210 protein-coding genes, 7 tRNA genes, 1 other RNA gene and 2 riboswitches (2 of these 220 only partly in view) are annotated in these 228,932 nt (G+C 49.6%); of the genes, 110 read left to right on the forward strand and 108 right to left on the reverse strand.

Annotated features, from left to right (window positions below; all coding sequences use genetic code 11):
• From H6F72_RS08940 to H6F72_RS08955, 4 genes are all read right to left on the reverse strand, one after another.
• Positions 1-113, reverse strand: partial view of a hypothetical protein gene (locus H6F72_RS08940; protein WP_190433808.1) — the 5' portion only. It extends 223 nt beyond the left edge of the window; only the first 113 of its 336 coding nucleotides appear in the window; it begins with the start codon at positions 111-113; its stop codon lies off the left edge, out of view.
• A 143-nt stretch (positions 114-256) separates the two neighbouring features.
• Positions 257-709, reverse strand: coding sequence for an SRPBCC family protein (locus H6F72_RS08945; RefSeq protein ID WP_190433809.1), 453 nt, complete (start codon positions 707-709; stop codon positions 257-259).
• A 65-nt stretch (positions 710-774) separates the two neighbouring features.
• Positions 775-2,250, reverse strand: coding sequence for a 9,9'-di-cis-zeta-carotene desaturase (gene zds, locus H6F72_RS08950; protein WP_190433810.1), 1,476 nt, complete (start codon positions 2,248-2,250; stop codon positions 775-777).
• 56 nt (positions 2,251-2,306) lie between these two features.
• Positions 2,307-3,935, reverse strand: a complete 1,629-nt coding sequence (locus H6F72_RS08955; RefSeq protein WP_190433812.1) for a hypothetical protein — start codon at positions 3,933-3,935, stop codon at positions 2,307-2,309.
• Between the two features lie 448 nt (positions 3,936-4,383).
• Between H6F72_RS08955 and H6F72_RS08965 the strand changes: the two genes are divergently transcribed.
• From H6F72_RS08965 to H6F72_RS08985, 5 genes are all read left to right on the forward strand, one after another.
• Positions 4,384-4,737 (forward strand): iron-sulfur cluster assembly accessory protein, encoded by a 354-nt coding sequence (locus tag H6F72_RS08965; RefSeq protein WP_190433816.1) that lies wholly within the window; start codon positions 4,384-4,386, stop codon positions 4,735-4,737.
• A 118-nt stretch (positions 4,738-4,855) separates the two neighbouring features.
• On the forward strand, positions 4,856-5,278 hold the full coding sequence (locus tag H6F72_RS08970) for a tetratricopeptide repeat protein (RefSeq protein ID WP_190433818.1): 423 nt from the start codon (positions 4,856-4,858) through the stop codon (positions 5,276-5,278).
• A 192-nt stretch (positions 5,279-5,470) separates the two neighbouring features.
• Positions 5,471-5,665: a hypothetical protein gene (locus H6F72_RS08975; protein WP_190433820.1), complete on the forward strand. Its 195-nt coding sequence runs from the start codon at positions 5,471-5,473 to the stop codon at positions 5,663-5,665.
• Between the two features lie 126 nt (positions 5,666-5,791).
• The gene (locus tag H6F72_RS08980) at positions 5,792-6,037 is read left to right on the forward strand and encodes a hypothetical protein (RefSeq protein WP_190433821.1); all 246 of its coding nucleotides are present in this window, start codon (positions 5,792-5,794) and stop codon (positions 6,035-6,037) included.
• An 85-nt stretch (positions 6,038-6,122) separates the two neighbouring features.
• On the forward strand, positions 6,123-6,866 hold the full coding sequence (locus tag H6F72_RS08985) for an SIMPL domain-containing protein (protein ID WP_190433823.1): 744 nt from the start codon (positions 6,123-6,125) through the stop codon (positions 6,864-6,866).
• Positions 6,867-6,955: 89 nt separating this feature from the next.
• On the opposite strand, the gene metK is transcribed toward H6F72_RS08985, so the two are convergent.
• The 6 genes from metK to psbB form a co-directional block, all read right to left on the reverse strand.
• A complete protein-coding gene (gene metK / locus H6F72_RS08990) occupies positions 6,956-8,212 on the reverse strand; it encodes a methionine adenosyltransferase (RefSeq protein WP_199298975.1) in 1,257 nt (418 codons plus the stop codon).
• Between the two features lie 149 nt (positions 8,213-8,361).
• On the reverse strand, positions 8,362-9,108 hold the full coding sequence (locus tag H6F72_RS08995) for an HAD family hydrolase (RefSeq protein WP_190433825.1): 747 nt from the start codon (positions 9,106-9,108) through the stop codon (positions 8,362-8,364).
• A gap of 168 nt (positions 9,109-9,276) precedes the next feature.
• Entirely contained in the window at positions 9,277-10,293 is a 1,017-nt protein-coding gene (locus H6F72_RS09000) for a 30S ribosomal protein S1 (protein ID WP_190433827.1), read from the reverse strand.
• Positions 10,294-10,531: 238 nt separating this feature from the next.
• Positions 10,532-11,095, reverse strand: a complete 564-nt coding sequence (nrdR, locus tag H6F72_RS09005) for a transcriptional regulator NrdR (protein ID WP_190433830.1) — start codon at positions 11,093-11,095, stop codon at positions 10,532-10,534.
• A gap of 188 nt (positions 11,096-11,283) precedes the next feature.
• On the reverse strand, positions 11,284-11,379 hold the full coding sequence (locus H6F72_RS09010; protein WP_190433832.1) for a photosystem II reaction center protein T: 96 nt from the start codon (positions 11,377-11,379) through the stop codon (positions 11,284-11,286).
• 124 nt (positions 11,380-11,503) lie between these two features.
• The gene (psbB, locus tag H6F72_RS09015) at positions 11,504-13,033 is read right to left on the reverse strand and encodes a photosystem II chlorophyll-binding protein CP47 (RefSeq protein ID WP_190433834.1); all 1,530 of its coding nucleotides are present in this window, start codon (positions 13,031-13,033) and stop codon (positions 11,504-11,506) included.
• Between the two features lie 525 nt (positions 13,034-13,558).
• On the opposite strand from psbB, the gene H6F72_RS09020 reads away from it, so the two are divergent.
• Positions 13,559-13,864, forward strand: coding sequence for a 2Fe-2S iron-sulfur cluster-binding protein (locus H6F72_RS09020; RefSeq protein ID WP_190433836.1), 306 nt, complete (start codon positions 13,559-13,561; stop codon positions 13,862-13,864).
• 174 nt (positions 13,865-14,038) lie between these two features.
• Positions 14,039-14,158 carry a photosystem II reaction center protein PsbM gene (psbM, locus tag H6F72_RS09025; RefSeq protein WP_190433838.1) on the forward strand — a complete coding sequence of 40 codons (120 nt, stop codon included), beginning with the start codon at positions 14,039-14,041 and terminating at the stop codon, positions 14,156-14,158.
• Positions 14,159-14,315: 157 nt separating this feature from the next.
• Here psbM and H6F72_RS09030 read toward each other — a convergent pair whose 3' ends face one another.
• Both H6F72_RS09030 and H6F72_RS09035 read right to left on the reverse strand, forming a co-directional pair.
• A complete protein-coding gene (locus H6F72_RS09030; protein ID WP_190433839.1) occupies positions 14,316-15,278 on the reverse strand; it encodes a DNA methyltransferase in 963 nt (320 codons plus the stop codon).
• A 151-nt stretch (positions 15,279-15,429) separates the two neighbouring features.
• Positions 15,430-16,275 carry a universal stress protein gene (locus H6F72_RS09035; protein ID WP_190433841.1) on the reverse strand — a complete coding sequence of 282 codons (846 nt, stop codon included), beginning with the start codon at positions 16,273-16,275 and terminating at the stop codon, positions 15,430-15,432.
• 414 nt (positions 16,276-16,689) lie between these two features.
• On the opposite strand from H6F72_RS09035, the gene H6F72_RS09040 reads away from it, so the two are divergent.
• The gene (locus H6F72_RS09040; protein WP_190433843.1) at positions 16,690-17,184 is read left to right on the forward strand and encodes a thioesterase family protein; all 495 of its coding nucleotides are present in this window, start codon (positions 16,690-16,692) and stop codon (positions 17,182-17,184) included.
• A gap of 11 nt (positions 17,185-17,195) precedes the next feature.
• Here H6F72_RS09040 and H6F72_RS09045 read toward each other — a convergent pair whose 3' ends face one another.
• The 4 genes from H6F72_RS09045 to H6F72_RS09060 form a co-directional block, all read right to left on the reverse strand.
• On the reverse strand, positions 17,196-17,447 hold the full coding sequence (locus tag H6F72_RS09045) for a hypothetical protein (RefSeq protein WP_242016843.1): 252 nt from the start codon (positions 17,445-17,447) through the stop codon (positions 17,196-17,198).
• Between the two features lie 56 nt (positions 17,448-17,503).
• A complete protein-coding gene (gene dxr, locus H6F72_RS09050; protein ID WP_190433845.1) occupies positions 17,504-18,700 on the reverse strand; it encodes a 1-deoxy-D-xylulose-5-phosphate reductoisomerase in 1,197 nt (398 codons plus the stop codon).
• 119 nt (positions 18,701-18,819) lie between these two features.
• Positions 18,820-19,329 (reverse strand): DinB family protein, encoded by a 510-nt coding sequence (locus H6F72_RS09055; protein ID WP_190433847.1) that lies wholly within the window; start codon positions 19,327-19,329, stop codon positions 18,820-18,822.
• A gap of 233 nt (positions 19,330-19,562) precedes the next feature.
• Positions 19,563-20,126, reverse strand: a complete 564-nt coding sequence (locus H6F72_RS09060) for a hypothetical protein (protein WP_190433849.1) — start codon at positions 20,124-20,126, stop codon at positions 19,563-19,565.
• A 241-nt stretch (positions 20,127-20,367) separates the two neighbouring features.
• On the opposite strand from H6F72_RS09060, the gene H6F72_RS09065 reads away from it, so the two are divergent.
• The 10 genes from H6F72_RS09065 to H6F72_RS09110 all read left to right on the forward strand — a co-directional run bounded on the left by H6F72_RS09065 (position 20,368) and on the right by H6F72_RS09110 (position 28,178).
• A complete protein-coding gene (locus H6F72_RS09065; protein ID WP_190433852.1) occupies positions 20,368-20,580 on the forward strand; it encodes a hypothetical protein in 213 nt (70 codons plus the stop codon).
• A gap of 5 nt (positions 20,581-20,585) precedes the next feature.
• Positions 20,586-21,509: an ABC transporter ATP-binding protein gene (locus H6F72_RS09070; protein WP_190433853.1), complete on the forward strand. Its 924-nt coding sequence runs from the start codon at positions 20,586-20,588 to the stop codon at positions 21,507-21,509.
• Positions 21,502-22,275, forward strand: coding sequence for an ABC transporter permease (locus H6F72_RS09075; RefSeq protein WP_190433855.1), 774 nt, complete (start codon positions 21,502-21,504; stop codon positions 22,273-22,275). Before H6F72_RS09070 ends, H6F72_RS09075 begins: the two co-directional genes overlap by 8 nt.
• 78 nt (positions 22,276-22,353) lie before the next feature.
• Positions 22,354-23,292, forward strand: a complete 939-nt coding sequence (locus H6F72_RS09080) for an alpha/beta fold hydrolase (RefSeq protein WP_190433859.1) — start codon at positions 22,354-22,356, stop codon at positions 23,290-23,292.
• Between the two features lie 166 nt (positions 23,293-23,458).
• The gene (locus H6F72_RS09085; RefSeq protein WP_190433861.1) at positions 23,459-23,680 is read left to right on the forward strand and encodes a DUF3285 domain-containing protein; all 222 of its coding nucleotides are present in this window, start codon (positions 23,459-23,461) and stop codon (positions 23,678-23,680) included.
• Between the two features lie 43 nt (positions 23,681-23,723).
• Entirely contained in the window at positions 23,724-24,317 is a 594-nt protein-coding gene (gene ybeY / locus H6F72_RS09090; RefSeq protein WP_190433862.1) for an rRNA maturation RNase YbeY, read from the forward strand.
• Positions 24,318-24,377: 60 nt separating this feature from the next.
• Positions 24,378-24,839 carry a diacylglycerol kinase family protein gene (locus H6F72_RS09095; protein ID WP_190434338.1) on the forward strand — a complete coding sequence of 154 codons (462 nt, stop codon included), beginning with the start codon at positions 24,378-24,380 and terminating at the stop codon, positions 24,837-24,839.
• A gap of 67 nt (positions 24,840-24,906) precedes the next feature.
• Positions 24,907-25,521 (forward strand): aminodeoxychorismate/anthranilate synthase component II, encoded by a 615-nt coding sequence (locus tag H6F72_RS09100; RefSeq protein WP_190433863.1) that lies wholly within the window; start codon positions 24,907-24,909, stop codon positions 25,519-25,521.
• A 168-nt stretch (positions 25,522-25,689) separates the two neighbouring features.
• Positions 25,690-26,466: an MBL fold metallo-hydrolase gene (locus tag H6F72_RS09105; RefSeq protein ID WP_190433864.1), complete on the forward strand. Its 777-nt coding sequence runs from the start codon at positions 25,690-25,692 to the stop codon at positions 26,464-26,466.
• Positions 26,467-26,570: 104 nt separating this feature from the next.
• Positions 26,571-28,178, forward strand: a complete 1,608-nt coding sequence (locus H6F72_RS09110) for a peptide ligase PGM1-related protein (protein ID WP_190433865.1) — start codon at positions 26,571-26,573, stop codon at positions 28,176-28,178.
• Positions 28,179-28,250: 72 nt separating this feature from the next.
• Here the strand turns inward: H6F72_RS09110 and H6F72_RS09115 are convergent, their stop codons facing one another.
• Positions 28,251-29,630, reverse strand: a complete 1,380-nt coding sequence (locus H6F72_RS09115) for a S1C family serine protease (protein ID WP_190433866.1) — start codon at positions 29,628-29,630, stop codon at positions 28,251-28,253.
• 502 nt (positions 29,631-30,132) lie between these two features.
• A riboswitch (TPP riboswitch) is annotated at positions 30,133-30,229 on the forward strand.
• Positions 30,230-30,235: 6 nt separating this feature from the next.
• Between H6F72_RS09115 and thiC the strand changes: the two genes are divergently transcribed.
• A complete protein-coding gene (thiC, locus tag H6F72_RS09120) occupies positions 30,236-31,609 on the forward strand; it encodes a phosphomethylpyrimidine synthase (RefSeq protein ID WP_190433867.1) in 1,374 nt (457 codons plus the stop codon).
• A 110-nt stretch (positions 31,610-31,719) separates the two neighbouring features.
• Here thiC and pyrE read toward each other — a convergent pair whose 3' ends face one another.
• Complete coding sequence (gene pyrE / locus H6F72_RS09125) at positions 31,720-32,340, reverse strand: orotate phosphoribosyltransferase (RefSeq protein ID WP_190433868.1); 621 nt, start codon at positions 32,338-32,340, stop codon at positions 31,720-31,722.
• Positions 32,341-32,458: 118 nt separating this feature from the next.
• Here pyrE and H6F72_RS09130 point away from each other — a divergent pair, with 118 nt between their 5' ends.
• On the forward strand, positions 32,459-32,923 hold the full coding sequence (locus H6F72_RS09130; RefSeq protein WP_190433869.1) for a hypothetical protein: 465 nt from the start codon (positions 32,459-32,461) through the stop codon (positions 32,921-32,923).
• A gap of 141 nt (positions 32,924-33,064) precedes the next feature.
• Here the strand turns inward: H6F72_RS09130 and H6F72_RS09135 are convergent.
• Positions 33,065-33,137, reverse strand: a tRNA-Ile gene (locus tag H6F72_RS09135).
• A gap of 169 nt (positions 33,138-33,306) precedes the next feature.
• Here H6F72_RS09135 and H6F72_RS09140 point away from each other — a divergent pair.
• Positions 33,307-33,999, forward strand: coding sequence for a hypothetical protein (locus tag H6F72_RS09140; protein ID WP_190433871.1), 693 nt, complete (start codon positions 33,307-33,309; stop codon positions 33,997-33,999).
• A gap of 39 nt (positions 34,000-34,038) precedes the next feature.
• Positions 34,039-35,562, forward strand: a complete 1,524-nt coding sequence (locus tag H6F72_RS09145; protein WP_190433873.1) for a hemolysin family protein — start codon at positions 34,039-34,041, stop codon at positions 35,560-35,562.
• Here H6F72_RS09145 and queC read toward each other — a convergent pair.
• Positions 35,550-36,275, reverse strand: a complete 726-nt coding sequence (gene queC / locus H6F72_RS09150) for a 7-cyano-7-deazaguanine synthase QueC (protein ID WP_370527466.1) — start codon at positions 36,273-36,275, stop codon at positions 35,550-35,552. The two genes, H6F72_RS09145 and queC, sit on opposite strands and share 13 nt — an antisense overlap.
• Before the next feature lie 91 nt (positions 36,276-36,366).
• Entirely contained in the window at positions 36,367-37,776 is a 1,410-nt protein-coding gene (locus H6F72_RS09155; RefSeq protein ID WP_190433875.1) for a hypothetical protein, read from the reverse strand.
• 220 nt (positions 37,777-37,996) lie between these two features.
• Between H6F72_RS09155 and H6F72_RS09160 the strand changes: the two genes are divergently transcribed.
• The gene (locus tag H6F72_RS09160) at positions 37,997-39,064 is read left to right on the forward strand and encodes a Gfo/Idh/MocA family protein (protein WP_190433877.1); all 1,068 of its coding nucleotides are present in this window, start codon (positions 37,997-37,999) and stop codon (positions 39,062-39,064) included.
• Positions 39,065-39,126: 62 nt separating this feature from the next.
• Here H6F72_RS09160 and H6F72_RS09165 read toward each other — a convergent pair whose 3' ends face one another.
• Complete coding sequence (locus H6F72_RS09165) at positions 39,127-40,152, reverse strand: SGNH/GDSL hydrolase family protein (RefSeq protein ID WP_370527467.1); 1,026 nt, start codon at positions 40,150-40,152, stop codon at positions 39,127-39,129.
• 315 nt (positions 40,153-40,467) lie between these two features.
• Between H6F72_RS09165 and H6F72_RS09170 the strand changes: the two genes are divergently transcribed.
• The 4 genes from H6F72_RS09170 to H6F72_RS09185 all read left to right on the forward strand — a co-directional run bounded on the left by H6F72_RS09170 (position 40,468) and on the right by H6F72_RS09185 (position 43,907).
• Entirely contained in the window at positions 40,468-42,282 is a 1,815-nt protein-coding gene (locus tag H6F72_RS09170; protein WP_190433881.1) for an ABC transporter ATP-binding protein, read from the forward strand.
• A gap of 167 nt (positions 42,283-42,449) precedes the next feature.
• Entirely contained in the window at positions 42,450-43,571 is a 1,122-nt protein-coding gene (locus H6F72_RS09175) for a hemolysin family protein (RefSeq protein ID WP_348252025.1), read from the forward strand.
• Between the two features lie 135 nt (positions 43,572-43,706).
• A tRNA-Tyr gene (locus H6F72_RS09180) sits at positions 43,707-43,788 on the forward strand.
• A 47-nt stretch (positions 43,789-43,835) separates the two neighbouring features.
• Positions 43,836-43,907: transfer RNA gene (locus H6F72_RS09185), tRNA-Thr, on the forward strand.
• Between the two features lie 272 nt (positions 43,908-44,179).
• Here H6F72_RS09185 and H6F72_RS09190 read toward each other — a convergent pair.
• A tRNA-Arg gene (locus H6F72_RS09190) sits at positions 44,180-44,252 on the reverse strand.
• 491 nt (positions 44,253-44,743) lie between these two features.
• On the opposite strand from H6F72_RS09190, the gene H6F72_RS09195 reads away from it, so the two are divergent.
• From H6F72_RS09195 to H6F72_RS09205, 3 genes are all read left to right on the forward strand, one after another.
• Positions 44,744-45,409 carry an Npun_F0813 family protein gene (locus H6F72_RS09195; RefSeq protein ID WP_190433882.1) on the forward strand — a complete coding sequence of 222 codons (666 nt, stop codon included), beginning with the start codon at positions 44,744-44,746 and terminating at the stop codon, positions 45,407-45,409.
• 118 nt (positions 45,410-45,527) lie between these two features.
• Positions 45,528-46,574, forward strand: a complete 1,047-nt coding sequence (locus H6F72_RS09200; RefSeq protein WP_190433884.1) for a hypothetical protein — start codon at positions 45,528-45,530, stop codon at positions 46,572-46,574.
• 260 nt (positions 46,575-46,834) lie between these two features.
• Entirely contained in the window at positions 46,835-48,076 is a 1,242-nt protein-coding gene (locus H6F72_RS09205; protein ID WP_190433886.1) for a transposase, read from the forward strand.
• 56 nt (positions 48,077-48,132) lie between these two features.
• Here H6F72_RS09205 and H6F72_RS09210 read toward each other — a convergent pair whose 3' ends face one another.
• Positions 48,133-48,636 (reverse strand): SRPBCC family protein, encoded by a 504-nt coding sequence (locus tag H6F72_RS09210; protein WP_242016844.1) that lies wholly within the window; start codon positions 48,634-48,636, stop codon positions 48,133-48,135.
• 463 nt (positions 48,637-49,099) lie between these two features.
• Between H6F72_RS09210 and H6F72_RS09215 the strand changes: the two genes are divergently transcribed.
• Positions 49,100-50,890: a mechanosensitive ion channel gene (locus H6F72_RS09215; protein WP_190433888.1), complete on the forward strand. Its 1,791-nt coding sequence runs from the start codon at positions 49,100-49,102 to the stop codon at positions 50,888-50,890.
• Between the two features lie 81 nt (positions 50,891-50,971).
• Here H6F72_RS09215 and H6F72_RS09220 read toward each other — a convergent pair whose 3' ends face one another.
• Positions 50,972-52,051: an ATP-dependent 6-phosphofructokinase gene (locus H6F72_RS09220; protein ID WP_190433890.1), complete on the reverse strand. Its 1,080-nt coding sequence runs from the start codon at positions 52,049-52,051 to the stop codon at positions 50,972-50,974.
• 50 nt (positions 52,052-52,101) lie between these two features.
• Positions 52,102-52,305 carry a hypothetical protein gene (locus H6F72_RS09225; RefSeq protein WP_190433892.1) on the reverse strand — a complete coding sequence of 68 codons (204 nt, stop codon included), beginning with the start codon at positions 52,303-52,305 and terminating at the stop codon, positions 52,102-52,104.
• A 12-nt stretch (positions 52,306-52,317) separates the two neighbouring features.
• Between H6F72_RS09225 and era the strand changes: the two genes are divergently transcribed.
• Together era and H6F72_RS09235 are read left to right on the forward strand one after the other, a co-directional pair.
• Positions 52,318-53,253 (forward strand): GTPase Era, encoded by a 936-nt coding sequence (gene era, locus H6F72_RS09230; protein WP_190433894.1) that lies wholly within the window; start codon positions 52,318-52,320, stop codon positions 53,251-53,253.
• Complete coding sequence (locus H6F72_RS09235; protein ID WP_190433896.1) at positions 53,253-54,185, forward strand: ADP-ribosylglycohydrolase family protein; 933 nt, start codon at positions 53,253-53,255, stop codon at positions 54,183-54,185. Before era ends, H6F72_RS09235 begins: the two co-directional genes overlap by 1 nt.
• Positions 54,186-54,292: 107 nt before the next feature.
• Here the strand turns inward: H6F72_RS09235 and hisC are convergent, their stop codons facing one another.
• The gene (hisC, locus tag H6F72_RS09240; RefSeq protein WP_190433898.1) at positions 54,293-55,342 is read right to left on the reverse strand and encodes a histidinol-phosphate transaminase; all 1,050 of its coding nucleotides are present in this window, start codon (positions 55,340-55,342) and stop codon (positions 54,293-54,295) included.
• Between the two features lie 13 nt (positions 55,343-55,355).
• Complete coding sequence (gene aroB / locus H6F72_RS09245) at positions 55,356-56,471, reverse strand: 3-dehydroquinate synthase (RefSeq protein WP_190433900.1); 1,116 nt, start codon at positions 56,469-56,471, stop codon at positions 55,356-55,358.
• Between the two features lie 168 nt (positions 56,472-56,639).
• On the opposite strand from aroB, the gene H6F72_RS09250 reads away from it, so the two are divergent.
• The gene (locus tag H6F72_RS09250; RefSeq protein ID WP_190433902.1) at positions 56,640-56,735 is read left to right on the forward strand and encodes a cytochrome b6-f complex subunit PetL; all 96 of its coding nucleotides are present in this window, start codon (positions 56,640-56,642) and stop codon (positions 56,733-56,735) included.
• A gap of 199 nt (positions 56,736-56,934) precedes the next feature.
• Here the strand turns inward: H6F72_RS09250 and H6F72_RS09255 are convergent, their stop codons facing one another.
• The 6 genes from H6F72_RS09255 to hemE all read right to left on the reverse strand — a co-directional run bounded on the left by H6F72_RS09255 (position 56,935) and on the right by hemE (position 64,687).
• The gene (locus H6F72_RS09255; RefSeq protein WP_190433904.1) at positions 56,935-57,774 is read right to left on the reverse strand and encodes a carbohydrate ABC transporter permease; all 840 of its coding nucleotides are present in this window, start codon (positions 57,772-57,774) and stop codon (positions 56,935-56,937) included.
• Between the two features lies 1 nt (position 57,775).
• Positions 57,776-58,576 carry a class I SAM-dependent methyltransferase gene (locus H6F72_RS09260; protein WP_190433906.1) on the reverse strand — a complete coding sequence of 267 codons (801 nt, stop codon included), beginning with the start codon at positions 58,574-58,576 and terminating at the stop codon, positions 57,776-57,778.
• 138 nt (positions 58,577-58,714) lie between these two features.
• Positions 58,715-60,304: a B12-binding domain-containing radical SAM protein gene (locus tag H6F72_RS09265; protein WP_190433908.1), complete on the reverse strand. Its 1,590-nt coding sequence runs from the start codon at positions 60,302-60,304 to the stop codon at positions 58,715-58,717.
• Positions 60,305-60,433: 129 nt separating this feature from the next.
• Positions 60,434-62,038 carry a B12-binding domain-containing radical SAM protein gene (locus tag H6F72_RS09270; RefSeq protein WP_190433910.1) on the reverse strand — a complete coding sequence of 535 codons (1,605 nt, stop codon included), beginning with the start codon at positions 62,036-62,038 and terminating at the stop codon, positions 60,434-60,436.
• Positions 62,039-62,484: 446 nt separating this feature from the next.
• Positions 62,485-63,486, reverse strand: coding sequence for an NAD(P)-dependent oxidoreductase (locus H6F72_RS09275; RefSeq protein WP_190433911.1), 1,002 nt, complete (start codon positions 63,484-63,486; stop codon positions 62,485-62,487).
• Positions 63,487-63,622: 136 nt separating this feature from the next.
• A complete protein-coding gene (gene hemE / locus H6F72_RS09280) occupies positions 63,623-64,687 on the reverse strand; it encodes a uroporphyrinogen decarboxylase (protein WP_190433913.1) in 1,065 nt (354 codons plus the stop codon).
• A gap of 168 nt (positions 64,688-64,855) precedes the next feature.
• Here hemE and H6F72_RS09285 point away from each other — a divergent pair, with 168 nt between their 5' ends.
• Positions 64,856-65,884, forward strand: a complete 1,029-nt coding sequence (locus H6F72_RS09285; protein WP_190433915.1) for a hypothetical protein — start codon at positions 64,856-64,858, stop codon at positions 65,882-65,884.
• 141 nt (positions 65,885-66,025) lie between these two features.
• Positions 66,026-66,586, forward strand: coding sequence for a phycobiliprotein lyase (locus tag H6F72_RS09290; RefSeq protein WP_190433917.1), 561 nt, complete (start codon positions 66,026-66,028; stop codon positions 66,584-66,586).
• A 75-nt stretch (positions 66,587-66,661) separates the two neighbouring features.
• On the opposite strand, the gene H6F72_RS29690 is transcribed toward H6F72_RS09290, so the two are convergent.
• From H6F72_RS29690 to H6F72_RS09310, 4 genes are all read right to left on the reverse strand, one after another.
• Complete coding sequence (locus H6F72_RS29690; RefSeq protein WP_199298976.1) at positions 66,662-67,672, reverse strand: hypothetical protein; 1,011 nt, start codon at positions 67,670-67,672, stop codon at positions 66,662-66,664.
• Positions 67,673-67,875: 203 nt separating this feature from the next.
• Entirely contained in the window at positions 67,876-70,767 is a 2,892-nt protein-coding gene (locus H6F72_RS09300) for a DUF3769 domain-containing protein (protein WP_190433919.1), read from the reverse strand.
• A 95-nt stretch (positions 70,768-70,862) separates the two neighbouring features.
• The gene (locus tag H6F72_RS09305) at positions 70,863-70,979 is read right to left on the reverse strand and encodes a photosystem II reaction center protein I (protein WP_190433921.1); all 117 of its coding nucleotides are present in this window, start codon (positions 70,977-70,979) and stop codon (positions 70,863-70,865) included.
• A 246-nt stretch (positions 70,980-71,225) separates the two neighbouring features.
• Positions 71,226-73,049, reverse strand: coding sequence for a hypothetical protein (locus H6F72_RS09310; protein WP_190433924.1), 1,824 nt, complete (start codon positions 73,047-73,049; stop codon positions 71,226-71,228).
• A 114-nt stretch (positions 73,050-73,163) separates the two neighbouring features.
• Here H6F72_RS09310 and H6F72_RS09315 point away from each other — a divergent pair, with 114 nt between their 5' ends.
• The 3 genes from H6F72_RS09315 (at position 73,164) to H6F72_RS09325 (ending at position 79,661) form a co-directional block, all read left to right on the forward strand.
• Positions 73,164-76,358 (forward strand): alpha-mannosidase, encoded by a 3,195-nt coding sequence (locus tag H6F72_RS09315; RefSeq protein WP_190433925.1) that lies wholly within the window; start codon positions 73,164-73,166, stop codon positions 76,356-76,358.
• Positions 76,359-76,398: 40 nt separating this feature from the next.
• Positions 76,399-77,817 (forward strand): S-layer homology domain-containing protein, encoded by a 1,419-nt coding sequence (locus H6F72_RS09320; RefSeq protein WP_190433927.1) that lies wholly within the window; start codon positions 76,399-76,401, stop codon positions 77,815-77,817.
• Positions 77,818-77,957: 140 nt separating this feature from the next.
• On the forward strand, positions 77,958-79,661 hold the full coding sequence (locus H6F72_RS09325; RefSeq protein WP_190433929.1) for a TrkA family potassium uptake protein: 1,704 nt from the start codon (positions 77,958-77,960) through the stop codon (positions 79,659-79,661).
• On the opposite strand, the gene H6F72_RS09330 is transcribed toward H6F72_RS09325, so the two are convergent.
• The gene (locus tag H6F72_RS09330) at positions 79,658-80,530 is read right to left on the reverse strand and encodes an MBL fold metallo-hydrolase (RefSeq protein ID WP_190433931.1); all 873 of its coding nucleotides are present in this window, start codon (positions 80,528-80,530) and stop codon (positions 79,658-79,660) included. The genes H6F72_RS09325 and H6F72_RS09330 overlap by 4 nt on opposite strands.
• A 551-nt stretch (positions 80,531-81,081) precedes the next feature.
• Between H6F72_RS09330 and H6F72_RS09335 the strand changes: the two genes are divergently transcribed.
• Entirely contained in the window at positions 81,082-81,273 is a 192-nt protein-coding gene (locus H6F72_RS09335; protein WP_190433933.1) for a DUF2949 domain-containing protein, read from the forward strand.
• A 92-nt stretch (positions 81,274-81,365) separates the two neighbouring features.
• Positions 81,366-83,249: an ATP-dependent zinc metalloprotease FtsH4 gene (ftsH4, locus tag H6F72_RS09340; RefSeq protein WP_190433935.1), complete on the forward strand. Its 1,884-nt coding sequence runs from the start codon at positions 81,366-81,368 to the stop codon at positions 83,247-83,249.
• 89 nt (positions 83,250-83,338) lie between these two features.
• On the opposite strand, the gene H6F72_RS09345 is transcribed toward ftsH4, so the two are convergent.
• A complete protein-coding gene (locus tag H6F72_RS09345) occupies positions 83,339-83,785 on the reverse strand; it encodes a hypothetical protein (RefSeq protein WP_199296129.1) in 447 nt (148 codons plus the stop codon).
• A 152-nt stretch (positions 83,786-83,937) separates the two neighbouring features.
• Between H6F72_RS09345 and H6F72_RS09350 the strand changes: the two genes are divergently transcribed.
• Positions 83,938-84,315, forward strand: a complete 378-nt coding sequence (locus H6F72_RS09350) for a histidine kinase (protein WP_190433938.1) — start codon at positions 83,938-83,940, stop codon at positions 84,313-84,315.
• Positions 84,316-84,425: 110 nt separating this feature from the next.
• Complete coding sequence (locus H6F72_RS09355; protein WP_190433940.1) at positions 84,426-84,665, forward strand: hypothetical protein; 240 nt, start codon at positions 84,426-84,428, stop codon at positions 84,663-84,665.
• 32 nt (positions 84,666-84,697) lie between these two features.
• Here the strand turns inward: H6F72_RS09355 and H6F72_RS09360 are convergent, their stop codons facing one another.
• Positions 84,698-87,319 carry an ATP-binding protein gene (locus H6F72_RS09360; RefSeq protein WP_190433942.1) on the reverse strand — a complete coding sequence of 874 codons (2,622 nt, stop codon included), beginning with the start codon at positions 87,317-87,319 and terminating at the stop codon, positions 84,698-84,700.
• Positions 87,319-88,374 carry an ABC transporter substrate-binding protein gene (locus H6F72_RS09365; RefSeq protein ID WP_190433944.1) on the reverse strand — a complete coding sequence of 352 codons (1,056 nt, stop codon included), beginning with the start codon at positions 88,372-88,374 and terminating at the stop codon, positions 87,319-87,321. Before H6F72_RS09365 ends, H6F72_RS09360 begins: the two co-directional genes overlap by 1 nt.
• A gap of 346 nt (positions 88,375-88,720) precedes the next feature.
• On the opposite strand from H6F72_RS09365, the gene ffh reads away from it, so the two are divergent.
• From ffh to H6F72_RS09395, 6 genes are all read left to right on the forward strand, one after another.
• Positions 88,721-90,175, forward strand: coding sequence for a signal recognition particle protein (gene ffh / locus H6F72_RS09370; protein ID WP_190433946.1), 1,455 nt, complete (start codon positions 88,721-88,723; stop codon positions 90,173-90,175).
• A gap of 236 nt (positions 90,176-90,411) precedes the next feature.
• Positions 90,412-90,660: a 30S ribosomal protein S16 gene (gene rpsP / locus H6F72_RS09375; protein WP_190433947.1), complete on the forward strand. Its 249-nt coding sequence runs from the start codon at positions 90,412-90,414 to the stop codon at positions 90,658-90,660.
• The gene (locus H6F72_RS09380) at positions 90,653-91,063 is read left to right on the forward strand and encodes a KH domain-containing protein (protein ID WP_242016845.1); all 411 of its coding nucleotides are present in this window, start codon (positions 90,653-90,655) and stop codon (positions 91,061-91,063) included. The genes rpsP and H6F72_RS09380 overlap by 8 nt, the downstream gene beginning before the upstream one ends.
• 106 nt (positions 91,064-91,169) lie before the next feature.
• Positions 91,170-91,343 carry a 30S ribosomal protein S21 gene (rpsU, locus tag H6F72_RS09385; RefSeq protein ID WP_190433951.1) on the forward strand — a complete coding sequence of 58 codons (174 nt, stop codon included), beginning with the start codon at positions 91,170-91,172 and terminating at the stop codon, positions 91,341-91,343.
• A 219-nt stretch (positions 91,344-91,562) separates the two neighbouring features.
• Positions 91,563-92,516, forward strand: a complete 954-nt coding sequence (locus tag H6F72_RS09390; protein ID WP_190433953.1) for a PhoH family protein — start codon at positions 91,563-91,565, stop codon at positions 92,514-92,516.
• 53 nt (positions 92,517-92,569) lie between these two features.
• Positions 92,570-93,451, forward strand: coding sequence for a DUF6816 family protein (locus tag H6F72_RS09395; protein ID WP_242016846.1), 882 nt, complete (start codon positions 92,570-92,572; stop codon positions 93,449-93,451).
• Here H6F72_RS09395 and H6F72_RS09400 read toward each other — a convergent pair.
• Both H6F72_RS09400 and H6F72_RS09405 read right to left on the reverse strand, forming a co-directional pair.
• On the reverse strand, positions 93,376-96,351 hold the full coding sequence (locus H6F72_RS09400) for a PAS domain S-box protein (RefSeq protein WP_190433955.1): 2,976 nt from the start codon (positions 96,349-96,351) through the stop codon (positions 93,376-93,378). The genes H6F72_RS09395 and H6F72_RS09400 overlap by 76 nt on opposite strands.
• Before the next feature lie 290 nt (positions 96,352-96,641).
• Positions 96,642-97,076 (reverse strand): SRPBCC domain-containing protein, encoded by a 435-nt coding sequence (locus H6F72_RS09405; protein WP_190433957.1) that lies wholly within the window; start codon positions 97,074-97,076, stop codon positions 96,642-96,644.
• 142 nt (positions 97,077-97,218) lie between these two features.
• On the opposite strand from H6F72_RS09405, the gene H6F72_RS09410 reads away from it, so the two are divergent.
• Positions 97,219-98,610: a malic enzyme-like NAD(P)-binding protein gene (locus H6F72_RS09410; protein ID WP_190433959.1), complete on the forward strand. Its 1,392-nt coding sequence runs from the start codon at positions 97,219-97,221 to the stop codon at positions 98,608-98,610.
• 86 nt (positions 98,611-98,696) lie between these two features.
• Here H6F72_RS09410 and H6F72_RS09415 read toward each other — a convergent pair whose 3' ends face one another.
• Positions 98,697-99,110, reverse strand: a complete 414-nt coding sequence (locus H6F72_RS09415) for a hypothetical protein (protein WP_190433961.1) — start codon at positions 99,108-99,110, stop codon at positions 98,697-98,699.
• 444 nt (positions 99,111-99,554) lie between these two features.
• On the opposite strand from H6F72_RS09415, the gene H6F72_RS09420 reads away from it, so the two are divergent.
• A complete protein-coding gene (locus tag H6F72_RS09420; RefSeq protein WP_190433962.1) occupies positions 99,555-100,442 on the forward strand; it encodes a hypothetical protein in 888 nt (295 codons plus the stop codon).
• A gap of 99 nt (positions 100,443-100,541) precedes the next feature.
• Here H6F72_RS09420 and H6F72_RS09425 read toward each other — a convergent pair whose 3' ends face one another.
• The 3 genes from H6F72_RS09425 to H6F72_RS09435 all read right to left on the reverse strand — a co-directional run bounded on the left by H6F72_RS09425 (position 100,542) and on the right by H6F72_RS09435 (position 104,936).
• Positions 100,542-101,510 carry a glycosyltransferase family 2 protein gene (locus H6F72_RS09425; RefSeq protein WP_190433964.1) on the reverse strand — a complete coding sequence of 323 codons (969 nt, stop codon included), beginning with the start codon at positions 101,508-101,510 and terminating at the stop codon, positions 100,542-100,544.
• A gap of 379 nt (positions 101,511-101,889) precedes the next feature.
• Positions 101,890-103,422 carry a carotenoid oxygenase family protein gene (locus H6F72_RS09430; RefSeq protein WP_190433966.1) on the reverse strand — a complete coding sequence of 511 codons (1,533 nt, stop codon included), beginning with the start codon at positions 103,420-103,422 and terminating at the stop codon, positions 101,890-101,892.
• A 56-nt stretch (positions 103,423-103,478) separates the two neighbouring features.
• Positions 103,479-104,936 carry a folate/biopterin family MFS transporter gene (locus tag H6F72_RS09435; protein ID WP_190434347.1) on the reverse strand — a complete coding sequence of 486 codons (1,458 nt, stop codon included), beginning with the start codon at positions 104,934-104,936 and terminating at the stop codon, positions 103,479-103,481.
• A gap of 157 nt (positions 104,937-105,093) precedes the next feature.
• Between H6F72_RS09435 and H6F72_RS09440 the strand changes: the two genes are divergently transcribed.
• A complete protein-coding gene (locus tag H6F72_RS09440) occupies positions 105,094-106,071 on the forward strand; it encodes a putative 2-dehydropantoate 2-reductase (protein ID WP_190433967.1) in 978 nt (325 codons plus the stop codon).
• Between the two features lies 1 nt (position 106,072).
• Here the strand turns inward: H6F72_RS09440 and hisB are convergent, their stop codons facing one another.
• Both hisB and fabI read right to left on the reverse strand, forming a co-directional pair.
• The gene (gene hisB / locus H6F72_RS09445; protein ID WP_190433968.1) at positions 106,073-106,750 is read right to left on the reverse strand and encodes an imidazoleglycerol-phosphate dehydratase HisB; all 678 of its coding nucleotides are present in this window, start codon (positions 106,748-106,750) and stop codon (positions 106,073-106,075) included.
• Positions 106,751-106,845: 95 nt separating this feature from the next.
• On the reverse strand, positions 106,846-107,622 hold the full coding sequence (fabI, locus tag H6F72_RS09450; RefSeq protein ID WP_190434348.1) for an enoyl-ACP reductase FabI: 777 nt from the start codon (positions 107,620-107,622) through the stop codon (positions 106,846-106,848).
• A gap of 383 nt (positions 107,623-108,005) precedes the next feature.
• On the opposite strand from fabI, the gene ntcA reads away from it, so the two are divergent.
• The 3 genes from ntcA to H6F72_RS09465 all read left to right on the forward strand — a co-directional run bounded on the left by ntcA (position 108,006) and on the right by H6F72_RS09465 (position 111,084).
• Positions 108,006-108,677, forward strand: a complete 672-nt coding sequence (ntcA, locus tag H6F72_RS09455; protein ID WP_190433969.1) for a global nitrogen regulator NtcA — start codon at positions 108,006-108,008, stop codon at positions 108,675-108,677.
• Positions 108,678-108,939: 262 nt separating this feature from the next.
• The gene (locus tag H6F72_RS09460) at positions 108,940-110,559 is read left to right on the forward strand and encodes a DUF3084 domain-containing protein (protein WP_190433970.1); all 1,620 of its coding nucleotides are present in this window, start codon (positions 108,940-108,942) and stop codon (positions 110,557-110,559) included.
• An 81-nt stretch (positions 110,560-110,640) separates the two neighbouring features.
• Positions 110,641-111,084, forward strand: coding sequence for a pre-16S rRNA-processing nuclease YqgF (locus H6F72_RS09465; protein WP_190433971.1), 444 nt, complete (start codon positions 110,641-110,643; stop codon positions 111,082-111,084).
• 2 nt (positions 111,085-111,086) lie between these two features.
• Here the strand turns inward: H6F72_RS09465 and H6F72_RS09470 are convergent, their stop codons facing one another.
• From H6F72_RS09470 to psbH, 5 genes are all read right to left on the reverse strand, one after another.
• A complete protein-coding gene (locus H6F72_RS09470; RefSeq protein ID WP_190433972.1) occupies positions 111,087-111,350 on the reverse strand; it encodes a DUF3146 family protein in 264 nt (87 codons plus the stop codon).
• Between the two features lie 9 nt (positions 111,351-111,359).
• Entirely contained in the window at positions 111,360-111,671 is a 312-nt protein-coding gene (locus H6F72_RS09475; protein WP_190433973.1) for a hypothetical protein, read from the reverse strand.
• Between the two features lie 188 nt (positions 111,672-111,859).
• On the reverse strand, positions 111,860-112,498 hold the full coding sequence (gene pth / locus H6F72_RS09480; RefSeq protein WP_190433975.1) for an aminoacyl-tRNA hydrolase: 639 nt from the start codon (positions 112,496-112,498) through the stop codon (positions 111,860-111,862).
• A gap of 53 nt (positions 112,499-112,551) precedes the next feature.
• A complete protein-coding gene (locus tag H6F72_RS09485) occupies positions 112,552-112,872 on the reverse strand; it encodes a TatA/E family twin arginine-targeting protein translocase (protein WP_190433977.1) in 321 nt (106 codons plus the stop codon).
• A gap of 152 nt (positions 112,873-113,024) precedes the next feature.
• Positions 113,025-113,228 (reverse strand): photosystem II reaction center phosphoprotein PsbH, encoded by a 204-nt coding sequence (gene psbH, locus H6F72_RS09490; protein WP_190433979.1) that lies wholly within the window; start codon positions 113,226-113,228, stop codon positions 113,025-113,027.
• An 84-nt stretch (positions 113,229-113,312) separates the two neighbouring features.
• Between psbH and psbN the strand changes: the two genes are divergently transcribed.
• Both psbN and H6F72_RS09500 read left to right on the forward strand, forming a co-directional pair.
• A complete protein-coding gene (gene psbN, locus H6F72_RS09495) occupies positions 113,313-113,444 on the forward strand; it encodes a photosystem II reaction center protein PsbN (protein WP_190433980.1) in 132 nt (43 codons plus the stop codon).
• Positions 113,445-113,856: 412 nt separating this feature from the next.
• Positions 113,857-114,873: a tetratricopeptide repeat protein gene (locus H6F72_RS09500; RefSeq protein ID WP_190433982.1), complete on the forward strand. Its 1,017-nt coding sequence runs from the start codon at positions 113,857-113,859 to the stop codon at positions 114,871-114,873.
• Between the two features lie 9 nt (positions 114,874-114,882).
• Here H6F72_RS09500 and H6F72_RS09505 read toward each other — a convergent pair whose 3' ends face one another.
• The 3 genes from H6F72_RS09505 to H6F72_RS09515 form a co-directional block, all read right to left on the reverse strand.
• Positions 114,883-115,854, reverse strand: a complete 972-nt coding sequence (locus tag H6F72_RS09505; RefSeq protein ID WP_190433985.1) for a DUF362 domain-containing protein — start codon at positions 115,852-115,854, stop codon at positions 114,883-114,885.
• A 137-nt stretch (positions 115,855-115,991) separates the two neighbouring features.
• Positions 115,992-116,294, reverse strand: a complete 303-nt coding sequence (locus tag H6F72_RS09510; RefSeq protein WP_190433987.1) for a hypothetical protein — start codon at positions 116,292-116,294, stop codon at positions 115,992-115,994.
• Positions 116,295-116,448: 154 nt separating this feature from the next.
• Positions 116,449-117,876 carry an aspartate ammonia-lyase gene (locus H6F72_RS09515; RefSeq protein ID WP_370527468.1) on the reverse strand — a complete coding sequence of 476 codons (1,428 nt, stop codon included), beginning with the start codon at positions 117,874-117,876 and terminating at the stop codon, positions 116,449-116,451.
• Positions 117,877-118,155: 279 nt separating this feature from the next.
• Here H6F72_RS09515 and H6F72_RS09520 point away from each other — a divergent pair, with 279 nt between their 5' ends.
• The 5 genes from H6F72_RS09520 (at position 118,156) to H6F72_RS09540 (ending at position 125,390) form a co-directional block, all read left to right on the forward strand.
• Positions 118,156-118,872, forward strand: coding sequence for a methyl-accepting chemotaxis protein (locus H6F72_RS09520; RefSeq protein WP_190433989.1), 717 nt, complete (start codon positions 118,156-118,158; stop codon positions 118,870-118,872).
• 192 nt (positions 118,873-119,064) lie between these two features.
• Positions 119,065-119,886 (forward strand): tetratricopeptide repeat protein, encoded by an 822-nt coding sequence (locus H6F72_RS09525; RefSeq protein ID WP_190433991.1) that lies wholly within the window; start codon positions 119,065-119,067, stop codon positions 119,884-119,886.
• A 63-nt stretch (positions 119,887-119,949) separates the two neighbouring features.
• Positions 119,950-120,756 (forward strand): tetratricopeptide repeat protein, encoded by an 807-nt coding sequence (locus H6F72_RS09530; RefSeq protein WP_190433993.1) that lies wholly within the window; start codon positions 119,950-119,952, stop codon positions 120,754-120,756.
• 513 nt (positions 120,757-121,269) lie between these two features.
• Positions 121,270-122,364, forward strand: coding sequence for a tetratricopeptide repeat protein (locus H6F72_RS09535; RefSeq protein WP_190433995.1), 1,095 nt, complete (start codon positions 121,270-121,272; stop codon positions 122,362-122,364).
• A gap of 602 nt (positions 122,365-122,966) precedes the next feature.
• Positions 122,967-125,390, forward strand: coding sequence for a sucrose synthase (locus H6F72_RS09540; protein ID WP_190433998.1), 2,424 nt, complete (start codon positions 122,967-122,969; stop codon positions 125,388-125,390).
• A gap of 84 nt (positions 125,391-125,474) precedes the next feature.
• Here the strand turns inward: H6F72_RS09540 and H6F72_RS09545 are convergent, their stop codons facing one another.
• Complete coding sequence (locus H6F72_RS09545) at positions 125,475-126,629, reverse strand: WD40 repeat domain-containing protein (RefSeq protein WP_190434000.1); 1,155 nt, start codon at positions 126,627-126,629, stop codon at positions 125,475-125,477.
• A gap of 419 nt (positions 126,630-127,048) precedes the next feature.
• Positions 127,049-128,167: a calcium/proton exchanger gene (gene cax, locus H6F72_RS09550; protein ID WP_190434003.1), complete on the reverse strand. Its 1,119-nt coding sequence runs from the start codon at positions 128,165-128,167 to the stop codon at positions 127,049-127,051.
• A 618-nt stretch (positions 128,168-128,785) separates the two neighbouring features.
• Here cax and H6F72_RS09555 point away from each other — a divergent pair.
• Complete coding sequence (locus H6F72_RS09555; protein WP_190434005.1) at positions 128,786-131,527, forward strand: DUF3536 domain-containing protein; 2,742 nt, start codon at positions 128,786-128,788, stop codon at positions 131,525-131,527.
• 64 nt (positions 131,528-131,591) lie between these two features.
• Here the strand turns inward: H6F72_RS09555 and H6F72_RS09560 are convergent, their stop codons facing one another.
• The 4 genes from H6F72_RS09560 to yidD form a co-directional block, all read right to left on the reverse strand.
• Entirely contained in the window at positions 131,592-132,542 is a 951-nt protein-coding gene (locus H6F72_RS09560) for an RsmB/NOP family class I SAM-dependent RNA methyltransferase (protein ID WP_190434006.1), read from the reverse strand.
• 90 nt (positions 132,543-132,632) lie between these two features.
• A complete protein-coding gene (gene mnmH, locus H6F72_RS09565) occupies positions 132,633-133,691 on the reverse strand; it encodes a tRNA 2-selenouridine(34) synthase MnmH (protein WP_190434008.1) in 1,059 nt (352 codons plus the stop codon).
• Between the two features lie 25 nt (positions 133,692-133,716).
• A complete protein-coding gene (selD, locus tag H6F72_RS09570) occupies positions 133,717-136,020 on the reverse strand; it encodes a selenide, water dikinase SelD (protein ID WP_242016847.1) in 2,304 nt (767 codons plus the stop codon).
• Positions 136,001-136,261: a membrane protein insertion efficiency factor YidD gene (gene yidD / locus H6F72_RS09575; RefSeq protein WP_242016848.1), complete on the reverse strand. Its 261-nt coding sequence runs from the start codon at positions 136,259-136,261 to the stop codon at positions 136,001-136,003. The genes selD and yidD overlap by 20 nt, the downstream gene beginning before the upstream one ends.
• Positions 136,262-136,413: 152 nt before the next feature.
• On the opposite strand from yidD, the gene rpsD reads away from it, so the two are divergent.
• A complete protein-coding gene (gene rpsD / locus H6F72_RS09580; protein WP_190434012.1) occupies positions 136,414-137,022 on the forward strand; it encodes a 30S ribosomal protein S4 in 609 nt (202 codons plus the stop codon).
• A 124-nt stretch (positions 137,023-137,146) separates the two neighbouring features.
• On the opposite strand, the gene moaA is transcribed toward rpsD, so the two are convergent.
• From moaA to H6F72_RS09595, 3 genes are all read right to left on the reverse strand, one after another.
• A complete protein-coding gene (gene moaA, locus H6F72_RS09585) occupies positions 137,147-138,136 on the reverse strand; it encodes a GTP 3',8-cyclase MoaA (protein WP_190434014.1) in 990 nt (329 codons plus the stop codon).
• A 60-nt stretch (positions 138,137-138,196) separates the two neighbouring features.
• Positions 138,197-139,732, reverse strand: a complete 1,536-nt coding sequence (locus H6F72_RS09590) for an MFS transporter (RefSeq protein WP_190434016.1) — start codon at positions 139,730-139,732, stop codon at positions 138,197-138,199.
• A 213-nt stretch (positions 139,733-139,945) separates the two neighbouring features.
• A complete protein-coding gene (locus H6F72_RS09595; protein WP_190434018.1) occupies positions 139,946-140,494 on the reverse strand; it encodes an STAS domain-containing protein in 549 nt (182 codons plus the stop codon).
• Positions 140,495-140,686: 192 nt separating this feature from the next.
• On the opposite strand from H6F72_RS09595, the gene cbiD reads away from it, so the two are divergent.
• Positions 140,687-141,814, forward strand: coding sequence for a cobalt-precorrin-5B (C(1))-methyltransferase CbiD (gene cbiD / locus H6F72_RS09600; protein ID WP_190434021.1), 1,128 nt, complete (start codon positions 140,687-140,689; stop codon positions 141,812-141,814).
• 186 nt (positions 141,815-142,000) lie between these two features.
• Complete coding sequence (guaA, locus tag H6F72_RS09605) at positions 142,001-143,560, forward strand: glutamine-hydrolyzing GMP synthase (protein ID WP_206755427.1); 1,560 nt, start codon at positions 142,001-142,003, stop codon at positions 143,558-143,560.
• 338 nt (positions 143,561-143,898) lie between these two features.
• Here guaA and H6F72_RS09610 read toward each other — a convergent pair whose 3' ends face one another.
• Positions 143,899-144,804, reverse strand: coding sequence for a cation diffusion facilitator family transporter (locus H6F72_RS09610; protein ID WP_190434025.1), 906 nt, complete (start codon positions 144,802-144,804; stop codon positions 143,899-143,901).
• A 133-nt stretch (positions 144,805-144,937) separates the two neighbouring features.
• Between H6F72_RS09610 and H6F72_RS09615 the strand changes: the two genes are divergently transcribed.
• The gene (locus tag H6F72_RS09615) at positions 144,938-145,288 is read left to right on the forward strand and encodes a hypothetical protein (protein ID WP_190434027.1); all 351 of its coding nucleotides are present in this window, start codon (positions 144,938-144,940) and stop codon (positions 145,286-145,288) included.
• A 57-nt stretch (positions 145,289-145,345) separates the two neighbouring features.
• Complete coding sequence (locus H6F72_RS09620) at positions 145,346-145,744, forward strand: hypothetical protein (protein WP_190434029.1); 399 nt, start codon at positions 145,346-145,348, stop codon at positions 145,742-145,744.
• 109 nt (positions 145,745-145,853) lie between these two features.
• Here H6F72_RS09620 and H6F72_RS09625 read toward each other — a convergent pair whose 3' ends face one another.
• Positions 145,854-146,075, reverse strand: a complete 222-nt coding sequence (locus H6F72_RS09625; protein WP_190434031.1) for a DUF4327 family protein — start codon at positions 146,073-146,075, stop codon at positions 145,854-145,856.
• Between the two features lie 433 nt (positions 146,076-146,508).
• Entirely contained in the window at positions 146,509-147,624 is a 1,116-nt protein-coding gene (pdxA, locus tag H6F72_RS09630) for a 4-hydroxythreonine-4-phosphate dehydrogenase PdxA (RefSeq protein WP_190434033.1), read from the reverse strand.
• A gap of 93 nt (positions 147,625-147,717) precedes the next feature.
• Here pdxA and H6F72_RS09635 point away from each other — a divergent pair, with 93 nt between their 5' ends.
• Positions 147,718-147,822 carry a PetM family cytochrome b6-f complex subunit 7 gene (locus tag H6F72_RS09635; protein ID WP_190434035.1) on the forward strand — a complete coding sequence of 35 codons (105 nt, stop codon included), beginning with the start codon at positions 147,718-147,720 and terminating at the stop codon, positions 147,820-147,822.
• Between the two features lie 58 nt (positions 147,823-147,880).
• Here the strand turns inward: H6F72_RS09635 and H6F72_RS09640 are convergent, their stop codons facing one another.
• Positions 147,881-148,300: a helix-turn-helix transcriptional regulator gene (locus H6F72_RS09640; protein WP_190434037.1), complete on the reverse strand. Its 420-nt coding sequence runs from the start codon at positions 148,298-148,300 to the stop codon at positions 147,881-147,883.
• Positions 148,301-148,407: 107 nt separating this feature from the next.
• Complete coding sequence (locus H6F72_RS09645; protein ID WP_190434039.1) at positions 148,408-148,581, reverse strand: hypothetical protein; 174 nt, start codon at positions 148,579-148,581, stop codon at positions 148,408-148,410.
• 152 nt (positions 148,582-148,733) lie between these two features.
• On the opposite strand from H6F72_RS09645, the gene H6F72_RS09650 reads away from it, so the two are divergent.
• From H6F72_RS09650 to H6F72_RS09670, 5 genes are all read left to right on the forward strand, one after another.
• A complete protein-coding gene (locus H6F72_RS09650; RefSeq protein ID WP_190434041.1) occupies positions 148,734-149,723 on the forward strand; it encodes an SDR family oxidoreductase in 990 nt (329 codons plus the stop codon).
• 402 nt (positions 149,724-150,125) lie between these two features.
• On the forward strand, positions 150,126-151,043 hold the full coding sequence (locus H6F72_RS09655) for an NAD(+) kinase (protein ID WP_190434043.1): 918 nt from the start codon (positions 150,126-150,128) through the stop codon (positions 151,041-151,043).
• 279 nt (positions 151,044-151,322) lie between these two features.
• Positions 151,323-152,018 (forward strand): response regulator transcription factor NblR, encoded by a 696-nt coding sequence (nblR, locus tag H6F72_RS09660; protein ID WP_190434045.1) that lies wholly within the window; start codon positions 151,323-151,325, stop codon positions 152,016-152,018.
• Positions 151,999-152,685, forward strand: a complete 687-nt coding sequence (locus H6F72_RS09665) for a DUF192 domain-containing protein (RefSeq protein ID WP_242016849.1) — start codon at positions 151,999-152,001, stop codon at positions 152,683-152,685. The genes nblR and H6F72_RS09665 overlap by 20 nt, the downstream gene beginning before the upstream one ends.
• Positions 152,686-153,267: 582 nt before the next feature.
• Positions 153,268-153,459, forward strand: coding sequence for a DUF2949 domain-containing protein (locus tag H6F72_RS09670; RefSeq protein WP_190434047.1), 192 nt, complete (start codon positions 153,268-153,270; stop codon positions 153,457-153,459).
• A gap of 220 nt (positions 153,460-153,679) precedes the next feature.
• On the opposite strand, the gene H6F72_RS09675 is transcribed toward H6F72_RS09670, so the two are convergent.
• From H6F72_RS09675 to lpdA, 4 genes are all read right to left on the reverse strand, one after another.
• Positions 153,680-154,915: a hypothetical protein gene (locus tag H6F72_RS09675; RefSeq protein WP_190434049.1), complete on the reverse strand. Its 1,236-nt coding sequence runs from the start codon at positions 154,913-154,915 to the stop codon at positions 153,680-153,682.
• 175 nt (positions 154,916-155,090) lie between these two features.
• Positions 155,091-155,342, reverse strand: a complete 252-nt coding sequence (locus H6F72_RS09680; protein WP_190434051.1) for a DUF5340 domain-containing protein — start codon at positions 155,340-155,342, stop codon at positions 155,091-155,093.
• 166 nt (positions 155,343-155,508) lie between these two features.
• Positions 155,509-156,426: an indole-3-glycerol phosphate synthase TrpC gene (gene trpC, locus H6F72_RS09685; RefSeq protein WP_190434053.1), complete on the reverse strand. Its 918-nt coding sequence runs from the start codon at positions 156,424-156,426 to the stop codon at positions 155,509-155,511.
• Between the two features lie 95 nt (positions 156,427-156,521).
• Positions 156,522-157,955 carry a dihydrolipoyl dehydrogenase gene (lpdA, locus tag H6F72_RS09690; RefSeq protein ID WP_190434055.1) on the reverse strand — a complete coding sequence of 478 codons (1,434 nt, stop codon included), beginning with the start codon at positions 157,953-157,955 and terminating at the stop codon, positions 156,522-156,524.
• 386 nt (positions 157,956-158,341) lie between these two features.
• Here lpdA and H6F72_RS09695 point away from each other — a divergent pair, with 386 nt between their 5' ends.
• Entirely contained in the window at positions 158,342-158,587 is a 246-nt protein-coding gene (locus tag H6F72_RS09695; protein ID WP_190434057.1) for a hypothetical protein, read from the forward strand.
• 30 nt (positions 158,588-158,617) lie between these two features.
• On the opposite strand, the gene H6F72_RS09700 is transcribed toward H6F72_RS09695, so the two are convergent.
• The gene (locus H6F72_RS09700; RefSeq protein WP_190434059.1) at positions 158,618-159,421 is read right to left on the reverse strand and encodes an RNA methyltransferase; all 804 of its coding nucleotides are present in this window, start codon (positions 159,419-159,421) and stop codon (positions 158,618-158,620) included.
• 331 nt (positions 159,422-159,752) lie between these two features.
• A tRNA-Leu gene (locus H6F72_RS09705) sits at positions 159,753-159,836 on the reverse strand.
• A gap of 234 nt (positions 159,837-160,070) precedes the next feature.
• On the opposite strand from H6F72_RS09705, the gene murA reads away from it, so the two are divergent.
• From murA to H6F72_RS09725, 3 genes are all read left to right on the forward strand, one after another.
• Complete coding sequence (murA, locus tag H6F72_RS09710) at positions 160,071-161,423, forward strand: UDP-N-acetylglucosamine 1-carboxyvinyltransferase (RefSeq protein WP_199299012.1); 1,353 nt, start codon at positions 160,071-160,073, stop codon at positions 161,421-161,423.
• Positions 161,424-161,638: 215 nt separating this feature from the next.
• Entirely contained in the window at positions 161,639-162,514 is an 876-nt protein-coding gene (locus tag H6F72_RS09720; RefSeq protein ID WP_190434063.1) for a M48 family metallopeptidase, read from the forward strand.
• A tRNA-Leu gene (locus H6F72_RS09725) sits at positions 162,493-162,574 on the forward strand. Before H6F72_RS09720 ends, H6F72_RS09725 begins: the two co-directional genes overlap by 22 nt.
• Before the next feature lie 262 nt (positions 162,575-162,836).
• Here the strand turns inward: H6F72_RS09725 and H6F72_RS09730 are convergent.
• The 3 genes from H6F72_RS09730 to H6F72_RS09740 all read right to left on the reverse strand — a co-directional run bounded on the left by H6F72_RS09730 (position 162,837) and on the right by H6F72_RS09740 (position 165,083).
• Positions 162,837-164,126 carry a WD40 repeat domain-containing protein gene (locus H6F72_RS09730; RefSeq protein WP_199298978.1) on the reverse strand — a complete coding sequence of 430 codons (1,290 nt, stop codon included), beginning with the start codon at positions 164,124-164,126 and terminating at the stop codon, positions 162,837-162,839.
• A 184-nt stretch (positions 164,127-164,310) separates the two neighbouring features.
• Complete coding sequence (locus tag H6F72_RS09735; protein WP_190434065.1) at positions 164,311-164,607, reverse strand: hypothetical protein; 297 nt, start codon at positions 164,605-164,607, stop codon at positions 164,311-164,313.
• A 305-nt stretch (positions 164,608-164,912) separates the two neighbouring features.
• Positions 164,913-165,083, reverse strand: coding sequence for a chlorophyll a/b-binding protein (locus H6F72_RS09740; protein WP_190434067.1), 171 nt, complete (start codon positions 165,081-165,083; stop codon positions 164,913-164,915).
• A 286-nt stretch (positions 165,084-165,369) separates the two neighbouring features.
• On the opposite strand from H6F72_RS09740, the gene ald reads away from it, so the two are divergent.
• Positions 165,370-166,458, forward strand: a complete 1,089-nt coding sequence (gene ald / locus H6F72_RS09745; protein WP_190434069.1) for an alanine dehydrogenase — start codon at positions 165,370-165,372, stop codon at positions 166,456-166,458.
• A gap of 58 nt (positions 166,459-166,516) precedes the next feature.
• On the opposite strand, the gene topA is transcribed toward ald, so the two are convergent.
• Positions 166,517-169,234 carry a type I DNA topoisomerase gene (gene topA, locus H6F72_RS09750; protein ID WP_190434071.1) on the reverse strand — a complete coding sequence of 906 codons (2,718 nt, stop codon included), beginning with the start codon at positions 169,232-169,234 and terminating at the stop codon, positions 166,517-166,519.
• A gap of 649 nt (positions 169,235-169,883) precedes the next feature.
• Between topA and H6F72_RS09755 the strand changes: the two genes are divergently transcribed.
• Entirely contained in the window at positions 169,884-171,488 is a 1,605-nt protein-coding gene (locus tag H6F72_RS09755; protein WP_190434073.1) for an NAD(P)H-quinone oxidoreductase subunit N, read from the forward strand.
• Between the two features lie 129 nt (positions 171,489-171,617).
• Complete coding sequence (cobJ, locus tag H6F72_RS09760) at positions 171,618-173,576, forward strand: precorrin-3B C(17)-methyltransferase (protein WP_190434361.1); 1,959 nt, start codon at positions 171,618-171,620, stop codon at positions 173,574-173,576.
• On the opposite strand, the gene H6F72_RS09765 is transcribed toward cobJ, so the two are convergent.
• Positions 173,560-173,907 carry a phage holin family protein gene (locus tag H6F72_RS09765; RefSeq protein ID WP_190434076.1) on the reverse strand — a complete coding sequence of 116 codons (348 nt, stop codon included), beginning with the start codon at positions 173,905-173,907 and terminating at the stop codon, positions 173,560-173,562. The two genes, cobJ and H6F72_RS09765, sit on opposite strands and share 17 nt — an antisense overlap.
• 66 nt (positions 173,908-173,973) lie before the next feature.
• On the opposite strand from H6F72_RS09765, the gene H6F72_RS09770 reads away from it, so the two are divergent.
• Positions 173,974-174,468, forward strand: a complete 495-nt coding sequence (locus H6F72_RS09770; RefSeq protein WP_190434078.1) for a pentapeptide repeat-containing protein — start codon at positions 173,974-173,976, stop codon at positions 174,466-174,468.
• 91 nt (positions 174,469-174,559) lie between these two features.
• Here H6F72_RS09770 and H6F72_RS09775 read toward each other — a convergent pair whose 3' ends face one another.
• On the reverse strand, positions 174,560-175,420 hold the full coding sequence (locus H6F72_RS09775; RefSeq protein ID WP_190434079.1) for an FkbM family methyltransferase: 861 nt from the start codon (positions 175,418-175,420) through the stop codon (positions 174,560-174,562).
• A 181-nt stretch (positions 175,421-175,601) separates the two neighbouring features.
• Between H6F72_RS09775 and H6F72_RS09780 the strand changes: the two genes are divergently transcribed.
• From H6F72_RS09780 to H6F72_RS09795, 4 genes are all read left to right on the forward strand, one after another.
• Positions 175,602-176,771 carry a 5-(carboxyamino)imidazole ribonucleotide synthase gene (locus H6F72_RS09780; protein ID WP_190434363.1) on the forward strand — a complete coding sequence of 390 codons (1,170 nt, stop codon included), beginning with the start codon at positions 175,602-175,604 and terminating at the stop codon, positions 176,769-176,771.
• A 64-nt stretch (positions 176,772-176,835) separates the two neighbouring features.
• A non-coding RNA gene (ssrS, locus tag H6F72_RS09785) (6S RNA) lies at positions 176,836-177,023 on the forward strand.
• 188 nt (positions 177,024-177,211) lie between these two features.
• Positions 177,212-178,468, forward strand: a complete 1,257-nt coding sequence (locus tag H6F72_RS09790) for a pitrilysin family protein (RefSeq protein WP_199298979.1) — start codon at positions 177,212-177,214, stop codon at positions 178,466-178,468.
• Between the two features lie 116 nt (positions 178,469-178,584).
• Positions 178,585-179,904 (forward strand): M16 family metallopeptidase, encoded by a 1,320-nt coding sequence (locus H6F72_RS09795; RefSeq protein WP_370527469.1) that lies wholly within the window; start codon positions 178,585-178,587, stop codon positions 179,902-179,904.
• Between the two features lie 63 nt (positions 179,905-179,967).
• Here H6F72_RS09795 and sipA read toward each other — a convergent pair whose 3' ends face one another.
• The 11 genes from sipA to H6F72_RS09850 all read right to left on the reverse strand — a co-directional run bounded on the left by sipA (position 179,968) and on the right by H6F72_RS09850 (position 188,528).
• A complete protein-coding gene (sipA, locus tag H6F72_RS09800) occupies positions 179,968-180,267 on the reverse strand; it encodes a regulatory protein SipA (RefSeq protein WP_190434084.1) in 300 nt (99 codons plus the stop codon).
• 38 nt (positions 180,268-180,305) lie between these two features.
• Complete coding sequence (locus H6F72_RS09805; RefSeq protein WP_190434085.1) at positions 180,306-180,920, reverse strand: hypothetical protein; 615 nt, start codon at positions 180,918-180,920, stop codon at positions 180,306-180,308.
• Positions 180,921-182,204 (reverse strand): glycoside hydrolase family 10 protein, encoded by a 1,284-nt coding sequence (locus tag H6F72_RS09810; RefSeq protein WP_190434087.1) that lies wholly within the window; start codon positions 182,202-182,204, stop codon positions 180,921-180,923. It abuts the gene before it with no gap.
• Between the two features lie 61 nt (positions 182,205-182,265).
• Complete coding sequence (locus H6F72_RS09815) at positions 182,266-183,327, reverse strand: sirohydrochlorin chelatase (RefSeq protein ID WP_190434089.1); 1,062 nt, start codon at positions 183,325-183,327, stop codon at positions 182,266-182,268.
• Between the two features lie 33 nt (positions 183,328-183,360).
• Positions 183,361-183,524, reverse strand: a riboswitch (cobalamin riboswitch).
• A gap of 53 nt (positions 183,525-183,577) precedes the next feature.
• A complete protein-coding gene (locus H6F72_RS09820; RefSeq protein WP_190434092.1) occupies positions 183,578-183,802 on the reverse strand; it encodes a hypothetical protein in 225 nt (74 codons plus the stop codon).
• Between the two features lie 20 nt (positions 183,803-183,822).
• Positions 183,823-184,248 (reverse strand): peptidylprolyl isomerase, encoded by a 426-nt coding sequence (locus H6F72_RS09825; RefSeq protein WP_190434093.1) that lies wholly within the window; start codon positions 184,246-184,248, stop codon positions 183,823-183,825.
• Between the two features lie 146 nt (positions 184,249-184,394).
• On the reverse strand, positions 184,395-184,868 hold the full coding sequence (locus H6F72_RS09830) for a TspO/MBR family protein (protein WP_190434095.1): 474 nt from the start codon (positions 184,866-184,868) through the stop codon (positions 184,395-184,397).
• 128 nt (positions 184,869-184,996) lie between these two features.
• Positions 184,997-185,473: a tryptophan-rich sensory protein gene (locus H6F72_RS09835; protein WP_190434098.1), complete on the reverse strand. Its 477-nt coding sequence runs from the start codon at positions 185,471-185,473 to the stop codon at positions 184,997-184,999.
• A gap of 223 nt (positions 185,474-185,696) precedes the next feature.
• Complete coding sequence (locus H6F72_RS09840) at positions 185,697-186,686, reverse strand: cysteine synthase A (RefSeq protein ID WP_190434101.1); 990 nt, start codon at positions 186,684-186,686, stop codon at positions 185,697-185,699.
• 150 nt (positions 186,687-186,836) lie between these two features.
• Positions 186,837-187,472 carry a peroxiredoxin gene (locus H6F72_RS09845; protein ID WP_190434103.1) on the reverse strand — a complete coding sequence of 212 codons (636 nt, stop codon included), beginning with the start codon at positions 187,470-187,472 and terminating at the stop codon, positions 186,837-186,839.
• A 102-nt stretch (positions 187,473-187,574) separates the two neighbouring features.
• A complete protein-coding gene (locus H6F72_RS09850; protein ID WP_190434105.1) occupies positions 187,575-188,528 on the reverse strand; it encodes a DMT family transporter in 954 nt (317 codons plus the stop codon).
• 203 nt (positions 188,529-188,731) lie between these two features.
• Here H6F72_RS09850 and H6F72_RS09855 point away from each other — a divergent pair, with 203 nt between their 5' ends.
• From H6F72_RS09855 to H6F72_RS09865, 3 genes are all read left to right on the forward strand, one after another.
• Positions 188,732-189,052, forward strand: a complete 321-nt coding sequence (locus H6F72_RS09855) for a hypothetical protein (RefSeq protein ID WP_190434107.1) — start codon at positions 188,732-188,734, stop codon at positions 189,050-189,052.
• Between the two features lie 106 nt (positions 189,053-189,158).
• Positions 189,159-189,518 carry a cupin domain-containing protein gene (locus H6F72_RS09860; RefSeq protein WP_190434109.1) on the forward strand — a complete coding sequence of 120 codons (360 nt, stop codon included), beginning with the start codon at positions 189,159-189,161 and terminating at the stop codon, positions 189,516-189,518.
• A gap of 40 nt (positions 189,519-189,558) precedes the next feature.
• Positions 189,559-190,668: an S-(hydroxymethyl)glutathione dehydrogenase/class III alcohol dehydrogenase gene (locus H6F72_RS09865; RefSeq protein WP_190434111.1), complete on the forward strand. Its 1,110-nt coding sequence runs from the start codon at positions 189,559-189,561 to the stop codon at positions 190,666-190,668.
• A 4-nt stretch (positions 190,669-190,672) separates the two neighbouring features.
• On the opposite strand, the gene H6F72_RS09870 is transcribed toward H6F72_RS09865, so the two are convergent.
• On the reverse strand, positions 190,673-192,211 hold the full coding sequence (locus H6F72_RS09870; protein ID WP_190434113.1) for a DUF697 domain-containing protein: 1,539 nt from the start codon (positions 192,209-192,211) through the stop codon (positions 190,673-190,675).
• Between the two features lie 263 nt (positions 192,212-192,474).
• On the opposite strand from H6F72_RS09870, the gene H6F72_RS09875 reads away from it, so the two are divergent.
• On the forward strand, positions 192,475-193,044 hold the full coding sequence (locus tag H6F72_RS09875) for a peroxiredoxin (protein ID WP_190434115.1): 570 nt from the start codon (positions 192,475-192,477) through the stop codon (positions 193,042-193,044).
• A 69-nt stretch (positions 193,045-193,113) separates the two neighbouring features.
• Positions 193,114-193,563 carry a hypothetical protein gene (locus H6F72_RS09880; protein ID WP_190434118.1) on the forward strand — a complete coding sequence of 150 codons (450 nt, stop codon included), beginning with the start codon at positions 193,114-193,116 and terminating at the stop codon, positions 193,561-193,563.
• 4 nt (positions 193,564-193,567) lie between these two features.
• Here the strand turns inward: H6F72_RS09880 and H6F72_RS09885 are convergent, their stop codons facing one another.
• Positions 193,568-194,407 carry a prephenate/arogenate dehydrogenase gene (locus H6F72_RS09885; protein ID WP_190434120.1) on the reverse strand — a complete coding sequence of 280 codons (840 nt, stop codon included), beginning with the start codon at positions 194,405-194,407 and terminating at the stop codon, positions 193,568-193,570.
• Positions 194,408-194,527: 120 nt separating this feature from the next.
• On the opposite strand from H6F72_RS09885, the gene H6F72_RS09890 reads away from it, so the two are divergent.
• The 8 genes from H6F72_RS09890 (at position 194,528) to H6F72_RS09925 (ending at position 202,978) form a co-directional block, all read left to right on the forward strand.
• Positions 194,528-196,117, forward strand: coding sequence for a pentapeptide repeat-containing protein (locus H6F72_RS09890; protein WP_190434122.1), 1,590 nt, complete (start codon positions 194,528-194,530; stop codon positions 196,115-196,117).
• Between the two features lie 201 nt (positions 196,118-196,318).
• Positions 196,319-196,918, forward strand: a complete 600-nt coding sequence (locus H6F72_RS09895; protein WP_190434124.1) for a DUF1517 domain-containing protein — start codon at positions 196,319-196,321, stop codon at positions 196,916-196,918.
• 105 nt (positions 196,919-197,023) lie between these two features.
• Positions 197,024-197,905, forward strand: coding sequence for a hypothetical protein (locus H6F72_RS09900; protein WP_199298980.1), 882 nt, complete (start codon positions 197,024-197,026; stop codon positions 197,903-197,905).
• Positions 197,906-198,071: 166 nt separating this feature from the next.
• Complete coding sequence (locus tag H6F72_RS09905) at positions 198,072-199,679, forward strand: ATP-dependent DNA helicase (RefSeq protein ID WP_190434126.1); 1,608 nt, start codon at positions 198,072-198,074, stop codon at positions 199,677-199,679.
• 120 nt (positions 199,680-199,799) lie between these two features.
• The gene (locus tag H6F72_RS09910) at positions 199,800-200,012 is read left to right on the forward strand and encodes a DUF2839 domain-containing protein (RefSeq protein WP_190434128.1); all 213 of its coding nucleotides are present in this window, start codon (positions 199,800-199,802) and stop codon (positions 200,010-200,012) included.
• A gap of 429 nt (positions 200,013-200,441) precedes the next feature.
• Entirely contained in the window at positions 200,442-200,786 is a 345-nt protein-coding gene (locus H6F72_RS09915) for a DUF1815 family protein (RefSeq protein WP_190434131.1), read from the forward strand.
• 154 nt (positions 200,787-200,940) lie between these two features.
• Positions 200,941-201,816: an alpha/beta fold hydrolase gene (locus H6F72_RS09920; protein ID WP_190434132.1), complete on the forward strand. Its 876-nt coding sequence runs from the start codon at positions 200,941-200,943 to the stop codon at positions 201,814-201,816.
• 352 nt (positions 201,817-202,168) lie between these two features.
• Entirely contained in the window at positions 202,169-202,978 is an 810-nt protein-coding gene (locus H6F72_RS09925; protein ID WP_190434134.1) for an FHA domain-containing protein, read from the forward strand.
• 40 nt (positions 202,979-203,018) lie between these two features.
• Here H6F72_RS09925 and H6F72_RS09930 read toward each other — a convergent pair whose 3' ends face one another.
• Positions 203,019-203,621 (reverse strand): thioredoxin family protein, encoded by a 603-nt coding sequence (locus H6F72_RS09930; protein WP_190434136.1) that lies wholly within the window; start codon positions 203,619-203,621, stop codon positions 203,019-203,021.
• A 298-nt stretch (positions 203,622-203,919) separates the two neighbouring features.
• On the opposite strand from H6F72_RS09930, the gene H6F72_RS09935 reads away from it, so the two are divergent.
• Positions 203,920-204,327, forward strand: a complete 408-nt coding sequence (locus H6F72_RS09935) for a hypothetical protein (RefSeq protein WP_190434138.1) — start codon at positions 203,920-203,922, stop codon at positions 204,325-204,327.
• Between the two features lie 29 nt (positions 204,328-204,356).
• Here H6F72_RS09935 and H6F72_RS09940 read toward each other — a convergent pair whose 3' ends face one another.
• Together H6F72_RS09940 and H6F72_RS09945 are read right to left on the reverse strand one after the other, a co-directional pair.
• Positions 204,357-204,680: a DUF2973 domain-containing protein gene (locus H6F72_RS09940; RefSeq protein ID WP_190434139.1), complete on the reverse strand. Its 324-nt coding sequence runs from the start codon at positions 204,678-204,680 to the stop codon at positions 204,357-204,359.
• Positions 204,681-204,826: 146 nt separating this feature from the next.
• Complete coding sequence (locus tag H6F72_RS09945; protein ID WP_190434141.1) at positions 204,827-205,162, reverse strand: DUF2605 domain-containing protein; 336 nt, start codon at positions 205,160-205,162, stop codon at positions 204,827-204,829.
• Positions 205,163-205,367: 205 nt separating this feature from the next.
• On the opposite strand from H6F72_RS09945, the gene thrS reads away from it, so the two are divergent.
• Positions 205,368-207,191 (forward strand): threonine--tRNA ligase, encoded by a 1,824-nt coding sequence (thrS, locus tag H6F72_RS09950; RefSeq protein ID WP_199298981.1) that lies wholly within the window; start codon positions 205,368-205,370, stop codon positions 207,189-207,191.
• Positions 207,192-207,390: 199 nt separating this feature from the next.
• On the forward strand, positions 207,391-208,323 hold the full coding sequence (gene thrB / locus H6F72_RS09955; protein WP_190434145.1) for a homoserine kinase: 933 nt from the start codon (positions 207,391-207,393) through the stop codon (positions 208,321-208,323).
• 33 nt (positions 208,324-208,356) lie between these two features.
• Here thrB and H6F72_RS09960 read toward each other — a convergent pair whose 3' ends face one another.
• From H6F72_RS09960 to H6F72_RS09970, 3 genes are all read right to left on the reverse strand, one after another.
• Entirely contained in the window at positions 208,357-210,849 is a 2,493-nt protein-coding gene (locus H6F72_RS09960; protein ID WP_190434147.1) for an HD family phosphohydrolase, read from the reverse strand.
• Positions 210,850-211,070: 221 nt separating this feature from the next.
• Positions 211,071-212,162 carry an ADP-ribosylglycohydrolase family protein gene (locus H6F72_RS09965; protein WP_190434149.1) on the reverse strand — a complete coding sequence of 364 codons (1,092 nt, stop codon included), beginning with the start codon at positions 212,160-212,162 and terminating at the stop codon, positions 211,071-211,073.
• A gap of 235 nt (positions 212,163-212,397) precedes the next feature.
• The gene (locus H6F72_RS09970) at positions 212,398-213,237 is read right to left on the reverse strand and encodes a photosystem II manganese-stabilizing polypeptide (RefSeq protein ID WP_190434151.1); all 840 of its coding nucleotides are present in this window, start codon (positions 213,235-213,237) and stop codon (positions 212,398-212,400) included.
• 454 nt (positions 213,238-213,691) lie between these two features.
• On the opposite strand from H6F72_RS09970, the gene H6F72_RS09975 reads away from it, so the two are divergent.
• Together H6F72_RS09975 and H6F72_RS09980 are read left to right on the forward strand one after the other, a co-directional pair.
• Positions 213,692-214,069: a hypothetical protein gene (locus H6F72_RS09975; RefSeq protein ID WP_190434154.1), complete on the forward strand. Its 378-nt coding sequence runs from the start codon at positions 213,692-213,694 to the stop codon at positions 214,067-214,069.
• Between the two features lie 271 nt (positions 214,070-214,340).
• Positions 214,341-215,405: a diguanylate cyclase domain-containing protein gene (locus tag H6F72_RS09980; protein ID WP_190434157.1), complete on the forward strand. Its 1,065-nt coding sequence runs from the start codon at positions 214,341-214,343 to the stop codon at positions 215,403-215,405.
• A gap of 15 nt (positions 215,406-215,420) precedes the next feature.
• Here the strand turns inward: H6F72_RS09980 and H6F72_RS09985 are convergent.
• Together H6F72_RS09985 and H6F72_RS09990 are read right to left on the reverse strand one after the other, a co-directional pair.
• Positions 215,421-215,491: transfer RNA gene (locus tag H6F72_RS09985), tRNA-Gly, on the reverse strand.
• Positions 215,492-215,587: 96 nt separating this feature from the next.
• Positions 215,588-216,823 (reverse strand): hypothetical protein, encoded by a 1,236-nt coding sequence (locus H6F72_RS09990; protein ID WP_190434160.1) that lies wholly within the window; start codon positions 216,821-216,823, stop codon positions 215,588-215,590.
• Between the two features lie 98 nt (positions 216,824-216,921).
• Between H6F72_RS09990 and H6F72_RS09995 the strand changes: the two genes are divergently transcribed.
• Positions 216,922-217,719 (forward strand): glycoside hydrolase family 19 protein, encoded by a 798-nt coding sequence (locus H6F72_RS09995; RefSeq protein ID WP_190434162.1) that lies wholly within the window; start codon positions 216,922-216,924, stop codon positions 217,717-217,719.
• 35 nt (positions 217,720-217,754) lie between these two features.
• On the opposite strand, the gene H6F72_RS10000 is transcribed toward H6F72_RS09995, so the two are convergent.
• Complete coding sequence (locus H6F72_RS10000) at positions 217,755-221,453, reverse strand: response regulator (protein ID WP_190434164.1); 3,699 nt, start codon at positions 221,451-221,453, stop codon at positions 217,755-217,757.
• A 754-nt stretch (positions 221,454-222,207) separates the two neighbouring features.
• Between H6F72_RS10000 and H6F72_RS10005 the strand changes: the two genes are divergently transcribed.
• Positions 222,208-222,831 (forward strand): GNAT family N-acetyltransferase, encoded by a 624-nt coding sequence (locus tag H6F72_RS10005; protein ID WP_190434166.1) that lies wholly within the window; start codon positions 222,208-222,210, stop codon positions 222,829-222,831.
• 559 nt (positions 222,832-223,390) lie between these two features.
• Positions 223,391-223,996 carry a hypothetical protein gene (locus tag H6F72_RS10010; protein WP_190434168.1) on the forward strand — a complete coding sequence of 202 codons (606 nt, stop codon included), beginning with the start codon at positions 223,391-223,393 and terminating at the stop codon, positions 223,994-223,996.
• Here H6F72_RS10010 and H6F72_RS10015 read toward each other — a convergent pair.
• Positions 223,993-224,646: a YqiA/YcfP family alpha/beta fold hydrolase gene (locus H6F72_RS10015; protein ID WP_190434171.1), complete on the reverse strand. Its 654-nt coding sequence runs from the start codon at positions 224,644-224,646 to the stop codon at positions 223,993-223,995. The genes H6F72_RS10010 and H6F72_RS10015 overlap by 4 nt on opposite strands.
• Before the next feature lie 168 nt (positions 224,647-224,814).
• Between H6F72_RS10015 and H6F72_RS10020 the strand changes: the two genes are divergently transcribed.
• The 3 genes from H6F72_RS10020 to H6F72_RS10030 all read left to right on the forward strand — a co-directional run bounded on the left by H6F72_RS10020 (position 224,815) and on the right by H6F72_RS10030 (position 228,042).
• Positions 224,815-225,723, forward strand: a complete 909-nt coding sequence (locus tag H6F72_RS10020; protein WP_190434173.1) for an SDR family oxidoreductase — start codon at positions 224,815-224,817, stop codon at positions 225,721-225,723.
• A gap of 119 nt (positions 225,724-225,842) precedes the next feature.
• Entirely contained in the window at positions 225,843-227,024 is a 1,182-nt protein-coding gene (locus tag H6F72_RS10025; RefSeq protein WP_190434174.1) for a succinate--CoA ligase subunit beta, read from the forward strand.
• Between the two features lie 127 nt (positions 227,025-227,151).
• On the forward strand, positions 227,152-228,042 hold the full coding sequence (locus H6F72_RS10030) for a CoA-binding protein (RefSeq protein WP_190434175.1): 891 nt from the start codon (positions 227,152-227,154) through the stop codon (positions 228,040-228,042).
• Between the two features lie 12 nt (positions 228,043-228,054).
• On the opposite strand, the gene H6F72_RS10035 is transcribed toward H6F72_RS10030, so the two are convergent.
• Positions 228,055-228,932, reverse strand: the 3' portion of a protein-coding gene (locus H6F72_RS10035) for an ABC transporter permease (protein WP_190434176.1). The gene runs 874 nt beyond the window's last position; the window shows 878 of its 1,752 coding nt (coding positions 875-1,752); the start codon falls outside the window, past its right edge; the stop codon is at positions 228,055-228,057.

A 228,932-nucleotide genomic window follows, 5' to 3' on the forward strand; every position in this document is an offset into this window, starting at 1 on the left:
GTGGGAGTTTGGTTTTGCTCAGCCGCTGATGCAGAGCTTACCGCTACGGTAAACAGGCCAAGTGTCGCGATCGCACCACTCAAAATTGCGGCTTTGCCTTTTGTCATACTCATATTGAACGCTCCATTTTCAAGTCGCCCTACTCAGTAAAGATAGTAGAGATGTGAATGAAGCTATCTTAGAGTCTCCAGCCGACTAGGGAGTCAAAGCGTTCTGAGTTGGGCGATCGCGACTGCTTAGCTCTAGATCAACAGGATTAAGCTTCTACCTGGGTTTTAACTTGCAGTGCGTATTGCTTGAAACGCTCTAGATCGGCTTGGATCGTGGATTCTACCACTCGTCCCAAGAATAGATTGTCCATCAGCTTACCGATAATGCCAGGGATGGCGTAGGAAACGCTAAGTTTGACGATGCTGCTGTTACCGCGATCGTAGAAACGAATCGCGCCTCGGTTGGGTAAACCATCCACTGATTCCCACTGGATAATTTGCTGAGGCACAATTTTGACGATGCGCGATTGCCAACTAAAGGTCCAACCGCCTGTAGCTAGCTTCCAGCGAGACAGATCTGGGTTGTCCTCCTGCACTTTCACTGAGTCAATCCACTTCATCCAGCGGGGCATTTGCTCCAGGTCAGACCAGAGACTCCAGGCCAATTCAATGGGGACATCGACTTCAACTTGGACGCTATGTTCTAGCCAATCGGACATGCTCAGATCTCGCTGGTGATGGTAAGTTAGATCCCCCAACCCCCCTTAAAAAGAGGGCTAGTGAGTTAAGCGTTCATTGTTACAGGTTGACGATTCTCAGTTACTTGAGAAAAATTAGCCAGAATTTCTCGCGCAGCTTGCCGCCCAGACAGAGTGGCTCCTTCCATACTGTCGATGTAGTCTTGCTGGGTGTAGCTGCCTGCCAGGAAGAAGTTGGCGATCGGGGTTTTTTGGGGAGGACGGTAGGGGTCCATGCCTGGGGCTTCGCGGTACAGGGATTGCGCCAGTTTGACGACACTATACCAGGTCATGTTCAGTTCTCGCGAGGAGGGGAACAGATCATGCACTTGCTTGAGGACGTGCTGAGCGATCGCCTCGTTGCTCTGCTTAATAAATGGATCACCTGGAGTCAACACCAACTGCAACAATGACCCTTGCCCCGGACGGTAGTAGTCAGCAGGGCTAGACAGCGCCAAATCGGAGAAGCAAGAAAAGTCTGCATCAGCCGTGTAGAGCAGGTTGTCAATTCCGGCGGCGTGCTCTAATTGTTTACGAGCTTGGGGGTCTTGTAGTTCCGTCACCCAACCATCAAACCGCAGTTGAACCGTCGCTACAGGAACCGCATCGAGCTTGTAGATATTGTCGAACTCGGACCATTGCCGCCATTCGGAAGGTAGGAGGCGTTGCACCCCCGGTACATCACAGGCACAGAGGTAAGCATCCGCAGTAACGGTTTCTTCGGTGTCACCGTTAGCAATCACTAACCCAGTGACTTTGGTTTGATCACCTGCGTCTTCAAACAGGACTTTGCGGACACCCCGGCGGGTGTGTATCTTGGTGCCCCGCGATTCTAAATAATTCACAATCGGCTTGAGCAAATATTCGTGGGGAGAGCCTTTGAGCATGTTCAGCTTAGAGGCTTCGGTTTTGGTGGCAAACATCTGGAAAATCGTCAGCATACAGCGAGCTGAGATATTTTCCGTGTCGATGAAACCTAAAGCGTAGGCGATCGGGTTCCACATCCGCTTCAGGCTACCATTCGAGCCACCATGACTGCGGAACCACCGGGCAAAACTGACGCGATCGAGTGCGCGGATTTGTTTCATGCCGCCTTCGTAGTCGATCAAGCCGCGAATCATCGGGCTGGTGCCGAGGGCGATCGCATTTTGCAGCTTATCGAGGAGCGACAACTGCCCGGTAGTGAAGAAGGCTTTGAGGCCATTAAAAGGTGCCCCAATCGGAAAGCGGAAATCGAGTTCCTTGACCACACCGCCACGATTGACGAAGGTATGCGTGTGTTGCTTGGGCAGCAGGTTCTCAAATGCGCCAACCTTTTTCATCAACGCAAACAGATTGGCGTAGTTAAAGAAGAACACATGCAGGCCCATCTCGATGTGGTTGCCGTCAGCATCTACCCAACTGCCAACTTTGCCACCGACAAACGGACGAGACTCAAAAATCTCTACTTCATGCCCTGCATCGACTAAATCGACGGCTGCGGCCATGCCAGCAAGCCCCGCCCCAACGATCGCAACTCGCATTCTGCCTTTCCTGATAATTGCTTTACATATTTTAAGACAGAGTGAGCAAGTGAGGTTCAGACCCAATCGATCTCTAACTTCAGCTCCATTGGGCCAATGCCTAGTTCTTCGGCGGAGAGCGATCGCGCTTCCATCAACGCCAGCATGTCTTTGACGGGTGGTTGGCCACGGGAAGCCCCAGTTACTCCTTTAGCAATCACTAAGCCGCAATAGCCTTTCGTTTTTTTACAAACTCGCTCCCATTTCTTGCGGGCGGCTGTGTAAGCAGCATTTTCCTCAATAAACTCTTCAAATAGGTGCAATTCTCCGTTGTTAGTTTGCAGAACCCCTAAGTCGTAGGTTGTCCCCGCAAACGGATCTTCACCAGGGTTAAAACAAATAGCGTTCAGGCCACCTGCCGCTTGTAGACCTTGGATTAAAGCTTTGGCTTTAGGCTGCGAGGTTTGAATGAAGACGACAGGGAGACCTTCACCTACTGCTTCAACGCGGGTATCAGCGAGCTGATAAAAGCCTGAGTCTTTTCTCAAAAGTTCGACAGTTTCCCAGGGCAAAATTTCTAGCCAGCGTAGACAATCCTTGGGCACCAAATCGTCGCGCAGCACTGGAAAGTCTAAATCCTCGTCTTCGTCATCTGTCAATGCCGCTAATTCAGCAGCAACATCGGGCAAGGTAGAAACTTGGACGCAAATCTGTGATTGCTTGGATTTTATGCCTAGTTCAGCCAACGGAATACGGTAGCGGCTACTAATAGCTGGGAAGTGATCGAGCGATAGTTTTTTGCCATGCTGACGAAAAAAGCGATGGAGCGCTTCTGCGGCAATTGAACAGGCGATCGCTTCTTCTTCATACAAATACGATCGCATGCGCTCCAGTGGGTGCAAATTGCCAAAGCTAGGTTGTACTTCCGAAGGTGGCAATTCTGACAAATCAAGCGTTTCGTCGTCAGTTTCATCTTCCGTCTGCTCGAAGGTGATAAACATGCAATCTTGCTTTAGGAACGCAGATTCCATGTGATCGCTTGAGTCTTGGTTTAGGATCTGTTGACGAAATTGCTTCAGGGAATCCAGCGAACGATAGAGCAAAATGCCATATTCCATGCCCATCATGCCCATGACGCAAGCATAGAGGGTCTCCACATCCCATTGATTAATCTCGATGGCTAAAATTTGATGCTCGCCTAAAATTTCCCAAGGCTCACCGTCCCAAAGCTCATAAGCTTTTTCAGTTAAGGCTTTGGCATAGGCTGGAGGCAGTTGAGGAGGGCGGACGCTAGCAGCTTCTTGAAAGCCCTTAAAGATTTCATCAATCAGGGGTAGGTCTGGCACATAATCAATCACAATGTCCAGATTTTGGAGAACACCCCGGAGGAAAAACTGAAGTTCGCGATCGCGCACCACAATCTTTTGCGGACGGCCCGGTAAAGCAGGGCTATGAGGATGCTCCATTGCTTGCAAAAGGGCTCGGACTACCGCCTCTGCACCTGTTTCTAACGGTACAATGTCCATCGCTCGCACCACTGCCTGCGAACCGTCTACCCAGAGAATGCACTCCCCTTCCCCTTTCAGCTCTGCCCCAACACTTGCCGCTGCGCTATCGGTCAATGGACGGCGATCGCCCTCCCAAACACTAGGAATTTGTTGCAAGTTTTGCAGGCGACGACAGGTGGGGGGAGTCAGAGTAGTCATAGACCGAACCAGTGATTATAGAAGGCTAGGGCAAAGGGGAAAGATCAATGGTAGCCATATTAAAGCTGAAACGTGGGGCTCATCGGGCAGAGCTGAGAAGCAAGCAAAATTCAGGGGTTGTTGCCCAGTCAGCCTTGCAGCGCCAATGGCAATGCCAGCGACCTATGCAAAAAACTTTTGCTAGAGAATTTATCGTACTAAATCTGGCTTAACCTAAGCCATTAAGGGCACAACGGAAAAGCACAGCAGACATGGCTAGTTTGCAATCGCTCAGCTGCGATCGTGTTCGAGCAATCGGCTATCGAGGTTAAGATCTAGAGTAGAACCATCACAGCGAGTTTGAGGGGTTTGGCTGGTACAACCAATTTAGCTGAAATACCCTTCAGAAAATAGACTGAAAAGCTGAAGCAATCTACGTTTTAAGAAGCATAAGGAGTCACACCGAGCAATGACACAAGCAACTCAGTCTCAACAAGGAATTTTGCTAACGGAAAATGGCCTCCGCCAAGTGCTTGCGCTGCGAGAAAAGCAAGGTAAAGATCTCTGCCTGCGGGTAGGAGTGCGCAATGGCGGTTGTTCTGGTATGTCTTACCTGATGGATTTTGCTGACCCCAAGGATATTCGTGAAGACGATGACGTGTTTGACTATGACGGTTTCAAAGTCATCTGCGATCGCAAGAGTTTACTCTACTTATATGGTTTAGTGCTGGACTACAATGATGCCTTAATTGGTGGTGGCTTTCAATTCACCAATCCCAACGCTTCTCAGACTTGTGGTTGTGGGAAGTCATTCTCGGCTTAAGTAGCCAGCTTTGAGTTTAGAACCGTAGCCCAAAATTAGTCCAAAACTACGAACCATGCTCCCCTTAGCATGGTTTAATTTAGTGCTGCCATCTCAACCATTCAAGTTTTGAACTGATATGACTCAGACCATTGAAGATCTCTTTGATGCAAGCATTGAACGCTACAAGGCAGGAGAAGGCCCAGACACCCTGATTCCTGTGTTCAAAGACATTTGCGAGCGGGCCCGCAAAAGTAGCCCTGCTTGGACTTGCTTAGCTTGGCTGTATCTCTTAGATAACAAACCTACCCAGGCTTACAATGCAGCGCAAAAAGCAGTCAAACTCAATCCGCAAGATCCGCAAGCCCAAGTAAATTTAGCGATCGCCATGCTGGAAACCTCCAAAAAAGGCGTCCGTGATCATATTGAGTTAGCTCAACAGATCATGATGGTGGCTAAAGAATTAGAGGACGAAGTTAAACAAAATCTTGAAGAAGGGTTAAGCAGAAAACCCGATTGGAAGAGTTTGCAGCGAGTTCAGCAGTGGCTATTCGAGGCCTAGGAGCTGCATGTGGTAATGAATTGAGCGTTTAGAGATATAAAACTCTCTGTCTATTTATATCGCTCAATAATTGCTCAAACAACTTAACGATAAATCCGAAAATCTAATGATAAGATTTTATGAACTAAGCGATAAGCTGAGCTTTTAGCTTTATCGCTGGTTCATTTTTAACATTCACGGAGTTAGGCCGCCATGATCATTGAGAATGTCGCTGTTAAGCCAGAAACTCGGAATCACAAAGGATTTTTTGTTCAAGAAACTTCTTACAGGCTGGTTGGGATGGATCAATCAGGCTGGGCTTTGATTTGTATTGATGATGCAGTTTGCCACTATGTAGATCCAGATGATCTGAGCCTTCCCGGAGAAGCAATGAATGATCTGGACTAAGCAGACTTTTTAGATAGTTAATTTCAAAATTATCAATTCTGCTTCTACAATTGTGGCTGTACTCATTGCAAGTACGGCCATCTTTTTTTGTAATCTATTTTTTGTGGCTCTCAGCCTAAACAATTGATGAAAGACAACCTTTTAAAGTGGATTAATCTAGCGCTTGTTGCTGATTTATTTTTAGTTTTATTTAGCTTTTTCTGGCTCGCGATCGCGGTGATAGGCCGTTCTGCGGGCGTTCCTTTAGGCTTAGATTTGTGGTACAAGCTCTGGGACCCTGTGTTCACCCCAGCGCTAGGAATTCTGATGGCAGGAGCTTTAGTCAGTGGAGCCGCTAGTTGGATTTCGCAAAAACTGAACCCCAAAACTTGAGGTTTCCAAAACTGTAACTTGCTAACCCCTCAATGACGCCAGTGACACAGTAGACATATCCGCTCGATTCAAGGGTTGAGGATATATGAACTGTGCCCCTCTAAGTCGTTTTATTAGAACCGGAAATCACTATTTAAGAGCTGCATTCCTGTTACTAGGTGTCATTGGCCTAAGCGCTTGTCAAGCCCCATCCAGCAATAGCCCACTCACCAGAACCTTAATGGTTTCGGGTAAAGGTGAAGTCCATATTCCAACCACCCTCACCCAAGTCCAACTGGGAGTGGAAGTCCAGAATCAAACGGCTGAGGCTGTGCAACAACAAGTGGCGCAGCGATCGCAAGCTGTGGTTAAGCTCCTCCAGTCTCGCCAAGTCGAAAAGCTAGAAACCACTGGCATTCGGCTCAGTCCTCAATACAGCTATAAAGATGGAGAACAAAGCATCAAAGGCTACTCGGGGGCAAACATGGTCAGCTTTCGCATGCCAACAGACAAAGTTGGCACCTTACTAGATGATGCCGTCAAAGCAGGCGCAACCCGGATTGATAGCGTTTCCTTTGCTGCCTCTGACGAAGCGATCGCCACAGCGCAACAAGATGCAATTCGAGAAGCCACTGCCAAAGCTAAAACTCAAGTGAGTGCAGCTTTAGAAGCTTTGGGGCTGCAACAGCGAGAAATTCTCAACGTTCAAGTAATGGGTGGTAACCAAATGCCCCCACCGATGCCAATGGCGATCGCCGGAGAACTAACTCAAAATGCCAAAGTGCCTACGCCCATAATCGGTGGAGAGCAGGAAGTTGCAGCGATTGTAACGCTACAAGTCCGTTATTAACACTTCTGAGGCGAGAACCCTGAATGCTGAAAAGACAAAGCGATCGCGACCCAATAAAGAGTGGCGATCGCTTTGTAACAAGTTCAAGATTAAGCTAAAGCACTAGAAAGGGTAAGAGCTTCTTTTAGTAGATCTGCCTTATCGGTTTTCTCCCAAGGCAACTCTAGGTCAGTGCGGCCCAAATGACCATAAGCAGCCACATCTTGGTAGAAGCGACCACCCCGCTCAGCTGGGAGCTTTTGCAAATTAAAGGCTTTGATGATGCCTGCTGGACGCAACTCAAAGTGCTGTTGCACTAGCTCTAGGAGTTTCTCATCATCTACCTTGCCCGTACCAAAAGTCTCTAGCATAATGCTGACCGGGCGAGCCACACCAATGGCATAGCTTAACTGCACTTCACACTTCTCCGCTAGTCCAGCCGCCACGATATTTTTAGCGACATAACGGCAAGCATAAGCAGCGCTACGGTCTACTTTGGTAGGGTCTTTTCCAGAGAAAGCGCCGCCACCGTGACGAGAATAACCTCCATAGGTATCCACAATAATTTTGCGTCCCGTCAGACCAGAGTCACCCTGAGGGCCACCAATGACAAACTTGCCTGTAGGATTTACGAGGAAGCGCGTGTTTTCATCGGGTTCCACAGAAATATCTGCAAAGATTGGTTCTACGACCAAAGACCACAAATCTTCCTTGATCTTGGCTTGCACCGCAACCTCATCAGTGATGTCACCGATGGTAGCTGTATGCTGCGTAGAGATCAAAATAGTATCGATGCCAACCGGACGGCCATCTTCGTAAGCGACCGTGACTTGAGTTTTACCGTCTGGGCGTAAGTAAGACAGTTGCCCCGTTTTTCTAACGCTTGCTAAGCGACGGGCAATTCGGTGAGCCAGACTGATCGGCAAGGGCATCAGTTCTGGTGTTTCGTTGCAAGCAAAACCAAACATAATGCCTTGGTCGCCTGCTCCGGTGACATCCAGGTCTTCTGTGCTGGACTCTTCACGGCGCTCCTGTGCCGCGTTCACACCCTGAGCGATGTCGGGGGATTGCCGATCTAAAGCTACTAAGACGGAGCAACTATTGGAACAGAAGCCGTTCTCGGCACCTGTGTAGCCAATCTCGGCAATTTTCTGGCGAGCTAGTTCAATGTAGTTGACGTTGGCTCTGGAAGTAATTTCGCCAGTAATCAAAACCAAACCTGTATTGACAACCACTTCAGCCGCAACTCGGCTAGTGGGATCTTGAGCCAAGAGGGCATCTAAGATGGTGTCCGAGATTTGGTCGCAAATCTTATCGGGGTGGCCTTCGGTAACTGATTCAGATGTAAAAAGGTAGCGACGAGACAAGGAAATATCCTCTCTTTAGCTAAACGGACTAGCGCTCAGGGGTTAAGTTCCGGAATTATACCACTTGTGGTCATGCTCGTAGCCCCCCGACCTAGGCTCCCATAGGCAAAGTGCTTCTCTGACTGAGATCAATGGTTTACAAGCAATTTTTATTCTGCGTTCAATACTTCAATTTCGTCCCACCGCGCGATCGCTACATCTGCATCTGGTAAATTAAAGGACTCAGCCCATCCCCAGGTTGCCCCAATCCCACCTGCTGCTCCTGCTGTCCGTGCCATGACTAAATCTGCACTGGAATCACCCACCACGAGCGTTGCCGCAGGTTCTACTTCCAGTGCTGCACAAGTTTGCTGAAGCAATCTGGGGTCAGGTTTTGTAAGTCCTGACTCAGTACCCATCAATAAATCAAAATAAGGCTCCAATTCGTACCTTTGAGCAAAATCTTGGACATTGGCAGTAGAGTCTGAAGAAAGAATTGCGGCTTTCACGCCTATTGCTTTGAGCGATCGCAAGCAAGGCAATGCATCTGGATAAATGGCTGTGTAGTCAGCCTTAGGCTGAAAATACTGATCTGCTGCTTTGAAGGTTGTCTGAGCGATTGCCAACGACTGCACCCAATCTCGACCTGTAGCCGCAACATAAGCGGCAGCAGCAATTTCATTCTCGCGACGACTGCCCACTGCTAAAGCGCCAGCAGGATTGAGGCGATCGCCTACTAAACCAAACATTTGCAACAGCGATGCTTCTATGCCTGGAACTTCGAGATTGAGGAGGTGCGATCGCATCTGACCTAACTTGATCAAAAAAGATTCTGAATTCGCCAGCGTCCCATCCTTGTCGAAAATCACCGCTTCAATATTGGTGAAGGTTAAGTGCTGGCAGCGAACGATCGCCAAATCTATCCCTCCTGCGAATTTGTTAAAGCAACAAAATGAAGGCAATAAAAATGAAGAGGAGTCAGCCCCTCTTCATTCAAGAACAGTTAAATAATTGATCGCTAGCTCACAGAGAAAAACGATCTGTAGCAACACTAGCCCAGTAACTGAAATCTAGTTGTTGAAAGTCTAGATTTCTACAGCTGAAGGTTGCTCTTCTGCCACTTCTTCAGGAGCTGCCGCTTCTACCACTTCTTCCTCAGCTTCCTCAACTGCGGCAGGAACCTCTTCGATGGTCACGCCCTCTTGCTGCGCTCGGAGCTGCTCACGATACTTAGCAGCCATTTCCTCTGCCTTTTCATAGACAACCTGAGGATTCTTCACCATGTCACCGGGTTCTGGTTCCAGCTGCTTGGTAGAGAGAGAAATCCGACCACGCTCAGCATCCAAGTCAATGATCATGACCTTCACTTCATCATTGACATTGAAGACGCTGTGGGGGGTGTCAATGTGATCGTGAGAAATTTCAGAGATGTGCAACAGACCGCTCACACCGCCGATATCGATAAATGCACCATAAGGCTTAATACCGCGCACGGTACCAATCACCACCTCACCAACTTCCAGGCGGTTCATCTTACGCTCAACCAGCGCCCGACGATGACTGAGGACTAGGCGGTTACGATCTTCGTCTACTTCTAGGAATTTTAAGGGTAGCTCTTCGCCAACCAACTCTTCTTTGGGCTTACGAGTACTGATGTGAGAACCAGGAATAAAGCCACGCAATCCTTCAATTCTGACCAGCGCACCACCTCGGTTGGTCGCAAATACGCTAGAACGAACCGTCGCATCTTCTGCTTGCAACTGACGGACTCGCTCCCAAGCTCGCATGTATTCAATTCGACGAATAGACAGAGTCAACTGTCCATCTTCATTCTCATCCGTCAAAATGAAAAATTCGCGAGTTTCGTTCGACTGCAATACTTCTTCAGGAGCGTCAATGCGGTTAATTGACATTTCCTGAATGGGAATATAAGCAGCCGTCTTAGCACCGATGTCAATCAGAGCGCCCCTCGGTTCCAAGCTGAATACTGTGCCGGCGACCACATCGCCAGGGCTGAAATGATAATCGTATTTGTCGAGTAGGGCTGCAAAATCGTCGTGTGTAAAGCCAATGTCCTTAGCCGTTGTTTCCTGATTGACCATGCTAATTGTTTCCCAGTGTCTAATCTATTTGGTAAGTTTCGTCTCCTATCGATGTACACGCACGTTTACTAATGTGCAGCCTACACCTGTATCCCCCCCAAGCACTATTGTAGGAGATCTGCTCTAGATGGTTTGTGGGTTCAGAAGAACTATCATAACGCAATAGCTTCCCCCGCTAATATCTTTAGAGGGGTTTTTATGAATTTCTATAACAGTTTTATAATTCTTAGGAATAAGGTTAGGAATGGGTCATAAAGGCAGCGGGTGTTTCTTGTTCAGATCCTGCCTCAGCGCCAGCTACAACATCAATGCTGCTCTCAGCAGCCTCACTAGTCCCCTCTCCTTGATTGAGACATCCTTGCAGGTGATTGAGCGTATCAATGAAATCTCGAATCCCTCGAAATTGACGATAGACCGAGGCAAATCGAATATAAGCAACTTCACTCAGAAACTGTAGGCGCTGCAATACTAATTCACCAATCTCGGTGCTCGGCACCTCGCGTACTGCTCTTTGCTGTAGTTCAGCTTCGATTTCATCGACTAAAGCTTCTAGGCGGTCTGAGCCGATGCCTGTTTTTTCGCAAGCCCGTACAATTCCTCGAAGCAGCTTGGAACGGTCAAATGATTCGCGATCGCCATCTCGCTTAATGATTGCGATCGGCACATACTCAATGCGCTCGTAAGTCGTAAAACGGCGACCACACTTCAAGCATTCCCGCCGCCGCCGCACACTTTGACTCGCCTCCGCAGAACGAGACTCAAGAACACGATTATCGGGGTGTTGGCAGAAGGGACACCGCATACTTACCTAATCCTTTGAGCAGGAAAAGAATCAAAGGTGAAAACCTGAGCCACTTCAATTGCAAGCTGTTCAGAGGCAGAGAAGTAAAACTCTCTAAGAACAGCGCCGAGGCTCAGGTCATCAAAAACTTTGAATTGTTGCTTCTGGGAGAATTTTACACCAGTAATGTAATTTTACTGAATCTGAAGCTATTTACCGATCCGGGGTGGCTCGCGGAAGGCGATCGCAAAGAACAACACTCCGATCGCCAAAGTCAAAATCAAAATGTAAGCAACGGCTTCCATGTCAAAAATTCCTGAGCAATCTAGCTAACTATTAGTTTATCAACAGAAGGAGAAGAACGGCCTAACAACTCCTAAATTGCATTAGAGAGACCATTAGACCATTCTTAGCCTTCTCACACAGAGTTTAGACTGCTTCCTTCCGGCGGGTACTCTTGTCACCCACTTTCTGGAACAGACCCCACTCAACTTGCTCCTCAAGGTCAGCCTCAACCCCAGCAAACACGTCGCGGAACAGAGTCCGAGAACCGTGCCAGATGTGACCGAAGAAGAACAAGAGCGCAAAGACGGCATGTCCAAAAGTGAACCAACCACGAGGGCTAGTCCGGAATACCCCGTCAGAGTTTAGAGTTTCGCGATCGAACTGGAAGGGCTCACCCAATTGAGCCGCACGAGCATAACGCTTCACAGTCGCAGGATCATTGAATGTTTGACCATCCAATTCACCACCGTAGAAGCTGACAGTTACACCAGTCTGCTCAAAGCTGTATTTAGATTCAGCCCGACGGAATGGGATATCTGCCCGAACTACACCTTCGCTGTCAGTCAAGACAACTGGAAAGTTCTCAAAGAAGTTAGGGATACGGCGCACAAACAGCTCGCGACCTTCAGAGTCCGTGAAGACAGGGTGGCCTAGCCAAGTCTGAGCGATTCCATCACCTTTGTTCATCGGACCTGTACGGAACAAACCACCCTTCGCCGGGTTGTTGCCCACATAGTCGTAGAACGCTAGCTTCTCAGGAATCTCTGACCAAGCTGTTTCGAGACTGCCGCCTCCAGCAACAGTGGCTTCAACCCGACGGTTGATTTCTTGATGGAAGTAACCTTGGTCCCACTGATAACGAGTTGGCCCAAACAGCTCAATGGGGGTGGCAGCATTGCCATACCACATCGTACCTGCGACCACAAAGGCAGCAAAGAAAACAGCCGCAATACTGCTAGAGAGTACAGTCTCGATGTTACCCATCCGCAGCGCTCTGTAAAGACGCTCTGGAGGACGAACACTGAGGTGGAATAAACCAGCAATAATGCCAACCGTTCCAGCAGCAATGTGGTGAGCCACAATACCACCAGGGTTAAAGGGGTTAAATCCAGCAGGTCCCCACTCTGGAGCTACAGGCTGGACACTGCCTGTTAAGCCATAGGGGTCGGAAACCCACATTCCAGGTCCAAACAAGCCTGACAAATGGAATGCACCAAAGCCAAAGCAGAGTAGACCAGACAAGAACAAATGAATGCCAAACATTTTTGGCAAGTCGAGGGCAGGCTCACCAGTCCGGGGATCTCTGAACAGTTCTAAATCCCAATAAACCCAGTGCCAGCAGGCAGCGAGGAATAGCAGACCGGAAAGGATAATGTGAGCAGCTGCAACACCTTCAAATGACCAGATACCAGGATTGGCTGCCGCTTCACCTGCAATGCTCCAGCCACCCCAGGATTGAGTGACACCCAAACGAGCCATAAAGGGTAGAACAAACATGCCCTGACGCCACATGGGGTTCAGGACAGCATCGCTAGGATCGAAAATAGCCAGTTCATATAACGCCATTGAACCGGCCCAGCCTGCCACAAGTGCAGTATGCATTAGGTGTACAGAAATCAGTCGCCCTGGGTCATTCAGAACGACTGTGTGTACTCGGTACCAGGGTAGTCCCATTGACTACGCTCCTCCTCTAGATATTCCTACTTCAACGCTTCTTTCAGCATTTTGTTAAGGTGCCGGATACTGATAAACCTACCAGATCTAGAACCGCTGTAACTCTTTTGCCGTTTAGCACTGTCTACCAAAATTGCCTCTAAACAAGACAGCTTAAGCAGTTTGACAATGCGCTTATAAAGATGAAATGTATAAAGAAGTGTAACCAGTGTTAGAGCCTAATGCAAGCAAAGTTGATGGTTCCGCAATAGTCCTTCGTGACTTGTAACAGCCTTCAAGATCCTGACATCTTCCGGTTTCTAACTAAGAGCTGGCAGAATGAGCCTCCTGGGTCAGATCAGCAGCAAGTCATTTGTTAGCTTAGAAACGGGAAGCTTTGATTCTGAGAAAGAATTTGCATTTCTTGAACCTTGAATGGCTAAGCTGATACATTTTTGCTGCAATGCCCATGCCGCTTGGATAGAGCCGCTTTTGTGATGATGGGTGAATGTAACGAAGAGACAAAGAGGGGAACGGGTATCGGGTATGGGAAACATTAAGTTCATCAAAGAGAATAAAGAGATCATCGCAGCGGATGGAGCCAACCTGAGATTTAAGGCGATCGAGAATGGGATTGATATTTATACCTTCATTGGTAAGATGACGAACTGCGGCGGGTATGGCCAATGTGGTACTTGTATCGTCGAGGTTGTAGAAGGGCTAGATCATCTCTCTCCTCGCACTGAGGTGGAGGATCGTAAACTCAAAAAGAAGCCTGATAACTATCGACTAGCTTGCCAAGCCCTCGTAAATGGGCCTGTGAGCGTGAATACTAAGCCTAAAAGCTCTTAAGTAGAGATTGAGGGTAGGTGTTGGCAGGGAACCCATCTGTGATACAAGATAGACAGAGCACTGAAGGCTCTTCACAAAGCCCAGTTCTAACAACAGCATTGCCAGTGGCGGCAACTTGTTTATTTGAGTGAGCTGGGCCTGTTAGTAACTTTGAAATAAATTTGAGGCTGGGTAATGGAAGTTAATGAATTAGGCTTTGTCGCAAGTATTCTGTTTGTGTTGGTTCCAGCAGTCTTTTTGCTGATTCTCTATATCCAAACTGCCAGCCGACAATCAGCAGACCAAGACAAATAGTTTGCTTGAGAGATCGTAGAGACGTTGGGTTGTGCTTTTACTTTCCTCTCGACGGCTGCAAAACTTGGGTTAATTTACGTTTCCGAGCAACTGAATTGGATTGATACTGCTAAGCGCCTACTTGTTATAGAGTGTGGCGCTTTTGCTATGGTTGCAATCAAACTCTCCGTTTGAGCAAAGTTCTTTGGTGGGGTAGGCTGTTGCGCTCCCAGAACACGCGATCGCAGTAGCCCTGAATGTGGCGATCGCTTTCTGCTAAGGCCAAACGTTTAGCTGCCAAGCAAGCATAGTACTCGTCTAGTTCAATTCCGACAAACTGCCGCTCCAGTTTCTTAGCGACGACAGAAGTCGTTCCAGAGCCAAGAAACGGGTCGAGAACCACAGCACCCACGGGTGAGCTAGCCAAGATAATTTTGGCGATTAGTTTTTCTGGTTTTTGGGTGGGATGGTCGGTGTTTTCCGGCATTGACCAGAAGGGCACGGTCATGTCGGTCCAGAGATTGGAGGCTGCGGTCAACCGAAAGTTGCCCTCTGAGGTATTTTGCCAATCTTTGGGTTGCCCTGACCCATCGGTGTAAGGAGCGCGAACTTGACGCTTCAGTTGCACGGCCTCAGCATCGAAGTAGTAGTCTTTTGAGACGGTACAAAACCAAATATCTTCGGCGCAGTTTTTCCAATTGGCTTTGGCTCCCCGACCTTTTTCGCGCTCCCAAGTGATGCGATTGCGCACCGTGAAATAGCGCGAGGCGATCGCATAAAGGGCGAGAGAAGATTGCCAGTCCCCACAGAGATAAACCGAGGCTGTGGGCTTGAGTACTCGTACTAGGCGAGACAACCAGCTATCTACCCAATCACTGTACTCTTCTAGCGATCGCTGTTTCACCCATTGTTGATTGAATTGCTTGGTGAGGTTATAGGGAGGATCAACTACCAATAAATCCACAAATTGCTCTGGTAACCAGCCCAAAACTTGGAATAAGTCTTGGCAGATGGTTTGGTTAAGCAGCGTATGAGTGGTAACTGGACCACTTAACTGCAACAGTTGGGATTGGTAATGCGATCGCTCCGCTTCTGTCAACGTCAGGGTACGATTTCGAGCGGCTCTGACTCTCTCTGCCACGTTTCACCCTCTAAAACAGGCTTGGCTCTAGAGTAGCGTCTGAAAAACCGCTCAGAAGTTTTGCTTCACAAAGCAACAACCTGGACTAGATTTCAGGAGTGCCTGCCTCTAGCCCAGGTTGGTTGACTCAACAACTCAATTAACTGCAAACTTAACCGACTGTGCGCTCTAGCAACACAGGGCAATTGGCATAAACCCGCACGTAATCGGATAGGGAGCCGCCTAGCAGGCGATCGAGATCAGGCAAGCCTTTGCCAATTGCAGGACGGCGATCGGGAGAGCCTAACATCAACAGGTCAACGCTCATCTCTTCGGCTAAGCGACAAATTTCTTCTCCGGGCTTACCGCTGGTGGAAATGCAACGGTAGGCAATGCCCCACTTTTTCGCCGCTGCTACAGCAGGGGCCAAGACAGGATCTTGCTCTGGATTGTGCATGGTCACACCGGATCTTTCTTTCTTGGGATTAACGTGAGTTAGGAGCAATTGTCCTCCCTTCACATCGCGCAACAAGAAGGTCGCTAAGTCAAGTGACTTTTTAGCTGAGTCAGAATTATCCATTGCTACCATGACGCGATGGATTTGCTTTACATAAATGTCGTCCTTGACGAACAACATGGGACGAGAAGAAGCTTGGAAAACATACTGGCTGACAGAGTCTTCTAAGATTGCCTCTAGGCGCTTTAGGCCACGGGAACCCATAATCACGAGATCGGCATCAATCTCATCAGCGACGCGGCAGACTTCATCCTTAGGATTGCCTTCGCGTAGAATCGTCGTAACATGGCCCGAATCAAGGTGCAGGGATTGCACAGCCGCCTCTAGGAGTTGTTGGCCTTGCTCCCGCTTTGCAGCCATTGCTTCAGCCGTAATTTGGGGCTGCACTACGTGGAGAACTGTAACGGATGCCCGTTGCATGGACGGAATGGCCATTAAAGCCTTGAGCATCTCTTCAGAGTGTCCATTTCCGGAATCAGCTAGCAGAATTCTCTCAATCATGGTTTCGCCTCGTGCCCAACAAAATTGTCTAGTTTCTTAAATTGATGCCTGAACAGTTCGGTGATTGGTAACACCTTTTAATCATTCATTAAGTTGAATGATCGAATGGCTCAAAAACTTTAGCCTTCTTCTTACAAGATCATCATATCTACGGATAGTGAATGGTCCTATTCTCTTAAAGATTTGTGATTCCAATTTCTTGTTAAGAAGTGTCACGATTATTAGGTCAAAAGTATCTGTGTAAAGGATTTGTAGTAATCAAACTCAGTTTTCATTCTGAGAGGAGAGTAAAAATCGACAGTTTGAATTGATTCAGCAAAATTAGGCCTAGGCGAACTTAAATAATCTGAACAATTAGTGTAAAAATTAGTTTAGAAATTAATGTAAAACTTAGATTTTTTAGGCGATCGCAACGTGTCGGAAAGTAAACAAATACAACCTCAAGTTCCTGCTTCGGGAGCAATTCAAAGCCCACCGTTGTTCGCATCGGGAAGTTGGTTTGAGTACCCGGTGCGGGTTCATCCTAACCATACTGACTATGCTGGAGCCGTTTGGCATGGTGCTTATGTGGCTTGGATGGAAGAAGCTCGAATTGAATGCCTACGCGCGATCGGCATTGATTATGCTGACCTAGTTGCGTTGGGTTGTGACTTACCTGTAGTGGATCTGTCAGTGCGCTATCATCGCTCCCTCCGCCTAGGCATGTCGGCGATCGTTAAAGCTCGGATGGCCGATGTCGATGGAGTGCGAATCAACTGGGATTATCAGATTCAATCTCCGGACGGCGCGGAACTATACCTGACAGCGCGGGTGATCTTGGTAGCGGTTGATCGGGAAAAAGGCAAAATTATGCGGAGACTGCCGCCCGCTGTCAAAGATGCCTTGGCTCGATTGGTAGGTGTGAGCTAACAAGCTTGCAATTAGCTGCCAAACAGGAACTGCCAAACAGCCTGAACGATTTGGAGAACTTGATTCCATACTTCTTGGAAGCCAATTCCAAAGAACAGTTGCAGCGCCAGAATCCCTAAAGCGACCAAGATGGCCGTTTTGACTGTGGTTTTGACCAGGTTGATTAAAGCCGTAAAAACCAGTGCCGCCACGATGAGGGCAGCGAGGATCAGGATCAGTTCTCCACCCATCATGTCACCTCCAATTTCCAGGCGATCGCTCAACCTTGAATTCAGCCTAAGCTTGCCTGTTGCTAATGAATGACTGGAATGAGTCGATGTTAACGCAGAGAGATCAGGCGATCGCCTTGGTTGAGTTCCTCAGTTGCTTGCAAAACAGCTTGTCTAGCCCACTGGTCAGCCGCCACAATGTCTTGCAAGGAAGGAGTAGCTGAGTTTTGGGTTTGGTAGCGATCGCAAGCGGTTTCGATTAGGCGAGGGATATCTAAGAAGCGAACCTTTTCGTCGAGGAACAGGGCTACTGCTTGCTCATTTGCAGCGTTGAGAACCGCTGGCATCGAGCCACCCGCACGACCCGCAGCATAAGCCAACTGCATACAAGGATACTTCTGGTGATCGGGAGCGCGGAAGGTGAGGTCGCCTGCTTTCACTAAATCGAGGCGTTCCCAGTTGGTGTAGATGCGATCGGGCCAAGACAGAGCGTAGAGCAGAGGTAGGCGCATATCGGGCCAACCCAGCTGCGCCAAGACAGAGGTATCTTGCAGCTCAATCAGTGAGTGAATAATGCTCTGGGGATGGATGACGATTTCGATGTCGTCGTAGTCCATGCCGAAGAGGTAGTGCGCTTCGATGACTTCCAATCCCTTGTTCATGAGGGTGGCCGAGTCTACCGTAATCTTCCGACCCATTGACCAGTTGGGATGCTTAAGTGCATCAGCCACTGTCACCTGGGGCAGTTTCTCCACAGGCCAATCGCGGAATGCACCACCGGAAGCAGTCAGCAGAATTCGCCGCAGTCCACCTTTGGGAACTCCTTGTAAGCACTGGAAAATAGCCGAGTGCTCGGAGTCGGCAGGCAACAGTTTGATGCCATGTTTCTCGACTAAGGGCAGCACTACAGGGCCACCTGCAATCAAAGTTTCTTTGTTGGCGAGGGCAATATCTTTCCCTGCTTCGATCGCGGCGATCGTGGGAAGCAAACCTGCACAACCAACAATTCCAGTAACGACGGCTTCTGAGTCGCCATATCGCGCCACTTCTATAATTCCCGCATCCCCCGTGAGCAGAATCGGCTGGGGGTCGAGGTCTGCGATCGCCTCCTTCAGCTCTGGCATTTTCTCCTCGTCACACAGGGCCACAATTTCTGGCTTAAATTGTCGAATCTGTTGCGCCAGTAGTTCGACATTCCGTCCAGCCGCTAACCCAACAATCCGAAATTGATCGGGATATTGGGAAACAATGTCTAGCGTTTGCGTACCAATCGAGCCAGTGGAGCCGAGGAGAGTAATTGCTTTCACAATCGCTTAAGAATTGACTGCAATTCCACTATAAATGGCGATGGACACGTTCTAACCAACCAGAAGCTGGGTTTATTTCTGCTCATCTCATGCTGCTGGCTTTATGCATGGCGATCGCTTTACGAACCCTTAGCCTCTCGAAACATCATTAAAAGGTCAAGGGATACGGGCTCAGCAACACCGAGGATGGTGAGAATGGCATGAGCTTGACCACGATGGTGAGTCTGGTGATTAAAGAAGTGAGAGAGAATTTCGCCCAGAGGTTGACGGTGAGCTGCTCCGTCGAGCGTGTGATAGCTCAACTCTTGATTAAGCTCTGCTTCAGTTAATCCTTCAATAAATTGCAGAATGCGATCGTCTTCGGCTTCTCTGGCGGCTTGGAGGGAAGGTAAGTCTTCAAAGGCGATCGCGTTCAACTTATCAGGATGCTCTCCAGTTCCAGTGATCCGCCGCATCCAAATGCGATCGGCTGTAAGGATGTGGTTTAGTGTTCCTTGTAAGCTACCAAAATACGCCCCTACGTTTTTACGATAGGCTTCATTGGGCAATTCACGAGCCATTTTGTAGAGTCTGGCATTCGCCCAAGCGTTATATTTTGCGATCGTGACAAAATGCGATTTCAGGTTCATGGCTCTATCTACTCAAAGAACCATTTGTAGACTGTGACTTCCTGTCCAGGCTGATTATTTACCGTTATGACTACCAAGGTTTTTCCCTCTTCATTTTTAAAGTGAAAGCGACAGAGACCTAATCCTGTGCCAGAACATGAAGTTACTTCTTGATAACCTTTTTCAGAGAATAGATACTTAACAGAAGAATTCTCTAAATCCGGAAACAAACCCATGCTGGCAGGAATTTGTGCCTACCAGCCTTGATTGAGTAAAAGTTGTCTTGCCTCTTCATATGGCATCATTTGTTTCAAGCTGATTGACACGGAACCTTGCTTAGAAGAACTTTGAGATTGGCTACTTGATTCATCACTAGTTGCTCTTTGGAGATAAATTGTAAAAGTTTCGTTTGGATCAACCTGTAGATTTAAAATTTGTCTTTTCAGTTGAAAGCCATCCTTACTTAAAATCACTTCAATATCTTTTCTCCTTGGAACTTCAATATTGACATATCCATTGCTGTCCGTATATCTAGATATTGGGGCACCATTAAAGATAAATCGAACTTCTACTTGTTCAATAGGCTGATTGTCAGTTGTATAAATATTAAAACCCACCTCCATCATCTCATTTGGCTTAGTTTGGGATTGAGTATTTTCAGTTGTAGAGCCTTGAGGAAAAATCTTCTGCACCAAGCCTGGGAAAAACTGTGGAAAGCCTATTGCTGTTATGAGAGCTGCTACTCCAGTTAATACAGCAGTAGTAATGGCTGCCCATCCATCAAGCTTTGACTTTTTATCTTCTTTTCCATCTGGCATATATGACTTAAACCTTAGTGATCAAGGAGGTATGAAGGAAAATCGAAATTCAACTGCATAAAGACTACAAGCTCAATCGATTCTATGGCATCTAATTTCCTAGCTACAATCATCTATTGCAGCTTCAGATAAGTAAGCGTTTCAAATAATCTGTCGCAGGTGAGCTGACCCAGAGAGGCGTTTTGGGTTGATATAGTAGCAAAGCGATCGCAAACCCTAACCCTTATTGGCATTCTCGACCATGTCCCCGGTGGATTTTTCACAGCAGACCATTTCTGTCACCTTAGATGCAGCACTGGTGCAACAGGTAGACCAACTAACCAGCGATCGCGATCGCGCCATTGCTGAAGGTTTGCGTTGGTGGTGCGAAAAACAATCAGCTCAACAACGACTAGCGTTTGCCCAAGCTCGGCACGAACGCCACGAACGCGACGAGACAGGTTGGTTAGTGTAAGCCACATGATTGCACTCGAAGCCTACAACCTGAGCAAAACCTATCGCGATCGCGGCAAACAAATTCAAGCCGTGCGCGATGTTTCCTTAACCATCAAACCCGGAGAAGTTCTCGCGTTTTTAGGGCCAAACGGAGCAGGCAAAACAACCACGATCAAGATGATTGCGGGCTTGATTCGGCCTGACTCTGGCTTTGTCAAAATTGCTGGCAGTGACCCCCACCGCGACCCCTGCGCCTTAAAGCTGCTGGGTGCAGTTTTGGAAGGCAATCGTAATGTCTACTGGCGGCTCAGCCCAGAAGAAAATCTGGAATACTTTGGCATGTTGCGGGGGCTGGATCAACGTCAGGCGAAACGGTATGGGCGATCGCTGCTAGAACGCTTTGGCTTGATGGATAAACGTCGGAGTCCAGTGCAAGCGCTGTCACGAGGAATGCAACAGAAACTAGCGATCGCCGTAGCTCTGGTGCATCAACCGCAACTTTTACTGTTAGATGAACCCACCCTGGGCCTTGATGTAGAAGCTACCGAGAACGTCAAAGCTTTGGTACGCGAAATTGCTGAAGAAGGACGGGCGATTTTGCTCACCACCCACCAACTCGACATTGCCGAACAGCTTTCCGATCGCGTGGCGATTATTCAAGCAGGTGAAATTATTGCTGAGGAACCTACCCGTGAGTTAATTCGGCAATTCTCTGGGTCTGCTTACACCATTGAACTCGAAAGCCCATTGGATGCCAAGCAGAGTCAGGCGATCGCGGCCTTGGGTGCAGTCGTTGAAACTGAACAAACCGTATATGTTCAGGGTGCTGAAACGTTGTATCAGGTGTTTGCTATTTTGCAGCCCTTGCCGATTCTGCGGGTGAAGAAAGACCAAGCTGATTTGACAGGCATCTTTTTGAAACTGGTGCGGGAGGGGCGAGATGCTTAATTTGTTTTGGGCAGAATTACGGCGGAGTTGGATTCAGTTCATTCGTTACCCTGCCGACGCGATCGCCGGACTCTTAATCACCACATTGGTCTTCTACGGGCTGTTTGCTAGTGCCCGTTACATTGCTGGGCCTAGCGTCCAGTTTGGCGATCGCTTAGATGCGATAGTCATTGGATATGTGCTGTGGACGCTGTTGATCTTCATCATGAACGACATCGCCGTTGGTTTACAGGCAGAAGCCCAAACCGGGACGCTAGAGCAGTTATTCCTATCTCCCTTCGGAGCCTCACGAGTCTTCTTGATGCGGGCGATCGCAAGTCTCACTCTCCGCTTATTCCTGACTCTCGTAGGGCTGCTGATCATCATGGCAATCACAGGCAGTCGGCTCAATTTCAGCTTCAGTTTATTTTTGCCGCTCAGCACCATTCTGCTTGGAGCCTACGGTTTATCTTTTGCGCTCGGAGCCTTGGCGTTGCTGCTCAAGCGGGTACAGCAAGTGTTAGGCATTTTTCAATTTGCCCTATTGTTCCTGATTTCAACCCCCACTGAAGATTGGACAGGTTCACTGCAAATGTTATCAAGAATCTTACCGATGACCGCTGGGGCAGGTGTGCTGAGAGAACTAATGGCAGAAGGGCAAGCCCTAGATTGGAACGAGTTGGCGATCGCCTTTATTAATGGGGCTGTCTATTTAGTAGTTGGTGTATTGCTATTTTGGCAAGCCGAACGTCGAGCTAAACAACGAGGTTTGTTAAGCGGATATTGAGCCTAAAATGCGTGAAGAATCACCCCTCCCAACCCTCCCCGACGCGGAGAGAGCTTCAAGCCCCCTACAAAATCTTTTATGCAATCTCAAACTTCTGCCCCTGGAAACCAGACTGTCTCTCCCACGCAGTTTTATACCTGGAAAGGATATCGTTGCGCTTATGAGGTGCAAACTCCCCCTGACGCGTCCACGGGAACTGGAACACCCTTGTTGTTAATTCATCCGATCGGTGTGGGATTGTCACGGCACTTTTGGCAGCGCTTTGGGAGAGAGTGGTATCAAGCGGAGCATCGTAACCCTATCTACAACCCTGATCTGTTGGGCTGTGGCAACAGTGATATGCCTCACGTGACTTATACCCCCGAAGATTGGGCGGAGCAGTTGCAGTACTTTTTGCAGACGGTGGTTCAGAAGCCTGTAATTGTCGTGGTGCAGGGAGCTTTATTTCCAGTTGCGATCGCCCTTACCCAACTGCAAAAAGAGACAAATTTAATTCGTGGGTTAGTCCTATCTGGTCCTCCTGCTTGGCCTGTGATGACTAAAGCTTCTAAGCCTTGGCAGCGACGACTCTCCTGGAATCTCTTTGACTCTCCCCTGGGGGCAGCTTTCTATCGCTATGCCCGTCGCCCCCAGTTTTTGCGATCGTTCTCTACCAAACAACTGTTCGATCGCGCCGAAGCGGTGGATCAAGAATGGGTAGATATGCTAGTACAAGGCGCTCAAGATCCCGCCAGTCGTCATGCGGTGTTTGCTTTCCTCGCGGGCTTTTGGCGGCAAAATTACGAGCAGGCGATCGCCTCAATTCAACAACCCACGCTGGTAGTGGTTGGGGAAACTGCCTCCAGCATTAGCCGCTCTGGCAAACAGGAAACTCCCGAGCAACGCATTGCTGACTACCTCGCCCATCTTCCTCAAGGCCGTAGCCTCAAGATGACAGGTCGCAATGTCATGCCCTACGAAACAACTACCGAATTTGTCCAAGCGATCGCGCCCTTTGTGCAGGAATTGTCCCAGTAGAGGCAAAGTGCTTAGTTAGGAGTTGTTGCCTGAGCAACGATGATTGTGATCAATCTGCAAACAAATTGTTACATTTAGGCAATAGGCTGGTGGCTGTTTTACAGGTCACCCCTAGTTTTACAGTCAACAGTCACTTGAACTGGCACACATTGCTTTGACGAGCCCTATGAATTCAGATCCTTTGCCTGCTGAACCTAGTATTCCGCCCGCTACTGATGCTGGAATTGACAACGCATCACCGGAAGCGGAAACTTCTCCGAAGCCTAGTTACGTCAAATTAGCCATGCGTAACATGGTTCGCAAACGGGGTAAGTCCTTGTGGCACTTCACCTTGACCACCGTTGGTTTATTCGCCGTTCTGATTGGTTTGGCTTATCTGACCCGCTAAAGAATTTTTATCCACTAATTGGGATTGATGGGGAGACTCAAGCGTGCAAGTTGAAGTGAGTGTTCAGGATTGCTTCTACTCATCTGCTGAGCCTGAAAGTGCCGAGCTAGAGTCCAAATTGCCAGAACTGGATCACCAAGAACCGGATCAAAGTGGGGCGATCGCCAATAATCCTATTGCGATTGAAAAGTGGGACATTTGGTTTCAGAGTTGGCTGGAAACTTTGAGCCAGATAGATCAAGCAGATCAAATTCCGCTAGAGCTAGACCAAGCTTATGAATTGAGTTTGAGATTGACTGATGATGCTGAAATCCAAACTCTGAATGCTCAGTATCGCCAAATCGATCGGCCAACCGATGTGCTAGCATTTGCCGCCCTAGAAGTAGACAGCCCGCAGTCGGAGGAGATGCGATCGCTGCCTCTGTACCTAGGAGACATTGTAATTTCTGTAGATACTGCTCAGCGCCAAGCAGAACAACAAGGGCATGAAGTGACTTACGAATTAGCGTGGCTAGCCGCTCATGGCTTGTTGCATCTCTTAGGCTGGGACCATCCTGACGATGACAGTTTGGTGCGAATGTTAAGTCAGCAAGAAACTCTGTTGCAAGTGGTTGGTTTTGCTACTAGAACAGGATAGACTGCTACTCCAAAGGAGAGCCTGTTGCCCAACTCCACTAACACCTGTGCTTCCCTGCCTATGTCCCCAGATCTCTCAACTCAAACCTCTAACAAAGTGAGTGATAAGGTAATTGCCAAACCGAATCGGGATCTATCCTGGCGGGTTGCTGCTAATTTGTGGATTAGTTTCAAATATGCTTGGGCGGGTTTGAGCTACGCCTTCCGCACCCAACGCAACTTTAGAATCCATGTCATCGTCGGCAGTCTAGCGATCGGCTTGGGTGCTTTTTTACGGCTGAGTGCAGTGGAGATGTCAATCATTAGCTTGACGATCGGAGCTGTACTGGCGATGGAACTGCTCAATACAGCGCTAGAGTCAGTGGTTGACCTAACGGTGAAGCAGTCCTACCATGAACTCGCTAAAATTGCCAAAGACTGTGCGGCAGGTGCAGTACTGATTTCGGCGATCGCTGCCATTTTGGTCGCGGGTTCCCTGCTGTTGCCGCCACTCCTAACCTTGCTGCAATCTACTTTACGCTAGAGATCGGCAAAACCAGCGGCAGTTGGTTAGCTAATGCATCCCTAGTTCTTACTCCTAGGAGTCAATCTTGATTCTTGTTATTGATAACTACGACAGTTTTACCTACAACTTGGTGCAGTACCTAGGTGAACTTGGTGCCGAATTACCTGTCGCGGCTGAAGTCCAAGTCTATCGCAATGACAAAATTTCTCTAGAGCAAGTTCAGCAACTCCAACCTGATGCGGTGGTGATTTCTCCAGGGCCAGGTCGCCCAGAGGATGCAGGCGTTTCGCTAGAGCTGATTCGTCAGCTAGGCCCTACCCTACCTATTTTGGGAGTTTGCTTAGGCCATCAAAGTATTGGTCAAGTGTTTGGCGGCAATATTGTCCGCGCTCCAGAGTTGATGCACGGCAAAACTTCGCAAGTTCATCACACAGGACTAGGAGTTTTTCGGGGCTTAGAAAATCCTTTGACAGCGACCCGATATCATAGCTTGGTGATTGAGCCGCAAACCTGCCCAGATACGCTAGAAGTCACGGCCTGGGTAGATGACGGCACGATTATGGGGGTGCGGCATCGGAACTATCCTCACATCGAGGGCGTCCAGTTTCATCCAGAGAGTATTCTGACTAATTCGGGTAAGCAGTTATTGCGGAACTTTCTGTTGTCAGTTGGCGATCGCCAATTAGCGCTTAGCCACTAACACTTAGCAGTTAAGGCCAGAAAATCTTGTAGCCTATTTACGGAGGCGAATTGAGGATCACTAATCCTTAATCCTGCTCCAGCGATCGCGCTAAGCTTACCCACGAATCGCTAACAGTTGATTGCTAATTGCGATTTAGATGCAAACACAGGGGACGTGAGGAGAACGATGAAACGGCGACAGTTTATGCGCTACGCGCAGGCGGGTTTGTTGGCTGCTGGGGGCCTGGGTTTAGCTTCTGGTTTTGAAGCTTATCAAGCCCAAACCAGCAATGGCTTGTCAATTAAGTGGCTAGGGCATACCGCATTTTTATTTACAGGTAGCGGCCAACGCATCCTGACTAATCCGTTTCGACAACTGGGTTGCACAGCAGGCTATCGCAGCCCAAAAGTGAGTGCAGATTTAGTGTTGATCAGCAGTCAACTTTTAGATGAAGGAGCCGTTGAGGAACTTTCCGGCAACCCCAAGCTGTTGTATCAACCAGGGGCTTATCAGGTAGCGGGTCTTCAGCTCCAGGGCATTAGCATTGACCACGATCGCCGGGGAGGAAAGCGCTTTGGTACTAATGTGGCTTGGCGCTGGCAGCAAGGCGGCATCACCGTTATGCATCTTGGTGGAGCAGCAGCTCCCATTTCCATTGAGCAAAAAATTCTGATGGGTCGGCCTGATGTGTTGCTGATTCCAGTCGGGGGTGGCCCTAAAGCTTACAATCCACAGGAAGCTAAGCAGGCAGTGCAGATTTTGAATCCGAAGGTAATTATTCCGACTCATTACCGTACGGCTGCTGCCGATGGCGCAAGCTGCGACTTAACTTCTGTAGATGAGTTTCTGGCTTTGATGGAGGGCGCTAATATTCGCCAAGTGCAAAATGATGCCATCACCATCAAACCGAGTGATCTGCCCTCAGAAGGTTCTGTCGTCCGGGTTCTGAGCTATAAATTTTAGCGTTTCATCACTTCTGCCAGTCGATTGATAGAGGTGTAATTTGCCTTATCCAGCTAAAATCGCAGGTGTAAGAATCGCTGAGGCAGGGCAAGCCTTAGAAGCTCATGCAAACTCTTGATTTTTCCTCCTCCGAGCAGGCAGAGCAGTTTCGTCATCTACAGGCTTTGTTGTCCGATCGCTGGCAGGCGATAGAATCGTTTGATCCCAGCGATGCGGATATTATTGTCATTCCCTCCCTCAGCTTAGATCAGCGAGAGTTGCTAAAGATTCAAGGGGTACACCACTACGAAGAGCGGTTGTTGTTCTCACTAATTCGGCTGCGTAACCCCCGGACTCGTTTGATCTATGTCACGTCGCAGCCGCTGCATCCCAGCATTATTGATTACTATCTACAACTGCTGCCTGGGATTCCCTTCTCCCATGCTCGCGATCGCCTGTTGCTGTTTTCGACCTACGATTCTGCGTCCACTTCGCTGACTCAGAAGATTTTGGAGCGTCCGCGCTTGATGGAGCGGATTCGGCAGGCATTGCGGCCCGACAAGACCTTTATGATCTGCTACAACTCCAGCCCCTTGGAGCGGGATTTGTCTTGTCAGCTTAATGTACCCTTGTATGCCCTTGATCCAGACTTGTTGTACTGGGGGACAAAAAGCGGCAGCCGCCAAATCTTTGCGGAATCTGGGGTTCCTTGCCCGGATGGCAGTGAGTTAGTACGGAGCGTGGATGAACTAGCCGCGGTGGCGGCAGAGTTATGGGAGCGCCAACCTCTCTTAAAGCGGATGGTAATCAAGCTGAATGAGGGCTTTTCAGGTGAAGGCAATGCTCTGCTAGATCTTCGACCCATTCTTAGCTTGGCTCCGGGACAGGCAACTCACGCAGAAAGAGTGAGTGCTATCCGCGATCGCTTTGAGGGCATGAGCTTTCAAGCAAAGTCTGAGGTCTGGAGTAACTTTAGTACCCGCATTCCAGAACTAGGAGCGATCGCTGAAGCATTTATTGAAGGAGAGGAAAAGCGATCGCCCAGCGTACAAGGTCGCATTACTCCCACGGGCGAGGTGGAAATTCTCTCGACCCATGACCAAATTCTCGGTGGCCCTGATGGACAAATTTATCTAGGTTGCAGCTTTCCCGCCGATGAATCTTATCGTTTGAAACTGCAAGAGTTAGGACGGCAAGTAGGCAAGAATCTAGCAGCCAAAGGAGTTCTGGAGCGATTCGGGGTTGATTTCCTCGCGGTGCCACATCACGACTCCCGGACTGAACAAACCCAATGGGATTTGCAGGCGATCGAAATTAATTTGCGTAAAGGGGGAACGACTCACCCCTTCATGACTCTAAAGTTTCTCACCAACGGTCGCTATGACCTCTCCAGCGGCTTGTTCTACAGCCAACAAGGACGACCTAAGTACTACATGGCCACTGACAACCTGCAAAAAGAGCGCTATCGTGGGCTGCTCCCCAACGACTTGATGGATATCATCGCCCATCATCAGCTGCACTTTGACAGCAGTACCGAAACGGGGACTGTGTTTCACCTGATGGGAGCGTTGTCTGAGTTTGGCAAAGTGGGAGTTACTAGCATCGGCAACTCGCTTCAGCAAGCCGAAGACATCTATAACCGAGTGGTCAAAGTTTTAGACGAAGAAACCCAAACCAGACCCTCTGCCAATTGGCCCTCCCAACCTCATGTGCCGATCACTTGGCAGCGATAGAAAGGCAGGCAGTAATAGGGTAGTGAGGGAATGCTAGCGATCGCGCTCAGCTAGACTACTCAGCCACAGCCCCTACATCGCCATAGAACCTACAGATCTCGATGGTTTCACAAACACATCTAAATTCTGCAAGGATTCGCTGATCGGGAGGGCAAAGCCCAGTCCTTCAACGCCTCGACTCACCATTTTTTCGGTCACAATCCCGATCACTGCTCCCTGCTGGTTGAGGAGCGGACCACCACTATTGCCAGGGTTAATGGCTACATCTGTTTGAATTAGGTCTCGGCTACCAATAGTCCGAATGCCACTGACAATGCCTTTGGTCACCGTGTTGGAATAAGCAATAGGATTGCCGATCGCCACTACTTCTTCTCCTACCTTGACCGCGCTAAGATCCGCGATCGGCAAGGCGGGAATATGGCTAACCTCCCCTTCAAGTTTGACCAACGCGACATCAAAAGCAGCATTGCGCTTCAGCACTCGTCCCGTTTGGGTGGAGCCATCGTACAGCTTTACTTTGACTGAGAACGAGGAACCTACAACATGTTGATTGGTCAAAATCAAACCCGATGAGTCAATCACAAAACCTGTACCGCGTCCCGTTGGCGTGCGAATCCAAACCACAGAAGGAATCGTATGGCTAGCAATTTGCTCTGTAGAAAGCGGTAGTTGCGAGCTAGGCAGAGCCGCAATTTGGTAAGTTTTGGCGGAAGTTGGAGCTAAATCTCGTCCCACAGCCTGCTGGAGTGAGGTTGTGAAACTGGGTTGAGCGAGGAGGGTCTTAAAGCTGGCTCGAATTGCTTCATAGGTGGCCGCAGGATTATCAATGCCCTCAGCTTCAGCTTGACCTGTGGTTGCCTGTCGCACAATCACTTTGTTGGTGTCGCGATCGAAGATTTCCCACTGAATCGTTCTTTGGTCTGCCGTTTTGCTGCTGAAAAAAGAACTATAGGAGTTCAGTTCTACTTTGGTAATCTTGCCACCCACCAGAAATCTAACGGGTTCAGACTCCTCCATCAGTTGCTCATCAAACACCGAATGTTGCTCTGATCGGCCCACGTTGTAGCCAGCATTCCCCAACTCATCCTCGATCGCTTGTAAAGCTGCATCTTCTAGCTGTTCATCCAACTGTCCAGAAGCGGTGTAGTGCTGTTGCAGAATTTTGAGAACGCCTTCGTGATGTCCCCCAATGACAACACCGGGGAGAATGCCAGAGCGAATTCGAGCTACGCCAATGCGAGGCAAAACTTCAGGATTGAGCCTAGGAGCTGCTGACCGTGGTTCTGAAGCGATCGCACTTTGGAGCTGCCTAGGGCAATTGCCCTGGGCAAGGCTCTCAGAAGTATTGTTTTGAGCTTGACTCAGCCCCGGAGCTGGAGATGCAAAGGTTGGCAACGAAAATGACCAAAGTATGAGTAGCGCAAGTAGTAGGCTCCAAAGTCCTTTCTTCATTGTGATTTTGGCTTACAGGTAGCTGGAGTTGTCCCCTAGCGATCGCACTGGCTCTGGTACTGATCGGCTCTCGGTTGCAACGACTAAAAAGCAAATTCACTTCATGCGGTTTCAGTGGGGGAGCAATCACGCTGAAGTGGCTTTCAGAGGCCGAGGCAAATAGACGCTATGAGGGTCGCGATCGCGCTAGAGGTCTAGAGCGATTCCAAAACTTTTTACACTTGGAAAATCTGGAATGTACTGAGAATAACAAATATTTATGTTTTTGATCCCACAGCTTTCACGAAATCATCTACCCGTAGGTAGAGATGACTACCGCTTTATACAACATGCCAAAAATAAATTTAGTAGAAGATTATACTTAACCTCAAATAAGTCGTAGAGGCTCAACCAAAATAGGTTGACAAAAAATGAGTGGCGATCGCACTTGATTACAAAACACTGAGGTTTTCGTAGATTTGAGAACTCGGCGATCCGTCTCAGACCTAGGTGATACAATCTTTAACCAAGCTAGGGGTGCCTGGAGAGTCAGGCTGAGATCAGACCCTTAGAACCTGAACCTGGGTAATACCAGCGGAGGGAAGCTGTTTATCGAGGAACTTAATATGCGGACAGAATGGGTCGCGAAGCGTCGCGGGCAGAGCAATGTGTCTCAAATGCACTTTGCCCGTCAGGGAATGATCACGGAAGAAATGAACTACGTCGCCCAGCGCGAAAATCTTCCAGCAGACCTAATTCGGGATGAAGTGGCACGGGGTCGGATGATTATTCCGGCGAACATCAACCACACCAACCTCGAACCAATGGCGATCGGCATTGCTTCCAAGTGCAAAGTCAACGCCAATATTGGTGCATCGCCCAACTCTTCCAACATGGACGAAGAAGTTGCCAAGCTGCACCTTGCAGTGAAGTATGGCGCTGATACCGTCATGGACTTGTCCACCGGGGGCGGCAACTTAGATCAGATTCGCACCGCCATTATCAATGCTTCGCCCGTACCCATTGGTACCGTTCCCATCTACCAAGCATTGGAATCGGTCCACGGCAATATTGAGCAGCTCACCCCCGATGATTTCCTGCACATCATCGAGAAGCACGCCCAGCAGGGTGTGGACTACATGACGATTCACGCCGGAATTCTGATTGAGCACTTGCCCTTGGTGAGAAATCGGATTACGGGAATTGTGTCGCGCGGTGGCGGTATCTTGGCTCGGTGGATGTTGGCGCACCACAAGCAGAATCCGCTCTACACTCACTTCGACGACATCATTGAGATCTTCAAGCGATACGATGTCTCCTTTAGCTTGGGTGACTCACTACGTCCCGGTTGCGCCCACGATGCCTCCGATGAAGCCCAACTTGCTGAACTCAAAACCCTAGGCCAACTGACCCGGAAAGCTTGGGAGCATGATGTTCAGGTGATGGTAGAAGGCCCGGGCCATGTACCAATGGATCAAATCGAGTTCAACGTCCGCAAACAAATGGAAGAGTGCTCAGAAGCGCCCTTCTATGTACTTGGCCCTCTCGTTACCGATATTGCCCCTGGTTACGACCACATCACCTCCGCGATCGGAGCCGCAATGGCGGGTTGGTACGGCACAGCCATGCTCTGCTACGTCACCCCCAAAGAGCACTTAGGCTTGCCCAACGCTGAAGATGTGCGGAATGGCTTGATTGCTTACAAAATTGCAGCGCACGCAGCGGATATTGCTCGTCACCGTCCAGGTGCTCGCGATCGCGATGACGAACTTTCCAAAGCTCGCTACAACTTCGACTGGAACCGCCAGTTCGAGTTGTCGCTTGACCCAGAGCGAGCCAAAGAGTACCACGACGAAACTCTCCCCGCTGACATTTACAAAACTGCTGAGTTCTGCTCCATGTGTGGGCCTAAGTTCTGCCCCATGCAGACCAAGGTCGATGCGGACGCGCTCACCGAGCTAGAGAAGTTCCTCGCCAAAGAACCCGTGACCCAAGGCTAATTAGCCTGTTCAATACATTACGTCTCACGTAGGGGCAGGTCTCGTGCCTGCCCTTTTTCTTTGCAGCAATATTGATGTGAAGAGGATACCTACAAGGAGCACCCTTACGGTTATGCCTGCAATTGTTTCCAGTGGGCTTGGAGGTCTTGGATTGTAAATACCGCTTGGAACTTTAAGCCTTCGCGCTCGTATAGCTCCCCTCCCCCCTGCTGGCGATCGACCAGAGAGATTACTTCTTCAACGACATAGCCCGCATCACGTAGCCGCTCCACAGCTTTCATGGCCGAGCCACCCGTCGTCACTACATCTTCTAAAACTACGACAGAACTATTAGCAGGTAGGGTTAAGCCTTCAATATAAGCTTGAGTACCATGCCCTTTGGCCTCCTTACGAATAATCAGCGGCGCGATCGCCCGTCCCTCGTAGGCTGCGACCACGCTCACTGCGGTCACAATTGGGTCTGCGCCTAGCGTTAGTCCCGCGACAGCTTGGGTATCCTCTGGGAGCAATGAAAGTAAAATTCGACCCACGCCAACCGCTCCATAGGGGTGAAGCGTCACCTGCTTGCCATTGATGTAATAAGAACTCTGCTGCCCTGAAGAAAGGGTGAAATTGCCTTCTTTGTAAGCAACTTCACATAGGAGGTCTAACAACTGCTGACGCACCTGGGGTAAATCAGCAGTGACTAGTGAAGAAAACTCGCGAGTTTGCACTAAAATTCCGTCAGTCATGGTATGAGCAGGTAGAGTTGAAGAACCGTAAGATGCAGCAGATCACCAAGGTCTGTAGCTAATGATCTTAAACTCAAGGGTGAGTTAGTATTTAACCGAAAAATTGAGGAGTAGTGCTATGGGTATGAGGTTTAAAGGTCTAGTTAGTCTATTAGTGCTTGCTACAGCGTCCACAGTCTTTACCTCTGCCGCAGTGGCACAAGAGCAGGTAACAGTTAGCGATCGCATCAGTACAGAAACTCTCAACGATGCTTTTACTCGTGTGCTTTATACGAACTCAGGCGATTTCTTTCGAGAGCAAGGGTTGCTCAACCAGGCCAACATCATTTTGGGTCAAGGGTCGATTATTCGCAATTCCTTTCCTGAAAACCGAATCATACGAGACGCTAAACTAATCAACATTCTCTATCATGATGCTTTAAAGCAGCAGGTATCTTCTGATCCAGTGATTCGGACTATAGATTTACCAACTCCTTACGATACATCGGTACTGGTCAACCCGACTATCTACGTCAACCGCCTGACTTCCGATGCTCTTCCTCAGGGTGGCGAGTTACAGTTTGAAACACTACCTCCTCGCTAAGTTATAGGGTTTGGCAAGGGAGATTCGGCAATAACACAGACGATGCTGCTGAATCTCCCTCTAAACGGCTGCAACCTCAACCCATTAGAAATTCATACCTAAGTAGTTGTAATGGGTTTAGAAATAGGATTTATTTGTTAATCCAGGGTGCAGGGGTCGAACCTGCCTATCGCGAATTATGAGTTCGCTGCCTCAACCGCTCGGCCAACCCTGGTTAAGCTTTTTGATTGTATCCTGATACCTAACCTTCTGTACCGAAGCCTTTGGTATCTTCTATCCATATTATGAAATAATCTTTCTCTCAATTCGCATCTTGTTTTACTTCTTCTAACGTATTTTTTCAGTGGCATCAATCTTGTAATCACGTACCCCCATCATTAGCAATGAAATTAAATGCAAATGTGGCACTTACCCTAGTTCTGCTGACTTTGATGTTTGGAGCAGGCTTAGTTAGTGCCGCTTGGGGATTTGCGCTTGGTCGTCAAGCCCTCAGGGGAATTACTCAACCCGATGTCCGACCAACAAGCAAGTTGGTAGGTCGAGATAAAAATAAGCCACTGCGCCGAGAAGAGGTGATGATTCTCAAGGAAGAGGACATCTTAAAACGGGTTAAAGGCCGCATTGAGGGCAAGGATAAGGCGGAGGATGCCCCTGCTAAAAAAGACCGCAATAAAGCGTTAAGTGATGGGGCTAGCTCTGACTCAGGCTCTAAGACTGCGATCGCCCAGCCTGGATTCCCGGTTGTGGGTCGAGATCAAGATGTCAGCTTAGAAGTCGATACCGTACAGAAACAAGGTGGTTCTTTGCTGCTCAACGTCAAGATGCGGAACGAGGGCAAGCAAAACGTGCGGTTTCTCTACAGCTTTTTGAATATAACGGATCAGCGGGGACGAGCTTTGAGTGCTACCGCTGAAGGGTTGCCAGAAGAGTTACCACCCGCTAGTGGTCCATTTTCTGGTACTGTAAGTGTCCCCATGTCTTTGTTGGACGGAGCTGACAAGCTCTCGATGACTTTAACTGACTACCCAGAGCAAAAACTACAGCTGAAGCTATCTAGTATTCCAATTACCAGGTAAGTTTTGGAGTCGCTATAGCCCGTTGGTCCGGTTTTACAGATGATTGCCCCTATTGTCTTTGCGCTGGCGACGAGTAATTCCCTACCTGTCACAGGGCGAGAGGCCCTGCTGCGCTTGTTGGCAGTTTTGTTGCTAATTGCGATTAATGGCTTTTTTGTTACGGCTGAGTTTTCGATTGTCTCTGTCCGGCGATCGCGCATCAATCAACTGGTCGGTGCAGGGGATGTGCAGGCTAAGACGGTCCAGGACCTGCAAAGAAGTATTGATCGCCTACTCTCCACTACCCAACTCGGCATTACGTTGTCTAGCTTGGCCTTAGGTTGGATTGGTGAGAGCACAATGGCCGTTTTAATGGCAGATTGGTTAGCTCAATTACCTGCCCCTGCGGCTCTGCGCCAAACGCTAGCTCATTCTTTTGCGGTGCCAGTGGCTTTTCTACTGATTGCTTATTTGCAAATCGTATTGGGAGAGTTGTGTCCGAAGTCGGTAGCGTTGCTTTATTCGGAGCAACTTGCTCGATTTCTAGGTCCACCAAGCTTGGCGATTGCGCGTTTCTTTAATCCCTTTATCTGGGTTCTCAATCAATCGACTCGTTGGCTACTGAAACTTGTAGGGATTCAATACACTGGACAAGGTTGGTATAACCAAGTCACCCCAGAGGAGTTGCAACTGATCATTGCTACTTCGTCAGAGTCCACGGGGCTAGAGGCTGAGGAACGGGAACTGCTCAACAATGTGTTTGAGTTTGGTGAAGTCTTGGCAGAAGGAGCAATGGTGCCTCGAACCAGCATTGCCGCTATTTCCTGCGATGCCACCTTTCAAGCAGTCCTAGAAGAAGTCGCTGCATCGAGGCATTCTTATTATCCGGTCATGGGAGAGTCCTTGGATGACATTCGCGGCATTCTTTCCTTCAAGGAATTAGCCGAACCGATGGCTCAGGGATTGCTTACACCTGAAACTAAGATTGAGCCTTGGATCCATCCAGCGCGATTTGTCCCTGAGTACATGCTGTTGAGCGAGCTGTTGACCATGATGCAGCGATCGCGGCAAATGATGGTGATGGTGGTGGATGAGTTTGGTGGTACCTCTGGTCTGGTCACCTTAACCGATTTAGTAGCTGAGATTATTGGTGAGACGCCTGAATCTGAGAGTAGTGAAGACTTAACGGTGCAAATCTTAGAAGACCAGACGTTTTTAGTCCAGGCTCAGATGGATCTCGAAGAAGTAAATGAACTTCTGAATCTGAGCTTGCCGCTCACAGATGATTACCAAACCTTGGGCGGCTTTTTAATTGATCAAATGCAGAAAATTCCTACGGAAGGTGAGGTGCTGCTGTACAAGGGCTTGGAGTTGTCTGTGGTCTCTGCTGAAGGCCCTCGCCTGGACCAAATTCGGATTCGGCGGTTAGAAGAACCGGAAACGGAGCAATTCTTGGAGGAGCTGAATGAAGCGATCGCGGCTTCAGAGACGGCAGCAGACGAAACACCCCGTTCCAGTCGTCAGGTAGATAGACCAAACTCAGATGCTTCCGGTCAAGAGTTTGGTTTCGATCAAGACAATTGAGCTTTGTAGGGAAGTGGATCAACTTGTCCCAGTTCGGAAAAAGCCGCTAAACGCAGGCGACAAGAATCGCAGATGCCACAAGCTACTGCTTCACCCGTGTAGCAGGACCAAGTCTTTTCCCAAGGCACTCCCAAGCGATCGCCTAACTGGATAATTTCAGTCTTTTTTAGCTCAATCAGAGGTGAGACAATTTGAATCGGTTGTCCTTCGCGCCCCTGCTTCGTGCCTAAACGAAAAACTTCTTGCATGGCTTGAATATAGTCGGGGCGGCAATCTGGATAGCCAGAATAATCCAGGCTGTTCACCCCGATGTAAACTCGTTCTGCCTCTATAGCTTCGGCGTAAGCCAGGGCAAAGCTCAAGAAAATGGTGTTGCGGGCAGGCACATAGGTAACAGGAATGTAAGAGGCCATCTCTACTAAGGAGCGATCGCTCGGTACCGCAATGCTGTCATCCGTGAGAGCAGAGCCGCCCCAAAGACGCAGATCAAAACTCACTACCTGATGCTGGGTTGCGCCTGCAACCTGGGCGATCGCAGCAGCCGATTCCAGCTCGCGACGATGTCGTTGTTGGTAATCAAAGGAGATGGCATAACAATCGCAGCCATCAACTTTGGCTTGATACAGCACGGTAGAGGAGTCTAACCCTCCCGACAACAAAATTACAGCTTTCACAGTCAATCTCTGCACCTCGCGTTCAACCATCTCAACCATGATTCAGCATCAGTAGCTCTGGCGGAAGTAATTTTTGAGGGTTATGACAAGTTACAGCAATCTCTAGATTCAGATTGCTAGATGAAGGAAATCATCTCCTCGTCTTGGGGCTGGTACTTTCGTTGACCACTGCGGCGATCGCTGCGGTTGAGGAGATTTGCGTGGTATCAGGAACCTCAACCACGATCATATAACCGGAGAAGTTTTTGCCGCCTGTTGCAGTCAGGGCATCCAAAATCTTGGGCATATCAGCTTGCTGCAAACGACCAGACTCGTCATAGGTCTCTAAAGCAGATAGGCAACCAATCGTTGGGTTCCAATCAGCACTCGCAGGATAGCGTTCCTTGCCGCTGAAGAAATTAGTCGCTTCCCCACTGCCATGAATGCGGAACAGCGATCGCCCTGCTTTCCCAGCCCAGTAAGTTTGCTGAATGGGAAAATAGTTGCGCCAAGCAGGTGGCAGTAAAGCTTGATAAGCAGCTAACGTACCCGCGAATCGTCCTTTCTGACCAGGAAGAAAGGATCGCACACCTGACTCGAAGGGCACGAACAGTTTTACTAAAGCAAACTGACCATAAGCGCCGAAAAAATCAAAATCTGGTTGCGGCACCACGCCTTCAATCCGGTAAATCCCTTGCGGTGTTTCCCCCCGTTCAAAGTTCCAAGCTAAATCGTGGAGCGATCGCGACAACAGAGGTACCGACCAAAGCTGACCAGACTGTTGCACAAATTGCCCCGATTGATCTTTCAAAACGGCCCGACAGAGTAAGCCGCGATCGCGAGGACAGAGCACATACAGATGAGGTTGTTGGGGCGCGATCGTCCACTGCAATAAATCTCGTAACGGCGGCATAGCAGGAGGATTAACGCGCTCCGCCACGTCTTGTAAAGTTGTTTGTAGCCACACATCCTGCGACCACCGAGGAAAACGTTGCCGCACGCGATCGCTGAGTGATTGCAACTCTTCTGGAGCTGAGTCTCCCTGAGCCAGAGCAGATAGCGCCATTGCTACCCACTGCGAGTCAGGACTGCGCTCAATCGTTTGGCGAAATGCCGCCTCTAAACTACCGTACCGAGCTGGGAAATGCAGATACATCTGCGTTCCTACCTGCATAGCCATATCTACGGTACGCATTTGGGGCTGCGAGAGCTTGGGGCGACGGGTTAGGGACAAAATTCCCTCCAACGCTTGGGCTACCTGGGCTGGTTGCGGTTCTCTCAGCGCCGTAGCCCAAAGCACTGTGCGCCAATGCCGCTCATTCGCATCGGTGACGGGGTAGCGGTTGAGGTCGTAGTTTTCTGGCTGGACTAAGCGGACCTGTTTTTGCCGTTGCTCTACCCTGGCACTGGCAGTGGCTTGCGGAACTGGGTTGGCAGTAGCGCTATGAGTAGTAGCGATCGCGCTTACTCCAGGCAGCAAGCTCAAAAACATAGCCCAGGCTACCAGGAGCGATCGTTGCTTCACTGGATACAGCCACTTTGACCGAAGAAAAGCGTGCATTCGTGCCTTTAGAGATAGCCAGGGATTGCCAAATTCTACTATGCACGATAGAAAAGCACGATTTGAGCAAAACTTTGCCTGAGTTTCAGGAACCTAGATTAAACTTTGGAATTCTTCATAAAGAGAGCCGCTGTGCTACTATCTGGATGGTTTGAGGCGGCTCAGTGTAGCCAATCTGCTTGATCCCTGTGGTGGTGGAGGTATAGGAGTGCAGAACAACATGTCATCGACGCATTCGAATGTCGGTTCGCAACGCAACCAGCCAGAACCCATTCGTGTGGGGGTGATTGGGGTTGGCAACATGGGACAGCATCATACTCGCGTCTTGAGTTTGCTAAAAGATGTAGAACTGATCGGTGTGTCTGATGTCAACGTGGAGCGAGGCTTAGACACAGCCAGTAAATACCGAGTAAGGTTTTTCGAGGACTACCACGACTTGCTCCAGCATGTAGATGCGGTTTGTGTGGCTGTGCCCACCCGACTCCACCATGCCGTGGGTATGGCCTGTTTACAGGCAGGCGTGCATGTGCTGATCGAAAAGCCGATCGCTGCCAGTATTGCAGAAGCTGAGTCTTTAGTGAATGCGGCAGCAGACTCTCATTGCATCTTGCAAGTGGGGCATATTGAGCGGTTCAACCCAGCCTTCCAAGAACTCAGCAAGGTGCTCAAAACCGAGGAGCTGCTGGCCCTAGAAGCACACCGCATGAGTCCTTACTCAAACCGCGCCAATGATGTGTCGGTCGTGCTGGACTTGATGATCCATGACATCGACTTGCTGCTTGAGTTGGCAGGTTCTCCAGTGACTAAGCTGACGGCGAGTGGCAGTCGCGCCTCTGACTCTGGCTACCTCGATTACGTCACAGCTACACTAGGTTTTGCTAACGGCATCGTCGCAACTTTAACCTCTAGCAAAGTCACCCACCGCAAAATCCGGCGAATTGCTGCCCATTGCAAAAACTCGCTCACCGAAGCAGATTTCCTCAGTAACGATATTTCCATTCACCGCCAGACCACCGCTGACTACATGACCGATTACGGTCAGGTGCTGTACCGCCAAGATGGTTTAATCGAGAAGGTATACACCAGCAATATCGAGCCGCTACATGCTGAGTTGGAGCACTTTGTCGCTTGTGTCCGGGGCGGCAACCAACCTTCTGTCGGAGGCGAACAAGCCCTAAAAGCCTTGCGTTTAGCAAGCTTGATTGAGCAAATGGCTTTAGATGGTCAAGTTTGGCAAACCCAGGAGTTAGAACTGGAGCTTTCCCCCTCCTCGGCTGTGCCTGTTTAGTTGCAACTCCTGTAGAGGGGGCACGGAGTACGGGGAGTAGAACTAGAGACGATCGCGAGTTTTTACGATTCTGGGTCGCTGGAAGTTTGGGAAGTTGAGCGGTCCAGAATTGTTTGTTGGAGCGATCGCTGCATCGTTGCACTCACTAGTTGATTTCCGGCTGGGCTGAGGTGAATGTGGTCTCGATAAAGCGTTTCTGGCTGGGTTACAGCATTAAAACTGGGCAAGAAGTCAACGTAGATAATCTGTTCACGCTCAGTGAAGTCTAAGAAGCGCTGCCGAGCCTTTTGTTCGTAATCACGGGGACCACCTTTGGCGGTGGTTTCTCTCAATAAAGGTGTCATAGCCAGCAATAATTGCCCACCCTGGCTTTGAACCAAGTTGTGAATCTGTTGAATCGCCGTTAAGTTAAACCCCACGCGATCGCCAGATTCTGCTTGGACGGCTTTGAACTTCGCTTTGAAATCTGGATTGGGCGCAGGTGGAAAGAGGTAGCGCCCCAAAACTTCTGCCAAGGCTAAAGGCGGTTTGCGGTCTGGGTAATTAATATCATTGCCCACTTGCAGTGAACTAGGAGCTGTAGCAAACAGATCATCCGTGTTCAGCAACAACACAACGACTTGAGCCTCAAAGCTACCAAAGCGTTTGAGGTAAGCCAATTCATTGCGCGGTCCCCAAGAGTTAGCCGAAGCATTCAATACTTCTACCTGCTGCCAACGGGTGCCCTGTAAGCCTGGCTGTAGTCGCTGCTGCAAAATTTCGGAAATGATTTTGGTTTGGTCAGTCCACCAACCACCATTCGCCACGGAATCACCTAAGAGCAAGATTCGCAGCGTGGAGGGTGCAGCACTTGGCGCGATCGCGGGACTCCGCATGGAATATTGGTTAATGGCGATGCGATTGCCAAAGCGACGAGTTTGTTGGTTCGGCGCTAGCAGATAACCAATGTCTGGGTCGGCGAGATAAATCAAGGGCTTACCAAAGCCAAAGAGTAAGCGCAAGCCAAGTTCCAATAGAATGATCAGCCCCACGAGCCCTGCCAAAAGCAGTCCTGCAATGTTCACGGTGGAAAGTTCTATTTGCAACACGAATGATCTTAAGTGAGCCAAGTTTAAACAGACCCAGCATAGACCAGAAAATTCTGAGATGCCTGAATCTCTACTTGAATGACCACGAGTTGCGATCGCCTCCAGGGATTACAACATACTACATATCATGCTACAATCCGTAGGCTCAAGTGAATCATCTCATCGTCGCGCTGCTTACTTGCTCTCACAGTTTTTTAGCCTTTGGACTAAGTAGCTGAGTCAATCATTGCTCGGCTTATTCGTACGACTTTTTCAGAGCTTGTTCATAAAATTAAGGCTCTGAAAAATCATTTTGCAGTTTCTCTAGGAAAAGTCATGGCCACCTTCCGGGATGTCCTCGGCTATTACCGTCGCTATTGGCCTACAGCCGCCTTTAGTATCACTGCCTCCAGTGCCTTCGAAATTATTGATCTTGGAGTGCCCTACGCGATCGGCCAAATTTTGAATGTGCTCTCGCAGGAACCGCTAGATCCCTTTATGCAAGATCTAGTGGCGCTTGTCGCCAGCTTAGTGCGCCTACCTAACCAGCGCTTCCTAGAGTTAGCAGTGCTGTTGGGTGTCATCTTCATCATTACAGTGGTACGAGCACCCATCCAGCCTTGGATTGGTAGTTGGTTCCATTGGGATATTGCACTCCGTAGCCGCCGCGATCACTCTAGGGGGGTACTGGAAAAAATTCTGACGCTGCCGTTAGAGTTTTATGACGAAAACAACCCAGGCCGCATTGCGGGTCGGGTGGCAAGAGGCTTAGCAAACCATACCTGGAGCTACCCAGAAATCGCTGGGCAACTAATTCCTAAGTTGTTTCGGGTGCTGGGCATCTTTGTGGTCATTTGGCTGATTGAGTGGCGCATTGCGATCGCCTTCTTGGTCTCGTTTATTTTCATTCTGAGCTTCACGTTTGCTCATCTGGGACGGCTGATTCAGCGAGAAGAAATTCTCGATCGCTACCAGGAGAACACAGAAAGCCGAACTTCAGAAGTAATTACCAACATCAAAACGGTAAAGGCATTTGCCACAGAAGCAACCGAGCTAAAGCGACAGTCGCAACGCTTAGACCGAGAGCTAAAAGTGGTGGAGTACCGCATTCACGAGGGTTATACCCGTTTGGGAACTTGGCAGCGCCTAGTAGTGCAAAGCTGCGTGTTCTTTATTCTGGCTTTTACGCTAGTGGCAACGGTGGGCGGCAAAATTTCTCTAGGGCACTTTGTCACTCTGCTGACCGTTTCTAGCATGGCTTACTCAGAGCTAGAACCGATTAGTAACTTGGCCGAGACCTTTGCGCGACGCTATGCCTCCATGCTGCGATTCCATGAGTTTATGCAGTTACCCCTTGGGTCTGATGCAGGCAGTTTGCAGCCCCTGTCCGAGCAAGATGCGGCTTACTCATTTACAGGCAAAGTGGAGTTTTCCCATCTCACCTTTGGCTATCATCGCGATCGCCCTGTGCTGCAAGACATTAACTTGTTGATCGAGCCTTACCAAACCGTGGCGCTAGTCGGTCGCTCTGGTTCTGGCAAATCCACTTTGGTCAAGCTGCTCTTTCGTTACTTTGAGCCAAGCCAAGGCTCTGTGTTGATGGATGGGGAGAACATCAGCACGTTGGATGTGACTCAGTACCGAAAACGGTTGGCGATCGTGCATCAAGAAGTAGATGTTTTTAATGGCACCTTGCTCGACAATCTGCTTTACGGCAATCACCAAGCCAGTTTTGAACAAGTACAAGAAGCTTGTCGCATCGCTCAGTGCGAAGAATTTATCCAGCAATTACCGCAGCGTTACAAAACAATCGTGGGAGAGCGAGGTATGCGGCTCTCTGGCGGTCAGCGACAGCGCTTAGGCATTGCCCGTGCCCTCTTGGCTGAACCAGATGTCTTGGTCTTTGACGAAGCTACCTCTAGCCTTGACTACGAATCGGAGCGAGCCATTCAACTGGCTATGCGATCGATTTTCGGCACCCGCACCACCATCATCATTGCCCACCGTCTGAGCACAGTGCGAGAGGCAGACAAAATTGTAGTCCTCGATCAAGGCCGCATTGTGGAAATGGGCAACCATGATGAGCTTCTGCGCCAAGCAGGAATTTATCGCCGTTTGCACTCCTTGCAAGAAACTGGGGAGCTAATTTAGCCAAGGGTCAGTTAAGCAGAAGCTAGACAAGAAACGCTAGAAGCGATCGCCCAGGCTCATCGCGCAATTTTAATAAAAGGGAGAGAAAGGAGGAGGTTATCATCAACTAAATAGCCTCCTCCTTTGCTTGAAAAATCTTTGATTCATACTTCGCCTTAGGGCAACTTGTGATTGTTTTGTTTGCTCCAACTCATCCCTTGGCGATCGCCGAACCTGGTCCCCTCTTAGGGAATGTGCAGTTCGACCTGGTCATTTTGGTAGTCATGCTGCTGTTATCAGCCTGCTTTTCTGGCTCTGAAACAGCGATTACTGCCCTTGATAACTTGAAGTTACGAGCTTTAATCAAAGAGCAAGGCGACCCCGATCGCCTTTTTCGCTTAGTTCTGGAGAAGCGAGCTCGCTTTATTACCACCCTGTTGGTGGGCAATAACTTAGTTAACAACTTCTCTGCAATTCTCACCAGCAATCTATTTGCCATTTGGCTAGGGAATGCTGGGATTGGGGTCGCTACCGCTGTTGTCACTTTCCTGGTACTAATTTTTGGCGAGATTACGCCAAAATCCATCGCTATTAATAATGTGATGCCAGTATTCATCTTGGCCGTTCGGCCTATTTACTGGCTCTCAGTGATTTTGCTGCCCATCATTTATTTTTTTGAGGCGATCGCTCAAAGCGTGGTGCGCTTGTTTCAGGGAAGTTCCGCCCAGCAAGGCGAGTCACTTCAAGATTTGCAACTGATGATCGAGATCTTGGGCGGCAAAGGTCAACTCGATCTCCACAAACATCAACTCCTCAATAAAGCTTTAATGCTCGATCGCGTCACGGCACGAGACGTGGTTAAGCCACGAGTAGACATGCAAACGATTTCTCAAGCAGCCACGCTACAAGACTTGGTCAATTTTTGCCTAGAAACGGGCTATTCACGCATCCCAGTCCAAGAAGAATCGAAAGATGAAATTGTTGGCATTGTGCATCTAAAGCGGGCTCTGCAACAGTTAAAACAACTGCGAAAAGCAGGGCAGGATAATGGCCTAGTTACAGAAGCGATGGACCCGCCTGTTTACATTCCTGAGAGCAAGCGAGTCACCGACCTGCTGAAAGAGATGCTGCAACAACAGTTTCACATTGCCATTGTGGTTGACGAGTATGGCGGCACAGTAGGCTTAGTAACCTTGGAAGATATTCTGGAGCAGTTAGTAGGGGAAATTTACGACGAAAGCGACTTTCCCGCCCGCTCTAAGGCAGCTAAAAAGCTAGGTCTCCTTTCCGGCAACCGTTCTAGTTCTTAGAGCAATGCCAGAGAATGAATAACGCCCATCTCGATGAACTCTAGGCATTCCAGTTCGGCTACAGTCTAAGGAATTTTTTTAGGAAGTACTTGATTTCCCAAATCGTTGTGTTAATATAGGTTTCCGTGGGTGAACGGGTCGGTGCCCGAGTGGTTAATGGGGGCGGACTGTAAATCCGCTGGCTACGCCTACGCTGGTTCAAATCCAGCCCGGCCCATCCACGGAACGCACAAACCAAGTTCTTGATCTTGTGCGTTCATTAACGCCCGTGTGGCTCAGTGGTAGAGCACACCCTTGGTAAGGGTGAGGTCACGAGTTCAATCCTCGTCACGGGCTCTTTAGCTAAATATCAAAAAGTTGCGGCAGAGCAAATTTGTTTCTGCCGCAACTTTTTGCTGGCTGATAGTTTTTTGTACGTAACGCAGGCATCTCCCTTTATGGTTTATACCAATTCCTAAAAATCGGGCTACAAATGATTGGCTGTAGGGGCGAACGGCCGTTTGCCCCTACGAATATCTAGCTAGAAAACCGCATCAAAGGCTCAAAGAGCGATCGCCCGCTGTGGCCTTTTGCGCTTTCGTACAAGATGCAAAGAAGTTGATTAAAAGCGCCCCAGGTAGGATTCGAACCTACGACCATCTGCTTAGAAGGCAGATGCTCTATCCACTGAGCTACTGGAGCTAGCAATGATGCAGTTTGGCATTCGCCACAACATCAGACTGCAAGTTTCTGACAGCCCTAAAGTAATAGTATCAGAAGGAGTCACGGTTAGGTCGTAGGACAACTCGTGAACCTTAATTTAGATGCTCAGCTAATCGCTCATGACAAAGCTTGATCTAAATACACTAGCTCACGTAAATTTTATCTGTATTTTAAGGGAAAGCTAGAGTCGAGCAGCTTAACCGCTCGATGGGGTAGCACCTAGAACGGATTGATAGTAAATGTACGCTAAAAACCAGATAATGAAGCGTTGACTGAGGTAGTGTGTTAAGCAACGCGATCGCCACCTATGACCTTGGCCGCTATGACATTGGCATAGTAGGATGTCGTGACTAAGAAATGCATCGCCTGTAAGCCATCATTTCTGCACTAGCATGCTGTATATCAAAAGAGTTGCTCGGTTATTCCCCGCACAGCATCCCCGACCCGGATAGGAGTCAATTGGCAGCGTCATGTTTATTCTAAAAAGGCAGGATGTTGAAATATCAAGCGTTCAGCATCCCAAGCGGGATCAACAGATTCTGATTCTCCATTATCAGGGGCAAACCTTTCGCTTGATTAGTGTCTTTAATGCCAGTCAAGAAGAAGAGGCAAAAGCCTTTTGGCGAGACCTCACTGACAACCGTGGCAAAGCTTGTGTGCTGCTAGAAGAACCAGAGCGATATAGTGTCTGGGGCAAAGTTCGCATAGAACAGTTGGCAAGCGAGGGCGCTATTGCGGGAGATGCGACCGCCTCTTTCTTTACTCAAGCAGGCCTGCTAATTTTGCAAGCTCTCTACATCGACATTGAAGACTTGCTAGGGAGCCGACAAGCAGGCCTATTCCAAAAAGATATTACGGAAGTTTTGCGCCAGTGGCGGTTCCCCCAAGCAGAATCCCCAGAAGCAATCAATTATTTGCTAACTATGGACCCTGTGACTGCCCTGCAACTGCCCCCTTGGCAAGAGCATCATCTCAATACACTGATGCAGGAGCTGCATCGCCTCGGCAAAGCCTATTTTGGTAATGCTACGTTTGCAGAGCGGGCTTTAGAGGCTTTGCAGGATATGTCTGCTGGAGACCGTGGTCAATTTCTGCAATGGCTGGGCCAGTCTCCGGTAGGGAAATTGTGGCAATAGCCTTAAGAATGTTTGATCACAGTCCCATAACCGACAGGGATGTGCGACGCTTGCAGACAATCTCGGTATTGCTGCCCTTTCCATTATTCAATTGCCAGTTACCCGGTTTTGACCTTCCATGAGCAGCCCTTCAAATAAGTCCGTTAGCCCTAAATCCCTCCTGTCAGTCCAAACGATTGTTCTCAGTGCGGTGAGTTGGGCTGTGTTAGCCCTCCTCTTCTTCTTACTGTTCAGCACTTCAGCACCCGGAGAAGAGCGCCCAGCTTGGTATGCCATTGGGACTTATATTTTTGAAGAGGTGGCCTATCTGGGAGCAGCGGTACTGTGCCTGAGAAATTGGCGCAGTCCCCAAATCGTGAGTGGTCGCAATGTCTGGCTAGGGATTGGACTAGGGATGCTGTCTTATTTCCTGGGCAACTTGGTGTTGGGCTATTGGGAACTGGGCCTGAAGCAAGATCCTACGGTGTCGCCCGGTGACTTATTTTTTGTGGCAACTTATCTCTTCCTCGGTTGGGGCATGCTGTTAGCGGTGCTCTCCAGACGCTTGAACTTAGAGAATTGGCAGTGGATAGTCGTTGGCGCGATCGCAGTCATTGGTGGATTGTTGGCTTGGCTGATCGCTGCACCCACCCAAACGGCTCAATCATTCCTGATGCCGCCTGCGATCGCTCAAACCGCTCCAGCCCCAAAAACTGCTGCACCACCCAAAGCGGTGAAAGCACCTGCGCTTAAGCCAGGTCAATCAGCCCCCCCAGCGTCAACTCCTGCTCCAGCCACTTCGTCAACGCCAGCCACGACTGAGCAGAAGGAAGTACCTGCTTGGGTAACGAGCGTAGAGGAGACGTTAGCTCCTTTAGAAACTATCTTGGGCTGGTTCTATGTCGTCAGTGACTTGGCTTTGCTGATCATTGCCACCGTCTTGCTACTGGCGTTTTGGGGTGGGCGTTTTTCGCAATCTTGGCGCATGATTGCAGCCGCAGCCTTCTCGCTTTACATTGCTGATATTTGGCTCGGATATGCTCAAAAACACATCCCCGATTACCAAACAGGTAGCTTGCCGGAAGTATTTTGGGTGTTTAGCGGGGTGCTATTTGGCATTGGGGCAGCGCTAGAACATGACTTATCTACCCGATCGCGGCGAACCGGAGGCCGAAGACGCGCTTAACCACAGCTCCCAATCAATCCGGACGTAGAATGGTGGCGATCGCATCTAGAATTTATCTCCCTCTGTCGTCAAGGTACGACATAGAATAGATGAAGCTAGTTCTGTCATGAACAGCACACTCAGCTTTGCTAGGTTGGCACCGAGAAGGTGCATCTTTTCTGGCTAAGCGAGCGCTCCGTTGAAGAGCAAAATATTCCTTCCTCTCCTAATGTTGATGGCTAAACAATTTAGCCAGTGATTTTTCTTTCTGAAGCGGTGGCATGACTCCAAGAAAACTGTCTGAGTCGGATAAACAAAACATCTTGCATCTGTATCGGCATCCAGGAGAGACAACTTCGACCCTGGCAGAGCGCTATGGAGTCAGCAACACGACAATTAGCCGTGTTTTAAAGAGTCTGTTGCCTGAGCATGAATATGAAGCACTCGTGCAACAAAAGCGAGCGGCCCGCCCTCAAGCAGGCTTTGCAGAATTTGCTGCGGAACTAGCCTTTGAGGAATTTGAAACAGCGCCTGTAGAAGAGCCTGTTCAGGAACCTGTTCAAGAGCCTATAGAGGTGAGTGAAGCTGCGATCGCTCAACCAGACATCCCAGTAGAAGCCGTAGAAGTAACCACAGAAGTAACCACAGAAGTAGAATTAGCCGCAGAAGAGTTTATAGAGGTGAGTGAAGCCGCGATCGCTCAGCCTAAAATCTCGGTAGAAGCTGTAGAAGTAGCCGCAGAAGTTGCGCCTGTGGAAACGGTAGAAGCAGTTGCCACTTCAACGCCAAAGCCAGCGATCGCACCACCAATTACGCGACGACAGCGTAAACGTTCCGGTGCTGTTGATGAAATATCAGCAAACGAGTCTGAGCCTGCTTCTGAGCCACCGGAAGTAGTAGAGGCGCAGCTACAGCTTTTAGAAGTTCCTTCGGTTGCGCCGGAAGTTGAGAAAAAACCAACGAAAGCGCCACCCATAAAAGTCGCGGCAGCGCCAATAGAAGCTGAGCCGAATCTAGGGTTTACAGAAGCAAGCTTGTCGGCAGATCTACAAGCGCAGGCTGCTGAGTTGGTTGACTTAGACGACGATGATCTTGATGACGACGACCTCGATGACGATGACCTCGATGATCTTGATGACGAGGATGAAGACGACGATGACGATGATTTAGATGATGCTGATGCCTTCATGGGAGGTCAGCTTCAAACTCAAGCTTTTGTACGAGTTTTGCCGTTAGCGGATGCCTCGATTCCCAAAACTTTCTACTTAGTTGTAGATCGAATGGCGGAATTGATTACTCGACCCCTCCGGGAGTTTGGAGATTTAGGACAAATTCCTAGCGAAGATGTTCAAGCGAAAACCTTGCCCATCTTTGACAATCACCGAATTGCTCGTCGCTTTTCTAAGCGCAATCAGCGAGTTATCAAAGTTCCTGATGGCAGAGTGCTACCGAAAGTTAGCGTCTATTTGCAAGCGAAGGGCATTACTCGCCTGCTGATTGATGGCCAGGTGTACTCGCTCTAATGGATTAACTGAGTTAATCGTTTAGTCAGGTACAGTCTAGCTCCATTGGATCTCGCCTAAGTATGCAATTTTTGGTGTAGCTCTTCTGCGACCCGTTTTAGGCGTCGGAGTTGAGCTTGCATGTCTTCTTGAGTCCAGGTGGCGGCAAAGGTGTTGAAGCCGAATCGTACCAAGGCGTTAGGGATTTCGAATTCAAAACGATTGAGCAAGTAGGTACCCCGATCATTCGGATTACACTCCCAGCGATCGCGGCCATGAAAAAAACCGTCGAACTCCCAAACTACTAAGCCAGGTTCGCGAGCAGCGACTACGCTACTCAAACTAGGCTGTAGGAAAGGAATCTGGATTACAAAACGGCTACGGCTACCAACGTCCGTACTCCACTCGCCTACGGGTTCGCAGCGCAGGGCAGGATTGAGCCAACGGTGCATTAAGCTGAGATCTGTAATGCATCGCTCTACAGCGGTGGCACTGGCGTTGATTTGAACAGACTGCTCGAAACTTTGCTGAAATGGCATTCGGCGCTGATTGGTCTTTTTCAGGGTGGGAATAGAACGCATCCTACCGCTATTACTAAACGACTTAAACATTCAGAAGAAGCAAGCCACCGATCGGCTCCAGCAACTGTTGACTCGTCTACTCTAGCGAGAACCCACCTGCTTCAGCACGCACAACCGTTTCATCGAACTAGTTCACTAAATTAGTGCACAGTTGGTTGTTGTCTGCGTAAAGATTGTCTATCAAACTCACCTTTGCCTAAGGTTTTTGAGTTAAGTCTTGAATAATCGTTAAAAATCAACGAATCCTAGCTTTTTACGTCTTAATTCTCCATATAGATAGATGAAAAAGCCAGAATTGGAGCTTACTTTATCAATGTTTAGTTCTACGTCGCCCAGCTTGTACTTTGCTAGTCGGATGACAGTAGAAACGTGGGGTGCTACGTAAGCTAATTCTCACAAATGAATCTATCGTGCAAAAGTCGTGTTCTTACTGGACTGAGGGGCTAAAGCTAGCTCAGGAATTATGATTAGAACTTGGCAAGAATTTACACAAATCGTCAACACATCTGTACCAATACCGCAACTTAACCTCCTATTGGCACAGGCTCCAGCGACTTCTCCCCCAGCGACAACTACAGCACCACAAGCGGGCCCAGGGGCTTACCCCACGGGTGCAGACAGTTTCCTCCAGGGAATTGGCCTGAGTTTGGGCACTTCAATTCCAGCTTTAATCAAAGCCCTGCTGATTTTGGTGGTGGGGCTGCTCATTGCGGCGCTGGTCGCAGCCGTGGTTCGGGGCTTGTTGAACCGCACCGACATAGACAATAAACTAGCCGCGCGTGTCATCCGCCACCAACCAGGAGCGCGACCACCCAACGTAGAAAAATGGGTAGGAGACGCTGTTTTTTGGCTAATCGTCGTGTTTACGGTTGTGGCCTTTTTACAGGCGCTCAACCTAACCGCTGTTTCTCAACCGTTAAACACCTTCCTCGACCAAATTTTGCGCTTCCTGCCTAAGCTGGCAGGGGCTGGGATTTTGCTGGCGATCGCTTGGGCGCTGGCAACGGTGGTCAAGCTGATTGTGACGCAGGGACTCCATGCATTTGGCTTAGATCAACGGTTGGGTGAACAAATCAATGAACCACCCGCTAACCCAGATGCCCCGGATGCACCTGGTGCCACTCGACCGATTGCACCGCCGCCGTCTGATCCGCCATTTTCGTTGAGCGAAACGATTGGCAATGCGTTGTACTGGTTTATCTTTCTGCTGTTTCTCCCAGCGATCTTAAACACGCTGGAGTTGCAGGGGACGTTGCAACCTGTACAACAACTGTTGAATGAGATTTTGGCGATCCTGCCCAATATCTTGGCCGCAGTTCTGATTGGAGCAGCGGGTTGGCTGATTGCTCAGGTAGTTCGCCGGATCGTGACGAATCTGCTGGCAGCGGCAGGAACCGATCGCATTGGGACGCGCTTTGGGTTGAGAGGCACGACTGGGACTGGTGGCCAATCGCTGTCTTGGATTATCGGCACGATTGTCTATGTTTTAATCTTGATCCCAACGGCGATCGCGGCTCTGAATGCGCTGCGGATTGATGCGATTTCTCAGCCAGCCATTTCGATGCTGACTCAGATCCTCAATGCCATTCCGCAAATTTTCACGGCAGCCTTGATTCTGGCGATCGCTTATGTGATTGGGAAGTTTGTGGCTGATCTGGTCACTAATATCCTGACTAGCCTCGGTTTCAACAACATCTTCTACTGGCTAGGGCTACAACCAACTCCCTACTCAGCCCCTCCGGTTCGTCCGACAGATGAATCCCCTGTGATTCAAGAGTTGGGTCAAGTTAGCCCCAGTACTCCTAGAACTCGCACTCCTTCGGAAGTGATTGGGATTGTAACGTTGGTTGGCATTCTGTTGTTTGCCACGGTGGCAGCGACAAATGTCCTCAACTTTGCAGGTCTCACCCTGATTGTGACTGGGTTGCTAGTGGTCTTTGGCCGCATCTTGTCTGGTTTGGTGGTGTTCGCCATTGGTCTTTACTTGGCGAACTTGGCCTTCAACTTGATCGCAAGCTCTGGCAACGCTCAAGCAAGAGTTTTGGCGCAAACCGCTCGGATTGCCATTATTGCTTTTATTTCAGCCATGGCCCTGCAACAAATGGGTATTGCGCCGAATATTGTCAACTTGGCCTTTGGTCTGTTGCTAGGAGCCGTTGCCGTGGCGATCGCACTGGCCTTTGGTCTGGGTGGTCGAGACATTGCGGCTCAACAAACCAGAGAGTGGTTAGATTCGTTCAAGTCGAAACGCTAATGATTACCTAACCTCCAACCCCTTCCCTATAGGGAAGGGGAGAGATTAAAGCCCTTCTCCACCTTGGAAAAAGGGCTTTTTTTAATCGCCTAAGTAAATACCTAAGCCACGAGCAGTTTTGACTAAGGTGCCGCTAGGATCGACGGCCTGGTATTGGGCGATCGCCTCAGGAATGGGGACACTGACGACCTGACGATTTTGCCAAGTGACCATGTGGTCATATTTCTCCTCAGCGATCAGATCCACCGCAGCCACGCCAAAGGCCGACGCGACCAGGCGATCGAGCGGCGAAGGCGTTCCACCCCGTTGCACATGCCCCAGCACCGTCACGCGAGTTTCAGCCCCGCTACAGTCACAAATGCGATCAGCTAAGTAGTCACCAATTCCCCCATAGCGACATTGACCTAGGCGATTAGTGATCACCACTGGGTCTCCTGCTTCCGTCCGCACCGCTTCCGACACGATCACCAGCGAATAGTTTTTCCCTTGTTCTTGGCGCTCTTTGATTTTGTGGCAGATGTTGGCGATGGTATAGGAAATTTCCGGAATTAGGATTACATCAGCACCCCCAGCAATCCCAGCGGTAATGGCGATATGGCCTGCATCGCGCCCCATCACTTCTAGAATCATGACGCGGCTGTGGCTAGCGGCGGTAAAATGCAGGCGATCGAGGGCTTCGGTGGCGGTATTGACGGCGGTATCAAAACCAATGGAGTGCTCCGTCACCCCAACATCATTGTCAATCGTTTTGGGGATCGCTACTAGATTCAGGTTGCCTTGTTCAGCAATGCGTCGCAGAATTGCCATGCTGCCATCACCTCCGATGCCGATGATCGCATCCAGACCCAGTTGATAGTAGCCAGCAATAATGTCTTCTGAACGATCGCAACGGGTGCCATCGGGCATAGGAAAAGCAAAGGGATCACCTTGATTAGTCGTACCGAGCATCGTGCCACCCGCAACCCGCAGAGAGTCAACGTTTTCCAGTTCTAAGCGAATTGCCTGGGGTGGACTGTGCATGAGTCCTTGGGTCGCTTGCCGAATTCCTAGCACTTCCCAATCGTAGGTACCCACCGCTCGACACACCACCGCTCGGATGGCAGCGTTGAGTCCAGCACAATCGCCTCCACTGGTCAGAATCCCAATCCGCTTTTGTCCCATATCGCCCGCCGTCGCCTCAACGACAAATAAGGTCAGGCTGTACAGTACTGCTAAGCGGTGGCGTTTCTAAAGAATTCCAGGTTGGCTTTAGGTTTGCTTACATCTAATTCACCCACTGATGTACAAGCTGCAGGGTTGCTTGGGATATAGCGATCGCTTGGTTGCATCAAGGCAAATAGGACTAGCGCTGGCAACGCTACTATGGCAATATTGCGCTTCTTGGCAAAACAGCAAACGGTGAACAGGCGCAGCAAGAACGATAACTTATGTCAGACCTATCAGATCAGTGGAGCATTCCAGTTGCGCCAGAAGGCTTTAAATCAGGCTTTGTGGGCATCATTGGCCGTCCCAATGTCGGCAAGTCAACGTTGATGAATTATTTGGTGGGGCAAAAGATTGCCATTACGTCGCCTGTGGCTCAAACCACACGCAATCGGCTTTTGGGGATTTTGACCACGCCCGATACTCAGTTTATTTTTGTGGATACTCCCGGCATTCACAAGCCCCACCATCAACTCGGCGAAGTGTTGGTCAAGAATGCTCAAATTGCTATTCATTCAGTCGATGTGGTGCTGTTTGTGGTCGATAGCTCGGTCGATGCGGGTGGGGGCGATCGCTATATTGCCGAGCTAATGAGCAAAACCGAAACTCCAGTAATTTTGGGCCTGAACAAAAGCGACCAGCAACCTGCCGAGACAGAAGCACTAGACGCTAGCTATCGGGCCTTGGCAGAACCTTACGGTTGGCCGATCGCGAAATTTTCAGCACTGACCGGAGAAGGGTTAGAACCGCTGCAAACTTTGTTGGGCGATCGCCTGGAACCTGGCCCCTACTACTATCCGCCAGATCTGGTCACCGATCAGCCAGAACGCTTCATCATGGGCGAACTGATCCGGGAGCAAATTTTGCTGCTGACTCGTGAAGAGGTGCCGCACTCGGTGGCAATTTCCATTGATCGAGTTGAAGAAGAACCAACGATCACCCGCTTGCTGGCGACGATTCATGTCGAACGGCAATCGCAAAAAGGCATCGTCATCGGGAAGGGTGGCAGTATGCTGAAGGCGATCGGCAGTGCCGCCCGTGAGCAAATGCAGAAGTTGATCGCCGGAAAAGTTTACCTAGAGTTGTTTGTGAAAGTGCAACCGAAGTGGCGGCAATCACGCACTCGCCTCGCAGAATTGGGTTATCGGGTGGAGGAATAGTGAAACTCATTGAGCGCTATCGAGGAGCCTTGTTAGGGCTGGTAACGGGGGATGCAGTTGGCACAACTCTAGAATTTGAGTCACCGGGTTCCTTTACCCCCATCACGGATATGGTTGGTGGTGGCCCCTTCAACCTCCAGCCCGGACAGTGGACCGACGACACCTCAATGGCCTTGTGTTTGGCAGAAAGCCTGATCGAGTGCCAAGGCTTTGACCCCAAGCATCAACTAGAAAAATATAACCGTTGGTATCGCGAAGGCTATCTCAGCAGCACCGGACGCTGCTTCGACATTGGCAATGCCACCCGCACAGCGCTAGAGAAATTTGCTGTTACGGGAGAACCATACTGCGGTTCTACTGATCCTCGCGCTGCGGGCAATGGCTCAATTATGCGGTTAGCTCCGGTGCCATTGTTTTACGCCACGCAGCCAGAGGAGGCGATCGCTAAATCTGCTGAAAGTTCTCGCACCACCCATGCCACCCCCACGACGATTGATGCTTGCCGTTATTTAGGCGCACTAATCGTTGGGGCGGTTCAAGGAGCCACCAAAGCAGAATTGCTTGCAGACCACTACAGCCCAATTTCAGGTTCCTGGGAGGCTAATTCGCTCGTTCCTGAAATCGCTGAGATTGCCAGAGGTTCCTTCAAGCAGCGACACCCACCGGAAATTCAAGGCTCTGGCTATGTGGTGAAATCTTTAGAAGCAGCGCTGTGGGCGTTCTACAATAGCGATTCTTTCCAGGAAGGTTGTTTGCTGGCAGTGAATTTAGGTGACGATGCCGATACTACTGGAGCTGTTTATGGCCAGCTTGCAGGTGCATTCTATGGTGAGTCAGGAATTCCAGCGGAGTGGCGATCGCGCTTGGCTTACCGGGAATTGATTGAATCTTTGGCCGAGCAATTGTTGACTCTCTCGCGAGCATTTTTGTGAGTATCGTCGAATAAAAGCAGACCTCTCCCCAAACCCCTCTTCTAAGAGGCGAGGGACTTTGAATTTGTCTCCCCTTCCCTAGTAGGGAAGGGGCAGGGGTTAGGTTCCTAAGCCAATAACTCTGTCAATGCAGAAATGAGGGCTTGGTTTTGTTCTTCGGTGCCGACGGTAATTCGCAGTTTGTCGTCGAGGCGGGGTTGCTTAAAGTAGCGCACTAAAATGCCCCGTTCCTTCAGGGCTTGATAGAGAGCGCCAGCCTTGTTATTGGGAGCCTGAGCCAAAACAAAATTGGCTTGCGAGGGGCCAACTTTGAAGCCTAGCTGGGTGAGGTCAGCGGTTAACTTGGCACGAGAAGCTTTCACCCGCTCGGCACTGGCGTTTTTGTGCGCTTGGTCCGCGATCGCTGCAGCTCCCACTGCACAAGCCACCGCATCCACGTTGTAACTATCTTTGACTTTAATTAGCCCCGACAATAATTCTGGATTGGCAACGCCAAAGCCTAATCGTAAACCTGCCAAGGAATAGCCCTTAGAGAAAGTGCGGAGGACAATCACGTTGTTGTGCTCTTTCACCAGTTCCAAAGCGCTGTAATCGGCAAAATCGACGTAAGCTTCATCGATCGCTAGCACTCCAGACAAATGGCTGGCTAACTTGCTGAGCACATCTAAAGGAACTAGCGTTCCAGAAGGACTGTTAGGGGAAGCAATGAAGGTGATCGCCCCGTTTGCCTCGATCAGTTGCTCGACGGGGAGGTTGTAGTCGTCATTGTAGGGAACCTCAACTACTTTCGTGTCTTGGATTTCTGCTAACGTTTCGTAGAGGACATAGGTGGGCGTGGGATAGACGATTTTGCGATCGCCTTCCGTACAAGCCCGCACCAGCAAATTCAGAATGTCATCACTGCCATTACCCGCCAAAATCCAATCATGGGGAACGCCTAAAACCTGGCTCGCGGCGTCACGAAAGGAATCGGCCATTGGGTGGGGGTAACGCCGCAACAGTTCGCCATCGAAGCCACGCAGGACTTGCAGGGCCGCCTCCGAGGGAGGGTAGGGGTTTTCGTTGGTGTTGAGCTTAATGACTTTGACGCCTGGGGCTGGCTGTTCACCAGGTTGGTAGCCAGTCATCGCATCAACGCTAGGACGGAAGTAACTCATTGTTCTTGGTGGGTTAGGTCTGTTGCATAGCGTGAAGGACTTGCCGAATCACATCCGCTGGAACTTCATCAGTGATGGTGACGGTGCCAATTTGGGTGGGTAGAATGAATCGCACCCGACCGTCTTTGACTTTTTTATCGGTTAGCAAGCTAGCCGCGATTGCCTCAATATCCAATCCTCCGGGCAACTTGGTGGGGAGGCCAGTTTTCTCAAGCAGAGCAAGTTGGCGATCGCTGGAAGCTTGCTCCCACATGTCTAAAGCTACCGCGATTTGCCCGGCTGCTACCATGCCGATCGCCACTGCTTCGCCGTGATTAACTATTTTGTATTTAGTCTCACTCTCGACAGCGTGACCAATCGTGTGCCCGTAGTTAAGAATGGCTCTTAGCCCTGACTCTTTTTCATCTTTGCTGACGACATGAGCCTTCGCTTGGCAGGAACGGGTTAGGATTTCTTGAAGCAGATCGTCGCTAACATAGCGCAGTTGGTCAAGCCGCTGGCTTTGTTCTAGTTTTTCAAACAGTTCCGCATCCCAAATGATGCCGTACTTGATCACCTCAGCCATGCCTGCCCGAAATTCTCTAGCTGGCAAGGTTTTTAGAGTTTGAGGATCGATCAAGACTAGCTTGGGTTGATGAAATGCCCCAATTAAGTTTTTGCCGTGAGGATGGTTAACCCCTGTTTTGCCACCAATCGAAGCATCGACCATTGCGAGCAGGGTTGTGGGGACTTGCACAAAGTTGATGCCTCGCAGCCATGTGGCAGCGGCAAAGCCTGCCATATCGCCAATGACGCCACCGCCTAATGCCAGAATCGTGGAGGAGCGTTCTAGACGGTTTTCTAGAGCTACATCGTAGATTTTTTGTAGGGAGGCAGGAGTTTTGTAGCGTTCTCCGGCGGGCAGAATGCACTGAGCGACGGTAAAGCCTGCTTGCTCTAGAGAGGTGATCGCTTGAGTTCCGTAATGCTTAAAAATCGGGGGACTGGAAACAAGGAGAATTTTTTTGCCGAGTTTGAGTGGCTGTGAGCCGTGCCCGATGAGCCAGTTGCCTAACTGTTCCAAGCCACCGGATGCGATTGCAATATCATAAGACTGTTGTGGTAATTCGACAGGAATTACAGACTTCATTGGTTTCGTGCTGCCGCGATTAACAAATGCCCGTGGGCTGTATTCTACTACTTCACCACATCGGATGGTGGGGCTGGCGCAGCCTGCCTAGCCCGTAAAACCAATGTGGTGGAATACTACTCCACTAAATGATTCAATAGTTTTGTTGGGCTTTGTGGAGAATTGTCAATGTCTGGTGTAATTACTTACGTGTTAGTGCTCGGTTCGTTCTATGCAGCGGCTCTTGGTTTGTTTTTTGGCCTGCGGGCTGCCAAGTTGATCTAGAACTGAGTCTTTGGGAGTCAGGTGTCCTCACCCATGTAGGTTTCAACCAAGCACGTCTTTACCAAGGTTCCAGCTTCTGCTCCCCAAGCAGGTGAGAGGCTAGAACATTGAGAATCCTATTCATTGAGTACAGACTTCTCGTAGAAACCTACATGGGTGCGGGGCAGGTACCCGGCAGGTACCCTTAAGAGGTTTGATTCTACCCCTTCATCCCACTCCCCGCCTCAGTTGGTACAATATAGTGCTGCATCACCAAAAAGAAGAATAAAATCGGCGCGATCGAAATGACAGAACCCGCCGCAATCAAGCGCCAATCCAGGGAAAACGTTCCTGCTAGCGTTGCAACTCCCAGCGGCAACGTATAGTACTCCGGGCGATCAAGCACGATTAAAGGCCAGAGGAAATCGCTCCAGGAACCGATAAATACAAAAATTGCTAGCGTCACCAGCGCCGGGCGAATTGAGGGTAGCATCACATGCCACCACAACCCCAGTTCTGAGCAGCCATCCATGCGGGCGGCTTCTTCCAGCTCTTTAGGCACACTCTGAAACGCTTGCCGCAACAAGAAGATGCCAAAAGCCGAAGCGATCGCGGGAAAAATTAGTCCTAGATAGGTGTTTCGTAGCCCCAACTGTACGGTCAAGATGTACAGCGGAATCATCACGATTTGAAAAGGAATCATGATTGTTGAGACAACGAGGGTGAAAATCGCATCTCGGCCCCAAAAATTTAGCCGCGCCAATGGATAAGCTGCCAACGAACAAAACAGCAAATTCAGCGTAACTGTCAGTATGGCGACTAGGGTGCTGTTGAACAGGTAGCGACCAAATGGATTAGTTTGCCACACTCGAACGAAATTTTGCCAAGTGGGTTGGCTCGGCCAAAGTTGCGGTGGAAACTGAAAAATGTTCTCGGTTGGAGACTTGAGCGAGGTACTGACCAGCCACATCAAGGGCAGCAGCATCACCAGCGCGATCGCCCCTAGCAAGCTGTACATGCCAGCTCGTTGCCATAAAGCCCGCCGCTTAGAACTATTCATGTTATTTAGTCGCTACTACTGCAATATTCCAAGCAAATCGCTTCATTAGGGGCAATTTCTTCAAGCTTTGATCTGCTTTTTCCAACTTTAGATAAGTTGGTCTCAAGCGTTCATGCTCCAAAATAATTTTTTTCCAATATCGCTCTTTGTTCGGATCAACTTTTTCTACTAAATAAAAACGTAGGAAAATCCAAAGAGTAGCTAACCAAAAGGTGTCATATTCCGTTTTTGTAAATACAGATTGGACAAAGTTGGCAATATTAATATCGAGGGGAGTTTCGTCCTCAGTCCGTACCTTAGTCGCAATACGACGGTAGACATTAATCACTGGATTGTGTTTCAGCGGGTCCCAAAAACAAGCTTTACCACCTGGTTTCAGGACTCGATACATTTCCCGGATAACTGTTTTTGGCTGGGGAATATGGTGCAATAAATTAGAGGCGTAGATAATGTCAAAAGTGTTGTCAGGAAACTCAATTTCCATCGCATTAATGGTGCGACCCTCCACTGCCACATGGTTGCTTGCTGCCAGCTTGAGCGCGACATCTACCATACCTGGCGAGTAATCGGCGGCAACACAACGTGCCCCTTTGGTCGCAAAATAAACGCTGTTTTCCCCAGCCCCACAACCTAGGTCGAGTAGATATTTCCCTTTGACATCTCCTAAGTGCTTGAGGATAAAGCGATTCTCTGGAGCAGTGCAGGCTTCAAAATAATCTCGAACTTGAATTCCTTCGATGTCAATGGCCGCAGCCCACAGGTCGTGAAATTCACGTTCGCGCTTGAGGAGGTCGTCTTGCATGACAGTTGTACTGACTGGAATTCCAGCATTATGCCAACTGGGAGATTGTTGGGCAATCCTACGGCGCTATAGAAACTCTTCGCTCCTCACTTCTGGCTTCTGCTTCCCCTCTTTCATTCTGAGCCTGCATTCTGCTTTTCAGCTAGCGATCGCCTCAACATTCGCTGTACTAGCAGCCTTCAGAGTTTTTTGCGCCTCTGCTTCGGCGGTTAGGTATTCGGTGAGTTGCGCTTCGATTTCGTCACAGACGATTTGGCGATATTCGCTAAAGTGTTCATTGTGGGCACAGACGGTCAGGTAGCGATCCCAGACTTTGGGGTTGTGTTTGAAGATGTTCCAAAGGTTACGCCAGAACTGGAAGCGGGTACTCCGAACCACGCCTTGCCGCCAGCAGACAGTAAGTAAGGCGCGAACATCAACCCAGGCTGGCATTTTACCAGGGGCTTTGAATTTGGGCGATCCCATGATCAGATGGTGGCGGTACACGCGATCGAGGAATTTCTCAGGGTCGTAAAGCTCGGAAAAGGCGCGCATGTATTCGCGAGCAATTTCCTCTAGGGGGCGGGTGGGGACGAAGTTCATCAAGGTGGTTTGGTTGATGTTGCCTGCTTCGCCGCGTAAGCGCCCTTCTTTTTTCAGGCGGTGCCAAAGGCCAGTGTCGGGAAGGACTTGCAACATGCTAAACAACGCGGTGGGGATCGCGGTTTTTTCGACGAATTGGACGATGCGATCGCCTGCACCCGGTTTTTCGTTGTCAAAGCCGATGATGAAGCCTGCCATGACGCGCAAACCCACTTTGGTGATGGATTCCACGGCCTCGCTGAGAGAGTCGCGGGTGTTTTGAAACTTTTGGGTGAGGGCTAGGCTGTCTTCGTCTGGGGTTTCAATGCCTAAGAAGACGGCGGTGAAGTTGCACTCCACCATCAACTCCATCATTTCTGGGTCTTGGGCCAAGTCTACCGAAGCTTCGGTGAAGAAGGAGAAGGGATACTGGTGGTCTTCCATCCAGGTTTTTAATTCCTTGAGGAACAACTTCACGTTGCGCTTGTTGCCGATGAAGTTGTCGTCCACCATGAAGATGCTACGATCCCACCCGAGTTCGTAGAGGTAGTTCAGCTCGGCTAAGAGTTGTTGGGGAGCCTTAGTGCGGGGTTTGCGTCCGTAGAGGACAATGATGTCGCAGAATTCGCACTGGAATGGGCAACCGCGTGAGAACTGCACCGCCATGCTGTCGTAGGCGCTAAAGTCGAGCAGTTCGAAGCGGGGGATGGGTGTGGTGGTAACGTCTGGCTTCACCCCATTGGAACGAAAGACTCCCTGGGTTTCGCCACGCGCGATCGCTTCAATAAAGAGCGGCAAAGTGATCTCGCCCTCATCCAAAATCATGTAGTCAGCCGCCTGGGCCTCTTCTGGTAGAGCGGTTGGGTAAGGGCCACCCACTGCCACAGGTTTACCTCGGCGCTTGGCCTCTTGAATTTGGGCCAAGAAATCTTCTTTCTGCACAATCATGGCAGAGAGAATTACCAAGTCTGCCCAAGCCCACTCGTCTTCTGTGACAGCGCGGACATTGCGATCGACCAGTTTGAACTCCCACTCCTGAGGCAGAAGGGCCGCAACGGTGACTAAGCCCAGAGGTGGTAGTAAAACTTTGCGCTCGACCAGTTCTAGAGTTTTTTCAAATGACCAAAAGCTTTTAGGAAACAGGGGGTAGAGGAGTAAAACTCGCATTTAAATTTAGCCTCACAGGTTAAGAGCCCGGTCAAAAAAGCTTGGGCGAACTGCTGGATGGTTATTCACTTTTCCCGGAGAAGCTTCCACAAACCGGGCGAAAGTGAAGAATTCAGTTTAGCTCGCGATTTAGCTGGCGATCGCGTTCATGTTAGCGGTGACGGCTGACTTTGCAGTTTGAGCCTGCGATTTCGCTTTAGTGGCTAAGTACTCTGCTAGTTGAGCTTCAATTTCGTCGCGAACTGTTTGGCGATACTCCAGGAAGTGCTCACTCAAAGCACAATTGCTCATATAAGGCACAAAGACGCTGGGGTTATGGCGCAGAATCGCAAAGAGCTGCCGCCAAAACTGCCAACGGGTACTTCGCTTAATGCCCTGCCGCCAGAAAATGGTGAAAACAGCCCGGAGTTCCACCAGTTCCAACATCCGAAATGGCACCTTGTGCGGCGATGGCTTTTGCTGAATGAAATTGCGATAAACCCGTGACAGATAACGGCTGGGTTCGTACAGCTCCCAAAAACAGCTCAGGTACTCACGCGCCAACTCTTCTACCGGACGGGTGGGGATAAAGTTGGTCAGCGCCATCTGGTGGCCCTGCGTTTCTTTGTTTGCCTCTAGCATCCGACCTTCTTTTTCTAGTCGGTTCCAGAGTGCCGTGTTGGGCAGTGCCTGGAGTAAACCAAACATCGCCTTGGGAATCGAGGTAGCTTCAACAAAATCGATGATGCGTTGACCCGCTCCTGGTTTCTCGCCATCGAAGCCCAGGATAAAGCCAGCCATCACATTCAGGCCCGCTCGATTAATCGTTTGCACCGACTCCACTAACGAGGTGCGGGTGTTTTGAAATTTGTGAGTCAGCGCCAAACTATCTGTATCAGGAGTTTCAATACCAATAAACACAGAACCAAAGTTGGCAGCGATCATCAAATCCAGCAGTTCTTGATCTTGGGCCAGATCAATCGAAGCTTCGGTAGCGAGGCGGAAGGGATAGTTGTGAGCTGCCATCCAGGAGCCGAGTTCACGTAGCAACAGCTTGACATTACGCTTGTTGCCAATGAAGTTGTCATCGACCATAAAGATCGATCGCCGCCAGCCTAGGTCATAAAGGGTTTGCACTTCAGCAATGAGCTGAGCTGGAGTTTTGGTGCGAGGCTTCCGCCCATAAAGCACAATAATGTCGCAAAACTCGCACTGGAACGGGCAACCGCGCGAAAACTGCACCGACATCTCGTTATAAGCCTTAAAATCTAGCAAGTCGTAGCGCGGAATTGGCGAAGTGGTAACGTCTGGTTTCACTTCCCCGGCCCGGAGGACGCCAGAAGTTTTGCCTTGAGCGATCGCCTCAACCAGCATGGGAAGCGTAATTTCACCCTCATCCAATACCAAGAAATCAGCTCCAGCTTCCTGAGCTGCATCTGGGACAGAGGTGACATAAGGGCCACCCACTGCAACTAACTTGCCACGTTGCTTAGCCTGCTGAATCAGATGCAACATATCTGGCTTTTGGACAATCATGCCAGAGATAATCACCAACTCTGCCCAATCCCAGTCAGCTTCCGTCTCCAGCCGCACATTACGATCCACTAGGCGAAACTCCCACTCTTGAGGCAGGATCGCAGCAACCGTAATCATTCCCAGAGGAGGGAGCGAAACCTTGCGCCCGATCAGTTCTAGAGCCTTATCAAAAGACCAAAACGACCGAGGAAAAAGGGGGTAGAGAAGTAAAACTCGCATTAATTGTTAGCCTCTTATCTAAATGACGGCCTGTTCTCAGATATATTGATATGTCTATCTATCCTGAAAACTCTCACGATAAAAGCTTTCAGTCAATGAACAACGATTGACTGAATCAACTCGACGCGAAACAAGCCAATCCTCGCGATAAAAAGTGTATTCCTTCGACCAAAGATCAAGGAACTTCCTATATCACTTGTACTGGAGTTTAACAGACGCAACTCAAAAACGTATGCTTTGAGCGATTCCAGGAGCAGCAAGTAGCACTAAAGACCAAGGAATTAGCTGTAGCAAGAGAAAAGCCAAAGTATCGAAACACCCACCCTCAGATTCTTCTGGAGGGAGTCTGAGGGACGCAGCCGTCCCTCAGCGGGGGTTTGGGGGCGAGTGCCCCCAAGGGTTCGGATTTCCCAAAGATGTTGATTCAGCGAAGTTTGAAAGAGTAGCTACTCAGCGATCGCCCGTTCTTTAGCTTCAGCAGCCCTCACCCCACCCTGCCCAGGCACCCCACTAACCTTCAACACATCTCGAAATGTGGCGCAATAAGTCGGCAAATTGAACGTAGCTGGATTCACCACATGCTCGTAAGTGAAATGCCGATACTTCAAACAGAAACGGTCCCAAGCTGCCATCTGAATCCGAAATACTGCAATCAGCACATCAGCCAGCACAGACGACAGCGGAATCTGGAACTGAATTTTCTTTCCTAGATAATCACAAACTGTCTCTATCGCTTCGTTCACCGTCACCCGAGCATTTCCCAGCACCAACTGCCGTGGTTGGCCTAGTTCTGGCGGATGCTCTACTAGATGCTGCACCACTTGGGCAATATCACGCCCGTGAACGAAGTGGAAACTACCATCAGCTTTGAGGAAGCGAATTAAATCAATCCACTTGACAACCTCTGGAATCCCAGATGTTACCGCTGAGTAAGGCTTATGCTCATCCCCACCAAACACCAAGGTAGGGAACAAAGTAGTAACTTTAGGAGCGATCGCCAGCTTTGATAACTGCTGAAAACAAGAGTACTTCGAGCTAATGTAGTCGGTTCCTAGTTGCCCTGCTTCCTTCAGCAAGTGGTTTTTGCGATCGAGAATACTGGCAGTTGAGAAGTAAATTACTTGTTCGCAGCGCTCTGGATCGAGCAAGCTCATCAACCGCAACGTCTTTAAAACGTTTACATCATAGGTTTCTTGAGCATTCCCCCAAGCAGTAGCCACCAAAATCGCCACATCCATTGATGCCAATAAGTCTTCCATGCGGTCAACATCCCGCATATTAGCCTTAATGATGTGAATCCCAGGACGAGCTTGGTAGTCAAACTTCAGCTTTGCAGGGTCTCTAACCAGCAGATGTAATTCATGCTCAGTGGACTGAATCAAAGCTTCCGCGATGTAGTGACCAATGCAGCCACTGGCACCCGTCATGAAAATTCGCTTGGGGAGCATGGAGGTATGAATGAATAGAGAGTTAAGGAGTAGAGCCGAGACCCCAGCTCCCATTACGCATGGGTAGTTCTAGACTCGTAATAATTTTGAGCGAGATGCGAAACCCCACTCAAAATCACTACCTGTATATCACCACCTACGCATGAACTGCCAAGAGTTTGTCAACCTGCTTTGCAGTTTCAAAGAAGTGAGCCACATTCTCCTCAGGAGTGCCTTGCAGAACTCCGTGGCCGAGATTGAGGATGTGACGACGGTTACCCGCTTTGCGCACTGTATCTAGAATGCGATCGCGGATGAAGTCTTTGGAGCCAAACAGCACACAGGGGTCAATATTCCCTTGCACACCAATGTTAGCGCCGAGACGCTGACGAGCTTCGGCTAGATCGACTGTCCAGTCCACACTGACGAAATCAGCGCCGGTTTGTGCCATCCGCTCCAGCACTCCAGCACTGCCATTGATGTAGAGAATCAGAGGCACATCAGGATGCGCCGCCTTGATCTTGGCAAACACCTGCTTTTGGTAAGGGACGGCAAAGGCATCAAAGTCTTGGGGGCTAAGCTGACCTGCCCAAGAATCAAACATTTGGATTACCTGCGCCCCACATTCAATTTGGTAGCACGCATAGGTAGCGATCGCGTCTGCAATCTTAGCCAGGAATTTATGCAGCATTTCTGGCTCGCTGAACGCCATACCCTTGATGATGGTGTAATCTTTAGAGCTTTTCCCTTCGATCGAGTAAGCGGCCAAGGTCCAAGGTGCGCCGACAAAGCCGAGTACCGCTGCTTCATTGCCAACTTCTTGGCGCAGGGTTTGCAGAATCGTACGAATAAAGGGCATCGACGCTTCTGGGTCGATTTCATGCAGATTGTTGATCTGCTCTAGGCTACGAATCGGCGGATCGATAATCGGTCCTCGGCTCTCCACGATGTCGAACGGAATGCCAATACCGGGTAGCGGCGTCAAAATATCAGAAAACAGAATCACGCCATCGGGCCGAAATACCCGGAAGGGTTGCAAGGAGATTTCAATTGCCAGATCAGGATTCTCGGAGCGCTCCCGGAAGGAGGGATATTTGTCGCGCAAGTCTCGATACACCTTCATGTAGCGACCCGCTTGTCGCATCATCCACACGGGTGGCCGATCTAGAACTTCTCCACGAGCAGCCCGCAACAGATAAGGAATTTGGGTCGATCCGGCCATTGAAGCTTCACCATTCATTTCTTAAATGCATTTGTTAGCTTATCATTCCCCGATCCCCCTTTCTCGCTGTGAGTTTGAGAAAGCGACGGGAATTAACCAGGCAATGGTGACAAGATCGGGCAGGATGGTGTCAATGCTTGTTTTGCTTGGCTTACCGTTACAAAACTTATGCAATTTGACCCTAGCTCATCCGTCCCTCCAGCACTAGCCGCACCCGCACCGCAGCCTTTTCTGATTCCACCTGCTAAGCGACTGAGTTTTATCTGCGGGTTGACGCTAGCAACTGTCCTGGCTGGTTTGGTAGAGCTGGCTTTTAAGCGTGGCGTTGCGGGGGCGATCGCGGTAGACACACTCAGCGATTTTGCTGCCGCAATTTGGCGGTATACAGATTGGGCCATATCCAGCTTTGTCTTGGGACTGGCTCAGTGGGTGATTTTACGCCAATATGGACTGACTCATCTCTGGATCGTAGCGACGGGCATGGGTGGACTCATCGCCCAAGCGGTAGGATTCGGGTGGCAAGCTAAGCTAGGGCTTGTCCTGAGCCGCCTAGCCTATGTTTGGTTGGGGCTAGCTCAAGGATTTGTCTTACGACGTGATGTCAGGTCTGCTTGGCTTTGGCTGTTTGTTCCTCCGGTTACGTTTGTGCTCTCTAGCTTGCTGTTTTTGGTCATCCTAGGGCAGACCCCGACAGGAATTGCCGTAGGATTGCCAGGACCGTCCTACGTGGCATTAATTCCAGCCTTAACCCTTCAAGGATTGCTGCCCGCGATCGCACTCTGTGGCCTCCGGCAAAAAGGTAGTTCTGCTCGTCGCCCATCTAGTGAGGCTGCGTTCCGGGCCACACCAGAGATGACCGATTTAACCCAGTTGCGATCGCTAGCACGAGAACTCCATACTCAATTAACCCAAACAGATATTCCTGAGATTGCGGAAGACCAAGACTTGATTTATCTGGTGGATATGACGGTAGAAGGCGCGATCGCGATGTATCAGCCTGTAAACCAAGCCGCATTTGACTACGCAGATCAAACCCCACTCCCAGCTTTAGCTGAGGCAGAGCTAGCAGGTCAGGCAGGTCAGGCAAATCAAGAAAAATATGGGTCTGAAGTAGCCACCTTAGCGCGGTTTCAAGTAATTTTTCAGGCCACGGGTGACATAACGATTCGGTCCTCAAATGGGGAACCGTTGAGCTAAGCGAGGTCTCGTGGCAACAGTGGTAGGCACACCAACCGCACTACAGCAATCAAGTGGTGGTTGATAAAATTTCTTCGTTTTGCACCTTAAACTTAGTAAAGATGACGATTAGAAATTGTGGGCAATAGGATCGTTTAATTCATGAATATTGTGGAGTTTTTCCAGCAGAGTGCTGGCAAGTGGTTTTCCCAGCGCACCAGTCACCACTTGGCTTTTAAGCAATCGGAAAGTGGCAAATCAGATATTGTGATTGAGATGTTGCCCAGCGATAACCCCGAAGTGGTAAAGCTGTGCGAACAATATGAAATTGATCCCACGCTGGCTCTCTGTGGTGCTCGCGTCACCTGGAACGGCACGATGGAATGGGACGAAGAAAAACACACTGGCTCCACAGTGTTGGTTCCGATCGCTGATCCAGAAAACCCCAAGGAAGGCAAGTTGTTGCGCGAAATGGGCTACGCCGAAAAGGCTCCTGTCGCCGGTCGTTACAAAATGGGCGACGACGAAGCCCTGACGTTGATTACCGAGTATGAATCTATGTACTCTGAAGAGCGTCTGTGGTTCGCCAGTCCCAACTTACGCTTGCGTAACAGCATCCTAAAGCGCTTTGGTGGTTTCAGCATGGCCACCTTCTGCTCAGAAATTCGCATGGGTGGCACGCAACCTCAGGCCGAAGCTGCCAGCTCTACCACTAATACCTAATGGGTTAAAGGCGATCGCGGGTTAATTAGTAAATGCCCTCATCTAGGCATGATGTAGGGCAAGCTCAAACATTTTTCAGACCCGCTGACTCTTGGTTTCGCTAGGACTCAAGGGTTCGGATAGAGCGAGGGAGTTTTCTTGGGGTTGGGCTACTGCCTTGAGCTTGCTATAGAACTCAGAGGATTCCGGAGGCGGTACAAACTGGTGAATCGGTTCGGGCTTTGCTTGGCCTGCTTGAGCCATCTCTGAACTGGAAGCTTCGCTGCCTGTGATTGACAAGTCAGAGAGTAGGCGATCGGCTTCTTCTAGAACAGATTCTAGGGCTCCATCCGAAGCCATGTCTGACTCAACTGCCATTTCAGCAAGGTGGGAGCTGGAAGTTAGAGGCAATGTCGGGTTAGATAGAGCGTTGGATTCTGCAACAACTTCAGATTCATCGATGCTCGGCTCTAGCGCCATTGATATCGGCTCTGCGGCCACAGCATCCATTGGGGCATAGCTTGAGTTGGAAGCTGACGCTGCCACGGTTGGTTCGGAAGCGTTTTCTAACCTAGTAGCCCCAACCTGGTCTGGTTGCTCCTCTCCAGCGACAGACGCAAGGTTTAGTCCTTCATTTTGGAGCGGTGGCGAGGAGATTGCGATGGAGGGCAACTCGGTCGCCGCTACCTTAACCGGAGCCGTAGATAGATTGTCAGTCTGGATGACCGCTGCGGGCAGCAAGTAGCGCCAGTGAGACTGGGGCGGAAACTTGGGGGGTGGCAAAGCCACAATTTCCCTTGCAGTAGCAGGTTTGGGCACTAGCACCTGCGGGAATTTACTGCAAACAATGCGTTCAAATTCATGGTTGAAATGATAAAGCGGTTGCCCTCGACGTAGCCACAACGCCAAGATTTGCTCAACCGAAATCCCCTTGTAACGCCCTTGATACAAGGCTTCAATGACGGCTGAGCGTATCCAGAGCGGTTGGTAGATACCTGTCCAAGCAGCCACTAATTCATCAGCAGTGTAGCCATTGAGGTCAAAGCTGTAGTGAATCAGCAGAGCCGCTGCATTTGCGCTCACAGAGTCTTTTACTGATTCTGTCATCTCAATTGTTTACTGCATCCCCCTTTCAAATTAGCTTAGGCAAACTGCGATCGCTTTTCGCAGGAGGGTGGGACCTAGGTCTAAGCTGATTGACAACGGATCTTCGGCCCCAACGCAGTCTACAAAAGTTAGCAGACTGGAGTAGCGACGGATTTTGCCATTAAACCGCAAATCGCCCTTAGATTCAAATGACTTAAGGAAGATTAGTCATTGGTAGGCCGCACCACACCCCCCTCTACGGGGCGGATACCAGTGCCCGCAAAGGGTTCTGTTCCGCCGCTCCAGTTGAAGTCACTGATGCGTAAGCCAATGGAACCAATCGCTAAAGCTGGGTTGTAGCGTACCGTCACCCCATAGGTGCGGCGGCTGTACTCTAAGATGTAATCCGTACTAATTTCATTGCCTGTATCCACATTGATTGCAGTTTGAAACCCGAAGCGGAATGGGCCGTAAATCTGCTGCAAAATCCCAGCGGAGACGACTTTATCATCCACGACTCGATCGAATAAGAAGGGAGATTGACCGCCAATCGCACTTTGAGAGTAGCTGAGATTGAAACCTGTGTAGTCAAAGAAGCGCCGAGAAAAATGACCTACCTGTCCTTGCAACCCAATGGTGCCAGTTAGAGTCGTTTGGCTGTCGCCACTGGTATAGCCGTTGGCAACCCCTCTGACTCCAGTAAATAGTTGCAAATAAGGCACTACCGGAGCGGGAGTATATCGTAGACCTTCGGCAGCAGTGGGCGGTAAAGCTTTGCCTTGCCAAAGGGAGAATCCTTTATTCAGAGCAGCGCTGGCCTCAAAACGTCCCAAGCTCAACCGATTGTTACTGCGATTGGCATCAAGTAAATCTAGGCGATCGCTATCAGCCGTAACAAATTGGGCTCCTGCTTGGTAGCTCAAGCTGATTCCGGTATTTCCTAAAGGCACCACAGGAGAAATCAGGAAAGCACCCAAACTGCTCTGCACATCCTGATAACCCAAAGAGCCATTGAACAGGCGATCGCGGTAGCTATAGTCAAGCGCTAAGGTGTGGTTGCCTGCGACTTGGAGTTGACGCAAACGCACATTAGCTCGCGCTTCTTCATCAAAATCGCTGGGATCTAAGCTGTTCAGTGTTACGGAGCTGGTCAGCGTGGTGCGAGGGCTGAGATTAGCCGTCAACTTGGTTTTTAAGCCATACACAGAAGGATCAAAGATGGCCCCATTACTATCTGTCAGGGCTTTTTGAATAAAGAACTGAGGCGTGACGCTAAAGCGAATCTTCTCGTTAGAAATCGGCTCAAACGTACTTTGGACAAACAAGCCGCCTCGATCTTCCTCGTCGTAGCCAAACTGTAGTAGAGCAGGATCGCGTTCCCGGCGATCGAGTATCACCCGCGATCGCAGCAGCGGTAGAGAGAAACGTTGGTCAAACACTAGCCGAGGCCGTTTGGCTCTCACTTCATCCCGGAGTGGAGAAAGGTTAGTCAGTGTCGCCTCATCCGCGCGTAACTCTAGTTCGGGGGGCGAGAACGGGTCATTGGTAATTCGGACATTCTGGGCTTGCCAACCTCTCGGGTTGAAGGCGATTTGCCCCGCCTCAAACCGCAGCCGCCGCACGGAGCCTCCCTGAACTAGAGTGGGTGCATCTTGACCCACACCCGTTCCTACATTGATCCCCCCAGCGTTGGAAATATTTTGAGTCGGCTGAGCTGCGGTAACGCGATCGCTCAACGGGCGGTCATAGGTGACGCCAGCACTCACATCAGTTGGCAATGTGGGGGTAAAATCGGTGCTTGCCGTGGGCAAGAAAATCTCACCCTTCGCACCTGCGATCGTGCCTGTGTTTTGCACAAAGTTGTACTCAAAGCGATCGCCGCGTAGAACTTGTTCGCCACGAGTGAGCGCTACGTTACCTTCAGCGACTGCCAGACGATTCGGAATATTGACTTGGAGGCGCTCGGTATCGAGTACGGCTCCTCGAAATCGCATCAAAACGTTGCCTTCAGCCGTGAAAACCCGCCGCTGTTCGTCATATTCCTGGCGATCGGCACTGAGTTCGATCACGCCACTGGTGGCAGGGTCAGCGCTGGGCTGCGTACCAGGGCTGGGGGGCGTGACCACAGGTGCCGATTGGGGTGACACGACTGGCGGTGTGGATTCTGGTATGACTAAGGTCGGCGTATCCGATGTCGGCGTATCCGATGGAGAAACAGTAGGCTGAGGGCGAGCAGGCGGAGTGGCTGGGGTGCTTGGAGCAGTCGCAGGAGTAACCTCAGGAGCCGTTTCTAGAGCTGGCTGAGAAGTAGGTCGCTCTCTGACAGGTTGAACGGGGGGCTGCTCAGCGGGGGTGACTGGAGGAGGTGTTGTTTTTGCCGGACTCAAGGAGGGCAGTTTGGGACCAGAACTCGGCTTGCTATTACTCGCAGGAGGCGTAGCCACAATCGACCAACCGGATGGCGCAGGCGGGGCGATCGCCACGGTAGAGGGTGCTGGGCTAGAAACTGGAGCGTTGAGCGGGCGAGTGGGTGCGATCGCCCCAGAGCCTGACCTAGCCGTAGAACGGGGACTAGATGAAGCCGTAGGGCTAGGGGTGAAGGTTGCGATCGCCGTAGGTTGCTTGGCTGCAACGCTGTTAGTGTAGCGAGGCGGCAGCGCTGGAGCTATAGCGTTGATGTGAACGTCAGAGTGGCGATGGTTAGCAGATTGGGCAGGCTCAGTGAATGAATCGGTCTCTGAAGCTACAACCGATGTATCTCCAATCTCAACAACTTGAGGCGAGCCTAAGGCCGCAGCCGACTCAGCATGACTTTTCGCAGCAGGCGGGAGAGCTTGAGGAGCTGCTATCTCAGGTTCGGCTGCTAATACCGCAGGCAAAGCAAGCTCATCGGAAGGCTCATCAGCGGCAGAATTTTCAGGAGCAAAAGTTTCTGGTGGGGTAGGGGCGCTTAAGGTCCCTACCACGACAGACTGAGCAGCTTCAGAAACATTTTCCGATGCATGGAATGCAGGCTCAAGTACCGTCGCTGCAACCGTCACTGAGGATTTGTGTTCCTCAGGCGGCAAGGAATTGATAATAGCGGGCGGCTCAGGGGGTAGGACCGGGTAGGGCATACTTTAGCAGAATGATTCCGACAAGACAGCCCGGACACGTTACCTCAACCGTCTCAGAGGCAATTCTATGGCCTGAGGAATGAATCAGTAGCTGCTTATTCCAAATCCCGCCGACCAGGGTTGCGAGTTGGATCGCTGGATAGAAATCCAAACACAAATAAGCAGATAAAGAGTGTAACGACGATATAGACCACAATCTTGAGGGTTGCCATACCAGGACCTTGAGAGACAAGTCTCTCTAATCATATCGGAATGCTGCCTCAATTTTGAGTCTACTCAGCCGTCTTAGTAATCCTCAGTCTGGCTCCAGGCTTCAGTCAGCTTTGACGCCATTCCTGACTAGACGTTCCCAGCGGTTGAGACTAACCGATTTACAACAGGGACTGCTTGGTTACATTAAGTCTTTTTGGGGCCTTCCTACAACTAGGTAAATGTAATTACTTTCATCAGAGCCAAGACTACTTGCGCCACAACTGTTGTAACCATTGCCCTACTAAGAGCATGACTTCTTCGAGCCAAAGCATGGTGCGATCGAGCCAGCCAAGAATCCGCTCTAGAGGATGCTTGACGTAACCAAGTGTAGTGGCTTCTGCCTCAATCCAGGTATTGCTGAGTTCGCCGTAGTCTTCAGAACGAGCCGCTAGCTCTGCACCGGACATGGTTAAGTTACTAGCGGTGAGCTGATCCCTGGTTGCAGTTGTGCCAGAGCCTACATGGGACAATCCCGCTGACGTAGGGGTGCTGTAAGTTGCCCTACCTCCACGGCTCTGCACCGGAGTCACAGAAGTTGTCTGAGCAAATTGAAGAGCTAAATCCTGGGATGAGCCGAGAGTTGTCACGATCGCGCCACCATCGGCTCGTGCATCACGATGCCAAAATCGGTTGATCAGCCTGGCCCATAAATTCTTGGCCGTCGTCATGGGCACTTGCAGTGCTGGCGACAGAGGAGCGGGGGAAGCGATCGCCTGTTCGGATAAAGCATTCGGGGCAGTCGGGAGGCGATCGCGGTTAGCACTTGGGATCTGACCGAAAACATCCTCATAGCTCAACCAAGGATCGGGGTGCCAGTCATAGTCGCCCGTCAACAAGCGATCGCGGGTGGCCTGATCCCCAGCCATTTGGGTTGGGTGAGATGGATTGCCTGTTCCTGATAAGCCTAGATGGCGATTGCCAAAGAAATAGTCAACTGCCGCCCGCAGTAAACTTTGTAGTGGCATGGGTGCCGCTGCAACTTGGGGAGCCATCTCAGGGTCCGCAGTAGAGCGGTTGAGGGTGGGGAGCGAGACTAGCTTGGCTCGTACCGTGCTGAGTAATCCTTGCCCTCGTTGCACCAACCCATCAGTCAGTGTCAGCACTGGCGGCAAGGAGTGAGCCTCTAGCTGAGCGATCGCTTGGTCGAGAGGAGCTAGCGCTTCGTAGGGAATGGGTGGAATAGGCAAGATTCCAGCCGTGAAAGTCGCAGAACTACTAAAGTATGGCTCCTCTAAGTGGATGGGCTGGGCTACCGCAGTCGATTCTTGAAACCAGTTGAGCGCGATCGCCACAGGCCCAGTTTGCACCCAAGCTATCATCTGCCGCACTAACCGCATTGGCGGTAAAACTTTGGAGTCGTCGCTGGGAAGCGGGAGCGGGGAGCGCGATCGCTGGCGAACCAATATCTGCAAGTAGCGTTGATAGTGGCTGACTTCCCAAACAATGCGTTGGTAGAGCTGTTGTTGTTGCTCCAGCGTCAAAATATTCAGAATCTGGTTTTGGCAGGTGACTAAAACCAAGGTTCGAGTTTCTAGAGCTGTAGCCACCCCTTGAATTGCGATCGCTGACTGCTGACCTAGTGCAACTGAAGTCTTGGTCGCACTGAGAGTTGCAGCAGCGGATGATTGGCTGGAGCGCACCACAGCCTGGCCCCGAGAGACCGCCAAACTGCCATTAGCTGCGATTGGAGGCACTACAACTTCTGGTAAGGCAAACGTTTCGACTACCTGTAAGACATTACAAACCACTTGGTTCGCTGAAGGTGGTTCTGAGCTTGCATCGCTTGCCACTGCCTGAGCTGCATCTAGAGAGGGTCGTTCAGTCTCAACCGAGGTTTGAATCTGCTTACCCACCAAGCGGGTGGCTTGAAACATAGCGTAGATCGGGTAGAGCAAAATTTGCGCTCCCCAAACCGTCGCGACTTTTGCATGTCGGAAGGCGCGATCGCACTGATCTACAAGCTCACGCGATTGCCGAGAGAAAAAATTGAACAACCGACTTTGATAGCGACCAGAAGAGGCGGAGGACATGGCAGTTGTCAGCGGGGCGGCTGCTGTAAAGTGAGGATGGTGTACAGGCTGCCACGGCGTAGCGACTTCAGCGTGAATCAGGCTGTACAGCTAGTGACCTGATTCTATCTAAAGATGGCTGACCCAGCGAAACTCCAAGCCCAAATCTCTGAGGCAATTACTCAACTTCGGCAACTCACGCAGCTTAACGTCCAGACAGGCTGGTATCTGTGCGAGGAGGATTTAGCGATCGCTGAGGCCAATCAACCGCAGCGCTGGCAGTCTTGGCCTTCGGTAACTCTCAATGCCAGAGAGCATGTTGCTTGGTCCCAGGGACGACAGGTCTTGTGGCTAGGTCAGAGCTTGCTGATTCCTGTTGACTTGCAAGGCTACCCGTTGGAGGGGCTAGTTTTGCGTTTGGCCCTGACTTGGTGGGCTGAATCTGCCCAGATTTTTGTCAATGGGCAGTTGGTGCAAGAAGGTGATTTGTTTGACTGCTCGGCCCGGATTTTGTTAAGTGCTGCGGCCCAACCTGGAGAGACCATCACCGTAGCTCTGCGCTTGGTTAGCCCAGGGCATGACGATGGAGCCTTGGTGCGATCGCTTTGCCTCTATGAAGTGGCATCTGGCTCAGCAACATCCAGTTCCGCAGCCTTGGGCGATCGCGTGGAACCAAGCTTCGTCGCTGATGAACTGGCGGTTCTCCAGCAGTATCTCACCGCTTTTGCGCCAGAGAAGTTGCCAGATTTGGCAGCGGCGATCGCAGAGCTGGATTGGGCCGCTCTGAGCCAGAGCGATCGCTCACCCAACCCATTTGACCAATCCTTGCAGCAACTCCGCCAAACCTTGCAGCCGTACAGTGATTGGATCAAGCAACGCCAAATTTGCTTGTTGGGTCATGCGCATTTAGATTTGGCTTGGTTATGGCCTGTGAGCGAAACCTGGGAAGCCGCTGAGCGCACATTCAAATCGGTGTTGCAACTCCAGCAAGACTTTCCAGAGCTGATTTTCTGTCATTCCACTCCGGCGCTCTATGACTGGATCGAAACCAACCGCCCTGCGTTGTTTGCTGCTATTCAAGCGCAAGTAGCAGCGGGACGATGGGAAACTTTGGGTGGCTTATGGGTGGAACCAGAACTTAATGTAGTCAGTGGGGAATCGATTGTGCGTCAAGTGCTGTACGGACAGCGCTACACCCAAGAAAAGTTCGGCCAAACTAGCCCAGTTGCTTGGCTACCCGATACCTTTGGCTTTTGCTGGCAGTTGCCTCAAATCCTGAAGCAAGGTGAAATTGAGTACTTCGTCACCCAAAAGCTGCGTTGGAACGACACCACCCAATTCCCCTACGAAGCCTTTTGGTGGCGATCGCCGGACGGCACCGAAATTTTCAGCTTGATGTCCGCTGCCATTGGCGAAAGCATAGACCCCATCAAAATGACCCAGCACGCCTCAATGTGGGAAGCCAAAACAGGCAATCTCGAAACGCTGTGGCTACCAGGAGTAGGAGATCATGGCGGTGGCCCGACGCGAGACATGCTAGAAATGGCCCGACGCTGGCAAACCTCACCCTTCTTGCCACAGTTGATATTTGCGACGGCAGAGGAGTATTTGGGGAAGGTGAGGAGTGAGGGGAGAGGGGAGAGGAGCCCCACCTGGAACGACGAACTTTACCTCGAATTCCACCGAGGCTGCTACACCACCCACGCAGAGCAGAAACGTTGGAATCGTCGCTGTGAACAGTTGCTTTACCAAGCAGAATTGTTTGCCTCATTGGCAACGCTGACGGCTGGCGTTGCGTACCCGAAAGCAGAGATAGAGGCAGCGTGGAAGAAAGTGTTATTTAATCAATTCCACGACATTCTGCCAGGGTCGTCGATTCCAGAAGTATTTGTCGATGCTAACCAGCTTTGGCAGGAAGCAGAGCAAACGGGACAGGAGGTACTACAGGCAAGCTTGCAGGCGATCGCCGCTTCCATTCAACTACCCGAACCGCCGCATCTTGATGCCCGACCAATTGTGGTGTTTAATTCCTTGAATTGGTCGCGATCGCAAGTGGTTTCGATTCCAATTCCATCGGGCACTGAATCAAGTTGGCAAGTACACAACTCAGCAGGTGAAGCGGTGCCTTGCCAGTTCACAACCTATAACGAGCAAGGCGAATCAACACCAACTCTACTGTTCTGGGCGGAAGAAGTGCCTAGCGTGGGCGATCGCGTCTTCTGGTTGAGTCCACAAACGGCGACTGAACTACCTGCCATTAACTTGCCCGCTGACGAATGGCTTTTAGAGAATGCAGCTCTGCGCGTAACCGTTGATCCAGAAACAGGCGATCTAAAGAGTGTTTGGGACAAAATTCGGCAGCGAGAAGTGTTGAATGGCGCAGGCAATCAACTCCAGGCTTTTCAGGACCAAGGGCAATACTGGGATGCTTGGAATATTGACCCCAACTATGCCCAACACCTATTACCACCCACCAAGCTGCAATCAATTCAGTGGCTCGATCGCGGCACATTGTTACAGCGAGTGCGAGTGATACGGCAACTGGGCCAGTCGAAATTTTGCCAAGATTATGTGTTGCCAGCTGACGCTTCGGTACTCAAGATTGCTACCCAGGTTGACTGGCAAGAACGGCATGTGATGGTGAAAGCCGCCTTTCCCTTGGCTGTGGAATCAGAGCAGGCCACTTACGAAATCCCTTATGGCGCGATCGCCCGTCCCACCAACCCCACAGAACCGAGAGATAAGGCCAAGTGGGAAGTACCCGCTCTCCACTGGGCTGATTTGAGTACTAATGACTATGGGGTGAGCCTGCTGAATGATTGCAAATACGGCTACGATGCCCAACCGAATCAACTCCGACTCACCTTGCTGCGGGGGGCAACTTGGCCCGATCCGGAAGCCGATCGCGGCCAGCATCAGTTTACCTATGCCCTTTACCCTCATGCGGGAACTTGGCAAACCGCCCAAACCGTTCGCCAGGGTTATGAGCTAAACATTCCTTTGCAAGCGATTTGGTTAGAAACTGAGCGATCGCTAAACTCTTCAGGAGCCACATTGCCCGCTGAAGGCCAGTTTTTAGATTTGCAATCTGAAAACCTGATTTTGAGCGCTTTCAAGCAATCCGAAGATCATCCACAACAGTGGATCTTGCGGTGCTACGAGTGCCACGGCCAACCCGCCGAGTTAAGGCTAAAAAGTGATTTAGGCTTAGCGATCGCTCATCCCGTCAATCTTTTGGAGCAAGCGATCGAACCGGAGAACTCATCAGGAACGCTGCAATCCACCCAGATTGCTCCCTGGAAAATTGCTACTTTCAAAGTCTCTACCTAACCTAGAATACCTGTGTGACTAGCTTGGCAAGGAGATTGGTGTGGTTGTTGCAAGAAAGCCAGTTGGGTTGAGTTTAGTTGCTGCTTTAGGAGTAGCAGTAAATGCGATCGCGCCATTTAGTGGCCTGTCTAGTGCGATCGCCCAAACAACTGGTTTTAGTGATGTACAGCCAAACAATTGGGCTGCTGCTTGCATTGGAGAATTGGCGAAACGGCAGATCATTAAGGGATATCCAGATGGTCGGTTTCGTCCGGCTGACCCGGTGACACGGGCCGAGTTTGCAGCGCTATTGCGGCAAGGTTTTCCGAATCAACCGCAAGTCAGAGAGGCCATCGGATTTGTAGATGTCCCAAGCAACTATTGGGCTGCTGCTGCCATTCAGGAAGCTTATCGCCGGGGTTTTCTTTCCGGATATCCCGATCGCAAGTTTATCCCGACTCAATCAATTCCCCGCGTCCAGGCTCTCGTAGCGCTAGCGAGTGGCCTAAAGTATGCGGCAACACAGCCAACGACAGTAGTTCTAAATGCAGCTTATGCGGATGCGGGAGCGGTTCCAGACTATGCACGCAATGCCGTAGCAGCCGCCACCGAGAAGAATTTGGTTGTTAATTATCCTAAAATTCAGCAGCTAGAGCCTACCCGCTTCGCTAGTCGGGCGGAGATCGCTACGTTCTTATGTCAAGCGATTCAGCCTGGATTGGTGCCAACGCAATATATTGCCAACACTCAGCAATTTTCGACGGAGACCAAGACCGCTGAGGAGGAAAATGTCCGGGTACAACTGACCTATCGACCCCGTGAGCCTTTAGCTGACAATTTTCGGATTCAAATTAGTCGCAGCGGCCAGACAGTTCTAGAAGCAGCAATGCCAGTGGACGAAGGATTACAGCGCTTTTCTAATCTGGAAGTGCAGGATCTGGATGGCGATCAGGAACCAGAAGTCGTGGTGGATTTATTCAGTGGTGGCGCTTACTGCTGCACGTCTTCTTATATTTATGGCTACAATGCCACCCAAAACGCCTATCGGAACGTCAAGCAATTTTGGGGCAGTCCTAGCTATCGGCTCGAAGATTTAGATCAAGATAATTTGCCTGAGTTTGTCAGTGGTGACCCTCGCTTCGATGCTCAATTTACCGCTCACGCGGCTTCTGGGCTGCCGATCCAGATTTGGCAATATCGGCGATCGCAGATGCAGAATGTAACGCGCAATTATCCTAAATTGATCTACGAAGATGCCGTGCAACATTGGCAAAACTACACCTTTAGTAAAGACCTTGGAGCCAGCGCCACTCGGGGGTTTTTAGCGGCTTATTTGGCCGATAAGCACTTGCTCGGTCAAGGACAAGAGGGGTGGCAGTTGGTGCAGCAGGCTTACCCATACGACGATCGCCGCCAATATTTCATTGACTTAAGAGATTTCCTGCAAAAGAACGGCTACATCACTACCACGTCTCAGTAAAGCGTGCCAAGACGAAGCATTCCAAGCCTCAAGAGCTGGCAAATCAACATTTTGTAAACCCGTACTTTCAGCTACAGTCTTACGCCTGGTCCTAGCCAAGAATAGGAACTCAGACAGCTCTGCCAAGCTCCGGGTTCGCTATGGAATCTCGCATTATTGTTTGTAGTCTGGGTCGAACTGGCTATCAAATTTTCTCTTTGTTGCGGCAACAGGGCATCCCAGTTATTGGGATTCATGATCAACCCCTGAGCTTCGCCGACCCAGATGTGATTGTCGGGGACCTAAAGGCCACTCCCACTCTGATGGCTGCGGGCATTGAACAGGCGCATACGCTAGTGATTGCCAGCTCGGATGATGCTTTGAATCTGGCCATTTTGATGCAGGCCAGAGTCTTGAATCCTCACATTCGCGTGATCAATCGCTTGTTCAACACTAGTTTGGGCGATCGCCTTGACCACACGCTCACGCATCATGTCAGCCTCAGCGTGGCAGCTTTAGCGGCTCCTGTGTTTGCCTTTGCCGCGTTGGGCAGCCGAGCCATCGGGCAGTTGCGATTGTTTAACCAGACTTGGCCGATTCACGAAGAATACATTGATGAATACCATCCTTGGCAAGGCCGCAAACTCAGCGAGCTGTGGGATGAGCGATCGCGCATGTTGATCTATTACCTGCCTGCCGACAAACGGATGGACTTAGTCTCTGCGGTCATTCGAGGCCAAGTTCTGCAAGTCGGCGATCGCTTAATTATTGGCAGTCAGCCGAATGCTAGCGTTCAAGCGGTGCGACGATCCTGGCGACAGCGTGGCACTAAGCTGGTGAATAACTTACGCCAATTTCAGCGCTACGGTCAGTCAATGGTTGTCGTCACCTTGGTTTTGCTAGTGACGATTTTGATTGCCACACTCACCTATGTTTGTTTCAATCGCCATACCTCCATCATTGATGCCCTCTACTTCTCCGTCGGCATGATTACAGGGGCAGGCGGTGAAGAGCAAGTTATAGAGCAGGCTCCTAACAGCATTAAAGTTTTTACCGCGTTAATGATGTTATTGGGAGCGGGAGTGATTGGGATTTGCTATGCCCTACTCAATGACTTTGTGTTGGGCACTCGCTTTCGCCAGTTTTGGGATACGGTGCAAGTTCCGGCTCATCATCACTACATTGTCTGTGGCTTAGGCGGGGTCGGAATTCAGATTGTGCAGCACTTGCGAAGTTGTGGCTATGACGTAGTGGCGATCGAGCAGGATGCCAACTGTCGGTTTTTAAGCATTGCTAGAGCCTTGAAGGTGCCAGTCATTTTAGGCGATGCCAGTTTACCGACTACGCTTAAGGCAGCTAACCTGGCTCATGCCTCTGCCTTACTAGCCGTAACTAGCAACGACACTGCCAACTTAGAAATTGCCCTCACTGCTAAGGGTCTAACTCCCAAAAGTACTGCGATCGTGCGTTACCAAGATCCCACGTTTGCCCGGATGGCCCATCAAGTATTTGGCTTTGAAGCCGTTCTCAGCCCCACAGAACTGGTAGCTCCCACCTTTGCCGCTGCGGCGCTGGGAGGCAGAATTTTAGGCAACGGCATGACAGGGCATAGTCTGTGGGTGGCGTTGTCAACCTTGATTACGGCTGGACATCCTTTTTGCCACCGAGTTGTTAAGGATGCCGCTATGGATGCGGATTTCGTCCCGTTGTATCTAGAAACCGGGCAACGCAGAGTGCATGGTTGGGACTTACTCAACACCTACCTTAAAGCAGGAGATGTTTTGTACTTAACGATGCCTGCCACTCATCTCGACCAGTTATGTTCTGTCCCAGCCCCAGAAATGTCAGAAATGATGGTGCATTAGACCGTAGCCATCCAAGCTAAACATTTTTGCATCTGCTGCTGCATGGTGGCGCGATCGCTGTGGTAGCGACGACCATGCCCAGGCAACACCCACTCAAAGTCATATTCAGCTAACTTATGCATCGATTTCACCAGTTCTGGCCAGGAGTACCAGCACACATCTCTAAAAGCCACTAACTGCTGCCGTGACTCAGACCAAGCTAGATGATCGCCTGTGAACAGGAACCTATGGTCATAGAGCAGAACGGTATGACCTTTCGTATGCCCTGGCACGGGAATAATCAGCAAATCAGGAGCTAGTTGCACAGGTTCCGCACCTTTGAGCTGGATTTCTACATCCTGCGTCCCATGATTAATTTCATCTTGGTGCAAAATGCGATCGCAGCCAAAGTGGTCATGGAACTTACGATGGTCAGCGACATCATCTCGGTGAGTTAAGTACAGATAGCGCACACCACCGAGTTCTTCCAGTCGCTTTACCAATGGCGGCGCAAATCGGGGAGAGTCTACCAACACGTTGCCTTCGGGTCGCTGAATTAAGTAACTAGCAGCCCCATAGGAGCTTTCTGCGTGGTAGCCACAGTGGTAGACATTGGCTTCTAACTGAATTGGGAAGCTGTGCTGAGCAGTTTTAATATCCGTCGGCTTTGCAACTGTGCCAATCGATGCGGTGGGGCAAGACAATAGGGCTTGCATGGCCCGCAGTCGCTCAGTTTCATCAACAGGCTGGTGATAGACTACTGACTGCTCATCTTCGCGATGAAACACTTCCGGGGTCATCCAACGGCAGGTATCGCAGTCAATACAAGTCGTATCAACATAAAAATCACCGTTGATATTTTGAGGGTGACGCTGCTGCAAATGAGCCATAATGGCACCTCACCGGGTCGGGTTATCTCTAGGCTAGATGGTGGGGTGAGGTTTGTGGGATGAAGGGTTGCTGACGAAGCAAGCGAGCTAAATCTTAGTGACACACTTGAGAACCAAGCCCTTGAGGGCACCTGCCCTCAAACTCCCGCTGAGGGACGGTTGCGTCCCCAGACCCCCTCCAACCGAATTTGACTGTGAGTGTTTCAATTCTTCTGTTCTTTTTCATCCTTCATCCCTTCTGTCTCGTCACCCTCTTAGAGCAAAAGAAAAATGAGAGACCTGTTTACAAATTCAATACAGGAACCTTAATTTCTCAGTTCTGTCTCTTGGATGGGAATAGGACTGATCTAGAGGAAGAGTCGAGGGCTATAGCTGCTACAGTACATTGCAGTTCAAGCAAATAGCGGAGCTGAAGTACGGAGATCCCCTCTACCTTAGTGCTCCTGAAAAGCAGCTGTTTCTTGTATAATTCAGCCATCAATTCTGAAAAATACTTTTCAATACTTAATATTTTTCTTCACATCCTTTAACAAAAATTCGTAAAAACCGTTATGGAAACTAGAAGATTGGCCCGATTGATTAAATTTTTGCGAGAGGAGTTGGCAGTGCCTGCCGCCGCGATCGCTATTGGGTTACGCCATCGGGAGCAAGATATGAGCCAGCTACCGATGATTCTTTGGCAGTATGGGTTGATCACCCTTGACCAGCTCAATCGCGTATTCGACTGGATGGAAACGGTATAGCGGATAACCACCCCTTCAGCAGGTTTACCCGAACGCTCTTTGACTTCTAGAATTCAAGCAATTGCTTTAAGAGAATTCAAGAGCTTTCAGAAATGCCAATTAAAAAAGATCAGCCTCAAGCTCCCCGTTCTCGCCAAATTGGCAATATCTTGCTATTGCTATCAGGCTTATTTTTGTTGGTAAATCTATTTTTCCCGACTTTATTTGCCTCCCAAGTACCCCGAGTTCCATACAGCTTGTTCATTCACCAAGTTGATGAACAAGAAGTCGCTAGAGCTTCTGTAGGCCAAAACGAAATTCGCTATCAGTTGAAAGGAGAAGGTGACCAACAGGGTCAAGTTCTCAGCACTACGCCCATCTTTGACCTCAACTTACCTAAGCTTTTAGAAGAAAAAGGAGTTGAGTTTGGTGCGACTCCACCACCTAAGAATGGCTGGATCGGCACCCTCGTCAGTTGGGTGATTCCCCCGCTAATCTTCATCGGCATCTGGCAGTTCTTTATTGCTCGGAGTGGTGGTGGCTCTCAAGGCGGCGTGCTGTCCATTGGCAAGAGCAAGGCCAAAGTTTATGTGGAAGGTGAGTCTGCCAAAATCACATTTGCGGATGTGGCAGGCGTAGAAGAAGCCAAAACTGAACTGGTTGAGATTGTGGACTTCCTCAAGACTCCCGATCGCTTCCTGCAAATTGGTGCTCGCATTCCCAAAGGTGTGTTGCTCGTCGGCCCTCCAGGTACGGGTAAAACTCTGCTAGCTAAAGCAGTTGCAGGTGAAGCTGGAGTGCCTTTCTTCAGCATCTCTGGCTCTGAGTTTGTCGAAATGTTTGTGGGTGTCGGTTCTTCCCGTGTCCGTGACTTGTTTGAGCAAGCGAAGAAACAAGCGCCTTGCATCATCTTTATTGATGAATTAGACGCGATCGGTAAGTCCCGTGCCTCCGGTGGTTTCTACGGTGGCAACGACGAGCGCGAACAGACCCTCAACCAGTTGCTCACTGAGATGGATGGCTTTGCGGCGGGTGGCGCGACTGTGATTGTGTTAGCTGCTACTAACCGTCCTGAGAGTCTAGATCCCGCGTTGCTACGCCCAGGCCGTTTTGACCGCCAAGTGTTGGTCGATCGCCCAGACTTATCGGGTCGTGAAGAAATCCTCAGTATTCACGCCAAGAAAGTGAAGCTAGGTCCAGATGTGAATTTGCGAGCGATCGCAACTCGGACCCCTGGCTTTGCAGGTGCGGACTTAGCTAACTTGGTCAACGAAGCTGCTCTCCTAGCCGCTCGTCAAAATCGTCAAGCTGTAGCGCAAGAAGATTTTGCAGAAGCGATCGAGCGGGTGGTAGCAGGCTTGGAGAAGAAGAGCCGCGTCCTCAACGAAAAAGAGAAAAAGATTGTGGCCTACCACGAAGTCGGTCACGCTTTAGTTGGTGCTCTTATTCCTGGCAGTGGTCGCGTGGAAAAAATCTCGATTATTCCACGCGGTATGGCAGCGCTGGGTTACACCTTGCAGCTTCCTACTGAAGATCGGTTCTTGATGGATGAAGGAGAACTGCGCGGTCAAATTGCCACGTTGTTGGGAGGTCGCTCTGCTGAAGAGATTATCTTTGGCAGCATTACCACAGGCGCGTCCAATGACCTCCAACGAGCTACCGATTTGGCAGAGCGCATGGTCACAACATACGGTATGAGCAAAGTTCTCGGGCCGCTCGCCTATGACAAAGGTCAACAGGGCATGTTCCTAGGGGGCGAAGGTATGAATCCTCGCCGCATGGTGAGCGAAAAAGTGGCCGAAGAGATCGATCGCGAAGTTAAGGACATTGTTGAAACGGCTCATCAACATGCCCTCGACATCTTGAACCAAAACCGAGACTTATTGGAGGCGATCGCCGCTCAACTCCTCGAAACAGAAGTGATTGAAGGCGAAACGCTGCACAAGCTCTTAAGTCAAGTCAAGTCAGCCGACAGAATCCCTGCTGGCGTTGCTTAAGGCTTTTCTAGTTAGCTAAACCCAATAACTGATCAGAGGCTGAATTACCTAATTCTTGGTAGTTCAGCCTTTTTCCGTAGCTACCAGTTCTAGCTGGAATAGTTGAACAGTTCTAAGATCTCGCGGCAAAATCCTTTTAGTTCTTGAGCAATTTCGGGCACAGGCTGAGTCGTTCCTTCAAACGCCCAGTTTTCTATCGTCGAAAGCCGCCACTGTTTACCTTTATGGTCGAACCCGACTGCTTCCACCCCGATCGCTCGCCGAATTTTCGTCAGCGGGTCTTGATACAACCGGATTTGCACCAAAATACTGCGACTTTGAAACAAGCGACTGCGCCCCGGAAAGTGAAACCCAATGTCAATTGAGTCCGGGTCTACTAAGTCCCTGGTATCGGAATCATTCGCCCAAGGCTTGAGATCAGCTCTGGCATCAGGAAACTTTAGCTTAAATAAATTAACCACCGTTGCGATTTTGCTGGCGGTTTCAAGGTCGAGGGCCTGTTCGGCTGCGTTCACCTGAACCACTCCTTCCGACATACCAAAGGGACGAGAAACAATAGGAACTTGATAAGTAATGGTGCCAATTGTTCATCAATGGGCAGACTGAACTTGGCGAAACTGCGATGCTAGGTTCATTTGCAGCTCTGTATATAAGCAGTTCAACGCCGAACTATCAGGAGTTCAACCACATGGCTACACCCTGTCACATCATCGTAGAAGGTAATCCAGCAATCATCTACGCCAGTAGAGAAGGAACTCCCACGAAAATCTTGCCTCGGCTTCAGCCTTTCTTAGCAAAATTTTGGCAGGAAAGAGACAGCTCTGGAGAATACTGTGATACGCCAGAGTGTTTAGTAGCTCAGTTGGTCGTGAGATTTGGGTATGAAATGTGTGAGGATGACTTCTCCCATCTACGGGTAGGACTCACTTATCGCCCAGAAGTTGATTACCTTTACTACATTGCTACCAACCGCACTGTACGTATCTGGGTTCCTAGTGCAGCTTATCGCAGCACTCCCAGCTTAGGGCTCCAAGGCTGCGAGCTGCTAGTCAATGAATTTTGTTAACTACTAAAAAATAATTCTGTCAGCATAGCCTTCTGAGTGCTCTTTATGACCAAAGGGACAGGGCTCTAAACCAGTGGCAAGTTTACATTTAAAAATAAAACTTACTTGCTATGTTTTCTGAGTCCCCTTCAGTCAAAAAACTCTACGAGCGTCTTTCCCACAAAATCAAAGTTGTTTCTCAAAATATTGACGACAAAGTTCAGAGCGCCATTGCAGATCGGGTTAGCGCTCCCTCTGACAACCTAAATGCACCCACTTACTTGGATGAAATGCTCATCCTACAAACCCTCAAGACCATTGAGAGTAAAGCCAAGGACCAGATAGAGCAGTCTGACAACTCTTGGTCGTAGTATCGCGATCGCCCACAACCCAACAGCCATACCTAGGTTTGGCGCAAAGGAATTTCAATCAAGAACTCGGTGCCTTTTCCTGGGGCAGAGTTACAGTGCAGTACTCCCCCATGTTTATCAGTCACAATCTGGTAACTAATTGACAACCCCAATCCTGTTCCTTTGCCGATAGGTTTGGTCGTAAAGAAGGGGTCAAATAATCGCCGTTGATCAGCTTTAGCAATGCCAGGACCATTGTCAGCAATCCGAATTTCAACGGATTGGGAGCCTAGCTGGCGGGTGTGAATTGCAATCGTTGGGGTTTGCGGAGGTTCAGAAGCTGGAGTTTGGCCATCCTCTAAAGCATCGATCGCATTAGTGAGCAAGTTCATAAAAACTTGGTTGAGTTGCCCTGCATAACACTCGACGAGCGGCAGATTCCCGCAGTCTTTGACCACCGCAATCTCAGGGCGATCGCTCTTGGCTTTGAGCCGATTCTGCAAAATCATTAAGGTGCTATCAATCCCTTCGTGGATGTCAACCGCTTTCATCTCGGCTTCGTCCATGCGGGAGAAGTTCCGCAGAGACAAGACAATCTTCTGAATCCGGTCTGCGCCTACTTTCATGGAAGCGAGAAGTTTGGGCAGGTCTGCTAGCAAGAAATCAAGGTCAATTGCTTCTATTTCCTCAGCAATTTCAGGGGTAGGATGCGGGAACTGTCGCTGATAAAGCTTCAATACCCCAGTTAGGTCTTGAATGTACTCTCCGGCGTAGTTGAGGTTGCCGTAGATGAAATTCACGGGGTTGTTAATTTCATGAGCTATGCCTGCCACAAGCTGGCCTAGGCTGGACATTTTCTCGCTTTGTACCACTTGGGCTTGGGTTTGTTGCAGTTCACGCAGCGTCTGTTCTAGCTCTTGCGCCTTCTCTTGCAGTTCGGCGCTAGTCTTTTGCACTTCCGCAAATAAACGTGCATTATCCAGCGCTGTAGCAATTTGCCCCGCCAAGGTATTGAAGGTTTCTAAATCCATTGGGCTGAAGCGATCGCTCTGTTTATCCTCAATGTTGAGCACGCCTAGCAAAGAACCACGAGTCACCAAAGGCACTACCACTTCAGAGCCTAAAGTTGCTGAGTAGACACCTTTTACCTCAGGGTTAGAGTGCGCCTGATCCACACAAATAATCTCTTGGGTGCGAGCGGCAGTGGCAATCAAGCTTTCATCATCATCTAAAGCAATTCGAGTCGGTTGCCCCAGTCTCGTAATATCTTCCTGGCTAGACTCAACTTCTTTGTACAAGATTTGTTGCTCAGGATTGAGCAAGTAGATTTGAATATAGTGCAGGTGGAAACGACTTTGCATCAAAGCGATCGCTTCTCGTAACAAGCGTTTAGGGTCTAAGACGACCCGCGACAGCTCGGTGACAGCCCCCGTCACTTGTTGGCTCACTTCTAGCTCTTGCGTTCGTTCCTCCAAATTTTGCAGCAGCTTACCCACCTGCTCAGCCATTTGGTTGAAGCTACCTGCTAGCACCCCAATTTCGTCTTCAGTCTGGATGGTACTACGAGCTTTCAGGTCACCCGCTGTAAAGCTGGTAACGATGCTAGTCAGCCCAATTAGGGGTTTTGTGAGCAATTCGCTGAGGGTAATGGCAGCGGCTGCGACTAGAACGGCGATCGCGATCGCCAACAACAGGGTTGCCCGGATTTGAGCTTGGATAGGCCCTAGAAACAAACTCTGTGACTCAACAAAAACGACCGACCAAGGCTGAGTTTTTAACTTCGTCACCGCCGCTGAATTTAACTCATCACTATTAACGGCTAAAGGAGTTGTAAAAAAAGCAGATTGATTAGTATTCTTAAGTCCCTGCTCAAACGCTGGCAAATTAGTCGCTAGCTCTGCTGGAGTTCCCTGGGGTAATCGTCCTGCTGCTTGTAGCGCTTTGACTTTTGCAGCAGGCAGCGGCGTAACCGACTTAAAAACCAACTCCGGAGCATACCCTTGCGCTAAACGAATCTGGTTCTCGTCTAATAAAATTGCAAACGAGCCTTTGCCACCCGCCACTAGAGCACTGTTTTGCGCGACTAATCTTTGAATGGCATTGGCGTTGTAACGCACTCGTAAAATGCCGATCGTCTTGCCCAATGCATCACGGATGGGACTCGTGAAATATAAGCTGGCTACTCTGTCACCGGCTGAATATTGTATGGGCGAAACGTAAGGCAAACCAGTTTTGAATGGTTGCTGGAAGTAGGGACGGTCCGTTTCGCTAGTTCCTATATTGACTGTGTAAGTATCAATTACATTTTGCCCTTGTGCGTCAAGTAAGGCATAGGACAGGATGTTGAGCGTATCTTTACGACCTAAAGCTAGCAAGGTAGTTTCCACCTCAGTTCGCATGGCCGTTCTTTGTACAGCAGGCAGACTCAGGTACTTGGCTAGAATAGGGAGCTGGGCTTCAACTCGGACTGCATCAAGATTGGTTTTGATGAACGAATCTAGGCTCAGGGCCGTTTGGGAAGCAGCGCCCAAGAGAGCCAAGTTAGCATTATTAGTTAGAGCTTTTTGGGTCGATCGCTGGTTCAGCAGGGCCAAGATTAAGATCGGCAATAGTGCGACACCCAAAAGCGAAAAAATGAGTTTGCTACGCAGTGTGGAGAATTTGAGGAAGTTCATTATGGCTGTTCCTGACTGAGCGCCTGCACAAATGAGGGAACAATTAACTTCTCAACTTCGGGGGCAGTACTCAATCCACCAGTACGAATAAAGAAGTCAGCATACAACTGAGCTGTGTAGTAAAGAGACTCGGTGGTGGTACCGGGGGTCAGTGCTTTGAGATTTTTGGGTAGCGTCATCAACTGCACCCCTGCGGTGGAGACATCTGCTGTCTTGAGTTTGAGCGCTTGGGCAATTAAGGCCGCTCCTTCTTGAGGATGCGTTAGCCAGTAGTCCTGAGCCTGAAACCAAGCCTTCATAAAGGCTTTTAGCTCTTGGGGGCGATCGCGAATCACTGAGCTGTGAAACACAATGCCACTGGGAATCAAGCCTGGTGTTTCCTTGCTAGTAAACAGAGTATGAGCACCCGTTCGGACGGCTTGGGTGGCATAAGGGTCCCAGGTGTGTCCTGCTTGAATATCGCCGCTTTGCAGTCGAGCTGGTACTGACTCCCCTTCCATATTCACCAGAGTAAAATCATCGGATGTCAGGTTGTGAGCTTCCATTAACTGCCTGACAAACAACTCGCCAAAATCCCCCAACTTGGCTCCAATTCGCTTGCCCTTCAGGTCTTTTGCACCAGTAATTTCAGGCTGAACCACTAAAGCATCAGAACCCGCAGACTGATCGGTGAGCATGACCATTTGAATATCTGGGTTCTGCCCAATGATGCCCATTAAGCTACCCATTGCCAGTGTCACCCCATCGGTTTGGCCTGCACTGAAGTTAGAGATCGGCTCTAAATAGTTTTCAGAATAAACAGGTTCAACTTTCACGCCTTGCTCAGCAAAAAACCCTTTCTCTTGAGCAATTACCATCGGGAAATACCCAGGCCACAGACTATAACCCACTTTTAGAGGTGTTTGATTCGACTGTGGTGTGACTGAAGTAGAGCTGTGGCAAGCAACGCACAGCAGCATACTCAATAGAAATAAACTTAGAAGCTTGAGAAAGTGGGCTTGAACTTGACGCAAGGAGATCACCTGAATAAACCGTAGGGCCACCAAGCTGCTCATGCTCGGTTAGAGCATCACTGGCGATCGCTGAGTTCTCCCGTAAACCCACCAGCTTTTTAGTGACCTAATACCTAGTTTTTCCCATTTAATTCAGGGCTATAAGCCCGGAGTCAAGGATATTTATCAGCCATGTTGCTGATCCTGCCAAATTAAGCCCGCGATCGCGGCTGTAGAGCCCCGCATGCAAAGATGAAAATTGCCGGTCTAAAGCATGGCAATAGTATTTCCGACGAATTCTCCACCCGACCTGGAGCGAAAACGATTAATCTGGATAAGTGGGAAAGCAACAGTTTGCTTCTAAACGCACCTCTGGATTGAAGACTCATTATCTGACAGTCATTAAGTTATGTTTGACGCGCTCGCTGAACGCTTAGAATCTGCCTGGAAAACCCTGCGGGGTCAAGACAAAATTTCTGAATCGAACGTTCAGGAAGCCCTGCGGGAAGTTCGTCGCGCTCTCTTGGAGGCGGATGTCAACCTCCAAGTGGTGAAAGATTTTGTTGCAGAGGTGCAGACCAAAGCCCTAGGCGAAGAGGTAGTCGCTGGCGTTCGGCCTGACCAACAGTTCATCAAACTGGTTTACGACGAGTTGGTATCCGTGATGGGGGAAACCAATATTCCCCTGGCAGAAGCTAGCCCAGCGCCCACCGTGATTTTGATGGCAGGTCTGCAAGGAACGGGTAAAACCACTGCGACCGCTAAACTGGCTTTGCATCTGCGTAAAGAGAATCGCAGCACTCTCTTGGTCGCTACCGACGTTTACCGTCCTGCCGCGATCGACCAGCTCGTCACCTTGGGTAAACAGATCGAAGTGCCCGTATTTGAACTGGGCAAAGATGCTGACCCCGTTGAAATTGCTCGCCAAGGAGTAGAACGAGCCAGGGCAGAAGGAATTAATACTGTCATTATCGACACTGCGGGCCGTCTGCAAATCGACCAAAACATGATGTCGGAGTTGGCGCGCATCAAAGAAACCATTCAGCCTCATGAGACGCTGCTGGTCGTAGATGCCATGACAGGGCAAGAAGCTGCCAGCTTGACTCGCACCTTCCACGACCAAATTGGCATTACTGGGGCAATTCTCACCAAAATGGATGGCGACACCCGAGGTGGTGCTGCCCTTTCAGTTCGCCGCATCTCTGGCCAACCCATCAAGTTTATTGGGGTGGGCGAAAAAGTTGATGCGTTGCAACCCTTCTATCCAGACCGGATGGCTTCCCGAATTCTGGGTATGGGAGACGTACTCACCCTGGTAGAGAAAGCCCAGGAAGCCGTGGATCTGGCCGATGCCGAGAAAATGCAGGAGAAAATCCTCTCGGCCAAATTCGACTTCACTGACTTCCTCAAGCAAACCCGCTTGTTGAAAAACATGGGTTCCTTGGGTGGCATCATGAAGCTGATCCCAGGCATGAACAAGCTGAGCAACGAGCAACTCCAGCAAGGAGAGACTCAACTGAAGCGGGCTGAGTCGATGATCAACTCCATGACGCCTGAGGAGCGAAAAGACCCTGATTTGTTAGCGGGTTCTCCTGGCCGCCGTCGTCGTATTGCCCGTGGTGCAGGTTATGCCGAATCGGATGTAGCCAAGTTAGTAGCCGATTTCCAGAAGATGCGATCGCTGATGCAACAGTTGGGACAGGGCCAACTTCCCATGCCTGGGATGTTTGGTGGGGGACCGTTCGGTGGCGGGCCTGGCTATGGTGGCAACCAACCCCCGCAACCCGGTTGGCGTGGCTATCCTGGGGGAGCTCCTACCAAGAAAAAGAAGGAGAAAAAGAAAAAAGGCTTTGGCAATCTGTAGCAATTAGCATTGGGCAACTAACTATGAGCGATGAGCCTTTCGCGCGTTAGCACTTAAGTCACCCAGCCATCCTTAACAGTCTCAAATAATTTGAGCGGAGTAGCGGGTGAGTCCAGGCAAATGGTATGATGATCAATTCAGTAGTGCTTATTGGGTAAAGCCTGATAGGCGATCGCTAAAAGCCCATAGCTATTAGCTTTAAAACTTGTAATTCCCTAGGAGCAAACCCTTCAAGCATGATCAAACTGCGGTTGAAGCGATACGGCAAAAAGCGTGAAGTCAGTTACCGGATTGTGGCAATGCATAGCACCACTCGCCGGGATGGTCGTCCCCTGGAAGAGTTGGGCTTTTATAATCCCAGAACGGATGAAGTGCGTCTAAAAGTTGACGCGATCGTCAAGCGGCTCCAAGAAGGAGCTCAGCCTACCGAAACGGTACGCAGCATTCTTAGAAAGGCCAATGTCTTCGAACAGGTCAATGCCTGAGTCATCCAGTCGAGAGGGGTTGGGTCACTCAACTCCGCCTCGCTCTGCTATCCCCAACTATGTTGAATTGGTGCGGTTCCTAATTCAACCTTTTCTGGAGTCGCCGGAGTCCTTAAAAGTAGACTGTGAGCTATCTGCTAGCCGACCCAAAATTTGGATTCGGTTAGCTTTTGATAGCTTGGATAAAGGGCGTGTATTTGGTCGCGGTGGACGTAACATCCAGGCTATTCGGACTGTCTTAGAAGCTGCGGCTCAATCTTCGGGCCAAGCCATCTACTTAGATGTTTTTGGCGGTGACCCAGTAGGTAACCGAGACGAAGCAGCGGAGCCGGAGTCTAGCTCAAAGTCTCAGCCTCCTCGCTCTGCACCCCCCAAATCTGCTCCTAAACTACGGACTCAATAAGGTATAAATTAGGAACGTGAGCAGGGCTTCCGCCTGCTTAAAGTGTGGTTGCGCTTAAAACACAGCCCTATCCTACAAATCCAAAGCAAGGAGGTGAGCACAGCGAGTGGCAGAAGTGCGTCTAGGTGAAAATGAGTCTATTGAATCAGCGTTAAGACGCTTCAAGAAGAAGATTCAGAAAGCAGGAATTTTATCTGAAGTTAAACGTCGCGAACGTTACGAGAAGCCTAGTCTTCGTCGTAAGCACAAGTCCGAAGCTTCCCGCAAGCGTCGCCCTTAAGTGCATGAGATGTAAATTAAACCCCGATGTAGATAGCAAATATACGCTTTTACAGTGGTTTCCAGGGGTAGCAAAATATTAAAGTGAGTAGACGCCTGCCAACCAAGATTGCATTCGGTTCAGGCGTCTTTTTGTGATTCAAAAACGATTTTTTATAACACTTTGGTTCACGATTAAGCAAGCTGGCGCAAAAACCTTTTTAGGAGCACCGATATTCGCATGGTAGAGGCTGCATCCATTCAGTTACCCACGGCTGAGAGTGCGATCGCCCTGGCTGGTTTACAAGAAGAAAATCTCAAAACTCTTGCTCGCCAAACTGGAGCCACGATTGTTCTCCGGGGACAGGAACTGTTGATCTCTGGAACTGCAACTCAAGTTGATTTGAGTTGTAAAGTGGTGCGATCGCTCGAAGACCTTTGGAGCAAAGGTAAAAGTATTTCTAGAGCCGACATTCTCACCGCTCGTCAAGCCTTGGACACCCATCGCCAAGATGAGTTCAACGAGATGCAGCATGACGTTTTAGCGCGGACTCGTCGAGGGGAAGATATTCGAGCTAAAACGTTTCGGCAACGGCAATACATTCAGGCAGTCCGCACCCATGATCTGACATTTTGCATTGGCCCAGCGGGAACGGGTAAAACCTTTTTAGCGGCGGTGTTAGCGGTACAAGCGTTGCTGTCTAATCAGTGCGAACGCTTGATTTTGACTCGTCCGGCGGTGGAGGCGGGTGAAAAATTGGGGTTTTTGCCAGGAGACTTGCAGCAGAAGGTTAACCCCTATTTACGCCCGCTTTACGATGCTTTGTATGAGTTCATTGACCCGGAGAAGATTCCGAATTTAATGGAGCGGGGGGTGATTGAAGTCGCTCCGATCGCCTATATGCGAGGCCGCACTCTCAGCAACGCTTTTGTGATTTTGGATGAAGCGCAGAACACAACTCCGGCTCAAATGAAAATGATTTTGACTCGTCTGGGGTTCAAATCGCGCATGGTAGTCACGGGCGATCTGACTCAGACGGACTTGCCGACTCAACAAACCTCTGGTTTGGCGGTGGCTCAGAAAATTCTGCAACATGTCGAAGGCATTGCTTTCTGCCACTTCTCTCAAGCCGATGTGGTGCGCCATCCTTTAGTCCAGCGAATTGTTGCTGCTTACGAACAGTACGAACAATAATTGATTGGTTCAACTTAGCCATTAGCGTAGGGAAGTTTAGGAGCCGATCGCAGTTGAAGCAATGGAGTTTTGATTGGCGCAATCTGCTTTGGTGTTGTCTCAGCATCTTGATCATGCTGTGGCAACCGATCGCGCAAGCAGGGCCTTTAGGCGATCGCATCGCAGCTTTTCCACAGTGGCAGGAACAACCTCCCGTTCAAGCGGCTGAGGGAGATCTGGTTTACCCGGAATGGTTTGCGGGCAACTGGGATCTGACTAGCACACTGGTAGATTTAGTGGCACCTTTAGCTCCAGAGGTGATCAGCCCAGGTTTTGAGAGCAATCGTCAGTATTTGCAACAACCCGTGCAATTTCGGGTGCGATTTGCGCCACCAGCAACATCCAATAAACCTAAGTCTTTGCTCCTGCCTACGACCAGACCTAAAAATGGAGTTGGAGTGGTGGCCGATCGCGCCTTTAATGGCTTGAATATTGCTAAAGCTTATTTGGGCGATCGCGCTGTTCTAGCAGTCAAAGCAGACTCCAGTTCTCCTAATCGTCAAATCACGTTGTTACGCGGCGATCGCCAATTGGTTTCGATTGTGACTGGACGAGCGACTGAAACTCCCCAGGCTGATCAATTTATTACGACTGAGGTGTTTCAACAGCAATTTCGCGGGGCACCGCAGCTTTACTTCAATCAAGTCGAGACAACTACCTCTTATCAAAAATCTGCTCAAAAATCTGCTCAAAAATCTGCCGATGCTGAAGCCCCAGCGATCGTAGCTGACCAGATCACCGCTGTTTATCTTTCTCCCCAAGACCCTGATTATTTCAAGGCTGGAGGATTAAGCAATCGTCGTCCCGTTGCGTTATATCGTTATCGATTAGACTTCTTTCCGGCTAGCTCAGCCGCGAGTGTCATAGGCACTTCAACGGTAAAGACGGTGCGGTGATTAGCGCTCTCTACATAGACCTGACCTTGCAGATGCCTAGTTAGTTTTTGCACCAAAGCTAAGCCTAAGCCAGTGCCACCTTGCTTCCAGGGGTCCGCACTAGGAACCCGATAAAACTTGTCGAAAATTCGTGACAGTTCATGAGCAGGAATTTCTGCTCCCAGATTAATTACCTGAAATCGTATCCGCTCGGCTTGGGCTTGCACCTTCACGCAAATGCGATCGCCCGGTGGTGTGTACTTACAAGCGTTATTTAGTAGCTCGCCAAGAATGCGCTCCAACCCTAACAAGTCAGAAACCAAAGGAGGCAGCTCAGGCGCGATCTCTACTTGTAAAGTTTGCTGTCTAGCTCGCATCCGGTCTTCAAAAGGTTTTACCAACTGCTCGACCCAGGTATATAAATCAATCGTGGTCAAAGTGAGCGGTTGAACTCCTACTTCTAAGCGCTGCAAGTCGAGCAAGTCATTGATTAAGCTGATTTCCCGTTCACACTCATCCTGCAAAATCCGCAGATAGCGCTCAGACTTTTGGGGCTGGTTGCTGGTGGGGACTTCTTGCTTCAGCGCCAACTCCAACATCCGAATTGACATTTTCATATTGGCGACTGGAGTCCGCAACTCGTGAGAGACCGTGCTGAGAAAGTCATCTTTGAGTTGGTTCAGTCTTTCTAGGGCTTCGACTTGCGCTTGAGCGGCTTGATACAGTCGAGCTTGGCGAAGCGCGATCGCCCCCTGATTGGCAATCTGCTGCACTAGGCGAATCTCTTGCTCCGTAAAGATGTACTCTGGCCGATGCCGCAACCATAAATCACCCAACACCCCTTGGTCATCTAGGACCGGACAAGCCAGCAGGGCCGCTTGGTCTTGGCGAGAGGAGGACATAATGGAGCAAAATTGCACACACTGACCTTGCAACAAAGGCTGATAAATTTCTGGAAAGGATTCTAGGTGCAGACGTCGGCCTTGGAAAGCAAAGGTTGAGGTGGTGTACTCATAACAAACGTCTGCCGTCCCTTGCTCCAGGTCATAAAGCGCCGCGTTACAACTATCTGCCTGTAGCACAAGTGCCAGTTCTCGGACGGCAGTTTGCAGGATGTGGCCCTCATCTAAGCTATCCCGCACCTTATCAGTGATCCGTTTTAGTACTGCCTCAAAGTTGAGCGCTTGCTGCAACTGTTGCATCCGTTCTTGGACTTGGTGTTCCAAGTTGGAGTTGAGTTGCTGAACCTGTTGGTAAAGCTGGGATTGTTGGATGGCGATCGCTAACTGAGCCGCTAGCTGTTTTAGCAGATCAATTTCTAAAGCTTGCCATTCATGCGCTGAAGCACAATGGTGTACTACCAATAAGCCCCACAGTTCCTCGCCTTGCAAAATTGGGATGACCAAGTCTGCTCGGATTTGGAACTGCGTTAACAAGTTCAGGCAATCTGGTTCTAGGGGAGTTGCATAAATATCTGACAGTGAGGATACTTGGCCTGCTCGGTATAGCTGCAGCAAGGGTTCCTCCAAGGGGGGAACCACCGTGCCTTGAAGGGAAGTCCACTCTGGAGCGATCGACTCTACAACAACAACTCCACTCTGATCAGCCTGAAACTCATAGATGATCACTCGATCGGTTTGTAGGAACTGTCGCACCTCAGCAACTGCTGTGTTGAGGATCTCTTCTAGATTAAGAGACTGTCTTAATCGCTGAGCGATCGCCCCAATCAAGCGTTCCCGTTCGGTTTGCTGCTGCAAGGCCAGTTCTGTCTGCTTCCGCTCAGTCACATCCATGTTAGTGCCTAGCATCCGCACAACTTCGCCTTGATCATTCAAGAGCAGCTTGCCTGCTCCTGCAATCCAGTGAATAGAACCATCGGGCCAGGTGACCCGGAACTCCTGAGCGTAATCTTTTTTGGTCTCCAGTGCCTTAGCTACCGCTTGGACAACTTGGTCGCGATCGCCAGGATGAACAGCTTCTAGAAAAGTTTCGTAAGTTTTGCTAAAAGTGCCTGGAATCAAACCTAATAATTGTTCGGTTTTACTGGACCAACTTACAGTTCCGGTGGGCAAATTCCAATCCCAAATTCCTGCTTGAGAAGCATCCAGTGCCAAGCGTAATTGCTCCTCACTTCGCTGTAGAGCAGCTTCTGACTGCTGACGTTCAGCTTCGGCACGCTGGCGATCGCTGATGTCGCGTACAAGTTTCGAGAAGCCACGCAGTTCTCCTGCTTCATCCCATAAAGCAGTCATTAGGAGATGAGACCAAAATCGAGAACCATCTTTGCGGACCCGCCACCCCTCTTCCTCAAAGCGCTCTTGGGCGATCGCCGCCGCTATGACTCGTTCTGGCTTCCCTTGGGCCACATCTTCTGGAGGGCAAAAACGGGAGAAGTGTTGGCCGATGATCTCTTCGGCCCGATACCCTTCGATCCGCTCAGCTCCCGCATTCCAACTCATCACATAGCCTTGAGCGTCCAGCAGATAAATGGCGCAGTCTTTAACCCCATCGACCAAAAGCCGATACTGCTCTTCGCTAGAGCGCAAAGCCTTTAGAGTGGCTTCACTGCCTCTGCGCGATCGGTGCAGAACTTCATTTACCCAACTCAAGCCAATACCAGCCGTGAGAAACAGCCCTAATAGAATCAGGTTTCTAAACCCCACGACGTCTGTACCATTTGACCTTAGCCAGAAGTAATGGATGATCCCGGCACTCAGGCCAGTCGATAGCAAACCTGGCCGCAAACCGCCATACCAGGCACTAAATAGTACAGCTAAGATAAATGGCAAGAATGGTGCTGCATTGCCCAACAACGGGTTGAGCAGTAATCGCACTACAGTTGCCGCTACAACCACTAATACGGCCACACCATATCGCAACCATCGGAAGTGCTTTAAAGCCCATCCGTCTTTATAGTTCATAGTCACTGATGAACCAGATAATCGGAACTGAATCGTTGGTGGAGGGGATACAACAATTGAGGAGGCTCACTGAAATTACGATACAAACTGAGTGCTAAAGGAATAGATAGTCGCTGGCTTCAAGCAACCTCTAAGCCTTCTTTCCCAACTGACAAGCCGGATCAGCTCTAAACCAGAATTTTCTCTCGCGCCTGACTGATACTGGTAACCCATTTATTATGAGTTCAGTATGCCCACTTAGATGAGGCAGATCCTAAGTTCTGACTGTATTTTAATGAAGCGTCGTCATTTCAACGGTATTCCACATATTGTTTTAGCTCTCGTGCCATTCGTCTCAAGCCCTGCTGCTCGTCAGCCCGAATAAACGGCCAAAATATGCGAGCCAGCCAACCTGAAAAAGCTTCTCGATGAATATACTTAGTGCGCTCTCGATCAATTTCCTGAAGTTCAAACACATGCTCGTTTTGCAAGCCTGGAATCGCCGAGAACCACTTCAAGCACACCTCGGGTTGAATCAAAGTGACTAAAGGTTCAAATTCGGTTTCTTCTTCGCCTGGAATTCGTCGTAGAGAGAGTAGCACTTCCTGACCTTGCTTGAAGGGGCGCGACGCATCACAGTCATACAAAAACGTATTCCAGTACATCCACTGATCTTTTTGCACGAGCGCTTGCCACACTTTTAGTTTGGGGGCATCAATTTCAATTTCAGCATAGAGGCTTGGCATAGCTGCAATTCAAACCTATCAGTGTGACTCAGTACAATCGTGGCTCTTTAATTTCTTTAAGCTAAAAATGACCACAAGACTTTTGCCTCTCTCCCACTCCATCTAACAACGTCTTTGAGCCAGCAGAGGAAACGACAGCATTATGGTGAATTTAACTCCTAATCCTAGTTTTAGCCTAACGATTCGTTTCCAACTGCCTAACCGGGCGGGCATGTTGGCTAGCGTCACCCAAGCGATCGCCGGGGCTGGAGGCAACCTGGGCCACATTGATTTGATCGAGCAGACCCGCCAGTTTTCTTTGCGCGATATTACCGTTGATGCAGCCAGCACTGAGCATGCGGAAACCATTGTTCAAGCAGTCAAAGATTTGCCAGACATCAAGTTCATTAACGTTTACGATCGCACCTTTAACTTGCACCGAGGCGGCAAAATTCGGGTAGAAAGCAAAATCTCGCTCAAAAACCAGGGAGATTTGGCGATGGCCTATACCCCAGGAGTGGGCCGTATTTGTCATGCGATCGCCCAAGACCCAGAGCAAGCTTATAACCTAACCATTAAGCAAAACACAATCGCCGTGGTGACAGATGGCAGCGCCATTTTAGGGTTGGGCAACCTTGGGCCTGAAGCGGCTTTACCTGTGATGGAAGGTAAGGCGATGCTATTCAAAGAATTTGCTGGAATTGATGCCTTCCCGATCTGCTTAGCAACCCAAGATACGGATGCGATCGTTGAAACCGTGAAGAATATCGCGCCTGTGTTTGGCGGGATCAATCTAGAAGATATTTCGGCTCCTCGCTGCTTTGAGATTGAAGATCGCCTGCGGCGTGAACTCGATATTCCGGTTTTTCATGATGATCAGCATGGCACTGCCATTGTCACCCTGGCAGCCCTAACCAACGCTCTGAAGTTAGTCCATAAACCTCTAGACCAAGTGCGAATTGTGATTAATGGCGCGGGCGCGGCAGGAGTCGCGATCGCTCGTCTGCTATGTAAAGCCGGGGCGACCAGGATTTATATGTGCGACTCTAGAGGTTTGCTTTGCCTGGATCGCCTTGACTTGACAGCAGAGAAACGAGAATTTGCCGTCACCCAAAGTGGCACCCTAGCTGATGCCTTAGTCGGGGCAGATGTCTTTTTAGGTGTTAGTGCTCCTGGCGTTTTAACGCCTGAAATGGTGCGATCGATGGCGAGCGAGCCGATTGTGTTTGCCATGGCCAACCCGATTCCAGAGATTCAACCCGAGCTAGTCGTGAATGATGTTGCGGTGATGGCGACGGGCCGCAGCGACTACCCCAACCAAATTAATAACGTCTTAGCGTTTCCCGGTATCTTTCGAGGTGCTCTAGATTGTCGGGCCGCCGCCTTAACCACCAGCATGTATCTAGAAGCCGCAGCAGCGATCGCCTCGTTGGTTAAGCCTTCCGACCTAGATCGAGAACATGTAATTCCGTCTGTCTTTGATGAGCGAGTAGCAACTTCTGTAGCGGCAGCAGTGCAACGGGCGGCTCGCCAAGATGGAGTTGCCCGCAGTTAAGCCAGCTAAAGATCAAACAAAAAAAGGGGTGTAAAGCTACACCCCGCCCTCTCTTGAGCGTTTTCTTTCAAGCCTGAGCCGTAGGTTTAGATCATGCCAGGACCTTTGCCACGACTGTCATGTTCCATTGACAGTTGGCCGTCCTTGTCTTGATTGGCTTCGTTGATTTCTCCTGTACGCTCAGCTTTTAGCTGTGCTTCTTTTTCTCTTAAATCTCCTGGTTCATCCACATACATTTCTGGCTCGATCGCGTAGTTATTAATTAAGCCTTCTTTGTCGGAGGTGTAACCTTCAGTTGTTTTGATGCTGTTGCTATCGGTTTCATCATCATTTCTAGCCTGCTGCTGACTAGCTTCAGTTGGGTGCTGCTTAAATGCACTCCCTTCTCTTTCTTTACGGGCAGCTGTTTCGGCGGGCACAATGCCGCGATCGTAAGTATCTACTTCAGCACGACCTTGGCTATCAACAGCGGGTGAATTTTTATCTGTTTTATTATCCATAAATCTATCCTCAAACAAGATTAAAAGTGTTGACTGATACAAGTTCAGCTTAATCGACGCAATCAGTCGAAAACTATTAACCCAAGGACAGAGAAAAAATTATACCCTCGCCCTAAAGTGGTAAACAAATCGATAGAATTCCTCAACTTAGATGAAATCTTCAAGCTGAATTCAGGCATGTAACCCTGCTATAGTATGCGCCCTAAAGAACCTGCATCTAAAGATAGATTCGCTTGAATAAGATAAAAATAGAAGTCAGAAACTAGAGGTGAATTTATTTAGTATTAGTTTGAAAATTTTTATAGCGTTTATAGATCGAATAGAGCGATCGCCCTATTGATCGCTAGAAAGCTATTTTAATGCTTCCGATAGACTCAACCTCTCATCGCGATTGAAATAATAAAAGGGCTTCACACTAAGTTCTATTGATGAGTAGTTTTTCAAATGACCTTTAGTTTTCTAGACCTATTTTGGGTTTTTCTATTAATTTCTTCGCTACAACCGATGTGGCAGCGTCGCCGCATTGAATCCTCTCGTCTGCAAGCTTTGCGGGGGCTAGAGCAACAACATAACAGTCGAGTAATTCTCTTAATTCACCGTCAAGAATCAATCAATTTATTAGGAATTCCTTTATCTCGTTACATCACGATTGAGGATTCCGAGCAAATCCTACGAGCGATTCGCCTCACTCCACCCGATATGCCCATTGACCTGGTTTTGCATACTCCTGGTGGTCTGGTGCTGGCGACAGAACAAATTGCTAGAGCCCTGATTCGTCACCCTGCCAAAGTGACAGTTTTTGTGCCTCACTACGCCATGAGTGGCGGCACCATGCTGGCTTTAGCTGCGGATGAAATTGTCATGGATGCCAATGCAGTGCTCGGCCCAGTAGACCCGCAGTTGGGTAACTTTCCAGCCGCTAGTGTCCTAAAGGTGGTTGAAGAAAAACCAATCAGTGACATTGATGATCAAACTTTGATCATGGCTGATTTGTCTCGCAAGGCGATTCAACAAGTCCAAAAGTTTGTCAGAACCCTGCTCAAAGACAATGTACCTCAGCAGAAAATTGCAGATGACAAAATTGAATTGATTATTGACACCTTAACCACTGGCAAAGTCACTCACGATTACCCAGTTACCGTGGAAGAAGCAACTGAGTTAGGTTTACCGATAACCGTAGGTTTACCCACCTCGATCTACAACTTGATGGAGCTTTATCCTCAACCTCAAGGCGGCAGACCTACCGTTCAATACATTCCTACGCCTTATGAACGGCGGCCAGCTTTGCCAGAACCCAAGGGCAGACCCCTGCCAGAAGGAGCCCGGATCTAGCCTCTCAAGTGTCTTTAAATCGATAAAAGCAGGGGTGGTTCAAAGATACCCCTGCTTTTTAAGGTGCTTTTTAATGGCCTTGAAATTAGAAACGCGAATCTAAGAATTCATCAGCATTGCTGCTGGCGCAGAGGAGCGAACATCCAGTAAGACCAACTTGCGAACAGCTGGGTTTGGTTGATGTCCTTTGCGAGCTCCTAACAACAATTTCCAAGCAGCAGGAGATGCCGTAGCGGGTAGCACCATCTGAAGACCATTCACAATTTTCTTTTGCTTCAAGGCGACTAAGCCCCAATGCAGGCAGAGATAATGACGGATATCTTGAATGGCTGGAATCGCTGAGCGGTATTTTTCATTCACCAACGCATGAATTCTTTCCTTCATCAGGATGTTTGTATTCATGCGGGTTTCTAGGGCAATCTTTTGGTCGTATCCACCTGGCCAAACAGTCCGGTAGGTCAGACACTGATTGATGAAAATGGCATCGCCATATTTGGCAATTCTGATCCACGAATCAATATCGTCACAGCTCGTTAAGCTGGTATCCCAACCCCCAGATTCTAAAAATGCGTCTCTCCGAAAGGCAACTTGAATCGGAGTACCGAAGGGAACTTGCTCCAGCAACATCCCATAATGAATATCTTCTTGCGGGATGTAGAAGGCTTGCCCTGGCCCCACCTGTCGCGTTCGGCTCAGTTCAACTCCGTTGTCATCGACTTGGGCCGCTTGGCAAGAACAGATGGCAGCTTGGGGGCGCAGAGCGATCGCTTTGGCCATTTCCTCAATGCAGTTAGGCGCTAGATAGTCATCGTCATCTACGGGTTTAATCCAAGTACCCTTGGCAACTTTGACTCCAGTATTTACTGCCCCGGAATGGCCCAAGTTAGCGGAATTGCGATGATAAACAACCTGGTTGCCTAAACTGCGCACATACGCTTCAGTGCCGTCTGAGGAGCAATTATCGACAACGACCACCTCACAAGGCACCGTTTGGTCTAGGGCTGAAGCAATTGCTCGCTTCAACAGAGACAAGCGGTTGTAAGTTGTGATCACAATGCTGAATCTCATAGCGGCAACCTGAGGAATTTCAATCAGTACGAAAGGATAGGGTTGGACCTTAGCTTGAGCTTGGCTAAATCAGCGAGGCAGAATTTCGTAACACTGTCTTAACACATCTTCAGCTCACTCGTTCTAGAAGCAGCCCTTATGGCGCTGAAACCCTGCCAGCAGCAAGCAGTTATCTTCTAACCTTGCTTTAGCTACAAATACCTAAGTATCTATACGGGCTTTTCTGTCCCATCTTCATCCAAGTGCCGAGAATCAGCCATAGCTGGCACACAAAGTTCATCAACTCTTTAAGATAAACAGTCATTGCTAATAAACTTGAGGTGGTGCCAGCTAGGCGATCGCAACCAAGTCGTAACCAGCGCGGGTAAAGCATTCCAGGCTAGCGATCGCGTCCAAAGTATGCAGGAGTGAAGCTACCATGCAAGCCGTAGGGCACATGATGCTTCAGATGCAACCGCGCGACTGGTCCTTGGTTGAGGTCGCGAGCATCCAGAATCACGACATCCGATCGCTCCCGCTTCGAGTCATAAACCAAGGTCAACACCCAACCGTCATCTTCTTCCCCGGTCATCTCAGCCTGCGGTAATCCTTGCTCGTTATAACCCGAGCGGGGCACAAACACGGGTTCACCGACATAGCCTTGGGGCGCTGCGCTCCAAAGTTGGCGATCGCTCGACTCCAAATCTACTTTCAGGATCGCTTGCAAAGGTGCATTCCCAGTTGCTGCATGGGCTGCACCTAAATAGGCATAACGGTAGGGACGGCCTACTTTGGATGGATGCACAAAGGGAAACTCGCAACAACGGCTCTCTATAAGTTGCCGCTCAACTTGCTTGCCTGCGAGATCTAGGTGAAACCGCCACAGATGACCCGGCGCTAAGCTGGCAAAATCGACTTCTCGGAAATCCGAGCCAGGTTCTACTTCTGGAAAAGCTTCGTAGCAAACCGAATCAATGTAGATCGATCCATCTTGCTCAAAGGCATTGGCATGGTGGAAGACAAATCCCGATTTGGTTTCTAAGATCTGCATCGACTCTGAAGCGCGTCGAGGAATTACCAAGATTCGGGTCGGTTGCTCTGGTTGGAAAGTGATGCACTCTGCGGCTCCGCGTAAACCCAAGGCAAAGGGCAAGGGATTAAAGTGCACCGGATTTTGGAAAAACACACAATAGTTTGGTGTAATCGCAAAATCGTGAATGAAGGCAAATCCAGGCACTGAGTGGACCGATTGCCGCACGACTTTACCGTCTGGATTCAGCTCATAGACCGTAATGTTGGTCGATAGCCCAGGTTTAATCGCGAAGTTGACTAAACAGGGAGCGCCATTATCTTGAGCACAGCCCGGGTCAATCCAAGGGTGAGCGGCAAACGCTGACCCCGGAGACAAGACACCATCTAAATATTCTCTGCCTAAAGTCTCCAGTGTCTGCGGATCAAGCCGATGTGGTTCTGCCGCTTCCCACAGAGCCAACAGCTTGCCACCCCAGTAAATCACTTGCGTATTGGCAATATTTTTGAGGTTGAAGTCAAAGGCATTAGCCAGTGGTCCCCCTGGCTTTTGGGTGCCAAATACGCCGCGATGGAGGATCTTGCCAGCTTTTTGTTCTTTCTGAAAGCCTTCGGTACGAACAAAGCGATTGCGGAAATGGGCTTGACCGTCCTTAAAAGCGATCGCGCAAATCATGCCATCGCCATCAAAAGGGTGGTGCAATAACTGACCATTGACGTCAAGCAATCCTGGGCCGTTACGGAACAAAGTACCTTGGAGCTCGGGAGGAATTTCGCCCTCCACCTCATCAATGCGGTAGTCGTACTCCTTAGGTAAGGAACGATAGCCTTTTTGCCAATCCTGAGGATTGTAAGGATCAATTGGGACAGTTGTGGCGCGCTCTTGGAGCTGAAAACTCTGCATAGTCCGTAATCAGCGAAGTTTAATTAAAACGAGTTCAAAACTTGCAAACCAAATGATTAATCAATGGTTTCTTCCACAGGCTCCCGCATCGACTGCGGTACCCATTCCGACATCAAATCTGGCAAAAATGGCTGACCTAATTGCTTGGTAGTCGATAGGTCTCGCTCCATAGCGGGTGTGGCTTGCAAACTGGCAGTCCCAGACTCTGTCTTCGGGTCAGCTCCTGGCAGCCAACCTAAAAATGGCAGTGGCAACAAAGTACTGAGATTGGTAATTAGCACCAGCAACCAGAGAGAGCTGAAATTGGTTTCAGTAATCCCTAACCAGTGCATCAACACGGCTCCCAGCTCGTAGGACACCAGCCCTGCTAGATTTGTAATTGACATTAGCAAGGCAAACAGAGTCGCTTCTACCCCCGCAGGACAGAGACGCGCCGCTAACACTAAGACGGGCATGTAGGCAATCTGGCCCATCACCGTCAGAATTAAGCTGTCACCCAAGCTAAACCAATGGTCATCAATTCCTAAAGCTCGGTTGGCGTGGGTTACGAGCAGCAGCATGCTCATGCCCAACACAGCCGAGAGCAATGTCGTCCAACCGAAAAAGGCGCGAAACGGTACTTCTTTGAAAAAACGCTGAAATAGCCAGATCCCTACCAAAGACGCCAAACTCGTGACCAACCGCACCCGCCCCAAGAACTCGGGTTGAAATCCTAGCTCATTGGTTGTGAAGTAGAAAAAAGCAGAATCAGCAGTGGGGGTGGCTTGCCAAAGAAAGAGAAAAGCTGTAGGTAACCAAATTGCCTTCTGCGTCACTGCTTGGCGCAACTGACCTAATTGATGACTCACCACTGACCAGTTGGGCCTAGCACTGACGCGGGACTCAGCAATCAGGCCAGCTACGGCTGAGACAATGAGAGGAAAGGAAGCGGTAATAGCGAAGATGGTATGAGCATCAAAGCGCTGTAGCAAGGAGCCACTAAAGTAAGCAGTCAACAGCCCCCCTAGCGCCGAAGAGCCCCAACACAAAGATTGCAGCGAGCCCGCAGTACTCACCGACTCCTCGCGGGCCCGTTCTACCACCAGCGAGTCCACAATCACGTCGCTAACCGCTACAGACAGCGAGCCAAGGGCGATCGCGAGCGTAGCAGCCCAAGCCGTATGCACCATCGTCGCCAGAGCAATCCAGGAGCTTGCTCCTAGCACACCCGACAAAATTAGGTAGGGACGGCGACGATAGCCAAAAATGGGCAACCCATCGGAAACAAAGCCAAAGACAGGCTTAATCATCCAGGGCAGCGCCGCAATCCCCATCAAAGCTGATACTTGCGCTGGACCAATCCCTAACTCATCTTTGAGAAAGAAGCTAATGGCTAAGCGAGCCAAGCCGAGAATGCCTTGCACAAAGTAAACCAACAAAATCGCTGTTAACTCTGCGCTTGGCTCCTGCCCAAAGAAAACTTTTTCTGTGAAAGATGACTTGATTTTGGACCAACCAGATTCAGAAACAATCATTGATAATTGTTCATAAATATCAATGCCTACCATGATAGCCGTCCGTTCTCTAGCCTGTCTCTAAATCCACCTTGCGACCCATAAAGCTCTAGTCAGCCTAGGACCACATCCCCTCATTACAGTATGTTTGAACAGGAGCAAGCAGGGAGTAGGAGTCATGGGGGCCTCTTTGGGTGCTGTACCCAATCGTCGTTATGCAATTTTAGGTACAGGAGCATTAGGGGGCTTTTATGGGGCGCGGCTTCAGCAAGCAGGCACAGAAGTCCATTTCCTGCTCAGAAGTGACTACGAACAGGTGCAGCAGCAAGGATTAGTGATCGAGTCACCTGAGGAGAATTTCACGCTACCTCAGGTCTATGCTTACCGTCGAGTCGAGGAGATGCCTCGCTGCGATGTAGTGGTGGTCGCACTCAAAAGTACCCACAATCACTTGTTGCCAGCCCTACTTCCTCGGGTGCTCAAAGAAGATGGCGTTGTCTTAGTGCTGCAAAATGGCTTGGGCTTAGAAGCAGAAGTGGCTCAAATTGTAGGTGCGGAGCGCGTCATGGGTGGACTGTGCTTTATTTGTTCCAACAAAGTGGGTCCTGGCCACATTCGCCACCTTGACTACGGAGCCATTACCTTAGGTGAGTACGCAGCAAACTATCAAGTGGGTGGTGTCACAGAGCGCATGTCTCAGATCGCTCAAGACTTTACCCAGGCGAGCATCTCGATCCACTTGGCGGCAGACCTACTCCTAGCCCGCTGGCGCAAGCTGGTTTGGAATATTCCCTTCAACGGCTTGTCAGTGGTCCTCAACGCCACAACTGATGCGCTGATGGCCGATCGCTACACTTATGCTTTGGCAGAGCAATTGATGCGAGAAGTTGCCTTAGGAGCAAAAGTGCAGAGTCGCGCGATCGCCGATAATTTTATTCAAGAAATGCTGGATGACACGGTGAAGATGAAGCCCTACCGCACCAGCATGAAAATTGACTACGACGAAGGCAGACCTCTGGAAGTCGAGGCAATTTTTGGCAACCCACTACGAGCTGCCCAAGCCGCAGGAGTGCAGCTTCCACAAATTGCCATGCTCTACCAGCAGTTGAAGTTTTTGAGCGATCGCACCCGAGCCCAATCCCCGGAGAAAGAATAGATTACAAAACGCCTTTGGAACTGGGAATGGTGTGAGCCCGACGGGGATCGGTTTCTGTAGCAACGCGCAAAGCACGAGCAAATGCCTTGAATGTGGCTTCAATAATATGGTGTGAATTGATGCCATCTAGCTGACGGATGTGCAGCGTCATCTGGCTGTGATTCACCACTGCCACAAAAAATTCTCGTACCAGTTGCGTGTCGTAAGTGCCGACTCGTTCGGTAGGGATTTGCAGGCCATAGCTAATGTGAGGCCGACCAGATAAATCTAGAGCTACCTGGATTAGAGCTTCGTCCAAGGGCGCGAGGAAATTGCCAAACCGGACAATGCCTTTGCGATCGCCCAACGATTTAGCCAGAGCTTGACCCAGGGTAATGCCCACATCTTCGTTGGTGTGATGGTCATCAATTTCTAAGTCACCCGTCGCTCGCACCTCTAGGTCAAACAGCCCATGCGAAGCAATCTGATGCAACATGTGGTCGAGAAATGGAATACCTGTGGCTGCTACACAGCGACCCTGTCCATCCAAATTAATGGTGACATGCACATCTGTCTCACCTGTTTTGCGGCTGACTGAGGCCACTCGTCCTGAAAATACGGGTTCTAATGATGCTCCGTTGGCCTGCTCGAAGGCTGTGCGGTGCTCTTGGGAAGACGCTTCATGAATGCTAGTCTGCATAGGCCCTACTCAATACTGGGAAGTAAAAACTGGAAGGGAGAAACTTTGAGCCTGCGCAGGCAGGCCAAACGGTTGTAGTCACTTAATGGCAGCCACTACATCCCCATGATCTCATAGCCAGAATCAACATAGAGGATTTGCCCTGTCATACCGCTGGACAAATCACTGCATAGGAACGCCGCTGTATTGCCAACTTCTAGTTGAGTCACAGTGCGCCGCAGGGGTGCCACTTCTTCCACATGATGAATCATGTCCAGAATTCCCCCAACCGCAGAGGAGGCGAGAGTTCTAATTGGGCCAGCAGAAATGCCATTGACTCGAATATTGTGGGGGCCCAGTTCTGCGGCCAAGTATTTAACGCTCATTTCTAAGCCCGCTTTGGCAATGCCCATAACGTTATAGTTGGGCACCACACGCACCCCGCCCAAGTAGGTCAATGTGACAATGCTGCCGCCTTCTGTCATCAGGGGTTTAGCGGCACCACTGAGCTGAATTAACGAATAAGTGCTGATGTCTAAGGCTGTGGTAAATCCTGGCCGCGAGGTGTTGCTAAAGTGGCCAGATAAGTCATCTTTGTTGGCAAAGGCCAGACAGTGAACCAAGATATCTAGCTTGCCCCACTTCTCCTTCACAGTCTCAAAGGTGGACTGAATCTGAGCATCATCTTGCACATTGCAAGGCACAAACAAGCTGGGTTCTAGCGGTTCAACCAGTTCTGCTACTTTTTTTTCCATCTTGCCCCGCTCATCGGGCAGATAGGTAATCCCTAGGTTGGCACCCGCTTTATGGAGTTGTTGGGCAATTCCCCAAGCAATCGAGCGATTGTTAGCAATGCCTGTGACTAAGGCATTTTTTCCGGTCAGATCCAGCATGGCAATCTCTTCGTTAAGGGCAATTACGAGAATACTCAAAGATGGGGGCTTAAAGATATTGACATCTACTGTCGCTGGCAGGGTGATACGCTGCCTTGAGTCCTATCACAAGATATCTGTCTTTAGGGGGAGTAAGATAGGGTCTAAATAGATCGCTTACAGCTAAGATCCGTTCGTTTGTAGTCCTCGAAACAGCAGCCAAATTCTTCAGCCATTGGCGATCGCTGGCCGATTGTGTATCAAATAGAACAAAAAATGACTCTGGAGTAAGTTTAAGTGTTCTAAAGTCATCAATTGCTTACAGTTGGCTCACCTTCGTAAGGTTCATCTCCAGACGAGCGGCCCATGAAGGTTGGAGAAGGGCATCGAAAAGGTAAAAGGATATGGTAATGACGCAGGATAGGCCGTTAGCATCTGTGTTTCGTCAACTGGGAGGCGGAGCATTTCCTCCCGTGATCGAAACGTTTGATCGAGGCAAGACGATTTTCTTCCCCGGTGATCCAGCGGAGCGTGTCTACTTTTTGGTCCGAGGTGCGGTCAAACTGTCTCGCGTTTATGAAGCGGGCGAAGAAATCACCGTAGCCTTGCTGCGAGAAAATAGTGTCTTTGGGGTTCTCTCGCTGATTACGGGCAATCGCTCCGATCGCTTTTATCACGCAGTTGCTTTTACTCCGGCGGAATTGCTGTCGGTGCCCATTGAGCAAGTGGAAAAAGCCCTCAAGGATAACCCAGAGCTGTCGATGCTGATGTTGCAAGGGTTGTCTTCGCGCATCTTGCAGACTGAGATGATGATCGAAACCTTGGCCCACCGAGATATGGGATCACGCTTGGTCAGCTTCTTGCTCATCCTCTGTCGTGACTTTGGCGTTCCTGGCCCTGACGGGATCACAATTGATTTGAAATTGTCGCATCAGGCGATCGCAGAAGCGATTGGTTCCACCCGTGTCACAGTCACACGCCTACTTGGAGATCTGCGACAGGAGAAGATGATTTCCATCCATAAGAAAAAAATTACGGTTCATAATCCCGTCGCTCTCAGTCAACAGTTCAGTTGATCTGCTATGGTTAACCTCTAGTAATAACAAGCGCTTACAGCGACTTGAATACAGCTCTCTGGCCGAGGAAGGTGCTTCATGGCACTCCTGCGAGGAAACAAAGAGAGCCCTGATGCTCTCCTGACGCTGAGGCAAGGCAGCAACTTTTGCTATCTGGGTCTGCTTGTTGTCGTCCTACAGGTGTGATGGCACACAAAACTTCTGGGGCATGAGATAGGCTGTATCTGAGTTGGGTGTGAGCCAAATGGCTTCCTGAGGGTAGATGACCAGCGGGTACATCTTAATTGTGGCAATCTTGGTGTTGGGGGGTGTGATCGCAACGGTGGGCGATCGCATCGGTACGCGCGTAGGCAAGGCTCGCCTCAGCTTGTTTAACTTGCGTCCTCGCAAAACCGCGGTCTTGGTGACGATTGTCACGGGTGGCATCATTTCTGCTTCTACACTCGCCATTTTGTTTGCTGTGAGTGATCAACTCCGTACTGGCGTTTTTGAATTGGGCAAAATTCAGAAAAACCTCTCTAGGGCGCGAGAAGATTTAGCAAAGACGAGAGTTCAAAAAAACCAAGTTGAGCAAGAGCTGACCCAAGCTCGCGCGGAGCAAGTTTCGGCCCAACAACGGCTGGATCGGATTAATTTGTTTCTTAAGGCCGCGATCGCCAAGCAAGCGACGACAGAAGCACAGCTAAATCGTACGCAAACCCAGCTAGGTCGAGTCGAGGCCGAAAGAGCTCGCACCGAAGCTCAGCTCGATCAAACTCAGAGCCAACTGAGCCGCGCGGAAGCAGAAAAGGATCGGATTGAAGATGCCAAAGACCGCACCGAAGTAGAACTAAACCGAACTCAAACGCAACTAAGCACTGTTTCTCAGCAAGCAACGGGACTCCGCTCCGAGATCGACCGACTGGATAACGAGCGCCAAAACTTGATTAAAGAAACTAAAGATTTAGAGATTCAACAAGCCAATTTAGAGAAAGCTGTTCAAACCTTGCAGCGGTACTACCAGTACTATCAAGCGCAATATGAAACCCTACGCCAAGGCAACGTTGCTCTCTTCCGGGGACAAGTGTTGTCAGCAGGGGTCGTGCGGATCGTTTCTCCCACAGGCGCTCAGCAAGCAATAGACCAGTTACTGCGAGAAGCAAATCGTAACGCTATCAAGTTGACCCGTCCTGGTACTGGTCAAGTCAGCGAGCAGATTATTCAAATCACCAGACCGGAAGTAGAACAACTGGTTGACCAAATTGAAGATGGTCGCGATTACGTCATTAGAATTCTCTCAGCGGGTAACTATGTGCTAGGAGAAAAGAGCGTTCAGGTGGTGGCGAGCGCTACGCTCAACCAAGTCGCATTTCTTTCTGGTGATGTCATTGCTGCCGCTTCAGTTGATCCATCTACCCTAACTGAAGCCGACATTCAAAAGCGGATCGAACTGTTGCTAGCCGCCACGGAGTTTCGAGCCAGAGGTGCGGGGGTACTCACGGAAGGAGTACAGATCGCTGCAAATGGTCCTAGCGTCACGGCAATTTTGAGCTTTGCCGAGCAGTTGAAGCAGTATCGCCAGCCGCTCGATTTAAAGGTTGTAACCACGGGTGTGATCTACACAGCAGGCCCGCTGAAGGTGGAGTTGTTAGCGATTCAGAATGGCCAAGTGGTGCTGAGTACTAGTCGGGACATTCCTCGACCCAATCGTCCTCAACCCAACAGCAGTCCATCTCCTCAACCCAACAATGCCACTCCTAATCCAAACAATCCAAACAACAGCGTGACTCAAGAGGACGCTAATTTTGAGTTTCAACATTCAGACCCTTACCCTGGAAAAGCCCCTAATTCCAAGCCGTCAGATGTCTCTCCCAGCCCCTTCGTCAGTCCTGACGATTTGTAACGGCAGGTCGTTACAATAAAGCAGAGTGACGCTGACAAGTTGAGCTGTTTCCTCGTTCTGCTGGCAAATGATTAGAATTTCATGGTCTTAAATCCTCCCCCCAATCCTGATCAGCCGATCATCTTAGGCTTCGATCCTGGTCGCCACAAATGTGGTTTAGCTGCGATGGGAGTAGACCGGACGCTACATTACCACCAAGTTATTGCAGCGGATGAAGTGGTAGCTACGATTCAACAGCTCCAAAAACAGCTACCCATCTCAATCGTAGTGATGGGGGATCAAACGACTGCGAAAACTTGGAAACAAAAGCTAAGTGATGATTTACCTGATCCGCTCCGGGTCGTCTTGGTAGACGAGCGCTACAGCAGCTTAGAAGCTCGCGATCGCTACTGGAAGATGTACCCTCCCAAAGGCTTGTATCGTTTAATTCCTCAAGGGATGCGAACCCCACCGCGATCGCTCGATGATATTGTGGCAATTCTGTTGATTGAGCGTTACTTAGAACGCCTAGTCGCATCTGCTTAAGCTTAGAGCTGGGCGCGAATCGTGAATGAGTAGTCACCACCCGGTTCTAGTTGATAGTCACATTTCTCTAAAAAGCGCCCTAGAGGTTCTTGGATCAAAGCTCTACCGAGAGAAGGCTGCACTAATAAGCTGCCTTGCTTAAAACACCACTGAAACTGCCACTCAAATTGATTGGCTCTGACTTCCCCCTCAATTTTGCCCTGATTCCACGACTGATGCGTGATCCGGACATGAGCAATGGTTTCAGGTAGACGGTTAGCACTCACAGTCTCTACTTATCTCACTACAGGCTTACTAGCCAACTGGGCCTCCGCTTCCAGCACCCACAATACCAAACCTTTCGCTACCTGAGTAAAGACAACCGCATTACCTTTGGTAAGCAAACGTCCAGCCGCCTTTTGAGCTGTTTCCAGTGAGGGAAAAAACCGAACATAGCTATAAAAGCACCCTTGATAACAAATGGCGCTCATCGGATTAGGCATGTCAGGCAGCTGAATATGGCACCGTTTCACCAGCCTTTGATCTAAAATCGCCAGTGATGTAGCAGCGCTCTCAGCCATGAAGAGAGGGTCGGAACTATCCAGCATAAAGGCTTCTCCTGCAATGGTGGCAAAACCAAAGACCTGATTTGATCTGCCTTTGGTACGAATTGAACTAACCCCTATCTGAGGCTAGTTCGACTTAGTGGGGCCATCCAGTAAATGCCAATGTACCGGAGTTCAGTTCATTCAGCCAACAGTTAAAACACAGATTCAGCGCCTAATACAGGAGTCGTTTAAACTTTGGTACTTACAACAGAACGACCGTTGTAGAGGCTCATGGCTTTTTCAAAGCCTTGCTTGAGACTTAGTTCTACAGCGTCTACGGTCATCTCTAAAACTTGAGTGATGACTTGGGCCTCGGTAGGCGCAAATCGACCTAAGACGTGAGACACGGCATCTTGAGTAGCCGTATTTTCGTCCTTGGGACTACCAATGCCAATTCGCAAACGAGGGAAATTCTGGGTACCTAAGTGAGCGATCGCTGACTTCATCCCATTTTGTCCACCTGCTGATCCAGAAAGACGCAACCGGATTTTACCCACAGGCAAATCCATATCGTCATAGATCACTAGCACTGACTCTGGGGGCAACTTATACCAATCCAACACAGCTCGAATCGACTGTCCTGAAAGATTCATGTAAGTCAGCGGCTTGAGCAAGCGAATTTTATTGCCTTGAAGACCTGGCCCTTCGCCAAATACACCTTGGAACTTACGATTTTCCGATAGCGAAATGCGCCAGGTGCGGGCTAAAGCATCAATAGCAGCAAAACCAATATTATGGCGGGTTTGCTCGTACTTAGCGCCCGGATTTCCTAACCCGACAATTAATTGCGGCACCACCAGTTTGGGTGTCGAAGCAGGCTCTGTCATTGGCTTTCAATTACTAATCTACAGGCAGTAAATCTTGACGCTAACAACTCAGGCTAGCTCTTTGCGTCGTCTGGAGAAACTGCTGCCACGACCTCATCCGTCTCTACTTGAGCTGTAGTTTCGGTAACAGCAGGAGAGAGCACAGGCTGAGACGGAGGTTCCAGCTTGGCCTCCATTGGCTCAGTGACAATTTGCTCTAGTCGTTCGGCTTCTCGCTTAAATTCATTCTCAAACTCCTTAGAGGCGTCTTGAAAACCGCGAATCGCCTTTCCTAAACTCCGACCAATTTCTGGCAGCTTCTTTGGCCCAAAAATTAGCAGAGCCAAAACCATAATCAGCGCCATCTCCGGTAGGCCGATGCCAAAAATATTCACGCAAATTCCTCCTAGTCAAATCCCGGACGGCTCAGTTTCTCTCTGGAGCATTGCTCAGTTTGGCCTTCTCTCTAGTATAAAGCCAACAAAAAACCCGGTCGAAGCCGGGAACATCTAGATACTGAACTTTAAGCTCTAGGCATTCGCTAGCCTTAGCCGCCTAAGCTTCTCCAGTCCACATCGACGTTTTCAATCAACAGCGAGGAGTTGTAAACCTGCAAGATGATCAGCAAGAAGACAAAAAATAACAGCATAAAAACGCCCATCAATGGCGTGGTACCCCAGCCGGGCGCGACCTTACCATATTCAGAATTCAAAGGTTTGAGAACATCTCCCAACCAAGTGCGTTGAGCCATGGGTCACCTGTATGTGGATCTCGACAGAACTTTTTAATGCTTCGTAATATTATAGAGGGAGAGTCCTCATAATCGATCGAACCTATGGAACCCGCAACAGTTCTTAGCATTTCCGTTTGTGCCATTGTCATTGCCATTACAGGGCTTTCAATCTATACCTCTTTTGGTCCGCCTTCAAAGGAATTGAGCGATCCCTTTGAAGATCACGAAGACTAGAGTTTGTCGGAGGAGTCAGACAGGTGCTGAGTTCTCACTTAGGCCGAGTTGGAGCCAACTAGCCTGCCCTTGCAGGCTTACTTTTCAAGTTTTCTAAGATTCATTTACAAGACTACTTAATTTTTACTCATAGTTTTGAGTGCGCTTTATATTGGCAAGCGCTTCACACTTACAGGCTTCCTGTATTGCCCCACTGGCGATCGCGCTCTAAGTTATAAGTACAGAGAGGATTGCAATCTCAGGAGCCAAAAATTAGGGTTTTCAGTATAAATACTAGCGATTTGACAAACACTTAATGATCAAGCCTGAGGATGGTACTGAGTTCTAGGCTTCATCCGACGCGTTACGCTCTGAGTATAAGTTATGCTCCGGGTATAAATAGTGCTACTACTAACCAAGGCGCTAGATGCTAATGGGTGATCTTGTGAGAGATGATCAAGGAACTCTGACAGCAACCGAGTGGAATGAGGGGATTCAAACCATTGGAGATAACCCTCAACAGCTAGTTGCCAACAATTTACTCAGGCAAGGAGTTGAGCAGCTCCAGGTCAATCAGTCTGGTATAGCTTTGCAATTTTGCCACGAAGCTTTGACCCTCTACCAAGATTTGAAAGATCTAAGAGGGATCGGGCAAGCCCTAGGTAGCCTTAGCAATATTCATTACGACTTAGGCGAATATGGCAAAACGGTTGAGTATGCTCAGCAAAGGTTAGCGATCGCCCGTCAACTTCAAGACTGCCGCGCCGAAGGCCAAGCACTAGGCCATCTCGGTAATGCTTACCGCCACGTGAAAGATCACCCTAAAGCGATCGAATATTCTCAGCAAAGCTTACGAGTGGCTCAAGGAATTCAAGACCGTCGCGCCGAAGTGGCAGCTCTCAACAATTTAGGCTTGGCTTACAAGGCTTTAGGAGATTGCAGTAAAGCCATTGAATACCAGCAGCAAAGCTTGCAGATCGCACGAGACCTCCAAGATGGACAAATTGAGGGCCAAGTGTTGCGCAACTTGGGCAATGCCTACTACGCCCTTGGTGACTACAGGAAAGCCATCGCCTACTACGAACAACGCTTAGCGATCGCTCAAACCACGCAAGACCGGAAGGCTGAGGGACAAGTTTTAAGGAATCTTGGGAGTGCCTACTCTGCCTTAGAGAACTACCCTAAGGCGATCGAGTATCTGCAAAAGCGGCTGGCGCTCGTTCAAGCAGCCAAAGACCATCGGGGCGCAGAACAAGCGCTAGGTAGTTTGGGGGTTGCCCACGAATCCCTCGGCAACTACGCCAAAGCGGTGGAATATTATGAGCAACGCTTAGCGATCGCCAGACAACTCTGCGACTCTAAGGCAGAACGTCAAGCCCTTGGCAGCTTAAAAATCGCCTGCTATGCCTTGGGAGATTACGCGAAAGCGGTGGAGTATTCCATCAATTAGCGCTCAGATTTAGCGGCCAGCATACGCACTTATTGGCTCCTTGATGAAGCGAATATAGAAATGCCTAAACGTAGATTTGAGCACGCGAGGCATGGCAAAATCGATCGCCATCCTGCGAGTGGGTAGCTGCCAATCTAGAATCTTGAGGTCTTCGGGTCGCAAATGCGGAAACTGCATATCGGCTGGCTCCACGTTTAACCCTAGCCGCTGCGCTGCTGCTGTAATGGGCACTGTCGCTGGATCAACAGTGAGGATCTCCAGCAAGGCGCGATCGAGGGCGAAGACATTGGTAGAAGCTCCAATCACACCCAGATGTCGAGGTTCACCACCACTAGGGCCGTTGCCTTCGTGACCAATAATGCCATCGACGATCGTGAGGTCAGGGGCGATCGCTCGTGCCGTCTCGACCAACATTTCACCAAAGCGCTGACTATCTTTGCCTGCTTCCATGTGCCACCAAGCTTTCATTTTGCCGGGGACACAGCCAAACAGATTCTTGACTGCGAGTGTCAAAGTCAGTTGGACGTGGGATTTCACCTTTGGCAGGTTAATCACCACGTCCGCATCCATCACTTCCTTAGACAGCAACAAATGATTGAAGTTTTCGCTCACGGTTTCGTACCGTTTGCCACTAAATTCCACAATGGGTAGATTCAGTTCTTCAATCAAGGGCAAATAGCCATTAGCTACTGCGACTCCTCTGGCACTACCAAAGGCAGGGCTATCTCCTAAAAATGGCTGACCGCCCGCCGCTTGAACCATTTGAGCGACACAGTAAACCAATTCAGCGCGAGTAATACATTCTTTGCCAGGACGCGCACCCGTCAGTAAGTTTGGCTTCAGCAGGACGCGATCGCCCGGTTTGACAAAGGCGCTCATTCCGCCCAAAGGCTCTAGTAGTTGCTCCAAACTGGCTCGAAGTTGACTCAGTTCGTAAGAGTCAGCTCGCAGCAAGCTCACACAAGGTTGTAATGATGTCATAGTCAAGCGGAATGATGGGTGAAACAGAGATGAATCGAGAAGCAGCCAGGGCCTGCGGATGCTAGCCTCTATCAGTTGCGATTAAAGGCATAGAACCTACCTAAAATTCAGCCCTGTTGCATCTGGGAAGTCAATCTCTATCGAGGCCGATTTAGGGCGGTCACCCACTGAGCTTCTGAGAGCACTCCTTCTCCTTCTAGCGAGGTGATCGGTGGCTTCATCTCAATCTTCACCACCTGGCTGGCATTAATGAAGAGAGTTTCGTCTGGGAGTTTGACAACCCACCACCCTTCACTCAGAAACCGCCGAATTTCTTGTCGAATGTCTTGTCGTGTCACTCCAGGCTCAGTCAAGTGATGAATGTTGAATGAGTCTGACTGACCGTTCAAGTAGTGAAAGGTAATGTAAGTCGGGGTTGGCTCGGATTCCTGGCTATACATAAGCCCTCTTACTAGTGTTTGCAATCCAGAAATGATTCATCTTAAGTTGAACCGCTCAGAGATGGGAATTTCTGTACCTTTTCTTTGAAAATTGCGGGCATTTTCAACCCCAACGCTCCAAGTCTCTAAGCTAGTTTGGCAGAGGCGATCGCCTTTAAGTCGCAGTTTGGGGCTTGGTCATGATGCTCATTTGCTCTAGGTCGAGCACTTTAGCCAAGTCTTCAGCGCTCATCAACCCTTGTTCAAGCACAATCTGACGCAATGACTTCCCGGTTTCTAGGGATTCTTTGGCCACGGCAGCGGCGTTGAGATAGCCAATGTGAGGATTCAGAGCGGTCACTAAAGCGAGACTGCCCTCAGCGTAATAGGCACAGCGATCGCGATTGGCAGTAATCCCATTGATGCACCGTTCGGTCAAGGCTGCCAACGTGTTGCCTAGAATTTCGATGCTTTGGATCAGGTTATAAGCAATCAACGGCATCATCACGTTGAGTTCCAGTTGTCCTGCTTGAGCAGCTAGCGCGATCGCTGAGTCGTAGCCCATCACCTGAAAACAGACCATTGAGGTCATTTCGGCCATCACCGGATTGTACTTTCCAGGCATGATCGAGGAACCTGGCTGCACCGGAGGCAATTGAATTTCCTTGAGGCCAGTTTTGGGGCCAGAGTCCATCAAGCGCAAGTCGTGAGAGATTTTGACGCAATCTTGAGCCAAATTCCGCAGTGCTCCCGAAACATTCACAAACGGGGCCATGCTTTGCATTGCGGCCATCAAGTGAGGTGCAGGACGCAGCGGTTGATCGAGCAACTGGGACAAAATTTGGGCTACGCGATCGCAATACTGGGGATGCGTATTCAGTCCAGTACCCGCAGCGCTGCCGCCCAAACCTAATACCATTAGATCCTGCGAGGCGGTTTCTAGACGAGTTAAATGATCGCTGAGGATCTGCGCCCAAGCTCGGAAATTTTCACCCAAGCGCACCGGAACCGCATCTTGTAAGTGGGTGCGACCCGATCGCACAATATCTTGGAACTCCTCGGCTTTAGTATCCAGTGCCGCGATCGCCCCAGACAATGCAGGATACAGAGTGTGCTCTAGCGCCAGCAATCCACCAATCCGAATAGCAGTGGGGATGACATCATTGGTTGATTGGCCATAGTTGACGTGGTCGTTAGGGTTGACCCGCTTATAATTGCCTTTCTCGTCACCCAACAACTCCAAGGCACGATTCGCCAAGACTTCGTTCACGTTCATGTGGTGCGAGGTGCCTGCGCCTGCTTGATACACATCCACCACAAACTGATCGCGCAACTTCCCAGACAGCACTTCATCGGCTGCTTGCACAATTGCTTGAGCGACCTCTGGCGTAATGCAACCTAGCTCACCATTGGCGATCGCGGTTGCCTTTTTAATCAGTACGCAAGCATCAACATAAGTTGGTAAGGGTTTGAGACCACTAATGGGAAAGTTCTCGATCGCTCGTAGAGTCTGAATTCCATAATAAGTTTCTGCTGGAATCTGTCGCTCTCCCATCGAGTCCCGCTCAATCCGGAAAGACATATTCCCTAGTGCATTCATCATGACTCCCCCATTCAATCCTGGTGTAAGCAGCGGCCAAAGCTTAAAATCCGCAAAATGCCTGAGACAGTTGAGACATTTGTCTGATTAGTTTATCTGTCTCCGCCTGCACTATAGAAGTACCCAAGCTGTATCTAAAATTTCAGGCTCAATCAGGTGTGAGCTTTAGGCCCGATCTGGAGTTATGGGCCTGGTGCCAAAGCACCTACCTGTAATCTCTAGAAGGCTACAGACAGAGCCGATTTGATAGGACTGGATAGGTTTGGCAAAGAACTGCGGAGCATGATTATTCAAATGGTAAGAACAGCAGAGCAAATTAATCCTGCCGCAGGCGAGCACGAATCTGCCACTCATCAGCTCACTCAGGTTGCAACGAGACAGACCGCAGAGCTTGCTCAAACCCTTAATGCTGGGGAACGAATCACACAATCTGTTCAAGCAGTAGCCGTCAACGCTCAGCAAGCTACCGAAATTGCAACGTTGACTGGGCTGCAAGGAACAGCCATAGATAAAACTGTCAAGCGTCTCCTCAAACTGCGCGAAACGGTGGCTTGTACAGCGAAGAAAGTGCAGCAACTTGATGAGTCTTCTCAGAAAATCTCGCAAGTCGTTTCGTTGATTCACCAAATTGCTCTACAAACCTCCTCATTGAGCATCAACCCTACTTTGGAGACAGCACCGCCTCAAGTTGGGGGTCTGGAACTGCATCCTGCATCAATAGAACTGGACATGGAGTTAATGAACTTAATGAAGGGTATCCAGATGGAAGATGCCCAGCGCAGCAGCATAGAACAGATTTTGGAGGCATCTCACCAGGTTGACCAATTAATGCAAACGATTGCTAAAGCAACGCTCTCTCATGCTCAAACGGCTCAAACAGTTGCTCAATTGCTCCAAGCGATCGCCTTCGCCCCAAAACCTCACCCTGAAACAGCTCAGATCGCTTCGAGCTCCCTTCCTGCATTCTCTAGCCCTATGAATTGTTGGCAGAACCTGTAAATACACGCAGTGAGCCTGAAAGCTCTAAGCAAGGTATAAGTTCTGTTGGATACTCATATAAGTTGGGTAGCTTAAGCTTATAAGCCCCATCACTAAACTGATATAACCTAGGCTAAATTTGAAGTCTAGCTTTCGGTCACCAGCAAATATTCTTATGATTAAGGCAGGCTCTACCTCATGCTGCGGTGCAATATGAGTCCAGATCAAGACTCTCGTGCCTGGTATAACCACGGAAACACCCTCTATGGGTTAGGCCGCTATGAAGGGGCCATCACTAGATATGACCGAGTGCTAGAGAAGCAACCGGATGATTTTGAGGCTTGGAGTTATCGCGGGTATGCTTTGTCCCACTTGCGGCGTTATGTAGATGCGATCGCTAGTTTTAGCCAAGCCATTGCTCTGCAACCAGATTTTGTCCTGGCTTGGCATGGCAAAGGCATTGCTCAAGCTCAAAGTCATCAATATGAGGGCGCGATCGAGAGCTTTACTAAAGCTTTAGAGCTAGAACCAGAAGATCCGAAAGCTTGGTATAACCACGGCAATGCTTTAGTGCGCCTGCGCCGACATGCCGAAGCCATCCTCAGCTTTGATCGCACGCTACATCTCAAGCCTGATTACTACAGAGCTTGGTATCACCGAGGAACCGCTTTAGCCGAGCTGACTTTTTATGAAGATGCGATTAGCAATTTCGACCGGGCTCTCATGATTAAAGCGAATTGCTACTACGCTTGGAATTACCGGGGTATTGCCTTAGCGAAATTAAAACGTTACAGCGAAGCGATTGATAGCTTTGACCAATCACTCGCGGCGAAGTCGCATAATCCAGGAGCTTGGTACAGCATGGCCCGCTGTTACATTGCCCAGGAAAATCTCAATCAAGCGTTTAAATGTTTACAGAAGGCAATTGAGCAAAGCCCGAATGTATACCGAACAATGGCTAAGATAGACGCTTGTTTTAAGCCAATCCGCCAAAGTCTAGACTTCCAAATTTTAGTGTTAGGAAGAAATAATTAATCCGGAAGGGATAATGTTATACAGGAATTGACTCAGTAATGTTTTAATTCCAATCTCGGTGATATGGACCAGAGTCAAGGGTCTCAGACTTGGTATAGTCAAGGGCATGTTTTGAGTGAACTCGGACGCTATGAAGGCGCGATCGATCGATACGATCGCGTGTTGGAGCTAAAACCAGACAATTATCAGGCTTGGTGCGATCGCGGCTATGCCTTAGAACATTTAGAGCGCTACGAAGAAGCACTTGTAAGTTTTGAGCGAGCTATTTCCTTAGCTCCTAAATTTGCCCCAGCCTGGCATGGCAAAGGCATTTCCCTAGGTAGACTGAACCGTTACGAAGAAGCGGTGGTTTGCTTCGATCGCATTATTAAATGGAGTCGCGATGACTACCGAGCTTGGTATAATAAAGGCAATGCTCTCAGTCATCTTTGCCAATATAAAGAAGCGATCGCGGCTTTTGACAAAGTTTTAGAATTTAAGCCTGACAAGTACCAGGCCTGGTACAAGCGCGGTGTAGCGTTGGCATATCTAGGGCGCTACTCGGATGCACTCACCAGCCTTGAAAATGCCGTGACGATCAAACCCCGTTGTCACTATGCTTGGAACTACCGGGGCATTGTGCTAATCAAGCTAGAACGTTGCCAAGAGGCTCTAGCTAGCTTCGAGCACTCTCTAAACAGTGAATCCTCCAATCCAAATGCCTGGTATGGCAAAGCCTGTTGCTACGCTTTGTTAGGGGATGTAGAGTTAACTATCAACAATCTGTATCGAGCTTTTGACCTTAGCCCCAACCTGCATCGACTGATGGCTAAAACAGAGCCCATTTTTAACGAGATGCAGCAATATGCGGAGTATCAAGCGCTATTTTGAGACTCGCGAGTTTGTAGCACGAGCTGCTGATCAGTTATTTGAGCAGGCTAGGCTCAGCAATGAGTCAGAATTCTTTGCTGGCCAATTCTAGTTATCGGCTCTAGTTATCGGCCAGATTATTCAACTTTCAGGTTGCTTAGTTTAAAGAAGTGTTTTATTGGTTAGCTTTAAGTACTTTTTTAGATCCAAAACTCAACTCTTGCTAAGTTTTCCTGTTAAAGCAGTCACTCAGCGACTATAGCAGTCTTAAAATGATTTATAAAATTGGTGGGCTGTGAGAGGCACACCCCATGTGGAATCGCGATCGCTACATAAATTAATGTATTTGTGACAGTCAAAGCAGTGACCTAAGGCAGAGACAGTAGTCTCCAGGTTTACTTATACTGGTAAAGACGTAAAAGCCCTAGCAAGTTTTGCTTCTGTCAGGATTAACTTCCTTTGATAGAAATTTGTCCCATCTGAGCCTTACTGCCCTATTAGCATTCAGCTCAGATTTACTGAATAATTCAAGCCATGCTTGACACAGGTCAACTTCCCCTCAGTGGCGAACCTCTACTCTGGTTTCAGCAGGGTCTTCTCTCTGCAACCCAAAAAGAGTACGAGCAAGCGGTTGCGAGTTATGACTGCGTTCTTAGAGTCAGACCAGATTGCTTTGATGTCTGGTATGAACGTGGTTTGGCATTAGAAAACTTAGGTACTTACAACGACGCGATCGCCAGTTACGATAGAGCACTACAACTGCAGCCCCCCAAAGATGTAGCTTGCGTAATCTGGCAAAATCGCGGCGATGCCCAGCAATATGGTTTGGGGCAGTATGCCGACGCGATTGCCAGCTATGACCGAGCGTTACAAGTTAATTCAGAACATTACCAAGCTTGGCAAAATCGCGGCAATGCTCTCTTATATGGGTTCAACCAATATGCCGAGGCGATCGCCAGCTATGACCGAGCGTTACAGCTCAAACCAGATTATTACTTAGCTTGGCGCAATCGAGGCAATGCTTTGATTGAACTTACTAGATATAGTGAGGCGATTGCCAGCTATGATCGAGCGCTAGAAATTGAACCTAACGACCAAGCGGCTAGTTATGGTCGTAGCTGTGCTCTGGAGCGATCGGGTCTAGCTTACAAGCAACCAACTACCAATCCTGTTTGGTATGGGCGGGGCTATTCAGAGTTAAACCCCTTAGATGAAGCTGCGATCGAAGCAAATGAAACATCCGTTTTTATTGCTCATCCAGGCACTAACCATACCCAGCAGCAACCAATTTTTGTCCTAGAAGATGAGCAGGGAACGAGAGAAATCACTCTTGAGAAATCTTCCTACTCCATCGGTCGCGACCCCAAAAGTGATATTTGCCTACACTCGCAGTTTGTGTCTCGGCAACATGCAACTTTGCTCAAGATTCTTCGAGATGACGGTACCTATATTTACCAGATTGTAGATGGTGCCTTAGGGGGTAAGCGCAGCACAAATGGTCTAATGATTAACGGTCGTAAGCATCGAGCGTGGGATTTAGCTCATGACGATGTTGTAGTATTCGGACCTCAAGTCCGAGCTTTGTACTTTACTTCACCCCAACCACCACTGGATTCTAGTCCGGATTAATACTTGCAGGCGGCTGTTCTTCGTGGTTTCTTTATCAGAATTCCACCCTTTTATTAGTAGCTTTACGGATCAAACCAGCAATCTGTGAGATGTTGGACTTACGCAACCAGAGCCTGAACTTGCCCAATTCACCGCTCTTCATCCTGGTAGGTCACCTTTCAGTTCAGGGTCGCTGTAATACTTCAGGCGACGACTCGCCTAGTCCTCAATCGTTTTGAATTCGAACTTTAGAGGGAGGGTGGTTTATTCGCTCGAGAGTTACAAAGCAAGGCGTGCCGCCTTATTTTTGGTCTAGGCGCAGGGTTCATCTCTCATAGCAAAGGTAGCCACCCAAAAAAACACTAATCTCAGAATCGATTCTGGGTGACTCCTGCAAGACACTTCTTGTAGGGTTCTACTGCCAGGGTTGAGAACTAAACCTAATTAGGACTTGGTTGAGTCGTAACATCAGCTATCTGTTTTGCTGATCAAGGGATGTGCTGCCGCTAATGCGAAGCTGAAGACCCTCAAGCTTTCTCAGACAACATCTAGCTAAAAATTACTTCAGAAAAACATCAATACATATTTATTGACACTGATACAAGTGAGTAAAGGGAGTTGACATGTCAGAACTGATTCAGGCCGTTCTAGACAACAATGAGAAGACGGATCTGCGCCAATTTCTTAGAGACCTACGCCAGCAAGAGCAGCGCTACCTATTACGCAACGAGATTTTGAATGCATTTTCGGCTTATTGTAGCCATCATGAAAAACCTGAACAGTTTTGCCATGGTTCTCATCTCGGTAAGCTGATTGCTTACACGCAAGAAATTATTTTGGATGAGGGGAGCTTCTGCTTCATTGTTCGTCCCAAAATTGCCAGCCAAGAAGTTTTTCGCCTCTCTGAAGATGACCTCACCGTTGATGTGATGACGGTACAAGAGTTGTTAGATATTCGTGACCTCTTGGTTAATCGCTTCCATCCCAACGAAGGGGATGTCTTAGAGCTAGATTTCCAACCTTTTTACGACTACTCGCCAAGCATTCGCGATCCCAAGAATATTGGTAAAGGCGTTCAGTTTCTCAACCGCTTTCTATCCAGTAAGTTGTTTCAAGACCCACAGGAATGGTTAGAAGCGCTATTTAAGTTTTTGAGTCTCCACCGTCACAACGGAACCCAGCTCTTAATTAATGAACGCATCAAAAGTCAGGGTGAGCTTTCTTCCCAGGTCAAAAAGGCTCTGCAATTTGTCAGTGGGCGTCCAGATACGGCTGCGTACGAAACCTTTCGCTTTGATTTTCAATCAATGGGTTTTGAACCCGGTTGGGGGAACACAGTGGGTCGGGTTAAGGAGACCCTAGAGCTTTTAGACGAACTAGTTGATTCCCCAGACCACCAAACTTTGGAAGCTTTCATCTCTCGGATTCCAATGGTGTTCCGGGTGGTTTTAGTGTCTCCTCACGGTTGGTTTGGTCAAGAAGGCGTATTGGGACGACCAGACACAGGCGGTCAAGTTGTCTACGTGCTCGACCAAGCCAAGAGTTTAGAGAAGCAACTCCAAGAGGATTTGTGTCTGGCTGGATTGGATGTGACAAAGGTAAAACCTAAGGTCATTATTCTCAGTCGGTTAATCCCCAATAGTGATGGCACTCGTTGTAATCAGCGCTTAGAAAAAGTCCACGGTACGGATAATGCTTGGATTTTGCGAGTTCCTTTCCGGGATTTCAATCCAAATCTGACCCAAAGCTGGATTTCCCGCTTTGAAATCTGGCCTTATTTGGAAACCTACGCGATCGATTCTGAGAGAGAGCTTCTGGCAGAGTTTGAAGGCCGACCTGACTTGATTGTGGGCAACTATTCAGACGGCAATTTAGTGGCCTTTTTGTTAGCCCGTCGTCTGAAAGTCACGCAGTGTAATGTTGCCCATGCTTTAGAGAAGTCAAAGTACCTGTTCAGCAACCTCTACTGGCAAGATTCCGAGGAGCAATACCACTTCTCGCTCCAGTTCACGGCAGACTTGATTGCTATGAACGCTGCGAATTTCATTATCAGCAGCACTTACCAGGAAATTGTAGGGACACCTGACAGCATTGGTCAGTATGAGTCTTACAAGTGCTTTACCATGCCAGAGCTTTACCATGTGGTGAATGGTGTGGAGCTGTTCAGCCCTAAGTTTAATGTGGTTCCGCCAGGAGTAAATGAAGCGGTTTACTTCCCCTATACCCGCAGCGAAGATCGCTTACCTGACGATCGCGATCGCTTAGAGGATTTGCTTTTCACGCTGGATGACCCAGAGCAGGTCTATGGAAAGCTTGATGATCCAAGCAAACAGCCTTTGTTTTCCATGGCGAGACTCGATCGCATTAAAAACTTGACTGGGTTAGCCGAGTGTTTTGGTCGCAGTCCAGAACTACAGGAGCGCTGCAATCTGATTTTGGTGGCAGGTAAGTTGCGGGTAGAGGATACAGCAGATCGCGAAGAAGCTAGCGAGATGGAAAAGCTCTATCGCATCATTGATGAATACAATCTTCACGGCAAGATTCGTTGGTTGGGGGTGCGTTTGCCCAAGACTGACTCCGGTGAAATTTATCGCGTCATCGCGGATCACCAAGGCATTTTTGTGCAACCAGCGCTGTTTGAAGCATTCGGCTTGACGATTCTAGAAGCCATGATTTCTGGTATACCCACGTTTGCCACTCAGTTTGGTGGACCCTTAGAAATTATTCAGGATCGGGTGAATGGCTTCTACATCAACCCGACAAAACTGGACGAAATGGCTGAGAAGATTCTGGAGTTTGTTTCTAAGTGCGAGCAAAATCCTGATTACTGGCAAGAAATCTCTAGCCGAGGGGTAGAGCGGGTTTACAGTACTTACACTTGGAGAATCCATACCACGCGCTTGTTGTCGCTGGCTAAGATTTATGGCTTCTGGAATTACACTTCTCAGGAAGACCGAGAAGATATGCTCCGCTACTTGGAGTCTTTGTTCTACCTACTCTTTAAACCCAGAGCTAAGCAATTGTTAGAACAGCACATGCATCGTTAAGCGGTTTAACTGAACTCAAGGTTTTTAACGGTAAGCGATCGCCTCCTATTTACGTTGCAGGAGGCGATCGCTTTGTTTTGCCGCTTATTTAGTACAGCTCCAGATTTTGATACTGCCGTCGGTACAACCGCTGGCTAAAGAACAACCATCCAGGCTAAAGCTAACTGTACTCACCCATTTGGCATGACCAGGCAGTAGACGGCTCCAAGACTTACCGAAGGTTCGAAGTAATCTGCCAGTTAGAGGACACCAAAGCTTCACCGTTTCATCGGCACTACCACTAGCTACGGTTTGTCCATCAGGGCTAAAGGCAACAGATAGAACATCACCTGCGTGTCCATTCAGAATTATTTGCAGTTCACCACTGGCCCAGTTCCACAGCCTGATTGTTTTATCCTCACTAGCACTGGCCAAGATAGAACCGTCCGGGCTGAAGGCAAGAGAAGTAACTCGATGGGAATGACCGACTAACGTACTTGAGAGTTCGCCTGTCTTAAGATCCCAAAGCTTGATAGTTTGGTCATAGCTACAACTCGCCAAAACTTGGCCTTGGGGATCGAACGCGACGCCACTGACTGTATCCGTATGCCCCAAGAAAGTTTGCTGCCACGTGCCTGTAGAGAGATCCCAGAGTTTAACGCTATTGTCATAGCTGCCGCTAGCTGCTATTTGGCCATCGGGAGCGATCGCGACAGTCTTAACTCCAGCCGTATGGTCTCTTAGGGTATGTAATAGAGTCCTGGTTCGTAGATCCCAAACTTTAATGGCGTCCTCATCAGCACTACTACTCACTAAGTAGGGATGGACTTCTTGGGCAGTTTCTAGCTGGTCATCTGGAGCGGTGCCAATACTGGCTAGCTTAGCGTTTATAGCTATAGAGCTAACAGCGATGGAACTGACAGAACCAATATGACTCGGAAAGCTATTAAGAAGTTTTCGGGTTTGTCGGTGCCACACTTTAATGGTGTGACCAGGTTGCCCACCCCAGGCAGAATGACCACAAATTAAGGTCTGTCCATCTGCACTAAAAGCAACGGATGACACCAAGGCTGGATAGACCGAGAAGGTGGACTGGAGCTGAGCCTGTTGCCAAGCTGAACCTACTTGGTTCCCAACCACTGAGCCATTGCCTTTTAGGGCATCCAGAACGGCTTGGGTCATTCCTGACTTTAGTTTTGAAGCAGTCCAAGCCGTTAAATCTACCAGACCACTCTTTTGAGAAATTTGCTTACCAGTCATTCAGGCTCGTTACTCCAATGAGTCAAGGGTGAGGAAGACAGACTTTCAAAGAAATGCCCTGAGCCACTCACTAGTCAGAAGTAGATTGGGTGCCTGAACAATGAGTATCCGGTTTTACTCAGCGATCGCATTTGAGCGCTCAGCTAAGATTTACACGCTTCAGAGCTTTTTCAAAGGTTCAGCCAGGTTCTTATCAGAAACACACCTGGCAAACTATATGTATGTTTCCCAACAAATTAGTAAAATCTGCTACCTAAATTTTTTACTACTGACTTAATAAAGTACTAAGCAACTCAGTGTCAGACTCATGACTTTGTCCTTGTGAGACATTGCTCTTAAAAATTAGGAGGCAAAGACATTAAGTTGCGTCTTTACCTCCAGAAATAGATTGAGAAGCTATAGCTCGTCTTGTAATTTCGCTAGATCAGACCCTCGACTACAGGGTGAAAGTAAAAAGCAAATCCTAGGACTAAGTAAGCAGCTAGGAGCAAAGTCCCTTCTAGCCAATTAGAGCGACCATCCGAACTAATCGAGTTGGCAATTAGAACAGCAACGGCAACGGCAACTAGCTCAAAAGGATTGAAGTTTAGGTCCATCGGCTGGTCCATCAGCCATCCTGCTAAAACCAACACCGGAGCCACAAATAAAGCAATTTGCAAGCTAGAACCGACCGCCACTGATACCGAAAGATCCATTTTGTTTTTCATGGCCACGGTCACAGCCGTTGCATGTTCTGCGGCATTACCGACAATGGGTAATAAAATCACTCCTGTAAAGAGGGAAGTCAACCCCAGGCGAGTTGTAGCGACTTCTAGAGTGTCCACTAGCAACTCTGATTCCACAGCAACGAGAAGCGTGGCACCTAACAAGACTCCGATCCACAAGGGTAAATTGACTTTATGCTCAGAGCCATCCGGGGCCAAGTTTGCCTCGGCAAGTTCTTCGGGGGCCAGTTCTGCCAGTCCTACATCGTAGAGATAGGTGTGGGTCCGCATGGAGAACAAGAGAGTCAGGCCATAAACCACGATTAAAACTAGAGCTACAGCGATCGATAGCTTCTGAATAGTGATGGGGCTGATCCCGGTTGAGGTGACATTCACTGCGGTGGGTAGCAGCAGAGCAATCACGGCCAGGTTCATCGAAGACGCGTTTACCCGCGCCACAATAGGTTGAAATTCCTGCTCTTTGTAACGCAACCCACCCAGCAGCATCGAGAGGCCCATCACGAGGAGTAAGTTGCCAATGATCGACCCCGTAATGCTGGCTTTGACAACATCAATCAATCCTGCTCGCAAGGCGACTAAAGCAATAATCAGTTCGGTAGCATTGCCAAAGGTAGCATTGAGCAACCCACCCAAAGAAGGCCCAGCCACAACCGCAATTTCTTCGGTAGCGGTGCCCATCCAAGCGGCTAGGGGTAGAATTGCTAACCCAGCGGTGATAAAAACCACTAGCGATCCCCAGTCCAACAAATGAGCGGCGATCGAAATGGGCACAAAGATCAGTAATCCAGTAAAAACTATGTCTTTAATTGTCATTAAGGTTGAACGCTATAGATTTGCAGTTAGGTGAACGAATCCCGACTCTAGAATACCCAACACCGCACCGGGTGCTAATTTCGGCTCACTATCTTCCCAAAAGCCACTATTCCAAGCCCAAATTAAGTAACAAAACCTTGCTTTTGGTGTTTTACGCGCAATTCTTGTTGTGAATCCTTAACTGACTGTTAAATTTATCTGGCCTTTACGGTTCAATCGGGCTATGTTACCCAGCAATGTTTTGCTAGCTTTCGCGCCTTGCATCGCCGTCTGGTCTTTGATCCCCGAAAAGCCTAATTCTCAAGGCTCAGTTTCAGGACGCTTAGATTGTGCTTTTAGTCAGATTGTTTAGTCGTTTACTCTTAGATAGAGTGCTACCTGAATCTTCAAACAGCCTTGGTGCGATCGCAGCTTACCTGTCGTTCTCTGTGCGTTACCTTCTCCAGAAACCACTGGTCAAGCCAAGCTGACGCCCATTAATTATTCCTTTCACATCTCACAAGATCACATCTCACAAGGCTTGTTGCTATTGCTAACTCCTGCCATAACACCGTGGTTCCGTGGTGGCTAGGTAAGTTATTTCTGTCTCGCTCCCTTCTTTATTTGGATAGACCTAAGATGACTTCACACTCCGATGCTTTCACCTCAGAGCATGAGGAATCTGGGCTGATAGATTTAGCTGAGTTCTCACCATCTCGTAAGGGTGAAGCCACCCATTCTGGCTCCATCACTACTCAGGTGTCTCCTGGAAATGATCCCCTGCAAACGGCATTGGGAGTCTACGTGACAGTCCATGGTCATTTTTACCAGCCGCCCAGAGAAAATCCTTACCTAGATGCGATCGAGCGGCAACCTAGTGCAGGGCCGTTTCACGACTGGAATGAGCGGATTCATCATGAATGCTACCGTCCCAATGCCTTTGCCAGAGTGCTAAATGACCAAGGTGAAGTAACTGGGATCATTAACAACTACGAGTATTTGAGTTTTAACATTGGCCCCACGTTGATGAACTGGATAGAGCGTCATGACGTGGAGGTGTATCAACGGATTGTGGAAGCAGACCGCAAAAGTTGCGATCGCCTGAATGGTCACGGCAATGCGATTGCTCAGGTCTATAACCACATCATCATGCCCTTGGCGAATGAGCGAGACAAATACACCCAAATTCGGTGGGGCAAAGCAGATTTTCGTTCTCACTTCGGTCGTGATCCCGAAGGCATGTGGCTGGCAGAAGCAGCAGTAGATTACCCAACTGTTGAGGCTTTGATTGCCGAAGGGATTCGCTTCATTGTGTTGGCTCCTTCCCAAGCAGAACGTTGCCGCCCCTTCCCGCGTGAACATCAACCGCACCCACAATGGCATGAAGTGGGAGGCGGTCAGATTGATCCCACCCGTCCCTATCGCTGCTTCTTACCGGGGGGCAATCCCAATTACGATTACATCGACATCTTCTTTTACGACGGTCCCATCTCACGGGATATGGGCTTTAGTGATGTCCTCTACAACTCCAATCATTTTGTGGGGCGGATTGGTCAAGCCGTACGCGGGGATCAACGGCCTGCTCAAGTCCTTTCGGTTGCGACCGATGGCGAAACCTTCGGCCACCACAAAGGCGGCACAGAGAAAACCCTGGCCTATGCCTTCCTGAAAGAATTCGCAAATCGTGGTTGGACTGTCACTAACTTTGCTCACTACCTCAGTATTAATCCCCCGACTTGGGAAGTAGAACTCAAGCCTGTGACTGCTTGGAGCTGTGCCCACGGGGTCGATCGCTGGCAAGACGACTGTGGCTGTGGTGGTGAAGGCGGGGTTTGGCACCAGAAATGGCGGCGACCTTTGCGAGATGCTTTGGATTGGCTGCGGGAGCAGTTAATCAAGGTCTACGAGGACAGCGGCAAAAAGTTTTTCCGTGACCCCTGGCTTGCCAGAGATGAATACATTCAGGTGATGCGCGATCGCAGTGCCAGCAATATTGAGCGCTTCATGATCCGCCATCGCACCCGCAAGCTAAGCGCTGCCGACCAAGTGGATGCCCTGCGCCTGTTAGAAATGCAGCGTCATGCTCTTCTGATGTATACCAGTTGCGGCTGGTTTTTTGAAGAGTTGTCCCGACCGGAAGGAGTGCAAATTCTTCGCTATGCGGCACGGGCACTAGAGTTGGCAGGTGACGTGGCAGGCGTGCAGTTAGAGAAGGGATTTATCAAGCGCTTAGGCACAGCGCCTAGCAATATTGAATATTTCCGGCATGGATCTGGGGTGTACCGCCATTTGGTGACAACTGCGCAAATTACGCTAGAGCAGGTGGCAGCCCACTATGCCATTAGTTCTTTATTCACCACTTACCCCTCAGAGCACCGAGTTTACTGCTACACCGCTCATCAACTCGACTACCAATTGCAGCGCATGGGATCGCTGACTTTGGCCGTTGGGCAGGTACAGCTCGTTTCTGAAATCACATGGGAAAGCACTCACCTGACCTTTGCGGTGCTGCATCTAGGCGGATGGGACTTCCACTGCTGCATTCAAAACTTTTCGGGACGGCGGGACTACAGTCGACTCAAAGACAGTTTGTTCGGCGCTTTAAAGCAGGCCAGCGCTGCCCAGACTATTTTGGCGATGAATCGCATTTTTGGGGATCAGTCCTACAACTTACAGAACCTGTTTGAGGAAGAACGCCACCGGATTATGCAGTTGCTGACCCAAGAAACTCTGCTCCGTCTGGATCAGCTCTACACGCAGGTTTACCGAGATAACTACGGCGTATTGATGGCCTTCCATCGAGACAAATTGCAGGTACCGCAAGAATTGCAAGTTGCCGCAGAGATTGCCTTGACGAACCGAGCGATCGCCGCCTTGCAAGCTCTAGAGCAGGAAATGAGCGATCCTACGACTGCACCACCCCCTTGCCTCGGCCACATCGCTGAGCTAGAAGCGATCGCGACTGAAGCGAACCATTTGCACTGCCACTTGAACCTGACCGCAGGCAAAGAAATTCTGGAGCGCTTAATCTTGCGATCGCTCTGGAGTATGCTGCACAACTTCACTCCAGAAGCGATCGCAGATGAGATGAAGCAACTACAACGCTTGCTAACAACTGGGAAGCAACTGAAACTGGCCCTCTCAATTGACCGGGCTCAAGAGCTTTATTTCTCATTTTTGCAAAGTCACATTTTGCCTGTCTGTGTCGATTTACTACAGCGACAGGCTCAGGGGCAGAGCGGAGATAAACTTCAGTTCCATCTCAAAGATTCTGCAACCCCTATTAACTTAAATGGCCTACAGCAACTACTCCAACTCGGCCCCGTTCTACTGGTAGATACCAGCGATTGGCTAGTTCAGTTAGCAGCCATAGTTAGTTAATTACTGGTTGGCAAGCTGAGGGCAAAACTATGGGGCAGTCCTTTGGGATTGCCTCAGCGAGTGGCTAAAGATAAATAAAGTCAGGGCGCTCTAAAAATTCGGTAGGAAGCTCACTCCTTGTGCCCTCTTCCATGTTCTTGAACAGAATTGTAAAGGCTCCTGCCCCTAAACCTGAATGGGGCCACATGCGATAGCAGGGAATGTCTGTTAAGTGGGACTGTGCCGCAACCAAATGGGGGACGACCAAAGCTTGAAACTGAGGAAATTTAGCTAAAAACCACTCACTCACCTGCTCATTTTCCTCGGGTGAATAAGCACAAGTCATATAAGCTAAATAGCCTTGAGGCGCGACCAACTTTGCTGAGTTTGCCAGAATTCGTTTTTGTCGATTGGCATTTTTATTAATCAAAATTGGATGGAAGCAACCTGGGGCTTTACTGCCTTTTGCCAATAAAGACTGACCTGTACAAGGAGCATCTACCAAGACTAGTTGAGCAGTATTAGGAATTAGCTCAGCCAGCACTTGCGAATCTAAACTAAGGGCGATCGCAGGGCTAATATGGCAGCGTTTTAGATTAGAAATCAAAGCTCCCTTGCGCTTCCCAATCACCTCATTACTAATCAGCAACCGAGGTTGTAGTGTGGTCCAAGCAAAGACACTCTTACCTCCCGGTGAGGCACACATATCCAAAATCAGATCAACAGGTTGCTCGATGGTCAATAAAGTGGAAGCAGCAAAAATTGAAGAAAAATCTAGGCAATAGAAGTTCCCGGCATCGTGGAGAGGATGCTTGCCTGGCTTTTCATCTAAGACCAGTCGTTCAATAAAATTTGGTTGCCAAAGCGTCGGTGGCGCTAATTTAAATGGTGATATCTCAGGCTGTGCTTGACACCACAAAATAGCTGGATTGAAGGGCTGAGGATTTACCAAAGCATTGATAAATTTCTCTTGATAAACTTCATCTTTGAATAAGCGCTGGCTAAATTTAACCAACAGATTAGAAGGCTTTTCCATAACACCCTATATAGCCAAATCACTATAGCTAAATCAATAAGAGGAAGCGCAACTTTAGAGGTAGATTGTGAATGGTAACGTCTGAGGTCATTAAGTGGCAGTAGTAGCGATAGGCGTTGTTTGAGAAGTGATCAACCAATCCTGAGTTTTTTCCATTAACAGCGTGGCGCTAGTGGCTGGGGAAGCATCGGCAATGTCTATCGAATGAATCGGGACACCTCGCCGTTGCAAATCATGGGTATAGGTTTTGTCGTAATAGTCCAAAACTAAATCAATTGCAGTAGTCAAGTCACCTTGATGAATCGCTTCGACGGCTTGTTGAGTCCGCAAGCCACCTAGCTTTTTTCGTAAACGTTCCGTGGCTTCTATGAGTTGTTCTGGTTTGACCGAACCATAGACCTGGCGCAAAATCTCAATTCGTTTAGGGCGCGATCGCAGAATTTGCAACACAGGGGCCTGGAGCATTTGCTGAAAGATTTCGTCTGGAATCCGACACAGCCCAATCCGCCGACTTTCCGCCTCAATCCACACAGGCCGTTGGTGATTAAATTGGCTCCAAACCAAAGCAATGTGATTCTCAAATTGCTCGGTCGTGGGTTGAGCGGGTAACCCCAAACTGCCGTAGCTACTGCCTCGATGGTTCGCTAAGTCTTCTAAGTCCAGAACTTGCTCTCCCTGTTCTGCCAGGGCCGCTAAGATTTCTGTTTTGCCAGTGCCTGTCATCCCTCCCAAAATTGCCAAAGTTTTTGGAGTAGCCAAGGTGGAGCGCACCCAATGACGAAAGTTTTTGTAGCCACCGCGCAGCAGAGTGACCTGAAAACCTGCCGTTTCCAGGAGCCAAGTCATGCTGTTGCTCCGCATCCCGCCTCGCCAGCAGTGCAATCGCACCCGACGATCAGGGGCTAGGGCTTTGGCTTGAGTCACAAAACCAGCGAGTTTGGGACCGACGATCGCCAGACCTAATTCAATCGCTGTTTCTTGTCCCTGCCGTTTGTAGCACGTACCCACCTCGGCCCGTTCGTCATTACTAAACAATGGGAAACTCTGCGCACCCGGAATGTGCCCCTGAAAAAATTCTCCTGGGCTGCGAACATCCAGAATCAGGCCAGGGCAATGCAAAAACTCAGCAACATCAACGACTTGGCGCATGAATCAAACCAAACAGCAAGCAACCCTACAGTTCGATCGTAATCGGCTCAGGGGATGAAGTGGAGGGGAGAACGCCGCCGATCGCCCGACTTTGCCAATAACCCAATAACTGAAGAGCGCTAATACAATCACTGGCTCGCTCTGCGGGAACAGCAGCAAGCAGACCACCAGAAGTTTGGGGATCAAAGAGTAAAGCGGATTCTGGGCGATCGCTAACTTTAGACCAATTTTGCACCTTCAAGGCAGCCCGTAAGTTTTGGGGTTGCAGAGAACTGACAATACCTTGTTCTACAACCGTTCTGGCCCCTGCCAACAGCGGAATCGCTTCCAGCTTCACTTCCACCGCGACTTGAGAAGCTTGGGTCATCTCAGCCAAGTGTCCTAACAGCCCAAACCCCGTAATATCTGTGCAAGCGCTGGCTTGATGTTGCATCAAGCATTCAGCCGCCGCTTGATTCGACTGCAACATTGACTCTACCGCCGCATCAATCCAACGACCTTTGGCTCGGCGCTGCATATCTGCCGCAAACAAGGCTCCCGTTCCTAACGCTTTGGTCAAAATCAGAACTTGTCCGGGCTGCGTTCCCGTTTTTCTCAAAAGGCGATCGCGCTCAGCTAAACCATTGCAAGACAAGCCAAACGCCAATTCTGCTCCTTCTGTCGTGTGTCCCCCAATCAGCGCTGCGCCTGCCTGATGCAAAGCTTTGAGTGCTCCAGACAGCAACTGGTAGAGCGTTTCCTCGACCTTGGCTTCGAGGGCATAGGGAACCGTCGCGAGCGCCAAAGCACTTTGCGGCACAGCCCCCATCGCAAAAATATCGCTGAGGCAATGATTGGCGCTAATTTGACCAAACACAAACGGGTCGTTGATTAAAGAGCGAAAGTAATCGATGGTTTGTACCAAAACTCGATCAGCAGGTATCTGCAAGACGGCTGCATCATCTGGGGCATCTAACCCAATGAGAATATCGGCGCGATCGCTAGGCTGGGGATATTCTTGCTGAATGCGCTGGAGGACTCGCTCTAAAACGCTGCTACCAACCTTGGCTCCACAGCCACCACACCGCATGAGATTTTGAATTTTACTATTAGATTCTGGCTGTAACTGTGCAGTAAGAGTTGAGGCGGGCTGCTGCATCATCTCTGGCAGTTGACTGAAGCGCTCCATAAACCGCCGATCGATCGCGTCTTTGAGTTGCCACAACCAAGGAGCCTCGTACCCCAACGATCCCCACGAGGCGATCGCTGCATTGTGTTGATTGGAGTCAGAGTCTTCACTGGTGCCGATTAAGCTGAGATAACGCTTCTGGGGAATATAGGGCTTGAGCGGCTGGCCTGATAAGGTTCGGCGCAAATTCTCAAACAAGGGCTTGCCTTGACGCACTGCAAACACCCCAGCTTTAGGTCGGGGATGATTTTTCACTGTGGCGATGTCACCGGCGGCAAACACGAAGGGATGAGAGAGCGATCGCAGATTTTCATCCACTCCAATAAAGCCTTGAGCATCGGTAGCTAAGCCAGATGCTTTTACCCAGTTTGGTGCCGCAGCCTGCGTGACCCAAAAAGTATAGTCACAAGCAACCGTCAAACCCGATTCACACCTAACTTGATGTGCCTGGACTTCAGTGACTGTTTCTCCAAGGTGGAGATGAATGCCGCGCTGAGCCAGGATTTTGTAGAAGCGATCGCTCACCCAACGGCTATACCCTGGCATCAAAACGGTTCCGCGCTGAAATAAATGCAGGGATAGATTTTCTGGGGGTTGTTGCGATCGCCTCAGAACTTTGTGCAGATGTCGCTGGACTGCAAGCGACAGTTCCACGCCACCCGCGCCACCTCCGATAATTCCGATGCAGATTGGTTTCTCAGGATTTTCTACCACCTGCTCAATCAGCTGATCCCAATGGTCTAGAAAGCGACGAATTGGCTTGACTGGAATACTCGACTCCAGAGCCCTAGCAATGTCTGGAATCGTCGGGGTACTACCAATATCAATAGAAACGACATCGAAAGCCACAGGCGGGCGATGGGCACAAATCACTCGCTTGTTTGGTAAGTCCAAGCCCACCACGCGATCGAGATACAGTTGCGCTTGAGCAAATTGAGCGAGGGGTCGCAGGTCGATATGGCATTCATCGTGGCTATAAAAGCCCGCAATATGTCCAGGCAGCATCCCGGAATAGGGAGTGTCTGAGGCTTCTGTCAGAAGCGTAATCCGCACCCCAGAAAGAGGTTGCATACCCAACATGCGTAAGGCGATCGCATGGCTATGACCTCCACCCACTAGCACCAAATCTTTGACGATCGGCTCAGAGACTGGGTTCATCATCAGCATCAGTAGCAGGCGTTACGGGAGGGACTGGATCATAGCCACCCGGATGGAAAGGGTGACAGCGAGCAATTCGGCGCAGTGCTAATCCACCACCTCGCCAAGGGCCAAACCGCTCTACCGCTTCCAATGCATACTGAGAGCAAGTCGGGTGAAAGCGGCAAGCAGGCAGCAACAGTGGCGAAACTAAAATCTGATAACCCCGAATTGACCCAATGATTAAGCGCTTCATAACTTCCATTTTAAGCCGCTTGCTTTGTCTGTATTTCTCCCTGACCGTCCCGAACGACGGCATAACAGGTAGCTTCAGACTAATTTGACATAGCCTCTTTCTTGTTCTTAAAACAGGGTCTATACTGGGATCTTTGGGTAAATTTTAGTTGAGGAAGCTACATGTCGCGATATAGAGGCGCTCGCCTCAGAGTTGTGCGTCGTTTGGGTGACCTACCTGGCTTGACTCGGAAGTCTCCCAGAAAGGCATATCCACCTGGACAGCACGGTCAAGAACGCAAGAAGAAATCTGAATACGGTGTCCGTCTAGAAGAGAAGCAAAAGCTGCGCTTCAACTACGGTATCACCGAGAGACAGCTACTCCGCTATGTGCGGAAAGCTCGTCGGGCTGCGGGTTCTACCGGACAAACCCTGTTGCAGTTGCTAGAAATGCGCTTGGACAATACCGTTTTCCGTCTCGGTATGGCTCCTACGATTCCTGCTGCACGTCAGTTGGTCAACCACGGTCACATTACTGTGAATGGTCGTCCCGTAGATATCGCTAGCTATCAGTGCCGTCCCGGCGAAGTCATTGGTGTTAGAGACCGCGATCGCTCTCGTCAGTTGATTGAACAAAATCTACAGTATCCTGGCCTCGCTCACCTGCCTAGCCACTTAGAGTTCGACAAAGGCAAACTCACTGGCAAGGTAAATGGTGTGATTGAGCGGGAATGGATCGCACTCCAAGTCAACGAACTGCTTGTGGTTGAGTACTACTCTCGCCAAGCTTAATCGTTCAGAACTCTTTTCAGCATTCTTGTGTTACCGCGGCATTGAAATATTTGATCAGTAGCTCCCGAACCGTCATTTGGGAGCTTTTGATTTTTTTAAGCCTTAGTTTTTGGATTATTTTGGATTAGCCGCCAATTTGAGACATCGTGCGACTATAAGCACCCGACTGAGTTCCAGAGTCGCGTTGCTTGAAGTTAATTTCGGGCTTGAGTTGCAGAAGTTTTCTGACTTGAGCACGTAACTGAGTGGTAGATACCCCAGAGCGCAAAGCAGTTTTTAAGTCAATTTGCTCATCTTCGTTCAGCAGACAGGGGCGTAGCCAACCATCGGCAGAGAGCCGCATGCGATTGCAGCGATCGCAAAAACACTCGGACATTTGACTAATAAAGCCTAGGGTTCCTTGGGCTCCAGGAATACGAAAGACATCAGCGGGGCCGTTTCCTCGCACTTCCCCTTCCGTCAGACCCCAGCGATCGCGAATCTGCTGTCTTAATTCCTCTGAAGCAATCCAACCGCGATCGCCAAACAACGAAGCATTGCCAATCGGCATAAATTCAATAAACCGGATGTGCCACTCGCGATCGAGGCTCAGAGCCGCCAAGTCTAAAACTTCTTGGTCATTTACGCCCGGGATCACCACGACATTCAGCTTCAGCGGGTTAAACCCAACTCGATGAGCCGCTTGAATACCGTCCCAAACTTGCTGCCAACGCGATCGCCCCCGATGACCAATAATCTTGTCGAAGGTTTCTGGCTCTAGAGAATCCAAACTAATATTGATTCGTCGCAAACCCGCATCGTAAAGCTCCTGCGCTAGGTCTGCCAACAAAAAACCATTGGTGGTCATGGATAGATCTTGAGTTTCTGGCAAAGCCGCGATCGCCCTAACAATATCCACCACCCCTGGACGAATCAAGGGTTCGCCTCCAGTCAAGCGAAACCGAGTAAACCCAACTGGAACAAACACTTCGTTGATTAAAGTGAGCAACTCAGCATGAGTTAGCAAGTTTTGCTGAAGTGCGTACTCTAAGTCTGTCCCCTCCGGCATGCAGTATAGGCACCGGAAATTGCAGCGATCGATCAAGCTGATGCGAAGGTAATCTACCTGATTCATCTACAACTGGTATCCCCAGACAACCTATTCTATTGAGTCAGGAATAGGTAATGGATGTCTTTATTGTGCCTGATCTGGGAAGGTGGTGGCTTCTACTGCTACAGCTTGTGGTTTGAGGAGTAGGGGCGATCGCTTCGGTATTCTCAAGGCGTTACTCAAACTCTGTGCGAGAGCTTGCACCGCCTGGCGAACTGAACGTGGACGTTGCTCCCGGACAAATAGCAAGGGCAAAATTGCCGCTAAGCGAATGACGCTAGAGAGGGCAAACAGCCCCAAGATGCCACCAGAGTTGGTGAACTCGATCAGAAATCCTCCTGCGGTCGTTCCTAAAGCTCCGCTGACTCCTGCTACAGCCCCGGCGATCGCGAAATAGGTAGCCTGATGCTGGACGGGTGCAACTCCTAGCTGAATGTTATTGATGCACAGATCGATCGCGGCCCAAGTACCTCCCGCCAGAATATGCAGTAGCGGAAACCAAACGAGTAGGGATGTTAAATCAGTCCCTGTCCCCAGCCACAGCAAGGGAGTAACCGCAACTAAAATGCCCACTAATACAAGGATCGGTCGATTCCCAATGCGATCGGCTAATCTGCCCCACAGCACCAGCATGAGTAAATTAGCTCCCGCTCCCAGGCTCGTATAAGTAGTCACCCAATTGACATCTAAGGACAGGGTATCCAACAGATAAATGTTAAAAAAAGGAGCGCTTAAGTTGACTGAGAAACCCCACAAGGCAAAGTAGAGCAAGAACATCAAGAAGTTTCTGTCTTGCCAAAAGCTTTTACTCTTAGAAGGCTCAGCTGCTGCAACTGCATCCAAATCAGCAGATTCCTGGGCCAATGAGTCAGCATGTTCTTGTTGCTGCGCTTGAGGATTGACATCCACCATCCAGTACTGAAACCCAATGCTCACCAAGCCAACAATCACGCCCAAGAATAGCAACACCCCATACCCTTGGATGCTACCTCCTGGCCAAGCCGTCACCGCCAGCCCCACCAAAGGGACACTAAGCAGGTTAGTCAAGCTAATGGCACTATTGCGAATACCAAAATAGCGTCCCCGTAGTTGTCGAGGTACTAGCGCTGCCACCCAACTGAACCAAGAGGCTCCCCCCAAAGCTCCTAAGAAATGAGTCAGCACAACGATCGCCAAAGCCCATTGCACTAAAAGATGGGGAGGAGTTGGCTGAAGACTGGCGACTCCAATGCCAAGGACCAGAATCAACCAGAGCAATCTAGCCGGAGCATAAATCCACAAACCGTAGCGGTGGCGGCTGGTAGTGCGGTTGGCTAAGTAAGCTCCCAAAGGTTGCAGCAGATTGGCTAGCAGTGGAATTGAGGCCAACATCCCTAGCTCTACAGGACTGGCATCCAGCTCCACCAAGAAGTTGCTGAGTAAAACCCCACCTGCCACATTCGAGAAGATGGTCGCAAAAACACCATCTAGGGTAGAGGCTCTGAGGCTAGTCCGAATTGCTTGCTTAGAAGGTTTGCGAGAGATCGTTATAGATTCCGGATCGGCAACCGGATCTAAAATCCCAGATACAGGAACCGCTGCCACCTCAACAGTTGTCAAATCCACTGCTTGTCTCAGCATGCTGAAGCTAGAAATCTTGATTTGTTAAATATTTTTACTAAGTTTGTAAGCGCAATACCATCAGCCTGTGGTTAAGGCTGCTCAATTCTTTTGACAGTATTTTGGGCGATCGCCCCTAAACACCATCCAGGCGAAAGATATCTTGCTCAAAGTATTGGAATAATTCCTAAACCTCTCAGCCGCTTGCCCAAAGGTTTTAGGCTGTACGCGGTCCTAAGCAGTCTGCTGCGTTCGCATTTCTAGGTCAGTACTGCCAGCTACATAACTCATGCGTCGTGGAACAGGGATGTTTACCGGGATTTTAGCCGCCGCTTGAGCCGCTACTGCTTGAGCTGCCACTGATTGCTTCCGAGCCCAACTGTTGGTACGCAAAAACAGCTCAAATTCCTGCTTGCACAAGTCGCTCCAAGTTCCTAAAGTCGCGGCACGCTGACGACCCCACTCCGTTTCCAAGGCCACCCGCGTCACCCGGCTCATGGACCAGATAGATAGAGATTTGTTCAAGCTCGTCGCCAGCTTAATTCCTGCTAACAGGACGCTCACTCCTGCTGGCTCTACTGCCTCTACATGCAACAAATCTACAATCACTGCACTCGCTGCCCCTGCCAGTGCCTGCTCTAGCTCCTGTTGAAATCCTGGACTACTAGCCGTGTTTAAACAACCCTGCGGTTGCAGCACAACAGTAGGAGTCGTAGCCTCCTCTTCTACGCCGATCGCATCGGAGTTAAGAGTATTCGTAGTCGAGTTTATGACGGTTTTCATTGGGGTCTCCAGGAAACGTCACAAGAGAGGCGGCATTGAGGCTGGACGTTGAAACCCCAACTGCCAGAGGACAGACTCCTCCATATCCAATCTGAACCTAAAATTCTTATAAAGAAACTGTGATCAATCACTTACTTTTCGTGATTTTTGTCACAAAAGTATATTCACGGAGTTGGCCCGAGGATTTTTTACTTGACCGAATTACGAGCTGGATACACGCTGCCTGTCTTTGCTGCCGCTGCCGCGATCGCTGCCTTACGATGGCTCCGCCAAGGCCCCCAAAGCATCTCTTCCGTTGACCTAGATTTAGTCGAGCCTGCTGAAACGGTGACAATTCCCATTGCCCAGGTGGCTGGACTCACGTCCAACTCGGCTCTAGCGATCGCCCACAGCGACCCTGGCGATAACTTAGACCTGACTCGCGATACCCCTATTTGGGCTTTAGTCGAGTGGGGCGCTGTAGACCAGCCAGAGGTAGTAGTGATTCAAGGTGGGGAAGGTGTGGGACGACAGATTAAGGCTGAAAACCAAGAGAATCAGGCAGCGATCTATGCCTATGCTCAGCGGCTTTTGCACACTAACTTGGAGCGGCAGTTAACTCTAGGCGAAAAAATTCGAGTCACCATTATTCTGCCAGGGGGACGAGCTTTAGCAGAGCGTACTTCTAACGCAGCCTTTGGAGTCGTAGAAGGATTATCTCTCCTTGGCACTACAGGTATTTCTCAGCCTTTGAGTGCCCCTGGACAACTCAAAGCATTTAGCGAAGCGCTACACACCAAGCAATCTTATTTCGATGGCTTGGTCTTCTGCGTGGGAGAGAACGGGCTAGACTTAGCCACTCAGATAGGTATCAACCCGAATCGTTTGGTTAAAACTGCGAACTGGCTCGGTCCTATGTTGGTCGAAGCAGGCTTAGCAGGAGTACAAGCGGTTCTGTTATTTGGCTATCACGGCAAATTAATTAAGTTGGCTGGCGGCATCTTTCACACTCATCACCATGTCGCTGACGGGCGCTTGGAAATCTTGACTGCTCACTGTGCGAACCTAGGACTACCGAGCGAAACCCTACCCACCGTCTTTGCCAGTTCTACAGCTGAAGCTGCTTTAAACTACTTGCGATCGCTCGACACCAGCTCTGGCACTAATTGGGTGCCACAAGTTTATGGGGCGATCGCCCAACAAATTGATCAGCGCTGCCAAGCCTACATCTACACCCATAGCGAGCGCACTGTTCAAGTTGGCTCAATTTTGTTCGATCGCGATCGCCACATTTTAGTGCGAAGCGAAATCGCGCAGAAATTATTGTCCCAAGTCTGTTAATCTAGCTTAAATGCGCGTACACTTGATTTAAAAGTAAAGAAATTTTTAGGATTCGTTTTTGGCATTGCTTTTGTGCTTTAGGCACGCCATAGCAAGGGTTTATCTCTACATCTACCCCAACTGCATCAGGATACGTCCGTGACTCTACAGACTGAACCAGTGATTCAAGCTGAAGATTTAAAACAGCTGGATCGACAAATTATTGTCATTTTAGACTTCGGCTCTCAGTACTCAGAGCTGATTGCTCGTCGGATTCGCGAAACTCAGGTTTACTCTGAGGTCATCTCTTATCGCACCACGGCGGAACAGCTACGGCAGCTCAACCCCAAAGGCATTATTCTCTCTGGCGGTCCCAGCTCGGTCTATGACCAGGGCGCTCCTCAGTGTGATCCAGAGATTTGGCAGTTGGGCATTCCAGTTCTGGGAGTCTGCTATGGCATGCAGTTGATGGTGCAACAGCTCGGTGGCGAAGTGGAGCGGGCCGATCGCGGGGAATATGGCAAAGCAGCTCTCGTGATTGATGATCCCACTGACTTGCTCACCAATGTGGACGATGGCACCACGATGTGGATGAGTCATGGCGACTCGGTGACGAAGTTACCAGATGGCTTTGAATTGCTGGCGCACACAGATAATACTTCCTGTGCGGCGATCGCTCACCACGAGAGGAAGTTGTATGGCGTGCAATTCCACCCAGAGGTGGTGCATTCCCTCGGCGGCATGCCGTTGATTCGCAACTTTGTTTATCACATCTGCCAAGCAGAACCGACTTGGACCACCGCTGCTTTCGTCGAACAATCGATTCGAGAAATTCGGGCCAAGGTTGGTGATAAGCGAGTGTTGCTGGCTCTCTCTGGTGGCGTTGACTCTTCGACGTTAGCTTTCTTGATGCACCGAGCCATCGGCGATCAGCTCACTTGTATGTTTATCGATCAAGGTTTCATGCGCAAGTATGAGCCAGAACGATTGGTGAAGCTGTTTGAGGAGCAATTCCACATCAATGTTGCCTACGTCAATGCCCGCGAGCGCTTCTTAGCCGCAGTGGATGGAATTACCGATCCTGAAGAAAAGCGCAAGCGGATTGGTCATGAGTTCATCCGCGTATTTGAAGAAGAATCCAGACGGCTAGGGCCTTTCGACTACTTAGCTCAGGGTACTCTCTACCCGGATGTGATTGAGTCTGCGGATACTAATGTTGATCCAAAGACAGGCGAACGGGTAGCAGTCAAAATCAAGAGTCATCACAACGTCGGTGGCTTACCTAAAGACTTGTGCTTCAAGCTGGTTGAACCCCTCCGCAAATTGTTTAAGGACGAAGTGCGGAAGTTGGGCCGCTCCGTTGGTTTACCTGAAGAAATTGTGCAACGGCATCCCTTTCCTGGGCCTGGTCTCGCCATCCGCATCCTAGGAGAAATCACCGAAGAGCGCTTAGAAATTCTCCGTGACGCAGATTTAATTGTGCGTCAAGAAATTAATCGGCGCGGCATTTACCACGATTTCTGGCAAGCCTTTGCTGTATTGCTGCCAGTTCGCAGTGTCGGTGTCATGGGTGACCAAAGAACCTACGCCTACCCCATTGTCCTGCGATTGGTTTCCAGCGAAGATGGCATGACCGCAGACTGGTCTCGCGTTCCCTACGATCTGCTAGAAACCATTTCCAATCGGATTGTGAACGAGGTACCTGGTGTCAATCGGGTAGTTTATGACATTACCTCTAAGCCCCCCGGCACAATCGAGTGGGAATAGGTGCGCTCTAGCTTCTACTGGTTCATTTATTGCGATGCCGAGATGACCCGAGATAGCTAAGTCTTCTTATCAGCTAGGTTCTACTTCGCCGATCCATCTCGCTAATCACTGCTAATAAATAGGGTGCTGCTATTAAAGAAATAAATAGCGGCACCATAACTCTTATAAATTTTTTGTGGAAAACAGGGCTAAATCTGTGGAAAAACCCCTTGATCTGTGGAAAACTATAGTCTTTATTAACTGTTTATTAAAAATTAATTAAAAGCTTCCATGGGAAATCTAACTCTTGCCTTTCCTCATGAGATGCAGATTTTTGTTTTTAAGCACTAAGTCGGTAACTAAGACAAATCATTTTCGTAACTAATTTGGTTAGACATGTAGGCAGGAGGCTCCACGTGAATATTAATTCGCGCTGGACCATATCGTTCTTCGAGTCGTGCTTCTAGGGCTTCGGTAATTTGGTGGGCGGTTTCAACATCCGCAGCATCCACAATCAAATGCATTTCGATGAAGACTTGCCGACCTAAGACTCCTCTTGAAGCAATACTGTGACAGTTGATCACGCCAGGAACTTGAGCTGCGATCGCGTGAATGGCTTCTGGAGCGATCGCCATTTCATCCACTAGCCAAGGCAAGTTAGACCGCAACACTGACCAACCACTACTAAATACTAGAACCGCTACTGGAAACGACAACACCAAGTCTAGCCATTGCAGATTCCAAGCCCAAATCCCGACCAAACCAGCCAGTACACTAATCGTTACCCAAACATCGCTCATGGTGTGTTGGGCATCAGCAATCAGAATGGGGCTGTTGACTCGTTGCCCGACTGCCCGCTCATAAAAAGTGACAAAAATATTGATCCCTAATACCGCCAGCAAGAGCCACAACTCGGAGGCTGAGATTGTGACGGGTTGACTACCTTGGAGTAATCGTTCGGCCGTTCCTTGTAAAATCTCGAAGCAAGCGATCCCCAAAAAAGCTGCAATTCCTAAAGCACCCACAGCTTCAAATTTCTGATGACCATAGGGATGATCGCGATCGGGTTCGGGAGAGGAAAAACGACTAGCTACTAATCCCAAAACATTGTTGACGCTGTCTGTGACGCTATGCAAAGCATCAGCCAGCAAGCTCAGCGAACCTGTGGACCATCCCACCACTGCCTTTAAGAGCATCACAAATAGATTGAGCACCAAGGTAATGAGCAATACCTTGCGAACTTGTGAACGGTTGTCAACGACCATGATCGAACTCTCCTGAACCCGGATCAGAGTTCTCTGGCCTTCAGTCTAAATGAGATATCTGTTCAGATCACTAGTATTGTGCAGACCGTTTCCCCGGTACGATAAACACTCAGACTCTCAAAATAGACCGATTATGGCTGCGACTCTACTCACTCTCAATTTGGGCGAAGGCTCTGTTGCTTTTAGTTTTACGGCTCAGGCGGCCCAAGAGCTAAAAGCTACTTTAACAGGACTGTTAGAAAGCTTGAAAACTGTTGCAGCAACTACTACTCCAGGTGGCAGACCTAATCCACAGAAATCAGTCGAGTATCGTTACACCGGGGATGTGTTTTTAGAAATCTTTTGTAATCCCAACATTTGGCCTACTCCCTTTGCCGCCAAAGTACTAGTCACGTTACGCGACGATCGCATTCGGTTAACGACTGAAACAGAACTAACGCGTTTAGTCGAAGACGTAAATCAGTACCTAGAGCAGGTTGCCTAATCGTGACTTACAGTAAAATCGAGGCAACCAATCACCATTAGCACTTAATTCCTACCAATGGATTCTAATAACCTGACATACTTACTGCAAAAAGGATTACGGGTCACCCTCGGGGCAACTGCTTCCTTGATTGAAGTGCTGCAAGATCCCCAAAAGCGGGAGCAAAACTTGACGCAGCTAAGAACTGACCTCAGTCAGTTGGCAGAGGAATGGGATGCTAAGGGCGCTATGACCGAGCAAGAAGCCCGCAACTTTGTTGATACGATTTTAGAGCAGCGCCAGCGTCAACAAGCTCAGCCGCCTTACGATGCTACGACTCAAGCTCAGACAAACACTGCTACAGCTACCCCGGCTGCCCCTCCAGATGTGCAGCTTGAGTTGCAAGAATTAACTGCCCAAATTGCCGCAATTCGAACTGAATTGGAGAAACTTAGGAGTCAAAACCCAACCGAATAGTAGGGTTGTAGCGATCGCCTTTTCAAATTAACTGGCTCATCTCACAGGAGAAATATAGCGAGTGAGGCGTCTTCGGATCAGACGTCTAGACTTGATATTTAGGGATTATTTAGTCGTTTTCCCAACTTTCGCAGCTAATCAGATCTCCAATGCGGTCTCTGAGCAAGAAATTGCTGCGCTCTAGTTCGCATTCCACCAAGGCCCATTCACGGGCTGGAATGTATTTGCACAGGGCATAAATCGGCTGCTGACGACTTACAACGCCTTGCTGCACCAGGTGCAACGCTTCATCTTGAATCAAGTTAATAGAGTATTGAATGGACTGAATCATATTTACCCTTTTGAGCGCAACTGGAAAACTACAAAGGATCCAAACAAAATAACGTAGTTAGAAAATTTGTAGCTCAGATAACTTTGTAATCAGCTATACTGAATGTTTTTTATTTTCACGCTAGTTTTTACTCGATTATATTAATAAACATTGCAAAAGTCATTAAAGGTTGATGTTTTCTGCATGTTTATTTTCGCAATTACACTGTCTTGAGACAGATTTAGTTTGATTGGAGCGAGTTTGCAGCTTCAGATTTATGAGTCTTATGGGTCTAGGATGACCTCAAGTTCCAAAAACTTAGCGCCAACTTAACATATCTACATCGCACTCAATCTGTCTTAACAAATGGCAGGGCGATCGCTGCACTGGATCGGGCTAGCACTGCCATCATTGTCTGGGCTTCATTAGCAATACCCACATCAGGTGCGTTTATTTAGGTTGATGGAAAAGACTTCATTCTGCGCCTCGCTAATTCCGCTGCCAATTGCACCGCAGCTTTCATACTGTTGGCGTTGGCAACTCCTCGACCCGCAATATCAAAAGCAGTACCGTGATCGGGAGACGTGCGGACAAAAGGCAAACCAATAGATGTGTTAATAGCTCGGTCAAAAGCTAGCAACTTGACAGGAATTAAGCCTTGGTCGTGATACAGCGCTAAGTAAGCATCATGAGCCGAGGAATCTGCACCAGCGGCACCATACCAAGCTTGTCCAGGCTTCACCCAAAGCGTATCCGGAGGGACTGGACCTTCGAGTTGTAACTGCGGCCACTGACGACGGGCTTGCGCCAACCACGGAATCAGCCACTCCTGCTCTTCTCGACCTAACTGGCCTTGCTCACCGCTATGAGGATTGAGACCGGCGATCGCAATTCGAGGGGTACTGAGACCAAAATCCTGTTGTAAGCAGGCTGCTAATAGCTCTAACTTAGCCGTCATCAACTCTGGCGTTAGAACATCAGGCACTTGACGCAGCGGAATGTGAGTAGTTGCAAGCAGCGTTCGCAACGTCCAATTACTATGAGGCGATCGAGCTACGAACAACATACCGAAGCGTTGAGTTCCAGAGCGCTCTGCCAGCAATTCTGTCTGCCCAGGATACTCATGCCCTGCTGCTTTCCAGGCTGACTTGGCAATGGGAGCCGTGACGATACCATCAAACTCTCCTGCCAAAGTACGGGCGATCGCCGTTTCTAAATAAGCAAAACTTGCAGCTCCACTAGCAGCATTGCCAGTCCCTACCGTAATTTGGGACTCAGTTGCTTCATCCAGAGGCAAATCTAAGATCAAAAGTTGATCTGGATCTGCCAGGGCTTCAGCTTCGCGATCGCCCAAACTCTGTTGCCGCTTCAATTGCAGATAAGCTTGGCGTAGTAATCTTTGGCTGCCTACCACCGTGATCTCGCAGGTTGAGGTCAGGCTAGGTTCAGCCAACGCTTTCAAAACAACTTCGGGACCAATTCCCGCCGGATCACCTAACGTTACAGCCAACCGAGGACGCTGTGGCAACGCCGTTGTAGGCAAAGCAATTGGAGTAGATTGAATCCTCATAGAACCTGGGAGCTTACCGATACTCAGAGCAAGGATTAGGGGTCAAACTGTTCTAAAATACTGACTGCGGGTTTAACAAGGAGCATTAAAGCGATGAATGGTGAAATTCTCAATGCAGCTGTTTTGTCCTTTACCTTGATCTTGGTCGGGTTGGGCATGGGTTTCCTACTGCTCAAAATCCAAGGCGGCGAAGAGTAAGTCTGGCCCTCTAAGATAGCTCACTGCTCTTTACAAGACGGTGATAGTGGAGCTTAATTTAGTCTTCCGGTTCATCCAAATGATCAGCCACCTCTCGATATAAGTTCAGCACGTGGCTATCTTTGAGGCAATAAAAAACATTGCGACCTTGCTTCCGATAACCCACCAAGCGCATAGTCCGCAAAGCCCGCAACTGGTGCGATACCGCTGACTCACTCATTTTGACAGCAGCAGCAAGATCGCACACACATAACTCTTGGACTGCCAAAGCCGATACAATTCGCAGGCGGTTAGCATCTCCTAATAACCCAAAAAATTCTGCCATGCGTTGGGCTTTATCCACGCTTAGAATATCTCGATGTAGTTGCCGCACATGGCTCAGATTCACCGGGTGCTGGTCTTTGCAATTGAGATCGTCTGCCACTGGTGCTGTAGTAGTTGGGGCGGAGCAAACAGACAGAGACTCAAGATTAGACATAGCGGGTTAAAAACTCAGTCGTGGATTGATTGTAGAGCTCGAAGAATAGCCCTTTGCAACGCTAAGGCTTGCAGAAAAAGCTCAATTTTTATTTGTTTTCTGCTGTTTCAGGGACCAGTAGGAACCAGCAGTTCTGTCCAGTCTAACGTTATCGCAGGAAGCCAACGAATCGTGCTGGCTCTATTGATATCAGCACTGCGATCGTAGGCTAAGCTGCAATAAAACCCCACATCAAACTCTACAACCTGAATTAACAGCGATCGCCTGTTATATCCTCTCATTTTTCATCTTTATCGACTCCTGATCCCTAAAGGTAGCCTCATACGTTGAGGGTAGACGATGCCGTTGAGATAGCGAATTGTAATCGCTGTCAAGAAACCAACAATTTCTGATAATATCTTATAAAAAGTTAACAAACTATCATTCACCCTTCATGCAGTTATTAGTTGTCGGTGCCACTGGTACCTTGGGAAGGCAAGTAGCTCGTCGGGCCCTTGATGAGGGACACCAAGTTCGTTGCTTGGTTCGCAGTCTCAGGAAGGCAGCTTTCTTGAAGGAGTGGGGAGCAGAACTCATCCAAGCAGACTTGTGTGAACCGGAGAGCCTCATCCCAGCGCTTAAAGACGTTACAGCCGTTATTGATGCAGCCACTAGTCGTCCTACCGATTCTCTGAGTATCAAGCAAGTCGATTGGGAAGGAAAAGTAGCCTTAATTCAGGCGGCTCAAGCAGCGGGCGTCCAGCGTTTTATCTTTTTCTCAATTTTGAATGCTGACCAGTACCCAGATGTACCATTGATGGAAATCAAGCGGTGCACCGAGCTATTTCTCGCTGAATCTGGTTTAAACTACACAATTTTGCGGCCTTGCGGATTTTTGCAAGGATTAATTGGGCAGTACGCCATTCCAATTTTGGAAAAGCAAGCGGTTTGGGTGACTGGAGAAGACACGCCCATTGCCTACATGGACACTCAAGATATTGCCAAATTTGCGATCCGAGCCCTCTCCGCTCCGGAAACCGAAAAGAAGGCGTTTCCCATAGTAGGTTCACGGGCTTGGGGCAGCTACGAAATTATTCGGCTTTGCGAACGCCTGTCTGGAAAAGAAGCAAAAATCACTCGGATGCCGATGGGTCTGTTGCGCTCGGTACGCCGGAGCGCTCGTTTCTTCCAGTGGAGCTGGAACTTAGCCGATCGCTTAGCCTTTACAGAAGTTTTGGCAACTGGAAAACCACTCAAAGCTTCGATGGACGAGACCTACAATGCTTTTGGCATCGATCCTCAAGAGACAACAACCCTAGAAGTTTATTTGCAAGATTACTTCAGTCGCATCTTGAAAAAGCTAAAGGAATTGGACTACGAGCAAAACCAAGCTACTAAACAAACCAATAAAAAGACAGCTTTCAAGTCTGGCTTTTTCAAATAACTGGCATCAGGGCAGCAGTGCCTATTGCCCTTAGTCCGTTATTTGGACTATAAAAAAATGTATGAAAGCCTCAACCAATCATTGTTCTAGCCATTGCTATGGACTTAACTGGTTATTCCGATTCGGTGGCTTACTTGAGAGGTCTACTTCCTACGGTGACCAACCTGGTACCATTAGAGCTATTGGAAAACTCAAAAGCTTAGCCCCTCCGTCATTAAAGATCGAGTTTTAGCTTTGCCTATTAGCTCTTAAAGCTGCCGCTTGCAACATCTTGATTGGTAAAAGATCACAGGTTCCATTCACCGCCCTGCAATGGATTGAGTCTCTCACTAGTCATAGATAACGGTTGCAGTTGAGTTTCTTCCTAACCCCTTAAATTGACTTATAAGCTGGATTTTAAGCGTGCCCAAAGTCGGCATTATTTACAACGACATCAAACCTATTGCTTGTCGCATGGCTGAGGAGCTAGAGGACAAGCTCACCGCAACTGGTTGGGAGGTTTGCTCAACTACCGGCGCTGGTGGAATTCTTGGGTGCTCTGGACCAGAAGGGCCGATCTGTCATACCCCGATTGAGCATCTGATTCCAGATGGGTTTGATGAAACGATGGACTTTGCCATTGTCTTGGGAGGCGATGGTACAGTGCTCTCAGCTTTTCGACAAATTGCTCCTTGTCATATCCCCTTACTGACCGTTAACACCGGACACATGGGGTTTCTCACTGAAACCTACTTAAATTATTTGCCACAAGCCTTAGAGCTGGTTTTAGCGGGTGACTATGAAGTAGAAGAGCGGGTGATGCTCTCGGTTCAAGTCTTTCGCAGCGATCGCTTGTTGTGGGAAGCTCTGTGCCTGAATGAAATGGTCATGCATCGAGAACCCTTGACCAGCATGTGTCACTTTGAAATCGAAATTGGTCGGCACGCCCCAGTAGATATTGCCGCAGATGGCATCATTGTTTCCACACCCACCGGATCTACAGCTTATTCTCTCTCAGCGGGTGGTCCTGTCATTACCCCAGGCGTCCCAGTTTTACAGTTAGTTCCTATTTGTCCCCATTCCTTGGCTTCTAGGGCCCTCGTTTTTGCAGATAGCGAACCTGTGACTATTTTTCCTGCCAACCCGAATCGGTTGGTGATGGTGGTGGATGGCAACGCAGGATGTTATATCTTGCCAGAGGACCGGGTCCGGATGGTGCGATCGCAGTATTCAGCTCGTTTCATCCGCTTGCAACAGCCCGAGTTCTTCCATTTACTCAGGGAAAAGCTCGGTTGGGGGCTGCCTCACATCGCCAAACCCACCTCGGTTGAACTGCCTTAATCGTCGGTTCTAACCACATAGTGGAGAGTCGATACCTGACGGACGTGCTACAACAAGGGAAGCACGTTAAAAGTATTAATACTCACTCCTTCGCAGGTTGTCCTGGCATTGTGTAGTCTTTCTGCTGATTGAGTAGGTACCTGTAGAGGTTGGGCAAAGCCTATTTCATCTATCAGCTTCATCTATCAGCAAACCTAGTGAGTGTATTGATTGCTAGTTGAAGCCCCTAGGGGTACGAAGACCAAAGCTCTCTACTTCACTTCTCTCTCATCAGGTGTCATGAGTACTCTTAATTCTGACCGCAGTCCTTGCATTTTGCTAGTTGAGCCAGATGAAGCTTTAGCTCAACATGTCATGATTGATTTAAAGGAATCTGGCTATGAAGCTGTGGTTGTTCATGACGCTACCAGCGGCCTGCATCAAGCCCATGCATTGCAACCCGCTCTTGTTGTGATCGATCGCATGCTGGCAGGAGAATCAGGTTTAAAGCTATGCAATCATCTCCGGAATACAGGGGCTAGGGTGCCAGTCCTAATGTTGATGGCGCGTGATGCAGTAGATGACCGCGTGGCCTGCTTAGAGGCAGGAGCAGACGATTACTTCCTTAAGCCTTACCGTACAGAAGAATTTTTAAAGTTAGTGCGGCTTTACCTCCAGCCTGACACGCATAGCACCGAGCAGCTACGGTTTGGTGAATTAGTCTTAGATTTAGCTACTCGTAGAGCTCTCCGCAATGGTCGAGCCATTGAACTCACCATGAAAGAATTTGAATTGCTCAAATATTTAATGGAGCATCCCCGTGAAGTTTTGACCCGTGAACAAATTTTAGAGAATGTCTGGGGTTACGACTTTTTGGGAGAATCTAACGTCATTGAAGTCTACATCCGCTACCTACGACTGAAGATCGAGGATGAGGGTGAAAAGCGTTTGATTCAGACTGTGAGAGGTGTTGGCTATGTTCTTCGAGAAGCGTAAGACAAACGAGTTAAAGCTATGTATGGGACTGCCGCACCTCACAATCCTTCAGCTAGAACGAACAACATTTCCCTCTCATGAGTTCCCGCGGGAATACAGCGCCGTGAAGCTTGGGTCGCAGTTGATATTTATCGGTTTAAGCAGTTTGTTGTTAGCCTGTGCAGCACCCTCTTCTACAGTTGCACCCACAAGCCAAGCTCAGCGTCAGCCTACTATTCAGCCAACCGTAGGTCAAGTTAAGCAGAATATGGGCCAGCAATTGCCGATCGCCGCTCAAACCAAAATTAAAGGGCAGGTCATTCAGTTAGAGGTGGCTCAAACTCGCCAGCAGCAAGCGATGGGTTTGATGTATCGGACGGCATTGGCCGCAAATCGCGGGATGCTATTCCCCTTCAATCCACCCCGGTCGGTAGGTTTTTGGATGAAAAACACCTTGATTCCGTTGGATATGGTTTTTTTGCGTAATGGTGAGGTAAAAGCAATTCGGGCTCAAGTTCCACCCTGCAAAGCTGATCCTTGTCCTTCCTACGGTCCTGGCCCTAACATCATCATTGACCAAGTGATTGAGCTACGGGGTGGTCGAGCGGCTCAACTGGGTCTGAAGGTAGGCGATCGCATCAACCTACAATTTCTGCCTGCGTATGCCCATCCAACCACGCAATCCTAGATCAGGATTGTGACAAAAATTCTCTCAATTCAATCATCATTGAAGTTTCATTACATCAAGAGATAATACGCTATACAAAGTTTGAGGAATTTGTTATTTTTGCTCTTCTAGCCTGATGAAGTAAAAAATACTTGTCTCAAAGTTCATGGGTTCTATATGAGTTCTTTACTCTTTACCTAGCAACAATCAAGTATTTTTTAGGTACTCTCTCAGAGGGCGATGTAGGTGTGAGAGAAGCAAGTTGAAGCTGTTTAAGGGCTAAGCGTTTAGGCTAAGAAGCTTAAAGTCAGAAACCTTCCTGCTCCTTTAGATTGCTGGAGATTTCAGTAATCCTATCGAGCCAAGCTGTTGATCAGCTTAGTTAGCTATTCACCCTGGCTGGGGATCGTAAAGGTAACTTCACCCAGCAAAGATTGGTTTCAAGGTACAGCAACCCTTGGAGCTAATTTGGCTCGTGGAGCAATTTGGTCTCCTTTCTAGAAAGTCCCTGCTTAGGGAATGGACAGATTAAAGAGTGACTACTCGTTTTCAAAAACTTTATTTCTCACCATACAAAATTGGATTTAACAAATTGAGGTCACTATGGCACCCGCAACGTATTCACGCTTTATTCGCTTCCTCCAAGAGGATTTATCGATCTCTGCTGCTTCGATCGCGATCGCCCTCCGTCATCGGGAGCAGGATCCAGGGCCTTTGCCAATGATTCTTTGGCAGTATGGCTTAGTCACCTTAGAACAACTAGAGCGCATTTTCGATTGGATGGAGGCTGCTTAAAGTCTTGCCGCAACACAACCCCTGTAGGTTGTGTGAGTGAAGGTTCAGCAAAAATCCCCTACTCCTGAAATGATGCTGTATCAACCAACTTCCTGGCGAGACTGTTTAGCCCAAGTGATAATCTCTACTTTGAACAACACTAAAAAAGCGAGTTCGTGAACTCGCTTTTTTAATCGATATTACAAAATGAAGGCTTACGAAGCTTAGATCAAAAAGTTTTTTAGCTCCGCCGTCGAGCCAAGAAAGCAGGTAGGTCCACCTTCAAACCGCGACCAAATTGAGAGGAAGTGGTTGGGTTCGAAATCATCGGCTCTGACGTTTCAGCTAATTCTGGCTCTAGCTCTGCCATGAGTAGCTCTGATAAATCTTCCGGGCAATTTTCTGAGCGCTTTGCTAGCTGTTCTTTTAGTTGTAGCGCCTGACGTTGGCTCTCGGCACACCGATCTTTCCAATGTTGGACAGCAGTCTCGTATTCATTGGCTTGCCGAGCCTGCTTGAGAATTTGTTCTTGCATTTCGGCAGCTTGTTGCTCTAAGCCTAAAACCCGTGATTGATAGCGATCGCGCTCTGCCTCCAGCTCTTGGCCTGCCTGTTGCAGCTTAGCTTGCAGCATGACCTGTTTAGCCATCTGAGTTTCTAGTTCTTCGATCTTGCCGTGAGCTGTGACTAAATCTTGTTGTAATGTGGCAATGGTTGTGTGGTGCTCGGCCAAGAGGACTTGAGCCTGCTGCATCTGATGCAGCAATAGTTGATGTTCCTCCAAAGCCAAATACGCTTGCTCTAACTGCGTCTCTAATTCGGAAAAAGCTGTCTGACGCTGGCTTAGGTTGGCATACAGGCTTTCGATTTGCTGTTGCGCTTCAGCTAGTTTTACCTCTAGACTCGCTGCCAGAGTGCGGGCCGCTAGTGCCTGAGTTTCCATTTCTAAAACATGCTGCTGTTGACCTTTTGAGGCTCCTTGCAAATCGCAGAGTTGCTTCTCTAAACGTTTTTGCTGTACCTGCATCTCAGAGCGGTCCTGCACAATTTGGACTCGCAATCGCTCTAATTCCGCTTGCTGAGCTTGGGCGATCGCCTCAGTGGCGGTTAAAAGCTCTTGAAACGTTTGATTTTGCTCCTGAGCCTCAGCAATACGAGCTTCCAGGATTTGCTCTTGCTGCGTTAGCTGGAGCTTGAGCTTAGTAATCGCCTGTTGCTGCACATGGGAAAATTCTTCTGTAGTTGCTAACTGGTCTTCTAAGACTTGTTGGTCCCTCATTTGCAACGTGAGGTCGTTCAAAGACGTTAGCGCTTGGTCAAGCGCTTGCTCTAGGAGCGAAATCCGTTCTAAGCGGTTGTGTTCTATCGATCGTAGTTGCTCCAGCTCAGCCAGTAAGGTTTGGCGCTCGTGCTCCCACTTGGGTTGAAGTTCTTCAGGAGTTGACTCATGACCAGCAGCTAAGTCCGGTTCCGACACTCAGGACCCCCCCAGCATTAATAACTGCCCCACAGACTCAGCAAGACAAACTAGCCAATAGAATAACCTTTACAGCAACAAGGCACCATAGGTCTTCAGAAACAAAGCAGGATCGGTTTTGAGGAACTTTGTTTCGCGTCAGCAATGGATTACATTCCTTGGCAATCGCTGAAGGCTATTCAGATGGAGCCGTTTTTTCTGCTTCTATATTATTGAGAGACCAGCGATATTCAATCGGCTGGTTAGCACGTTGACAGTTTTCTTCCAATCGCTTTTGCTGGGACAGTGCTTTACGCAGAGTGCTGATGAGTTCGTGGACTTGATCACTTTGAAGTGACCTTTGTTTTACAGCAAACATCGTTTGCCTTTCTAGCAGCTGTAGTAGCAACTCATAATGAACGTGGGAAGGAAGAGGAATCGGCTCCATGTAGGCTGATCTACCTTAAAGTAATGGGTTACTCTACTTACCTAGTCAGGCAAATAGGGCTGGAGAATACTGTGAGAACACTCTTCTTAGATTCAGCCACTAAATCAGAAGTTTTTGTCATCGATTCCAGACCGAAGCCATTCTCCTAATTTAGCCAATGATTTATTTATACAGCTGCTTCTGGGGTTGGCACAGCTGCGGATGATGCTAACATCTGCCGTAAAGCCTGCGCTGGATCGCTTTGCTTAACTAAAGATTCGCCAATTAGAACTGCTTTTACCCCCGCTTCAGCAACCAAGCTTAGATCAGCAGGCTGATGCAGTCCTGACTCACTCACCACTAGAATACCTCGCTCTTGAAGTTGCTGTTTGCGAGCTGCAAGAAGTTGACAAGTGGTTTGCAAGTCAACGGAAAAGTTTTCCAAGTTGCGGTTGTTAATGCCAACCAGGGTGACACCTGTTAATGCCAGAACTCGATCCAACTCTTCTAAGGTATGCACCTCAATTAAAGCAGTCATGTTCAAGGCATTCGTGATTTTGACAAAGTACTGTAAGTCTTTATCCGAAAGAATTGAGGCAATGAGTAGCACCGCATCTGCGCCGTGGCACCGAGCTAGGTAGATTTGGTACGGGTAGATAATAAAGTCTTTGCAGAGTAGGGGCAGGTCAATTGCAGCCCGAACCTTAGCAAGATTGGCAAAACTACCTTGGAAAAATTTCTGGTCGGTTAGAACTGAGACACAAGTAGCTCCGCCTGCTTTGTAGGCTTGGGCGATCGCCACTGGATCGAAATCTTCCCGCAACACGCCCTTACTCGGAGATGCTTTCTTGACTTCTGCAATCACTGCGGGTTGAGTAGTACTTTGGCGTATTGCTTCCACAAAATTGAGGGCAGGAGCAACGTTTAGAACCTGCTTTTGCAGCTCCAGCAAAGGCTGCTTCTCCCGCATCTGGTCTACTTCAACTTCCTTCTGCCAAACAATTTCCTCCAAAATGTGGCGCGGAGCTGCATCCGGTACAGCAACCTGATAGCGCAATTCTTGAACTGCAACTGCGGGATTTGGAGAACGACGACGAATTTGCATTGGGAATTAATTTAAGAACAACCAAACACGAGAAATACAACTCTGAATCTAGTTCCCTTCCCTATTAGGGAAGGGGCTGGGGGTTAGGTCACCTTTTAGTGAGCTGCTACTGCTCGCTTGAAAGCTTCATCCAACACTTCGGAAAGTGTGGGATGAGTATGCACCATGTGAGCCAGATCTTGGACGGAGTGGCGCTGAGCGATCGCGTTGGCGGCTTCTTGGATCAGGTCAGAAGCATGTAGCCCAAAGATATGTACCCCTAGAACTTCGCCTGTGTCTTGGCGGTAAATGACCTTGGCAACACCTTCTGTTTCGCCTTCTGCTAGAGCCTTGGAGTTGCCCTTAAAGTAGGTCTTAGAAGTTGCTACTTTGAACCCTTCTGCTTCTCCCAAGGCTTTCGCTGCGGGTTCAGTCATGCCAACAAAGCTAATTTCAGGATGGGTAAAGGCAGCCGCAGGAATGCTGTGGTAGTCCACCTGGCGATCGCGACCACAAATATTCTCAACAGCCACAACACCCTGAGCAGAAGCAGCATGAGCGAGTTGCATCTTTCCGGTAGCATCTCCGATCGCCCACAAGTGAGCCACAGGTTGACCATCCACCAACACTGCCATCCGATCATCAACTGGAATAAAGCCACGGCGATCGAGTTCTAAGCCCACTGCTTCCAAGCCTAAATTTTGCGTTGCAGGGATTCGCCCGGTTGCGACCAAGCAAGCATCTACTTCCAGCACTTCGACCACTTCTTTGGTCTTGGCATCTGCGAGTTCGATTACCACTGGCGAACCAGGAATCACTCGTTTTGCCAACATGCCAACTTTAGTCTCAATGTCGCGGGGAGCAATCAGCACCCGTTGCGCCAGTTTGGCAATATCTGGATCAAACCCAGGCATTAGTTGATCTAGCGCCTCAATCAGAGTAATTTCTGCACCTAGAGCTGAGTAAACGTCAGAAAACTCTAAACCAATGTAGCCACTGCCAATAATGGCAACCCAAGGCGGCAACGATTCGAGTCTGACCGCATCATCGCTGGTAAACACGGTTTTGCCATCCACTTCTACCCCAGGCGGAACCCAAGGCACAGAGCCAGGAGCCAAAATCACATCTTGAGCCGTGACTACTCTTTCACCAGTCGGAGTTTCAATCGAGACTTTCTGGGAGCCAGCTACCTTGCCCCACCCTTGAATCACATCTACGCCCAAGCGCTTGAGGCTGTTGGTGAGGTCGCCTCGAATTTTGCTGACTAAGTTGTTGGCATGGTCGGCGATCGCTTGGCGATCAAACTCAACCTCACCGACTTGAATCCCCATTGCCTTGAGGTGATGAGCATTGCGCAATTCCCGTACCCGCCCCGAAGCTGCCAGAAGAGCTTTGGAGGGGATGCAACCACGATTGACACAGGTGCCGCCCATATCAGCCGCTTCGACGATGGCAGTTTTCAAGCCACAGCTCACTGCATGCAGTGCCGCTCCATGTCCCCCAACTCCTGCGCCGAGAATAACTAAATCGTAATCAAATCCCTGACTCACTTTGCTCTCCTGGAAAGGCAAACCTTTCTACCATACCGCAATGCCCCAAGCCCAAAAAGTTAAGGGTTTGGTTTTAGCGCTTTGTCTTTATCCTTAATTTAATTTTCAACTAAATTTGGTTGATTAGACAACACCTACTCAAAGCCACACAGCAGGCTCAACCATAAATCAGGATCATGCTGCGATCGCAACGAAATTGGGCACCCTGATAGCAGCCAACTTCTAGAGTCTCGGTCGCTTGACCTCAGTTAAATTACAAATAGAACGCTGGCTCAGCCATATTTAATATCTTTTCTACGTCTTTTAACGCTTGACCCCCTGCCGCTTTAAAAGCCAGGATGGCAAGCAGTCTGAGTCCTAGATTCTGAATTTTTGGAGTCCAGCTAATGGAGCAGCATCAGAACGAGGTTCGTCGCGCCGCCGCCCAAGCCTTTGCTGAATCACTTGATCAGTTGCAAAAAACCTTGCAAGCCGAGGGCAGACCACCCACAACGGCTCAGCCTCAGCCAGAAAAGATGGCTCCGGTGTCTAATAGCAACTCTAAGGCGGCTCCAACTCGGCCCGCTCTGGCTGATTGGGAAGCCGCAGTCGCTGATATCGAACAGTTTATCGAGGCGCGACGCTCGAGCTAAAGTAGCTCATTGAGCTTGCCTCTCATCTGCTTAACTGGAACGGGCTTCAGGATTAAAGCCTCGTTGTCGTTGGGCTTCATACAGCATTAGGGCAGCAGCGATCGCCACGTTCAACGACTCTACCCCCGGATAGAGAGGAATTTTGACCTGTTGGTCAGACAAAGCTGCTATTTCCGGCGATAAGCCTGCGCCTTCATTTCCTAACAAAATTAAAGTAGGTTGCCGCAGATCGGCTTCCCAGTAAGTGAGAGCTGCATCTGGCAGAGTGGCTACAACCTGCATGCCTTGGGCTTGGTAATCAGCAATGACCGTTTGCAAATCTGTGCTGACAGCCATCGGCAGACGGAACCATTGTCCGGCGCTGGCTCGCAGTACCTTAGGGTGATCAAGATCCACACTGTTAGCACTGAGCCACAAACCTTCTGCCCCTGCGGCGGCAGCAGCCCGAATCATAGTGCCCAGGTTGCCTGGATCTTGAATGGTTTCTAGCACCAGACCCAAACTAGCAATTTCTGGCAGTTGATGCTGCTCTGGTTTACGTGGTGCCGTCACAATTACACCGTCAGGCTCTACGGTCGTCGCGATCGCCTTCAACACTTCAGGACTCACCAGTTCTATGCGCTGGGCGGTTTGACTAACTTGCTGCCATAACTGTTCATGACTGGCTTGCCACTCCAGAGTGCAACAAAGGGTTGCCAGCGGATAATTCACCGCACAAGCTTCTTCGAGTAGGTGAGTGCCTTCCAGCAAAAACAGTTGCTGTTCTCGGCGCTCTCTGGCACGGTGTAACTTGCGAAGTTGCTTAACGAGAGGATTTTGCAGACTGGTCAACATAATTCTGTGCCACAAAATAACGTAGCGTTGAAGCAGCTTCACTCTACTGCTGAGCGCGCAAAACTCCAAGATCCCGCACTGTTTTCAGGACTGCTTTCTTGTTTCGCGCCTAGAGTTCGAACCTTGAATTAGAATCTATAATTCTCCAGTCATTTAAATATTCTTACAATCAGCAAAGGAACCATAAGTAGATCTGACCAAATCCTTAGTTACCCAAAGCAGCTTCGGGGAAAAATAAAAAAGCAAACCGCTTGATTTCTCACGAGGTTTGCTCTTAAAAATTATGTAGATTGAAGTAACCTTCTTAGGGCCGAGATGACTGGCTTTTAGATGCGGAACCCGGGACTTGAACCCGGAAGTCTTTGCAGACACTAGAACCTGAATCTAGCGCGTCTACCAATTCCGCCAGTTCCGCTTATGGCGCAGCTACGGACTGCGATTTACCAATGTAGTGAAATCTAGAAGCTTTGTCAACTTTCTCAGAGCCAATCTCTTTTAGGTTAAAGTGCTCGTTCAAGCTAAACTGTTTCATCGCTTGAGATCGGAGTTCTGGACATCTGGAATCTTTCCGGTAGAATCGAAACCAAATTTGTAAGTTCTAAAAGTATAAATTGACTCGGAGGATAGGCCCATAACTCCCTCTCACGGACTGCCAGAAACCCATTCTTCACCTGAAGAAGATAAGTCAGTACTTCAGATCTGGGGTAAATCTTCGCTCAAAGGACATGTCACTATTAGCGGTGCCAAAAACTCCGCCCTCGTTGTGATGGCGGGTGCCCTGCTCTGTCCCCAAGACTGCCGTCTTCGTAACGTTCCCTCTCTGGCAGATGTCTCTCGGATGGGGGAGATTTTGGCATCCTTGGGTGTCAAGCTGACAAGACAGGGCGATGTTCTCGATATCAATGCGAGCTACATTGGCCAATCAACTGCTCCTTATGAGCTGGTTAGCCAACTGAGAGCTAGCTTCTTTGTCATTGGCCCCGTTCTAGCTCGCTTAGGCGTGGCCCGCGTTCCTTTGCCCGGTGGCTGCGCGATCGGTGCTCGTCCCGTAGACCTGCATGTCCGAGGTCTGCAAGCGATGGGAGCGGATGTCCATATCGAGCATGGCACAGTCAATGCTTACGTTAAAGGCCCCAGCCGCCGCCTCAAGGGAGCCAAAATCTATTTAGATTATCCCAGCGTTGGCGCAACCGAAACGCTGATGATGGCGGCTACCCTAGCTGATGGGGAAACCATCCTAGAAAATGCCGCTCAAGAACCTGAAGTGATCGATTTGGCCAACTTCTGCCGCGCTATGGGAGCCAAGATCCAAGGCGCAGGTACGAAAACCATCGTAATCTCAGGGGTGCCAAGTCTGCACTCAGCCGACTACGCCATTATTCCAGATCGCGTTGAGGCGGCTACTTTTCTAGTAGCAGGAGCTATCACACAATCTGAAATTAGCCTTTCTCCGGTTATTCCTGATCATTTGACGGCTGCCATTGCTAAGTTGCGGGCGATCGGTGCTTTGATCACCCCAGAATCACCTAACTGTTTGCGGATCAGTCCGGGGCATGGCCTGACCGCTACTGATATTGAGACCCTACCCTATCCAGGTTTTCCTACGGATATGCAAGCTCAATTTATGGCTTTGCTGACCGTCAGTGAGGGCGACAGCATCGTCACAGAAACGGTGTTTGAAAACCGCCTGCGCCATGTGGCTGAGCTAAATCGGATGGGAGCTGATATCCGGGTGAAGGGCAATCACGCCGTGATTCGAGGAGTCCCGACGCTCTCTGGAGCTCCTGTAGTCGCAACCGATTTAAGAGCATCGGCTGCTTTGGTTGTGGCTGCTTTAGCCGCAGAGGGTAAAACCACGATTCAAGGATTACACCACTTGGATCGCGGCTATGAAAACCTCGACACGAAGCTCCAAAAACTAGGGGTGAAGTTGCAGCGCCTTCAAGGAGACTCTACTACAGAGGTGGAGACAGCTCCACTGACACCGATCGCGCCCAATTAACTCCTAACCACAGTTACACTCCTAGTCCCATCTGCCCTGACTGAGGCTTGATCTTGATTGCTCTTGGCTTGTACCCGCAGGCTAGGAGCAATCTCGTTATACTAGCTATGTATCGGTGATAAGCATCGGTGGTAAGCGATCGCCATGCAACTCGTACTTGCTGTGCGGCTTGCCCAGACGCTTGTCTTAACCTCACTTCTTGTGGCTGCCCCAGCATGTCTCCTGCAAAGACTCCTTTAATTGGCTTGAAGGCGGATCAATTTCGTCATCCTCTCGATTTAGAAGCAACTCAAGCCCTCAAGCAGTTGCCTGGGCTGGACTTGATGATTCGGAGTTTGCTAGGGCCACTAGCCGAACAAGTTTTTTACCTTGACAATATTGCCTCCAGCATTTTGGTCAGTGACCAACAACTGCCGCACTTACATCAACTGCTAATCGAAGCTTGCAAAATTCTTGACCTGGAGTTGCCTCAGCTCTACATTCGGCAACATCCTGTCCCCAATGCTTATACATTTGCGATTCGCGGCAGACAGCCCTTTATCGTAGTTCATACCTCTTTGCTGGAGCTACTGAACCCCGAAGAAATTCAAGCGGTGATCGCTCACGAACTAGGACACTTGAAATGTGATCACGGCGTTTACTTAACCCTAGCCAACATTATGGTGCTAGCCGCAGGACAACTGCCTACTTTGGGTGGCGTGATTGCTCAAACCTTGCAGTCCCAAATCTTAGAGTGGGTCCGCTGTGCTGAATTTACTTGCGATCGCGCTGCTCTCTTAGTCACGCAAGACCCGAAGGTGGTGGCTTCCCTGCTAATGAAACTGACTGGGGGATCGCCGACCTTGGCATCTAAGTTAAACCTAGACGCTTTTCTAGCTCAGGCGCGTTCTTACGATGACGTTAGTAACAGCGACCTGGGTGAATTACTAAAGCAGGCTCAAGTTGCACCTCTGACTCATCCGGTCCCTGTAATTCGCGCGCGGGAGATCGATCGCTGGGCTGGAAGTAAAACTTACCAAACCCTGTTGCAAAACGGAAAAAATGAGTATAATAGTGAAGCTTCATCCAAGGGCGGATGGCGGAATTGGTAGACGCACCACACTCAAAATGTGGCGGCTTCGGCCGTGAGAGTTCGAGTCTCTCCCCGCCCATATCATTTCACTAAGTACCAAATAGGCTCAACGTCTGAAACGATGGGAGTCACCGCGCCGTGAAGGTCGGAATTCCAAGGGTAAAGGCGGTTCGGCTCGTTAGAGACAACGCAAAAAGCAAATGCAAGTGTTGCGGCGAAAGCTCAAAGAGCAAAATGATGACAAAGAGCAAACTAATCAAAAAAAACAGGGAAGAGACATCAACTCTCTTCCCTGTTTTTTTATTTATGTGCCTAAGGACTAGCTTAATGGCTCGTTCTGCCTACTTAACAGGTGGTAAAACTCCATCTTGCCACACTTGAATCAACGTATCAGAGCCACCACTAGCTAGAGTTTGACCATCCGGACTGAAGGCAACAGACTGCACCCAATCTGCATGCTCAGTCAAGGTATTGATTAATTCCCCTGTCTCTAGATTCCAAAGTCTGACAGCATCTCGCCCTGCACTGGCTAAAACTCTACCATTTGGGTTTACTTCAACATCCATGACCCAATTAGTATGACCTGTCAGTGTTTGGAGCAACTCTCCCGTTTCGGAATTCCACACTTTAATCGTGGCATCTCGGCTGGCGCTAACTAGCGAGGTGCCATCAGGTGTAAAGGTTAGAGAATTAACAACCCCTGTATGACCTGGGAGAGTTTGTAGGAGCTGCCCACTAGCCAAGTCCCACAGCTTCACAACGCCGTTGTCTTCCCCACTAGCTAGGTATTGCCCAGAAGGGCTAATCGCTAGGGCATGCACTTCATGTCGCTCGTCTTCAAGCGTGGACAGTGGGCGTTGTCTTTGTAAATCCCAAAGTTTAATGCCATCTAAGCCGCCACTGACTAAAGTTTTACCATCGGGGCTAATAGCTAGTGCCAGAACATGGCTCGTGTGATCTAGGAAAATTCGGCTCGATTGTTTCGTCTTTAGATTCCAGAGATTCAGAATATAGTCAGTGCCACCACTGACCAGCGTTTGACCGTCTGGTGTCATAGCTAGCGCTGCCACCATCGTTTGATGGACTCGCAACGTCATCGCTTCTCGACCGCGCTGGAGATTCCAGACTTTAATTCTGGCGTCGTTGTAGCTACCGCCACTAAACAGGGTTCGACCATCAGAAGCAAACAGCAGAGAATCCACAGCTCCTTTATGCCCTTTCAAGGTGCGGACTAGCTGGGGCTGCTTCCAACCGCCCGGGGTGGACGAACCTGTCACAGTAGCGGCTACGTCTACCTTGGTTACAGAGGGTGTAGGCAGCGCTTGGCTCACATGAGCAATTTGTAGAGAGCAAACTACTCCAATACCCACTGCTCCCCAAAATGCCAACCGCTTATGAGGAAATACACGCAGAGGAAAGCTAGGAGATGGGTATTTCATAGTTCGACTGAATATTGGGGCAGATTGTTTGAGTGAGGCAAAGGGCTGAAGGGTGTCTTCCCAAGCGGACAGAATTCCTGGCGCTTCAACTTTCAAGGTTTTGAGAGTTTCCATTTGTTGAGCGATCGCAGCCAACCCAGTCTGCAAGCACTGCTTGACTTCAACGTAAGGCAATTGCTCTTGCTCAGGCACGCTCGAAATTTCTTGGATTTCAATTCAGCTCGAACTTTAGGGTTGAGCCCGCTTAATGAAAGCCAAGCGATGAAGCACTGAACGGTCAAAAAGACGGTAACTCGCCTCAGAACGTTCCCCAGTTAGCATGAGTAAGCTAAAAGGTATGGAATAGCTCTAACTGAGACCTAACTGAGAAATCAATTTAGTGAGGTGGTGGATTCTTTTTAGAAACCGATAGCACGGGCATCTGCGGTCGTGAGGAGCGAGGGGGTAAGTAATATTGCGGTACTTGTTCCGGTTGCTCTTCTTGTTGGCGCTGCATCAACCACCACCGCAGGGCGAGCGCAAGTCCCACGGTTCCCAGACCAAAGCTAAATAGAGACCAGCGGCTATCGAGACCGCCAATCGCTGCATCTACAGCGCCAACCGTAATTACAAAGCTAGAGATGGGCTCCTTACGATAAGCTGCCCTTAAAAACCGAGGCCACACAGCATTCATCACAGTATTTCTCTGGCTCAACGTATCAAGAATTTTAGAGTTTTAAAGAAACAAAACACTTAGAAAGTTACGTAATCCGTATCGGTTTAATGGGACTGCTTATTTCTAATTTAAACTCATCCCACAAATTATGGAGAATTATAGAAAAAACACATCTAGGCCTTAGGTACTTACACTACCCTTCATCATCTCTTCACGCTAAACTCTCCAGTTCTTCCTCATCCGAGCGAACATTTTTTGATCTCTGTGGCGTTGTCTGTTCAGTCAGCAGCAAGCGCCTTGGAAGAACTGGCAAAGTTTTGGTTTTATCTCAGCCCCAGCCAAGTTAAAACGCCCTGTCCAGTCACGTACTCGATGGCAACGGCGATCGCGAACCCCAGCATGGCAGCTCGGCCATTCAAACGCTCGGCATATTCTGTAAAGCCGACTTTAGGTTCAGCTAATTTAGGCGTTGTGGTGGGTTGTAGTTGAGTCATTGCTTTAGAAAAATTGACGACAGTTCTATTAATTCAGACAAAGGGTAAAGCAGCACTAAGAAAATCCCACTCAAGAGGTACGTCTTAAGTTAGAACTTTTGGGTTCTATTGATGGCATTTACAATTCTTTATCTCTTTCATCTATTTTAAGGAGGACTGTCTCTTCGTCAACTCATCCTTTTGGATGGCCAGCTAAGGGCGATCGCTCAACTTCCCTAGGGCTTTGCTCTCTAGCTACTTTTACAACCAGCTTAAGCTAGAAGCATAGGGCATTCAGAGGTTTCGTATGGAAATCGGCGTTCCCAAGGAAACAAAAGACCAAGAGTTCCGAGTGGGGTTGAGTCCGAGCAGTGCTCGCGTTCTAGTAGACAACGGGCATGGCGTTTTTGTCGAGACCCAGGCTGGTATCGGCGCAGGCTTTAGCGATGCTGATTATGTTCAAGTAGGAGCAAAAATTGTTCCCAATGCTGAGACTGCTTGGAATCGAGAGTTGGTGATTAAGGTCAAAGAGCCGCTAGCACCGGAATATCAGTTTTTGCAAAAAGGCCAACTCCTGTTTACCTATCTGCATTTGGCTGCCGATCGCGAACTAACTGAGCATCTGATTAGTTCTGGGGTAACTGCGATCGCCTATGAAACGGTAGAACTGCCAGATAAAAGACTCCCTCTCTTGACCCCCATGAGCATTATTGCTGGGCGGCTATCGGTGCAGTTTGGCTCTCGATTTTTAGAACGCCAACAAGGGGGGCGGGGCGTACTTTTAGGTGGCGTGCCTGGAGTGCAACCTGGCAAAGTGGTGATATTAGGCGGTGGAGTGGTAGGCACAGAAGCAGCCCGGATTGCCGTCGGGATGGGTGCTCAGGTCCAAATTTTAGATTTGAATGTAGACCGTTTAGCTTATTTAGAAACTTTATTTGGTTCCCGCGTGGAACTGCTCTACAGCAACTCCTTACAAATCGAGACAGTCGTACCAGAAGCCGACTTGCTGATCGGGGCCGTGTTAGTACCTGGTCGCCGAGCCCCGATTTTGGTGGGTCAGTCTTTAGTTGCCAAAATGCGACCTGGTTCAGTGATCGTGGATGTGGCCGTCGATCAAGGTGGCTGTATTGAAACGATGCGACCCACATCCCATAGTCACCCTACCTATGTCGAGGCAGGTGTGGTACATTACGGCGTGCCAAATATGCCTGGAGCAGTTCCCTGGACAGCGACCCAAGCTCTCAATAACAGCACCTTACCCTACGTCCTGAAGCTAGCCAATTACGGTCTATCTGCTTTGGACTCCGATGCAGTTTTAGCCAAGGGAGTTAGTGTGCAAAATCAGCGGTTAGTGCATCCCGCTGTACAGGAAGTATTTCCTGATTTAGCTCACTGAAAAATTGACGAGGAATAGGAGGGCGATCGCGTGATCCCACTTCCCTCCTATTCCTAAGCTAGCTTTCCAAAGTTGAGGTTTTCTTCTTAGAACTGCCAGTCCCTGATTTTTTCGTGGTGGTTTTGCGAGCCTTGGTTTTGCTGGCAGTTTCGCTCTTGGTGGCTGTTGATTTGGTGGCTTTTTTCGTGCTACTGGCAGACTTGGCAGACTTGCGGCCCGATTTACTGGTTGACTCTTTCGTGCCCAATAGCTCTAGAGCCGCCTCTAGCGTGATTGACTCCACCGCTTGGTCTTCGGGCACCGAGACATTGGTTTTGCCATGCTTGATGTAAGGACCATAGGGGCCATCATAAATATTGATTGGCTCTTCATCAGCAGGGTGAGCACCGAGCGATCGCAACGGTTCTTTGGATTTGCTTCGAGCGCCGCGACGACCTGCCTTCGGTTCTGCCAGCAATTCCAAAGCGCGGTCTAGCTCAATAGCCAGCACATCGTCTCCCGCTTTCAAGGAGCGATACTCTTTGCCTTCCTTACCTTGGTCATGCAGTACATAGGGGCCAAAGCGTCCTAGTCCTGCCTGAATTTTGCCATTCGTTTCAGGGTGAACTCCCAAGGTCCGGGGCAGAGACAGCAGACCCACGGCCATTTCTAGCGTGACGTCATCCATGCCTACACCTTTAGGCAACGAAGCCCGCTTCGGCTCGACATTGGTCTCCCCTAAATCTCCCAGTTGGACATAGGGGCCAAAAGGACCAATCCGTAAATAAATCGGTTCTCCGGTGTCAGGGTGCAGCCCTAACTTATCGGGGCCTTCAGTTTTTTGACGCAGCAGTACTTCCACCTGGGCAGGGTCAAGATCCGCTGGAGTCAAATCCTGAGGAATGGTGGCTTTAACGATGGCATCGTCTTTCTCAGTTTCTAAATAAGCCCCGTAACGACCAATGCGGATTTTGGCAGCCAGATCTTCTAGCTCAATCGTGCGCGCCTCGGTGGGATCAATTTGGCTTTCCCGTTCCTTGACTTGGGTTTCTAAACCCGCTTTCCCTAAATAAAACTCCTTGAGGTAGGGCAACCACTTCACCTCACCTGTAGAAATTTCATCTAAGGTTTGCTCCATGCGAGCCGTGAAGCTGGTATCAACCAAATCGGGGAAGTGATTTTCCAATAAAGTGGTCACAGCGAAGGCGGTAAATGTCGGCACCAAGGCATTGCTGACCATTTGGGCATAGCCCCGGTCAATAATGGTGCCGATGATGCTGGCGTAGGTGCTAGGTCGCCCGATCCCTTCGCTTTCTAATGTTTTCACCAAAGAAGCTTCGGTATAGCGAGCAGGAGGCTGAGTTTCGTGACCGATCGCCTCTAAAGCCTTGCACGCTGGCTTGTCACCCACCTTGAGCGCAGGCAGAATCACTTCCCGATCCTCGATCGCCGCATCGGGGTCATCAGACCCTTCCACATAAGCGCGGAAGAAACCAGGAAAGTCAATGCGCTTACCGCTAGCTCGAAATCCAGCTTCTTCGACTTGAATTTGTACGGTGATATGGGTCTGCCGCGCTTCAGCCATTTGGGTGGCAACGGTACGCTTCCAGATCAAGTCATACAGCTGAAATTCTGCTCCTTTTAGCCCTGTTTCTTGAGGAGTGCGGAAGCTGCTTCCGGCGGGACGAATGGCTTCGTGGGCTTCCTGGGCACCTTTGCTCTTGGTGGAGTACTTGCGAGGTTCGGGGCTGAGATAAGCTGCACCATACATGTTCTCTACACAAGTCCGAGCTGCCTCGATTGCCTGCTGCGACAAGTTCACCGAGTCGGTTCGCATGTAGGTAATAAAGCCTTGCTCGTAAAGGCTTTGGGCCACACGCATTGTATCTCTCGCTGAGAGGCGAAGTTTACGGTTGGATTCTTGTTGCAGCGTCGAGGTGGTAAAAGGTGGTGCAGGTTTGCGAGTGACAGGCCGTTCTTCGATATTAGAAACGGTCCAAGCCTTATTAGTGATTTGCTCTTGCAGCGCTCTGGCTTCCGCTTCATTCAGCAGGAGAACATTACGACCCGCTGCAATTTGCCCCGTTGCCTCGTCAAAGTCACTGCCTGTCGCCAAACGCTGACCTCGCAGTGTTACGAGGCGGGCTTCAAACGCACTTTTATCTTTTTCTAGGGTGGCTTTGAGATCCCAGTAAGTACCTTGATGGAAAGCCCGACGCTGACGCTCTCGCCGTACGAGTAGCCGCACTGCTACAGATTGCACCCGTCCAGCCGACAAGCCCCAGGCAATTTTCTTCCACAGCAGCGGCGAGAGGGTATAGCCCACCAAGCGATCTAAAATACGTCGTGTTTCTTGCGCCCGAACTAGCTTCTCATCTACAGTGCGACAGTTTTTCAGCGCTTCTTTGATCGCTTCTTGGGTGATCTCGTGGAACACCATGCGCTTGATCGGAACTTTAGGCTGCAAAAGTTGCAGCAGATGCCAGCTAATGCTTTCCCCTTCGCGGTCTTCGTCTGTCGCCAGTATCAGCTCGTCAGCATCTTTGAGCGCATCTTTGAGCGCCTTGACTATTTTTTTCTTGTCTTTGGGTACTACATAAAGCGGCTCGAATTCTGACTCAATATTCACCCCTAGCTTTGCCCATTTTTCTTCCTTGACGTTCGCGGGGATTTCGCTCGCCGATTGCGGCAGATCGCGCACATGTCCCATTGACGCCTCCACTCGGTAGCCTGCGGGCAGGTAGTTGCGAATGGTGCGTGCTTTGGTAGGAGATTCGACAATGACCAGGGTTGACATGGGATCGTTTAACTTCAGGCAAAGTGGTAGCGAGCTAAGCAGTCTTAGACATGGAAGATTTTGACAGGGATGTCAAGACTAGGTAGCAAAAATTGATGGCAAAAACTGGGAGACTAGCTAGACAAATTAACGTAACTGCACTGCGATCGCTTCATCCTAAAAGAAGACTCCCTTAAAAAGAAAATCAAGGAGAGGAGACATTCAGCGTGCCTTGATCTCTACTTATAACCAATATGGGTGGAATCCTCAGTTTTGACAAAATTTTTTGCAGTTATCCCGCTGAGCCAGACACAAGCAAAGTTGAGTCGGGAAGTTAGCCGGATCAGAAGGCAGACGACCTAGAAAGCCAAGCTAGTCTTACATTCACTCTTTGTCAACAGGGCCAGCTAAGGGCAAAAATTCTGGCGTTCTCGGCGTTTGTGAACAAATGTTAAAACTTTAACTGAGAGCGCTTTGAGCTGGTAGCAGTTGGTCTAGTAACAAATACTGATTCAAAATAAGCGTAAGCGTTAAGATAGCGCGATAAGATCACAGGTTAAAGGCCCAAATTACTGCTTGAGGGTGGTTCAACTGCTGGAAAGCATCAATGGATGACTCACTGGCCTGACTTTTTATTGTTCTTTAGTGCTGTTTAGTCTGTCGAACCCCTATGGATTTTGCTAATCTTGCAGCCCAGTTGAATGCGGGGACGATCGTACCAGAGGGTATTGTCATCGTGACGCTGCTCTCGGTGCTGGTCGGTGACTTGATTGCTGGACGTGCTGCCTCCCGCTGGACTCCTTATTTAGCGATCGCGGGGCTGCTCAGTGCTACGGCTGCTCTCTATTTTCAATGGGAAATCAGCGATCCGATTTCTTTCCTGGGCGGTTTTAACGGTGATGCCCTGAGTGTCGTCTTCCGGGGCATCATTGCGCTGTCTGCCGCCGTGACCATCCTGATGTCGATCCGCTACGTGGAGCAATCGGGCACCTCTCTAGCAGAATTTATTACCATTCTGCTCACCGCAACAGTAGGGGGCATGTTCCTCTCTGGTGCAGACGAGTTGGTGATGGTATTTGTCTCCCTAGAAACGCTCAGTATCGCCTCCTATCTACTCACTGGGTACATGAAGCGCGATCCCCGCTCTAACGAAGCAGCTCTGAAATATTTGCTGATTGGTGCTTCTAGCTCGGCAATTTTCCTCTACGGCGTGTCATTGCTGTATGGGTTGTCGGGGGGTGAAACTCGCCTAACTGAGATCGCGGCTCATATCGTGACTGATCCCACAGGTCAGTCGATTGGTTTGGTGATTGCTTTGGTGTTTGCGATCGCCGGGATCGCCTTCAAAATTGCGGCGGTGCCCTTCCACCAGTGGACTCCTGACGTTTACGAAGGTTCACCTACTCCAGTGGTGGCCTTTCTGTCGGTCGGCTCCAAGGCGGCTGGCTTTGCCCTAGCAATTCGGCTCTTGGTAACGGCTTTCCCAATGCTGACCCACGAGTGGAAGTTTGTCTTCACCGCGCTCGCCATCCTTAGTATGGTCTTAGGCAACGTCGTAGCCTTGGCGCAAACTAGCATGAAGCGGATGCTCGCCTACTCCTCCATTGGGCAAGCAGGCTTCGTCATGATCGGCTTGGTTTCCGGGACTGATGCGGGCTACGCCAGTATGGTGTTCTACCTGCTGGTCTACCTGTTCATGAACTTGGGAGCTTTCACCTGCGTGATTCTGTTCTCCCTCCGTACTGGCACCGACCAAATCAGCGAATACTCTGGTTTGTACCAAAAAGATCCGTTACTCACTTTGGGGCTGAGTGTCTGCCTGCTATCGTTGGGTGGCATTCCTCCCTTGGCTGGCTTCTTTGGTAAGCTCTACCTGTTCTGGGCAGGCTGGCGCGCTGGGGCTTACGGATTAGTTTTGGCCGGATTGGTTACGACTGTAATCTCGATCTACTACTACATTCGCGTGGTGCGGATGATGGTGGTGAAAGAACCTCAGGAAATGTCGGATGTGGTCAAGAACTATCCTGCAATTACCTGGAACTTGCCTGGAATGCGGCCTCTGCAAGTGGGTCTAGTATTGTCCTTGGTTGCCACTTCTTTAGCTGGAATCCTCTCCAATCCTCTGTTTACGCTAGCCAATGACTCGGTCACCCATTCTCAAATTCTGCAATCGGCCATTTCTAATACTCCTGGCAGCACCCAAGGTGTGACAGGCTACATCAAACCTGTTCTGTCAAGTCAGGTGCCTGTCGCAAAAACTAACACTGGTCTTTAATCTGGCAGATTCGGCGCTAGACAGCGCTTCGGTTTGTTGCAATCACCGCCTGACTTTGTCGTTGGGCGGTTTTTATTCCCTTAAATTTTTGCCATTTCCTTCTTGATTTTGACTACGACTAACAACACTTTGAGTTCTTTACTGTTTCAAGACTTTCAATCGTTGGCCGCGATCGCCACGACTCCGGCTGGCCTCAAAAAACTAGGGGCCCTGTGCCAAGCTCATCCCATCACCCTCTGGGTGCCAGAATCTTTAGCCGAATTAGCTCAAGCCCAAAACCTGGACTCGAAGATTTATTCCGGTTCGCTCAAAGAACAGGTGGCTCAGTTGTGGCCGCAGTACCAACGGTTTGTGTTTTGTCTAGCCACAGGTGCGGTGGTGCGCTTGATTGCGCCTTTGTTGCAGCACAAGTCTACTGATCCAGCCGTGGTGGTGGTAGACGAAGCGGGGCAATTTGTCATTAGCTTATGCAGTGGGCATCAAGGAGGAGCCGATCGCTTGGCTGAGGCGATCGCCCTACAACTCAATGCCACTCCAGTCTTGACAGGTGCCGCCAACCGTTTACAGCTACCGGGAATTGATGTTTTAGGCGTGCCGTTTGGTTGGCAGAAAGGCGAAGGAGATTGGACAGGCGTGAGCGCCGCGATCGCTCGTCAAGACGCGGTGCAAGTGATTCAATCAGCAGGAACAACGCTCTGGCAACATCACCTACCCTCGGAGCATTCATTTCAATTTTATGAGTCAGAAGAGACCGCTACGACTTCCATTCAACCCGCTACTCCGAAAGCTAGGGTTTGGATTAGTCTGTCAGAGCGGCAATTCACCTCAGAGTCCGGCATACCAGAAGTTCAATGGCATCCGAAAGTTTTATGGGTCGGGATTGGCTGTGAACGAGGCACTTCTCGACAACTGATCGAAGGCGCGATTCAGCAAGTTTGCCAAGCTCATCAGTTGGCCGAAGCCGCGATCGCTGGAATCGCAACCCTAGACCTCAAAGCCGATGAAGTGGGTTTGGTCGAGCTGTGTCGCGATCGCCAGTGGCCTCTGCGTTGTTTCTCTGCCGAGCAACTGAAATCAGTGCCAGTCCCGACTCCCTCCGAAGTGGTTGCCGCTGAAGTAGGCACCCCTAGCGTCGCTGAAGCCGCCGCCCTCGTAGGGGCACGTCTTGTGCCTGCTCTCTCTGCACCTGACCTAGAAACAGAGCAGCAAGCGGTGTCCCTACGGGTAACTAAACAAATTATTCGGGCAGCAGATCAACCAGGAGCAGTGACGATCGCGATCGCCCAAGCTGAGCAAGAATACACAGGCCGCAGCGGAAAATTGTGGCTAGTCGGGACTGGTCCCGGACAACTAGAACAAATTACTCCGGCTGCCCAAACTGCGATCGCCCAAGCGGATGTAGTGATTGGTTATTCGCTCTATGTAGACCTTGTCAAGCCGTTGCTGCGTCCAGGGCAAATTGTGGAAGCTTTGCCGATCACTCAGGAACGTCAACGGGCACAGCGGGCGATCGAATTGGCGAACTGGGGCTTAACCGTCGCTGTAATTTCGTCGGGAGATTCTGGCATTTATGGCATGGCAGGCCTGGTTTTAGAGGAACTGCGCGCCCAAGATTGGGACGGTAAAACGCCAGCGGTGCGAGTGTTTCCGGGGATTACCGCTCTCCAAGCAGCGGCTTCACGGGTGGGCACACCCTTAATGCACGATTTTTGCGCCATCAGCCTTAGCGACTTGCTGACGCCTTGGGTCATGATTGAAAAGCGCTTAAATGCAGCAGCCCAAGCAGATTTTGTTACCGCTCTCTATAACCCGCGCTCAAAAACCCGTACCGAGCAGATCGCGATCGCCCAACAAATTTTCTTGCAGTACCGTGATCCTAGTACCCCAGTCGCTTTGGTGCGATCGGCCTACCGCGAAGATGAGCAAGTTACGCTCACAACGCTAGGCGAACTGCTAGAAGCACCGATTGATATGCTGACCACAGTTTTAATTGGCAATGCTAGCACTCGCACCTATGCCGACTGGATGATTACTCCACGTGGCTACTTAGGGTTTACACCCGATGCAGAACCTAATCAATCGCCCTAGCAAACCAACCCAATACAGTAGTGGCGATCGTCAGGACAATGGAGCCGAACAGCGCGGGAATAAAACCAGTGATGTCAAAACCGGGAGTCAAAGCGGCCACAATCCAAATAGAGAGGGCATTGACCACAAACAGAAATAAACCCAGCGTCAAAATCGTCAATGGCAAGGTGAAGAACAGCAAAATCGGTCGCACGATCGCATTGACTAAGCCCAAAACCACCGCCGCGATCGCTGCTGCCACAAACCCTGTCAACACAAAACCGGGGACGAAATAAGCTGTCACTAGCAGCGCTAAGGCTGTCACCAACCAAGTTAAGAGAAATTGGGGCATAAACTTGCCTGAATGCGACTACTCTACTAACTATAGGTTTGACATTGATGTGACATCGAAATTTTTATGATCTTTCGGTATCTCGCTGCATTTGTATTGGCGTTTCTGGTTTGGAGCGGGCAGCTAAGCGCGATCGCCCTCAGCCAATATGCTCCGCCTCCGTCCTACAGCAATGCGGAGTTGCGTGGACGAGATTTTTCGGGCCAAAACTTGCAGGTGGCCGAATTTTCCAACACCAATCTCGCGACTGCTAACTTTGTGAATGCCAACTTGCGGGGTGCGGTATTTAGTGCCTCGGTAATGACTGAAACTAATTTGCAAAATGCTAACTTGAGCAGCGCCATGATGGATCAAGTCACTTTCAAGCGGGCTAGCCTCAAAGATGCAGTTTTGACAGATGCCATTTTGTTCCGCTCTACTTTTGAGGACACCGACATTACTGGAGCCGATTTTAGTAATGCTTTGCTGGATGGCGCTCAGGTCAAAAAATTGTGTGAACGAGCTAGTGGTGTGAACCCAACCACAGGCACAGCCACTCGCGACTCCTTAGGTTGCAAATAGATCGGTAGCATGGGTTAGGCGTAGCCGTAACACATGAATTCACAGGCATCAATGCACACAAATTTTTGCTCAATGCAGTGCGTGATGCTGGCTAATTCAATCGCTCTAGACGGTGCCTTTGGGTAGGATGAATTGCAACTGAATTCGCAGGGTAAGGCCCATCCAAGGAAATTGAGGTATAAGGTTCTCTAGGGCCAACAATCACATAACCCAAGCTGGTTAAAAACTCATAAATTGTGCGAATACTGTAGGGCTTGTTGATGAAGAAACCAGGCAGTGTTTCAAAGTAAATAATTGGGTAATAAGTCGTCAAAACTGTTTTGCTGCCCAGCAGTACGTCATACTCCATCCCCTCAACATCTAGTTTAATTACATCTATTTTCTTCGGTTTTTCTTGCGCCACCCATTCATCCAAAGGTAAAACTTCTACAGTGGTTCCTTGGTCGTTCTGAAATAACCCACCATTGCCCCGATAAGTTTGGTCTTCAAAATAGGAAAGCTGACATCGCTGCTGACCTAAACCTAGCGGCACAACCTGCACGATATCCTTCAGGCTAGAGTTCAGATCTAGATTGGATTGGAGGCGCGATCGAATGATTGGACCTGGTTCAAAAGCATAGATTTTACCTGTTTCAATAATGCTAGCGGCGACTAACGTAATGGCACCACAGTTCGCACCAATATCGAGAAAAACATCATCTACTCGGAGTACTTGTTGTAGGAATCGAGTGGTAGTAGGGTCATAAGTACTTGCTAACCAAACCGATGCCTCAATGGGGTAGGTCGTATCTACCTGCAACTGGAAATTTCCCGCGTAGTTTTTGACTAAATGCTGCTGAGATTTCGGTAGAAATCGAACGAATTTTCCGCCACCTCTACCCGTCAACTTGACAAATAATTTGACCAATATTTGGAGTGATTGACTGTAGAGAAGAATCAGAATTTGTGGCATGGGACATCGTTGCGTTATAGAACCGAGGAAGCCAGGTTTAACTATCTTGAATTGAGTGACTGTAGTCGACGCTAAGAGTGGCTGATTTTAGCGTAATATAGCGGATTGCTACCTTAAACTCGGCACGCTCATGGTTTCACCGCCCACCCCTGACTCCTTATCTTCTAACGCTTCAGAAACAATGTCTGCTTATCAGTCGGGATCTCAGCCAGTGCAACGAGTGGGCGTGATTGGTGGAGGCCAGCTGGCTTGGATGATGGCAGGAGCCGCCAAGAAATTAGGGGTACAGTTAGTGGTCCAAACCCCTCATGACACTGACCCTGCTGTAGCGATCGCGGCTGATGCCATTTTGGCTGCGGTGGCCGATGCAAACGCCACCGGAGAGTTAGCAACTCGTTGCGAGGTGATTACCTTTGAGAACGAGTTTGTCGATTTAGAAGCATTGGCCCAGTTGGAAGCCCAAGGCATCCGCTTTCGGCCTCGGTTGACGACTTTGGTGCCGCTACTAGACAAATATCATCAGCGTTCTTACCTGCGCGATTTGGGCTTGCCGACTCCTGAGTTCGTGGCTTTAGAACACCAAATCGATGACACTGCCCTAGAACAGTTGGGCTTTCCGCTGGTTCTGAAAGCGCGTCGCCACGGGTACGACGGTCAGGGGACGTTTATCATTCACGATCAAGCTGAGTTAGAAGATATCTGGCAAAAACTCGATCGCTCTCCCGTTTTACTTGAAGCCTTCGTACCCTTTGAGCGAGAACTAGCAGTGATTGCGGCGCGTGGCACCAGTGGTGAAGTCGCGGTTTATCCAGTGGTGGAAACTCAGCAAGAAAACCAAGTCTGTCGGCGCGTCCTGGCTCCTGCCGATATTCCTGAGAGCGTGCAAGCTGAGGCTGAAGCGATCGCTCGTACGTTACTCAACAGTTTGCAAGCGATTGGAGTTTTTGGTATTGAGCTGTTTCTCACTGCTGACGGCAAAGTCTTGGTGAACGAAATTGCTCCCCGCACTCACAACTCTGGCCATTTCAGCTTGGATGCCTGCGCCACTTCCCAGTTTGAGCAACATCTACGAGCCGTTTGTGGTCTGGCGCTGGGCAACCCTAGCTTAAGCAGTGATGGGGCTGTGATGGTGAATTTATTGGGATACGAACAGTCCCATAGCGATTATTTAGAGAAACGTCAGCAAATCGAGAAAATTCCTCAGGCCCACGTACATTGGTACGGCAAAACTGAATCTCGTCCGGGCCGCAAATTAGGTCATGTCACCGTGTTGTTATCCGCTCAGACGGCACCTAGAGAGCAGGCTCTGGCGATCGCTCAAGAAGTTGAAGCCATTTGGTATCAGCGTTAAGGTTTCCAGATACGTTTGTTAAAACTTGGTCGTTCTCGCCCAAGGCAGCTAAAATAGGTGAGAGGTTCTACTGCGGCGTTGGTGACTGCCAATAATGTTTTATGATCTATGCTTCGCTAATACGGGAACTGATTTAAGCGTCTAGTGGCAGTAGACCGGGCACGTACCCGGAAACTTAAAACTAGAGCTAAGGTACCCACCTGGATTTATTCCAGGTCAAAAACTGAGGTAAGACGGCGTTGCGGGGAGCCCAACTAAATATTTGAAAAAAATTCCCTTGTCTCTATAGGCGGGGGAATTTTTATTTGGTGCGCCTCGTTACCATAGGGGCAAATCAAATTTGTATCAAGCTTTTCGAAACTAGGGAGCATGAAGCGCTACGATGGTCTAATTCGAATTCACTTCGAGTTTGTTTTAGTTAAGCAAGGTTGTCACAGCTTTTGGTCGGTTCAAACTTTCCCGCCAATGTTTTTCAGCTGGACAACGGGTTGACGGTAATTCACCAAGAAATTGCTGCCACGCCTGTTGCCGTCGTAGATGTCTGGGTCCAAGCAGGTGCGATCGCGGAGCCAGAACCCTGGTCTGGGATGGCGCACTTTCTAGAACACATGATTTTTAAGGGCACCGATCGCCTCGCTCCCGGTCACTTTGACCATGCAATAGAAAGTCGCGGTGGGGTGAGTAATGCCGCGACCAGCCATGATTACGCTCACTATTTCATTACTACCGCTGCCGAACATCTGCCCGATACGCTGCCCCATTTAGCCGAATTGGTGCTGCATGCCGCGATTCCCGACGAGGAGTTCGACCGCGAACGCGATGTGGTGCTAGAAGAAATTCGCCAAGCCTACGACGACCCTGACTGGATTGGTTTCCAAGCCCTGATGGAGAGCGTCTATCAACGCCACCCTTATGGCCGCTCAGTTTTGGGGACAGAAGACCATCTGTTGCAAAACTCGCCCGAAGCGATGCGCCGCTTTCACCGCAATCACTATCAACCCGAAAATATGACGGTGGCGATAGTTGGGGGTTTGGATGTAACTGCCGCCACGGAACTGGTCAGCCAAGCCTTTGGGGAATTTAGCGATCGCACCGAATGCCCGATTGGTGAAATTGAAGCAGAACCGCCGATTGTGGGGATTCGTCGCCAAGAGTTGGGCTTACCCCGCCTAGAGCAAAGCCGCCTGATGATGGCTTGGATTGGCCCCGGTGTCGATCAACTCCAGCATGCCTATGGCTTGGATTTATTGTCAGTTTTGCTCGCTGATGGTCGCTCCTCGCGTTTAGTGCGGGAGCTACGCGAAGAGCGCAATCTAGTGCAAGCCATCCAAAGTGGTTTTTCGCTGCAACGAGAGTCCAGCTTATTTACGATTAACGTCTGGTTAGACACAGAAAATTTAGAGCGAGTGGAAGCGATTATTTGCGATCGCCTCTCCGAACTATTAACCACTCCGGTTCGGGATCAGGAACTGGCTCGCTGTAAGCGTTTACTGTGTAATGACTATGCCTTCTCTACCGAAACGCCAGGGCAATTAGCAGGGCTTTACGGCTACTACAACACGATCGCTAAAGCTCAAGTTGCGGTCACCTATCCTCAAAGGATTCAAGCTTTTCAGCCAGAAGAGTTGCAACATCTTGCCAGCCAATATCTCTCTCCTTATCACTATGCAGCCACTATCTTGCGACCGCTAGACTAGCAGAAGCAAATCCGTAACGTTTTGTTGAGATACTAGATGGGGCGATTTACGCGGTTTAGCCAGAATCAAAACAGCCAAAACTTAGTCAAACCAGCATAGTAAGGATCAGTTTGCTCGTGGATCAAAGTGTGACCCCTTTCCTGCAAAACCGCCAAGTTCATCGCACAGTGCTAGAGAATGGCATGGTTGTCCTCGCTGTAGAGAACCCTGCCGCCGACATTATTGCTGCTCGGATCTTCATTCGAGCCGGGAGTATTTGGGAGCGTCCTGAGCAAGCTGGGTTATCTCACTTGGTCGCTTCCGTCCTGACGAAAGGCACCGATCAGCTATCTTCTTTAGAAATTGCCGAGCGCGTCGAGTCGGTGGGTGCGGGCCTCAGCACGGATGCAGCCACTGACTACTTCTTGATGAGCTTGAAGACCGTTTCCAGTGACTTCGTGGAAATATTGGAGTTAGCAGGGCAACTGTTGCGATCGCCCACCTTCCCGGAATCTGAAGTAGAGCTAGAGCGTCGCCTCACCTTGCAAAGCATTCGCTCTCAGCAAGAACAGCCTTTTGCCGTGGCAATGGAGCAACTGCGGCAAGCGATGTATCAAGACCACCCCTATGCCTTGTCCGCCATCGGCACCGCAGCGAGCGTCGCGCAACTTAGCCGCAGCGACTTGCAGCAATATCACCAAACTTATTTTCGTCCTGACAATATCGTGATTAGCTTGGTGGGACGCATCACTCCAGAAGCCGCGATCGCTCAGATTCAGGAAGTCTTTGGAGATTGGCAAGCGCCAGACAGTTCTATTCCTGCCCTGACGCTACCTGTGGTGCCCGTAGAGCCGCAGCAGGTGGTTACGGCCCAAGAAACCCAGCAATCGATTATTATGCTGGGCTACCTCGCTCCCGCCGCCAAAAGCCAAGCCAGTACAGAAGAAGCTGCCCTCGACTACATTGCCTTGAAGCTGCTCAACACTTATTTGGGTAACGGTCTCTCCAGTCGCCTGTTTGTGGAGCTGCGAGAAAAACGCGGTTTAGCCTATGAAGTGTCTGCTTTCTACCCCACCCGCTTAGGTCAGTCCCAGTTTGTCACTTACATGGGCACCGCTCCCGACAATACGGCTACTGCCCTAGAGGGATTGCAGTACGAAGTTCAGCGCCTCTGCGGCGCTCCGCTGAGTGAAGCAGAATTGCAAACTGCTAAAAATAAATTGTTGGGGCAATACGCCCTCGGTAAGCAAACCAATTCCCAAATCGCCCAAGTTTTGGGTTGGTACGAAACCTTAGGGCTGGGTGTAGAGTTTGATGCTCAGTTCCAGAAAGCGATCGCCACAGTCACACCAGAAGCCGCGCAACAAGCCGCCTACCGTCATTTCACTCAGCCTTACGTTTCTTTAGTGGGGCCAGCCGCGTCAGTCAATGCGATCGCGGTTCCGGTGACACTTTAAAACCTAACCCCCAGCCCTTTCCCTAGAGGGAAGGGGAGCTAGATTCAAAGCGCTCCTGTTGATTTATTCAATAGTGGGAGGCAGGGTTTCTGTGTGCGATGATTCAATCACTTCGGCTTCTAGTGCTTCAGCGTTGTTAGCAGTTGCATCAGCAGATTCAAGGTACTGGCTATCGAGCAGAAACTTGCCGCCGCTAAAGTGGATGCTCCAGTAGCCGCCGGGGCGACGAGCCAAAATCGTGCCTTCTTCCCCTAACTGAATTACATTGGGGGGTCGCAACATCGGCATGGGGTCGGCTGTCTTGACATAGGGTGGCATCGTCACGACCCGAACGCGATCGCCAACAGCAAATTCTTTAGACATAACTTATTCTAGTCCTGGTGATTCCCCAATGGGTTAGGTTACTTGATTGCCGCATCTCGGAGCAACTGAGCCAAGCCCACTCCAGTCATCAGCGCCATCAGTAGCCAAACTAAGGCTAACCCAATCACCTCCCCTAGAAACAAACCTGTGATCGTGTGCAGCCAGCCACCGATCACCCAACCGCTGCCAAGCGCGATCGCCCAAGCTAAGACACTGACGCATATCCAGACTTTTGCATCCGCAAAACATTGCCGCAACACCAGCCATTGGCCCACTCCGAGTATGGCTCCCATCTTCATGCCATCTACCAGCCCGTAGAACAATCGCAACAAATCTGAGTGGGTTTGCGGCACGACCCAGCCCAAAGCCCCTAATTTGCTAGCTCCTAAAACAGTCCAGCAGAGGGTACTAGACAAGATCCACCAGCCTGCTTGAGGACACCAGCGTCGCAACACTAGCCACTGCGCTAAACCAATTACAGTACCGCCGATCGCGCCTTCCAAGCCTTGCAAAGCGGCTCTTTCGCCCACTTCTAACCAATAAAGGCTAATCAAAAATCCTAAAATATTGCCTCCTATCCATTGCAGGCAAAAGCGGTAGGCCAACCTTTGTCCAGGCTGGGCTAAAAATAGAGCGGGAGTTGAATGACCCATCTAGCGATTTGTCCTGGGGGGTTGAGCGGGCGCAACAAACAAAGTTTTGAATCCTTGCCGCCGCATCTGAGGCGATTCAGGCGCAATATAGCTCCACAAGCTCTCCCAGTAAAAAAAGGAGACACCATCAAACCCTTGCTCACGCGCAGCCTGGACTTGTTCCTGAATCTGCTGCATGTTGACGGGCTGCCCCCAAGAGCCTGTGTGAATGCCGATCGCCACTGGAATCCGTTGACGCGCGAACTGCACTGCAGGTTGCTTTAGTTCCGCTACAAAAGTAGACAACCTTTGGCGATAGACCTGTAAAACCAGTTCTTCAATCCAGCCCTGCCGCACCCAGGTTTGCCAATCTTGCAGGTAGGTTCTGTAGGAAAACCCTTGAGAGTTGGGGGATAGCGTGATTAAGCAATAGGGCCGCACCACTTTCACGGCGCGAAAAATTTGCTCCATCAAAGCGGTAATTTTATTCGCTCGCCAGCGCATCCATTCTGGGTCTAGCGGGTCATCAGGAGGCGGTTTACTCCCATGTTCTTGCTGGTAAAGCTTGACCGTAAAATCGTCGTAACCAAAATCTACTGGCAACCCAAAGTGGTCATCCAATTGAATCCCAGCGACATCGTAGCGAGTCACGACTTCTACAATCAGATCTACCATCAGGGTTTGCACCTCTGGGTGCAGAGGGTTCAGCCAAACTCGACTGATGCCAAACGGCTGCCGCAGTTTCTGCTGAGCGAATTCTAACCAGGATGGCGATCGCGACTTTGTAGCATTGGGTAAAGCTAATTGCTCCCAATCTGAGCGAATGGCTGTAGTGCCATCTTGACGGCTGGTGAGCCAATCGGGGTGCTGCTGGACTAATGCCGAGCCAGCGGGAGCCATAAAGCCGTACTCAAACCAAGGAATGATCCTGAGTCCCTGTTGATGGCCCTGCTGAACCATCTCCGCTAAAACGTCTTTGCCTAAACGCAGACTCGTTAGCATGGGGTCTTGCGATCGCCCAATGCTCCGCTTGAGCACAAAGCTGGGATAGAGTGTATGCCCCCGGTTCCACACGACAGGGTAAACCGTATTGAAGTGGAGCTGAGATAGCTGCTTGAAGGCTTGCTTGACTCCCCCAGGCCGAAACAGGACCGCACTTGCTACATTGGTCAGCCAGACTCCGCGTAGCTCGGTTAATGCTGGGGCCGCTGGTAGCTTAGGCCGCTGTGCTGGCACAACCAAAAGCACAACCACCAACATCAAAGAGAGTAAGCAGACTAGTCCAGTCTGAAACTTCTTGTCCATCCCCTTGCATTAACCAACCTTCTAGAGTCTAGCTGGCGATCGCTTTAGTGGCTCTAGGTCTTTAGGGAACTTGCCAAATTCTCTCGTGATATTGAGCGGGTTCGGCGTAGGGGTCAACGGTAGGATGATCGTGACCATGCCCGTGGCCGTGCTCATGTCCGTGAGCCTGCTCATGATTATGACCGTGATCGTGACCATGCCCATGATCATGCCCGTGGCCATGACTGCCACCATTAGCAACAGCCGCTAAGCGAAACTTACACATCTCGCAGTTCATCTGCACTTGGCCCAGTTGGGTTTCAATTTCTCGCTCCCGCAAAATGGAGAAGAGTTGCGGATGCAAGCCCATTTCTGGCAAGCAGGTCATGGAGATGTCGGGGTGCAGGTCTTGTTGCTGCGTGGTGATGTCAAAGATTTTCTTCATCAGCAACCCAGTAAACAAGAAGTAAGGCAGGACGATAATCCGCTTTGGTTCATACAGGCGGGCGCGACGGAAGCCTTCTTCTAAGCGGGGATGGGTGATGCCAATAAAGCAGGTTTCGACGGTGCTATAGCCGCTGCCTTCCCAGAGAATCCGAGCCATTTTGTAAACATCACCGTTGGCATCTGGGTCGCTGGCTCCACGCCCCACAAACAGCAGGACGGTATCTTTGCGCTCGATGCCTTGGGGGTTCCATTGAGGTTGGTCGAGTTCGGCTAGGCGCGATCGCCACAACTCCAAAATGCCAGGAGTGATGCCAAAGTGCCGCCCGTAGTGAAACTTGACCTGGGGATGCCGCTGCCGAGCGCGATCGAGTTCGTTGGTGACATCAAATTTGTTATGTCGTGCGGCAAAGAGCAAAATTGGCAAAACGGAAAATTCGGTGTAGCCCTGTTCGACGCACTGATCAACGCCTTCTTGAATGGAGGGAGCGGTGAGTTCGAGGAAGCAAGGAACTGCGGGGCGGGAGGTATCTAGAGCTTGGTACGCTGCGGCAAATTCGAGAAAGCTCCGCCGTCCATCTTCATCCCGACTGCCATGCCCAATCAGCAGTAAAGGTCGCTGCATGGGCAGAGGCGGTAGTTGTGCCGCTGGAGCAGCAGCATCGATTGTATTCAACAGGGTTGAATTGGTAGTTAACATGAGTCAAATCCTCTTTCCCGTGCGACGCAGGAAGTGAGTGAAGTGGTAACAGATAGGCGTTCTGGCTGAGGAGAGCTGACACTCTACTAAATCCGAATTTTCAGCTCCATTGACAGCTGCGGCACAGCACCGGACTCGCACCGGATTTTCCCTATCTGGCTACTGTTCACGTGTGCTTCGTTATCTTATCCCATCTGTTCTTGGGACTGTATGCGGGGGAGGGGGTTGAGGGCGATCGCTCGATGATCTTTTAGTTGGGTGTGCAAGCACATTTACTAGAACCAAACCCTTGGGGGCGCTTGCCCCCAAACCCCCGCTGAAGGACGGCTGCGTCCTCCAGACCTCCTCCAGAAGTTGGTTTTAGGGTACGGTTTTGACTATTGGAATGGCAATTAGATAGGGGGCTTAGGTATTCGCGAATTGCTTGGAACTTGGGCGATCGCTCCTTGGATAAGCCATGAGGCGATCGCGACACTACTTCTACCTAAGATTTACCTAGGATTCGATCTTGACGGAGAAGATTTTGTCGTCTTTCCGAATTGCATTCACGACATCTATATCTTCCGTTTTGCCAAACACGGTGTGCTTGCCGTCAAGGTGGGGCTGAGGTGAGTGGCAAATAAAGAATTGGCTGCCGCCTGTATCTTTACCAGCGTGAGCCATCGACAGGCTACCCGCCAAGTGCTTGTTGGGGTTGCCAGCCGTTTCGCATTTAATTTTGTAGCCCGGACCTCCAGTGCCTGTGCCTTGAGGACAGCCACCCTGAATCATAAAGTCAGAAATCACGCGGTGAAAGGTCAGACCGTCGTAAAACCCTTTATTCGCAAGATCGGTAAAGTTCTGCACCGTGTTAGGCGCATCCTGGTCAAATAGCTCCAGGTTAATCGTGCCTTTGGCGGTTTCCATTATGGCGCGAGTCATGGTCTCTCCTTATTAAGCCGAGATGGCTGATTGCGTCTACCAGCCAATTCATCTCATCCAGCTTAGAACAAAAGTCGCGATCGCTACATTTCGACCCAACCGCAATGGCTCAAACTGCCCTTTGACTGGCTTATCTAAGCACAAGTTTAAGCAGATTCTGGATTCAGCTTTGCCAACTCCCAAGTCGCATAGGTACCAATCGGGCTCCAGATTAAATAGGGAATGAGGAGGGCAGCGGCAGTAGCCGAAACGGGTGCAACCACCGCTGCCAGAATCCAACCTAGAACTGCTCCAGTACCGCCAATGAACGTACCAATGGTGAGGTTACGCAGCCACAACGTCAGAGGCTGGTAGACAATTGTCACAATTTCTAATAGCAGATAGAAACCCATGAGAAACCAGGTTTTTGAGCTGCCAGGGTCTCGTTCCCAAATGTTGTAGGCAGACCATGCGCCACAGACAAAAACCACCGCCCAAATCACTGGAATGGCAGGTTCAAAAGTGAGCCAGCTTGGACGACGTAAGCGCCGAAACCATTTCACATCACGGGGCCGAATCACACTACCACCGATCGCCACTAAAAAGGTTACGGCTGCAATTACCATCCAAGACTTGATCATGCTTTTTGCTTCCTCTGGGCCACACACTTCACTTAGCTCAAATCAGATCTGACGGTTCTGAGCAAAGAGTAAGTTATGAAGCGATTGTGTCAGGGCATTAGGTCAACCGTAATCGACCAGCGGAAAGATTAGTGTGCTGCCTCAGGGTTGAGCCGCATCATTTCCAATGTGGCATAGGTGCCAATCGGACTCCAAATTAAGTACGGCAAGAGCAAAAGCACTGCCAAACCCGAAATTGACAAGATGGAGCTAGCGAGGAAAACTCCTAAAACCACACCAATACCGCCTAACACCACCCCGACTTTAATATTTCGCAGCCTGAGAGTAAGCGGAATGTAAGCAACAGTAATTACTTCTAGTAGTAGGTACAGCGCCATTAGGAGCCACATTTGCAAGCTACCTGGATTCTTTTCCCATACCAAATAGGCAGAAGCAGCCCCACAACTAAACACAAAAGTCCAAATCACCGGAATTAGAGGCTCAAAGAAGAGCCACAAAGGACGCTGTAGCTCTACTGCCCAGACAGTATCGCGGGGTCTGATCCAAGCTGCCCCTAAAGCCACCAAAAAGGTGATGCCACCAATAATCATCCAAGATTCCACCATGTCTTTGCCTCCTATCCTGACCCGCTCCACTGACTTAATCCGTCAGCTTATGTTTATGGTCGCAAGTCCAAGCGGAAGCTTACTCAGTCGTGGGTGGGAACCTGATGGCACATGCCACCCACAAATATCCCTGGCGAATATACCCCTAGCCAATATGGCTGTTGCCATAGCTTGAGAGCGGGTGGCGCATCGAAGTGCTAGAAGGAAGCTGGCGGGAGATAGTTTAGGCAGTGGCGATCGCTTCTGGAGATAATCCTTTTTGAGCGAGCCAATCCAGATTGAACAACCGTGATTGATACCGGGAGCCGCTATCACACAAAATAGTCACAATGGTATGTCCGGGCCCCATTTGTTTTGCCAGTGCCACTGACGCAGCGACGTTAATCCCACTGGAGCCGCCCAAAAATAAGCCTTCTTCTCGCAGCAGGCGATACACAACCTCTACACACTCTTGGTCATGAATGCGAATGGCATCATCCGCAGGTGCCCCTTCCATATTGGCTGTAACGCGGCTGTTGCCAATACCCTCGGTAATGGAACTTCCTTCTATGTGAATTTCTCCCGTTTTCACATAGCTGTAGAGACCGCTACCCATTGGGTCAGCCAATACTGCTCTGATGTTAGGGTTCTTTTCCTTGAGAAACATTGCCACCCCAGCGTAGGTTCCACCTGTGCCAGTCGAGGTAATCCAAGCATCAACTTTGCCCTCAGTTTGCGCCCAGATTTCTGGCCCAGTCGTGTGGTAATGAGCCAACCGATTGGCTAAGTTATCGAACTGGTTTGCCCAGATCGCATTCTCCATCTCTTCTGCAATGCGGCCAGAAAGCCTGACGTAGTTGTTGGGGTCTTTGTAAGGTACGGCAGGAACAGGACGCACTTCAGCGCCTAAAGTTCGTAGTGTGTCAATTTTTTCTTGGGATTGGGTGTCAGGGATGATGATCAGGCACTTGTAGCCCTTAGCGTTGCAGATATGCGCCAAACCAATGCCTGTATTGCCTGCGGTGCCTTCTACTACGGTGCCACCAGGCTTGAGCAACCCTTTGCGTTCGGCATCTTCAATCATGTATAGCGCAGCCCGGTCTTTCACAGAGCCACCTGGGTTAAGGAACTCGGCCTTGCCTAAAATTTCGCACCCCGTTTCTTCGCTAAAGCTGTGCAACCGAATTAAGGGTGTGTTGCCGACGCTGCCGACAAATCCGTTTTTAATATCCATGCTCAATTTACCTATTGCTTCCCTTTAAAAATTTTGACTCATAGACGTGGCAGGATTGCGGTTTTAGGGGGCGATCGCCTCAGCCAAAATTCCCCAAAAAATAAGGTGGGCATTGCCCACCCTACAGAAATTAATTTGACCGCGAGCCGCTTATTTGTCGGGTTGGGGGGTCATGCGGAGGTAAGGTCTGATTTCGGTCACACCTTTGGGGAACTTCTGCTTCGCTTCTTCGGTGGGGATAGAAGGTACGACTACAACATCATCGCCATCTTTCCAGTTCACAGGAGTGGCAACGCTGTAGTTGTCGGTCAGCTGCAGAGAGTCGATGACCCGCAAGATTTCTTGGAAGTTACGACCAGTGCTGGGGGGATAGGTGATCGTCAAACGCAGTTTTCTTTGAGGATCGATCACGAATACGGTGCGAACCGTCAACTTGGCATTGGCATTGGGGTGAATCATGCCGTACAGATCAGACACCTTCTTGTCGTCGTCTGCCAAGATTGGGTAGTTAACCGTAGTGTTCTGAATTTCGTTGATGTCACCGATCCAGCCTTTGTGGGACTCAGCATCATCAACACTTAGCGCGATCACTTTAGCATTGCGCTTGTCGAATTCAGGCTTGAGCTTAGCAACTTCGCCAAGTTCGGTGGTGCAAACTGGCGTGTAGTCAGCAGGGTGAGAGAAGAAAACAACCCAGCTATCGCCAGCCCAGTCATAGAAGTTGATTTCGCCTTCGCTGGATTGCTGCGTAAAGTTGGGAACTACGTCACCAAGTTGGAGAACCATAACCGAGATTTCCTGTGGTCTAAGTATGCGAGTCAGAAGCAAATATTCTAACTTGTGATCATGACACAAAACTCCGGTTTTCCGGTCGGAGTTTAGATCTTTTTATGATTTTACTGCAGATGGGTCTCTCTTTGGTCTTTGGCCTAAGGCGATCGCAAAAGACCCCGACACCACAAAAATCGCCCCCACAATCCCTAAAATAGTTAGTTGCTCCGGGGCAATTAGGGTCGGCCAGAAGACAGGCAATCCTAACATAGTGCCAATGGTCACTACTGGAGTCAGCGAGAGAACCGCACTAACTCTAGAGGCTTCCCAATGATCCAGCGCTTCCGCAAAGGCACCATAAGCAATCAAAGTATTTAACGCGCAAAAGAGCAAGGCAATCCAATGAAATGTATCCAAACTGAGAAGTTTTTGCGGGGCAGCAGTTGGAGTAAACAGAAGCGTCGCCCCACCATAAATCGCCATCATGATTGTGGCTGACGGCAAGGTTTGGAGCAGTTGCTTTTGAGCTAAGGCATAAACCGCCCAAGCGATCGCAGCCAAAACCAACAAACCACTCCCACCCAAGTATTGAGCCGAGCTAGTCACGAGTGCTTGCAGTTGCTCATGAAAAAACAAGGAAAATCCCAGCGTCAGCAGAGCTAAACCTGTCCACTGGCGCAAGCTGTAACGCTCCTTAAACACCCACAAAGCCCCTAAACCCATCGAAACGGGAGCCAACTGAATCAGCACTTGGGCATTAGCGGGTGAAGTTTGAGCCAGCCCTTGTAGAAACAGCAAATAGTTGATCGCCAGAAATACAGTCGCGATCGCCAACAGCTTCCATAATCCGGGCGATCGCAGCTTTTCTAGAGTGGGTAATTGTTTGCGGCTTGCCAAATATAGCGCCAGCAGCCCAAAGGAAATCAGGAACCGAAACCAAGTGACGGTGTATACATCCAACACCTGCAACGTCACCATTAGCGCCACTGGCAGCACTCCCCAAAGCAATACGGTCAGCAGGGACAAAGCTAAGCCCAATCGCCAACGCCCCGAACTATGGTGCAATGGCATAAACCCCCAGATAAAAAGCCGATAAAAACAGATGCATCCAACGGCACAGGCTTTCTAGTTTAGCGATTGCTAATTTTGGAATTAAGACAACCCCATCAACCGACACGGCCAGAAGGGGAGATGTCTCAAAAACTTTTACAAACCACTTGCATTTCCTGCGATCGATTGGTAATTAAAACTAATCGGTGGCAGCAGTACTTCTTATGTTTGACACCCTCTTGATTAGCCTATTGCAACTGCTGTATTTCCTGATTCAGGTTATTCAGCCAATTCTGATTCCTGTTTGCTTTATTACGGCTTGGGGTCTAGTTATTTTAGTGAGTTGGAACACTTGGTCAGCGGTGCGGGATGGTGTAACGAGTGCCAAGCGCATGCACCAAATCCCTTGTGCCAACTGTGAGTTTTTCACCGGAGACTATCACCTCAAATGCACTGTGCATCCCGCCACAGCCCTCTCTGAAGATGCGATCTACTGCCCTGACTACGAACCTACCTCCCAGCCCCTACCCGTTTCTCACTACTAAGGATTGCTTCTAAAGGTTCTGAGCGCGATCGCTCCTCATTGTCTGAGCGTTCGATCATAGCTCTAGTGCTCTACAATCGTTGCCAGCGATCGCGTGAGACTTAGGAATGTTAGTACGAAAACTCTACGACTGCGAAGAATTTGTGGCAGGCGACAGTACCTTGCTGCGAGAACTCTTCCATCCCGACAAGCAAGCGATAGATTTGCGCTACAGTCTAGCCCACGCGATCGTTCCGGTTGGGGAAACCTCCACGCCTCATTCTCTCACTACCTCTGAGGTCTACTACATTCTCAGCGGTCGAGGAGAGATGCACATTGGAGACGAAACCCAAATGGTGGAACCGGGGGACGCCGTTTATATTCCACCCGACGCTAAGCAGTTTATTCGCAATACTGGCAGCGAACCGCTTGTGTTTATCTGTATTGTCGATCCCGCATGGCGAAAAGAAGACGAAACCGTCTATTAAGCCAGAGTATGTCTGAGAGAGTGATGTTAGGAGCCGTGTCATGGACGTAAAAGCCGCAGTTGCCTTTGAAGCTGGGAAGCCGTTGACTATTGAAACGGTGCAGCTAGAAAACCCCCAAGCAGGGGAAGTGCTAGTCGAAATCAAAGCGACAGGAATTTGTCACACTGATGCCTTTACGCTTTCTGGTGCTGACCCAGAAGGCTTGTTTCCGGCCATTTTGGGGCACGAAGGTGCTGGTGTGGTGGTGGAAGTTGGCCCAGGAGTCACTTCGGTAAAACCTGGCGATCATGTGATTCCGCTCTACACTCCCGAATGCCGCAATTGCGAGTATTGCCTCAGCTTCAAAACTAACCTGTGCCAAGCCATTCGAGGCACGCAAGGCCGAGGTTTGATGCCCAATGGCACCAGTCGTTTCTCGATCGCTGGCAAAATGATCCATCACTACATGGGCACCTCCACCTTTGCCAACTACACGGTGCTGCCTGAAATTGCTGTGGCCAAAATTCGTGAAGATGCTCCCTTTGACAAAGTTTGCTATATCGGCTGTGGTGTCACCACCGGGATTGGCGCTGTTCTCTATACCGCCAAAGTTGAGCCTGGTGCGAATGTAGTTGTGTTCGGCTTGGGCGGTATTGGCCTCAATGTAATCCAGGGTGCCCGGATGGTGGGAGCCAACATGATTGTGGGTGTAGACCTCAACCCCCAGAAACGTGTCTTAGCCGAAAAATTAGGCATGACCCATTTCGTCAACCCTAAAGAAGTGGAGGGCGATCTGGTAGCTCACTTGGTGGAACTAACTAAAGGTGGCGCTGATTACAGCTTTGAGTGTATTGGCAACGTCAACGTCATGCGTCAAGCCCTAGAGTGTTGCCATAAAGGTTGGGGTGTCAGCATCATCATTGGGGTGGCGGGAGCAGGCCAAGAAATCAGCACTCGTCCATTTCAATTAGTGACTGGCCGCGTCTGGAAAGGCTCTGCGTTTGGGGGAGCGAGAGGCCGTACCGATGTGCCCAAGATTGTGGATTGGTACATGGACGGCAAAATCAACATTGATGATCTGATCACTAATGTGGTGCCAGTCGAGCAAATCAATGAAGCCTTCGACCTGATGCACAAAGGTGAGGCAATTCGGACTGTCGTGACGTTTTAGCGATTTAAACTTGCTCTTCTGAAGAATTGGCCTTGGCTTGCGCTCGTTTGGTAGACAGATCCAGCTTGGCCCGCAATTCATCTTTAATGCGACCCAAAATTGATTCTTCGTCCAGAGAAGCCAAAATCCGGGTCACGACTGCTTTTGGTCCTTCTGGTCCCCAGGTGGCTCCGTTGGCGAGGTAGGCTTTGGTGATGTGACCAATCCCATAAGTAGAAACGCCTGCTACACCCGCCTGAGTAATGGCAACAGAAAGATAGGGGGCGATCGCCAGTCCTCCGGTGGCTGGAACCGAAGCACCCAACAGCCCTTTCAGAGAACTCAATCCAAACGTCACCAGAAGCTCACTGGCACTGATTCCACCCATTGTCAGCGCAATTTTTTGCAACAAATTAATGGCGTTTTTTTGAGTCATAGAGATGCCGTAAAGCTTCGATAGCGTCAGAATCAACGCTACATCAATGGCCGCACTTCCCAACACATCGATGACCGTGATGGGGTTGAGGGCGATCGCCACCGCTTTGGTCATGACTCCATTCCAAATAATTTGGTTGGCACTGCGATCGCGAATTTCCATCTTCCGCTGCACCAGTTGCTCATTGACATCATCGGCATAGAGCATAGTGTTGAGGGCCACCAGAGATTTGCCTTCTCGGTGCAGAATCTCCAAAATTTTGAGCTTTAACTCTCCAACTTCCGGAATGCCTCGGCTTAATTGGGCAGTCATTTTGCCATCTGGGTGACGTACAGCCTTAGCAATTAGGGGAGAAGCCGCTGCCATCACAATCTCTTCTGGAGAGAGCAATTCTTTAACTCGCTCATCCCGAATTTTTTGATAGATTGCCGTGCGATCGGCATCAGGATATTGGTCAATCTTGTTAAATACCAACAGAATCGGTTTGCTGGCTTCCCGCAATTCTGACAGCGCTTCGTACTCTACTTTGGTCATGTCACCCGCGACTAAAAACAGAATCAAATCTGCCTGTTTTGCCACTTGACGCGCCAAAGCTTCGCGCTTTTCACCATCCACTTCATCAATGCCGGGAGTATCAATCAGCTCAATCCGCGAGTCACCCACTCCTGGCAACGCTACCCGAATAATGTCGCGATCGCTTCCCGCCACCGCCTCTCTTCGCAGGCTCCAGTCCGCGCTCTGAATCACCTGCGTCACCCCATGAATAGGGCCAACCTCAAAGAGGTCTTGACCGAGCAGTGCATTCAGTAAAGAAGACTTACCCCGCCCCACCATGCCAAACACAGCAATATGCACCACAGAACGGTCTAGCTTATCCAGCATGCGCTCTAGACCTTGAATTTCTGGCTCCAGTCCAGCGCGTTCTTGCGGTGTTAAATCTAGATGACCCACAATCTCGCGTAGGGCATCTTGGGCTTGCTTGTAATTGAGTTCTGCCTGAATGTCTTCAAAGCTAAAGATGGCATTTTCCAGTTCTGCGTCCAAGTTGGTCTGCTGCCAATCCCCACTGGTTTGGTCAGCGGCAACTAAATTGGCATCAGGATCAAATTGAGGCCGAGAACTATCCAAAGTGAACCTCCAGGGAAATCAGCGCTTTCTTTAAAGACAATAAACGCCTCATTTCATCGTAGCCAGTTCTGTTAAGTGTCGAGCAGGGCGAACAGATGCTTATCCGCTTCGATCAATCAGGATGTTGGCATCTTAAAGAGCAATCTGGTAACGAGCGGGCGATCGCGAACTTTTTGTGAAGATCCTGGGACTACCGCTAAACAGAGGCTAAGATACCTGAGAAATATGTAAACTTGTGTTAAGTACAGCCCTACATCTTGACCATGATCTCTCGTCGTACGTTGCTCGGTGCTCTCTTCGCTTACGTTCTCGCCATATTGGCGGTCTTTAATCTAGTACCAGCAGCCCATGCGCTCGGTGGCAAGTTGCCAGAACTCAACCGACCCGCGCCAGAATTTACCTTGCCGACCAATACGGGAGATGGAGCAATTTCGCTCGTCGACTATCGAGGTAAGTGGGTAGTTGTCTACTTCTATCCCAAGGACTTTACCTCTGGTTGCACCTTGGAAGCTCGTCGCTTCCAGCAGGATCTACCAAAGTACTCAGCCAAAAATACCGAAATTTTGGGGGTGAGCGCTGATTCCGTCGATTCTCACGCAGAGTTCTGTGACTCAGAAGGCTTAAAGTTTCCGCTCTTGGCGGATGCAGATGGCAGTGTGAGCAAAGCTTACGGCTCTTGGTTAGGCTTCCTCTCGGCACGGCATACCTTCATCATCGATCCTGAAGGAGTTTTGCGGGAGCGTTTCACAGGCGTTAACCCTGTTGTCCACAGCAGCGAAGTGCTCGCTCGCCTGAATGAACTGCAAGCCACGACGGTTTCATCCGTAACCTAAATCAGGCAGGGAGGTTAGCAGAGTGCCCTACCATAGAAAGCAGTCTTGTTTTATGCAGGAAGCTGCTCCATGAGCTTGGAATCTCACCCTGCCTCCGCTTCTTCACCAAAATCCTGGGACTTTGCTGAGCCGCCAGAGTTTGCTGAGCCACCGCTACCGCAAACTATTGATCTGCTACCCCCCCTAGAACTAGCTCCTGCCCCACCCAGCTTAGAGATTGCCGCTGACTCACCCGCAGCGATCGCATCAGACCCCATTAACGCTGAACCAACGGCTCGTCCGTGGAGCTTACCAAGTGCAACAGAGCTACAACCTGCTCGTCTGCGGGTAGGACTATTTTTTGTCGGCTCTGGTGCCACATCCTTGGCGTTGCTTTGGCTCTACATTAAGTGGGTTTGCCCAGAGTTTGGCCCTGCTGAACAAATGACCTACTATTGGCAGCCTTACATCTGGTTTGTGGGCTTAGGAGTGGCAGGGCTATTTATGCTGGGTCGAGAGGTGATGCGAGGGAAGCCTTAACTTCTCACTTCACAAAGCGCGATCGCCCTTGCTGAGTTTGCTTTAGTTGGTCTACCAAACCATCCCAGTTTTCTTGCTCCACAGCCGCCACAATTTGATCGAGTTGGTCCCGGTAAGCAGCAAGCGATCGCAACAGAGCAGAGCGATTATAGCGTGCCATCATCAAACCCAGCTCTGGATTTCCTCCCCCAACGCGGCTTGTATCCTTGAAGCCAGAGCTGGCTAAAGCTTCGGCAAGTTCTAGGGTGGTAGGGTCTGTCTCACTCATGCAAGCTGCGATTAAGCTAGAGCTAACCATCACAGGTAAATGAGAGATCCAAGCCACAGCCCGATCATGATCCTCAGGCCGACAGTGGTAGAGGTGAGCACCCAGCGATCGCACTAGCAGTTCCAGCGTTTCAATCGCCACGGGTGGGGTGCTGGCTGTCGGCGTTAGGACGTAGGGTTTTCCAGCAAACAAGTCAGATTGGGCTGCCTCAATGCCATTCTCTGCGGTCCCTGCCATGGGATGCCCACCAACAAAGTTGGACCAGCGTGGAGTGATGCTATCCACCACGGAGGTTTTGACCGAGCCAACATCCGTTAGAATCGTGGTCGCAGCCAGGTGTGGGATCAGCTGGATGACGGTTGCTTCGATCGCAGAGAGAGGGGTACAAATAAAAACCACATCGGCAGCAGCCAAGAGCGTTAAGTTGACACTGGCATCATCGACGGCTCCCCTGGCGATGGCTCGCTGGCAAGTGTGCTCTTGACGACTCACCCCCAAAACCTGGTACCCACGCGATCGCAAGTCTAGCCCCAACGAGCCCCCGATCAAGCCCAGTCCAACAATCCCAATATTCATCTGCTATCCTGCCAATATTCAGTGCTTACTGACTCAACCAGCTACTTAGGCTCACGTAGCTCAACCATGACTAGATGCCGCCTATCTCCATCATTTTTGGATCTCTAAAAGGAAATCTTGATGAACGCAGAGGAACTCCTAAAAAAATACGGAGCGGGGACTAGAGAATTTATAGCGGCTGACTTACGTGAGGCTAATCTCAGTGGCGTCAACCTGAGCAAAGCGAACTTGAGTCAAGCGAACTTGAGTGTATCAAATCTCAGTGGCGCGAATTTGAGTGAAGCCAACCTGAGCCGAACCAAACTGAATGTGGCTAGGCTCAGTGGCGCGAATTTGACCAAGGCTGACTTGAGCGGCGCTAACCTCAATGTCGCCAATTTAATTCGGGCTGACTTAAGCGGGGCCAACTTAACGCAAGCAGCGCTGGTGCGGGCAGAGTTGGTGTTAGCAGACCTGAGTGGTGTGAACTTAAGTCGAGCAAACCTGAGTGAGGCGAATCTACGCGAAGCTAAATTGCGTCAGGCCACATTGCTCCGGGCCAACCTCAGCTCAGCTGATTTAAGAAGTGCTTCTCTCACAGGGGCTACTTTAGAGCAAGCGAACTTACAAGGTGCGGATCTGAGTAAGGCAGACCTGAGTGGTGCCAATTTAAGTGGAGCGGAGCTGCGGCAGGCTAACCTGAATCAGGCCAATCTCAGCGGTGCTGACCTCAGCGGTGCGAATCTACGCTGGGCCGATCTCAGCGGCGCTAAATTGCATGGAGCCGACTTGAGCGGGGCGAAGCTCAGTGGCGCTGATCTGAGCCGAGCAGATCTGAGCAACACCAATTTGATGAATACCAGCTTGGTCTACGCAGACCTGAGTCAAGTGAACTTAATTCGGGCTGATTGGATCGGCGCGGACTTAACGGGTGCGACTCTAACCGGAGCCAGAGTGCATGCAGTATCCCGTTTTGGCATTAAAACCGAAGGAATTACGTGTGAGTGGATTGACCTGAGCCCAACAGGTGATCAGAGCCAAATTCATCGCTTTGCCGCTGAAGAACACAAGAAATTTTTCAAATCGACTCCGCCTACGGTGCAGGTGGTCATCGACGCGCCACTCAGCTCAGCAGGGCACTTGGCCTTAGCTGCGGCCTATCACCAAATTGCCCAGCACTGCAAAACGTTAGGCTCTCCTCCCAGCATTGATGTCGGTCGGCGGCGCACTACGCTTACCTTTGGCCTCAACGGTGATGAACAACTGTTTGCGATCGCCTATGTGGCAATTTTGCCGTTTCAAGATGCCAAGACAGTGCGACAGCAAATCCTGGGGCTGCTAAATATGGTGCGATCGCAAGGCACTCAAGAGTTGAGCGTCAAGGAACTAGAGCGGCTAGAGCAGCTCAGCGCCGCCTTGACCCAAATCAGCCAGCAAACCGAAAAGATTCGGATTTCGCCACCTTTACCCAGCCAAGAACCAACGCCTGCCGAAAAGCCAGCCTTAGAGAGAGAAACTAACTTTTTTGCTGCGCCTACCCAAACCATTCTGACTAATTCCAGCGATCGCACCCTTACCGCCTACTACCACCCCATGTTTGGCAAACGCTTTATGAGTCCTTCTAGCTTCGCTAAAGCTGGGTTGCAGAGCGCCACTGCCAATAAGCCAACTCTACTGCCCGTAAGCGTTGTGATCGATTTTCTCCGGGGATTCTATTACCTGGATCGTTAGCTGCCTGCTAGAGATGGATCTCTGAATGTGGGTCTGTAGGGACGGATTTCTGGGGTAGAGCTTTGGGGCCAAACCTTGCTAGAAAATAGGAATGATGCCCACGTTTACCCTAAGGTAGAGAGTCTGAAAACTGATGACTACTAAAGTAAGCGATAGGCAGGCTGTAACCTGTACTAGTTGTCTTTAGCAGCGAGGTCAACCATGAGTTCTTGGCGCGATCGCTTTAGCCAAATGAGTGGGCGCACTCGATTTGTTGTTTGTCGGCTCATGCTGCATTTAGCAGGGCAAGAAGTTGCTCCGGTTCTAGGTGTGCTCAATCGAGCCGCTCGGCAGGCAATGGACTCGGATGGTGATTTGCAAGTCCTGGGAGAAGGGTTGGTCGAAGTTTGCCAAACTTTGTTGCAAAACGACCTCTACTGGCAAACTGCCGCTAACGAAGGGGATGTGTTTTGGAATGAAGGAGAAGCGGGAGACTTTGTCACCGACTTGTTCACAGATTCAGCCCAGCGCTACCTCAGCGAGCCAGATCTAAGCCAATCTCCAGAAGTGGAGCCATTAACCTTACCTGTGACGCGCAACTTGGTGGTGATGATCACGGTCGCTTTTACAGGGGAAGTCCCTGAATTGGAAACCGATCTCGCTAGTATGGAAGCAATGACAGCAGCCTTAAAAGCGCTGATTAATCTACATTACCAGGGCAATCTGCGAGCCATCCAGGTGCATTTCTCACCCGCTCAACTTGGTGACGAACTAACCTCAGATCAACTATTACTCAACTTCGCAGAGTTAGTCCCCCTCTAGGGACCATGAGTAATGACTGCCAGTTGCAAGAGATGGCTTCACCCGCTAAATCCATCCCATGCCATTTAGCCACGATGCTGGATGGTTCATAAAATCAATCTTGAAATGAATACAGTAATTCACCCACCTATGTTTCGTCGATTTGTAATTCTAGTTACGGCTGTGGCGTTGTGTTGGACCACACTAGCTTGTGGTGAAACTCCATCAGTTCAGTCTCCACCTCCTAGCGTGAGTGCTTCGACCGCGCCTACTCGCATACCCAGTGGTCAGTATCCTGTACAGCAGGCAACCTATAACGACGCTAACGGCGAATATAGCTTGGTCTTGCTCAATACACAGCCCGGAGTGCCTGCCGTTTTTCGGACCCCCGATTTGCAGATGGCTCGCCTCACCGAGGCTGAAGTTTCCTCTAAACAGCAAAACTATCTAAAAGTCGATGGGGGCAAAGCGTCCCTCCATGTGGCAGAAGATTTCAAAATTGAGTACGTTCACAACGTGGTCGAGAATCAAACCGATCCGCAGACTGGCAGACAAGAAACAGTGGTTGTGCGTCAGCAATCGAGCTTCTGGACGCCTTTTGCGGGAGCTTTGGCAGGACAGGTCGTTGGCAATCTCTTGTTCACCCCACGTTACTATGTGCCACCTGTCTACCAACCAGGCGGTTTAAGGGGATTCGGTGGATATGGTGATACTTACGGCCAAGCTGTGAATAGCTACCAATCGCGTTATCAAACGCCACCTCCCGCTGTGCGCAACCGTCAAACTTTGCGAACTACGGGCCGTTTGAGAACTCCTACTTCTGGTCAACCCAGTACGGTACGGCGGCCTTCTACCTCGGGCAATCGCTCTACTGGTTCTGGATATGGTTCCAGTACTCTCCGCCAATCTGGGCGATCGCAGCCTAGAGTCAACCGGGGTTCTGGTGGTTTTGGCAGCAGTCGCTCTACTGGAGTACGGCGATCGCGCTCAGGTAGCCGACGGCGCTAATCCGGGTTCAAACAAACCTGCCGAAAAGCCCCTGTCTTGGCTAACAGTTGTCATAATTGATCAAGCATCATGTTGCAAAAATCCCTGCGGTAACTTTAGAACCAGCAGGGATTTTTAGCGCCTATGTCAGAATAAAGGTCACGCGGTAATCAAACGCTCCTGGCTTGTGATTGAAGTAGAAGTCCACCAGCAACTCCGTGCTTTCCTCCGAGAACAAGGTGAGCCTTACTGGCCCCATCACTTGACGATGGGACGTTTGGTGGCGCGAGCGTTAAGACTTGGTCGTAGTGCCTTGATTCAAGCAGGCGCTCCTTCCGGTAGCCACGGACGCTACCGCTTAAGTTATTTGGTGCCCTTACTCATTTGGCCAGGTTCAGCCGTATTGGCGGTGCCAGAAGAAGTACAGCAACGCCTACTCATGGTCGAGATTCCGCGACTTCGGCAGTGGATTCAAACCCATAAACCCATTTTGACTGGCGATCGCTGGCCTGGGCTAGAGTTTCAAGGATTGCTCTTAACGACACCCGAAGAGTGGCTCAGCGATCGCTTAACCGATCAAAGTCGCTTTCCTCAAGGCATTCCTACCATCGTGGATGGCGTAGATGATCTGGAAGCTTGGGCGCAGAGCCAATTGACAGCCCGCCTAGAGCCGAGTCACTGGAATGACTTAATGCTGGCTCGTCCTGAGCAAGCAGAAGCCATTCGAGATGTGCGAGTTCAGCTAACGAGAGCGATCTTTCAGCACCCCGCCAATCCCTACGAATGCTACTTGGTTGAGTCAGAAGAACAAGAAATATTGCACGATCTCTTCAGGCAACTCAATGCAGGGCAAGCTTCAGTTCAGGAGACAGAGGCATCTGGTGAGCCGTCTAGTCTCGTTACCGAACTGAATCCTCCTCTACCTTCACCGACTCTGCCTGACGCTTGGAGCTATTTTTGGCAGCGATTGCAGAGCCCTGATCAGCTCGTTTGGGCGACGATCTCACGGCAGCACGGGCAATTTTCCTTGCACTGTGGCCCAGTTGATGTTGCCCCCGTCTTAGAGAAAATTTGGCCTCAACAGCCTGTAGTCTTAATTGGCGGTGCGCTCGATTTAGAGGCAGAGGCAACAATTTACCGCCAACGGCTGGGTCTGAAAGATTTAACCTGTCTGAAATTTGCTCCCGATCGCCAAAGTGAGTTAGTCCAGCTTTATTTACCAGATGGGCTTCCGATGCCCAACACACCTCAATTTCAGACAGCTTTGCTCCAGGAAGTGCGAGCTTTGTTGAATATTAGCCTCACTGCTCCAGGCTTAACAGTGCTGCTAGTGGGGGATGTACCTTTAAAGGCCCAAATCGGCTCGGTGTTAGCAGGAGAGTTTGGCTCCAGAGTTCAGGTGGAGAAGACTTGTCTGGATGACAACGGCATCTTAGTCACAGGCTGGGAATTTTGGCGGCAGTACCAGCATGTTTTGCCTGCACCGCATCTTTTGGCGATCGCAACCCTACCCATTCCCTCTCTAGAGCACCCGCTGGTGGCAGGTCGAGTAGCTTACTACAAACGCCTGCGGCAAGATTGGTTTCGGCTCTACCTCTTGCCTACAGCGCTGAGTGAGTTGCAGCGGGCGATCGCGCCTGTGAGGGAGTGTCAAGGGGTAGTTGCGCTGCTAGATAACCGAGTTTTACATCGCAGCTATGGTCATCAAGTACTTGCTGCCCTCAGCCCTTTAGCTCGGATCAACTATCTCGACCCAGGCTTGTTTAACCAATCTGACTATTCGGTTTTGGACTGATTCTTTACCCATTCGGCGCAAGAAGATTTGTAGATGCCTCAGCTTTGAAATGCAAACTCGGTCGTATCCTGAATGTAAAGACTACGATCGAATTATTCGTCAATATTTACTTCTAGAGTCATGGGTGATTCAAAGCGTCGCAAAGAAGCATTGGGAGAAAAATACGGTCAAGAACCGAGCATCCTCTCTAAATTCTCATTCACAAAAAAGCAATCCGAACAATTCGTCAAATGGAGTTCTCAAGGCGCTTGGGTGGGGATTGGACTGCTAGTTGCCTACTGGATAACGGTTCGTTTTATTGGGCCTAGCTTGGGATGGTGGCAAGTTAACTAAGCAATCTTAGTTAGTTCAAACCACTTAATTAATGTGTTTTCAAGCACAATCTTTGTCCATTGATACAGATTGCAAATCAGGACTATATGAATCTCAAATCAATGATTGAGATTGTGTTCAAATTGCAAGCTTTGTATACATTCCGCCTTAAAACTACTTGTAATTTAAGTCAGTCCAAAGGCGGAATCTTATTGTTTGAGCTTGATTCACTATGAAAGAGTTCATCTAACTGTTGTACTGGATACTTCCTCAAATGAAGCCGTCCGTTAACCTGAGCAGGTGATGTTGGGAGCGCAAACTTGACTAAAAGAACTGGGCATTCTGAACAGTAGAGATCCCAACACCTGAAGATTGACTTCTTAGGAAAATCAAAATTCTTAAGAAAGTATAAAAAGGTCTAGAATGAGGTGTGGTGATTGGAGGACGAACGTGTTTCTAAGACTTGCAGAACAACACCGTCAATTTGTCCAGGACTTGGTTATGAGCTTACAAGCCCTGGCTACTGTACTCGAAAATCGAGGCTACCTAGCTTCTTGCTACACCTGTGGCGGGCAAATGAATAGTGCCTCCTTCATGGTGAGCTTGAGAGATAATCATTTAATCCGATTTTTGGTTTCTGACTACGGAATTACCTGGACCGAAATGCGGGACGACCGGGAATTGATGAAGCTAGAGGGTGCTGAAGCCATTAGTCAGTTGCAAGAGTTGGCTAATCTAGTGAAATATCAAATCAAACCAGCAGAGTACCGTCCGACTGTGGCTCAAGAAGTATAGGACTCAGCGATCGCTTGAGACTTGAGCACAGGAATCACTAGCCTTAACCTTGCAGTCATCAATCAACTGCCAAGCCAAATTAGAGGCATAATTCAGAGTGGCTTCCTACCCTAAGGTTAGCCATGCTGGTATGCAGAAAAGGTGCTGATTTGACATGACAGTTGAAGACTCTGGTTGGCATCATCAATTTGTAGAGACAAACCACATTCGACTCCATTGTGTGACGCAAGGAGAAGGGGACCTTGTAGTTTTGCTGCATGGCTTTCCAGAGTTTTGGTATTCTTGGCGGTACCAAATTCCTGTGTTAGCCCGTCATTTCAAAGTCGTGGTACCTGATCTCAGAGGCTATAACGATTCTGATAAGCCAGAGCATGGCTATGACCTCGATACCCTGAGCGCTGACATCCGGGGGTTGATAGAGAATTTAGGCTATACCCGGGCTCATATTGTGGGCCATGATTGGGGTGGAGTAATTGCTTGGCATTTGGCGCAACGTTTTCCTCACTATCTCGATCGCCTAGCAATTTTGAATGCGCCTCATCCGCAACGCTTTATCCAAGAGTTAGCGAGTAACTTGGATCAAATGCGGCGAAGCTGGTATTTTTTCGCCTTTCAAGTGCCTGGTTTACCAGAGTGGGTAATTCAACAAAATCTGAAAAATTTTGTGCAGGATTTCTTCCGAGGGCAGGCCATCCGCAAGGGAGCTTTCACAGCAGAAGACACCCAAATGTATGAAGCAGCTTTAAGCAAACCTGGCGTGCTGGCAGTGGCCCTGAACTATCATCGTCAGCTCTTTTCCTGGCAAAGTTTGTTGCGTAGTTGGCAATCACCTGAGCTAATCACGGTGCCTACTTTGGTTTTGTGGGGCGAAGAAGATGCATTATTGAGTCCAAAGCTGACTGAAGGGCTAGAGGCGTTTATGGCAGGAGCCTTCAAGCTGAAGTTCGTTCCTCACTGTGGACATTGGATTCAACAAGAAGCACCCCAAACTGTGAACCGGGAGCTTTTAAGCTTTCTGCAACAGTCTTAAGCTTTTTAAGCAGGATGTCTCCGTAAAACTAAGTCTTCCAGAGTTTTCTCTAAAGCCGTGACTAATGAGAACTAAGTAATACTGCGGTTATCTCGGGCTGCTAGGCGTTCTAATCTAGAGACTAAGGTGTAATTTTTACTAAGGGCTGATTCAGCCGCGAGGACAATTTTACTAAGCGCGTCTTTGATGCAAAATTCTACTGCTGTCAGAATCAGCACTAAATAGTTAGACCCAATCTGACATGAATTTTGCAGCCTGCCTGCATTTCGGCTGGTTACATTTCGAACGTCACCTTGTAACTCTATAAGGCGACAGGTTACGTTGTGCGCTGTCTAAATTTCTACAGCCAACTATGATTGATCCACGCTCTTGGGCTGCACAATCCTTGGGAATGATGACCCCTTTCACCGAGGCAGAGTTAGAACAACGTTTAGGCTTGTATCGGGTTTTTCTCAAGCTTTATGAGCATCATCGTGATTTGCTCAATGAGATTTTAGAACTGGAGAACTCTGGTAAGAGCCATCCCTATCAAGTCACGCTCCAATATGTTCAAGGGGTGGTGAGTGATGATCAGGTTCATTTAGTAACGAACTTAATTCAAGGAAATACCCAAGCCTTACTTCAGCCGCAACAGCTTTGGATCATTGGACGCGATCGCCATGCCGCAATCTCGATTCGAGATGAGCGCTTATCTCGGCGTCATGCTGTCATTCAATATGTGGCAGACCAAGGGTTCTATTTAATCGATCTCGATAGTACTAATGGTTCTTTCATCAATGGGGAACGCATCTGGCACTGCGCCTTGCTCAAAGAAGGCGATCGTGTCCGTCTGGGCAGTTTGACGTTTACATTCTTTATCTGTCATGCGTCTCAGACCTTAGGCCCTGTGCCACCGCAAGTTCTAGAGCAGCTAGCGACACGTTGTACTCACGATGGTGAAGCTAAGATTACAAAGACCGAACCAGAAGCAGAGATTCACTCAGAAAACTGGGAAAAGCCTTTGCCACCCGAAGTACACGAAACCTCCCGCTTTCTGCAATCCCATTGGTCTGACTACGGACCAACAGAGGTTGTTACAGAACCTATACAAAATCCACCCCGGCCTGCCAGCCTGCTAGAGCAGTTACTTAGCCAAAAGCAAAAGCTCAGCGATTGCAACTAGAGGCTGCCAAGCGAGATGTTAGGAATATAAGCCAAATCAGTTAGTTTACAACTTGACTGCCATGACTGCGAGGGTCATCACCAGCAGGTTTAGTTGGTTTGACTGCTGTGCTAAAAGCTGAAACTTGACCGCTAGCCTGAGCATAGGGCAGTGAAGATCCTGAAACTAGAGCTTCTAAGTTAGCTGCCATGATCGTACGAGGTTGCTCTCCAATGGCGTTGGCAATGGCTTGGCCATCCTGGTTGAGGAACACGAAATGAGGAATGCCATCTACCCGATAGTGCAAGACTTCTGGTAGCCACTTAGTGTTATCTACGTTGAGCATGACAAAATTAACTTGGCCTTGATATTGCTGCTCTAGAGCATTAATTTCTGGGGCCATCGCCTGGCAACTCGTGCACCAGTTGGCGTAGAACTCCATTAAGGTTGGCTTGCCATTTTTGAGGGCTACTTCTAGGGGAGTTGCTTCCTCGGCCAAGCTATTGAGCGAAACTGAGGTAGTTTGAGTTTGCAACCCAAAGAAAACAGCAACGCTCAGGGCGATCGCGACTAGAACAATGAGTAAATTTCGAATGCGGGTACCGACTGTGGAGTTCGGCTTTGCTGGGGAAGTACCAATGGGATCAGGTAAATTCGCCGCCATTGCAGGATATGTAAGGATTGCTAGATGCTCTTAGTGTAACTGAACCACGCAAGGCAACTGATTGATTAAAAACTTAGGCAGGCTCACCAAACTGCTACAGTGTCAAAATTGGAAGTGAGCAATTTTACGGTCGTCTCAACAGAGCCAAATTTTGTAACCTAAGCTTAGGCGCGAAGTGCAGAGGTAATTCGCCGCGCTTCCAAGCCCACCGTTACAACTCAATTAAGGGGCATCCTGAAATTGTTGCTGTTGATTTTATCTTTCAGTTTCAGTCACCGATCGCCCAAGTGAGCTCACTATGTCTTCCAATCCTGCATCTGGAGCCAAGCCTACCCCCCCGGATCAAGATGAATATGCTGCTTACAGTAACAGTATTGTTGGGGCGGCAATTTTTGACTTGAACGGTCTACCCAAGGAATATTTTACGGCTGGAGAGAGCAGCAATATGAGTTGGGTGCAGACTATTTTTCAAGCCCTTGGTTTGCGATCGCTGCTGATGTCTTCACTCCAGCTAGAAGGATTCCATCATGCGGTCATTCAAGGGCCTGACTGTTGTGCCGTTGTGGTGAAGCAGCCAGCTCGCTACATGGCTTTGTTAATTCAGCAAGCAGAACCCACCAGCACTATGACGGAGTCCTTTGTGCAGTGGGTACAGCGATTTGAACCAAGCGTTTTGAAAACCCATCCCCGCTTTAGGGCTGCCTAAAAAAGCTGGGGTAGGGTGGTTCCTGGTTTCTAACTCTCCTCCCGAGTATCGCCACTATTGCTGTTGCCAGGGGAAGAATCATAAAGTGCATCTAAATGCTCACGGGCATCTTCTACAGACATAGAACGCATGACCAGTAGCGGCTCGTTGATCACGTTGCCCGCATCATCCAGAAACTCTGGGTGTGGTACAGGTCGAGGCCGTGAAGTCGCTGCACCATTGCCAGCAGACCATCCGGCAGGAGCATAACTCCGTTGAGATTCCATTCCTAGGGTTAGCATGTTGCGAATTAGATTCGCGATCGCCAAAAACGCCAGAATGGTAAAAGCAATAACGTAAAGCAGGTGCAACATAATTTTGGTCCTCCCAGCCTAATAGCTCACCAGCAAGTTCGCAAATTTTGCTCGAAATGGAACCAAGCTGGAAAGTGGAGCAGACAGCAGTTGGTCCCAGGCAATGTTGAGCTTCATTGCCAATAGTTTCTCAGATTTCTTGCAGCTTAATCTACTCCTTCGTAGCCAGCAGAGCGTTCCAAACGGAAACGGATGGTGGTTTGCCAGCATTCGGTGACAAGCTGATGCCACGGCATCAAGACTGTTGTTTCTACGCCTACCTGACCACCTGTCACCTGAAGCAACATTTGAGTCGTGCGAACTTCCTGTTGAGCCTGCTTGACTCGTGCTAGCAAATCAGCTTGCTTCTCTGCGCCTAAAAATCGAATTTCCTCTGTTTCGAGCAGCACTTGCGATCGCTCAAACCAGTATTGAAAGTCTTCCAATAGCGGTTGTAGAACAGTTTTTAATAAATTCGGTTCAGGCAAGTTGGAACTAAACATGTATGAAAAGAGATTTCTATCTTATTAACCATAATAATCTTAATTTCATTTACGTTTTGTAATATTTTTCGAAATTTCTTTCGCTTGCTTGGGGTGACGAGGAGGTAAGGGCGATCGGTAAGATAGAGGCTATAGGGGATGATTTCCCTCTGATCCCAATCGAACCCTTGCAAGTCAAGATATTCCTCGAATGATTCAGCAGCAGATGCCTTCTTCAGAAGCTCCTTCTTCAGGACTAGCCGAAAAAATACATTTACCTCGCACCAGCGAATCTGAAGCCTTGAAGAAGATTCGTCATACCACGTCCCATGTGATGGCAATGGCGGTGCAGAAGCTGTTTCCCAAAGCGCAAGTCACGATTGGCCCTTGGATTGACAACGGGTTTTATTACGACTTTGATAGTCCCGAACCTTTTACTGAGAAAGACCTCAAAGCCATCAAAAAAGAGATGGTGAAAATCATTAATCGCAAATTGCCTGTGGTGCGCGAAGAAGTCAGCCGCGAAGAAGCAGAGCAGCGCATCAAAGCAATTAACGAACCCTACAAATTAGAAATTCTGGAAGGTCTGGAAGCCCCAATCACGATCTACCACTTGGGTGAGCATTGGTGGGATTTGTGCGCAGGGCCCCACCTTGAAAATACTGGCGAACTGAAGCCCGACGCGATCGAACTAGAAAGCGTAGCGGGGGCTTATTGGCGCGGTGACGAAACCAAGGCCCAATTGCAACGCATTTATGGCACTGCTTGGGAATCTCCAGAGCAGTTAACTGAGTACAAACGCCGCAAAGAAGAAGCCCTCAGACGCGACCACCGCAAGCTGGGTAAAGAACTCGGTCTGTTTATCTTCTCCGATATTGTCGGTCCTGGTTTGCCTTTATGGACTCCCAAGGGCACGCTCTTGCGGTTTACCCTAGAAGATTTTCTCAAGCAGGAACAACTGAAACGGGGCTATTTGCCCGTTGTTACTCCGCACATCGCTAGAGTGGATTTGTTCAAAACTTCGGGGCACTGGCAGAAATACAAGGAAGACATGTTCCCGATGATGGCGGACGATGAGCAAGCGGAAGCTGAAGAGCAAGGCTTCGTGCTCAAGCCAATGAACTGTCCTTTCCACATCCAACTCTATAAGAGCGAATTGCGCTCCTACCGCACCTTACCGATGCGCTTGGCCGAGTTTGGCACGGTCTATCGCTATGAGCAGTCGGGTGAGTTGGGTGGCTTGACTCGTGTGCGCGGCTTCACAGTAGATGATTCGCACCTATTCGTCACCCCCGAACAATTGGATGCAGAATTCTTGAGCGTGGTGGATTTGATTTTGTCTGTGTTCAAGAGTTTGAAGCTACAAAACTTTAAAGCGCGCCTCAGTTTCCGTGACCCCGCTTCTGACAAGTACATGGGTTCGGATGAGGTCTGGAACAAGGCAGAAGGAGCAATTCGGAGAGCCGTCGAAACCTTGGGCATGAACTACTTCGAGGGAATCGGAGAAGCCGCGTTCTATGGACCGAAGCTCGACTTCATTTTCCAAGATGCGCTCGATCGCGAATGGCAACTCGGAACGGTCCAAGTAGACTACAACTTGCCTGAGCGCTTTGACCTGGAATATGTGGCAGAAGACGGCACTCGTCAGCGTCCGGTGATGATCCACCGGGCTCCATTTGGTTCCTTAGAGCGCTTGATCGGGATTTTGATTGAGGAATATGCTGGTGACTTCCCGCTGTGGCTTGCGCCGGAGCAAGTTCGCTTGTTGCCTGTGAGCCAAGATCAGGTGGAGTTTTCTCAGAATGTAGTCAACCTGATGCGATCGCTCGGCATTCGGGCAGAGGTGGACCTGAGCGGTGAGCGACTGGGCAAGCTGATTCGCAATGCTGAGAAGGAGAAAATCCCGGTGATGGCGGTGATTGGAGCGAAGGAAGTGGAGGCGAATAGTCTCAGTATTCGGACAAGGACCAATGGGGAGTTGGGTTCGATTCCGGTGGTTGAAGTGTTGGATAAGTTGAAGGTGGCTTTGGCGAATCATGACAATTTCTAACTTTCGGAAGTAAAACCAAGAGCTTGGGGGCGCTTGCCCCCAAACCCCCGCTGAGGGACGGTTGCGTCCCCCAGACCCCCTCCAAAAAGGGTTTTATTGCTTGTGTAGTCCTTTGTCTGGAAATTAAGGTGCCTCAACGGCTTTATGATCAGGTTTGCGAGAAATAATGTTTCGCGATCGCTGCTAATAGGTATTTGTAATGTCGTTGAGTTCTACGGTTACTGTTACGGTTCCAGCTACTACTGCCAACATTGGGCCAGGGTTTGATTGTTTGGGTGCCGCCTTAACGATTTACAACCAATTCCAATTTGCTCAACTGCGAACCAATACAGAACAGCAGGTCGATATTACGGTGGAAGGTTTAGAAGCCGATCGCGTTAATAGAGACGAGAGCAATCTGGCTTACCAAGCTTTTGTGAAACTCTACGAACACTTGGGCCAAACGCCGCCGCCTGTGGAAATCAATATTCAACTGGGAGTACCGTTGGCTCGTGGTTTGGGCAGTTCGGCAACGGCGATTGTAGGTGGATTGGTTGGAGCAAATGCTTTCGCAGGTTCGCCTCTTTCCGCAGCCGAGGTTATGCAACTAGCGATCGCGATGGAAGGTCATCCAGATAATGTGGTGCCTGCCTTAGTTGGCGGTTGTCGTCTTGCCGCTACCACCTCGGAAGGGAAATGGGAAATCTGTGAAATTCCTTGGCACAGCGATATCGTGCCTGTCGTTGCCATTCCTAATTTTGAACTTTCCACTGCTGAAGCTCGCCGGGTCTTGCCCAGCGACTATAGCCGCGCCGACGCCATCTTCAATACCGCTCATCTCGGCTTACTCGTCCGTGCCCTAGAAACTGGCAACGGTAAATGGTTGCGAGCCGCCTTGCAAGACCGCATCCACCAACCCTATCGCCAAACCCTCATTCCTGGATACAATGCCGTCCAAGATACCGCGATCGCGGCAGGAGCCTACGGTCTTGTAATCAGCGGGGCAGGTCCTACCCTACTGGCCCTCACGAGTAGCCAAGAAGCTGCTAATGTAGAAGCCGCGATCGCCAACACCTGGATCGAGCAAGGCGTCACCCCTTTAGTTAAAGCGCTGAAAATCGACTCCACTGGGGCAACTACCAAAGAGGCATGAGGAGAGGACTAAGGGTAGGGTGCCGACGCAATACTACTTTGCTGATAAAACGGCTTTGGGGTAGGCGATGCGTTGGTGATTGAATTGTTGCCAAACCTGGACAAAGACTTCGGCGATTTGGTTCATTTCTTCCCGGCTCAGACCCGAGTGCACTAGCTGATTGTCTTGCCAGCGGGCTCGCAGAATTTTGTTGATCATGGAGAGGGCTTCTTCCGAGCTAGCATCTTTGAGCGATCGCAAGGCGGCTTCGCAAGAGTCGGCTAGCATGACAATCCCAGTCTCGCGGGATTGGGGAACGGGGCCGTCGTAGCGGAAGTCGCACTCATCGACGGTGCAAGTAGATTCTTGTTTGGCTTGCTGCTGCGCTTGGTGATAGAAATAGGCGATTAACATCGTGCCTTGGTGTTCTGGAATAAAAGCTTGGATAGCTTTGGGAAGACGGCATTTGCGCGCCATGACTACCCCCGCACTCACATGCTTCTTGATCAGTTGAGCACTTTTCCAGGGGTCGTTGATGGTGTCGTGCTTATTGGGGCCACCCATTTGGTTTTCAATGAAGCCCAAGGGATCGTGCATCTTGCCAATATCGTGATACAAAGTTCCAGCCCGCACCAGTTCCACATTGCAGCTCAAGGCTCTGGCCGCAGCTTCGGCTAAGGTGGATACAAACAAGGTGTGCTGAAAGGTTCCGGGCGCATCAGAAGCTAACCGTTTCAACAAGGGACGATTTGGGTTAGAGAGTTCAGCTAGACGAATGGGGGTGACAAGATCAAACAAGTGTTCCAAGTAGGGGCTAAGTCCTAGCGCCACTACACTCCAAGCCACCCCAGCTAATCCATGCAGCATGGCTCCACTAAGTACGAGGTACCAGACAGGGCCAGAAGCTGCATTCAGAGTTAAAGTCAGAATTAGGTAGGCGACACCTTGGGTCAGACCGACCACACCACCTAAGAGGGCGAGTTCTTCCCGCGATCGCAATCTTCCCGCAATCAAGCCGCCTAGTAGACCGCCAACAGTGCTAGCTAACCAGTAGCTCCAACTCACTTCCAATCCTAGTGGCACTAGCGCTGCCAGTAAGCCGACAACTGCCACGCTCAAGGCAGAACCGTAGAAACTACCCACTAACAAACCAATCGCGGGCAGGCTGGTGGAAGAAATGCCAAAAATTCCTAGCAGAGGAGCACTTAAAGTTAGAACCAGGAGCAAAAGATGGTCTCGCTGCCGCAACCCTGGGTGAAATCGTCGCTCTACCACCCAAACAAGACCTACCGCCCCAGTCATCAGCCCACCGAAACCCAGCAGGCCGAGCCAATTAATTTCCCGACGGCTCAAGCGGAAGTAGTCTAGCAAGACAAAGTTAGCTTGGGTAATCACCTGCCCTTCTTTCACAATTACTTCGTCTTGCTGAGCGGTGACGAAAACAGGCTTAACTTCTTGAGCTGCTTGCTCGGCGCGGAGCTTAGTTTGCTCGGGATCGCGAGTGAGATTAGGTTCTAAAACTTTGGGCAAAAGATTGATTGCGATCGCCACTGCTGGCTCTGGAACGACTCCCCTCACTTGCACTTTTACCGCGTTTTGCAAAATGGCTTTAGGTAAGCCTGGGGAGATGCCTTGGGCCAAAATGCGTGTCACAACTTGGCGAATGTTCGCTTGAGCGCTCTCCCATTCTGCATCCGATAAGTTAAATAGGGTGGCGTTGTAAAGAGCCTCCGAATCTGAGGTGATTGTGTTGGATAAGGCGGCTAGAGCAATCGGGTAACTCCAACGACTTTTAGCAATGACTTCCACGAAGGCAGCAAAGTCTTCAGCAGGTATAGTTTGGCGATAACTACGCAACTCAGCGATCGCTTGCTGCTGAGCTGCATTCAGGAGAGGATTGCTTGGGTTTAGCCATTCATTCAAGCTTGGGTCAGTACTACTCTCCAGCCCTGAGTTATTAACAGTAGGAGGCTCCACAGCTTCTAAAACCGCGCGCCACTCCCACTCTTCAGCTTGGCGTAAGTAGATTTGCGTAGGCAAAGATAGGCTAATAGTAGGGACAAACGGAAAAGTTCCAGCCATGCGCCGCAGTTCAGTGCCTTGCTTTAAAGCTTGATCTAAAGCCTGCTGCACTCGTTGATTCACCGCCACATCTAGCGCTAACACTGGCACCGCGCCAGTCCGGGCTTCTCGACGCTTTTCTTCTGTGGTTTTAGGGTCTTCTACACTGGCATTAAAGGGCGCTCGAATGGTCTGGGGCGCTGCTGTACCGACGTCTAGCTTCGGTTCGTTATAGAAACGGTACCCAATGGTGCTCGTTAAGGAAAGAACAGCCACGAAGACCATAGCCGGAGGGCGATGACGGTGATGGTTGGGCGATCGCGGACCTGCTGCGGCACTAGTGAGGGGTTGCCGATTCCAGGTTTGGCTCAAAGCATGACCGAACGTCTTACGCGATACGTCTGCCACGTACACACGCCACCCTTCATTTCGATACCGTCTATGCAGCCGCTCTGCCCGCCGCATCAACAATTGAATCGCTCTCATAGTAGTTAGGGTCTACCAGCGAGAGGGTGAGGTGGAATGCAAACGAGCAGGTAAAAAATTTATTGTGTGCATGAACTGGTTTCCCTGGTTAGAAGCTGTCTGTAAAGTTTGTGACAGCACCCGCTTGGTTTATTTATTCATGCTACTCGGTTCATAGAGGAAGGTGAGTGGGGGACACCATCACAATCGAGGCGATGAACAATAGAGGTGAATGGGTAAAGTTAACGGGGCCGAATGACACGAGGAGCTGCGATCGCCGGAACTTGACAGCGCTTAACTGGAAACTTTTGTGTATCATAAGTGCCCGACCAGGTAGCTAGCAAGTGAGTCGCTAATTCAATCACCTCTGCCTCGGACTCGACCACCTGCCAAACTGATTTAAGTGTAGAAATTCCAGAGTGTTGGCGATCGAGGGCTAGCCGCCAAACCACCGGAATGCCAGCCAAGCTGTTGTAAGCCCCAGCCAAAGCACCTGTGAGGGTTGCCACTAACTGTGGTGAAATTTTCATCTGCAAGGAGCGTAAAACAGCCAAATGCCAATCCTGGGGTGTCGCCAGGCAACAATAAAGTGCTGCCATCATCGGTGAAACGAATTGAGCGTTTGGCAAAGCTGTAGCTTGCAGAGGCTGGCATAACTGCGATCGCGCCATTTCCAAGCTGGCGTTCTGCTGTATCAAGGTTTGCACTTGAGCCAGTTGCTGCATCAATACAGCGATAGTCTCTGAGTCGGCAATCGGATCAGCGGATTGGGCCTCTAAGCGAGTTAAGGCATTAATGATTTGGGGAATTAACTCTTGGGGCTGCAACTGATTCTGTAAGGCTTGAGCGATCGCCAAACTCAGCACGAAGCTAGGCAGAACAGCACTGTTCAGAATCGAACCGGGAGGCAGGGAAGCGTACTGGTAAAGCTGGCTTAGCTTTCGATGGAGTTTGGTTTCATCCTCATGAAAAAATAAGGCGATCGGTAGACTGGCGATCGCTATTCCTTCGGCTCCTGACCCATCTGGATGCCCAAGCTCAACATCTGACTGGAAGCGCTGCTGCCAATCTGCTAAATCCAACTCTCCTCGCTCCACCAGACTCCGAGTTCCTAATACCGCTAGGCGGCCCCATGCTGGGGCTGAGGGGCTAAGGAGTTCGGAAGCTAGCAGTTGCTGAGCTTGGCGCTCAGGATGACCCAAAAAAAGCTGAGGCTGGGCTAGCTCACTTTGGTCTTGTTGAGACAAGTGAGCTGCCCAAGCTACGCCTAAAAGTTCTCCGATCGCCGCGCCTACGAGTACTCCTTGAAATTGACTCAAGAGTGAGTATCGCATTCATTTTCTTCCTGGTTGAGTTCAATCGATGGCAGAGGCAAGCGTGGCTTGAGCTGTCCTTCCCTACTCACCATTTCAGTAAATTCTGCCTACTTTCATAGTCCTTGCTGCATAACAAAAGAGGGGTGTTTCACCCCTCTTTCTGCCAATATTATGCCAATGTAGTTTGCTGCTAGCTGAGTACCAAAGCGTCAATCTACTTTAGTGGTACAGCTACAGAACAGCGATCGCTGCCTTAGGCTTGGCCTGGCTCCAGACGAGCATAGAAGATGCCCCGGATCTTAACTTCTACAGGTTCACGAGAACCCATGTCAGTTTCCGAAGGCTGCTCACTTTCAAAGGTGCCAGCAATCTCGCCACTGGTGTTGTCCACCTTAGCGACTTGGAGAGAAATCTTACCTTTACCAACATCAAAACTCTTCACGTTCTCGCGCCGTAGTTCATCACTATCAGCTTGAGCGGGTAACGCAACAGCGTTGTCATAACCTGTTGCTAAACCACGGCCCTTGGGGTCCAGGAAGTTAGCGGTCCGGTAGGATGGGACTTTGAATTTACCTTCGAAGTCAGTAGAGGTGTTGATCACACCATTCAAACCCGGCTGGGTCTGCGCGACTAACCCTTTGATGGTGAATAGGAAAGGCACCCGCTCACCACCAGCCAATTGCACGGTAATGGCTTGGAAGTCGAGACCATCTTCTTCCTTAAAGGTGAAGCTGCCATCAGCATTGGGTTCAAGTGCGCCGCTGACGGCTTCAATAGAAGAAGTTTGACGGGTCACTAGCTTCGCAGGCTTATAGGCAGCCTGGGAGCGCTTGCTAACACCCTCTTCCTTCACAAAGAAGTCAACTGGCTGTAAGCACAGGCTATTTAGGGTGTAAGACTTACCCGTATCCACGGTGATGGACCCACGTGAGGTCTCATCTAATTGGGGACAAGTGTTTGCCAAACCAGTTCCTCTGATCTGCTCGTAGGTGAGCAGATCTCGGTTCACGGTAGTACTTGGCCCACTGCTACAAGCAGTCAGCACACCCAAGCACAAAGCCAGGAGTGAAACGATTAAAGCACGATACCTCATAGTCAACCTCAATACCAATGTTATAAATCCCTGCCAGGGCAATCTAAAATTTGGGCTTCAGGCACTCAAGCGAGTAGGGTGATGGCCCGCAACCAACCTGAGGCAAAACGGCCACACTTCATAAACGCCTGCGCTCTGTTTTGGGCGTGCTGCCGCAACCACCAGGAGAATTTTGAACCACTGCCAGGTTTAGCTGGATTCTTATGATTTTCGCAATGGTCCGGCCAAGACCTAATACAGCATTTTACACGTCCTTGGATCGCCTTTCGCTTGAGGTGGTAAGCAAATCACAATTGTTTGAGTGAATGGGGATCAAGCTGAGTGATTTTCACCTGGAATGTCGGAGTACTTTTTGAGCAGTACATTCTCATTCAGCTTGGTATAAAGACTCCTGTAAAGTTGGGTTGACCCAATTGCGATTGATTGAAACGCAGCCCACAAGGATTAAATGGTGATGGATGACAATATTCAGGTGGCATCGGAGCTAAGGCCCGACTTTGCCGCGATCGCTCAGGTAGTAAGAACTTCGGCTCAGAGCCATGAGGGTGACTGTTTAACTCTCTTAGCTCTCCTGCGACTACTGGAAAGCTTGCACCGAGAAATTAGTGACAGTTTTTTTCAAGATTCGCTACCGACCAATCGCCAAGCGCTCTATGCATTGTTACGGGACATAGAAGCTGAGGGAGGTTGGCCCTATATTCATCGCATGAAGCTACAGGCACTTTTAGTGAATTTGCCACCAGAAGATCCAGGTGAGGTATCTTCAGAAGTAGTTTCAGAAGTAGTATCCATGACAGCTGAACCTGGAGTTGAGTCTGAGGACTACGGTTGAAGGCAACCATCGTTCACTCTATCGTTAACTATTGAGCTTCAGGTCAGCAAAAGGGCTCTAGACCTGAAAGCTCTTAACTACGGTTCAGTTTCAGTTGTCAGGACTAGGGTGTAACGAAGCTAGAAAAGTTAAGCTTAAATTCAGTTCAAGCTCGCAGCATTCAAGCTTTACTAAAGCAGTAGCTGACGCATCTCCTTAAGCTTAGACGCGTCTTACATAGACAAGCAGATCTTAGTATCTTCCCTAATTCCAGGAACTTTTACTGATCCTTATGTCTAGCGCCTCCCACTCCCGATTGCTTCCCCTGTTGTCAGACATTTGTGGGCGAAATCTGAAGCTGGAGTCAACTTTAGCAGAATTAACCCTATATGACTTTGCAGTTGAGCCCCATCAGCCGGGAGAAGAGGTAGCGCAAGCGTTCCATCGGAATCCTTTGCTACCAGGGGTGATTCTGATGGAAGCAGGGCGCTTTATCGGGATGATTTCTCGGCGGCGCTTCTTAGAACATCTCAGTCGACCCTATGGGTCGGAACTGTTTTTAAGGCGACCGCTAAGAGCGTTGTATCGCTTTACGGGAGAAGATTTTTTAATGTTTCCGAGTGACGTTGCCATTGTGGTAGCAGCCCGTCAAGCCTTGCAGCGATCGCCCGAACTTTTAGCAGAACCAATTTTGGTGCAATTTCAGCCGCACACTTACAAGTTGCTGGATGTACATCAATTGCTCGTGGCGCAGTCTCAAATTCATGAACTCGCTACTCAGATGTTAAATAAGCTTTATCAAAGACTAGAAGTTACCAACCAAGAGCTATATCGCCTCGTAGTCTTAGATAGCGTCACTCAAGTGGCAAATCGGCGGCACTTTGATGAATATCTGGCGCAGGAATGGTGGCGAATGGCCCGTGAGCGATCGCCTCTTTCATTAATCCTCTGTGATATTGACTGCTTCAAAGCCTATAACGATACTTATGGCCATTGCGAGGGCGATCGCTGTCTAAGGCAAGTAGCTCAAGCCTTGAGTCAAGCGGTCAAGCGTCCTGCCGATCTGGTCGCTCGCTATGGCGGAGAAGAGTTTGTGATAGTTTTGCCCAATACAGAAGCGGAAGGGGCGGTTCGGGTGGCTGAAGCGATTCGCTTAAGTATTAAAGATTTAGAAATTCCTCACGTTAATTCTTTGATTGGCGATCGCTTGACGCTTAGCTTGGGCGTGTCTAGTACGATTCCCAATCCAGAGATTTCTCCTGAGGAATTAGTGGTGGCTGCTGACAAAGCTCTCTACCATGCCAAAACTGCTGGGCGCGATCGCACCATTCTTAATTTGTCGCTGGGTGAGATTTAAGTTCCTGATTTGGTAAGCGGGTGGCGAGAATCGAACTCGCATCAATAGCTTGGAAGGCTATGGTTTTACCACTAAACTACACCCGCGATTGAATTTTGCTTGATTGTCAGCCTTACTATCGTTTGCAATCAAGCCTCAACTAGGATAGCACGAGCATTAAAAATTTCAAACCAAAAATTCGTTCAATTAATTAAGTTGATCGTGATACTCACATTTAGGTTACTAGAAACCTCAGATTTTTCATTCTCCTTTGTAAGGTTAGAAGCTGGGGTAAAATCCCAAGAAGTAATCACACACTTGGCTAGTTCGTCATAGGCTTGACTCGCACTAGGCTTTATGACCGCTATTTCTCCCTCTCGATTTGAAACACGCCCTTGCTCATCGATCGTGATTCTTAGTTCTACTAGCTCGCCATAATAACGAGCAATTTCAGGCTTGAGTGGACAGCCAAAACCCGAAGCATCTGAGAAAAAGGTTTGGTTGGTGACTTTAGGCTCAGCGCGGGAATCGGGAATGTCTCCTACACCTTCAGGGTCGCTGACACTTAGACTAGCTTGAAATCCAACAGGAGCTTGATTTTGAGGAACAGATACTTGACCAGTTAGCTCATCCAAACCACCATCAGTCGGAGCGGGTGCTGAGCCTGGAACTGTGGGTTCTAGAGGTAAAGGGTTTGATTCAGTTTCCGATTCTTCTGAAGCACTGTCAGGATTCCCCAACGGATCTCCGCTACCTTCCTGAGCAGTTCCTGTTTGGCCTTCAGGTGCTGGTAAAGCCCCAGTATCCTCCGAGTTTTGTTCGGGTGGGATATTAGATTCTGTCGGTGCCTCACTCCCATTGTCCGGCGCTACAGGTGCCTGATTATTATCAGCTGGCGGGGGTACTACATTTGCTTCTGGCTCTGGATCGCGGCTGGGTTCGGGACTGGCTTGGGGGTTGGGTAAGACAGGTGGAGTAAACGGTAAAGATGCTGGTGGAGTGGCCGAGGATGGTTGCGGTGGCTGCGATACAGGAGGCGAAGGGCTAGGAGATGGGACCGTGGGTGACGGGACCGTAGCCTCTACAGACTCTGGGAGGATGGCAGTTACCCCAGGTTCCAAGACGGCAACTCCGTCATCGGCTTGAGGTGGTGCCGAATCAGTCACAGGGTCTTGAGCGATTGAGGCGGATGGAGCGGTGGCTTCAGCTTCTATAGACGCTGTTTCGGGCGCAATATCTACTACCTCAATGGGTGCAGAACTGACATTTGAAGGTTGAGCTATCGCGACTCGAATAGACCACCACCGCAGCGTCAACGCCAAGAGCACATGGATCACGATGGAGCCAGAGAGGACAGCCAGCCAAAGGTTGGGCGGATCAGCGTGGCGACGCCAATCAGCAGACTGGTTTTGAGCGCTGGGATCGATTAAAGGGGTCATGGTCAAACGAGATAAAGGCTAGGCGATAAAAATTCTAACGATTCTCAATCTGAATTTGCTTTTTCGAGATAATCGGAGCAAAGCTGGGAAAATGTTTAATGCGGTTACAAGATATTTGCAATGGACCTGCTACCTTAACCTTGAATCAGGTCGCGCATGATGCAGATTTAGTGAAGCAGATTCAAGTTCGTTTGCGCGACTTACAAATGCCCATTGGTGAACCTGATGGTCGGTGTGGACCTTTAACTGCCGCAGCGATCGCGCGTTTTTGTAAAGCGTTTAACGCGGCAAATGACGACCTCACGCCAGAGATTGCTAAGCAGCTAATTCAAGCAAAAACGATTCCTAACTGCAACCCGTTGCTGGAGATGCTAGGTCCAGGACAGGTAGCGGATATTTTGGACTGCTCTCTGAGTGATCTGGAGGCTTACTTACCGGGAGTTTTGCAAGCATTTCATCAGCGTCAGTTGCTCAATCGTCCTACTTTAATTGCCGCGATCGCCACCATCGGCGTTGAAACAGGAGGTTTCCGCCCGATCCATGAGTGGGGAGACGACGATTATTTCACCCGCATGTACGAATACCGGGATGATTTAGGCAACACTCAACCCGGCGACGGAGCCCGCTACCACGGACGTGGTTTTGTGCAAATCACGGGACGAGCGAATTATCGAGAATATGGGCAAAAGCTAGGGTGCCAGCTAGAAGAAAATCCAGACCTGGCCCTCGACCCCAAAACTGCTGCCGAAATTTTAGCGTTGTATTTTTACGATCGCGGAGTCGATCAGGCTGCCCAAAACTCTGATTGGGAACAAGTTAGACGACTGGTCAATGGTGGCCTCAATGGTTGGGATGAATTCATCAACTTCGTCAAACGGGCTCAAAAAATGCTGTAACAGTACGTTGCTGCTTTTTGCTGCGTGTTTCGTCACTACTCCTGCGACTTCGCTTCTGGGTTAAGGGCAAAAGTCAATACCGTTTCATCCACTCCTTTTAACTTGAGCGGGCTGAACTTGGTGATTTCTTCTTCTTCCAAATAATCCGCTACTGCCGCAGAAACCAGAATGCAATTAGGTTCCGCTGCCTCTTGGATGCGCGAAGCAATATTGACACTGGGGCCAATGGCTGTGTAGTCAGCGCGGTCAGCACTACCAAACATACCCACCACAGCGGTTCCTTGATGGATACCACAGCGGAACTGAACTTGACTAATCCCTTGCTCCTGCCAACGCTGATTGAGTTGATCGAGTGAGCGATACATCTGCCGAGCCGCTGCGATCGCCCGCCGCACTTGCTCGTTGGGGGTTAGTTCCTCAGGAGCCCCAAACAAAGCCAGAATCGCATCTCCCATAAACTTATCTACGGTACCACCATTGTCAAAAATGGCCTGGGTCATTTCTGCCAGGTACTCGTTGAGCAATTCTGCCACGCGGCGCGATCGCAACGTATTCGACAGTTGGGTGAAGCCAATGATGTCGCTAAATAAAACCGTTATAAGGCGCGGTTCAGGCCGTAAATCTAGGGATAAATCACCTGCTGCAGCTTTTTGCACCATCGTTGGTGGCAAGAACCGTCGTAGGACAGACTCTGTCAGGTAAGTATTCAGCTCTGCTACTCTTCGCTCATTCGCTTTCAAGGCGAGCAAGTTCCGCACCTCTGCCAACAACTCTCGATCATTAAAAGGTTTAGATAGGTACGCATCTGCACCCCGCTCCGCTCCCTCAATCCGGGTATCTTCATCGACCTTCGCAGTCAGCAGAATAATTGGAGTGCCGCGCAAAGTCTCAGAAGCCCGCAGCATTTGGATCATGTCGAGTCCAGACACCAGCGGCATCATCAGATCGGTCACAATCAAGTCTGGGTGCTGCGCCTGAGCCGCCTTGAAGCCCTCACCCCCATTGCGAGCAGTCAACACTTGGTAGCCCGCTTGCCGCAATACCCTGGAAACATAAGTTCGTAAGTCTGGATTGTCATCTACAACTAGAACCTTACTGAGTGAGGCTACCGCAGCAGCAGTTTTCTCCTGTCCGGGTCTGGCAATTTTACCGACAACCGTATCTAGTCCAGTGAGGTCTGATTCTGGTATAGGTAACGCTTTCTCATCCTTTTCATACCGTTCAGCTTCAATATCAGCCAGCTCGACAGCAGCACGACTCATCTGGGCTTCTGTCGCGACTTCGATGACTTGCTCTGCTGGCAAGTGCGCCAGACCTGTCTGGAGCCAAACAGTAAAAGTCGTGCCTTCGCCATACACAGACTCAACTGAGATCTGTCCTCCGTGCAGCTCAACTAGTTCTTTCACCAAAGCAAGGCCCAAACCGCTTCCTTCATAGCTCCGATTCGCAGAGCCCTCAGCTTGTCGGAAGCGCTCAAACAAGTGCGGAATTTGATCGGTACGAATGCCGATCCCGGTATCTTTGACCTGCAACAGGCAGTGATCGCCAGCCAATTGCATCGATACTGTGATTCTCCCGCCCGCTGCCGTAAACTTCATGGCATTGGACAAGAGGTTGTAGAGTACCTTGTCAAATTTTTCTAGGTCAAGGTAGATGGCAGGGCAGTCTTTTAGCTCAGTCAGCAGTGTAATTTCTTTCTTGTCGCAGTAAGGCTGAAACGACTCCACCACCTGACTAACAAACTCTGTCAGGTCGCAAGGTCGGAAGCTCGGCTGCATTCGCCCAGCATCGAGTCGCTGCAAATCAAGCAATTGATTGACCAACCGCAACAGGCGGCGCGAGTTTCGCAAAGCGATTACTGATTGGTCAGCAGCCAACCCTTCCTTCTGAGCAACTGCCGATTCTAAAGGACCAATCATCAACGTGAGCGGGGTACGAAACTCGTGAGAAATATTTTGAAAGAATTCAGTTTTTTGGCGGTCTAACTCTATGAGCTGCTCCGCTTGCTGCCGAGTTTTTTGGTAAAGGCGGGATTGTTGCACAGCGATCGCGGCTTGTGCTGCCACAGCTTGAGCCAAATCAATCTCTGAAGCTTTCCAGCGACGAGAGTGACGCACTTGGCGCAGAGAAATACTGCCAATAATCTTGCCATCGGACAGCAAAGGCACTACCAACAAAGCGCGGGCAGGCGATCGCAAAGGTAAATCAACTACGTTTAACTCTGGATGCTGGCTCAGATCCTCAGTGGCCACCGGTTTTTGGGTAGTCAACAGATGCTGTAATACTGGATTCCCCTTGATCGGCACCCGTGACTGGGGCAGATGCCGCAGAGTCGCTCCCGCATCTTCTAATCCATCCAGCGATGTTCCACTCCGACGAGTGTTTATTTGAGGATGACCCGCTGAAGGTAGTTGGGTGTTTTCCAGAAATAAGTGTGAATTCAGCGGCGAATTGGTACCAACTGTAGGAGTCGGCAGCAAGCTAACCAAATCTTCGCCTATTGACTCACTCGTCTGCGAGCTGGAGTCATGCAAGCCCACACACTGCACATATTCATCATCTTCCGTCCACAGCGACAGCGCACAGCCATCCACATGCAGGGCTTGACCTAACTGTTGAGTAATCGCAGCAAAAATATCTTGCGGATCTAAGCTAGAACGAATTGCTGAGGTAATCGTATTCACCAACGCCTCTCGCTGGGCCAAAGCCTGGACCTGCTCGTAAGCGCGGGCTTGGGATAAAGCTAGGGCTGCTTGATCCGCCACCACAATTACTAATTGAATTTCGTCATCCTGCCAGACTCGGGGTTCACCACTTTGGTGCAACGCTAGCACCGCCATCAACTCTTGGCGGCAGATCAAAGGTACAACCAGGCTAGAACGAATATCCGCATCACGATAAATCTGCTGACGCAGCTTAAAATCTGGAATCTCCGATTCAGAATCGCTCAGCGTAGCAACATCGTCTAGGATTTTGACTTCCTGAGTTTTCCAGACAGTCTGAGCTAGGTAGCTCCAATCATTAGTACTTGGCTGTGCAGCATCATTGGGCACAGAGATCAGTGTGCCTGCACTACTCTCAGCACCATTATTCTCTAGAGCGTGGTGATTTGAGTGGGTATCGCCATAAGAACGAGCTGCATAAACAAACCACTCATCCTCCATGCGATCGTCTTGAAAGGGGCGTAGAACGCAGCAACTCACTTCAAACATTTGCCCCATCGTATCGACAATCGTCTGCATGATTTGTCGATAATTGAGAGCGCTGCGAATTGTATTCGTAACAGCGTTTAGCAAAGATTCTTGACGCAGCGTCCGACACAATTCTCGGGTGCGAGCTTTAAGCACATTGTGAGTATCAACTGCTTGCCGCACTACACCTTTAAGCTCCTCATCATCCCAAGGCTTAGTGACATATTTAAAGACTTTGCCAGAGTTAATAGCCTCTACCAAATCTTCCACATCCGTATAACCCGTCAAAATGATCCGGATAATATCTGGATATTGCGTAGCTGTGAGGCTCAGAAACTCTGTACCACTCATCAAGGGCATGCGCTGGTCTGAAATGATGACCGCGATATCCCCTTCATTGGCTAGAATATCCAGCGCCAGAGGTGCACTTTCAGCTCTAAGTACCTTGAACTCCCGGTGGAAAGTTCGGTAGAGCAAATCCAAGTTGTCTGGTTCATCATCGACAACCAGAATTTTGGGTTTCTTATTTTCTGGTGGTTTCATGCACCGCTCTCCTGCTGTAGAGGCAGTTGGTTCAACAATCGTCGCGCTGGATATGAGTTACTTAAACAGGAAAAACCGAGCTGTGCCAGACTAGCGGCACACCTGAGCGCTCCATCAGTGAGTTGATCGACACCAAGTTGCTGCACTACAGTTAAAGCGATAATTCGTATTTGTCCCGCGCAAACTCTTGGTAGAGATTGCAGACTTGAAGGTTGCTGACGAGACACCCCCATCAAAGGCAGCAGCGCAAAGACCCGCATCACAAACCTAGGTTGCGGTCCTTTGCTACCAGTTCTGAAGAAAAGAGATGTGACGACAGTCCCGATACTCAAAGACGAGAAAATCCAGTTGCTAATCTGTACTGATTTACTAATTCCGTCTGAAATAGGACTCCTCAGAAAAAATCGTGACAATTTTAAGGAGCAAACCTCGATCATGATGGTAGTTAGTACGCGAACGCTCTGCTGTACAACTTGTGCAATCAGAGCTGAGTCTTGCAAGACTATCTAAATATCTAAAGTTAAGGTGCCCAATCTAATTGAGGATTTAGCCAGGCTTAGCTCAAGGTTAATGCACTCCTCATACAATCCTAATACAGTTCCAAAATTGCAAAAATTAACAAGCTAGCTATGGTGCGGAGGGCTCTAGTCTGAATTGCAGCCTTGATAGAACCCTGACCTCGTCTCGGCAAATAATTTAGGATCTTTACTGGCTATGTATCCTGAAAACAGTGAGTTTTCCTTTTTATTCCTCAATGTCTGATGAGCGAACCTCTTCTGAACGACTACTAGACTCGGCCAACTTCAGCATTCGTGTGGCTCAGTTGACAGATTTAGGTGGTCTAGCTGACGTTCTGGCCGATAGTTTCCATCCTCGGTCTGGCCTTATGCATTGGTTGTACCCGCTGCTCCGCCTAGGCATTTATGAAGATTTGCGGAATCGCCTCCGGTCTGCAGTTCCGGATTATGTTTGTCTAGTGGCTGTGCAAACTTCGACCGAGCAGGACTTGTCCGCTTCAGCGCCGAGTGATGCCTTAATGGGAACGGTGGAGATGGCGCTACGCCCTGCGCACCTGTTCCAGTTTCATCAAACTAAATATCTCTATCTTTCCAATTTAGCGGTTCGCTCAGAGTACCGTCGGCAAGGGGTGGCTCATCACTTGTTAACTGCTTGTGAGAGCATTGCCCTGAGTTGGGGCTTTCAAGATATTTATCTCCATGTTTTGGAAAATAATCATCAAGCCAGACGGCTTTATCTCAAAACAGGCTACAAACTGCAACAAGCCGATCCAGGTTGGAGTGCTTGGTTACTAAGGCAGCCACGACGCCTGTTTTTACACAAGCGCCTGACCCCTATGTCAGCAGCACAGCTCACATAGGCATGTACTGTTAGTAATGCACCAAACTAGATTTGCGAGATTGCTTAGTTAGAGCTAGCCACGTTCGAGCGCCCAAGACAACCCTAACTAGCAAAATAAACGTAGTGAATAATAAAAGCATGCAGAACTTGCCTGTTTATTCTGCATTGCTTCTGTAGTTATAAGCAGTCAGCATAATTTTTGCTAAGACAGATTAAATTCCCTAACAAAAGCTGATTTTCTACGACAAGCCATTCAAGTTTGTCAGGAAACTTTACTCTTTCTTGATTTAACTTCTGTTTATCTTTATATGCCCTTTAAACTATGACCCATCAAACAACTTTTGAGCATCAAGCTACTCCTAAGGATTGATTAGTCTAGGGTTGATTGCATGCCATAGAATATGGGTATGAAGCCAGCATTTGACTCCTAAATGCAAATTAGACAAAATTAACGTCAAGTTATAGCCGACTAACCAAGATTATTTTTAATCGCCATACTTGCCATACTTATGGTTAGTTAGCTAGTCTGTGCTGGGTTCGGGTGCATGCCCACAGGAAGTTACTAGGAGTAAGTCTTGATGGATAGCGAAAGTCAGCAGCGCTACCAGACTGCCTCTTTCGAGGTTGATGTTCCCGTCAACCGTACCTGTGCTGTAGGCAAACACGCAGAAGCTCAAAACATTCAAAGGATGAATATTCCAGATCCCAACCCTTGCCGAGCTGTTGTTGAGCACCCAAGTTCACCTGAATTTATCACTCAACTAAACAGCGGACGGTTGTTGATGGTGAATAGCCGCCGCAGAAATGGTTTAGTTATTTACAAACAATTTCATGCCGAGTTCGCTGGCCCTGGTGCGGCTGTAGGCGGATTCTTTGATGTTAATTGTACAAAAGCAATTGCAGTTGGAGATTTGTCGCTCATAGACCCTAACGCTCATGAAGAACGACAAAAAGCTTATTTAATTCGCCGACAATGGATTCGGCTAACTCAACAATTTACAGATAATGCGGTGCCCCTCCAGCGGGCACAGATGATTTTGAATCAGTTTGACAATTATTTTGACCCAGGTACAGTAGCTCAGTTACCAGATGAAGCATTTGCGCTTTTGGTGGGGGTGCTGCCTCAAACGATTCGGATGGTGCGTCAAGGCTCCACTAATCTCAATGCCAAAACTCGACGCTAGGGCTTGAGTTGGCAAAACCTTTGAATAGTGATCCATATCTGCTCGCTGACGTTGATAAGGGCATGATCGCTCTCTAGCTCTATCATCTCAACCCACGATCGCTGGGCTGCAAACTGTTGACTAGCTTGGATCGGGATCACATCATCGGCACGGCCATGTAAGACCAACGTAGGAATAGGGCGTCGCAGTTGGGCTGTTGGGTATCGGGCCGCATCGCGAATGAATTCATAGTTGAGGGGTAGCGATCGCTCTTCGCCATAGTGGTAGACCGATAAATACTGCTCAGCTTGCCAGCGTTCTACTTGAGCGGCTCCTAAGCGCGGTAGCCAGTGGTCTAAAAACTGAAATGCTGGAGCCAGTAAAACCAAGCGTTGAATCTGAGGTTGCCCCTCAGCGGCCCAAGCTGCTGTTAAACCTCCGAAACTAGAGCCAATTAAGGTGACAGGGGTAGAATCTGCCGGGAGTAACGCTGAGACCTGTTGCAGTTGTCTGGTTAGGGTTAAATCGGTAAAGTCTGGTTGATTCAAGTCGGGGATTATTAGCTCAATGCCTAGCGCTTGGAAGCGATCGCGGAGATCTTGGGCTTTCGTAGAACGAGGGCTGGAGGCAAAGCCATGCAGGTAAATGTAATGAGGCGACGCAGCAATCATGCTAGGAAACCATAGAAGTCTAGCTAAGGTCAGACCTGAGTATGCCAAAATCCCACGTCTGCTAGAGACAAATTTCAGTCAAACATTGCAAAATGGGGCGGCAATCCATTAGACAGCAGCATGGCTGAGCGATCGCCTGCAACCTTTACACCTTGACTGGAGTTGGTCATGTCTTATCCTTGTCCGCTTGCCGAACAAGTCGTTCTGATTACCGGGGCTTCCACCGGAATTGGCGCGGCTTTGGCACGAGTTTTAGCTGCAAAGTTTTTCGGTATTCGACTGGTGTTAGCCGCTCGCAGCGCCGAAAAGCTAGAAATTGTCGCTACGGAGTGCCGCAAAGCTGGAGCTGAGGTTTTGGCGGTTCCTACGGATATTGCTCAAATTGAACAAGGACAGGCATTGGCCCAAACAGCGATCGACAAGTTTGGCCGAGTTGATGCTCTAGTGAATAATGCTGGCTATGGTCAGATGGGCCCCCTGGAGATGGTTCCTGCCCCCGCCACTCGTCGCCAGTTTGAGGTCAATTTGCTCGGTCCCTTGGCCTTAACCCAAGCCCTAATTCCGGTCATGCGGCATCAAGGCGGGGGCCGCATCATCAACATCAGCTCTCTCGGCGGGCGCTTGGCGTTTCCCTTTGGCGGTCTCTATAGCGCTTCCAAGTTTGCCCTAGAAGGGTTGAGTGATGCTCTCCGGATGGAACTGGAGCCGTTCAATATTCAAGTCAGTGTGGTGGAGCCTGGACCTGTCAGCACTGACTTTTTTGGCGTGGTAGCGACGGCAGTCGAGGAAGCAGTTCCCGATCCCCAGAACACGCCTTACCGCGCGGCTTTCGAGAAGCTGAAAAAGCTAGAGCAACAAACCAGCAGTCGCGCTTGGAGTGCAGAGCGAGTGGCTGACGTAATTATTCAAGCACTGAGCGATCGCCGTCCTCGGCCTCGTTACCTAGCGGCTACGGGTGGGGGCATTTTGCTGTTTCTCATGACTAAACTTTTACCGACTTGGGCTGTCGATAAATTCTGGCAGCGTTTCTATGGCATTGACCGTGTGGCGAAAGACTGGCAGAGTCGGCAGAAATAAGCGAAACTAGCCTTTACCGAGCTGTGTGAAGTAACGAGTCTGCCAGCTCCAGCTCAAACCCAAGTTGCTTCACGCTTTTTAGTGTTTTTCTCCACCGATTACAGGCATTCTCGGCTCTCATGGATTTGCTAGAGTACCAAGCGAAGGAATTATTTCGGGAGATGGGCATCCCTGTGCTGTCCTCCCAACGGATTGACCACCCCAAGGATCTGAAGGGCCTGAAAATTCCTTATCCTGTTGTGCTCAAGTCGCAAGTGCGGGCTGGCGGACGGGGCAAAGCTGGGGGCATCAAGTTCGTGGAAAACACCATTGATGCGATCGCGGCGGCTCAGACCATCTTTAACCTGCCAATCATGGGGGAATACCCTGAAGTTCTGCTGGCCGAAGCTAAATATGACGCTAATCAAGAATTTTATCTAGCAGTCGCCATTGATCCCTCCGCTCGCCGTCCGGTGCTGCTGGGCTCTCAGCATGGCGGGGTGCAACTGGAAGCATCCCTGGAGAAAATGCAGCAGGTGATGGTCGATCAAGAATTCTCGCCGTTCTATGCTCGTCGCTTAGCGCTGAAGATGGGACTCCAGGGAGCACTGATTCAATCAATTAGTGCCGTAGTCGAGAAAATGTACCGGCTGTTTGTCCAGAAAGATTTAGATTTGGTAGAAATCAATCCGTTGGGAATCAGCATTAAAGGCGAGGTCATGGCCCTAGATGGCAAAGTCACGGCCAATGATGATGCTCTGCATCGCCATCCCGATCTAGCTCAGCTAGCCGTCAAACGCAGTCAGCGCATGAAGGAGACAGCGGCGCAGTCAGCGGGCCAGTACCGTCGCTTTGCCAAGCTGCCTTTCTTGATCGAGATGGAGGGTAATATTGGCATTCTCTGCAATGGCGCAGGTCTGACCATGACGACTCTAGACTTGGTGCATCAAGCGGGAGGTAAGCCCGCCAATTTACTCAACATTGGTCGAGATTTCTATAGCGATCGCATGCCCGCCGCTTTGCCAGAACGCATCGAGCAAGGATTAGAGCTGATCCTCCGAGACAAAAGCGCCAGAGTAGTTTTGGTCAATCTACTAGGCAATATTGTTTCCTGTGACGAAATTGCTCAAACCATCACGACCTACATGCAAAATAAAAACTGGGCGGGGCGGATACCACGGTTGATTGTGCGCTTGGTTGGGCCAGATTTTGAAACTGCGAAAGAACGATTGGCCGCTCAACAAATTACCCTCACAGAGAGCCTAGACGAGGCGATCGCTCAGGTCGTCTCCTCATCTAGGTCTAATGCTAAACAAGCCTAAGCTCCCTTTAACCAATTGGTAATTGGATGTCACTACTGGTCTTCTGACCCCATACAATCAAAGTAGATCAGCACTTGGAGCAGGTGCTATATCTGGGGATCAGCTTCGTTTCAGTAGGTAGAAAGATATGAACTTTAATCCAGACAGCAAAGTCCTGGTTCAAGGCATTACAGAACCACTGGGCAAGCTATACACCCCTCTGATGAAGGCTTACGGCACCAACATTGTGGCGGGAATCAGCCCTGGCTATGGCGGACAGCAGCTTGAGGACATCCCCATTTTTAATATGGTGGAGCAGGCGCTACCCACAGTCGGACCAGTCGATACCACCATTTTGTTTGTCTCGCCCTATCTCATCCTAGACGCAGCTCTAGAAGCGATCGCTGCTGGCATTCGACAGATCATTATTGTGACTGAGGGGATGCCACCCTTAGATATGGTGCATTTGACTCGCAAGGCAGAAGCGACAGACACTCTGATTGTTGGCCCGAATTGCCCTGGCATTATCGTACCGGGGCAGAATGTGTTGCTGGGAACTCACCCAGCGGAATTCTACACCCCTGGGCCAGTCGGTCTGATTAGTCGCAGCGGCACGCTCACTTATGAAATTGCCTTAGAACTCACACGCTCAGGCTTAGGGCAATCCATTGGCGTGGGTATTGGAGGAGATAGCATTGTCGGCTCCTCGTTCCCCCAATGGTTGCAAAGCTTGGACGAGGACGACACGACCGAAGTCATTGTCTTGGTGGGAGAGATTGGGGGAGACAGCGAGGAAGTTGCCGCTCGTTATATTGCGGAAGTGATTGACAAACCAGTGATTGCTTACCTTGCGGGCCGCACCGTTCCTAAGGGCAAACACATGGGACATGCGGGAGCGATTATTGCAGCCCAAGTAGCTGAGTTGGGCACCGAAATCGGGACGGCTGAGAGTAAGATTGCCGCCTTTAAGCGGGCCAATATTCCTGTTGCAGAGCGCCCTTCTCAAATTCCAGCTTTGGTAAAAAAGGCGCTCCACTAGGGATAGTTTTAGTTAGGTTCTCCCAGACAAGTGGGGGCGATCCAGAGGGCGATCGCTCAGTAAAGCCTTGGAAGCCGACTCCCCAATCTGCCGCACTTGCCGCGTCAAGTTCAAACTCAATAAGCTCACAATGCTTAACTGGCCTAGCCAACTCAGCACGATTTCATGACTGGCAGCCTCACGGATAGCAGCAAAGGGAACCGCTGAGAACAGCCACAGCCCAGCCGCTTTGTCAGGACCGAGTGACAAAATGGCAAAGACTAGAATTGGTAATACTACGGCTGCACTCACTGACCCAAAAGCCCAGAAACCCCGCTTGGGACTAGGCAGGAGTAGTAAGACTTGTGCTAGCACTGCGTAGACGGCCAGCACGCTAAAACCCAGCACTAGTCCTGCAATCGCTCGTTCTCGGGTTGCGACCGGAGGCCAAGAAAGCACCCAAAGCAGCAGCATGATAGAGGCAATGCCTAGATTAGTGGCGATCGCCAATACCGCAGGGCTTTTTTCATTCCACAGTAAGTCGGCAATCAGAGCCCTAGACCAAAAATGTTTACGACTCGTAGCTCGCTCATGCCGATACCTGGCCCAATCCTGAACTGCTTGGCGATGGGGCAGCAAAGCAGCGATCAGACCTAGAAAGAACACCAGATTTAGCAATAGGGCGAAATCTAAGTTTTGCGATAGCAAGTGTAGGAAATGCTGGAATGAAGCTGACTCTTGACCCGCAGGAACAATCTCGTTTGGCATTTGTTCCAGAGATTTCTGAGTCTGTACTGCCAAACCTAAAACCAAAGTTTCAAAGCAAAGCGTTAGACCATAACTTTGCTGTTTACTGAAAAGCGGAATATTAGCGTTACGAAAGCGGCGACCTAGGGCTTGCCAAGCCCAAA

The sequence above is a fragment of the Trichocoleus sp. FACHB-46 genome, assembly GCF_014695385.1.
Lineage (GTDB): Bacteria > Cyanobacteriota > Cyanobacteriia > FACHB-46 > FACHB-46 > Trichocoleus.

Excerpts from the sequence above, each read along its gene's own strand:
- hisC (WP_190433898.1), bottom strand. The coding sequence starts at position 55,342 with ATGAGTTACTTCCGTCCTAGCGTTGATGCGATGACTGGCTACCAACCT.
- hemE (WP_190433913.1), bottom strand. The coding sequence starts at position 64,687 with ATGGCCGGATCGACCCAAATTCCTTATCTGTTGCGGGCTGCTCGTGGA.
- H6F72_RS09335 (WP_190433933.1), top strand. The coding sequence starts at position 81,082 with ATGGAAACTAGAAGATTGGCCCGATTGATTAAATTTTTGCGAGAGGAG.
- H6F72_RS09360 (WP_190433942.1), bottom strand. The coding sequence starts at position 87,319 with ATGAACTTCCTCAAATTCTCCACACTGCGTAGCAAACTCATTTTTTCG.
- H6F72_RS09840 (WP_190434101.1), bottom strand. The coding sequence starts at position 186,686 with ATGGATATTAAAAACGGATTTGTCGGCAGCGTCGGCAACACACCCTTA.
- H6F72_RS09390 (WP_190433953.1), top strand. The coding sequence starts at position 91,563 with ATGGTAGAGGCTGCATCCATTCAGTTACCCACGGCTGAGAGTGCGATC.
- H6F72_RS09210 (WP_242016844.1), bottom strand. The coding sequence starts at position 48,636 with ATGCGTTCTATTCCCACCCTGAAAAAGACCAATCAGCGCCGAATGCCA.
- H6F72_RS09670 (WP_190434047.1), top strand. The coding sequence starts at position 153,268 with ATGGCACCCGCAACGTATTCACGCTTTATTCGCTTCCTCCAAGAGGAT.
- H6F72_RS09935 (WP_190434138.1), top strand. The coding sequence starts at position 203,920 with ATGTCTTCCAATCCTGCATCTGGAGCCAAGCCTACCCCCCCGGATCAA.
- H6F72_RS09500 (WP_190433982.1), top strand. The coding sequence starts at position 113,857 with ATGGGTGATCTTGTGAGAGATGATCAAGGAACTCTGACAGCAACCGAG.
- era (WP_190433894.1), top strand. The coding sequence starts at position 52,318 with ATGTCAGACCTATCAGATCAGTGGAGCATTCCAGTTGCGCCAGAAGGC.
- hisB (WP_190433968.1), bottom strand. The coding sequence starts at position 106,750 with ATGCAGACTAGCATTCATGAAGCGTCTTCCCAAGAGCACCGCACAGCC.
- H6F72_RS09300 (WP_190433919.1), bottom strand. The coding sequence starts at position 70,767 with ATGCCCTACCCGGTCCTACCCCCTGAGCCGCCCGCTATTATCAATTCC.
- H6F72_RS09850 (WP_190434105.1), bottom strand. The coding sequence starts at position 188,528 with ATGCCATTGCACCATAGTTCGGGGCGTTGGCGATTGGGCTTAGCTTTG.
- H6F72_RS09250 (WP_190433902.1), top strand. The coding sequence starts at position 56,640 with ATGTCTGGTGTAATTACTTACGTGTTAGTGCTCGGTTCGTTCTATGCA.
- H6F72_RS09880 (WP_190434118.1), top strand. The coding sequence starts at position 193,114 with ATGAGCTTGGAATCTCACCCTGCCTCCGCTTCTTCACCAAAATCCTGG.
- H6F72_RS08970 (WP_190433818.1), top strand. The coding sequence starts at position 4,856 with ATGACTCAGACCATTGAAGATCTCTTTGATGCAAGCATTGAACGCTAC.
- H6F72_RS09680 (WP_190434051.1), bottom strand. The coding sequence starts at position 155,342 with ATGGAGCCGATTCCTCTTCCTTCCCACGTTCATTATGAGTTGCTACTA.
- pyrE (WP_190433868.1), bottom strand. The coding sequence starts at position 32,340 with ATGACTGACGGAATTTTAGTGCAAACTCGCGAGTTTTCTTCACTAGTC.
- H6F72_RS09275 (WP_190433911.1), bottom strand. The coding sequence starts at position 63,486 with ATGCTCCCCAAGCGAATTTTCATGACGGGTGCCAGTGGCTGCATTGGT.
- H6F72_RS09770 (WP_190434078.1), top strand. The coding sequence starts at position 173,974 with ATGATCTTTCGGTATCTCGCTGCATTTGTATTGGCGTTTCTGGTTTGG.
- H6F72_RS10025 (WP_190434174.1), top strand. The coding sequence starts at position 225,843 with ATGGATTTGCTAGAGTACCAAGCGAAGGAATTATTTCGGGAGATGGGC.
- H6F72_RS09305 (WP_190433921.1), bottom strand. The coding sequence starts at position 70,979 with ATGGCAACCCTCAAGATTGTGGTCTATATCGTCGTTACACTCTTTATC.
- H6F72_RS08975 (WP_190433820.1), top strand. The coding sequence starts at position 5,471 with ATGATCATTGAGAATGTCGCTGTTAAGCCAGAAACTCGGAATCACAAA.
- pdxA (WP_190434033.1), bottom strand. The coding sequence starts at position 147,624 with ATGAGGATTCAATCTACTCCAATTGCTTTGCCTACAACGGCGTTGCCA.
- H6F72_RS09415 (WP_190433961.1), bottom strand. The coding sequence starts at position 99,110 with ATGGATAATAAAACAGATAAAAATTCACCCGCTGTTGATAGCCAAGGT.
- H6F72_RS09815 (WP_190434089.1), bottom strand. The coding sequence starts at position 183,327 with ATGTTAACTACCAATTCAACCCTGTTGAATACAATCGATGCTGCTGCT.
- trpC (WP_190434053.1), bottom strand. The coding sequence starts at position 156,426 with ATGCAAATTCGTCGTCGTTCTCCAAATCCCGCAGTTGCAGTTCAAGAA.
- H6F72_RS09845 (WP_190434103.1), bottom strand. The coding sequence starts at position 187,472 with ATGGTTCTCCAACTTGGTGACGTAGTTCCCAACTTTACGCAGCAATCC.
- mnmH (WP_190434008.1), bottom strand. The coding sequence starts at position 133,691 with ATGCGCCAAGTCGTTGATGTTGCTGAGTTTTTGCATTGCCCTGGCCTG.
- H6F72_RS09640 (WP_190434037.1), bottom strand. The coding sequence starts at position 148,300 with ATGTCTAATCTTGAGTCTCTGTCTGTTTGCTCCGCCCCAACTACTACA.
- H6F72_RS09855 (WP_190434107.1), top strand. The coding sequence starts at position 188,732 with ATGTTTGACACCCTCTTGATTAGCCTATTGCAACTGCTGTATTTCCTG.
- H6F72_RS09020 (WP_190433836.1), top strand. The coding sequence starts at position 13,559 with ATGGGAAACATTAAGTTCATCAAAGAGAATAAAGAGATCATCGCAGCG.
- H6F72_RS09555 (WP_190434005.1), top strand. The coding sequence starts at position 128,786 with ATGACTTCACACTCCGATGCTTTCACCTCAGAGCATGAGGAATCTGGG.
- H6F72_RS09440 (WP_190433967.1), top strand. The coding sequence starts at position 105,094 with ATGGGGGCCTCTTTGGGTGCTGTACCCAATCGTCGTTATGCAATTTTA.
- H6F72_RS09780 (WP_190434363.1), top strand. The coding sequence starts at position 175,602 with ATGTCTGCTTATCAGTCGGGATCTCAGCCAGTGCAACGAGTGGGCGTG.
- ald (WP_190434069.1), top strand. The coding sequence starts at position 165,370 with ATGGAAATCGGCGTTCCCAAGGAAACAAAAGACCAAGAGTTCCGAGTG.
- psbH (WP_190433979.1), bottom strand. The coding sequence starts at position 113,228 with ATGGCTCAACGCACTTGGTTGGGAGATGTTCTCAAACCTTTGAATTCT.
- H6F72_RS09520 (WP_190433989.1), top strand. The coding sequence starts at position 118,156 with ATGATTATTCAAATGGTAAGAACAGCAGAGCAAATTAATCCTGCCGCA.
- cax (WP_190434003.1), bottom strand. The coding sequence starts at position 128,167 with ATGACAATTAAAGACATAGTTTTTACTGGATTACTGATCTTTGTGCCC.
- H6F72_RS09435 (WP_190434347.1), bottom strand. The coding sequence starts at position 104,936 with ATGATTGTTTCTGAATCTGGTTGGTCCAAAATCAAGTCATCTTTCACA.
- H6F72_RS09475 (WP_190433973.1), bottom strand. The coding sequence starts at position 111,671 with ATGCTGGATAGTTCCGACCCTCTCTTCATGGCTGAGAGCGCTGCTACA.
- H6F72_RS09000 (WP_190433827.1), bottom strand. The coding sequence starts at position 10,293 with ATGGTCAATCAGGAAACAACGGCTAAGGACATTGGCTTTACACACGAC.
- queC (WP_370527466.1), bottom strand. The coding sequence starts at position 36,275 with ATGGTTGAGATGGTTGAACGCGAGGTGCAGAGATTGACTGTGAAAGCT.
- H6F72_RS09865 (WP_190434111.1), top strand. The coding sequence starts at position 189,559 with ATGGACGTAAAAGCCGCAGTTGCCTTTGAAGCTGGGAAGCCGTTGACT.
- H6F72_RS09400 (WP_190433955.1), bottom strand. The coding sequence starts at position 96,351 with ATGAACTATAAAGACGGATGGGCTTTAAAGCACTTCCGATGGTTGCGA.
- H6F72_RS08985 (WP_190433823.1), top strand. The coding sequence starts at position 6,123 with ATGAACTGTGCCCCTCTAAGTCGTTTTATTAGAACCGGAAATCACTAT.
- H6F72_RS09620 (WP_190434029.1), top strand. The coding sequence starts at position 145,346 with ATGGATTCTAATAACCTGACATACTTACTGCAAAAAGGATTACGGGTC.
- H6F72_RS09130 (WP_190433869.1), top strand. The coding sequence starts at position 32,459 with ATGGGTATGAGGTTTAAAGGTCTAGTTAGTCTATTAGTGCTTGCTACA.
- H6F72_RS09110 (WP_190433865.1), top strand. The coding sequence starts at position 26,571 with ATGCAAACTCTTGATTTTTCCTCCTCCGAGCAGGCAGAGCAGTTTCGT.
- H6F72_RS09980 (WP_190434157.1), top strand. The coding sequence starts at position 214,341 with ATGTCTAGCGCCTCCCACTCCCGATTGCTTCCCCTGTTGTCAGACATT.
- topA (WP_190434071.1), bottom strand. The coding sequence starts at position 169,234 with ATGTCAACCCTGGTCATTGTCGAATCTCCTACCAAAGCACGCACCATT.
- fabI (WP_190434348.1), bottom strand. The coding sequence starts at position 107,622 with ATGCTGGATCTGACCGGAAAAAATGCCTTAGTCACAGGCATTGCTAAC.
- H6F72_RS09825 (WP_190434093.1), bottom strand. The coding sequence starts at position 184,248 with ATGACTCGCGCCATAATGGAAACCGCCAAAGGCACGATTAACCTGGAG.
- H6F72_RS09700 (WP_190434059.1), bottom strand. The coding sequence starts at position 159,421 with ATGTTGACCAGTCTGCAAAATCCTCTCGTTAAGCAACTTCGCAAGTTA.
- H6F72_RS09365 (WP_190433944.1), bottom strand. The coding sequence starts at position 88,374 with ATGAGCAGCTTGGTGGCCCTACGGTTTATTCAGGTGATCTCCTTGCGT.
- H6F72_RS09635 (WP_190434035.1), top strand. The coding sequence starts at position 147,718 with ATGAATGGTGAAATTCTCAATGCAGCTGTTTTGTCCTTTACCTTGATC.
- H6F72_RS09065 (WP_190433852.1), top strand. The coding sequence starts at position 20,368 with ATGTCCCCGGTGGATTTTTCACAGCAGACCATTTCTGTCACCTTAGAT.
- H6F72_RS09460 (WP_190433970.1), top strand. The coding sequence starts at position 108,940 with ATGACCAGCGGGTACATCTTAATTGTGGCAATCTTGGTGTTGGGGGGT.
- H6F72_RS09285 (WP_190433915.1), top strand. The coding sequence starts at position 64,856 with ATGCAATTTGACCCTAGCTCATCCGTCCCTCCAGCACTAGCCGCACCC.
- H6F72_RS09095 (WP_190434338.1), top strand. The coding sequence starts at position 24,378 with ATGTCCCCAGATCTCTCAACTCAAACCTCTAACAAAGTGAGTGATAAG.
- H6F72_RS09155 (WP_190433875.1), bottom strand. The coding sequence starts at position 37,776 with ATGCACGCTTTTCTTCGGTCAAAGTGGCTGTATCCAGTGAAGCAACGA.
- H6F72_RS09425 (WP_190433964.1), bottom strand. The coding sequence starts at position 101,510 with ATGAGATTCAGCATTGTGATCACAACTTACAACCGCTTGTCTCTGTTG.
- H6F72_RS09070 (WP_190433853.1), top strand. The coding sequence starts at position 20,586 with ATGATTGCACTCGAAGCCTACAACCTGAGCAAAACCTATCGCGATCGC.
- H6F72_RS08955 (WP_190433812.1), bottom strand. The coding sequence starts at position 3,935 with ATGACTACTCTGACTCCCCCCACCTGTCGTCGCCTGCAAAACTTGCAA.
- H6F72_RS10000 (WP_190434164.1), bottom strand. The coding sequence starts at position 221,453 with ATGAAACCACCAGAAAATAAGAAACCCAAAATTCTGGTTGTCGATGAT.
- H6F72_RS09900 (WP_199298980.1), top strand. The coding sequence starts at position 197,024 with ATGAATACAGTAATTCACCCACCTATGTTTCGTCGATTTGTAATTCTA.
- H6F72_RS09530 (WP_190433993.1), top strand. The coding sequence starts at position 119,950 with ATGGACCAGAGTCAAGGGTCTCAGACTTGGTATAGTCAAGGGCATGTT.
- H6F72_RS09255 (WP_190433904.1), bottom strand. The coding sequence starts at position 57,774 with ATGAATAGTTCTAAGCGGCGGGCTTTATGGCAACGAGCTGGCATGTAC.
- H6F72_RS09055 (WP_190433847.1), bottom strand. The coding sequence starts at position 19,329 with ATGAACCTGAAATCGCATTTTGTCACGATCGCAAAATATAACGCTTGG.
- psbB (WP_190433834.1), bottom strand. The coding sequence starts at position 13,033 with ATGGGACTACCCTGGTACCGAGTACACACAGTCGTTCTGAATGACCCA.
- H6F72_RS08965 (WP_190433816.1), top strand. The coding sequence starts at position 4,384 with ATGACACAAGCAACTCAGTCTCAACAAGGAATTTTGCTAACGGAAAAT.
- H6F72_RS09260 (WP_190433906.1), bottom strand. The coding sequence starts at position 58,576 with ATGCAAGACGACCTCCTCAAGCGCGAACGTGAATTTCACGACCTGTGG.
- H6F72_RS10005 (WP_190434166.1), top strand. The coding sequence starts at position 222,208 with ATGTCTGATGAGCGAACCTCTTCTGAACGACTACTAGACTCGGCCAAC.
- H6F72_RS09405 (WP_190433957.1), bottom strand. The coding sequence starts at position 97,076 with ATGCCAAGCCTCTATGCTGAAATTGAAATTGATGCCCCCAAACTAAAA.
- H6F72_RS09830 (WP_190434095.1), bottom strand. The coding sequence starts at position 184,868 with ATGATCAAGTCTTGGATGGTAATTGCAGCCGTAACCTTTTTAGTGGCG.
- H6F72_RS09330 (WP_190433931.1), bottom strand. The coding sequence starts at position 80,530 with ATGGCTCATTTGCAGCAGCGTCACCCTCAAAATATCAACGGTGATTTT.
- aroB (WP_190433900.1), bottom strand. The coding sequence starts at position 56,471 with ATGAAGTCTGTAATTCCTGTCGAATTACCACAACAGTCTTATGATATT.
- H6F72_RS09535 (WP_190433995.1), top strand. The coding sequence starts at position 121,270 with ATGCTTGACACAGGTCAACTTCCCCTCAGTGGCGAACCTCTACTCTGG.
- H6F72_RS09430 (WP_190433966.1), bottom strand. The coding sequence starts at position 103,422 with ATGCAGAGTTTTCAGCTCCAAGAGCGCGCCACAACTGTCCCAATTGAT.
- H6F72_RS09650 (WP_190434041.1), top strand. The coding sequence starts at position 148,734 with ATGCAGTTATTAGTTGTCGGTGCCACTGGTACCTTGGGAAGGCAAGTA.
- H6F72_RS10030 (WP_190434175.1), top strand. The coding sequence starts at position 227,152 with ATGAACTTTAATCCAGACAGCAAAGTCCTGGTTCAAGGCATTACAGAA.
- H6F72_RS09325 (WP_190433929.1), top strand. The coding sequence starts at position 77,958 with ATGGAATCTCGCATTATTGTTTGTAGTCTGGGTCGAACTGGCTATCAA.
- H6F72_RS09645 (WP_190434039.1), bottom strand. The coding sequence starts at position 148,581 with ATGAGAGGATATAACAGGCGATCGCTGTTAATTCAGGTTGTAGAGTTT.
- H6F72_RS09010 (WP_190433832.1), bottom strand. The coding sequence starts at position 11,379 with ATGGAAGCCGTTGCTTACATTTTGATTTTGACTTTGGCGATCGGAGTG.
- H6F72_RS09940 (WP_190434139.1), bottom strand. The coding sequence starts at position 204,680 with ATGTTGCACCTGCTTTACGTTATTGCTTTTACCATTCTGGCGTTTTTG.
- ntcA (WP_190433969.1), top strand. The coding sequence starts at position 108,006 with ATGGTAATGACGCAGGATAGGCCGTTAGCATCTGTGTTTCGTCAACTG.
- H6F72_RS09380 (WP_242016845.1), top strand. The coding sequence starts at position 90,653 with ATGCCTGAGTCATCCAGTCGAGAGGGGTTGGGTCACTCAACTCCGCCT.
- H6F72_RS09205 (WP_190433886.1), top strand. The coding sequence starts at position 46,835 with ATGACTCCAAGAAAACTGTCTGAGTCGGATAAACAAAACATCTTGCAT.
- H6F72_RS09615 (WP_190434027.1), top strand. The coding sequence starts at position 144,938 with ATGGCTGCGACTCTACTCACTCTCAATTTGGGCGAAGGCTCTGTTGCT.
- H6F72_RS09805 (WP_190434085.1), bottom strand. The coding sequence starts at position 180,920 with ATGGGTCATTCAACTCCCGCTCTATTTTTAGCCCAGCCTGGACAAAGG.
- H6F72_RS09835 (WP_190434098.1), bottom strand. The coding sequence starts at position 185,473 with ATGGTGGAATCTTGGATGATTATTGGTGGCATCACCTTTTTGGTGGCT.
- H6F72_RS10015 (WP_190434171.1), bottom strand. The coding sequence starts at position 224,646 with ATGATTGCTGCGTCGCCTCATTACATTTACCTGCATGGCTTTGCCTCC.
- H6F72_RS09345 (WP_199296129.1), bottom strand. The coding sequence starts at position 83,785 with ATGTCGGAAGGAGTGGTTCAGGTGAACGCAGCCGAACAGGCCCTCGAC.
- H6F72_RS09810 (WP_190434087.1), bottom strand. The coding sequence starts at position 182,204 with ATGGACAAGAAGTTTCAGACTGGACTAGTCTGCTTACTCTCTTTGATG.
- H6F72_RS09355 (WP_190433940.1), top strand. The coding sequence starts at position 84,426 with ATGTTTTCTGAGTCCCCTTCAGTCAAAAAACTCTACGAGCGTCTTTCC.
- sipA (WP_190434084.1), bottom strand. The coding sequence starts at position 180,267 with ATGTCTAAAGAATTTGCTGTTGGCGATCGCGTTCGGGTCGTGACGATG.
- H6F72_RS09720 (WP_190434063.1), top strand. The coding sequence starts at position 161,639 with ATGTCTCCTGCAAAGACTCCTTTAATTGGCTTGAAGGCGGATCAATTT.
- H6F72_RS09665 (WP_242016849.1), top strand. The coding sequence starts at position 151,999 with ATGTTCTTCGAGAAGCGTAAGACAAACGAGTTAAAGCTATGTATGGGA.
- H6F72_RS09170 (WP_190433881.1), top strand. The coding sequence starts at position 40,468 with ATGGCCACCTTCCGGGATGTCCTCGGCTATTACCGTCGCTATTGGCCT.
- H6F72_RS09930 (WP_190434136.1), bottom strand. The coding sequence starts at position 203,621 with ATGGCGGCGAATTTACCTGATCCCATTGGTACTTCCCCAGCAAAGCCG.
- H6F72_RS09860 (WP_190434109.1), top strand. The coding sequence starts at position 189,159 with ATGTTAGTACGAAAACTCTACGACTGCGAAGAATTTGTGGCAGGCGAC.
- psbM (WP_190433838.1), top strand. The coding sequence starts at position 14,039 with ATGGAAGTTAATGAATTAGGCTTTGTCGCAAGTATTCTGTTTGTGTTG.
- selD (WP_242016847.1), bottom strand. The coding sequence starts at position 136,020 with ATGATGAACCCAGTCTCTGAGCCGATCGTCAAAGATTTGGTGCTAGTG.
- H6F72_RS09075 (WP_190433855.1), top strand. The coding sequence starts at position 21,502 with ATGCTTAATTTGTTTTGGGCAGAATTACGGCGGAGTTGGATTCAGTTC.
- H6F72_RS09060 (WP_190433849.1), bottom strand. The coding sequence starts at position 20,126 with ATGCCAGATGGAAAAGAAGATAAAAAGTCAAAGCTTGATGGATGGGCA.
- H6F72_RS09590 (WP_190434016.1), bottom strand. The coding sequence starts at position 139,732 with ATGCTGAGACAAGCAGTGGATTTGACAACTGTTGAGGTGGCAGCGGTT.
- H6F72_RS09970 (WP_190434151.1), bottom strand. The coding sequence starts at position 213,237 with ATGAGGTATCGTGCTTTAATCGTTTCACTCCTGGCTTTGTGCTTGGGT.
- H6F72_RS09505 (WP_190433985.1), bottom strand. The coding sequence starts at position 115,854 with ATGACATCATTACAACCTTGTGTGAGCTTGCTGCGAGCTGACTCTTAC.
- psbN (WP_190433980.1), top strand. The coding sequence starts at position 113,313 with ATGGAACCCGCAACAGTTCTTAGCATTTCCGTTTGTGCCATTGTCATT.
- H6F72_RS09145 (WP_190433873.1), top strand. The coding sequence starts at position 34,039 with ATGATTGCCCCTATTGTCTTTGCGCTGGCGACGAGTAATTCCCTACCT.
- rpsP (WP_190433947.1), top strand. The coding sequence starts at position 90,412 with ATGATCAAACTGCGGTTGAAGCGATACGGCAAAAAGCGTGAAGTCAGT.
- H6F72_RS09625 (WP_190434031.1), bottom strand. The coding sequence starts at position 146,075 with ATGATTCAGTCCATTCAATACTCTATTAACTTGATTCAAGATGAAGCG.
- H6F72_RS09195 (WP_190433882.1), top strand. The coding sequence starts at position 44,744 with ATGTTTATTCTAAAAAGGCAGGATGTTGAAATATCAAGCGTTCAGCAT.
- H6F72_RS09420 (WP_190433962.1), top strand. The coding sequence starts at position 99,555 with ATGACCTTTAGTTTTCTAGACCTATTTTGGGTTTTTCTATTAATTTCT.
- H6F72_RS09115 (WP_190433866.1), bottom strand. The coding sequence starts at position 29,630 with ATGAAGAAAGGACTTTGGAGCCTACTACTTGCGCTACTCATACTTTGG.
- thrB (WP_190434145.1), top strand. The coding sequence starts at position 207,391 with ATGTCGTTGAGTTCTACGGTTACTGTTACGGTTCCAGCTACTACTGCC.
- H6F72_RS09885 (WP_190434120.1), bottom strand. The coding sequence starts at position 194,407 with ATGAATATTGGGATTGTTGGACTGGGCTTGATCGGGGGCTCGTTGGGG.
- ffh (WP_190433946.1), top strand. The coding sequence starts at position 88,721 with ATGTTTGACGCGCTCGCTGAACGCTTAGAATCTGCCTGGAAAACCCTG.
- H6F72_RS09895 (WP_190434124.1), top strand. The coding sequence starts at position 196,319 with ATGAGTTCTTGGCGCGATCGCTTTAGCCAAATGAGTGGGCGCACTCGA.
- H6F72_RS10010 (WP_190434168.1), top strand. The coding sequence starts at position 223,391 with ATGGATAGCGAAAGTCAGCAGCGCTACCAGACTGCCTCTTTCGAGGTT.
- thiC (WP_190433867.1), top strand. The coding sequence starts at position 30,236 with ATGCGGACAGAATGGGTCGCGAAGCGTCGCGGGCAGAGCAATGTGTCT.
- H6F72_RS09105 (WP_190433864.1), top strand. The coding sequence starts at position 25,690 with ATGAAACGGCGACAGTTTATGCGCTACGCGCAGGCGGGTTTGTTGGCT.
- H6F72_RS09755 (WP_190434073.1), top strand. The coding sequence starts at position 169,884 with ATGGATTTTGCTAATCTTGCAGCCCAGTTGAATGCGGGGACGATCGTA.
- H6F72_RS09910 (WP_190434128.1), top strand. The coding sequence starts at position 199,800 with ATGGGTGATTCAAAGCGTCGCAAAGAAGCATTGGGAGAAAAATACGGT.
- H6F72_RS09220 (WP_190433890.1), bottom strand. The coding sequence starts at position 52,051 with ATGGGACAAAAGCGGATTGGGATTCTGACCAGTGGAGGCGATTGTGCT.
- H6F72_RS09160 (WP_190433877.1), top strand. The coding sequence starts at position 37,997 with ATGTCATCGACGCATTCGAATGTCGGTTCGCAACGCAACCAGCCAGAA.
- H6F72_RS09945 (WP_190434141.1), bottom strand. The coding sequence starts at position 205,162 with ATGTTTAGTTCCAACTTGCCTGAACCGAATTTATTAAAAACTGTTCTA.
- H6F72_RS09925 (WP_190434134.1), top strand. The coding sequence starts at position 202,169 with ATGATTGATCCACGCTCTTGGGCTGCACAATCCTTGGGAATGATGACC.
- H6F72_RS09875 (WP_190434115.1), top strand. The coding sequence starts at position 192,475 with ATGATCTCTCGTCGTACGTTGCTCGGTGCTCTCTTCGCTTACGTTCTC.
- H6F72_RS09975 (WP_190434154.1), top strand. The coding sequence starts at position 213,692 with ATGGATGACAATATTCAGGTGGCATCGGAGCTAAGGCCCGACTTTGCC.
- H6F72_RS09695 (WP_190434057.1), top strand. The coding sequence starts at position 158,342 with ATGGAGCAGCATCAGAACGAGGTTCGTCGCGCCGCCGCCCAAGCCTTT.
- H6F72_RS09890 (WP_190434122.1), top strand. The coding sequence starts at position 194,528 with ATGAACGCAGAGGAACTCCTAAAAAAATACGGAGCGGGGACTAGAGAA.
- H6F72_RS09200 (WP_190433884.1), top strand. The coding sequence starts at position 45,528 with ATGAGCAGCCCTTCAAATAAGTCCGTTAGCCCTAAATCCCTCCTGTCA.
- H6F72_RS09510 (WP_190433987.1), bottom strand. The coding sequence starts at position 116,294 with ATGTATAGCCAGGAATCCGAGCCAACCCCGACTTACATTACCTTTCAC.
- H6F72_RS09315 (WP_190433925.1), top strand. The coding sequence starts at position 73,164 with ATGGCTGACCCAGCGAAACTCCAAGCCCAAATCTCTGAGGCAATTACT.
- H6F72_RS09465 (WP_190433971.1), top strand. The coding sequence starts at position 110,641 with ATGGTCTTAAATCCTCCCCCCAATCCTGATCAGCCGATCATCTTAGGC.
- H6F72_RS09990 (WP_190434160.1), bottom strand. The coding sequence starts at position 216,823 with ATGACCCCTTTAATCGATCCCAGCGCTCAAAACCAGTCTGCTGATTGG.
- moaA (WP_190434014.1), bottom strand. The coding sequence starts at position 138,136 with ATGAATCAGGTAGATTACCTTCGCATCAGCTTGATCGATCGCTGCAAT.
- H6F72_RS10020 (WP_190434173.1), top strand. The coding sequence starts at position 224,815 with ATGTCTTATCCTTGTCCGCTTGCCGAACAAGTCGTTCTGATTACCGGG.
- nblR (WP_190434045.1), top strand. The coding sequence starts at position 151,323 with ATGAGTACTCTTAATTCTGACCGCAGTCCTTGCATTTTGCTAGTTGAG.
- H6F72_RS09290 (WP_190433917.1), top strand. The coding sequence starts at position 66,026 with ATGAATATTGTGGAGTTTTTCCAGCAGAGTGCTGGCAAGTGGTTTTCC.
- H6F72_RS09740 (WP_190434067.1), bottom strand. The coding sequence starts at position 165,083 with ATGACTCAACTACAACCCACCACAACGCCTAAATTAGCTGAACCTAAA.
- H6F72_RS09410 (WP_190433959.1), top strand. The coding sequence starts at position 97,219 with ATGGTGAATTTAACTCCTAATCCTAGTTTTAGCCTAACGATTCGTTTC.
- H6F72_RS09035 (WP_190433841.1), bottom strand. The coding sequence starts at position 16,275 with ATGATTGAGAGAATTCTGCTAGCTGATTCCGGAAATGGACACTCTGAA.
- nrdR (WP_190433830.1), bottom strand. The coding sequence starts at position 11,095 with ATGCGGTGTCCCTTCTGCCAACACCCCGATAATCGTGTTCTTGAGTCT.
- H6F72_RS09310 (WP_190433924.1), bottom strand. The coding sequence starts at position 73,049 with ATGTCCTCCGCCTCTTCTGGTCGCTATCAAAGTCGGTTGTTCAATTTT.
- rpsD (WP_190434012.1), top strand. The coding sequence starts at position 136,414 with ATGTCGCGATATAGAGGCGCTCGCCTCAGAGTTGTGCGTCGTTTGGGT.
- H6F72_RS09545 (WP_190434000.1), bottom strand. The coding sequence starts at position 126,629 with ATGACTGGTAAGCAAATTTCTCAAAAGAGTGGTCTGGTAGATTTAACG.
- zds (WP_190433810.1), bottom strand. The coding sequence starts at position 2,250 with ATGCGAGTTGCGATCGTTGGGGCGGGGCTTGCTGGCATGGCCGCAGCC.
- H6F72_RS09610 (WP_190434025.1), bottom strand. The coding sequence starts at position 144,804 with ATGGTCGTTGACAACCGTTCACAAGTTCGCAAGGTATTGCTCATTACC.
- yidD (WP_242016848.1), bottom strand. The coding sequence starts at position 136,261 with ATGGAAGTTATGAAGCGCTTAATCATTGGGTCAATTCGGGGTTATCAG.
- H6F72_RS09595 (WP_190434018.1), bottom strand. The coding sequence starts at position 140,494 with ATGAAAACCGTCATAAACTCGACTACGAATACTCTTAACTCCGATGCG.
- H6F72_RS09265 (WP_190433908.1), bottom strand. The coding sequence starts at position 60,304 with ATGCGAGTTTTACTCCTCTACCCCCTGTTTCCTAAAAGCTTTTGGTCA.
- H6F72_RS29690 (WP_199298976.1), bottom strand. The coding sequence starts at position 67,672 with ATGACAGAATCAGTAAAAGACTCTGTGAGCGCAAATGCAGCGGCTCTG.
- H6F72_RS09140 (WP_190433871.1), top strand. The coding sequence starts at position 33,307 with ATGAAATTAAATGCAAATGTGGCACTTACCCTAGTTCTGCTGACTTTG.
- H6F72_RS09270 (WP_190433910.1), bottom strand. The coding sequence starts at position 62,038 with ATGCGAGTTTTACTTCTCTACCCCCTTTTTCCTCGGTCGTTTTGGTCT.
- H6F72_RS09775 (WP_190434079.1), bottom strand. The coding sequence starts at position 175,420 with ATGCCACAAATTCTGATTCTTCTCTACAGTCAATCACTCCAAATATTG.
- ftsH4 (WP_190433935.1), top strand. The coding sequence starts at position 81,366 with ATGCCAATTAAAAAAGATCAGCCTCAAGCTCCCCGTTCTCGCCAAATT.
- H6F72_RS09515 (WP_370527468.1), bottom strand. The coding sequence starts at position 117,876 with ATGATGAATGCACTAGGGAATATGTCTTTCCGGATTGAGCGGGACTCG.
- H6F72_RS09965 (WP_190434149.1), bottom strand. The coding sequence starts at position 212,162 with ATGCGATACTCACTCTTGAGTCAATTTCAAGGAGTACTCGTAGGCGCG.
- H6F72_RS09995 (WP_190434162.1), top strand. The coding sequence starts at position 216,922 with ATGCGGTTACAAGATATTTGCAATGGACCTGCTACCTTAACCTTGAAT.
- H6F72_RS09540 (WP_190433998.1), top strand. The coding sequence starts at position 122,967 with ATGTCAGAACTGATTCAGGCCGTTCTAGACAACAATGAGAAGACGGAT.
- H6F72_RS09215 (WP_190433888.1), top strand. The coding sequence starts at position 49,100 with ATGATTAGAACTTGGCAAGAATTTACACAAATCGTCAACACATCTGTA.
- H6F72_RS09085 (WP_190433861.1), top strand. The coding sequence starts at position 23,459 with ATGAATTCAGATCCTTTGCCTGCTGAACCTAGTATTCCGCCCGCTACT.
- H6F72_RS09960 (WP_190434147.1), bottom strand. The coding sequence starts at position 210,849 with ATGAGAGCGATTCAATTGTTGATGCGGCGGGCAGAGCGGCTGCATAGA.
- H6F72_RS09765 (WP_190434076.1), bottom strand. The coding sequence starts at position 173,907 with ATGCCCCAATTTCTCTTAACTTGGTTGGTGACAGCCTTAGCGCTGCTA.
- H6F72_RS09080 (WP_190433859.1), top strand. The coding sequence starts at position 22,354 with ATGCAATCTCAAACTTCTGCCCCTGGAAACCAGACTGTCTCTCCCACG.
- H6F72_RS09525 (WP_190433991.1), top strand. The coding sequence starts at position 119,065 with ATGAGTCCAGATCAAGACTCTCGTGCCTGGTATAACCACGGAAACACC.
- H6F72_RS09560 (WP_190434006.1), bottom strand. The coding sequence starts at position 132,542 with ATGGAAAAGCCTTCTAATCTGTTGGTTAAATTTAGCCAGCGCTTATTC.
- thrS (WP_199298981.1), top strand. The coding sequence starts at position 205,368 with ATGCCTTCTTCAGAAGCTCCTTCTTCAGGACTAGCCGAAAAAATACAT.
- H6F72_RS08980 (WP_190433821.1), top strand. The coding sequence starts at position 5,792 with ATGAAAGACAACCTTTTAAAGTGGATTAATCTAGCGCTTGTTGCTGAT.
- H6F72_RS09920 (WP_190434132.1), top strand. The coding sequence starts at position 200,941 with ATGACAGTTGAAGACTCTGGTTGGCATCATCAATTTGTAGAGACAAAC.
- H6F72_RS09350 (WP_190433938.1), top strand. The coding sequence starts at position 83,938 with ATGGCTACACCCTGTCACATCATCGTAGAAGGTAATCCAGCAATCATC.
- H6F72_RS08945 (WP_190433809.1), bottom strand. The coding sequence starts at position 709 with ATGTCCGATTGGCTAGAACATAGCGTCCAAGTTGAAGTCGATGTCCCC.
- H6F72_RS09735 (WP_190434065.1), bottom strand. The coding sequence starts at position 164,607 with ATGAATGCTGTGTGGCCTCGGTTTTTAAGGGCAGCTTATCGTAAGGAG.
- pth (WP_190433975.1), bottom strand. The coding sequence starts at position 112,498 with ATGACAGAGCCTGCTTCGACACCCAAACTGGTGGTGCCGCAATTAATT.